This is a genomic window from Actinokineospora sp. UV203 (assembly GCF_056323665.1).
Genome location: NZ_CM150484.1, coordinates 6,104,640 through 6,332,808, shown reverse-complemented (window position 1 = coordinate 6,332,808; position 228,169 = coordinate 6,104,640). Strand labels below are relative to the sequence as shown.

Below are 228,169 nucleotides of genomic sequence, written 5' to 3'. Positions count from 1 at the left end.
TCGCCGACCCCGGTGACCCGCTGTTCGACAACAGTCGCGACCTGGAGGAGCGACTCGCCGAGATCAGGACGCGGGCGGGCGCCGGGGACCCACGCACGCTGGCCGCGCTCGACCACGTCGGCACCGACCTCGGCTTGGGACTCGGCATGCTGGTCACCATGTTGGACCCCGCCGTCATCGTGCTGGGTGGGTATTTCGCGCACCTCGGTGACTACCTGATCGGCCGGGTGCGAGCGGCCATCGAGGAGACTGTCATCGGGGCGCGGGCGGGTCGGTGCGAGGTGCGGCTGTCCCGCCTCGGGTTCACCAGCGCGGCGCGTGGGGCGGCGCAGGCGGTCGTGGACGTGGTCTTCGAGGACCCGACCTCCGCCTACGACCACCCCATAGCGATTCCCGCGCAACCGATATCAACTTCCTGACCGCACCGGCATCGACCACGTGCGGGGCGGCCCGAACAGGTCGGTTTCGGCCGCGGGCGGCTGATTCGCGATCACACTGTCCGGCCGCCGGGTGCCGTCAGCCAGTAACACGCGACGTGGGGCTAGTCAACGCCTCTGTGACCCTTGACCTGCATGGAATTCTTTCTAATAATACATGAACTAATTCCCTGGATGCCCTGCAGCAGGAGGTTCGATGGGTCTCACATCAGGACGGCGGGCGGCGTTGATCGCCGCGATCGCCGTCGGCGCATCGCTGTTATGGCCGGTGGGGCAGGCGAGCGCGGCGAACGCCGCGCCGGTGATCGTCCCCACGATCCGCGAGTGGACCGGCGGTGCGGGTGCGTGGACCGCCACCGCGCTGAGCAGGCTGGTGGTGTCCGCCGCCGATCAAGCCGCGCTGGCCCCGGTCGCCGAGCGCCTGCGCGGCGATTTCGCCGCCGAGAACGGAGTGGCGCTCCCGCTGGCGGTCGGCGCGAGCCCGATGAGCGGTGATGTGGTGCTGGCGCTCGGGTCCACCGACGCGGCCATCGGCGACCAGGGGTACACGCTGACGTCGGGCGCGTCGGTGACGATCGCCGCCAAGACGACGGCCGGGGTGTTCAACGGCACCCGGACGCTGCTGCAAGGGCTGCGTGCCAGCGCGGACCGCAAGACGTTCCCGCAGGGGTCCACGCGGGACTGGCCGCGCTACCCCGACCGCGGCCAGATGATCGACGTCGGCCGCAGGTACTTCAGTGTGGACTGGCTGAAGGCGGAGATCCGGCGGATGTCCTGGTACAAGCTGAACACCCTGCACCTGCACCTGACCGACTGGAACGGCTTCCGGGTGGAGAGCAAGGTCTACCCGACGCTGGCCTCGCCGGAGCGCTACAGCCAGGCCGAGATCACCGACCTGGTCGCCTACGCCAAGCAGCACGGCGTGACGATCGTGCCGGAGCTGGACTTCCCCGCGCACTCCTCGCACTTCAGCGCGTTCGACCCGGCGCTGGCATTCACGTGCCCGTCGCTGGCGAAGCCGACCGGCGTGCCATGGGAGGGCGCGGACAAGGGCGGCTGGACCCTCGACGTCACCAAGCAGGCCACGCGCACCTTCGCGGTGAACCTGGTCAACGAGATGGCCGCGTTGTTCGACTCGCCGTACCTGCACATCGGCGGCGACGAGATCCCCAACGACACGGCCAAGGCCAACTGCCCCGAGCTGGTGAGCTACCAGCAGGCGCGCGGGTTCGCCTACCCCGGCGACGTGTTCGTCGACTTCGTCAACATGCTGAACACGGCGGTGCGGGCCAAGGGCAAGACCGCGCAGCTGTGGGAGTGGTGGGACTACGGCGGCGCGCGGACGTCGATCGCTCCCGCGACGAACATCGTGCTCAACGACTGGCTCGCCGACGGTTCGGCGCACGCCGGGGCGGGTTATCCCGTGGTCGTCACCACCGATGGCATCTTCTACGTGTCGATCGGCTTCGGGCAGAAGCCCGGCGACTACGGCTACTCCAACCCGAACGCCGTGTTCGACTACTCGTATTCCGCCCACCCGGGCATCCGCGGCTACAAGATCTCCCGCTGGATGGACAAGAGCTACGCGCTGCCGGTCGACAACGCCGAGCACTTCGCCCGCAGGCCGCTGCAGGTGATGGCCGACCGAACCTGGGGCGGCCCCAAAGCGGCGTCGCTGTCCGCGCTGATCGACAACATCGACCGGGTCGGCGAAGGCGAGCCCGGCGCGGACACCGCCCTGTCGCAGACCGGGTGGACCGCGTCCGCGTCGAGCCAGGAAACCCAGTCGGAGAACGGCGCGGCCACCAACGCCAAGGACAACAACCCTTACACGATCTGGCACACCAAATACTCCGGCGGCGTGTCCCCGCTACCCGCGGAACTGGTGCTGGACACCGGCGCGACCCGCGCAATGTCGGGCTTCCGCTACCTGCCGCGACAGGACGGCGGTGTCAACGGCAAGGTCAAGGACTACGAACTATGGGTGGCCACCACGAGCACAGGCCCATGGACGAAGGTCGCGGCCGGACAGTTCCCCAACACCCCGGTCGAACAGCGGGTCGCCTTCGCCGCTACCAGCGGCCGCCACGTGAAGCTGCGCGCGCTCTCGGAATGGGGCCAGGGCAACACCCACGCCGCCGTGGCCGAACTCGACGTGCTCACCCCGAAGGCCACCCCCAGCCGAATCCCCCAGTCCCGCATGTCGGTCCGACACGTCGACAGCCAGGAACTGGCCGCCGAGAACGGCGCCGCCACCAACACCCTCGACGGCGACCCCACCACCATCTGGCACACCGCGTGGTCCACCTCCCCGGCCCCGATGCCCCACGAGATCCACCTCGACCTCGGCGCAACCTCGACGGTGAGCTGCCTGTACTACCTGCCCCGGCAAAACGCCAACACCAACGGCACCATCGCCCGATACGAGGTGCACACATCGCTTGACGGGACCACGTGGGGCAACCCGGTCGCGACCGGGACCTGGGTGAACACGAAGGCTGAGGAATCCGCGTGTTTCACGCCGACCTCCGCCCGCCATCTCCGACTCAGGGCACTATCTGAGATCAACGGGAATCCCTGGGCCTCGGCGGCGGAGTTGAACGTGCTCGGCCAGTGAGATAACGGGAACTTCCTATACATCGCCCGCCGACCTGCGAGGGATCGGCGGGCGATTCCCATTGTGGTCGTCCGCCGCACTGCCGACCAGGACGTAGAGGTGCCGTCCGTCGGCGTTGACGTGCCAGACGCGGTTGACGGCCTTGTGGCGATCGTCTGATGGGACTGGCAGGAGGCTCGGGTCTGGCAGCGGCTGCACGAGGTGCCGTCGGCCGAGTTGCACGCCGCCGACCTGCTCGACTGGTCGCGCGCGGCGGTTGACGGTTCCCATGTGCGGGGGCGAAGGCAGCGACCGGACCGAATCTACGCCGACCGCGCCTACGACCACGACCTGGTCCGCGCCAACGGGATCATGCCCGTCATCGCGCGCCGCGGCGTCGAGCACGGAACCGGCCTCGGCGTCCACAGGTGGGTTGTCGAGGGCGCCTTCGCCCTGGTTCCGACGACTCCGCATCCGCTGGGAAGTCCGCGACGACCTCCACGAAGCCTTCTCTCGCCATCGGCTGCAGCATCAACTGCTGGCGCCGACTCAAGGCCCACTCATTGCGTCAGGAGTCCTGAATGCCCCCCAGGCAGGCCGCCCGTGCTGAAAGTCGGACGGCCGAGGCGTGCGCCCCGGCCGTCCGCCCGCATCACAGCATCAAGCAGGCACTGTCCACCGCTGGTTGGGACCCGAATGGCAGGTCCACACGATCAACGCTGTGCCGTCGGCCGTACCACCTCCTGTCGCGTCGAGACAGAGTCCCGACTTGGTGTTGCGCAGGGTCTTGTCCGCCTGCCAGGTCCAGGCCTGGGCCGGGGTTCCGTTGCAGTCCCACAACTGCACGGCCGTCCCCGGCGTGGTCGCTCCGTCGCGGACGTCCATACACTTGCCGTACGCCCGCAGCGTCCCGTCGCCGGGGACGGTCCACGTCTGCGCCGGGGTTCCGTTGCAGGACCACAGTCGCAGCGCGGTGCCGCTCGCCGAGTTGCCGCTGGTGACGTCCACGCACTTGCCGGAGGACCCGATCACCGGACCGGCGGGCGCAGGCGGCGGCAGGACGTCGCGGACTCGGGTGGCGAGCGCGTGGGGGTCGCCTGTCGGTGTGGTCGAGTACGCGGTGCGCTGGCGGTTCCAGGCGTCCTCCACCGCGAACCAGTCGATCGTGGCGGGGGTGGCGCCGGAGGCCAGCGCCGTGTCGAGGGTGTCGAGGTACTTGTTCCACCGCATGGCGTAGAAGTCCTTGACCAGCCCGGACAGCTCCCGGTTGGCGTAGTCGCGCAGGGAGGCGCCGTCGCTGGCCGCGCGGTGGCCCCAGGTGGTGATGACCGACCGGGCGTCGTACTCGGTCGCCGCCGAGCCGGTGGACCCCTTGAGCCAGGTGCCGAGCAGGAACCGGTGGTCGGTGGCGAGCAGTTCGTCGAGCAGAGCCAGGTCCGCGGACCACTCCGAGCGGAGTTGGCGGAAGCGGGTCAGGTTCTTGGCGTCGTAGGCGCTTTTCAGCTGTGGCAACAGAACCCGGCTGTGGTTGGCGAGCGCCTGGCGGGCGACGTCGACCACGTCGAAGCGGTAGGCGTCGGTGGCCCTGGCCGCGGCGGACACGGCCAGCAGCTCGGTGAGAGCACGCTGGACGGTGGCCGCGTTGTAGCGCATCGAAGCGGGGCTCCACGCCGCCGCACTGGTGGTGGTCAGGCTCGGCCGGGCGGCGAACAGACTGTCCTGCGACTCGCTCCAAGAGCCCGACGGGGTGCTGTACGGGCCTTGGCGCAACTGCTCCCAGGCCGCGCTCGCGCGTGCGTCGACGGTGCCGTAGCGACGTTCGGCGTAGCGGGCGAACCAGGCCTGGTGGTCGATCGGCCCGGCGCGCCAGGCCAGTTCCATGAACAGCTCGAACGCGGCCGGGTTGGTGCCGGTGCCCTCGGGCATGTAGGCGATGCCCTTGAGCGCGCTGCCCGACTTGGTCCGCCACTGGTCGAACCGGTTGGTCCAGACGCCGGTGTTCGCGCCGATGGTGGTGTGGCCGCCGAAGTTCGGGATGCTGCCGAACGCGTACGGCGTGCCCTTCCACGTGGTCTCGCGGTCGAGGCCGTCGTAGCGGTCGGACAGTCCGTCCACAATGAACAGCCGGGTGCGGTCGACGGCGTCGATGATCGCAGCGGGCGGGTTGTTCTGCCAGCCGAGCAGCACCCAGGTGGCGCCGGGTCGGGCGGTGCCGAGCGCGGTCATCACCGCGCGGGCGGCGTCGCCGACCGGGACGTCGCCCGCGTTGCCGCCTTCGTGCAGCAGGTCCATCTTGTACATCGCCGAATCGCCGAGCTGCGCGCGTTGGTGTCGGTAGAAGGCCTCCGCGACTCGCGGGAACAGGCCGTTGCGCGGGTCGAGCCAGTCCGGGCGGGCGAAGCCGCACCACGTGCCCTGCGAGACGATGCGGGCGGTGGGGTTCTTCGCGACGAAGTTCGGCGGCACGGTGCCGAAGTAGCCCGGCAGCACGGGAGTCATGCCGAGCTCGCGGAGCCGGTCGGTGATCTTGCGGCCGAGCGTGGCCCGGGCGGTGATCTGCGCGTCGGTCACGGGTCCGCCGAAGCCGGACATGTTCTGCAGCAGCCACCACGGCTGGTGCGCGGCGCCCGGGATCCACGATTGCAGCTCGGCCTTGGTGTAGCCGAACTCCTGGAACGCGGCGTAGTAGGCGGCCTCCGCGCCCATCTGCACGAACACCTCGTTCGCGCCGTTGAGGGCGAGCAGGTCGATCTGCCGTTCGAACGCGGCCCAGTCGCGGTAGGGGCCGGAGTAGCCGTCATCGGTGTCGTTGAGCGCGAACCGGTGCGGGACGACCGCGGCCTGGCGGATCGGGGCGGGCGGCGCGGGCAGGGTGGCGGGCAGCCGGGACAGGCTGTCGCCGGGCCAGGAGACGTCGACCTTGGCGACGTGCTTGAGGTACCAGTTCACGCCGGTCAGCAGGACCGCCGGGCTGGTGCCTTGCACCCGGACCGCGCCTCCGCCGCCGGAGAGGTCGAAGAAGTCGCCGGACGCGGGCTTGGCGACCGGGTCGAGGACGAACTGACCGGCGTGCACGGGAAGCAGGCGGGTCAGCGCCGCTCTGGCGGATGCGACGTCGAACGCCGCCTCCGCGCTATGGGCGGGGACCTCCGGGAGCACGGAGACCAGGGGTAACAGGGCAATGAGAGCCCACATGCGCAGGGGTTTCACGGGGACCACCTCAATTAGAAACGCAACGTACGTTACTATTCTCCTGTGAGATAGTGCACTATCAATCGCGACCGCGAAAGGGGCAGCCCGGGTGCGTTCTCCGACGGCCGCCACCGGGCCACACGTGCTCCGCCGGATCAACGTCACCGCCGTGCTCGCCGCCCTGTGCGCCGCGGAGTCCGCGACCGCGCGGGTGGCCGACCTGATGACCACGACGGGCCTGTCCCGCCCCGCGGTGAGCCGCGCCTTGGCGGACTTGCGCGACGCCGATCTGGTCGAACTGATCGCCGACGACACGGCCAGAGTCGGCCGCCCCGCGCAGCGCGCCCGATTCCGCGCGGAGCTGGGACATGTGGTCGGGGTGGACGTCGGACCGCACAAGATCCTGATCAAGATCGCCGACCTGACGGGCGCCATCCGTGCCACCCACCGGGTCGCCACCCCGCCCGCGGCGACGGGCCCGGAGGTGTACGACGCGGTCGCCGCCGCGTTGGACGAGACAATCAGCGCGGCAGGCCTGGCTGTGTCGGACCTGTGGGCGGTATGCGTCGGCACCCCAGGTGTCGTCGACCGCGATCTCGGCGAGGTGGTGCTCGCCCCGAGCATCCCCGGCTGGGCCCACCTGCCCGTCGTCCCCCGCCTGCGCGAGCGCCTACGCTGCCCGGTTCTGATCGACAACGACGTCAACCTCGCCGTCCTCGCCGAACGGTGGCGGGGCGCGGCGGTGGGGGTCGACTCGCTGGTGTTCGTCCAATGGGGAGAGCGGATCGGCACGGGCCTGATCATCGACGGCAAGCCGTACCGAGGCGCCCACGCCGCCGCAGGCGAACTCGGCTTCCTCGACATCGGCCTCCAGCCGAGCGAACCCGCAGACGGCACCGGCCTCTTCGAACAGCTCGTGGGCGCGACCGCGATCCACGGGCTGGCCGTGGCCGCCACCGCGGACTCCCCCGACCTGCACGCCGAACTCACCCGCCCCGGCGACCGCGACATCGCCCCGTTGTTCACCGCCGCCGCCGCGGGTGACCCGGTCGCCCTCGCCGTGGTCGACCAGGTGGCCGCCCGCTTCGCCCACGGCCTGAGCGCCCTGATGTTGTTGCTGGACCCGGAACAAGTGGTCATCGGCGGCGGCCTCTCCCGAGCAGGCGACACCCTCCTCGACCCGGTACGCCACCACCTCCGCGGCCGAACCCTGTCCCCCGCCGAAGTCCGCGCCTCAACCCTGGGCGAAGACGCCGTAGCCTTGGGCGCCGTCCGCCACGCACTGGACGCCACCGCGGACCGACTCTCGACCGGCTGAGCCAGTCGGTCTGCCTGCGCCCAAGGTGGGTCGCGCCAGGCAGGCTCGGCACAGGAGCCACGCGGGTTCGCCGCCGATGGGACGTTCGCGCGACCGCGCCACCACCGACTTCGATCGGACCTGGCGGTGTCCTCGGTGCCGGCCGCCGTGACCAGAAACCTGACGTCCGCCGATCGGGCCCGCAACCATCGGGGCAATCCAGCCGCCCTCGACTCAGCGCCCAGCTCCCCGCCTTCGCCCCGGCCGCTCGCGCAGCACCCCGATGAGCGACCCGGACACGTCCCAGCACCCACTTGGAACTGGGGCGAGTCACCCCGCTGCCCCGCGGTCGCTACCACCGACAACGGTTTCTGCCCCTGCTCGACGGCCAAATGCAGCTTCGTGGTCCACCCACCCCGCGATCGCCCCAACCCATGATCGGCCGGTTCGGGCTCACCGACCCCACCCGGGGGGGTTCCTTCTGCGAACCGCTCTCGATCCGCGCGCCCGCCGCGTGGTGATGCGCTCGATTGATCGTGGAATCCACACTCACATCCCACGTGATCAGCCCGGCGGCATCGGCACGCGCCTGCAACCCCAACACGATCAGCACCCATACCCCGGCCCGCTGCCAACGCCGGAACAGCCCGTACACGGTCTGCCAGCAGCCGTATCCCGGTGGGATGTCACGCCAAGGCGACCCGACCCGCGCTCGCCAGCGGATCCCGTCGATCAGTTGCCGTTTGGTCCACTTCGGCGGGCGGCCCGGCTTCTTCCCGACGGGCAGCAGCGGCTCCAGCATCGCCCACTGCACGTCGGACAGGTCGGCTCGTCCCGCCGCCGCTACGCTCGCCACGAGGTCTCCGGTGTTCTCGATCTTCTTGGTCGTTGATCGATCTACCGGAGACCTCACCTACTCGATCAACGACACGCCGAAATAGCCGCCATCGCTAGGGCCTGTGCTGGTCAGCCCTCTGAAACACGGCCTAGGTCCTACGGGACAGCGTCAGCTTCAACCGATAGACAGGAGAACGGGAGCACGGCGTCTCGGTGCGGATCTTCCGCCCGGGCGCCCTCGCGCTCCTGCTCGCCGAGACCGCGGGAGAGATCCGGCTGGGCGCGGACGCGCTCGGGCGCGACCGCCGCGCTCTGCGCGCCGCGACAACCTTGTTGCCGCAGAACCTTTCCCTGGACCCGGATGTCTCGGCCCGGGTCATGGTCCGGCACCTGCTCAAACTCCGCGGCAGGCCGTCGACGGCGGTCGACGGCCTGCTGGAGGAGTTCGGCCTCGACCCGGTCGCCGACCGTCCACTTGGCACGTTCAGTGGCGGGATGCGGCAGCGGGTCGGGCTGGTGTATGCCTTCGCCGCGCAGACCCCGGTGTTGCTGCTCGACGAGCCCACGCAGGGTCTCGACCCCTGGGAGCGGCTCAGGTTCGCCGACCGGGTCACCGCGACCGCGGCCCAGTCGCTCATCGTCTACTCGACGCACGTGATCTCCGATGTGGAAGCGGTGGCGCCCCGGGGGTTCGGCGCGAGCGCGGTCAGCCCGGACGGGCTGCCGTCATAGACGACCCGGCCCTGGTCCAGCACCAGCCGGTGTTCCTCGCCGAAGGTGACGACCGGTTCGTCGAGGAGATCCGCCGGCGGGCGACGGTCACCGGCCTGAGCAGGCTGGGGCCTGGCTGCTGCCGGGTTCGGTTCCTCGACGCGGACGAACCGCCGGGAGCGGCCAAGGAGGTCGAGCCGACGCTCACCGACGCGTACCTCGCCCTGACCGGTTCGGCGACATGACGACGGCCTACCACCTGCGCCGGGCGGTCCGCCCGAGGGTCCTGGTCGCGGTGCCGCTTCTGGGGTACCTGATCTGGCTCTGCTTCCGCTGGGGTGGAACAGAAGTGGGGCCGGGCGCCGACGCCGAACCCGATCTGCTCGAACACGTCACGCGCTACGCGCTCCAAGCCGTTTCGGAAGTGAGGCTGAAAACCCCACATGAACTGCGCAATCGACCTTCTCACAGACCCATCTGTTCAGATTCGGCCGCGCTGGGTCAACCGAACTGACGAGAAACAAGTCGCAGAACCCCTCCGACTGAGACCAGTCGGCCTGCACCGGGTTCTGCATCCAGGTCAGCCATCAGTCGGCCCGTCGGGTGTGCCTCTCGTCAGCGATTTCTTCCTCGACGATCTCCGCGATGTGGACTGTGTCGTCGACCAGGTCGAAATCATCACCCTTCGTGGTCACGGTGACATCTACCGTCTTCAGGCTGTGCTTCTCACGCAGGAAGCGCTCGCGGTAAAGATGCTCGGCGTCACTGGTCAGGTTTTCAGCAGCAGCGCGTTGAGTCCGGCGCCGATCACGATGCCGACGACCGGCACAGCCTGTCCGAGCTTCTTCTTCGTCAGCTGGGATGCGGTTCGCCCGTAGAACGCTTTGACGATCTTCGTGACGCCGTTCTTGTTCAGCTGCGCCCACGTCGCCTTGCGGGCGAGGTCGTTCACGATCTTGTTCAACTGGGCGTAGGCGATGCTTTTGCCGGTCTGCTGGGCCATTCCGAAGTTGAGGACGCCGAGCGCGAAGACCCTCTCCTGCGGCAACTCGGTGTCGTAGCCGTAGTACGCGGCGGTGTGGGCGATCGCCCTCGTCATCGCACCTAGTACGAGCACAGCATCTGCAGCAATCGCCGCCGCGACCGTGCCCGCACCGGGCGCTGCACCGGCGCCCGCGCCGAAGACGCCTCCGACAGTCGCGAGTAACTCGCCGCCGGAAACCGCCAGGCCAGCGCCCGCGCCCTCGATTGTGCTGAAAGTCGTGTAGCCCAGTCCTAGACGAGGCATGGCCTTGTCGATGTCGCGCAGGTCGAGCTTGTGAATGTCGCTCAGCTCGCTTGCTGATCGCGAGGACAGTCCGACCCCGGGTGGTTCGGCGATGAGGTTCTATCTCGGCACCCACCAACCCGCCTGGCTCGCACGCGACTTGGGAATCCCGTTGCTGGTCTCGCATCGGCGGCTCGCCGGGCGCCGCAGCCTGCCACGCGCGAGCGGCCCTTGGGCGTGTGACTCCGGCGGCTTCACCGAACTGTCCATGCACGGGCGGTGGCGCACCACCGAACACGCCTACATCGCCGCCATTCGCCGCTACTCCACCGAAATCGGCCAACTCGACTGGGCCGCACCCATGGACCACATGACCGAGGACCACGTCCTCGCACGCACCGGCGCCACCGTCCGCGTCCACCAGCAGCGCACCGTCGCCAACTACCTGCAGCTGCGCGACCTCGCCCCCGAACTGCCGATCATCCCTGTCCTGCAAGGACAGTCCATTGCGAACTACAACCGATGTGCAGATCTGTACGAGCGGCACGGCGTTGATCTCGCCGCCCTGCCGCTGGTCGGTGTGGGCAGTGTATGCCGCCGCCAACACACCGTCGAAGTCGAACGGATCGTCCGCTCCCTGGCCGCACGGGGCTACAAGCTGCACACCTTCGGCGCCAAAATCCTCGGCCTCGCCCGATACGCCGACACGATCGTCTCCAGCGACTCGGCATCCTGGAGTCTGCGGGGCCGCCATGTTCGGGGTTGCTCCGCTACCCACCGCAGCGAGTCCAATTGTCTGCGTTTCGCCTTGGAATGGCACGCGGACCTGTCGGCCAAACTCCACATCAATCAGCTGACTCCACTTGGCCCCACGAAAACGACTCCACGGCGGATCGGCGCTAACGGGGCCCACGACGCCCGAAGCGTGGCCTGATGATCGAAGACGACGCAATCCAAGAAACTTCTCCTTCGCCATTGCAGCGCGCCGACCACTATCCGGGTGGCGATCCCCCATCGCCACCATCCGGGTCGCCCACGTGCCCACCAGGGCAACATCCGGGCCAATTGCTGTTCACCCCAGCCCAGGCCGCGGCCGCGCTGCAGGTGCGGGAGTCGTGGCTACGACGGCGGGCGGCCAATCGTGAGGTGCCATGCACCTTCCTGGGCAAACATTTGCGCTTCTCCCGGGAAGATCTGGAGAAGATCGTCACCGATGCCGCCCAACCCGCCCGAGACAGACACGCGCCACGCGTGACGATGAGAGCACACCGGCAGCGCCGCCTCAATGTGTGACCACATTTGGGTTTGCATTGCTCCCGAAACGGAGCGCTAATTCCGCCACGCCCACATTCGGGCAGTAAACCCCTCTGACGAAAGGCGGCAGTGATGGCGTGGGTGGAAAAGCGCGGGGACGGATTCCGTATCCGCTATCGACTGACAGATGGAACACTCCATTCAGAGAACGGATTCCCCACCCGGGAACAAGCCGAGCATCGCGCCGCTGACGTGGAGTCCGACCAGCGGCGCGACCAGTTCGTCGACCCGCGGCTGGCGCAAACCACCATGGACGAGTGGATCCGGATATGGCAGGAGTCCCATCACGTCGGCGAAACAACGTGGTTGACCTACGACTCGCACATCCGCAACCACATCCTGCCCCGATGGAGCGGTGTGCCGCTCGGTGACATCAAACGCATCCTCGTCAAGGCATGGGTAAACAAGAAGCTGCGCACCACCCTCGCGGACAAGAGCGTCCAAGACGTACTCATCCTGTTCTCGATGATCCTCGGCGAAGCGACCGACGAAGGGCTCATCGGCGCCAACCCGTGCCGGAAGCTACGGATCAACTTCGACGAGCGCCCCGAACGCCCCCACGCCACCGACGACGAAGTGGACGCGATCGCCTGCCGCATGCCCGATCAGTCCGCCCTGCTGACCATCACAACCGCCTACACCGGACTGCGCTGGGGCGAGATCGCCGGACTGCAATGGAAAAATACCCACCTCGATGACGACCCCCGCATCGAGATCGACCCGGACCACGGCGCACTGCACGAGATCAACGGCCGACTCGAACTCGGCCCACCCAAGACACCCGCCAGCGTCCGCCCGATCCACCTCCGGCCGTTTCTCGCCGAACTCCTCCAGGCACACCGCGACCGCGACCCCGACACCCGATTCGCCTTCAGCGGAGCCGACGGCGGACTGCTCCGCCGATCCAACTTCCGCCGCCGCGTGTGGCTGCCCGCCCTGGCCGGAGACCCCGACCTCGGATGGACACCAGTGCAACCCGGCATGCACTTCCACGACCTACGTCACACCCACAAAACCTGGCTGATCGAACACGGTGTACCCCGCGTACTCCAACTGAGCCGCATGGGACACCGATCCACAGACGTCTCCGACCACTACTCCCACGTCACCAGGCCGATGATCGACGCCATGCTCGCCGCGCTCCAGACCCGATGGGAGCGCAACGGGACCTGGGCATGGGGCGACCACATAGGAAACCGAAATGTGGTCAGCAGCCCGTGCTCCCAATTTGCTCCCCGAAACGACAAACGGCCCGTCGATGAAGATCATCGACAAGCCGTTTGACCTGCGAAAACAAACTGTGGGCGATACTGGGATCGAACCAGTGACCCCTTCGGTGTGAACTATGCCTGAAATTGCGCCTTACCTACGGAAACAGGACTTCCGCAGGTCAGGCGATTCCGTCCAGCGACGTTCAAGGCCTTTCAGCGCAGTTGAACGCAACGCTTTGCTCCCCATTTGCTCCCCATTTGCTCCCCGTCTGCTCCCCGTCTGCTCCCCACGCTGCTGACGCGCAGTGGCGGCTCGATTTCGAACTCCTGGTCACCCACCGGGGATGGTCCGCCATGACATTTCTCATCGACGTCGCGATGAACGTGGTCGGTGGGCCGCCTGTCAGTTGCCCGCGCAGGGGGGCTGGTAGTCCGCGTCGGGGAAGTGGGTTTTCCATTCGTCAGGTGTGATCACCGGTGGGGCCATGGTGCACAAGCGTTCGCGGACGAGGGTCAGGTCGGATTGCCAGAGCCGGATGACGTGGTTCGCGCCCGTCGTCACCAGGGTGCGGTCGGACGGGTTGAACGCGACGGCGTAGACGATGTCGGTATGGCCGCTCAGTGTTCCGGCGGCGGTCGGGTTGCGTGGGTCGGCCACGTTCCAGAGTTGGATCGATTGGTCTGGACCTGGGACCGCGAACTGTGTGCCGTCGGGGCTGAAGGCGAGGGTCTCGATCGGGCTGCCCAGGGGGATGGTGGCGATTTCGTGGGCTTCGCTGGGATTCGTGGTGTCCCAGAACCGAACGGTCTGGTCGCCGCCGCCGCTTGCCAAGATCGTGCCGGTCGGGTTGAACGCGAGGGCTCCCACACCGCTCGTGTGCTTGTCGAGCGAGGCGCGCGGACGGGGGTTCCGGGGGTCAGTGATGTTCCAGAGCTTGATCAGCTTGTCGGCCCCCGCGGTTGCGGCGGTCCGGCCGTCGGGGCTGATGGCCACTGCTTGAACCGGCATGTCGTGCTCACGGAGCCGGGCGGCTTCTCGTGGACGGGTGGGTTCGGAAAGATCCCACACTGCGATGGCCTTGTCTGAACCAACTGTGATCAACGTGCGGTTGTCCGGGCTGACGGCCAGTGAGTTGACACCGGCAGCGTGTCCGACGAAGCCGGTCACACGGACCGGGTTGGCCGGGCTGGACACGTCCCACAGCAGGATATTTCCCTGGTTGCCCGCAGTGATCAGGGTCTTTCCCGTGCGATCGAACGCCAGCGACCACACTGCATCGGGATGATCATCGATTCTGCCGAGCTGCCGGAGATGGCCGTCCGTGTCGGCGGCCCACAGGTTCACCGTGTTGTCGACCCCGCCGGTGGCCAGGACGGTTCCTCCGGGGCTGAACGCGGCCGCGATGACGACATCGGTGTGGCCGCTGTCCGCTCGCAGATCGCGCAGGTCCTCCAACCGTGCGGTTCTGTCGTCGCTCGCGGAGGCGAGCGTTCGGCCATCGGGGCTGAACGCCAGAGACCGGACGACGCTCCTGTGGCCCGTGAGGATGCCGAGTTCTTGGGGGGAGCCAGGATCGGTGACGTTCCACAGCCGGATGTGCCTGGCCCATCCGGTGGCTGCGAGTGTGACACCGTCGGGGCTGAAGGCGACTGCCTCCACGCCCTCCACACTGGACTGTCGGCCCCCGAGGGCGGCGATCTGGGCGGGTGCGGTTGGGCGGGACACGTCCCAGACGCGGGTGATGCCGTCTTCGCCACCGTTGGCGAGAAGCCTGCCGTCAGGGTTGAACGCGACTGCCTGGGCCCGTCCGGTCGGGTTGGGGAGGACGGCGATCTGCGCGGGCTTCGAGTGGTCGGAGACGTCCCAGAGCCGGGTGGTGCCGTCCCACCCCGCCGTGGCGGCGGTGTGGCCGTCAGGGCTCAACCTGCCTTCACGGACGAGTTCCGTGTGGCCTGTCAGCACGGACAACGGGCGACCCGAGGTGAGGTCCCACAGCCGCGCCGTGGTGTCCTTGCTCGTGGTGATGACCGTTTTCCCGTCCATGCTGAAGGACACGGACAGAACCTGATCCGTGTGACCGGTGAGGGTGTCCGCGTGGTGCGGCTCGCTCGCGTTCGTGATGTCCCACAGGCGGATCGTTCGATCCTGGCCGGCGGTGGCGAGGACGAGCCCGTCCGGGCTGAAGGCAACCGACTGGACGGCGCCTGCGTGCCCGCGAAGCACTGACAGCACATGCGGCGCGAACGGGTCGGCGACGTTCCAGAGCTTGACGGTGTGGTCCTTGCTGCTGGTAGCGAGGATGGTGCCGCCGGGGCTGAAGCCGGCTTCGGACAGGGCGTCGTCGTGGCCGAGGAGGCGGACGGCGGACAGGGTCGGATGGCTGAGCAGGCCGTCTCGGCTCAACGCACTGGGAACCAACTGGTGTGCGGCGAGGCGGAGCTGAGTGGCAAGCCTCGGATCGACGGACTGCAGCTTGTCGGCTTCCAGCAGTGCCTTTTGCGCCAGGCTGTTGTCCCGCTGTTCATGAGTCGCCTGTTGTGATCTGACTGCGAGAACCGATGTCGTGAAGGCGACGACGAGCAGGCCGCAGAGCAACGCGACCAGCGCGCGCAGGCGTCGCGCGGTTCGGCGATCGGCCGCGTGTCTTCGCGCATCGGTGTCGAGGCTGGTGTTCAGGAACTGCCGTTCGGCGTTGGTCAGCGCGTGACCGTTCTTTGCCGCCCACTCCGCCGCGCTCGTGAGTCGACCGCCCCGGTACAGGGCTCCGGGGTCGCGGTCCAGGGAGATCCAGGTAGTGGTCGCCTCCGCCAGTTGGCGGTGAACGTGCAGGCCCTCGCGGTCTTCGGCCAGCCAAGCCCGTAACCGCGGCCATGCCCGGAACAACGCCTCATGGCCGATCTCGATCGAATCGTGGTCGACGGTGAGGAGACGTGCCTGTGTCAACCGGTCCAGGACAACGATGAGGTCACCGCTCTCGTCCAGTTCCGTTCGACGAAGCTTGCGCCGGGTGTCGTCGGAGCCCTCGCCCAACGCGGTGAGGCGGATCAGCAGGTGTTTGGCGAGCTGTTGCTGGGTCTCGTCGAGTTCCTCGTACGCCTGCTCGGCGGTGACGGCCACTGCGCGTTCGATGCCGCCCGCGGCTTCGTAGCCGCTGACGGTGAGAGAGTTGCCGCGCCTTCTCCTCCAGGTTTCTAGCAGGACGTGGGAGACCATGGGGAGGACACCGGGTCTGCCGGTGGCTTCGCTGATCAAGCGGGTCACCAACGCGGTTTCGACCGTGCAGTTCACCGCGGCGCTCGGTCGGACGATCGCTTCCCGCAACTCGTCGGTGCTCATGGCGCCGATGACGAAGTGGCCGTCGCTCATCGCCTGGACGAGGTCGGGGTGCGCAGCGCACTGTGCGTAGAAGTCCGAGCGGGTGACGGTGATGACGTGGCATCCGCGGTCGTCCGAATGGGCTGCGGCAATCAGCAGTTCGATGAAGCGGGATCGTTCAGCCGGGTCGTCGCAGAGGGTGAAGACCTCCTCGAACTGGTCGACGACCACCAGTAGACCTGCGCCGTTCTCGTCGACGGTCCTCGTCGAGAGCCCCGCCATGTGCGACGACAGTTCGCTGACGGGCGTTGTCCCGGGCGTGAGGAGAACGACCCGGCCGCATCCGGCGTCGGTCAGTCTCGGGATGAGTCCGGCGCGCAGCACCGAGGATTTGCCCACTCCCGAGGGCCCGAACACCGCGAGGAACCGTCGCTGGTCGAGCCGTGTCATGAGGTCGTCGAGGAGATGCTCACGTCCGAAGAACCGCCCCGCGTCGGCCGGGCCGTACGCCCGAAGCCCCACGTAGGGAGCGCCGGCGACGCCCAGACCACGCTCATCGCGGTCGTCGCTGAGTTGTGCTGCGACGGCGTGCCAGCGGACTTTCCACTCCTCGGGAGTGCCGCCGCAGACCGCCACGTAGGCCAGCGTCACCTCGAGACTGGGCAGCCGACGCCCACCGGCCGCGTCGGACAGGGTCGTGGACGAGTAGTGCGCGCGTCGCGACAACTCCCGGTACGGCGGGTTTCCCGCCTCCTTCCGAAGTTTCCGTAGGTCGGCGGCGAACTCCGAAAGCAGCGACCCGTTCATGTCCAGCGGACGTTCAGCGCGTGGCATGTCCCCCACCCCTTGTGAACCAGCCTGTGAATTGTCCGGACGTTGATGTCCGGCGTCCAGTCCCCGGCACCGGACAACGCATGACCTGCAAGATCGTGCCTCGTTGTCCGCGCGAATCGGGAGGTGGCGTGTGCGTTCCGCAACGTGGGAGGCCATAGGTAGGCGCTCCAGGTGGGTGATCACCATCGTGCTGGGGGTGTTGGTGATCGGCGGCGTTCAGGTTCCGGTGACTGCCGTTCCGGCGGCCGCCGCGCAGGCGGCGCGCCCGCAGGAGCTGGTGCAGAGCCGTCCGGACCTGGTGGCCGCGTCGGTGACGGCGCGGGCTCAGGGAGCGCGGGTCGAGGTGGAGGACCTGCGCACGGACTCGACCACGACGTGGGCGGAACCGGACGGGACATTGACCACGGACGCGCACGCCGCACCGATCCGGTACCGGGATCCGGCGGGAGGGTGGCGGGGTGTCGACCTGAACTGGCGTCAGGACGTTCGCGGCCGGGTGTCGGCCGGGTCGCACCCGCTGGGCTTGTCCCTGAGCGGACGCAACCCGACCGCGGGTGCGACGTTCGCGGCGGTGGCACCGGATGCGGAGCGTTCGGTCGAGTGGGCCGCGCCGTGGGCGCTGCCGGATCCCCGCCTTGACGGCACCAGGGCCACGTACGTCGACGTGCAGCCGGACGTGGACCTTGTCGTGCACAGCAGACGATCCGGGTTCGAGTTCGATCTCGTGGTCAAGCGCCGTCCCGAGGCGGCGCCGGTGTGGCGCATCCCGCTGCGCACGAAGGGGTTGACCGCCCAGCAGCAGCAGGACGGAACCATCGCGTTCCTCGACGTGAAGGGACAGGTGCACTCGACCATCGCGGCACCGTTCATGTGGGACGCCGCGCTCGACGAACGCAGCGGCGAGCCACGGAACAAGGTGCCGTTGGGCATGGCGGTGGAGCAGTCGGGCAAGGACACCGCGACGCTCGTGCTCGCCCCGGACCAATCGTGGCTGCTGGCGCCGCAGCGGGCCTTTCCGGTCACCATCGATCCGACGTACGCGGTGGGCACAGCGTACTCGTCGTTCGACACCTGGGTGCAGAGCGATTACACCACCGACCAGTCCACCTCGCCGGAGTTGAAGCTGGGCACCTACAACGGCGGCGCGGTCAAGGCGCGGTCGTTTCTCAACTTCTCCGTCGCCCCGTTCAAGGGCAAGCAGATCCTGAGCGCGCACCTGTCCCTGTTCGAGACGTGGTCCTACTCGTGCACCCCGTCGACGATGATCGTCCGCAGCACCCACCAGTTGGCGTCCACGGCCACACGCTGGACCGCGCAGCCGACATTCGGCTCGCAGTACGGTTCGACGAACGTGGCCAAGGGACACGACAGCGGCTGCCCGGCGGGACGAATGTCGGTGCCGATCACCAGCCTGGTGCAGGCGTGGTCGAACGCGACCTACACCGTCGGCGGCATGGTGTTGATGGCAGGCAACGAGACCGATTCCAACTCGTGGAAGCGATTCCACTCGAGTGAGGGATCAGCGGTTCCGTACATCTCCTACACCTACAACCGGCCGCCGGGTGCGCCGGCGACAGTGGAGCCGAGCGAGGCGGTCGCGTATGCGGCGCCGGGCGAGACGAGTTCGTCGTTGTACTCGCCGAGCCTGCGCCCCTGGGTGCGGACGAAGGCGACGGATCCGGACGGCAACACGGTGAAGTACATCTTCGAGTTCTATACGGGTACGGGCCCGACCTTCAGCCTGAAAGGCACCTGTACGTCGTCGGTCTATGCGTCTGGTACGACTGCCGGTTGCCGTCCGGCGACGGATCTGCCGGACAACACCCTGCTCTACATCCGGGCGAAGGCGAACGACGGCCTGTTCGATGGCCCCTGGGTCAGCTACAACCAGCGGCTGCGAACGGGTGCGGCGACTCCGGCATTGCCTGTCGTGTCGTGTCCGGCGCCGTACAACGTGAGTGACACCTGGCAGGACAACCCGCCCGCTACAGACGTGCAGTGCACGATCACCGCGACGGGCACCGATTACAACGCGCCGGGCTATCTGCGGCTCACCGTGGACGGCAAGCGCCCGGCGGCGAACTTCACCGGTGGCGCCGAAGGTCAGATCAAGATCACCCCGTCGGGCGACCCGGCGGTCGCGAAGTACAACGTGACCTTCCCGAAGGACAAGGCGGGTTTGCACACCATCGTCGTCCAGGCCGAGACCCCGGCCGGCAAGCTCTCGTCGAACCAGACTTACAAGTTCGGTTGGGGCGGCACGACGCTGACCTCGCCGACCTCGACGCCCCGGATCACCACCGCCGACAACATCCGCATCACAGCCTCCGGCCCGCCGAGAGGTCCCGCCTCGTCGGTGACCGCGAAAGTGAAGTGGCGCGTCTCCGGCTACGGCGGAAACGACGACCTAGTCGGCTGGAACGACGCGACCGACCTGCCGGTGACCGACAACAACGCCAGCGGCGTCAACGTCAACACCCTCTGGGACACAAACCTCGCCAAGACCGACGCGAACCTGGACGCTGACCCCGACACCGCCGGCATCCAACCCACCACACTGAACGACCGGGTCCCGGTCAAACTCGACATCCAGGTCTGTTTCAGCTACGGCACCACCGAACAATGCACCTGGTCCCAAACCCCCGACTCCACCGTCCAGCGCCTACCTCACGCCTTCGGCAACGGTTTCCCGGTCTCGGAAGCCGGCCCCGGCCAGGTCGCCCTGTGGACCGGCGAGTTCAGCACATCCGCGACCGACGTATCTGTGCAGGGCTACAGCGGCGACCTGTCGGTGTCGCGGTCCCACCTGACCTACGCAGGCCCGACGAACGCCATCACCGGCGCCTTCGGCCAGGGCTGGGTCGCGCAGTTCAACGGTGCCGAGTCCGCCATGGCGGGGACGGAGGTCGTCGACTCGAGCCGACTGGACGGCACGCTGGCGCTGGTCAACGAGGAGGGCACATCCCTGGTCTTCCAGTCGCCGTCAGGTAAACGGCGTACGACGGCCACCTTCGAGAACGGAACCTGGGCGCCAGCCGACGACGAGACCGCCGGAGACGGCGACAAGCTCACCGTCACGGGCACCGGGATCAACACCGTCTTGTCGTTCATCCAGGAGGATGGCACCGTCACCACCTGGTCCCCGAACGCGGCGCCGACCGCCGCAGCGGCAACGCAGTTCATCCCGACCGGTGTGTCCGAACCGGGGATCGCGGGCAAGACGACGTACTCCTACGACGGCAACGGCCGCGTGGTGCGCATCCTCTCCCCCGCGCCGCCAGGCGTGAGCTGCGGTGCCTACAACGCGGCGGCTCCGCTGACCGGCATGGCCACCGGCTGCCGTGCGCTGCACTTCGTCTACACCACGATCGGAGCCACGCGGGTCCGGCTCAGCGAGACCTGGCTTGACACCTACAACCCCGACAAGGCCGGCGGCGCGGGGATGGAATCGATCAAGGTCGCGTCCTACGCCTACGACGTGAACGCACAGCTGATCAAGGTGACCGACCCGCGGTCCGGGCTGGCCACGGAGTACACGTACAACGCCGCCGGCGACCTCGCCACGATCAAGCCGGCCGGACAGGAGCCGTACCAGGTCGGTTACGTCACGGTCGACCAGCGGCCGAAGGTGGACTCCGTCACCCGTCAGCGTCCGGCCGGTGACCCGACCGGTGGTACCGCGACTGTCGGCAAGTTCGTGTACAACGTGCCGTTGTCCGGCGACGGGCTGCCGGACCTGACCGGTTCATCGGTTGCTCGCTGGAATCAGCGATCCGCACCGACCCGTGGCTTCGCGGTCTTCGGGCCGGACCACCCGATCTCCGGCACTCCCACGGCGACCGACTGGCAGTACGCCGATCTCTCGTATGCCGACGCTGCCGGCTACACCGTGAACACCGCCAAGTACGGCGCCGGCGCCTGGCAGCTGACGTCGACCGACTACCACGAACAGGGCAACGTCGCTCGCGAGGTCGACGAACGCGCCCTTCGGGCGGTGATCGACGGCAACCTGCCTGCTGGTGCCTCCGTCGACCAACTCGCGACGCTGACGGTATACAACCCGGAGATCAGGAATGCCGTCGGTGACACCGTCCTGACGCCGGCCGGAACGCAGATCACCGACATCTACGCTCCGGCTCGGTACGCGGTGCTCAAGGACGGATCCGTCGCATGGGTCCGCCCGCACAAGCACACGACGTTCGACCAGGGCGCGCCGAACAACGGAATCAACCCCGACACATCGCTCCCGTACCGGCTCACCACCACCGTGACGTCGTCCGCACACGATCCCGGGATCGGAACCGACCTGGAGATCATCAGCCAGACCCTGACCGACTACTCGGCACCGGTCGCGGGCGATCCCGACGGCTGGCAACTGGGAAGCCCGAGCAAGACGGTCAACGATGTCGACCTCGACGGCGTCAACACCGCCGCTGACCTCGTCAAGATCAACCGATACAACGCCGAGGGGCGGATCGTCGAGGCTCGGCAGCCCGCCTCCGGCGGTGCCGATGCGGGCACGACAAACACCGTCTACTTCACCACGGCTGCGAACTCGTCGTTCCCCGCGTGCGGCGGCAAACCACAGTGGGCCGGCCTGATCTGTCAGACGTATCCCGCCGCGCAACCGACCGCGGCTTCCGGTGCGACCCCGACGCTGCCGACAACGGTGACGTCCGCTTTCACCTACTTGCTGGCCCCGAAGACCGTGACCGAGACCTCCGGACCGGTAACCCGGACGACAACAACGACGTACCTGCTGGACGGTCGCACCGAGTCGTCGGCAACCGTCGTCGCAGGCCTGACCGGAACCAGTCCGAACACGAAGAAGGTCACGGCCTATCACGCTTCGATGGGCCTGCCGACAGCCGTGACCGCCAAGAACGCCGACGGTACGACGGCCGGCACCGATACCACGGGATACGACACCTGGGGTCGCCAGATCTCCTACCAAGCCTCGGGTGAGCAGCCGAGCACCATGGTGTACAACTCGTCGGGTGCGGTCGCATCGCTGAACGATGCCAACGGCTCGACCGTTTACAGCTACGACGGTACCGACGCCGACGGAAAGACCGAACGGCGAGCCCTGCCGACCAAGGTCGAGGTCAACACGGCCGGTTCGACCTGGACCTCCATGGGAGCGTACGACCCGGGTGGGGCCCTGACGATCCAGAAGCTGCCCGGGGGCATCACGCAGTACAACGACGTCGACAACGCCGGCGTAGCAGTCGGTCTGCGCTACACCGGACAGGTGTCGTCGACGAACGAAGACGGCTCGACAACCGTCGACCCGAACGGCTCGTGGCTGTCCTGGTCTCTCGCGAACGACGTCTCCGGTCGGCTCTCACGCGAATGGACCCCGGACGGCAACGCCTTCACCAGCGCTGCGGGCCAGGCGCTCGGCTACGACCGCCGCTTCAGCTACGACAATGCCGGGCGACTCGTCCAGGTCGACGACCGCACCGCATTGAGTCCTGGAGCCGACATCAACGACCCCACGCAGACTCCCGCTTGTGTCACCAGGACGTACGGCTTCGACCGCAACGACAACCGCACCAGCAAGGCAACGGCGCCGGCCGCTGCCGACGGCTCGTGCAGCACCTCGGGGGCGACGACCCAGACCCGGGCCTTCGACACCGCGGATCGGCCCGTGACCGGAGCGAACGGAGTCGGTAACTACGCCTACGACCGATTGGGGCGTGCCACCACGGTGCCGGCGTCGGATGCGCCGCATCCGTCCGACGGTGACATCACACTCGGGTACTACGGCAACGACCTGGTCCGCTCGATCACGCAAGGCACGAGCAGCACGGAGTTCGCTCTCGACGCGTTGGATCGCCGCTATAGCGAAACGGTCACCGCAGGCGGAACGACGACGAGCATGATTCGCCACTACACGACTCCCTCAGACAACCCGACATGGGCAACTCGGGGCACGCAGGCTGAACGGTATGTCAGCTTCCTAGGCGATGCGCTGAGCCTGATCGCTCGCGGTGGAGCGGCCAGCACGATCCTGCTGTCGAATCCCCACGGCGACGTCGTATCCACGACCGACGTCACGCAGCCGTCGACTGCTGCCAACGGCCTGGCCAGCTGGACGAACTACGACGAATACGGTGCCAAGACATCCGGTATTGCCGCCGGTCTGCTCCGCGTCGGCTGGAGCGGGTCGCATGGCCGTTCGGAGGCAGACACCGGTCTGGTGCTGATGGGAAAGCGCGTCTACAACCCCGCAGCAGGTCTATTCTCCTCGATCGATCCGATCCCCGGCGGAAACGCCAACCAGTACACCTTCCCGACCGACCCGGTGAACACCTACGACCTCGACGGCTGCATATGCAAGTTCTGGGGCAAGCGCGTCGTGTATGTGCTGTGGGAGCAATGGCGCAGCAAGTGGAGCCGGTGGCGGTTCGTCTCCATCATTCTCTCAATCCGAACGTATGCCATCGCGAATCAGATCAGATCCCAGAAACGCCTGATGTACATCGTCGAGAAGAAGTGCTCCTGGGGGAAGGTTTACTATCGGTGGGCGTTCCGGTATCAGAGTCGCCGGGAGTACTCCTTCGGCGTACCGAATGCCATCTGGCTCGGGTGGACCTACACCACCCGTTGGGGATGGGACTTCGGATGGGGCGCCTACGAGTGGACAAGCAGCTGGCGCCGGTGATCAGCTCGCCGATCGTCCAGATCGCAGGAACACACTGACGCCCTGAACCTGATCGGGGCCGCCCGGTGGGCGGCCCCGCCGGAGGCGGAACATGGTTGTGGCGCAGCACATTCATCCGCTGCGTACTCAAACCCGCCGTCAACGGCAACGAAGACCAACCCCGGTCAGGCGCCGGGACTGCTGCGCAAACTCGCCGCCTACCTGGCCAGGAACACGCGGCGGGTGGTGCGGGTAGGGCGGGAACAACTACGCCAGTTCCTGCGCAAACACGACATCACCTTCCAGCGGACCAAGACCTGGGAGGAATCCAACGACCCCGACCGCGACGCCAACTCGCCCGCATCGAGCACGTCACCAGCCGCTTCCCGGACCGGGTCTTCGCCTTCGACGAGTTCGGTCCGCTGACCATCCGCCCGCACCTCGGTGCAGGCTGGGCCCGGAAAGGGCATCCGGACGGCTGCCAGCGAACTGTCACAAGCTGCACGGTGTCCGGCAGTTCCACGGCTGCTACTGCGTCGGCGAGGACTCCCTCTGCCGCCAACAAGGTCGAGTTGTGCTTCACCCCAACGTATTCATCGTGGGCCAACCCGATCGAGGCGCACTTCGGGCCGCTGCGGACGTTCGTCATCGCCGGGTCGAATCACCCGAACCACACCGTCGCCACCCGCGCATTGCACGACCACCTGCGCTGGCGCAACCACTGAGGGTCCAGGCCGGCCATACCCGTCTCGTTGAACCGGTGGATCACACCCCGGATCGCATCCTCGTCGCCCTGGACCAGCCGGGCGATGGCCCCCACCGTGTTCCCGCCGGCCCGAAGCCAGCACCACCATCGCCCGGCGCAGCCGCACCGCCGACCCGGTCCCTCTTCGCACAATCTGCTGCAGCCGCTGACCCTCATGATCGGTCAGCCTGCGCACCCGGACTGGATCTGCCATCCACCCAGCCTGACCGCATCTCGATCACTGACCACGAACGCTGATCGGCGTGTCACCAAACCGGCCAACCTTCATGGACAGAGCGCTAGGCGACCCCGGAGGCCACCAGCCAGCCGAAGCAAGTCGGTCCGTGCCCCGCCTGGCCCGCTTGGGCCGAGCAAGTGCGAAAAGCGCGCGAAATACTGAAGACACTCGCCGCCGAGAAGCGCCCACCCCTGCCAGCGCCTCCAAAACCTCTCGCTGTCATCCCGTCGGGCCTTCCGATCGGTGAGATCATGAAGCGCCTCGCGGCAATCCAAGCCGAGCATCCCAACGCCGAAGTACGACGAGGGGCCAGAAACAAATGGGAGATCTGGCCGCCGCGCAACCACTGACGCCGCCGCCCACTCCCCCCGGGCGACCCCCGAGGGTCGCGCGATGAGCCTGGACGAGGCGGTCGCCTACGCGCGCCGGTCCCAGGGCGCCCGGTCACGGCCGTCCAGCGGCTGGGCCAGCCTGACACCCACCGAACCGCGAGGTCGTCGAACACGCGGCGGCGGGGCTCACCAACCCCGAGATCGGCGCGCGCCTGTTCATGAGCCGGGCAACCGTGAAAACCCATCTCTCCCACGTGTACGCCAAGCTCGACATCGGCAACCGCACCCAACTCGCCGCCATCGTCCAGAGCGACTTCATCAACAACCGGATCTCGCAGGTGCCCCGCGCGGACCGGCCACTGGTGCTTGGCGAGCGCAACCGGATCCACCGATCATATGGAGATCGAGCGCGGCATCGCCGAGGAGGTTCGCGCCGAGATCGACAAGGTCCTCGATCGGCTCCAGCAGCACCGTGGCACTGTCGACGGGACCATCGACGAACTGCGGCGACGCCGCGCCGAACTCGGCTGACCCGAGTTCGGCGAACGACGCTGGTCAGTCAATCCAGCTGCGGTCAGATGATCAGGTTGGCCAGCAGGACGAGCAGCAGGCCGGTTCGTTGAGGTCGGTTGAGCGCAGTTGGAAGAGCTCATATGTGTGAACTATGCCGGAAATCTGCCCCGACCTGCGGAAACGTGACTCCCGCAGGTCGGGCGGTCTTGTTGACGAATGTTGAATGCCGTTCAACCCAGTTCAGCGCAGCGCTCTGCTCCCCGATTGCTCCCCACGCTGCTCCCCAGCTCGGTACAACCACCTTAGCGACCCGTGCCGGTTCGGGAACCGGCACCGCTATGACGCCTTGTGGCTCCGTGTCGGCCACGCGGCCATCAATACCCGGGACTGTCAGTCCGATACTGACAGCACATCTCAGCGCGGCGGGACCTGCCTTCGATCGGTCAGGATGAGAGGGCTTCGACGTCACCGCTTGCTTGTGGTTGTCGGCTTACCCAGTTCTTGCCCTCTGCGGCGATGCCTTCGAGGATGTGGAGGGTTTGCCCGAAGCCGGAGAAGTCGAGGTCGATTTTGGATAGTTCGGCAGAATTCTCACCGGTCTTGTATTTGAAGTCGTTCCGGTCGACGATGCGGATGCTGTTCGTCGGGCCGTTCATAAGGGTGATGTCGAGGGTGTAGGCGAGTTGGCTGGTTTCATTCACCTGGATCGACGAAACGGCGTCGAACCGGTAGTTGTTGCGTACCAGGCCGTCGCGCGCTCCCTTGGTGAAGTCGAGTGCGGTGCTGACTTCGCGGACGCCGTCCTGGGTGATCAGAAACAGGCGGAGGGTGTAGCGGGAGTACCTCCAAGGCCCGCCGGGAACCCGTGCTCGGCGGTAGTTGTCGGCAGGTGTCTGCAGGAAAGCGTGGGCGATGATGTCGCGCCAGGCGAGGCGATAACGGCATAAGACCTCATCGAGCAGGATCGTCTTGTCGCAGTTCAGCCAGGCCTCCATCTCGTGCTCGGCGGGTCGCAGTGTGTCGAGCTTGGTCTTCCACCTCAGGTACGCCTGGTGACGTTCCGCCAGGAGGCGATCGGACTCGGCTTGCTCGTCGGCGATGCGCCGTCGTTCGCCCCTGATGCGGAACCAGCGGGTGGCGGCGCCGTTGCCGCTGACCGCGGCGGCGAGCGTGAGCGCGGCGGCGAGCATGGGCGCATGACGCAGGGCCACTGTGGCCGTGTGGGCCGAACTCGCGAGGAACACCAGCGAGGACAGCGACGCCACCGCGACGGTGGAGAGGCGTGTGCGGTGGTCCTTGAGGCGCTCGGTGAACGTGCGGTCTCGCCACTCGGTCTTGGTAGACGACGCGAGGTGGCGGATGAGCCACTTGACGGCGTCATGTCGAGTACGGTCGTCGTCCTCTCCGTCGTCGTAGAGGTCCACGATCTCGTCGCGGAAGGTGTTGCGCAGCCCCTCGGTGGCGTCGAGCCACACGCTGCGGCGCGTCTTTTCTGGCAGGTAGAGCGCGAAGTAGTGGGACAGGGACTCATCGACTCGACGGGCGAGGCCGGAGCTCTCGTCGGCAATCCGTCGGTTGAAGTAGGCCCTGCGCTTGCTCTTCGCCTTCTGGACTTGGTAGCTCCACTGCAGACCTGCACGCACGCTGACGCACCCCGCCGCTACGGCCATCAAGGTTGCAGCGATCGTCAGAGGTTGCAGCGCAGCCGGGATCCACGCCAACCATCCTGCGACGATGGCGAACACGCCTGTCCAGATAGCGTGCAAGATGTGGTCTGTCCGCCGGGCGGTGCTGGGCGCGGGCGTGCGAACCCTGGGCTCAGCAGGCGCGGGCTGGAAGTAGCTCCAGGCGCGCTGGACTCGCTCTCCCGCGAGGTGGGCAGCATTGGCGGAGACCCGTGTCTCGACCCAGAAGGCTGTCTTCACGCTTCCTGTGAGGACTAGGTCGAGGTGGCGGAGGATCTTGGTGCGTTGTCCTGTCGGCACGTCGAGCAGTTCGTAGAGCGCGAACCTGGGGTTTGACTTGGCATCCTGCTGACACTCCAGCAGTGCGTAGATCGCTACCAGTGCTTGTTTCCACTGGTTGTCTGGATAGTCGCCGACGGGTTTGGATGTTTGCTTCAACTGCTCGTGGTCATCTGGTGTGAGATCTCGATAGGCGCGCTTGCTGAGTAAGGCCAGCACCCAGTGGAACCGCACTTCGGGGTTGTCGTGGCCGTGAGCGAGCGCTTCGCCGATCAGGTCGCGAGCGCGCATGGGCACGCCGTCGTCGAGAAACTGCACGCCCACTTCGTATTTACGGCTCGGGGGCGCGTCAGGGAGCACGTTGTACACATTCGAGTTATGAACGTGCTGGCCTTGGATTCCAACATACTGGGCGGTGTTGTTGACCGCGGTGTCGCCGCCGTCGCTCACGCCAACCCCTGGGCCGCTGTGATCAGCGCCGACACGCTGGAGGCGAGGCTGGCGAGGTCGCCGACCAAGCCTCGCAAGCGCTTGAGCGCGAGTACGAACGCGCCCTTGTCTGAGGACGGCTCGGCTTCCAGGGCGTGCCGTGCAGTGTCGACTTCCGCCTCGGCTGCCTCATAGGTGAGGTCGTCAATGCGACCGGACACGTGTTCGCGCGCCAACTGTTCCCGCAGCGCCACGAGTTCGGCTGCGAGACCACCGGCTGCGATGACCTGAGATAGCGACCCCATCACAACGGTGCTGCCCGCAACGTGCGCCGCCTGAATGCCGACCGGGCCGAACGCGGTGTTGTTAACCGTCGTGCCGGTCTTCCCAGAACTGCTGTCCATTACTCGCTGCTCCTGGTCGTCGATGAGATCCTGTGCCAGTCGGAGAGCGAATGCCGCGGCGTTCGCGGCAGCCCGCGGTTGCCACAGCCCGTCGCCCGTTGAGTCCTTGTTGCCGTCCGCCATGTCGCTGATGCCGCGGATGATCGCCACTGGGGATCCGTTGAGATGCCCCGCCTGCGCCACACCCGCCGCTTCCATCTCGATGGCCAGCGCGTCGTTGTAGTGATCGCGGACCCAGTTCGCCTCGTAGGACAGGCGGGAGTTCTGCACGACCTCCCCGGCGGCGATCGCTCCGAAGTGGACCTTAGGTGCGCGGCCGAGGCCGTCGGCCCATTCTGCTGACCGGCCGAGGTGCGCCGCGAGCTGGCTGACACCGTGGTCGATCTCCCACACACGGGGGCGAGCTTTCAGGCCTTCGTCCTCGCTGGTACCACCGTGGTAGGCGTAGACGTGTGTCGCCACGACGATGTCGCCCAATCGGGTGGACGACCAAAGGCCGCCCGCTACGCCGACGAACAGCACGGCGACGGGAGAGAACTCGTGGATCGCGCGCTCGGCCAACACAGCCGCCGGGTGGTTTCCCTTGCCAGTCAGGCCCAAGGCGACGTGGCAGTTCGTGCCCCGCACAACGCCGACCTCGAACCTGGTGCCGCGGGCATGGCGGTGCACTCGCGGGCTGCTCAGCTTATCGCGGATGGCTTGGTACTCGAGGTTGAACGCGCTGAGCATCACCACCAGGCGCTTGGACATCAATCCCCCTCTGTCGTGACTTCCGGAGCCGGTCGGGTCAGTGGCGGGTGCAGCGTTGTCCGCGGACCCACTGTGAACAGCCGGGCGGGCCTACCCGTGGTGACAACGCGATCCGAGCCCGTCGGCACGATGAACCCGGAGACGGCCTGCACTTTGCGGTAGAAGTTCCTCGGATCCAGCCGTACCCCCCACATCGCCTCATATACGCGCTGAAGATCCGAGATCGTGAACGTCGTGTCGCAGAACGCCGTCGCCAGCGCGGTGTACTCGAGTTTCGCCCGCGCCTGCTCTAGTCCGTCGGTGACGATCTGAAGGTGGTCGAACGCCAGTGGCAACCGTCGGGACGTGACGTCATCGACGGGCATCCACGACGCGGCGGCCGCGTCCGTACCCGCCACCGGCTCCGGAAGACGCGGAGAGATAGCCAGGTAGGCGACGGAGATGACCCGGCCACGCGGGTCGCGGTCGGGCTCCCCGTATGCACCGAGTTGCTCCAGGTGCAGACCCGACGCGTCGAGGTTCGCCTCCTCGCGCAGCTCGCGGCACGCCGCGGAGAAGACCCCCTCCGACGCGTCGTTCAAGAAACCGCCGGGCAGCGCCCAGCAACCCTCGAACGGCTCGATGCCGCGCTGGACCAGCAGAACCTGCAGCCGCTCGTCCCGCAACGTCAAGATGACCAAGTCCACCGCCACCAGGACGGGCGGTGGCACCCACGCACCATCAGTCATGACACAAAACTAGCTTATTGTCGATCTGACAGAAAGTGCTTGGGCTCTGGAGTGGCGCGTCCCGAAGCACATTTCACTCGAATGGAGTGCAGTAATAGACCCCCGCAGTTCCGGCGGCTCCATAGCGCGCTCTGCGCAGCAGTGCCACCAGTCGGTGACGGACACCCCTCGCGCGGGGACCACCGCCCGCGTTTCAGTCGGGGGCCTGTCTGGTGAGTCCCCTCAGCGCGGACATCCCCGCTGGGCCGTACTTGTTCCGCCTCACCGGCGGGATCACCCTGCCCACTGCGGGCAACTACACCCTCGAAGTCCACGGCGACGACGGCGCCCGACTGTGGATCGACGAGAAGATCGTCGCCGGCGACTGGGCATTGGGCGCGGGGCCGCCAGATCGCGGCATTTCAGACGGGCTCGACCAACATTTGGAGCTAGAGGACTCGAACCCCTGACCCCCACACTGCCAGTGTGATCCACAAAGGACTGTCAGCTGCGGAAACCCAAGGGCCCCAGGATATCCAGTGCCGTTGCTTGCCGTTCGGCGCCGTTATGCGCCATTCCACGACGTTCAACTCCTTGCCCTGCTCCAGTTTTTCTCCACCACGTTCAGTGTGAGACTCGTCGAACGCGCGCGCAAGTGCCTGCAACACGAGGGTTACATCGCTACGAGACCAACGTGGACACTTAACCGCACCAGCGTACGACCGTCGCTACGACAAAGCCAGAGGATCGCCGCCACCTCCCGAAGGACCTGCGCTTGCCAACCGCTGTAGCGCTTTGTGCCCTCGGTATTTTCTCCTTGCGATCCTCGCTGGTCCCGCAGAGCCAGCGCTGCCCTCCGCCTGGCTGAGCGCGGCGGACCAAATCCTGCCTCCATCCACGCGATGGCGTTGCGGTACGTGCCCGATGCGACCCACGCGTCGAACTCGTCGAGAACCGAGCAGATCCGCGTGTAGTCGTCACTGGCGGCGGGCACGATCCCGAAGTGCGGCGACTTGCTGATCTTGCTGAGCGTCCCGGGGACAGCGCCCAATCCAGGGATGTGAAAGTTCACGGCCGCGCCGCGCTTGTCGAACCCGCCGTGGCCGTAGGTGTTGCGGTAGGTCTCGGCGAGGTCGCGCAGCACCTCGTACTTCTTCTGTGCGACCAGGTGGGTGTTCAGGTCGAAGAGACGTTTGAACTTGTCGCCCCAGTTCAGGCCTATGAAGTCAGTGACGGTCTCCTGTTCGGGGCCGACCACGATGAAAAAGGTTCAGTGTTGTGCGCGCAGGTTCTGCGCCAGCGTCCAGAAGACCCCGAAGTTGGGGATGTCGCCGATCGCGTATCTCCTCGGCCTGCGACCCGCCGCAGCGAGTACCACCTGACCCGTGTTGGTCGACAGGTCTCGAACCGTGTTCCACGGCACGAGACCGTCGGGGGTGGTGATACCGGATGCGGAGAGGGCCAGTGCGCCGAAGGTGACGGTCCGGCCCGCGGCGATAGATTCCACCGCTGGTGGCAGTCGCCGGTCGAAGACTTCCTTCTGCAGCAGCGGGCCCAGTTCGAGGACATCGGTGGGCGACGTCTTGCCCGGCTGTTCGATGCCCCGGAAGACGACCAGTTCGCCGTCCGCCAGCACGAGCTTGTAGACGTGGGCGGTGAAGACGTGCTGGCCGTTGACGTAGTTGTCGGTCACGACGCGGTGGATGGCGTCGACCTCGGCCCAGGTGAACGCGCGGGCGGGAACCCCTTCCTGCGACGGCAGTGCGAAACCCTCACCGAACACGTAGACGCGTTCGCGTTCTTCCTCGCCCTCGTTGCCGCCCCGGTCCGTTAAGTAGAAGCTCGCGCCCCAGCCCACGAGCGTCAGCACCACGCCCGCGCCGAAGCCCAGGCCGACGCTTCCGGTCACCCACCAGAGGAGCAAGCCGATGACCAGAGGAGCGGCGATCGCGGCGAGGACGAGCAGGCCCTTGCGAAGTTCGGCACCCTTCTCCCTCGCGGCTTCCTCGGCGGTGCCCACCCGGTGCGGGACTCGGTGCACCGCTATGGCCTGGCCCAGCCCTCTGTTGGCGGCCGCTCTCGTCACCTCGGGCGGGATCGCGTGGTCCCCCAAGAACTGCATCGACATCCGTGCTCCCCTACCGCGGTCGGTGAAATCTCGATCAAACCACGAGACGGGGGGCCGGGTGGCGCTTCCGGGTGATCGAACAGTCGGGAGTCCGACAGGAGGATTCACGGCATTGATGCGTTGGCGGTCCCGCCCGTCCGACGGCGCGGCGGCCCGGCCCGCGACCAGCCGGACACGGTAGCGCAGCGCGTCGAGCACCCGCTGGACGCCCCCGCCTTCTTCGTCGAGGGCTCCCACGCCCGAAACAACGAGGATGTCCCGTGCCGGCGGCTCGAACCACGCACGAATCCAACCGGACCAACTCGGAGGAACGAGCACGGCTCCGCAGCGCCCCCGTCTTGTCATGAGGCCTCGCGGACCCGGCATACCAAAGGAGTCACCGCCGACACCGTGCCCGTTCGACACCCATTAGACGTGCCAAGGCGCGGCGCGGGCGGGACGGTGCGAACCCCGTTCAAGCGCCAGGCCACCCAGGCGCGGCTGTCACGCGGACAGAAGGCGGTCTACCAGGCCCACGCCCGCATCCGCGCCCTCGGCGAACGCGCCGTGTCACTGCTCAAGGGCTGGAAAATCCTGATCAAGCTGCGCTGCCGCCCACGCCGAGCCACCGCGATCGTCGTGGCCGTCCTCGTCCTGCACCACGTCGAAACCTGCCGCCAACCACGATGGAAAGGGTTCACTCTGGCGGCTTCCTCCTGCGGCTTCCGTGGTAGTCGACCACTGCTGGTGGTGCCTTCCTTCCGGGGTAGTTGATCGTTCGCCTTGGTGCCTCGCTTGGTGGCGATGGTGAGGTGTTGTTGGGCGTCGGGGTGATCGAGCGCGCGGAGCAGTGTTGTGCGCGATGGGTGGGTGAACCGATTGCGAACGCCTCGGCTGGATGATCGAGCCGCCCTGATAGCTTCGATCGTTGCCCTAACCTCCATTCTTGCAGTGTGCATGAAGCAGTCCTTGGAGCGGCGGCGGCTGAGATGTGGCGGGGTACTATGATGACGTTTTAACGAGCCCCTGGATAAGCAGCTACCAATAGGTGTGCACGCAATCTGATCAAAGTGCAGACGATGCTCAAGTACGCGCAGATGGCTCATCTGTACGCGGACCGTATAACCAAATTCTGTACGTTCCCCATGAACTTGATCGAGCACGATGGCGCAACTTGGTATTCATCAAGCCGAAAAGGGTGCCGAAATATCCGACGTCCGGAGACCTCAGCTACAACACGGGCAACTGGCACGCTCCTTCGACTACGCGCGAGCGGGGCTGTCACCGTAGCGAGTCGGCATGCAAATTGCTTCCGTGCTATCTGATCGAAATATCAGATAGCTAGCATCTACACGCGGAAACTGTCATTCTTGTACGGAAACTACAGCGGCAACGGAACCGCTCGGGCGAGTAGCCGCCCGCATACTGGTCTCCCCGGTACCGGTAGGGCTCGACCTTTCACCACCTGTCCCCGGTTTGGGGCATCGACCATCAAACCTCCATCAAGGTAGAGGCCGACGTGGCGGATCTTGGTGTTCGGGTCGCCGTAGAACACGAGGTCGCCGGGCAGCAGCGGCTGCCCTGCGGGGACGCGCGGCCCGGCGTGGAACTGGGTGTGCGCGGTGCGGGGCAAGGTCATTCCGGCGGCGGCGTAGGCGGCCTTGGTCAAGCCGCTGCAGTCGAATCCGCCGTCCTCTTCGCCGTTGACTGGCGGAGGGGACTTATTCTGACGGTGCACTATTCCTTGCCCCCAGTGCGTCGTCTCATGTGTGGGCTCGATCGGAATAAGGTTCAGACGGCGACGAGTCGCCCCAGGATCGGCAGTGTGTCGCGGAGGTCTCGGGTTTCGAGCGTGGTGGTTGCGGCGGCTTTGGCGTCAGGTGAGGCGTTGATCGCGATGCTGAGCCCGACGGCCGCGAACAGGGGTAGATCGATCGACTGTCGCCGATGGCAGCGCAGGAGTGTGGGGCAACACCGAGCTCTCGTGCCTGAGCAAGGGCGAAGTCCCGTTTGTCGTGCTCGTCGAAGTGGTGGGCGACGAGCCCGGTGAACCGGCCTTCGACGATTTCCGGTTGCGGCCCGCAGAACGCGTGGAAGTCGAAACGTTCTGTCAGGTATTGGCCGACCGGCGACCAGGCCAGTGTCGCCAACACGGGGACGAGGCGGTGGCGGCGGCACCACGCGACGGTCTCGGCGATTCCGGTGATCAGGGGCAGGTCAAGCAGCCAAGCGTGGACTTGCTGTGGAGTGGCCCCGGCCCAGCCTGCGGCGTCGAACTCGCTGACCTGCGAATTGTCCATCGTGCCGGCGGCATACGCATCCTCGGCTGCTGCCAGCTCGTCGTGGTGACCGAGAAACTCGGCCAGGAATACTGACGAGCTGGTCTCGGGTATGAGGGTTCCGTCGATGTCGAAGAACACTAGGCCAGCATGATCGCGGGACGACACCGTCTCAGCATGCCACCCGCGGTGCACGCACTCGGAGAGTGTCAGGACAACGGGGTAGTTCAACCTGCGTCAAGCGTTGCTGGAGTGCCCGGTCGGGTGGCGCCGATGTAGCGTCCGATCGGATCAATCCGGATGACGGCGCCGGTGTAGGGGCGTTGATCATGTGGGTGCTGGAGATCGCGATGCCGACGTGGGTGATCGTGCGCGAGCTGCTGCCGAAGAACACCAGGTCGCCCGGTAGTAGCGGAGTGCCGGATCGGAGTAGTGGTCCGGCGTTGTGTTGAACTTCGGACTTACGTGCCCTGGGTGAACTTCGCGCCGAAATACGGATCCACGGAGGGCTGGCGGCCGTACGACGACGACGGTGACCTTTGTCCGCTGCTGGACGCACCCGGAGTGGGTCGGGCAGCAGGATTCGTGCGCGGTGGGCCGCGCTGCCGGGGGCCCCGGTCTCCCCGGCAGCGGGCGAGGTTGTGGCAGGTCAACGAGGACGGAGACCGCTGACCTGCGCCGAGATCAGCGGCCGATCAGATCAGCGCTTTTCGATGGTTTGGCCCCAGGCCAGCAGGTTGCCGGTGTGGCTGCTGTACTTGTAGGAACCCGCCTTGAAGGTGTACCTCGAGCTGAGACCGGTGAATTTCGGCGTCCAGCACCGGGTCTCACCCGGCATCACTGACCCGTTGCCGCCCGGGCTGTCGCAGGTGATGACACTTTCCCAAACCCCGTCCCGGTAGCGGTCGAGGTACACCTCCGCGTACTGACTGGCCGTCATCGGGCTGGTGTAGATCACGAAGCCCCAGTAGTTGTAGTTGCTGTCGCGACAGATCTCGACAGTGCCGACTCGGCTCCCGTCGGTCACCGATTTGACCGGTGCCGTGGTCACGATCGTGCCGTAACTGCTGCCCCACTGGCAGTCCGGAGCGGCCTGTGTATGCGCCGACGCGGGCAAAGTCATGCACAGAACGGCCGCGCTCGACACCCCCAGCGCCGCGATGATCTTCTTGATCATGAGACCTCCATTCTCGATACGGCGGTTGCCGTATTCGTCTTCGTTCGCTTCCGATGCACCTGTCCACGCTGTCGCGGCAGCTCCCGCCAAACCGGAGTCGTAGGGGCACCTGGGGCGAATGGCGACATCCGTTCGGTTGGTGTCGGATGTCGAGCCCAGGTGTAGTGGGGATACGTTGTCCGGCGCCGGGGCGTGATCGCCGGACAACAACGTTCGGCCAATGGCGGCCCGATCCGCCGATCGGGGTTGCCTGGCGTATCGCCGGATGCCGAACATCGGAGCCAGCACTATGACGCTGATCGACGAAGTGGGGGGAGTTCGATGCCAGGTGCCGAGCGTCCGACGGAACTGCGTTGCCCGAGTTCGCCGCTGACCTGCGCAAACTACGCCAGAAGGTAGGTGATCCGTCCTACCGGGAGTTGGCCCGTCTAGCGCATTTCTCGTCGAGCACGTTGTTGGATGCGGCCGGTGGGAAGCGGGTACCCAGTCTTGCGGTGACGTTTGGCTTACGGGCGGGACTGTCTCGCTACCGTGTTTTCCGACCCGACACACCGGGCTCAGGTCCGGCGGGATGGGCATCATGAGTGATGACATTGGATGCTGTGAGTCCACAGAGATACGACGCTGATCCGTCGCGGCGGTTGTCGCCGGAGTAGGTCGCTGCGGCGGCGATGGTGGCGCCGGCCCCAGGAGTAGGGCCTGGCCTGACTGGCCCTGACGGGTTGTGGAAGTTGTGCACCAAGAATGTGTTGGTAGAGGTGTTGAACGAGGAGACGACCGAGAACCTCGGTCATGAGAAGAATCGTTTCGAGGCCACTCACGAGGCGACGAATATCCGCTGTGGGACACGCGGGAAGACTCTGATCTCAGACGCGGCGGGCGAGGTCGGTCGCTCGGTTGACTTTCACCCATACACGATCAGCGAGTTCAGTATCATCACCGTTTGCTGGTGGTTGGCAGGGGCAGGGCTTGAACTGTGCCCACCGGATCGAGTCCCTGTGTAGCGATGAACGGTTGTCCGGCGCCGAGGCTGGATGCCGAACACAGGCTCCGGACAATGTGCGCTACGCGCATGGACGAGGGGGCGTGGATGCCGAGACCTGAAAACCCGTTGAAGCCGGACGGGACGACTCTGACGGAGTTCGCCGCCGACCTGCGGCAATTACGAAGGAATGCGGGCAATCCGCCATACCGCGAACTCGCTCGCCGCGCGCACTACTCGTCGACCACGTTGTCTGACGCCGGTGGCGGCCAACGATTGCCGAGTCTGGCGGTCACCCTGGCGTATGTGCGCGCCTGCGATGGCGATATCGCCCAGTGGGAACAGCGGTGGTACTCAGTCGCCGCCGACCTCAGTGGCGAGGTGCCCGTTGCTCCTGGCAGCGGCGCGGACTCGCCGCAGGTGCCCTATGTCGGCCTAGCGGCTTACGCCGCGGACGAGGCCGACCGATTCTTCGGACGTGAAGCCTTTGTCGACGATCTCGTGGCGCGGGTCGAAAGGCAGCGATTCCTCGCCGTATTCGGTGCGTCCGGTGTGGGGAAGTCATCGGTGCTCCGGGCTGGCCTGGCACCGCGAATCGCCGATCGGGGTCGGGATCGCCTCATCATCTTCACGCCAGGTCCACACCCAATCGAGGAGTGCGCGGTTCGACTCGCAGGGCTGGCGAAAACGACCGCGGGAACGCTTCATCACGAATTCGACGCCGATCCGCAGAACCTGAGCCGCCTGGTCAGACAAATCCTGATCGACGAACCCGCCGACGCCGAGATCGTCTTCGTCGTCGATCAGTTCGAGGAGGTCTTCACGCTGTGCACCGACCCAGATGAGCGAACGAGATTCATCACGGCTCTGATCACGGCCGCAACGAGTGCCTCCAGTCGGTGCCGAGTCGTACTTGGTGTCCGCGCGGACTTCTTCCCACACTGCAGCCTACAGAGCGACCTTGCCAGCGCGTTGCACGATGCGCAGGTCACTATCGGTCCGATGTCCGCTGAGGAACTGCGGCGTGCGATCACGCAGCCCGCCCGCCACGCAAGCTGCACCATCGAAAGCTCGTTGCTCGCCGCCTTGATTGCCCAAGCCCATGGGCGAGTCGGAGTGCTGCCTCTGCTGTCACACGCACTTCTCGAGACTTGGCGCCGCCGCAAAGGAAACACCCTGACTCTCGCCGGGTTCCAACTCGCCGGCGGAATCGACGGTGCGCTGGCCCGGACCGCAGAGTCGGTCTTCACCTCGTTCGACGCGTCGCAACGGGACATTGTGAAGAACTTGTTCCGCCGGCTGACCGTGCTCGGTGAGGGCACTGACGACACCAAACGGCGGATCAGCGCCGCTGAACTCGATGACGACCCCGACACCACCGATGTGCTCGTCAGGATGACAAACGCCCGCTTGATTCTCGTCGAGGAAGATAGCATCGACCTCACGCATGAAGCGCTGATCAGTGCCTGGCCGCGGCTGCGTGCCTGGCTGATCGACGACCGCGACGGGCAACGAGTGCGTCGCCACCTCACTGAGGCCACCGCCATCTGGGTAGAGCACAACCGCGACCCCGGCGCGCTGCTACGCGGCGCGCGGCTCACCGCCGCGAAAGACTGGGCAGCGACGCCAGAAGCGGCGACAAACCGGACCGAACGCGAGTTCCTCGAGGCGAGCTTCGCCCTCGGACGACGCGAACGCAACGCGATCCGGCGGCGCCGAATTGTTCTCGAGACGCTCGTAATGCTTCTCGTGGCACTACTCGTGATCGCCACGATGGCAGTCATCGACGCCCGGCAAAGCCAAGAGCGAACCACGCGCGAGCGGGACGTCGCCCGGGCGCTGCACGCGGCCCAAGCCTCCACCGGACTCATGGACTCCAACCCCGAGCTGGCCGCCCTCGTCAGCCTGGCCTCCTATTACCTCGACCCGTCCCCCATCGCACGGGATGCGGTCAGGACAGCCATGCCGAGCGTGCAGCTGAGCGCACCCGGCACGAAGGTCACGTTAGCTCCCAACGGCGAACTCTATGGCGCCGCCGATCCCGTGTCCGACACCACACATCTCCGGATCGCAGGCAACCGGGATTACTCCGAGCTGAGCGCGTTGCGGGGTGGCCTTCATGAACCGAGCTTCAGCGAGGACGGCCGAACCGTCGCCACCGTGGACGTGAACGCCACCATTCGACTGTGGGACATTGCCGATCCAGCCCGGCCAGAGTATCTGTCCACGCTGCCGAAAGTGTCCACTGGCGGCGGATTCAGCCCGGACGGCCGCCTGCTCGTGACCGAAGACACTATCCTCGACGACAGAGCTGCGGCCGTCCAACCTTTCACCGCCCAATGGAAAACGGTCGGGACCAGCCATCTCTGGGACATCACCGACAAACGGAAGCCTCGCGAAGTCGCCCAGCTGCGTGCTGACACGTCCCGACACGCCTTCGGACAGGGAGGGCAGGTTCTTGCGACCATCCACGCCGAACCTGGCCCATACTTCGGCCAAGCCACCCTCTGGGATATCTCCGATCCGACTCATCCCCATGTCGTTTCCCATGCCGGCGGCGAAATCGACCCCATCACCGACCTGGCAGTCGTCCGCGACGAAGTACTCATCACGGGAAACAAGACGGGCTCAGTGATCTCGTGGGACATCAACAAGCTCGATAGGCCCCGCGAGATCTCCCGGGCGATCCTGCGAGGAACGGTGTCGGTGGCGATGAGCCGTGACCAGAGCACTGCGGCGGCAAATGACCGGGACGGAATCAGACTCTGGAACACCGCGGATCCGTTTCGGCCCGACGCGGTCATCGAGTTCTCAACCGCGGGGCAGGACTACAGTCTGTCCTTCACCCCAGATGGCAAGATCTTGCTGGGAATCGGCCTCGCTTTCGACGGAACCACCCACCTCAAACGATGGCATCTCGACCCCGACCTCGCCGCTGCAGCCCTATGCGAACAGATTGGCCACGAAATGACGGGTACCGAATGGGAGATGTTCTTCTTCGAAGTGCCATACCGTCCATCCTGCTGACACCACGCGAATGTACTCGAACGTCGCAACGGGAAGCACCTGGGCATCCGAGGCAGGTGTCTCGATCACAGCACCGACGACCATGGCGGCGAGACGCGTCGCTGACCATGGTCGGCGACACCCCATCGAACCCTGCGGCGACCTTGCCGGGATCGATCCGCCCAAGCTGATCGCGTACGGCCGGGGATCGTGCGCCGGTGGCCGTCCCTCCCTCCACGGCCCCTGAGACTCAGCGGCGGGCTTCCTCGTCCGTGTCGTCCGGCTGCGAGGGACTCGGGATCAAGATCTCCGACCGTGGCTCTGCTCGCAGTTCGTACTGCTCCCACGTCTTGACCGTCAATTCGCCCATCTCGCCCGTGCCTTCCTTCTCGGCGCACGTACCCGTGCCGCGAGCGGAGCCGATTGGAGTCGGCCCGGCACCCCCGAGAACTAGCCGGGCCGACAGCGCCATGTGTACTCGGTGCGGATTGTTCGGTGTCGGAATCCGCCCGCCGGACAACAACATTCGGACAATCGACGGACGACTCGGCGCTGAGGCCCCCTAATGGGAGTCGACCGGCGTGGCTTCCACTGGTGTGGGATGGGTGGGGCGCGGCTGGTTGCCGAGCCGCCGACCGGTGAGCACTGTTTGTCCCGGCGGGCATCCCGTGATCCCGTAGCGAAGACGGGCGTGTGGACCCGGACACAGGTGTGACCGGCAGTGGATGTGGTTGTGCCCCAACGGCGAAGGGGCACCGTTGGGGCACAGCTCAGGGCTGCGGGATCGGACTAGGCGGAGACGTCGGCGGTCGCTTCCGCGCGGCGAGCGCGTAGCGGCGCGGCCGGTCCTTGGTCCGCGTCGCGACGCCGTCGGCGACCAGCTTGTCCAGCGCGTTGCTGACCGCGCCGGTCGACTTCCCGCCCAGGACCCTGGCGATCTCGACCGGGCTGAACTCCGTGCCGGTGCGGTCGCGCAGGTAGTCCTCGACCATCCCCCGCAACGCGCCGGGAGCCAACCGCGCCGCCTTCACACCCCCGCCTGCGCTGTTCGCCATCTCGCCGGAGGGCGCACCGCCATCGGTCTGCTCGGCGTCCGGTTCGTCGTCGGCCGACGCCGGGGCGACCGGCTCGGCGTCGGGGTCGGAATCGGCGTCATCGGTTACCTTCGGGAAGTCCGGCGTGGGCTGCTCGGCGTCCGCCGCCAAGGCGGGGTCGTCCACCCGCTCGCCGCCGTCGTCGTTGTCCTGCTCGACGCCCGCCGGGGAAGCGGGGGCTGTGGTGTCGATCGGGGTGATCGCCCACAGGTCGGCGGCGCGGCGACGGCCCTCGGCGATCCCGGCGGTGCGGATGACGCTGCCCTGGCTCACCCACCGGGCGTGGATCTTCTGCGCGGTGGATTTCCCGCTCCCGGCCGCCGTGGACAAGTCGGCGGCAGTGCTGTGCGGGTGGGCGTGCAACGACGCCCACAGCTTGTCCTCGGTGTCCGTACGTCGTGCCGCGACGGCGTCAGGGTCGGAACCGGACGCGGGGTCCTGTCGGAGCCGGTCGTCGCGCTGGTGGCGCGGGTTTTGCTGGTGTTGCGGGTGCGGGTGGTGGACATGACGTGCCACGATTCAGGTTCGTGATCGGGTGGTCATGCCCCGGCCGGGCGGTGGTGGCCCCGGTGCGCTGCCGGTGTTGTCGGGCCACACGACTATGGACGCTTCCTTCGGCCGAGGAAGTCAAGCAGGGTCGGGAACAAGACGGATGTCTTGTGTGGACGGTGCCTGTGACGAAGCAGGATAGTTGGCGAAACCAGGCGGGCCGGTTGGCGAACACGCCACCGCGAGCTCACTTATGGTGGCCCGATTCGTTGCCGGAGAACGTGTTGGTAGTGGATCAGTAGTTGGCACGGCGGCGCCAGTTGATGGTTTCGCGACGGCGAATAAGACCGCAGTTGGTTGTCGTTTGACGTGGTCGGCTGGCGAAAGATCAGCCGATTTCGGACGAGCCGCCGTAAATATCATTCACTTACGAAAGAATGGGAACGGGGTGTTATTAACCAGGATCGCGAGCGGTTGAGATGTCGTGGATATGACGAATTCAGGATTGTGCGAGCGAATCGATAATGGCGGCGAGCTCGATATCTACTTCTTCAACGATCTCGCGGTACGGTGAATATTTGAGATTATCAAAGACGTACTCTTCGAGGGCCCACCGAGTTCCAGTCGCCGGTGAATCGTCTAGAAGGTATGCCTCGCGGACCACTCGTAACTGCGATTCGACTCGATTTTTCGTTTCAGGATAATTGTCCATCGCTGGCCGAATTACAGGATGCCACAATGCGTCGGGCGCGATAGATCCGACCAATATGCAGAGCGGAAGACCGCTCTCAGCGGCCGCTTCGACCTCCCGTATTATTAGGTCAGCCAGGTGCTTCCGAGCCTCAGGCAGTCGCAGCCACATAAGGTCTCCAAGGATGCCCAGACTTAAAGGCATCGGCAATTCCGCAGGTTCGGGGAGTGCATATACGGCATCCAGCGCCCCTCCCTGTCGCACCTCGAATGAAACGCCATTCGGAAGGCGAACGCGTCGCGTTTCGTCACACATGAACCCAATCCTACTCCCACGATGCCCGCGCGCTACCCCCAACAGAGCGCACTCGGCGGCCAGCATGTACCAGCAGCTTCCGCCTCCAGCTCGTTCACTCTTTGCCGACCGTAGCCCGATAGATCCATGAGATTGAACGTCGCATCAGCGAATCCGTTATCGCGAATGTCAACACCGTAACTCGCGAGATCCAATACCAGGAATCCACGTGCTGCATATTGGGGGGCTGCCGTCATCTTCGTCTTATCTCCCGGGCCATATTCGAAGGTTGCGCCTGTTATTTGACTGGTCGCAGCCTTGCTTACCGCACCATTCATTGCTTTGCGAAACTCGATGTTACCTACCGCCTCCTTCGCCCGTATATCCGCCGCCACCTTGCCTGTGCGATCGGCAGTATTGAGCGCATCCCACAAGTCGCCAGCCTCGGCGTTAGCCACACGAATATCGTCGGCACTTGCAGTAATTTTTCCCTTACGTACCTGTTCTAGCCAGTCCGCAAGCCGGTTGAACTGCTGAGCAGCTTTTTGGTAATGCCATTTGCCTTCGACCTGGTTTCCGGTTTTGAACTCATGCCGCACAGCATCCGCCGTTGTGCCTCGGTCCTGCGCTTTGACAACCTGCGGTCTCGCGTAGTTGTCGTTAACGATCTTCCGAAGACCGTCATTTTTTACGTCGGGAGCACGGGCAGGCGTGTTTTGGGACGGCGAAACCGACGGCAGTCCAGACGCCGAGGAAGACGGAGTGGACGACGAAGACGTAGCCTGAAGAAAGTCATCAACCCAATCATGGCCGTCGCGTTCGATTCGGCTGATGGGGTTTCCGCCGGTGAAGGCGTAGCGGTTGCCGCTCCACGGATCGGTGCCGAGGTTCAGGTCGTTGAGGGCACCGTTGTAGGTGTCGCGGACGTTGAATCGGTTGATGCTGGGGTTGTAGTCGCGGAAGCCCATGTCGTAGCCGCCGGACGAAGGGTCGTAGCGTTTGCCGTTGTAGCGGTAGAAGTTGAATGGCGTTTTGCCCGGCTGCTGGGTGTCAGGTTTGTCGATGCCGGTGAAGGCTTGTTCGTCGTTGGAGCCGTACGCGGTGTACCCGTAGGTGGCTCTGGTGTCGCCGTTGTCTTTGGTGAGGGTTTCGACGTCGGTGTGGGGGTTGTACCCGTAGTACGAGTTCTCGGCTACCTCGGGGCCTGCGCCGTCGGTGTCTTTCTTGATTTGGGTCAGGCGACGGCCGAATGCGTCGTACTGGTAGGTGCGCTGGAGTTGCCCGGCGATCTCCTCGGATACGACCTTGTCGGTGAGGCCGAGGTAGGCGAAGTCGGTGGTCTTCGCCGATGCGGTCCCGGCTTTGTCCGTCTTGGATGAGGTGCGGTCGAGGGGGTCGTAGATGTAGTTGGTGGACACCAATGCGGTGCCGTCGTGTTTCTTGTGGGTGGTGGTGCGGTCGAACCCGTCGTAGAGGTTCTGTTCGATGATCTGCCCGCCGCTGGTGACGGTGTCGAGTCGGCCGAAGGGGTCGTAGTTGTAGCGGGCCGCGACGCTGCCGGCGGTGGTGGCGCTGGTGAGTCGGTTGCGGTTGTAAGTGAAGGTTGTTTGCTTGTTGTCGACGGTTTGGTCGACGACGTTGTTGTTGCCGTCGTACCGATAGGACTCGGTCTCCAGCACCGCACCGTTGGACGCGGCCTTCTTCGTCACCCCCGCCAGTCGTTCGCGCGGGTCGTACCCGTATTCGTAGATGTGGTCGAGGTACGTAGCGGCGTTGTCGGCGTTTTGGATTTTGGCTGCGTCGCGGGCCCGGTTGCCGTTGGCGGTGTAGTCGATGAGGTGCTGCGCGACGAGGGTGCCGCCGGTCTTCTTCTCGATCTGCGAGGCGAGGGAGCCGTCGTGGTTGTAGCCGTAGTCGACGGTGTTGCCGTTGGATTTGGTTTCCTTGAGCACCTGCCCGCGCGGGGTGTACCCGAAGGTGGTGACCTTCCCGGTGCCGCCGGTCTCGGTGTTGGTGACCTTCGCCAGCAGGTCCCGCGGGTCGTACTCGAACAGCGAGTCCTGCCGGTCGTGGTCCCGGGTCAGCGGTGCGCCGTTCTCGTTGTAGGAGAACAAGGTCGTGTTCTTCACGACCGCCGCGAGCTTTTCCTCGACCTTGGTGAGCTGGTTGAGCCCGTTGTAGGCCATCGCGTAACCGTCGACCCTGGCGTTGGGGCTGCTGTCGGTCAGAGAGAGCAGGTTGGCGTTGGCGTCGTAGGCGTGGGTGAAGACCTTCGCCTCGGCGTCGGCGTCACTGCTGTTGTCGCGGACGAGTTTCACGGCGTCGGCGTAGACGGTGCCGTCGGCGTTGTTGTTCAGCGTGACCTTCGCCGTGTTACCCGCCGGGAGTTGGTGCGAGCCCAGGCTGACCCAGGTCCCACCGCCGGTCTTCTGGTTGACAGCAACGGTGGTTTGGGCGGTGCCGGTGTCGATCGTGTAGGGGGCGTTGGTGGCGGCGTCGGCGGAGATGCCGTCGGCGTAGCGAACGAACACCTCATAGGTGCCCTCGACCGGGAGCACGGGGGTCCAGGTGAACACCGCGGACCCGGTGCCCTTGGCTGTGGAACGGTGGTTGAACGCGTAGTAGCCGGTACCGATGGTGCGGATGTCCCAGGTGCCGACCATATTGGTGGTAGCGCTGTCGGCGTTGTCGGACAGCGCGACGTGCTTTCCGACCGGAACACCATCATCGGCGCGGGACTTGAGCTTGCCGTCGGGGAAGTAGTCCCAGGTCATCACCCGGTTCGACGACCCGCCCGAGCTGGTCAGGGTGCGACGGGTCTGCTGGCCCAGCGGGTTATAGTCATAGGCGGTGACGATGTCCCACGGATCCGTCGAGGTCCGCACCCAGCCGTTGTCGAAGTAAGAGTACTTCGTGACATTGCGCGAGGTCTGGTTGCCCGACGCGGGCATCGACGACTCGGTCATACGCCCGACCTCGTCATAAGCAACGGTCGTCGTGTCCGCGGTCTTGATCAGCGGATCGTCCTTGTCGAACGGCGTGCGCTGCTCGATCGGCCGATTGAGCTTGTCGTAGACGGTCTCCGCGACAAAGTCGTCGGGGTCGTCGGTGGTCTCGACCCCGCGCGGGGTGACCGTTTTGGTTTTGTTGCCGACCTCGTCGTACTGGAACTGGGTGATTCGGGTGACACCGCTCTTATGCGGGACCCGCGCTTCGACCAGTTTGGCCCGCTCGTCGTAGACCAGGGTGGTGACGTTGTTCTCGGCGTCGGTGGTCGCCACCGTGTTGCCGTCGCGATCGAAGTCCACCTTGGACACATTCCCGGCCGGGTCGGTCGTGGTACGGGCCCGGTGGTTGCGGTCGTAGCTGGTCTTGGTCGTGTAGTCGGTGGTGTCGGTGGTGGCGTTCTTGCGCGGGTCGACCACCGTGGTCACATTGCCGACGTTGTCATAGCTGTAGGTGATCTTGTGTCCGGCCGCGTTGACGGTCTCGGTCAGCTGGTAGATCGGGTCGTAGGTATTGCGGGTGATGTAGTCGTTCGGGTCACCGGTGGTCAGCGTGCCCAGGGGTTGGGTGTCGGTGAGCAGGTTGCCGACCTTGTCGTAGGTCAACGCCGTCGTCCGGGCCAGCCCGGTCGGCGTGTCCTTCGGCGCGGTCGCGGTGGTGACCTGGTCAGCCTTGTCGTACACCGCAGTGGACACCGCACCGTTGGCGGCCGTGGCCTGGGTGACGTTGTCGTTCGCGTCATAGACCGGTGCCGGGACGAAGATGTACTCCCCCGCCGCCTCGTCCTTCGGCGTGCGCGCCTCCAACGGACGACCGAACACGTCGTAGGTGGCGGTACTGGTCTTTCCGCGAGCGTCGGTCATCGAGGTCGGGTTGCCTCGGACGTCGAGCACCATGGTGGAGGACTTGGTGTAGGCGTCGGTGGTGCGTTTCGGTGACCCGGTGGGGTCGAAGTCGCCGAAGGTGGTGACGTTGCCGTTTGCGTCGGTGGCCGTGGCCATCTGCCCGAGCGCGTCGTAGGCGTAGGTGGTCTGGTAGTCGTCCGGCACTGTCGTGGTGGCAACACCCTTGGGGTCGGTGACCGTGGTCAGGTTGCCCTTGGGGTCATAGCCGAACACCCACTTGCGGCCCTCGGGGCTGGTCTTCGACGTCAGCTCCGCGACGTGCCCGTTGAGCGAGGTCTGGTAGCCGAGCACGGTGGCCGGGGTGTTGTTCGCGACCGCTTCGGCGTCACGGATCTGCAGCGGGTAGCCGGTGTTCTGGTCGTAGGACCAGGTGGAGACGGCGCCGTTGGCTTCGGTGAGGGAGGTGACGTTGTGGTCACCGTCCCACGCCAGGGTGGTGGTCTCGTTCTTGGCGTTGGTCGACGTGTACGGGCGCCCGAACCCGTCCATCCGGTACTTCGTGGCGTGGTTCTCCGCGTCGGTCACCGTGGTCTCGACATCACCACCCTGCGGGCCATCAGGGTCCACATAGGAGAAGGTGGTGGCGTACCCGAGGCGGTCGGTGATCGTCTGCAGCTTCCACTTGTCCTTGGGGTCCACCGGTGCGGTGAAGTAGGACAGGCTGGTCGGGTTGCCCCGGGGGTCGGTGACCTTGACGAGTTTGACGTTCTTGTTGCCCTGGGTGGCGTCGTAGTCGAAGTGGAACGCCTTCGGCTGGGATGACCCGGCGCCGTCGACCAAGTCGATCAGCAGGCCCTTGTCGCTGTAGGCGAAGGTCAGGGTGCGACCGGAGATGTCCTTGACCGACTTCACCTGGTCGATGATCTTCGGGTTCTGCGTGTCCGCCTTGGTGTAGTACTCCAGCGCCATCGACTGGCGACCAGCGGCGTCGGTGACGTAGGCGAGGAACTTGCGCGGCTGGTTGTTGGACTTGCGCAACGTGTAGGTGAACGTCTGCTCGTTGCCGTTGCGGTCCCTCGTGGCGGTGAGCCAGCCCTCGTCGTCGAACCAGAACTCGGTGCGGTCCGGGCGGGTCATCTTCCACCTGCGCGACAGATCCGACCCGCTGTCGCGCTGCAGGTACAGGTGCACACCCTTGGGACTGGTGTAGGTCCATGCCGCGGGGTCGGTCGAGCCGTGCTTGTCGAGGATGAACACGTGGCTGGTGCCGTCACCATCGGGCAGGGTGACCCGGGTCGGGTAATCCTGCCCCTTCGGGTGCAACTCCAACGACGTGCCCAACCGGACGAGCCCGGCGGCGGCGACGGACCACCCGTATCCGGTGGTGGTCGTGGTGGTGTCGAGGGAGTTGTAGGTCAGCCGCAGGAATGTGGTGAGGCCGCGGCCGGGGTTGGAGAACGCGTCATAGGACCACACCGTGTTGCCCGCGTACTGGTTGACCAACAGGTTGCTGCCCGCGCCGGTGGCTTTGCCGGAGTAGGCGTAGAACTTCTCCAACCCGATCTGATCCGATGTCGGGTCCTCCACCGACACGTTCTGCGGCAACGCCGGGGGCCCACCGGTGGCGGACTTCCAGGTTCCGGTGTTCTTGTTCCGCAGGTCCCAGTTGACGACCTGGGCTTCGCGTTTGTTGCCTTCGGTGTTCTGCAGCGTGGTCTTCACGTTCGCCTGCACCGTGACCGTCTGCCCCGGCGCCACGTCCGAGGGCAACGCTGTGTCCAACCGGTTCGCCCCGGTCACATCGGTGCCGTCAGGCAGAGTCCACTTGTAGGACAACGTTTCATCCGCCGCAGACCAGGTGCTGGTGGTGGTGTTGGTGATCGACACCGGCACCGTTTGCTGCTCACCGGAGACCATCCGCACCTGCGGGGTCTCCGCCGCGTAATACGTGAGTTCCGCGGTCGGGGCGGTGTAGGTGACGGTCAAACTCGGGCGCAACAGGGGCTCGGGGGCCTCACCGTTGAGCAGCAACACCCGCTGCTTCGCCGTCCCGGCCTCCTCACGGACCTTGACCAGGTACCCGTGGTTCGAGGCGGGATTGTCGATCCAACCCTGCACAACCGGTGAGTTCTCCCAGATGTGCATCCGCGGGTCATTGCTGATACCGACCACGTTGTCCAACGCCGGCCCCATGTCACCACCCGGGGCGGTCCACGCGGTCGCGGTAGAGGCACGGTTCCAGGTGGCCTGGGTTTCGACGAACCCCTTGGTCAGGGCGTGCGCGTCAAACGTCGCACCGGAACCGGAGGAGTAGAACCCCCACATGGTGAAATCGGCATCCAAGATCCGCGCACCCGCGGGCAGCGCGGTGTTCAGGCCGTCGAACTTCACCACCGCCCGGGTGTTGCCGTAGGTGGTGGAGTTGTTGCCCACCATCAACCACGGCTGCCCACCGAAACTGTCCAGATTCTGATCCGGCTTCGCCGCCGACAGCGTCGTGTCCGCCGCGGCACCGGTGAACACCTTCGTCACCAACCCCGCCTTCGGCAACCTCGCCAACTGCGTCGGACCCGGGATCAACTCACCATCGCGGGTCTTCGCCGCGACCATGTAGTAGTAGGCGTTGCCATACGGATCCGGCGAATCCGACGGGGTCGGCTTCGCCGTCGTGTCCGCATACGACGTCACCGACGGCGCCAACGGGGCGATCAACGTGTACCGCGACGGGGTGAACGTCTGATACACCGTCCGGTGCACCTGCAACTCGACAATGTCATCGTTCGGGTCACTGGGATTGGGGTCCACATAGGTGGGCCAGGTGAGTTCGGCGCCGGTGGCGGTGAACGTCGACGGCGGCTGCAAATCAATGCTCGGGCGCCCGTAGGACAGCAGCAGCTTCGGGCGGTTCGCGGTCTCACCGTTGTAGGCGTACTCCGCGCCCTGATACACCGCCCCACCACGACCCAACGTCTCATCGGTCGCCTTGAGCACCACCCCATGGTTCGGATGCGAACCCGACACCCACGACTGGGCGATATTGCGCACATCCAACTCGTGCCACACATGCGCGGTGTTCGCCGCCTTGACCACCGTGGACAAACCAGCCTCAGCGAACGCGGTGTTGATCGAATTCCAAGTGACCGTGTCCTCAGCCCACGACTGCGTCACCCGCCGCGCCTCGACCGTCACATTGTTCGCCGACGTGTGCAGCTCGTTGTCGTAGTACACCTTCAACTTCGCCGACGACAACGAGGTGCCCGCCGGGACCACCGAGGTGTCGAACTTCAGCAACGACCGGGCCTTGCCCCACGGGTCCGTGCCCACCGACAACCGGTAATCCAAACCATCCGCCCGGGTCGGGGTGTCCGACCAGATCTGCGCATCCTGACCCGTGGTCGGGGTCGGCTCCACCTTGATCGTCGGGTCGATCACCACCGGATACTGGCGCTCCTTCGCCCCCAACCACGCCTGGTCGGCCTTGACCGTGATGGTGATGTTCGCGCCCTGCTGCTCCACGCTCTGGGTGACCTTGTCGCTAAACACCTTGCCGTGCGGCGACTTCACATCATCCCGCGAGTCGATCATGAAGGGGCGGGGCATCACAAACAACGGCGGACCATCAACGTTCTCATCGGCGAAGAACCCGATCGACCCATCGGACTGCGCCCGAGCGACCACCCCACCCATCTGCAGCGTGAATCTGTAGGTCGCGTCCTTCGGCGCCCGCGCCAAGACGATCAATTCCTTCAACGCCTCCGGCGTCACCTGGTAGACCACATCGGCGCCGTCGAACACACCCGGGTAGGTGACCTTGGAGCCGTCGACCTTCGGGGACAAGGTCTTCACCTCTGACGCCACACCCATCGCCACATGCTTGCCCGCGAACTCGAACCGCACCAACCTGTCCGACTTGTCACCGAACCGGGAGGCAAAACCGTTGCGGTCACTGGCAAACCGGTACCCGTCATGCCCGTTCGCGCGCACCGACGTGTCGATGTCGCGCCACACGCCCGTGCCGTCGCGGTACGCCTCCGGCTCCGGGGCAACCTCCGCCTCGAACGTGCCATCCGACATCGCCCACACCCGAGCCTGCGACGTGCGCCGCTCCGGCAACTCCTTGACCCGCTTCGCGGGCTCCTTCGGCGGCTGCGGCTGCGCCGCCTGAACCACCGGGACAGCGGGAGCCGCCACCGCCTGAGCCGGGTCGGGCAGCAGATCACCCAGCCAGCCAAGGAAACCCGACAGACCTGGCCACTGACCGTTGCTGATCGGCGGCCCCGCGGGCGCACCCACCAACACCATCGCCAACAACGAGAACACGATCAAAGCGCGCGAAAACAAGCCGCGCGGGCGCGACGAACGCATTGCGAACTCCCCAGTTCCGCACGCCGCCGCCAGGTGGTGATCAACCGACCGCTCAACGTGTCAGAACAGACCAAACCAGATCACACCCAGGTCTCGCTTCCGCCAAACAGCCCAATCCATCTGACCGGGTTGTGACCACGCACACCGACATTCACCGGAGCGGACCAATCACCGAATAGACGGCCACTCCCGGCACACCGCCATCCACGACGTCACTCGGTCTCGGCGCGACCGAGTCTGGGTGGTGCTGCACTTCGTCCGCCGTGGCCGTCCCGACGTGGAGCCTTCGCCGTCAGCCCTTTCAACTCGGGGGACGCCGCCCAGGCACGTTCCACCACACGTTTCTCACCTTCCGCGCTCGGCGCCTCCGTTGGCTGGATGATCTGCCTCGTGATCTGACCGGCCATGGGGGAAGCCAACCAGCGGATCGTGGAGGCGAGATACGCGGCGATCGAGCTCACGAGCACCACTCTTGCGCGGGTAGCCAGAGCCTCGGTGAGCAGCACGGCGGTGAGGGGTGTTAAGGCGGAAGTTCTCCGTCCAGTGCCATGCCGCCCGCCAGCCCGTCCGCCCGGTCGGGGCCAGCCGACAGGAGCGCGTGCCCCGCCCGCCGCGGCGACCAACACGTCTACCTCGCCGATCTGATCGGCTACAGCGGCGGGCCGCGTGCTGGTCAGCGAGGTCGGCGGTGATTGACCAACGGCCCCGGCACCTCGGACGTGGCGGCGACGAGAGGTCTCATCGCCCATGATCGACACCGGATCAGGTCCGACAAGAGCAGGTTCCCCGGATGCCAACCACCCCGGCACCAGCCAAGCTGACCCACATCCCCGCGGCCCCACCGTGCCCACACGCGCGTACGAACCCGTCGGTCGCAGGCCCTGTGGCCGACGGCCGCGTCAGCGCTGGTCAGCGGCGATCCCAAAGATTTGCGGTCAGGATCACCCGCACGGACCACCAATTCTGGAGAAAATCTGTGACCCTATTTCGAGCCCAGAAAATTGATTCTCCGGTTTTCTCCAGTTTGGTGTCCCACTGTCCACTTGGGACGTACACACAAGATCGCCCGCCGAACCTGTTCACACAGGTCAGCGGGCGATATTGAAAGCAATTCACTTGTGGAGCTGAGGGGACTCGAACCCCTGACCCTCACACTGCCAGTGTGATCCACAAAGGACTCTGACCTGCGGAAACCCAAGTGCCCCAGGATATCCAGTGCGATTGCCTGCCGTTCAACGCCGTTGCGTGCAGTTCCACGACGTTCAACTCCTTGCTGTGCTCCAGTTTTGCTCCAGCACGTGCAGTGTGAGACTCGCTCCTGCAGCCGCAACCTACTGCAGCAGAAGGGATGTATCGTCGCGAAACCTAGTGGCCACCTTGTCATCCTACTCCTGTTGCTTCTCGGAGACCATGCCTTACTCGACGGTTCAGCAAGTGGTCCTACCGCCACCCGTCCCACTTGATCGCGTAGCCGATGTTGACGAGCGTTCTCAACGGTGATGGCTGCGACCGTCAACAGGCGCTGGACGTCGAGGGCCTCGAACGTCGCCGCGACCGCGTCATCGGAGTCCTTCAACTCTGCCAAGACCGTGGGCAAGGAAAGTCGGCAGTGGCTCGTGGGCAGGTACGCCCGCATGAGCCCAACGGTGTGCGCCTTCAGCGCGAGAAGTGCAAGCGATCTAAGCGCCGACGGTGGGCGGAAGTGGCGTTCCTGACCCGCGCATTGAAGGCGCCCACCCTGCGCGAGTCGGTCGGCCGGTTGGCCGGGCGAGCCCGCTCGGAGTCCTGGACACACGAGGAATATTTGGTCGACTGCCTGCAGCGCGAGGTCTCCGCCCGCGAGGCACACGGCGGCGAGGGCCGTATCCGGGCCGCCCGGTTCCCTGCCCGCAAGTCGTTGGAGGAGTTCAATTTCGACCACGCCCGCAGCCTCAAACGCGACACCATCGCCCATCTCGGCACCCTGGATTTCTTTGCCGCGCAAGAGAATGTGGTGTTTCTGGGTCCGCCAGGCACCGGCAAGACCCACCTCGCGATCGGGCTGGCCGCCCGGGCGTGTCAGGCCGGACATCGGGTGGCCTTCGCCACCGCCGCCGAGTGGGTCGCCCGCCTGGCCGAGGCACACCACGCCGGCCGGCGGCAACCCGAGTTGACGAAGCTGGGCCGCTATCCGCTGCAACTGACGACGATCACCGAATCTGGGACAGAGCCAGGATTCGACTGCCGTTGACAGACCCGTTGCCCAACTGGCGGACCTGCTCCCGCTTGGGAACAGCCCCGCGTGCGCGGGGAGGACGGCCTGGTCGTTCCGCAGTACCTCGTCGACATGGGAACAGCCCTGCGTGCGCGGGGAGGACGCGCATCGTGGTGCCGAGCTGCGCGAGCCACTTGGGAACAGCCCGCGCGGGGAGGACGAGAGTGAGAGTCCGTTCGGACTTCTCAAGAGCGGAACAGCCCCGCGTGCGCGGGGAGGACTAGCTTGCGTGGCGATAATACCGCCGCGTAAGGGGAACAGCCCCGCGTGCGCGGGGAGGACGACAGGATCGGGAAGCCCGTCGAGCACGACGGGGGAAACAGCCCCGCGTGCGCGGGGAGGACGTCGCGCCGTCAACTCGGGTCACCGTCACGTCGGGAACAGCCCCGCGTGCGCGGGGAGGACGTCACGTTCTCGTACGGGACCCCGGTCGCGTTCGGAACAGCCCCGCGTGCGCGGGGAGGACAGGTGGTTCCCGTTGCGGAGGAACCAGAGTCGGGGAACAGCCCCGCGTGCGCGGGGAGGACGGCGAAGGTCTCGCTGTCCCCGGCCGACGCCCAGGGAACAGCCCCGCGTGCGCGGGGAGGACGGGCTCGTGCAGGTGTGCGCGCTCCCGCTCACGGGAACAGCCCCGCGTGCGTGGGGAGGACCGACGTGGACGGCTACATCGGCGACTCCACGCGGGAACAGCCCCGCGTGCGCGGGGAGGACGCGCTGCATGTCGCACACGCAGGTCCAGTTGAGGGAACAGCCCCGCGTGCGCGGGGAGGACTTCACCAGGCCGCCACCGGCGCATGCCGGGCAGGGAACAGCCCCGCGTGCGAGGGGAGGACGATCGACAAGATTCACGGAATGATCGAGCGCGCGGAACAGCCCCGCGTGCGCGGGGAGGACTTGGCCAGGTGCGCGCGGATGAGGTCGGTGGGCGGAACAGCCCCGCGTGCGCGGGGAGGACCGCAACAAGAACATCACCGGGATGTCCTTCGGCGGAACAGCCCCGCGTGCGCGGGGAGGACGGCCTGGAGCGGCAGGCGTTGGGCTTCGTGCAGGGAACAGCCCCGCGTGCGCGGGGAGGACAGCCGCGCGGACAAGCTCTGGACGCGGCAGTGGGGAACAGCCCCGCGTGCGCGGGGAGGACACGTGGACATGGGTGTACAAGGTGCTTCGCATGTGGAACAGCCCCGCGTGCGCGGGGAGGACGTCGCGATGACCTGCACAACTTGAGTGATGAGGGGAACAGCCCCGCGTGCGCGGGGAGGACACGGATGTTTTCCACGTCAGCGGCAATGTCCTGGGAACAGCCCCGCGTGCGCGGGGAGGACGCGGGTTCCTCACCAATCCGGAGGACCGTGCGGGGAACAGCCCCGCGTGCGCGGGGAGGACCGCGGCGGAGTTCAGTGGGGTGGGATCGTTGGTGGAACAGCCCCGCGTGCGCGGGGAGGACGAGGTTCCGCACGAGCGAGTCGATGCCGATCAGCCCCGCGTGCGCGGGGAGGACCTCGCGCTGCTGACCATCGTCGGCGCCAAGTCGGGAACAGCCCCGCGTGCGCGGGGAGGACTTTTTGCACTTTCCGGTAAATCTCGTACGCCTGGGGAACAGCCCCGCGTGCGCGGGGAGGACAGGAGAGTGGGGGCGTTCGTAACGGTCGAGCGGGGAACAGCCCCGCGTGCGCGGGGAGGACGCCCTGCTCAAGGGTTATGTGCTGGGGCAACGGGGAACAGCCCCGCGTGCGCGGGGAGGACTTTCGCCTCTGCCTTGTCCATTCGGTCGGTCAAGGAACAGCCCCGCGTGCGCGGGGAGGACACTTGTTGACCTGCTGGTTTGCGGTTAGGTGTCGTTGTTTTTGTTTACTTTGTTGTGGATGGGTTGGCGGTTTCGGCGGCGTTGGCTGGCGTTGCTCCACCCGGTCTTGGGTGGGGTCGAGTTGGAGGTTTGAGGTGTGTTCGGCCGCAGGATGAGGTTGATGCCTTCGTGGTCGATGGGGGTCCAGGTGTGGTTGTGGACGTGGAAGTCGAGTCCTTGTTCGTTGTCGGCTGTGTGGACCATGATCGCGCGGCCGGTTTTGGCCATGTCGGTGACGCGTTGCCACATGAGTGCGCGGACGCGGTGGGTGGGTTTGCCGACGAACACGCCGGGGGCGATTTCGAGGAGCCAGCGGGTGAGGTGGCCGCGTAGGCCGGTGGGGCAGGCGGCGATGACGATGATGGTCATGTGAGGTCGTCGTCTTCGTAGGCGGTTCCGGCGGCGACGGTGCGGCCGTTGTCGTCCCAGAGCATGACGATGTCGGGGTCTTCGAAGGCTTCTGGGCCGTATTCGATGGGTTCTTCGGCGTCGGCGAGGAGGGTTTTGATGTCGCGGACGCAGGTTTCGAGGAAGTGTCCGCTCTTCATGTGGTCGCGGACTGCGCGGCGGGTTTCGGCTCCGATGTCGGTGACTTGGCGGGCTGTGATGTCGAAGGCGATGGGGATGGAGATGTCGGTCTTGTAGAGGTCGGCGATGTCGTAGACGAATGATCGCGAGTGTCCGGTGTGGACGAATCCGAGGCCGGGGGCGCAGCCGAGGGCGACTATGACGGCGTGCACGACACCGTAGAGGCTGGTGTTGGCGGCGGAAAGTGCTTGGTTGATGGGGGTGCCGGCGGTGAAGTCGCCGGGGTCGTAGTCGCGGCGTTCCCACTCCAGGCCGGTGCGAGCGGCGTGGGTGCGGTAGATGCGGCGGACGCGGGCGCCTTCGCGGCCGCGGAGTTGTTGCATGGTGAGGCCGTTGATGTCTTCGCCGGGGAAGCGCACGGCGTACATGGCGCGGGCGACGCGCAGGCGGCTGGTCCGATTGCTGACGAGTTCGGCCTGGCGTTCGAGGAGCCTCGATGAACCGGTGAGGGTGCGTCCGTGGGCGTAGTAGCGCACACCGTGTTCGCCGACCCAGACGGCGGTGGAGCCGCTTTCGGCGAGCAGGGTCATGGCTTGGTGGCTGACGTTGGTGCCGGGGCCGAGGAGCAGGGCGCCGAGGGGGGCGGCGGGAATGTGGATGGTGCCGCGGGCGTCTCGGGCGGTGATGGCGTTGGCGTCGCGGTGGATGACGCAGTGTTCGAGGTAGATGAAGGTGAGCCGGTCTTGGGCGCGGGTCAGGTGGGAGATGGGGACCGGTCGGGCACCTGGGATTTCGGGCATGGTGTCAGCCGAGGGGGGCGAGGGTGAGCAGGCCGCAGCCGTAGCTCTTGGCTGGGCCGATGCCGTGGGTGAGGGCGGCGCGCAGCGCATCGGGGTCGGTGATTTCGAGCTGGCCTTCGAACACGGCGGTGGCGAGGGTGATGGTCGCGGGGCCGCGGTCGAACTTCCAGGTGTGGCGTCGGGTGACGGCGATGTCGAGGGTGTCGTGGAGTGCTGGGGCGATGGTGAAGCCGTGGCGTTCGGCGCGGTCGAGCAACCATTGGGTTTGTTGGGCGGTGGTGACGTGGCCGAGTCGTTTGCCCCTGGTCGCATTGTCGGGGCGGGGGCTGCGGGTGGGGTTGGCGGTGAGGCGGAACGCCCAACGTTGGCTTTTGGCGAGTTGGTCGAGCAGGCCGGTATAGGGGCGGGTGAGCCAGATGTGGGTGGAGGGCCAGCCGGCTTGTTCGACGAGATGGGTGAAGTCGGGTTGGTGAGGGCTCAGGACGTAAAGCAGGGTTTGGTTGGGACTGTGGTCGACGCGCCAGAGGACGCGGCCGGTGTCGGTGGCGTCACGTTGGTGGTTGGGGAATCCGGCGAGGACGGCGGCGTGCAGCCGTTGGGGTGAGGCGAGCAGGTCGCGGGCGCCGCGGCGGGCGGGGTTGATCTCGAATCGGGTCAGGTGCATGGTCAGGCTCCGAGGGCGGCCATGGGATCGTGCATGTCGCTGCCACCTGTGGCGGGTCCGGTGAACCGGGGGTTGGCGATGGTGGTGTGGGTGTGGACGACGCTGCGCCACGTGTAGTGCCGGTGGGTGGGGTCGAAGCTGACGGGGTTGTCGCGTTCGCTGACACGCTTGAGGTCCGCGGGGTCGCCGGGGAGGAGGTCGCGGGCGATGTCGAGGGTGACGGTGGGTTCGCGGTGGGCGTCGGCGACGCGGGGTGAGGCTTGCCAGCCGATGGTGTGCAGCGCGGTGGGCATGGGTTCGTCGAGTACGCCGAGGACGAGTCGCCCGGCGGGTGGGCAGGAGCGGCGCCCGAGGAACAGCGGGAACGCCGGGCGCAGCAGGGCGGCGCGCAACCCGTCGATGAGGTCGTCGGGGCCGTCGATCGCGGCGGTGAAGACCGCGTCGGCGAGGTAGAACCGGTCGGACAAAGGCATGGCTTCAGCGCCATCGCGGGTGCGGGCGGTCTGGAAGTCGCGCTCGAGCTGCCCTGGCTGGTCGACGCGGACACCGACACGCAAGTCGAGCAGGTCGCTGATCGGGTCGACCCGGCGGCGGCCTTGGGCGCAGGCGAGCAACCCGATGATGCCGCTCTTGCTGGGAGCCCGCCCGGTGGTGCGACGGGTGAAGCGGCTGCTGGTGCCCCAGGACTGCAAAGGCGCGGCCAGGCGCAGCAGCAGAGTACTCACGGGGCGACCGCCAGTCGCTGCGCGACCAGGTCACCGACGGCGGTGACGGCACCGCCGAGGCTGGTGCGCTCAGCGAGATCGGCGAGAAGGTCGACCCGCTGCCCCGCGCCGAACACCCACGCGGCGAGCGGGGTCTCGTCGAACGCCTCGTGCAGCTCGCCGGCGTGGGTGGCCAGGCGGGCGATGGTGGCCGGGATGCGGCCACCTTTCTCGCCGTCGGCGACGGGGTCTTCGTAGGCGCCGACGAGGTTGACCGACTGGGTCTCGCGGGCGAGGACGAGGACCGCGTCCGGGAGGGTGCGGTTGGCGAAGGTGTTCTGCTTGCCGGTGGGCATGCTGGTGACGAACGCCCGCACGAACGCCTCCACCGCACGCCGGGTCGCATCCGCGTCGCCCAGGTTGTCGTGCAGACCGTCGACGTCGACGGTGGCGTAGCGGTAAAGGGTGGAGGAGTTGAACTCGACGGTGCCGAGCATCCCGGCGCCCGCGTCTTCTTCGGCGTCGGCCTTCTTGTGGTCGTCGACCGCGGTGAAGTAGTCGTACTCGTTGGTGACCGCGTGCACGCTCAACGCGTGCGCGACCTGGCAGGCGGCCTCGACGTTGAGGTCGGTGGCCTCGGCGACCATCCGCCCGAACAGCGACACGTCCACCGAGTGGTCGCGGTTGGCGCGGGCCCGGACCTCGTTCTTGTCGAACTTCACCACCTCGCCCTCCGCGGCAGTGGTGACGGCCAACTCCGCGAGGTTCTCGACCTGGCGGCGCGACAGGAAGAACAGGTACCCGGCTTCGGCGGGGCCGGGGTCTTGGCCCTTCTTCTCCCGGGGCTTCTTCGCCTCGAACCCGGCGGCCTTGAACAGATCGGCCGCCAAGCTCTCGGCGCGGTCGGCCAGCGCGGGTTCGCGGCGCGTGATCTCCTCGGCGAGCATCTCGATGACCCGCTTGGTGCGCACACCGAGTTCGCTGGAATCGAGCAGTCCGGTGAACGCGTCACGGGTGGCGCGTTTCCACGCCTGACTGGACACCCGGGCGCGACGCACGCCCCCGTAGACGGCGGTCTTGGGGCTGCCGGTGTCGTCGCGGTTGAGGTTGCTCGGCGGGACGGTCTGGATGATGTGCAGATCGAGGATGGTGCGCGGCACGGTGTGGTCCTTCTAGTTCTCGGCGGGAGCCTGGTCGGCGGACTTCTTGGGTGGGAAGTGGAAGGCGCGGCCCCACTGCAGCCGCACCGCGCCGGCGGTCGCCGGGGACTGCACGTGCACGAGGTCGGCGGCGAGTTGGGCGTAGTCGAGCGGGATCTGCTCGGAGCGCAGGAGTTGAACGATCCCGCGCAGGTGGTGGGTGAGTTCGTCGAGGTCCGTGGCGGTGCCGATCATGGCGAAGCGGCGCACCACGGCGTTGTCCGGTGCGGCGGTCTGCGCCTGGTCGGGGACCAGGTGGCGCACGGCTTGTCCGAACCGGACACCGACCTTGTGCATGGGTCGCCGTTGGGATTGCTGGTGGGAGGCGTAGAGGGTCATCGCCAGGTGCGAGGCGTTCTCCGACGCGGTGGCGGTGTCGTCGTCCGGGTCATGCACGAACGTCGAGTCGTGGGTCAGGGCGAGGATGTCGAGCACGGTCCCCGCGGGCTTGCCGAGTCCGCGGCGGAGCCGGGCGATGTCGGCCACGCTCGCCGGGCGGTTGTTCAGGTAGCCGTGCTGCAACTCGTTCACGCGGGCACGCACGATGTCGGCGACCGACAGCGGGTTACTGCTCATCGTCGTCCTTCACAGGTTCCTTGGCGTACGGGAGCGCGTCGGCGAGGTTGCCGGTGAACCACATGTGCGCGTGGGTTGAGGTGATCAGCCGCTCGCCGTCGACGTGCCCCGTCCACGCGGTCGGTGGCGCCGCGGCGTGCAGGTCGTCGCCGAGGCGGCGGATCAGCCGGTAAGCCGTGCGGTGCCAGGAGACCTGGCAGTCGAAGGCGTCGGTCTCGGCCGTGAGCCCGGACAGCCACTGCCGGAAATGGGGGTCGAGCACGTCATAGGCGGACTCCAGCGCACGTGTCCGAGCCGCGTCCCCCTTGCTCTTTCCCTTTTCCCCCGAGGCAATCGCAAGGTTCGCCGCCAGTCCGCCCACAGCGGCGGCGGCCTTCTCCGCGGCGGTGACGCTGTCGAGCACCGCGGCGATCAGGTGCTCCGCCGCGGTACTCATCAACACGCTGCGCAGCGCGAGAGCGTCGTCGACGACCTCCGTGGTGGTGGAACTCTGCGGCCCATAGGTCATGCCGTGCACGTGCACGCGCAGGAGCAGGTCCTCCGGGATGGCCTTGTCGATGGCCAGCGCGCTGAGCCATTCCATGACAGCGGGGCGCACCCGCGCCGCGGCCTCGCCGCGTTGCGTGGTGCCGGTCGCCGCCTGGGGGATCATGGCGGCCAGCCCGCGCCAGATCATGCGCTCGGGGGCGTGCTCAGCGGGCATGTACACCAAGGCCTCACGGCGCTTGGTCTCCTGGGCTTTGCTTCGCCGCCACCCGCTGTGGGTCTCCACTGTGTGCATGTTCTGCGGGGCGATCCGGTCGCCGTTGCAGATCAACACCCCGGTGACCCGGTCACGGTCGACGACGAGACGGATGCGGCGGCTCTGCCAGGTGAACAGGTCCACCAGGCCCCGCGGCACCGGCTGCCCACCGTCACGTTCCACGGCGCTCGCCTGGCCACGTTCCCACTGGGGCAGGTCAGTCTCCGGGTCGTAGTTGTGCAACTGGTCATGGGCGACCAGATTGAGGAGCAACGTTTCCCGCAACGTCTGCCCCTCGATGAGCACACCACCGAGGTAGCCGCACCACCCGGTGCCGATCGGGTAGCCCTTGCCGCCCTTGACCCGCTCGTCACCCACCGCGCCGGACTTGATGCCCGAAGGGTCGTAGGCGTGGCAGTGCACCACCCACCGCGCCGCCTCCGCCGGCCCGAGGGACAGGGTTCCGTGGCGGGTGGTGAAGAACTTGTGCCCGTTGGGGACATCGGCGATCAGCCTCGCCAGGTCCGACACCTCGCCCTTGGCCGTGCGCAGATCGGCCACCTGCAGGAACGGGGTGCGCGGATGCAGCAGGTCGAAGTGCCCCCGCCACCGGTCGAGGTAAGCCACGATCTGCCCCACCGGCAACGCGGGTGCCGCCCACAGATCGCACCAGGCGTCCACATCGCGCGGGCCCCGTACCGCTCGGTGCAGGATCGCGAGCAGAAGCCGGGTGAGCGCGAACTCCTGCGTCGGCAGGTCGCCGGTGACCCCACGCAACCGGTGCGCCTGGCCGAAAACCTCCAGCAGCGACAACTCGCGCGGCGCGCCGTCGACGTCGAGCACCGGAAGCCACGGCTCGGTCAGCAGATCGAACGACAGGGTGCTCACGCGGCGGTCTTCCGATGGTTCAGGCCGTGGTGCAGGTCGTAGATGAGGGTGTAGCCGTGCAGGTCGGTGGTCAGGTCCGCGTCGAATTCGAGCACCAACTGGCCTTTCAGCAACGGGTTGAGGGTGAAACTGGTGTAGCGGTGCCGCTTCTCCAACTCTTGGATCACCTTCTCGACCACGCCCTCGTGGCTCAGCGCCAGCGGCAACCGCAGCGTGCACGCGGCCAGAGTCTTCGCCTGCGCCCACGGAACCATCTCGTCGAGCGGAACCTGGGCCCCGCCGCCCTTCACCCACACGGGCACCAACAGGCCCCCGTCGCCGTCGCTCTGCACCACGACGACCTCCAGTGAGTCCGCGCCGTCACGGACCTGGGCGGCGCCGCGCGCGTCGTCGTCGGCGTCACCGACCCCAGCGCGCAACCAGCCCACCAGCGAACCGGGCTTGTTGGCCACGTCGAGCAGGAACGCCGACGCCGCGACAACACGGGCCGCCGCGTTCTTCTCCGCCTTCACCGCCGCGGTCGCCATCGCCTCCTCCCACCCCGGTGGCGCGATGTCCGAGCCGTCGTAGGCGCGGCCCACCAGATCGGCGATGTCGTGCGGCATCCGCACTTCGTCGCAGCCGGTGATCAGTGCGGCGGCGCGCAGCAGCGCGTTCTCCTCGTAAACGAACGTCGACGGCCGCACCGGCCTGACCGGGGCCGCCGACCAGTCCCGCACACCGGTGACCGCGCACCGCGCCCGCGCCAACGGACCCGGCCGGAGGCGGTCGTGGCGGTGCAGGCGGCCCATGCGCTGCAACAACAGGTCCATCGGCGCCAGATCGGTGACCATCAGGTCGAAGTCGACATCGAGGGACTGCTCCACCACCTGGGAGGCCACCACGATGTGCAGGTCCGGGCGAGCACCGTCCGGCCCGAACCGGGCCAGCAGCTGCCGGTCGCGCTCGGAGCGGTCGCAGGACAGGAAACGGGCGTGATTGATCGTCACCGCGTCGACCCCGAAGACCTCCGCCAACCGGGCAGCGGTTTCCTGCACTCGGGTCACGGTGTTGCGCACCACCACCGCGCAGCCACCCTCCCGCAGCTGCGTCCGCAGATAGGCGACCAGGTCCTCGACATCATCCGAGAGTCGGTCGAGGGTGACCGGCGCTGCGACTGGCGGCAACGGCAGCACCACGGGCGCCACCCCCGTCGCGGTCACCACCGGATATCCCGCCGCGGTTGTCGTCTGGTTGCCGCTGCCGCTGTCGTAGGCGGCCACCAACTCCGCGCGGCGCGCGTCGGGCAACGTCGCCGACAACACCACCACCGGCACCCCGTAGGCACCCAGCCAATGCAGCACCCGGCACAGGTAGCGGGACATGTAGACGTCGTAGGCGTGCACCTCGTCGATCACCACGACCTTGCCCGCCAACCCCAGATGCCGCAGCATCACATGCCGCGACTTCAACCCCGCGAACAACACCTGGTCGATCGTGCCGACCACAAACGACGCCAGCACCGACTTCTTACGACCCGACAACCACTGATGCGCGGCCACACCACAATCACCGTCACCATCGCCCACCGACGCGAACCGCCCTTTGCGGACCAGACCGTCGAACTCCTCGTTCAACCTCGCCTTGCCATGCACCAACGACACCGAACTGTTCGCGGTCCCGGGGAGCCGCCGCAACCAGTCATGCACACGGGAGAACATCGCATCCGTCGTCGCCTGCGTCGGCAACGCCACGAAACACCCGTCGGCACCCGTCCGCTCAGCCAAAATCTCCGCGGCCAACAACGCGGCCTCGGTCTTACCCGACCCCATCGGCGCCTCGACCACCATCAACCCCGGCGCCACCATCCGCCGCGCCGCGTCCACCGCCGCGACCTGCACATCGCGAGCGACCGCACCCGGCTTCGCGAACCGCGCCGCGAACAACTCCCCCACAGACGATCGCCCCGTCTGGGGCCGCCACCGCGACGGCAAATTCACCGCCGCCCACCCATCGCGCAGCCTTGCCGCCGTGGTCGCATCGTCCGGCACCGGAAGCTCGTCCAGCGAAGCCGCGTCAACCAGCGGGAAGAACTCCGAATTCGACGCGATCCAATCCGCGGCGATCACGATCGCGGTCAACAACGCCTGCGCCGGAACACTCAACCGCAAACCATGAAACCGCGCCAACACATCACGGCCACCCACCCGGTCAGCCGCCCGCTCCAACAACGCGACCCGCTGCCGCTCCCACTCCCCCGTACCAACCAGATCCGTTCGCCCGAGCGCGAAAGCAACATCCCCAGAACCGGGCGGAACACCATGATGACTGCCCACAATGGACCCAAGCTGCTTCGCGAGGCCACGGAAACCGAAGCCCAACTCATCAGCCAACCAGGACTGCACCGCCAACTGCCCCACCAAGGCATGCCCGACCAACGACCGAGACGGATCATCAACCACACGCGGATTCACCACAAACCCGTTGCGGCCCATCCGATCCGCCAACACCGGCACCTGCACGGCAAAAGCGGGAGACGCCTTCCCGACATCGTGCACAGAGGTCAACCACACCGCCAACAACCGCACATCAGCGACATCACCGACCTCACGACACAACCGCGCCAACACCTGCGCCGACAACCACTCATCAACCAACAAACCCGCCACACCAGCAGAATCATCAAGATGCTGAAACAGAGGCAGCCACCCCGTCAGACGCAGCCCGTCATCCCTCTCCGACTTCGCCCACACCCAACGCCACAGCCCATCCCCCACCAACAAGCTCCAATCCGATCGGCCTACACAACATCTCTGGAACCACCGCGAGCGTTTCCACGCACCCACACCATCCACCCGAACGGGTGTAAAGCCCGACCGCCGACCGGCCCTCGCTGCCTTGAGACAATCCTCCGGAGATCGCTTGTCGTCGGGCCAACCACTCCCTTGGTGGTGTCGTGGTGGCGACACCACCAAGGAGAGCGATCACCGCACCATACGAGTCAGCCTCACCCAGGCGCAGCTCGCGGCCCGACTGAAGTACGACGGAACGTTCATCAGCCGCCTGGAACACGGACAGCGGCCGGTGTCCCTCGCGGTGGCGAACGAGATCGACCACGTGCTGGACGCGGGCGGCGAGCTGACCGGCCTGGCCCTGGCAATACTCGGGCAGCACACCTCAGGCGCGTTCTCAACCGGCCTCGACGAACCGGACACCGAGGCCGACGCACCCGTGCCGCTGCCCGGTGCGGACCCGCCTGCAGGCGACCGCTTGTCCTGAGCATCTGGCGCAGCCTGGTGAGCGTCCCGTTCGGACTGGTCTGCCCGCTGCACGCCGACGGGGACTGCGCTGACCAGTGCCTCGACGCCGCGGTTGAGGCCGAAACAGCGGGGGCCTCGCCGGGTGTGCACGGCTACCTCGGCTGGCTGGCGCTCTACCGGCGCGCGGGCATGGAACTCCTCACGACCCACGCGCTGCTGGCCCCGGTGGAGCAGATGGCGCGCGGCCTGCTCGCCGACGCGGCCATGGCGGGCAGGCGCGAACGCATGGCCCTGCTCCACGTCGCCGCCGACTACGCCGAATCGGCCGGGCGGTTTCGGCTCGAGGTGGGCCAGAACAGCACCGCCATGGCCTGGTTGCAACGGGGTGCGCGGTGGGCCACCGGCACGGGGAACACCGCCGCGTTCTGCCGCATCCTGTGCACGATGAGCCTGCTCGCCCGCCTCGAGTGGGACCCGGACTCCGCCACCGCCTACGCCGCGGCCGCGCGTGCCGCCGACCGCACCCGACCGTGGACCATCGTGAACGGCAGGCTGGACCTGGCCCGTACCGGCGCACAGCGCGGGGACCGGCAGGACTTCGAACGGCACGCCGCAGCCGCGCGGCGGCTGGCGGGCCGCTTCAGCGAACGGGACCGGGCGGAGGCGCCCTGGCTCACCGATGCCGAGGGGTGCACGTACATCCACGCCAACCTCGCGGGCGGTTACCGTGACCTCGCCGTCCACACCGGCGACCGCGCGCGGGTGCGCCGTGGGGCGGACTGCGCGCGCCGCCCTGGACAGCCGGCCGGAGCACATGCATCCCACCAGGCTGCTGCTGACCCTGCGGCTGGCCGACTGCCACGCCCGGGCCGGGCAACGCGAGGAAGCCCTCGCCCTGGCCCGTGCGGTCGCACCCGCCGCGCGGGCCAGTGGGCTGTGGCTCGTCGAGCGCGAACTCCGTTCCCTGACGAATGCCCTGGAGAACCCGTGCGCGCCCTTGTGAGCGTTCTCGCAGCCCTGCTGATCACCGCCGGACCCGGCCGGCGCCGGACAGGCGCGCGCCCATGGCGCCCCCATCGAGTTCACCGTGGTGGGCGACGCGGGCGACGGGGCAGGCGGCATCCACGCGGCCGCGACGTGGACAAATGACGGGCACCCGGTAGGCGAACCGGTCTACGCCTTCATGACCGCCACCCGCGTCGGCGGGGGCGAACCCCGCGCGGATCGGGCCGCTGCGGATGACCTCCGTGGCCGAGCAGACCGGCGTGTTCGAGGCCCCGTCCTCGCTGCCCCTGGACACTGGACCGTGGTGGCCGAGTCCCCCAAGCCCGCCCGCGCCCGCGGTCGCGGGCACCTTGGACGCCGTGGCTCGCCGTCCCGCTGCTGGCCCTCGGCGCGGGCACGGTGCTGGTGTGCCGCAGGCGTTCGCGGTCGGCAGCCAGTCAGTGAAACGACCATTGACTGCCCACGACTGCTGTATCCCTTGGAATCTGGATCCCTTGGAATCAATCATCCAGGCGACCGACGCAGCGCCGCTACCCAACCTGGAATCGGTAGGCCGCTATAGCGGGATCACGCTGCTTGAGTCGCCGAACGGGTCGTCTCGTCTGCCGTCGTCGGTGTGGCGGGCGAACCAGTCGCGGTAGATCGGGCTGCGTGCGCGGGCCTCGGCGTATGACTTGCCGACCTGGTGGCCGATCGTCGGGCCCACCGCGGCCAGGGGTCCTTCGCGGTGCCAGGCGAGGATGTGGCGGTAGCGGAGCGGGTTGCCCACGATGGGGCGCACCGCGATGCCTGGCACCTCGTCGAAGGTGGCCTGGCACAGGCTCACCGCGTGCCCGTGGCGCACGATGTCGACCAGCAGCCTGCCTTCGGCCTCGTACCGGACGGTGAGCCCCCGTCCCGTCCCCAGCGCCACCCGCGACCAGTACTCCGGCGTCCGGTCCTCGGGTCGCGGCACCACCCAGTCCTCGTCGAGCAGGTCGGCCAGGTCGACCTCCTCGTGCTCGGCGAGGCGGTGCGCGGACGGCAGCACGGCGAACACCGGCTCCACGACCACGGGGCACAGGACCACCCCTGGCGGCGGTGTCATCTCGTAGCCCGGGTTGTCGCCGACGACCGCGGCCTCCAAGCGGCCCGCGGCGACGTCGTTGACCAGGGGCAGCGGCGTGTGGTGGCCGCGGCAGGTGACGTCGGCGTGCGGGTACAGCGCGCGGATCGCGCTGATCAGGCTGCCCGCCAGCGGGCCGGTGATCGAGCCGAGGCGGAACTGGCGCTGCCCGCTCGACCCCGCGGCGACCGCGGCGGTGTTCATCAACTCGTCCAAGGTCGGCAGGACCGCTTGGGCGCGGGTGAGCACGAGTTCACCGAACGGGGTCGGCGCGATGCCCTGCGGGAGGCGCTGGAAGAGCTGGCCGCCCAGCATCGCCTCGATGCGCCGCAGCTGCGCGCTCAGCCCCGGCTGGGTGAGGTGCAGCGCGGCCGCGGCCCGGGTCAGGCTCCCGGTCTCGGCGATCGTGCAGATCACCCGAAGGTGGCGGACCTCAAGCTCCATAACGCGATGTTAGGGGGTGCTGGGAGCTCCCCCGCCCGTTCAGTGCACGTCACCCTTCTGTCCCATGTCACACCGCATAATGATCAGACACCTGGTGGGCGCCGTCGCCGTGGCGGTGCTCGCCGCGGGCTGCGGCACCGCGGGCGGCCCGCCCAGCGAAGCCACGGCAGGCGGCACCCTGCACGTGCTGTCCAGCATCGATCTGGAGCACCTCGATCCGGCGCGCAACTACGTCACCTCGTCGCAGAACTTCGGCAGGCTGATCTACCGGACGCTGACCACCTACGCGGCCGCGCCGGGCGAGGCGGGGGGCGAGATCGTCCCCGACCTCGCCACCGACACCGGCAGGCCCAGCGACGGCGCTAAGACGTGGACCTTCACCCTCAAGGAAGGGGTGAAGTTCGAGGATGGCAGGCCGATCACCAGTCGCGACGTCAAGTACGGCGTGCAGCGGTCGTTCTCGCCGGACCTGCCGGAAGGCCCCCCGTACGGACGCACGTGGTTGGCGGGCGGCGAGTCCTACAAGGGCCCGCAGCGCAACCCGGAGGGGCTCGCGTCCATCGAGACACCGGACGACCGCACGGTCGTGTTCAAGCTCAACCGCTCCGTCGCCGACTTCGGCTCCACCGCGTCGATGCCGCTGTTCGCTCCCGTCCCGCAGGACAAGGACACGGGTGTCGCCTATGACACCAAGCCCGTCTCCTCCGGCCCGTACCGGATCGAGAAGTTCGAGCAGAAGAAACGCCTCGAACTGGTGCGCAACCCGCACTGGGACGCCAAGACCGACAGCGTGCGCAAGGCGCTGCCCGACCGTGTGGTCGTGGAGCTCAACCTGGACCCGGCGGTGATCGACCAGCGGTTGATCGCGGGTCAGGGCGACGACGCCGACGCGATCGCCGTCGAGCCCATCGGCGCGGCCTCCGTCGGCCGGGTCGTCAACGACCCCGCGCTGAAGAACCGGCTCGTGGTCGGCGAGTCCAGCAACACCCGATTCCTGTCGATCAACACCAGCCGAACGCCGCTGGACAACCCGAAGGTGCGCCAGGCAATCGCCTACGCGGTGGACAAGGACGCGCTGCGCACGGTGCGCGGCGGCCCGATCGCGGGCGACCTCGCCACCACGCTGCTGCCGCCGTCCGTGGCGGGCCACCAGCCGCACGACCCGTTCGCCACCCCTGACGGCAAGGGCGACCCCGCCAAGGCCAAGGCGCTGCTCGCGGAGGCAGGCGTGCCGACCGTCTCGCTCACCCTCGACACGCCCGCCACCACCACCGGCAAGGCGATGGGCGAGGCCGTGCAGGCGTCGCTGGGCCGCGCGGGCATCGAGGTGAAGATCAACGCCATCGCGTCATCGGCGTACTACAGCACTGTCGGCAACACCGCCGAGCAGCACGACCTCGTGATCGACGGCTGGACACCGGACTGGCCCGGCCCGTCGACCTACCTGCCACTGCTGTTCGACGGCCGCACGATCACGCCGGAGGGCAACAACAACCGCTCGCGCTACAACTCCCCCGAGGTCAACGCCAGGTTCGACCAGATCGCCGTGATGACCGACCCGGCGGCGGCCACGACCGCCTACGGCGAACTGTCCCGCGAGATCATGGGGGACGCGCCGGTCGTGCCGTTCCTGTGGGACAAGTCGGCGATCCTGGTCGGTCCGAACGTCACCGGCGCCTACGGCCACGTGGGCTTCGTCGGCCGGATCGACCTGGTGTCCGTGGGTCTGCGTCGATGAGCACGGGAATCGCCCCCGGCGCGGTGCCGCTCGCGGTCGCCGTGGGCCCCGAGCGCGCGGTGTCGTCGCTGGTGCGGCGGGTCCTACACCGGCGTTCCGCGGTGGCGGCCCTGGCCGTCGTCGGGCTGCTGGTGTTCCTCGCCCTCGCCGCGCCGCTGATCACGTGGCTGACCGGGACCTCGCCCACTGAGTTCGGCAGCGACGCGGTGGATCCGGCGCTGGGTGGCCTGCCGCGCGGGGCGCTCGGTGGGATCAGCGCCGAGCACCCGCTGGGCGTCGAACCGGTCAGCGGCCGCGATGTGCTGGCCCGGATCGTCTACGGAGCACGGGTTTCGCTGCTGATCGCCGTGCTGGCCACCGCCGTCTCGGTGGCGGTCGGCACGGCCCTCGGCTTGGCCGCCGGGTTCTTCGGCGGCGCGGCGGACGCGGTCGTGGGCAGGCTCGCGGACCTGCTGATGTCCTTCCCCAGCCTCATCTTCATGATCGCGCTGATCTCCGCGCTCCCGGCCGTCGAGCGCGAGTTGCTGCTGGTGGTCGTGCTCGGCGGGTTCGGCTGGCCCTACGTGGCGCGGATCGTGCGCGGCCAGGCGATGGTGCTCTCGCGCAGCGAGTTCGTCGACGCCGCTCGCGGTCTGGGCGCGTCGCGGCGCGCCCTGCTGCTGCACGAGGTGCTGCCGAATCTCACCGGTCCGGTGCTCGTGGTGGCCACCCTGTCCATCCCCGGCTACGTGGCCACTGAGGCGGGCCTGTCGTTCCTCGGCGTGGGTGTCCGTCCGCCCACGCCGTCGTGGGGCCAGATGATCGCCTCCGCGGTGCCCTGGTACGCGGCCGACCCCGCCTACTTCCTGATCCCCGGCGGCTTCCTGTTCGCCACGGTGCTCGCGTTCACGGTGCTCGGCGACGCCGTGCGCGACGCGCTCGACCCGAGGAGCGGATCGCGGTGACCTGGTATGTGCTGCGCAGGCTGGCCGCCGCCGCGGCGGTGCTACTGGTGATCTGCGCGCTCACCTTCGCGGTGTTCTACCTGATGCCTGCCGACCCGGCCCAGGGCGCGTGCGGCAAGGCGTGCAGCCCCGAGCGGATCGCGCAGATCCGGGCCACCCTCGGCATCGACCGGCCGGTTCCGGTCCAGTTCGCCGCTTACGTCGGCGGCATCTTCGCGGGCCGCACCTACGGCGACGGCGCGCAGGCGATCGAGTGCGGGTTCCCGTGTCTGGGCTTCAGCTTCCAGACCAACCAGCCGGTGTGGGACACGTTGACCGACCGGCTGCCGATCAGCGTGTCCATCGCGCTCGGCGCGGCGGTGCTGTGGCTGCTCGTCGGCTGCGCGGCGGGCGTCCTCGCGGCGCTGCGCCGGGGCACGGTGTGGGACCGGGCCGCGATGGTCGCGGCGCTGGGCGGCGTCGCGATGCCCATCTACCTGACCGCGCTGCTGCTCCAGTACGTGCTCGTGGTGCGACTCGGCCTGCTGCCCTATCCGCGCGAGGTGGCGCTGACCGACGACCCGGTGGGGTGGTTCCAATCCATGCTCATGCCATGGTGCACGCTCGCGATGCTCTACGCGGGCATCTACGCCCGCATCACCCGCGGCGAGATGCTTGACAGCCTGAGCCGCAACTACGTGCGCACCGCTCGCGCCAAGGGCCTGCCCGAACCCGTGGTGGTGCGGCGGCACGCCCTGCGGCCCGCGCTGATGCCGATCGTCACGATCTTTGGGATGGACGTGGGCGCGCTGCTGGGTGGCGCGCTGATCACCGAGTCCGTCTACGGGCTGCCGGGCGTCGGCAAGCTCGCCGCCGACGCGATCAACAGCGCCGACCAGCCGGTGATCCTCGGCGTCACGCTCTTCGCGGCAGCGTTCGTGGTCATCGCCAACGTCGTGGTGGACCTGCTCTACGCGGTGCTCGACCCGAGGGTGAGGGCCGTCACATGAGCCTGCTCTCCGTGCACGGCCTGACCGTCGACTTCCCCGGTACCGGGGTGCGCGCGGTCGACGGGCTGGACCTCGAGGTGGACGCGGGCCGCGTGCTCGGCGTCGTGGGCGAGTCCGGCAGCGGCAAGTCGGTCACCGCGCTGGCGGTGCTCGGGCTGCTCGACGGCGCCCGGGTCTCGGGCTCCCTGCGGTTCGACGGCCGCGACCTGGCCGCCTTGAGCCGCCGCGACCGCCGACTGCTGCGCGGCGACCGCATCGCGATGATCTTCCAGGACCCGCTGTCCTGCCTGAACCCGTTCTACCCGGTCGGCTTCCAGATCGCGGAGGCCTACCAGGCGCACCGGCGGGCAGGCAGGCGCGCCGCGCACCGGGTCGCGGTGGACATGCTGGAGCGGGTCGGCATTCCCGAACCCGACCGGCGTTCCCGCGCCTACCCGCACGAGTTCTCCGGCGGGATGCGGCAGCGGGTGATGATCGCGATGGCGCTGTGCCTGGAGCCGGACCTGCTCGTCGCCGACGAGCCGACCACCGCGCTCGACGTCACCGTGCAGGCGCAGATCCTCGACCTGCTTCGGGACCTGCGGGAACGCACCGGCGCGGCGATCATGCTCATCACCCACGACATGGGCGTCGTGGCGGGCCTGGCCGACGACGTCGTCGTGATGCACGGCGGGCGCGCCGTGGAGTCCGGACCCGTGCGGCGCGTGTTCGGAGAACCCGCGTCCGCCTACACCCAGGGCTTGCTCGGCTGCGTGCCGCGCGTCGACGGCCCGCTACCGCACCGGCTGCCAACCGTGGAGGCACCGTGACCCTGTTGCAAGCCGAGGGACTGGTCAAGCGCTACCCCGTCCGGCACCGGCTCACCCGAAGGCACGTCGGCGAGGTCAGCGCCGTGGACGGGGTCGACCTGCACGTCGGCGCGGGAGAGACGCTCGGCCTGGTGGGTGAGTCCGGCTGCGGCAAGTCCACCGTCGGCAGGCTGCTCACCCGGCTGGACACGCCCACCGCCGGCTCGGTCCGTTTCGCGGGCCGGGAGCTCACGGAGGTGGGCGAGCAGGACATGCGGGTCCTCCGGCGCGATCTGCAGACCGTGTTCCAGGACCCGTTCTCCTCACTCAACCCCCGGCACACCGTGCGGCAGGTCCTCACCGCGCCGTTCCGCTACCAGGGACTGACCCCGGACGAGTCGGTGGAAGACCTGCTGGTGCGCGTGGGCCTGCGCCCGGAGCACGCCGCGCGCTACCCGCACGAGTTCTCCGGCGGACAGGCGCAGCGCATCGGCATCGCCCGCGCCCTCGCGCTGCGGCCGAAGCTCGTGGTGTGCGACGAACCGGTGTCCGCGCTGGACGTCTCGGTGCAGGCGCAGATCCTCAACCTGCTGTGCGACCTGCAGGACGAGTTGGGTCTGAGCTACGTCTTCATCGCCCACGACCTCGGCGCGGTGCGGCAGGTCAGCACCCGCGTGGCCGTGATGTACCTGGGCGTCGTCGTGGAGACCGCCGATCGGAGCGCGCTGTTCGGCCAGGCTCTGCACCCCTACACGCACGCGTTGCTCTCCGCCGTGCCGCTGCCCGACCCGGACGCCGAGCGCGGCCGTGAGCGGATCGTGCTGCGCGGTGATCTGCCCAGCCCGTTGGACCCGCCCAGCGGCTGCCGCTTCCGCACCCGGTGCCCGAAGGCCGCGGACCTGTGCGCGCAGGAGCGGCCCGTGCTGCGCGAGCTCGCCCCGGGCCACCGTGTGGCCTGCCACTTCCCCGAGGAAAGGATCCGATGACCCGCCATCGACACCCGACCCGGTCCTACCGCCTGCCGGGGCTCGCGGTGACCGACCACATGTTCCCCGTGCCGCTGGACCACCGCGACCCCGCCGGGCCGACGATCGACGTGTTCGCCCGGGAGGTGGTCGACCCGGGCCGCGCGCACGAGGACCTGCCGTGGCTGCTGTTCCTGCAGGGCGGGCCGGGCGGCAAGGCGCCCCGGCCGATGCCCACCGGCAACGGCTGGCTGAGCCGTGCCCTGGCCACGCACCGCGTGCTGCTGCTCGACCAGCGCGGCACCGGCCGCAGCACCCGGGTGAGCGCGCGCTCGGCCGCCGCGTTCGACTCCGCCGAGGCGCTGGCCGACCACCTGGCCCTATTCCGCGCCGACTCGATCGTCGCCGACGCCGAGTCGATCCGCGGGCGCCTGTGCGGCGACCGGCCGTGGGAGACCCTGGGCCAGAGCTACGGCGGCTTCGTCACGCTCACCTACCTCTCGCGGGCACCCGAAGGGCTGCGCGCCTGCCACGTCACCGGCGGCTTGTCGAACCCGCACGCCACCGCGGAGGACGTCTACGCGGCGACATATCCGCGCGTACGCGAGAAGGTGCACGCCTACTACGAGCGCTACCCCCAGGACCGCGACCTGGTGCGGCACTTGGCCGACCTGCTCGACGGCCACGACGTGCGGCTGCCCGACGGGGACCGGATGACCGCCCGCCGCCTGCGCGTGCTCGGGTTCGCGCTGGGCATGGGCGACGGCGCTGAACGCGTGCACTGGCTGCTCGACGAGGCGATCGGCCCGGACGGTGAGCCGTCGGAGACATTTCTCGCGCAGGCCATGGCACTCACCGGGTTCGTGGACAACCCGCTGTTCGCCGTGCTGCAGGAGGCGATCTACGGACAATGCGGGAAGGCGACCGCGTGGGCGGCGCAGCGGGTGATGGCCGACTTCCCGGAGTTCGCGGGCGACGCGGACCCGCTGTTGTTCACCGGCGAGATGTTCTACCCCTGGATGTTCTCCGAGATCCGCGGCCTGCGTCCGTTCCACGACGCGGTGCGGCTGATGGCGGAGCGGACTGACTGGCCAGACCTGTACGACGCGGACCGCTTGGCGGCCAACCGGGTCCCGGTCGCGGCGGTCGTCTTCCACGACGACATGTACGTGCCCACCGAGCTGTCGCTGGCCACCGCCCGGCAGGTGGGCTCGCTGCGAACGTGGATCACCAACGAGTGGGAGCACGACGGGGTCACCGCGTCCCACGACCGCGTGCTCGGCCGCCTGCTCGACATGACCGCGGGACGCGTGTGAACCCGATGGAGGAAACCATGTTCGACAAGTCCCGGCCCGACAAGACCCCGCGCCGACTCGGGGCGGTGCTGGCCCTCGTCGTCACCGCGGCGATGACACCCGCCCTCACCGCCACCGCGGCACCGGCCGCCGTCGCGGCGGCGCCCTCGCCCGCCGACTGCGCGCTGCCCGGCCGCACCGGTTGGACCGACGAGGGGCACGACACCGATCCCGTCCAGTTCCAGCCCGCGGTGGGCGCGCGCCGCGTGCTGATGCTGTTCGTGGACTTCCCCGACGCGCAAGCGACCGACTCCACCGAGACGTACGAATCCCACCTCGCGCCCGCCGACGCGTGGCTGCGCCAGGCGTCGTACGGACGCACGTCGCTCGACATCACGCCCGTGCGCCGGTGGCTGCGGATGCCGCAGGACTCCACGACCTACGGGTTCGATCGCGGCATCACGTTTGAGCAGCATGAGCTGTACATGAAGCAGGCAGTGGCCGCGGCGGATCCCCACGCCGATTTCTCGAAGCAGGACATGGTGTTCGTGGTGCCCACGCGCAACGCCGCCGCCATCCGGTTCTCGCCGACGTACCTATTCGACCCGGCCACGGCCGGGATCGTCGCGGACGGCGCGCGGGTGAAGTGGGGTGTCACCTACGGGCAGGACATGTGGCGGTGGGGCCACAAGGTCGTCGCCCACGAGACCGGCCACACCTTCGGCCTGCCGGACCTGTACGCGTTCACCGCGCCGGGCCACCAGTACGTCGGCGGCTGGGACGTGATGGGGCTGATCTCCGGGCCCGCGCCGCACTACCTCGGGTGGCACGCCTGGAAGCTGCGCTGGATCGACGACAGCCAGGTGGTGTGCGCGACTCGCACCCGCGCGGTCCGGCTCACGCCGGTGGAGCGGCCGGGTGGCGTGAAGATCGCGGTCGTGCGCACCGGGGAGACCACGGCCTACGTGGTCGAGTCGCGGCGCGCCACCGGGCTCGACGAGCGGGCCTGCTCGACCGGCGTGCTGGTCTATCGGGTGGACTCGGGGACCTGGACCGGAAGCGGCCCGGTCCGCGTGGTCAACGGCAACCCCGACGCCACGCCGCCCGCCGGCTGCGAGCGTCTGGACATGGCGGCCCACCGGCCGGGCCAGTCCTTCAGCGCGGACGGCGTTCGGATCGACGTCCTCGCGGGTGACCCCACCGGAGACACCGTCCTGATCAACCGGAGTTGACCCTGCGGGGCGGGCCCCGGCGCCGGTTGTCGCGCACGGCAGACTGAATGTCCCAAGTGGACGTATGCCAGAAGTTGCCAATCACGGCTCGCACGGCCTCCACCGGGCCTGCGCCGTTTACCTTTCTGCCAACTACCCGCTACTCGGCTGCCCGTGTCGCGGGCAGAACTGGAGGTCGCATGTCCAGCATCCGCAAATTGCTCGGCTCGGTCTTGGCGCTGGCCGCGGGCGCCGCGGTGGTGTCGAGCGGGGGTGCCTCGGCCCTCGCCGACGTCCCGAGTGGGTCGTGCGCGTTGGCCCCCACGAGCGCGAACCTGTCCGAGGGAGTGCCCACCCCCTCGGGGTACACCCCGTCGACCGGGACGGTGAAGGCAACGATGGTCTTCGTGGACTTCCCGGACGCCCCGGCGAACGACACCACGACCACACTGCGCGACCAGTTGGTGCCCGGCGGGCCGAACTGGTTCGCCACCAGCTCCTACGGCAACCTCTCGCTCAGCGTCAACGCGGTCACCAGCCGCTTCTACCGGATGCCCCGCAGATCGACCGACTACGGCTACACGCGGGGGCTGACCTATGAGACCCACCGGACTTACATAATGGACGCGTTGGCCGCCGTGGGCACGACGGTGAACTTCACCGGCACCCACCTTCTCTACGTGGTGCCGACCCGCGCGGCGTCGGCGATCTCCTTCTCGCCGACGTTCATGGGCTCCGCCAGGGCGGCTGACGGCACCGTCATCGGCAAGTCGGTCACCTTCGGCCAGGACATGTGGCATTGGGGCAGCAAGGTGCTCAACCACGAAACCGGCCACGCGATGGGCCTGGCGGACCTGTACGCCTTCGGCGGCACCGACGGCAACCGGTTCGTCGGCGGCTGGGACGTGATGGGCCTGATCAGCGGTCCGTCGCCGGACATGTCGGCCTGGCACAAGTGGAAGCTGAACTGGCTGACCTGGAGCCAGGTGGGCTGCGTCAGCGCAGCAGGCCGCTACCAGGACACGCTCACCCCGGTGGAGGTGGCAGGTGGCCGCAAGATGGTCGTGGTCCGCACCAGTTCCACCACCGCCATCGTCGCCGAGGTCCGCTCAAGGTCCGGATTGGACTCTGCGGCCTGCGCCACGGGTGTGCTCGTGTATTCAGTCAACACGGCGACTGCGAGCGGCTGGGGCCCGATCATGGTCCAGGACTCCCGTCCGTACTCGGGCGGCTGCGCCGGCCACGAACTCAACGACGCCCCGTACGGCGTGGGCGGCCGATTCCGCGACAGCACCAGCAACACGACGATCGACGTCGTCAGCCGCAACGGCGACAACTACACCATCAACATCGCGTTCCAGGCGTAAAGGAAGCCGCGACCTACCCGCGGGCCGCCTTCCTGATGCGGCGGCCATACAGAGGTGGTCTTGGCAGGCAAGGAACCCGAAGCCAGGGAAGTAAGCCGCAGTCGGCGAACTGGGCCGTGCCGGCAACCCGGTCCTCCAGCAGGTGAGTGTCTTGGGGTGGGCCGCGGCCACAGTGGTGACCGGTCTCGGTGGCGGGCAGGACCGCCACCGAGACCGGTCTGCTCAGCAGGACATGGAGACCGTCTCGTGCCGGAAGGCGTCCATGATGCGGTCGAAGACGGCCGGGGTCCAGGGAGAGCGGGCCGTGCCCGATCAGGTGGCCCAGACCTGGTCCTGCACATGATGTTGCTGGAGTTGTCCTTGGCGGTGTCGAGGAATGCCGACGTGTACGGGGAGCCCAGGCAGTGGCGGATGCTTATCCAGTCGTCTGGCGCATCGTTCCCCGGGCCGATTCGCGGCGGTCGGCTCACCACGTGGTGGCGGGCCGACCTCCAGGCTGGGATTGCTGCTCCTCGAAGTGCACTGTACGCGTGATCATGAGGCGCCAGGCGCTGGTTCGACTGGCGATTTCGGGCTGGCCGGTGTCGCGGTGGCGGCCTTGCTCTGGGTGTTATTCGAGCCGATGGCCCACTGCCTGCCAGGGACGAACTCGCCCAGTCGGCTCAAGCACCGACTGAACGCGGTCGCCTCGCCAAACCGGCATGCACCGAGGGCGGCCTGTCGGTCGCGATCGACAGGTTGTTCGGGTTGGTGAACGACGACATCACGCAGTCCGCGGTGAGCGCCGCGCCCTCGGCGACCACCCGCTGCAGGAAGGGCAACCGTGAAGCGCCGTCACGCGTGGCGTTCCCCTGGGAAGCACACGGGGAACGCCACGCGAGCACATCGGACTGTCCTGTGTGAATTCGTCGACAACGAAGGGCACATGGCGACCCGGGGTTACACGCCGATCACGGTGACCTCGGCCGCGGAGGTCCACGGGCCGCGGCTGCCCGCCTCGGTGATGGCCCGCAGGCGGACGAACCGAGCCGTGACCGCGGGGAACGTGACCGATTTCTTGGTGGCCGAGTCCGCGAACGTCCCCGTCTTGACCGGACTGCCCCACGTGACACCGTCGACGCTCAGGTAGATCTCGTACTGGCCGACGCGCCCGTCGGCGCCGCCGTCCTGGCGGGGCAGGTAGTCCACACCGGACACCGAGCGGGCGCAGCCGAGGTCGAGATCGATGCGGTGCGGCAGCGGGTCCGCGCCGCCGGACCACTTGGTGTGCCACAAGGTGCTGTTGTTCCCGTCGGTGGCGTTGACCCCTTCCCCGCGCTCGCCGGTGAGTTCCTGGCTGTCGACGGCGATGACATGCGCGGGCAGCGCGGCCGGGGTGGTGCGGGCGCCGATGGTCGGGTCGCTGGTGGAGGCGGCGCCGGTCTCCATGTGGCCCGCGAAGCGACGCAGGAAACCGTCGGTGGTGTCGGCGGTGGCGGTCAGGTCGTACCAGTGGTTCGCACTGGTGACAGTGAAGTACTCCTCGACCGTGGCTCCGGCGGCGACCGTGTAGTTCCACGGACCGTCGGCGCGGTAGCGGTTGGCACGCACCGTGACCACACAGGACTTCGAGCCGGCATTCTTCATGGTCAGGTACACCCGGCCCTCGCCGGGCGCGTACCGCAGGGTGACCTCGGGGTTGGCGTTGCCGCTGGTGGTCGCCGTGACCCGGTTGCCCGCGAACTGCCGCAGGAACCCGTTCGGGCCGTAAACGGTGCAGTCGTAGGCGCCCGCGGGTGTGCCCACGACGTAGTTGTCCGACACCGTCTTTCCGGCCCCTACGGTGTACCGCCAGGCCTGGGGTGCACGGAACCGGTTGGCGTACAAGGAGAAATGGGAACCCGCGGTGCCTTCGCTGGTCAAGTCGAACCACATCGCGCTCGCCGTGACCCGAGCGTTGACAGTGAGGACGTACGGCAGTGGCCGGGCTGGGCGGGTGCCCGGCTCCTGCACGGGCATCGCCTGGGTGGCGGGAACGGTGGGGCGGGGGAGGTTGGCGGTCTGCCAGTTGGCGTTGGCGACATAGTGCGACGTGTCCGGCAGCACGGGCAGCGTGGAGGTGCCGGTGCCCGCGAAGTCGAACATCGAGGTCAAGTCGCCGCACACGGCGCGGCGCCAGGGGCTGATGTTGGGCTCGGCGACGCCGAAGCGGCGTTCGAGGAACCGTAGAACCGAGGTGTGGTCGAAGACTTCCGAGCACACGTAGCCGCCGCGCGTCCACGGCGACGCCACGATCAGCGGCACCCGGTAGCCCAGGCCGATCGGCTTGCCGTCGGTGTGGATCTCCCCGGAGTTGGTGACGGTGGACCGGCCGTCGTCGCCGTCGCCGAACTCGCCGTTGACCGGGGGCACCGGCGGCGGGATGTGGTCCCAGAAGCCGCCGTACTCGTCGTAGTCGAGTATGAAGACCGTCTTGGCCCACACCGCCGGGTTGGCGGCCAGCTTGGCCAGCAGCCGAGCGGTGAGGTCCTCACCCGCGGGCGGGTGAGCGTCGGCGTGCTCGGAAAGTGCCTGTGGGGCTACGATCCACGACACCTGGGGCAGCGTGCCGTTGGCGATGTCGGCGCCGAACGCGGCGGCCAGGTCGGGAACCACGGCGACGCCACGGTCGTAGAGCGGCTGGCCCGGCCTGGCATCGATGAACGACTGGAAGTACTCCAGCAGGTTGTCGTCGAAGTCGTCGCTCTCCTGGTACACCTTCCAGCTGACGTCCGCGGCCTGCAGCCGCTCGGCGTAGGTCGTCCAGGTGAAGCCGGTGCCGCTGTTGCCGACCTGCGACGGGCCGCCGACCGAGCGGCCGTTGCTGCCGCTCACCGCGAACAGGCGGTTCGGGTTGGTGCTGGTGAACGACGACTGGAAATAGTGGTCGCCGATGGTGAACGAATCGGCCAGGGCGTAGTAGAAAGCCAGGTCGGGCCGAGTGAAGCAGCCCATGCCCAAGTCCGGGTTGCGCGCCAAGCAGAACTTGTCGTACAGGCCGTTGTTCCACATCGTGTGGTCGCCGCCCCAGCCCCAGCCACTGGGCGCGGAGATATCCACCGCGTAGGTGCTGGTCGTGTCGAGCCGGAAGGGCAGCATGTACCCGTCGGCGTGCAGCGTGGTCGGCTGGTGGAACACGGTGCGGCCGCTCTGCCACTTCAGCGCGGTCGGGTCGCCGTAGCCGCGGACGCCGCGCAGGGTGCCGAAATAGTGGTCGAACGGGCGGTTCTCCTGGGTGAAGATGACGACGTGCTGGACGTCGTTGATCGTGGCCCCCGGCTGCACTGGGATGGACAGCAGGTCGCGCAGCACCTGGGGCAGTACGCCGGTCGCGGCCACCGCCGCCGCGGCCCCGGACATGCCGAGCATCCTGCGGCGGCTCATTTCGCGATCGTTCGCGGTCATGCGGTCCTCCATGGTCTGTTTGACGCCCGTCGTGCCGGTCACAAGGCAGGGGGCGCTTGGGCGTTGCGGAGATTCGACAGGCTCCGTGCGGGCTTCAGAACGCGCTCACTGCCAATGGCGGGCATAACCCGATCGGCTATGCCGGTCCGGTCACTCGTCACCCTGAAATCGGCGCCGAGGACCGCTCCTCGGGCAGTCCTCGACGCCGAGGTCGTCGACCGGGAATCACCAGTTCTCGAGCAGTTCCTCCGCCAGTCCGAAGGACAGCGTCATCCCGGCGCCGCCGAGGCCGTTGACCACGGCGACATCCGGGTCCGGATGGGCGACGAACACGGGTGCGCCGTCGGGCAGGGAGGGATAGATGCCATGCCAGCGTTCGGCGATGCGCGGGTTGGGCACGGCGGCGAAGCGGGCGAAGTACTCCAGGATGGCCTCGTCGATATGCTCGTACTGAAACGGGTCGTGGGTCAGCCGGTAGTCGTGGCTGTCGCCGATGGTCACCTCGCCGTTCGCGGTCTGGGAGACCAGGACGTGGATGCCCGCCGCCAGGTGGTCGGGCAGTTCCGACGCGTATCGCTCGCGCACCGCGGCCAGCGAAGAGCAGTGGGCGAACGACTTGTAGTGCAGCAGTGTCAGACCCGCGCACAGCGATGGACCGAGCGTCCACCCGTCCGGCTGCGGCTCGGTGCGCATCATCTGGAGCTTGCAGCGTCGGATACCGCCGGCGGCGAACACTTCCGGGTACAGTGCTTGGAATTCGTTGCCGCTACACACGATTACCCGTCCGACAGACCACTCCCCCGCGGTCGTGCTGACTGTCGGGAGGTTGATTTCCCTTACCGCGGCGCCGAAAACCACTTCGACGCCGAACTCCACGGCCAACACCTCGGCGACGGCCGGGATGGCCGTGCGCGGGTCGACGTTGGTTTCGGTCGGGCTCCACAGCGCACACCGCAGCCCGTCGGTGCGCGCGGTCGTGCCGCGTTCGGCGACTTCGGCCGGAGTCAGCATCCGCACGCCGTTCGCCACCGCCGCGGGCGAGGTGGCCAGGTACTCCTCCAGCACCGCCTGCTCGTCGGCGTGGTGTGCCAGGTGCAGCGACCCGCTCTCGGCGTACCAGGCCCCGGCGCGCTTGAGCAGATCGACCCAGATGTCGCGGCTGCGGATCGCGGTGGCATAGCGGTCCTCGGCCTGGCCGACCGGCCACAGCAGACCGAAGTTGCGGATCGACGCGCCGACGGCGCGGTCGTCGCGTTCGAAGAGGACCACGCGGTGGCCCTGGCGGGCGGCGGCCAGCGCGTGGGCCAACCCCACGATGCCACCGCCGACCACCGCGACATCGGCGTTGTTCGTCTTCATCGTCGGTGTTCCCTTCATCAGGCCGCGGCCGGCATGGAGTTCCATCGGGGCAGCAGGATCAGCGCGGCGACCAGGGCCGCGGCGGCGAAGCCGTAGAACAGCGCGCTCGTGCCCAGGTACCCCGGCAGCAGGCCGCCGAGCACCGCCCCGATGGAGCCGCAGCCGTTGACGAACCCGGCCGAGGCACCCGCGTGCTCGGATGTCCCGAAGTCGACGGCGCACACACACGAGATCATCGCGTCGGCGGCGTAGACGAACAGCCCGATCAGCGCCAACATCGTGGCCATCACCGCGACGCTGCCCGACGCGGTCAGCGGACCGAACAGCGCCAGCACCACGACCAGGCCCAGCAGGCTCAGCACCGCGGACGGCACCCGCCGAGCCTGGAACACCTTGTCCGACACCAGCCCGATGAGGAACGGCGCGACCATGCCCGCGGCGCCGAAGGCCACCGGAAGCACGATCGCCTTGAGGGTGCTTGCCTCCGGGATACGCTCGATGACGATCACTGGGCCCCACAACAGGATCGCGTATCTGGCGGGCTTGAGCAGGAAGTACGACACGCCGAGCAGCAGCACCATGCGGTCGCGCACGGCGGCCAGGAACGCCTCGCGCACCGACCGGGCGGGCTTGGGGCGCTCCTGCGTCGGGACGGCGTCGCCCCGGAACTCGTCGATCGGGGGCAGCCCGACATCGGCAGGCTTGTCGCGCTGCAACACCGCGAACGCGACCAGCACGGCGAGCACAACCACTGAGCCCGCAAGGAAGGCGACCCGCCACGAGTCGAACACGCCGTAGGCGATCCACCCGATGAACGGCGCCGCCGCCAATCCGCCGAACGCGTAGTTCGTGCTCCACAGCCCGAGCACTCGGCCACGCTCGCCGATCGTGAAGAACTGCGCGACGTTCTTGCACAGCGACGACCAACCGGTCGACTGCGCCAGCCCCTGGACGATCATCAGCGGCGCGAACAGCACCAGCGCGGGCACCACGCCAAGCAGCGCCGACGCGCCCGCGGACATGGCCAGCCCGCCCAGCACGACCACCCGCGGTCCGAACCTGTCGGCCAGCGTGCCCCACGCGAACTGGCCCACGGCGTAGGCGATGAGGTAGAGCGCGTCGAGGTTGCCGAGTGTGGCCTTGGTCAGCAGTCCGTCCTGCAGGATCCCGACTTTCGCCACGGACATCGTCTGTCGGGTGAAGTAGAAGCCCGCGTAGGCGATCCAGGTGATCGCGAAGATCTGGATACGCCAGCGCCGGTACAGCGGGACTATGTCGGCGTCGGCCGTCCGAACCTGATGGGCAGTTGATTCGCTCATGTCACCTAGTTCCTTGCAGACCGGATCGGCATGGATGGGAGGTGGTACGCGGATCACGGTCCGGAAGTGGGGACCACACCGGCTCGGGATGTCCGTCAAAGCTGGACAATGTGTAGCCCGTCACACCCCGGTTCAGGAACTGCCCGCCTGCCGATAGGACCCATAGTCGAACGACAATACCTGGACGTCTGCGCAGGTCAAAGGGATGATGACGCCTGGGCTGGAGTGTGCTCGGCGGGCGTTTCGCGGGCCGTTATGTGGAGGGCCAGGCCTGCAGCGCGCGGACCACACTGACGAACGCGCGCTCAGCGGGCGAGAGCTGCCGGTCGCGGCGGTGGGCGAGCACCACGGGCCTGCTCAGCGGTGTCGGGTCGATGGCGATCCTGGCAAGTCGGCCGTCGCGCAGTTCTTCGGCGACGCTGTGCTCGGAGACCAAGGCGATCCCGAGGTCGGCCCGAACGGCTTGTTTGAGGGTTTCCGGGCTGCCCATGTTCGCCGTGCTGACCTCGGAGAGTCCCCATGCGGCCAGGATTTCCTCCTGCAGACCGCGGGTGCCCGATCCCCGTTCGCGCAGCAGGAACCGCTCCCGCCACAGCTGCTCCGGGGTGGCGGGCTTCCCAGCAAGCGGGTGAGCGGGCGCCACCACCAGCACGATGGCGTCGGTGATCACTGCGGCGGTGTGCAACTGCGGCGCGGCGGGCGTCCCGGCGAACACGCCGAGCCCCACTTCGCCATCGAGCAGCCACCGCTCCAACTGGGTGGCGTTGCCGACGAACAGGTCGCACACGACGTCGGGGAACTGCGTGCGGAACTTGGCCAGCAGCGGCGGCAGCAGGTAGGTGCCCACCGTGGTGGTCCCGCCGACCGCCATCCGCCCCGACCGGACGCCCTGCACCGCGGCGATCGCGGCCGCCGCCTCGTCGGCCAGGGCAAAGATCCGCCGCGCGTAGTCGACCAGCACCTCACCCTCGGCGGTGGCCCGGATCCGCGGGCCGGACCGGTCGACCAGGATCGCGCCGAGGGAGGACTCGAGCTGCCGCACCTGGTTCGACACCGACGGCTGGCTCATGTAGAGCTTCTGCGCCGCCGCCGAGAATCCGCCGCACTCGACGACCCGCAGAAAGATCCACAGCCGGTGGAGGTTCAGTTGCACCGGACTATGGTCTCCCATTCTCGCCACTCTGTCCGATCAGTACGTGATGCAGGCCGAACGCCACTCGGTATAGAAGTCCCACACCTGCGGCGAGCACTCGGGCGGCCCGTACTGCGACAGCTTCGACCCCATGTGCGGCAGGTGCGCGTACGCGCCCACGCCTGGTCGGTTGACGTGCAGCATGCCCGCCTCGAACCGCTCCAGCGCCTCGAAGATGCGGGCCGGGTTCTGCGTGAACAGCGTCCCGGACATGCCGTATTTCACCGAGTTCGAGATCCGCATGGCGTCATCGAAGCCGTCGCAGTCCACAACGGACAGCACCGGCCCGAAGACCTCCTCCTGCGCGATCTCGCTGTCCCACGGCACGTCCCGCAGCACCGTCGGCTGAACGTAGAAGCCCTCCGGCACGCCGTCGACCACCCGTTCGCCGCCGACGAGCACCTTCGCGCCCGCGTCGACCGCGCCGCGCACCGCGGCCAGGCAGGCGTCGAGGCGATCACGGTTGACCACGGGGCCGATGTCGGAGTCCGGGTCGGTGCCCGGACCAACCCGCATGGTCTTGACCCGATCGTGCAGCCGGTCCAGCAGCTCCTCCTTGACCCGCACGTCGACCACGACCCTGCTGGTGGCGCTGCACCGCTGGCCGGACTGGCCGAACGCGCCGTGGACGATCGCGTTGACGGCTTTGTCCAGGTCGGCGTCGTCGAGTACGATCAGCGCGTTCTTGCCGCCGAGTTCGAGCTGGGTGCGCAGCAGGCGGTGCGCACCCGCGGTGTGGATGGCCGTGCCTACCGGCAGGGATCCGGTGAACGAGATGCCCGCGACGCGCTCGTCGGCCACCAGCGCCTCCCCCGCCTCCCTGTCACCCTGGACCAGGTTGAGCACGCCGTCGGGCACGCCCGCGTCGGCGAACACCTGGAGCAGCAGAGCGGAGGTCAGCGGCGTGAACGGCGATGGCTTGAGCACCGCCGTGCAGCCCGCCAGCAGCGCGGGCGCGACCTTCCACATCGGAATCGCCAACGGGAAGTTCCACGGCGTCACGAGACCTACCACGCCCAGCGGGCGGCGGAAGGTCATCGACCAGGTGCGCGGCTCCTCCGCGGGAGTGGTGACGCCGTTGAGCCTGCGCGCCTCGCCCGCGGTGTACTCCAGGATCGCCAGTGACCGATCGACCTCGCCGCGCGCCTCCACCAGCCGTTTGCCCTGCTCGCGGGTGATGGCGGCGGCGAACTCGTCGATCCGCGCCTCCAGCAGCCGCTGCGCCCTGGTCAGCAGCGCGCCGCGCACGATCGGGCCCTTGGCGGTCCACTCGCTCAGCGCCGCGGCCGCGGCGTCGACGGCCACGGTGACATCGGCCGCACCGGACTCGGCGAACTCGCCGATGACGTCGGACAGGTCGCCGGGGTTGGTGTTGGTGCGGGTGTCGCCAGACCGGGCAGGCCGCCAGGTCCCCGCGATGAAGTTGTTCCGGTGCTGCTCGCTCATGAGTCCGTCCTGATGGCGATGAGGGGAGCCGACATGGGTTGGCACGTGTTCACCGACATACGGTCATCCGGCGTTGGTGAAGTTCAACGCGACCCAGTATGCGTCGAAATTGCGGAGTCGGTGGTCTTCCGGCAGCCCGTCGACAGGGCGGTTGACCAGGAACGGGACGCGCTGTTCGGTCAACCCGCCGTGCGAGCGCAGCGGCCGGTCCAGCTGCGTCAGATCGTGGCGCTCCGCGGTCGTGCCCAATGCGGTGTTCCGCGCGCCGACGACGGCGAGGTCGCCGATACGGTCGCCGGGTAGCTCGAAAGTCTCCACCGCCTCCTCACGGGTCAGCACCCCGGCTACGCCCACGATGGAGCCCAGCTCGGCTGCGGCGGCGGCCCGGTCAACGCCCTCAGGCAGGTACACGAAGGCAAACGAGCCCAGCGCGCCATGGTGAACGGTGTACGGATCAGTGATCGGCAGGATGACCCGCGCCGCGTCCGCGCCGTAGCGGGCGTCCAATTCGGACTGCAGGTAGACCACACTGGGCTTGCCCACGTCGGTCGACTTGGCGTTCATACCGTGGTCCGCGGTGACCACCAGGACAGCGCCAAGCGCGTCGAGCTGCGCGAAGTAGCCATCCATCATGGCGTAGAAGTCGTCGGCCTCCGGGGTGCCCGGCGCGTACTTGTGCTGTACGTAGTCGGTCAGCGACAGGTAGGTGAGGTCCGGGCGGTAGTGCTCCAGCACATGCACGCCCGCGGCGAGCACAAACTCGCTAAGGTCCGCGCTGTAGACCGACGGCAGCGGCTTGCCCACCCGCGCGAGCACATCGTCGATGCCATGCTCGGCGATAGTGGCCTGGTCCGCCTTCTCCGCGGAGAAGCAGATGGCCTTGTTCGTCGGCTCGAGGCCGCAGCCCAGCAGCCTGCGCAGCTTGTCCTTCGCGGTGACTACGGCGACCGACCCGCCGGACCCGGCGAACTCAGCGAAGATCGTCGGCGCCCGCAGGAACCCGGGGTCGTTCATCATGACCTCTTCGCCCCGCTCGGCATCGAAGAAGTAGTTGCCGCAGATACCGTGCACCGACGGCGGCCTGCCCGTGGCGATCGACAGGTTGTTCGGATTGGTGAACGACGGCATGACGCAGTCGGCAGTGAGGGCCGCGCCCTCGGAAACCAGCCGCCGCAGGAAGGGCATTCGACCGTGCGCGATGGCCTGCTCGTGGTAATCGGGCTCGCTGCCGTCGATGCACACCACGACGACAGGTGCGACGGGGGCGTCGTAGGCGCGACCGTTGACCACGAGGGGTTGGGGGGATGACATGGACGCTGCCCTTCGTCGGAGAGTGTTCATCCATGTGTAATCCCGAACGCGCCCCGACAGAACTCCGAGACTTCCTATAGGGCCTATAACCGGGTGATCGAGGCCACGGGTCCGACCGCTTCCGCACTGGTCAAGATATGCGATGAGAGGCAGTCGCCGAGACGGCGCGCACACCCTCACTCAGGCAGGCCACGAGGTGACCGGGGCTGCTGACGGCCGTCAGCCCAGCGGCCATTGCCACCGAACCGCGACAGCTTCGGCGTCAGATGATGGCGATTGGAGATCCGTCCAAGAAAGCGGGATGACCGCGCTGCCGGCGGGCGCGGCCGACGACCTCGCCGACATCGAAATCGACCCGGCCGGGGTTCCCGAGTTCCACCAACAGGTCTACCGGATCGCCCGGGGCATCCCGCCGGGCAGCACGCTCACCCATGACGAGGTCGCCCGCGACCTCGGCATGCCCGGCTCGGCTCAGGCCGTGGGCCCAGGCGCTGGGCCGCAACCCGTACCCGATCACCGTTCGTGCCACCGGGTGCTCGGCGCGAACGGCAAGATCGGCGGCTTCTCCGCGGGCACGAAGCTCCGCATGCCACCATCGAGGGCGCGGCCCCCAACGGGAAGCCGTCACTGTTCTGACGCCGCCGAGGGGGCAGGGCGCCCCCTCGGCGGCAGTCGTCAGCTCGTGTAGTTCGCCACCAGGCTCACCCCCGAATAAGCGGAGTACCCGTACAGGGTCACGTGGTACGTGCCCGCCTGCGCCGTGGGGAACTCACACCGCTCGGTCGACGAGGACGACCAGGACCCGCAGTCGTAGGAAGTGGTCGACGCGGCGCTGCCGAACTTCACGTACAGGTCCATGTCGCCGGTGCCGCCCCAGGTCGAGAAGGACAGATTCCTCGCCCCCACCGGGACGGCCAAGGTGTACGCGGTCGACGAGCGCTCCGCGCCGGACAGGCCCGTCACCGTCACACCCTTGGTCAGCTGGTTGCTCGGGGTGGTGGTGCCGCCGCGGAAAGCGGCGATCGTGGCCTTGGTCTGCTCGAGGACCCTCGCGTTGTCTTCGCGGTAGATGGTGCCCATCGGGACCCCGTTGTAGGTTTTGCGGGGGTTCGACCAGTAGTTGAGGCGCGGGCAGTTGCAGCCCATGGGGTAGGCCATGATCGTGCGCCACGAGTAGCCGTACCTGTAGCCGTGGCCGTAGGCGTATGGCGACGACGGGGGGTACTCGTCGTCCCCCACGGCGTGGTCGGCGAACAGCAGGTGGCCGATCTCATGGCCGAAGCTGTAGTTCTGGCCACACCTCGACACCGCATGGCCGATGACCGTGGCCCCCACCGCCGCCGCCATCCTGGGTCTGCACACTGACTTCGCCGAGTCCTCCGCCCGGCACATCAGCGCCGCGCCCACCGCACCTGGCTCACCGTCGGATCGCGTCGCGATCAGCGCGCTGCTCGACGCCGAACTGGTCACGCCAGGAGACGAGTTCGTGTGGGAACGCCGCAACTCCAGCGTCCGCCACACCGCCCGCGTCAGGGTCGACGGCACCCTCGCGCTGGCCGACGGCCGACTGTGCGCCACCCCGACCGGCGCGGCCACCGCACTAGGCGGATACCCACAGCACGGCTGGGGCACATTCCGCCGGACGACCGACGGGCGCACGCTGGCCGACCTGCGAACCGAACTCCACGCCACACACCACCAGTAACAGCCCGCGCACCTCGTCCACCGGGAGGATTCTCCACGTGACCCGGCCCGAGTCCACAATAGACTGTGAAACCGTGTGGGGCGCGCAGGCCGGGATCGGCCTCGGCTACACCCTGGAGGCAGCGGCCGTGCGGCTCGCCGCCGATATCGCCGAACTCCGCGAAGACGGTGGCATCCCCGCGCACGTGCGCACCGTGATCACCGTGCTGCCGCAGCAACGGATCCTGGAGATCCGCGTCGAGGGCTTGTCGATCGAGGCCGACCCCGACCGCATCACCATCCGCGAAGTCGCCACCACACTCTTCGAACTCACCAGCGACCACAACATCATCACCCTCGACGCCACGACCCCGCCGCTGTTCACCCAACACATCCTGCTCGTCGGCACCGACGGCAAACCGTTCCACGCTGTGGTCGGCGCGGGAATGGGCGACGTGGAAGACGTTATGCCGCTGTACGTTCCGGATGGACATGAACAGATCTGACTCGGTGACCTGGTGTTTCCGCGAGATATGATTGCCAGTAAGCGGGGCTTGTGTTCGCTCTACCTTGATCACTCGCCACCCAACTGGTGGCTAGTGCCGTTTCCTGGAGCCTTGGCTGGGCTAGCGATCTCCGAACGACCGAGTCGGTCGGACAGGGAAACCGTTACGCCACACGGTCCATTTCCGCCTGTTGCGCGCACCGGCATTGCCAATTCCGCGCCGACGAAGCGTCCATACAGGTCGAACACCGCGAAACCCGAAGGGGCGTAACCGATGCGACCACGGACGGAATCGCACAACCAGCGAAATCCGTTTCGCCGCACCAATCCGTGTTCACACAAAGCTGGTGGGGTGACCGGCCGTGTCCTGTTGACTTTCCGTGAGGAGATTCCGATGCCTGCGTGGGTGAATGCACGCGACGTTCCCGAGATCAGAGCGCACATGACGAGGTGGACGCGAGACACGGGCGTCGACGGTGCGGCGAACTGGTTCCGCTTCTTCCTCGGGCCGAGCCCTGCCGGGGCGGCCGAGTCACGAGTGTTCGACCGTGTCGACGATGTCGCCGGTGCCGATGGCGGCCACCTTTTGCCTGTGAGGTCGATGTCGTGGTTCCACGTCGCGGAGTGGAAGGCCGGGCCGGCGAACCGGTCGCGGCCCTCGATGCCGGGGTACGCCGGCCGGAGAGCTGACCCACAGCCGGCATGAGCACATCGCCGCTGATCTCTTCGCCGGAAGTGAGGGTGACCGTCCAGCGGCGGTCGGCGTCATTCCACGCGCACGACTCGACCTCGGCGCCGAGGCGCACGCGTCGACGCAGGACGTACCTGTCGGCGATGTGTTTGAGGTAGTCGAGGATCGACTGCGTGGGGCGAACCTGCGCGGCCAGTCTCGGTTCGGCTCGAAGTCAGCCAGGGATACCCACTGCTCAACCCGTGCGGGCTGCTGCTGACCGGAACAGGGGACTTCCTCTGGGACACCGGGAACTTTCCCCCTTCACCTGGGAGGTCACAATCGACCCGCTGACCAATCTGCTGACCTTGCACGCGACCAACACCGGCGGGCCGATGACCGGTGACCCGGGCACGGCGCTGCCTATCGCGCCGATCGTCAACCCCGACTGCGCACCCAACAGGCTCAGGACCGTGGCCGCCTCAACTGATCACCAACCCCACGGCCACATAGCCACAGGCCGACCTCCAGATCCCGCAGGCAGGGAACTCCCCGCCCGCAGGATCTGCCTTGACATCAGCCAACCGGCCCCCTGATCAAGCATCCGATGAGACTCTCGCGGCTCAACGGCCAACAACACTGAGATCGGAAACAAGCGATAAGACTGATCGGTGCGGGCTTGGACCTCGTCCACGGTCACCAGCAAGTTGTGAGACGGCGCGGACACGGGCATCACTCGTCCGGGAGGTCCAACTAGGACACTCCGTCACCAACACGAAGATCATTTCATCCGATTGACGTATCGACAACAGCACCATTCAGCCTCAAAGCTTGGCGGCGAACGGATCATCGCGACCCTGGAGACCGACTGTGCGAAAGATCGTCTTGGTGGCTGCTGCAACCGCCGCTGCCCTGCTGATCGTCACCCCGGCCGCAAGCGCCGATGACAACGACGGCCAGGGCGACTCCGCAAACATCGAGATCTACACGCTCCTGCTGACCGCCGATTTCGAGCTGACACTCGGTTCGGCCGATCTCGGCTGATGGCGGATACCACCAGATCGCTGCCCGATCATTGTTGACTCACCAGTACGTCCATACAGCACAGATCGGGATGGCATGCACATCATCGGAAAACTCACCCTCACCGCTGCTGCAGCAGCGGCTACCGTGCTCATGGCCGCGCCTGCGGCCAACGCCGCCACTGTCGAACTCGGGGCCGACACGGGACCGGTTCAGACGATGCTGATCGGTGGCATCACGACTGATCCGCTCAACGAGCTGGGCATCCCGGAGACCACGGTCAGCGCGGTCACGGCCCTGGCTGGGATTCACGCCAAGGTCACCTCCGACAAGTAGAGGTCCACCGTGCTGTTCCGGCCTCTGAGATCCTGAAGCTGCGATCAGGTGCAAAGTAGCGGCGCTGTTCCTGGTCAGAGGCCCGCTAGTGAAGGGTGCGGGCGGAGAGCTGGTCGAGGCGGGGGCGTCGGTTCTCGGGCGGAAGTCAAGTTGGCGGGCATCCTTGGTCCGAAGGTTTCGGGAGATTCGGGGCAGGGCGAGTCCTCTCTCGGCAAGTAGGCCGATAGGCCGTGAGTGCCGAAGTACTCGCGACGCGAAGGGGCTCGACCCTCGTATGGGTCGAGCCCCTCGTCTCACGGAATCTGCCAACTACAACGGTTACCCGTCCGGGTCAGGAAGCGGTCAATGTTCCCGGCATACCTGCTCAGCCTGCGACCCGTTCGGACCTTGAGTAACGACGAAGCTGACTGGCTGGCCTTCCACAAACTCCACGTATCCACTGGCCTCGACCGAAGTGTGGTGGAAGAAGAGGTCGTCGCCGCCCGACCGGGGCGTGATCATCCCGAATCCCTTGTCGTCGTTGTACACCTTCACGGTGCCTGTCTGCCTGTCGGACATGCTTCTCCACGGTGTCAAATACGTGGCAGCGGGGTGCTGCCCACGAAGTCGACCATGTGACCGTGGCCTTGGTCATCAGCTGAACAGGTGACGCGGTCGGGCCTCTGGTGCCGGCCTCGGACCGGTGTGGCGAAATCACCGGAGTTTCGTACACGCCGCGAGGTGCTATGCCTAACCGGTGGGCCTGCGGCTGCGGCGAGGTGTCACCCCCAGGGGTGGTGGTGCGTGAGCCACGGCGGCCACGTGGCGCGTTGGCGCTGGTCACCGGCTCGGCCGGGGTGGCGGGCTCGGTCTCGGCCGAATCGTTTCATGGTCATCCGGTCATGACCGCGTATGCACACGCGGCACGGCGTCCTTGGAGATCAGCAACTACACCGCACCGTTCGACCGCTTCCGTCCATTCACTCCGCGCAGGCCGCCGAGTCAGCGCCGCCCCGCAGAAGACGGTAATCGCACCTGACCTGTCGGAGATTCAGGTGTGTCTAGCGGTTCTGCTCGCAGGTGGTGGCAGAGGTTGATCCACGAACGGAACCCGTGGCGCTCATGAGGCGACTCGGCGCAGGCCGTAAGGTCCGCGCCCAGTCCTCACGCTGGCTTTGTTCGCGGCCTGCCTCGCGTTGGGCCTCTGCTGGCCACCGCGCTGCTCCGAGATCTACTGTCGCGCTGCGCGCTACCGTCATGGAGAACCTACAACTGCACCGGACCCGGATGGGCGCGTAGCGCCCGCGAAATCGTCCCCCCGGTACCGGTAGGGCTCGACCTTCACCCGCTGTCCTCGGTCCGGGGCGGCCACCATCAAACCTCCACCAAGGTAGAGTCCGACGTGGTGGATCTTGGTGTTCGGGTTGCCGTAGAAGACGAGATCGCCGGGCAACAGCGGTTGCCCGGCGGGGACGCGCGGCCCGGCGTGGAACTGAGTGTGCGCCGTGCGAGGCAAGGAGACTCCGGCCGCAGCATAGGCGGCCTTGGTCAACCCGCTGCAGTCGAATCCGCCGTCCTCGTCCCCGTTTCCGCCCCACACATACGGGAGTCCTCGCTGTCCGCACGCGTAGTTGATCGCGGCGGCGGCGACGGGGTTGGGGGCGGCGATGGCGTTGCAGTCCCCGGTGCCGACCACGACCGTCGTCGTGGTCGTGCAGCCCGCGCCCCCGACCGCGCCGACGATCAGCCGCGCCGCCGATTCGTGCTGGGCGTAGGCGTCCGGGAAGCCTGAACGTTGCACGGCCTGCGCGGCGTCGGTCACGCTCATCGACTGCCAGCCGGGCACTTTCAAGGAGGTGTTGGTAGAACTGGGCGGCGGCGTAGGCGGGGGTCATGATCTGCCCTGGTGTGCCCCAACCCTGGCTCGGGCGTTGTTGGAACAGGCCGAGGCTGTCGCGGTCGCCGTGGTCGAGGTTGCGCAGCGTGGACTCTTGTATCGCGGCGGCGATCGCCACCACCTGGCCTTGCTCGAGGACGCCCATCTGTTTGCCGATCACGACGATGACGGCGGCGTTGGCGAGTTGGTCGGCCCCGTAGCCGGCCACCCCGGTGTCGCTGGTGAGGGTGCAGTCGACGATGCTGGTGCCCTCGCCGAGCACCGCCGAGACCGCCCCCGAGACGGCGTGGCCGATCAGGACAGGGATGGCCAGGATCACGGCGAGCAGCGCCGCCCCGATTTTCAGGATCACCTCCTCTCCCTGTGTTCGGGCCGCGCGAGGTGGCCGGCGGTCGGGTGACTTCGGGCGGCATGGGCGGCGGCGCGGGGGCCATCAGCAGGGGCGCGTCCGGCACCCGCACCGACTCGCCGTCGAGGTCAGAGTCGGTGGTGGGTGGCGGCAGGTGCGGCCAGGCGTCGAGCAGCCGGTGCAACTGGCAGCGGGAGCCGGTCCCGGTGGCCCGGTGCAGCGGCAGCCAGACCTCGGCCGGGCTTGGATGCGCGGTCTCGGGGTTGAGCAGGTCGGCCGCCGCGGTGGCGACTGGCACCGTGCTCGGGTCGTCGAGCTCGCGCCAGGCCCGGTGCAGCACCGTGCGGGCGGTGGCCTCGCGCCTGGCGGTGGGTAGCCAGACCAGCAGCGGTGTGGTGATGCCGGTGGCGGCGGTGAGGGCGGCGTAGCCGGTGAGTTTTGCGGCGAGCTTGCCCAGGACTTCGGTGCCGAAGTCGTATTCGAGGAAGAACTCGACCTCGGTGCCCTGGGTGGTCCAGCGGCCGTAGGCGTCGGGTCGGGTCAGGTCGCCGAAATGGCGGGCGCAGCGGGTCTCCGACCACCACACGACCAACCTGGCGCCCGTGGCCGTGTCGTGGCGGGCGTGGTCGATCAGCGCGGTGAACCACTCGGCCACACCGACGGTGTGCGCGAGCCGCAGGGAGTGCGCGACACCGAAGGCGCGGTCGTGGCGGTAGCCCAGTTCCTTGGCGTCGAGGCCGTCCTCGGCGGCCAGCACCGCGGCCCCCGCGGGGGCGAGGACGTAGTGCATCGGCGCCGTGCCGAGCGTGACGTGGGGTTGGAACCGGTCGACGACTCCCCACAAGTACAGCTCCCGCAGCCGCTGCCGCCCGGACCGGAACGACGGGAAGGCCATAGCGGTGATCTGGTGGGCGGTGAGCACGCGGTGCTCGTGCAGCATCCGGATGATCCACCGGTCTCGCGGGGTCAGCCGCCAGGCAAGCACCGCTTGGTGATCAGCGGTGTTCGCCGCACGCGGGGTGGGCCGGGTGGCCTTGTGACCTCGCAGCGATCGCTGTCGAGTGGGATTGGTGATCATGGGCGGGCCTCCGGTCTTGTGAAGATGCGAATTGCGTTGATGGAAATTGGGATTAACGAAGCGATCGTTGCTTGATCGTGTTGGCGATCAAGAACTTCTTGGCGGCGATGTCGCCGTCGTGGCGACTTGGCTGATGACACGTCGCTAACCGAAGGGGCGCTTGACATCCACCCGGTTCGCGAGCGTAGATCGGGTTGTCATCCAGGTATCGCACCCCTCGTTCAGGCTGCGCTCGTAGGCCATGTCGGTGGAGGTTGAGAATGAAGGCCAAGCGTGTGTGGAAAAGTGGGGATCTGGAGCCGTACCCGTGGCCCGCGTTGCGGGATGGCAATGGGTCCAGGTGGATGTCGTGCCCGGCGGGTTGGCATCCCGAGAAATCGGAGGTCATCGCCGGTACCTGCGTCGGTTGGGCTACGTTGATGAAGTTTCATGGCCCGCTGACTGAGGACTAGCCGCCCGCGATCGCTGATCACGCGACCGACCAAATGGGGAATGGTCGCCGGTGTGGTCCGTGGAAATGGTGCGTGTCACAAAGCCACCTCTTCTTCTCGGTTGTGCGGCAAGGGATTTCGGCCTGTCGTCCGGGTCAGGGGTGGCGGCGTGGGTCGGTGTTGCGCGCGGTGGGTCGGTTTCGGTGTTTCCCGGTCACTGGCTGGGCCGTGCCGGGTTGCTGTGTGGGTCGGGCCTGTGGCCTGGTGGTCGGCGTGGCGGTGCCGGGCCGGTTGCGCAGGGCGCGGCGGGCGATGCGGCGGACCTCCCTGGCACGGCCGGGGATCGCGCGTGGGAGAGGTTGGGTGCGCATGGTGAAGGGCTGTGCTTCTTCCCCGCCCAGGACGAGGCGGGCGGCGGCGTGGTAGACGCCGAGGTGGGCGAGGTCGTGGTCGGTGAGCCGGGGCGCGGTGTGGCGGGACAGTTCGCGGGCGTCCTCTGGGGAGGCGTTGAAGAAGATCTTGCTGCGGGCGTTGGTGCTCAAGCCTTCCCTCAACTCGCGGGGCAACTGGCCTAGGTGCTGATGCGCCAGGGTCATCCCGACCCGGAACCCGCGCGCCTCGGCGAGCATGTCCTCGATCGGATAGGGGAGGTTGAGGAAGTTGTGGCATTCGTCGATCACGAGGCTCGCGTCGCGGCGCCTGCGTTGCGGGATGCGGGCGCGGCCGGTCGTGGCTTGCCACGTCCGGGCCACCACAAGGGAGCCGACCAGTCGGGTGGTTTCCTCGCCGAGGGAGCCTTTGGGGATGCGGACGAGGCAGATGCCGCCGTCGAGCACGCTTGGCATGTCCACTGTGGAATATCCGCCCGCGATCGCGTCGCGCACGAACGGACGCAGCAGAAAGGCCCGGAGCTTGTTCATCAGTGGGCTGATGACTTGGCTGCGGGCCGAGTCGGTGAGTTCCTCATACCAGGACCAGAACCCGCGCAAGACCGGGTCGGTGACCCCGGCGGTGACCCGCGACCGGAACGCCTGATCCGCCAACAGTTTCGGTAGATCCGCGAGGGTGGCGACACCTTCCTGGGTGCGCAGGGTGAGGCACGCGGCGCGCATCACGTCGTCGGTGCGCGGCCCCCAAAAGGCGGAGTAGACACGGCGGAACACCGAGACGAGGTTGTCGACGGTGAGGTCGGTTTCCCCACCGTCGAGGGGGTTGAGGCACGGTGGCCGGGATTTCGCGTCGGCGTCGAAGAGCACCACCCGGTCCCCGGCGGATTTCGGGAGGCGGGACAGGATGTCGGTGACGAGGTCGCCCTTGGGGTCGATGAGCACGATCCCGCGCCCCTGCTCGGCGTCGGCCAGGATCATGTTGCCCAGCAGGGTGGACTTGCCCGAGCCGGTGGCGCCGATGACGTGCAGGTGATGCCGCGCGTCTGGGACGCGCAGGGCCACGGGGCGTTGGTGGCCGGTGTCGGTGACGCCGAGAGGCTTCGCCTGTTGGCCGGGGGTGGCGATACCGGGTGGTGGGGCGATCGCGCGGGCCCCGGCGCGCTGGACACCGGGAATCGCCTCGTCGACCGGCAGATGCGCGATCGCGGCCAACTCACCCACGGAGAGCAGGTCCCCAGCGCGGAGGCGGCGGTCGGCGAGCACGGTCCCAATGTCGCGGCCGGGATGGCGCAGGCGTCGGCGGGTGTAGTGGTTGTGCTCGGTGAAACTCGCGAATGACGCGGCGAGGGCGTGTGCCCGGCCGCGGGCGACCTCGCGCGCCGTACGGATCTCGCCCTTGGCCGCATCGGCGGGCAGGACGGTGGCGACGGCGTAGCGGATCACCGTCTCGAACTGCGACCCGCGCTGTTTGCTCACGATGGCACGGTTCTGCGCGGCATACTCCAGCGAGGTTTGCGGGTCGCTGTGCAACGTCCCCGACTTGGTCCGGCCCCCAGTGTGGCTGCTGGTCGTCATGCCGGGGGTGACGATGTCCAGGAGGCGGCTGATCAGGCGGGTCGAGCCGCCGGTGTGTACCCGCCGCGCGGACCGGCGGGCCTTGCCGACGCGGTGGCCGGTGACCGGGCGGGCCAGGATCTGCACGCAGGCGTACTCGTCGCGGCCCAACCCAACGGGTGCGCCGATCAGGGCGCGCAAGGGGTCGGCGTCGAAATCGGTGCGGATCGGCAGCGCCTCGCTGCGGGCCAGCCGCAGCTCGCCACCGATGACCAGCCGCCGCTGGGCCTGGCAGGGGGCCGGCAGGGGCGGGTGGGCGGGGCTGGTGACGCGGGTGTGCGAGCCCGGCCACGCGGCCTCCACCGCCCGCTCCACCAGGCCGGGCGGGATCACGCCGGGCACCCACAGCCGGATCGCGACCCCGTGCTCGGAGAACTGGTATTCGCACGCCACGTGGGGTTGCCCGGTGAACCACCGCCGCCAGGTGGGCCGTAGCAAGCCCACGAGGTTGCCCCACAGCGCGGCGCCGCCCGCGGGGTCGACGGTGGGCGGGGCGAGCACGGTGACCTGACGGGCGTGGGCGAGCAGCCGGGCGTGGCAGCGCCGCAGCCACCAACGGCGGCCGAGCACCAACCCCGCGACACCCACCACGAGCAGCGGCGCGGCAACCGGTCCCCACGCGAACGCCCACTCGCGCAGATGTTCCAGCAAGGCGAGCGCGGCGCCGCCGGGATCGCGCAGGTAGTCGCCCAGCCACCCCTCGCCTAGCCCGCCCGATCGGGTCCCGGTGGGCGTGATGGGCGGGGCCGGGTGGCCGACGGCAGCCGGTATCCAGGAACGCATAGCAGCCTCTCTCACGAACGCAGCCGAACAAAGACTCGAGGAAACGGGTGTGGTGTCAGGCGGCGTCGAGTTCGATCTGGCCGTCGGAGTCGAACGAACCGAACTCGTCCGCCCCGGCCATCTCGTGTTCGCCGGCGACACCAAGGTCCATATAGGACTGCTCGATGGTGTTGGTGTCGTCGATGTGGCCGTCGGCGGCGTATCCGGCGAGCTCGGCTGGGTTGCTCGTAACCAGGTAGTGCTCGGTGGGCGAGGCCAGACTCTGGAATGCCACTCTCTGCGTTCCGGCCGAGAGCAGGCCCTGTCCTCGGTCGGCCGAGAGGAGGAATTGCCGTTCCCCCGCGGACAGATCGAAGGTCTGGGTGATGTCGTCGATGGCTTGGGATGCCTGCCGCAACAGGACTTGAGTGGCGGCGTTGGCGATGACGGCTTTGCCGAGTTCGCTGCCTAGCACGTCGGCGGTGTCCTGCGTCGCGACCGTGAGCCCGGCCCAGTGTTTCCGGGCTGCTTTCGCCATGCGGAACAAGAACTCCGCCCCGGTCTTCTCGCGCATCAGCAGCCACGCCTCGTCCACGACCACCAGACGGGGGCGGCGGATCGCCGGATTGCTGACCCGCCGCCACACCGCGTCGAGGACGAGCAGGGTGCCGATCGGTTTCAGCTCGTCGGGCAAGTCCCGCAACGAGAACACTGTCAGGTGCCCTTCGGGATTGGTGGTGGTCTGCCCGTCGAAGAGTTGCTTGAACGCGCCCTCCACGAAGGGGTGCAGCCGGGCGGCGAGTTCGGCGGCGGCCCGGTCCCCGGCCTGCCCGGCGGTGGCGAGCTGGTCGCGCAACCCGCGCAAGGTCGGTGCGGGGCGGGTCCAGGTGCGGGGGTCGGCGGTGATGCCCACGGCCTGGTAGGTGGCGGCGATGCCCCGGTCCAGGGCGGCCCGCTGCGCGGCTTCCAACTCGTCGCCGACGAGCACGCCGATCACCGTGTGCAGGAACAGGCTGCGCCGGATCAGGGCGTCTTTCGGGGCGGTGCGGTGCCCGTCGGCGCGGGTGTGGATGGGCAGGTCGAACGGGTTGAGCCGCACCCCGGCGGCGCCGAGGTGGACGTAGGTGCCGCCGACGGCAGCGGCGAGGCGGGCGTACTCGTCCTCCGGGTCGACCACGGCGATCTCGATCCCCCGGTACAGCGACCGCAGGAGTTCGAGCTTGACCAGGTAGGACTTGCCGGAGCCGGAGCGGCCGAGGATCACCGAGTTGTGGTTGTGCATCCCCGCCCCGAACCGATCCCAATGCACCAAGCCTTGGGAGCCGACGTTGTAGCCGTAGAGCACCCCGGACGGTGCGGCCACGCTGGTGGGGTCGGCGGCCGGGAGATCGGGGCTGGTGAACGGGAACGCCGCGCTGAGCGCGGAGGTGTCGAACGTCTTTCTCATCCCGATCAAGTCCAGACCCATCGGCAGGGTCGACACCCACCCCTGCAGGGTGCGGTAGGTGGTGTGTTTCGCGTCCAGCAACAGGCTCGCGCACAGGGACCGCAGGGCGGCCACCTCATCGGCGAGCGCCCGTTCGGACACGGCGTGGATGGTGAGGTACAGGCCGACTCGGTAGAGCTTGCCCTCGCCGCGCGCGACGCGGCTGGACAGGTCATAGGCGTCCTCGGTGGCGGCCTCGACCTGCGGGTCGTGCAGACGACCGTGCTCGGCGGTGTGCCGGCGCCCGGACTCCAGCTTGGCGAGTTGCTTGCGCAACCGTGCGGCTGCGGTGGCGGGGTCGATCGGCTCGACATGCAGCGAGACATCCAGGCGGCCCGGGTAGGTGAGCAGCGGCGTCATCCAGCCGGGGTGCACCTCACGGGGGAAACCCGTGATCCCGAAGCTGGCGACCCACTCGCCGCCGACCTCCAGCTGCCTGGCTCCGACCGACAACGAGTCCGGGGTGAACGCGGCGGCCCCCTGCACCGGGCTGTCGCTGTGGGTGGTGCCGCGTGGAGCGGCCTGCCGCGGGCGGCGCTTGCCGCGTCCGGTGCGTGCTCGGGTGGCCATCAGAACCGCCTCCGTCCCTGGTCGGCACCGACATCGTCGGCGTCGTCCTCGTAGTCGTCCTCGTCGTGGTCGTCGTAGTCCCAGTCGCCGTCCTCCTCTTGGTCGATATTCGGAGATCCCTCCACGTCGCTGGACCACTCGTCGGCGTAGGAGTCCGATTGCTGCCCGCCAGGGCTGGTGATGATCTCGTCGGCCCCGGCCATGTCGGATGAGGGCGGCAGCAGGGTGTCGGGGTTGCACGCCGAGGCAAGCACGGCGGTGGCCTGCCCGGCGGTGAGCGGGGTAATCACGATCCCGGCCGGGCCGAGTAGCTCGATCGCTTCACCGAGGCGGCGGACCAGCCGCGACTCGGCCGCCCGCCGCGCCGCCGCGCTCGCCGCGTTGTTCTCCGCGCTCGCCTTGCGGTGCCTGCCGCGGGCCAGCGAGGTCAGCACGGCGAGTGGGCCGGGGCCGCCGAGCCCGTCGGTCGCCGCAGCGTCGGTGCCGAGGGGTTCGCGCAGGACGAGCAGGACTTGGCGGCGCAGCAGGTCGGTCTGCTCGCCGAGTTGGGTCAGGTAGTCGGCGTGCTCCACTGCCGCGGCCTCCAGGGCGGGGTGCGGTAGCCCGCCTGCCCGTGCCCGAAGTTCGCTGATCTGACCGGATAGGTCCAATCTGTGGGCGCGGATGAGGATCTGCACGGGTGCGGAGAGGCTGTGCAGGTAGCGGCCGAAGCTCGCGACGAGTCCTTCTTGTTCCTGGGCGGTGCGTAGCGCGAAGTTGACGGTGCTGGCGACGGCGATGACCGCGAGGCCGTCGGTGCCGAGGTCGACGACGCCGGTGTCGGTGACTGCCCGCGCGGGCAGGCGCAGCGCCGAGGGTGAGATCTGCTCGCTCCCCGGCGCCGTGCCGGCGTTGCGGCGGTGGCCGCGGCGGGTGGACGTGGCCTTGCCGTCGCCCGTCGTGCTCGCGGCGGTGGTGAGCCATTCGGGAGCGGGCCGTACGCCTTCGGGGGCGGCGACCCGATGGCGAGGTCCCATGCGCTGGCGGATCGCGGCGATCAGCAGCCGGTCCATGCTGATGCCATCGCGCTGCCCGAGCGCGAGGATCGTGGCGGCGGCCCCGACCGGGACGGCGAGCGCGAGGAACACCGGGATCGGCACCACCGCGCGGGTCGCGGTCCAGGTGGCATAGAGCACCAGGCCGGTGGTCGCGAGGATCGCGAGTTGGCGGGCGGTGAGCGGGCCGAGGACACGATCGGCCATGTCGACGTCGGCCGGGATGCGGACAGGCGAAGTCACGGTGTGCCTCCAGACGTGGGCGGTTTCGGTGTGGCGGAGCGCTTGGGCAGGTCCAGCGGCAGGCGGAGCTGGCGTCCCGCGCGTGGCGCGGCCCGAGTCGCCGGAGCCGGTGACGCGGCATCCGGGGGCGGCGGCGCCTCGGGTGTCGGGGGCGCGGTGCGGCGCACGCCCTCCAGCGGCAACGGGTATTGCCCGGCCCGGTTGGTCCGGTTGCCCTTGTAGAGATCGAAGGGCAGCTCCATCTGCGTGCCCCGCGTGCGCTGCGTCGGCGCCGCGGGCGGCGTGGGCGGGCTTGCCGGGCGTGGTGTGCGGCGGACGTTGAGCGGCAGCGGGTACTGCCCGGACCGGGTGGCGCGGTTGCCCTTGTATGGGTCGAACTGGAACTGCAGTTGCTGCCCGTCTCGTGACCGGTCGCGTCGCGGACCTGTCTCGGGCTGGGTGGGCGGCGGGGTGGGTGTGACGCGGTGGACGTCGAGGGGCAGCCGGTACTGGCCGTCCCGCCCGAGGACGGGTTTGTTATCCGGCCAGTCGTCCCCGAGCGGCAACGCCAGCTGCGTGCCGCGCGGCGCGGACTTCGTGGGCTGGGGCCACTGGCGTCGTTTAGGTACGTGTTTCACGTGCCGCGGTGGTTGTGGTTTGCCGCGCTTGAGCCCCTGAAGCGGCAGCATGTACTGCCCGTCGGCGGTCGCCCGTGTCGTGGCGTACGGGTCGACCGCCCGCCCGCCGCCCTTGCCACCGGACCGCCGCGGCTTACCACCGCCGCCGCAGCCTCCGAGTAGGCCGAAGGTCTTGTAGGCGATGAAGCCGCGCACAACTGAACCCACCAGCGAGCGGCCACCGCCGCCGCGCACCGACGCCAGGATCCAGAACGGGATCTTGAACAGGATGTACATCAACGCCAGCGCGACGAGCAGGTTGACCAACCCGGAGGTCGTGGATCCGAACAGGGCGACCCCACCACCGGGTGTCAACAGGACCTTCATCGCCGTGATCAAAGTCAGGCTCTGGCACACCTGAATCGCCAGACACCCGCCGAACGCCTTCCACCACCACTTCGCGATGCCCTCGGTGTGCGGGAGCGCGTGGAACATCAGCGCGATCGGTGCCCCGGCGATCAGCACGATCGTCACGGCCACCCGCACGATGTAGGTGATCAACAAGACGACGAGCATCCCTGCCAGGACGATGCCAAGAAGGATGATGAACACCCCGCCGGAGAGCGAGTTCGTGACGAGTTCCTTGATCGTCGTGCTCGCGGAGTCGGCGTTGACGCCGCCGCCCATCACCGCGCCGGACAAGGCGTTGGCGATCGCGATGGCCTTGCTCGCCGCCCACAGGGACAGGGCTCCGGTCAGGAATCCGACCACCAGGCGGGGCGCGATCTCTTTGACACTGTGGCAGGTTTGCAGGGTCTGGTAGCCCATGAGCAGGATCCCGGCGATCAGGACCAGCATCGCGTAGCAGGTGAGCAGGATCTGCCAGGAGTTGTTCCACAACTCCCCGATGCGCGGCATCGCCTCCGGTGCCGGGGTGGTGAGCAGCGTCTTGGACAACAAGTCCAGCAACGGGTTCAGCGCGGCGGTGACGATCCCGCGGAAGAAGTCGTTGATGGCGTTGGTGATGCAGCCGCCGATCGCGGTGATCCCGCACTCTTCCCGGCCCTCCCCGCCGTGGCCGGGTTGGCTCGTGCCGGGGTTGGGCGGCGGCGGTGCGGTGGTGGGTTGCGGGATGCACCCCTCCCCCGCACACGGGGGAGGGGCAGGCGGTGACACCGGGTTGGCCGGGGCGCAACCCACCTGCGGGATCGGCGACCCCGTCGCGCACGGCGGCACGCTCGTCGGAATGGGAAGGGGAAGCCCGGGCGGTGTCGGGCGCGGGGTCACTGTCGGCATCGAGCACATCGGGCTCGGCGAGCCCGGCTCACACCCAGGGGCGACCGTCGGTATCGGCGGCGGCGGGGGCTGCACTGCGGCGGGAAGACGACCAGGCGCGGCAGCCGCTGTCACGTCGGCATTGACGGCGAGGATGCCGCCGAGCAGAACCACGAGGCTCACCGTCACCAGTGCGAGCGCGCGACCTCGCGTCACGCGCAACAGCCACCCCGCCCGACGGCCCAGCCGCCGGTGCGGGCGAGTGCCTGTGCGGCGGGCGTGGGCGCAGGGGGGTTCGAGCGGCACCCGGTGGCCTGTGGATCGGATCTGGGCGGGTGCGTCGGAGCTCAGGTCGCGGACGGTCGCAGTGGCCGATGCCTGGCGCCGGGTGGGCGTGGTCGGTGCTGGTCGGGGCGTCATCGCTCAGGCCCCCACGATGGTCTTGAGGGCGGTGACGAGGATCGGGGCGAGCGCGGCCAGCCCGTAGCCCATCGCGGCGGCCTTGAAGCACTCCTTCGACTTCTCCTGCTCGCCCGGATCACCCGCGCCCACGACCCGGCGAATCCCACCGATGGTCAGGAACACCGTCGCCAAACCGGCCAGGATGCCCATCAGCCAGTTGCGGATGTTGATGAACAGCTCATCAAGGGTGTTCACCAGGGCCAGCACGTGCGTGTTTTCCGCGTGCGCCACCGGCACCACCGCGGCGGCGAACAACACCACGGCGAGCATCACGGCGGTGCGCAGCGCGGTGCTGCGCACGGTCGCGGCGTGCGCCTGCACGGTCGGCTGAGACCGACGGAACCGAACTCGGTGCGCGAGCGCACCAGGCGCACGGCGCGAGGTGACCGGGCCGCGGCGTGGACGGTTCTCGCCAACGCTGCGCGTGCCGCCGTAATCGCCGCGGTGGTCGGGTCGAGAGTGGCGGGGCGAACGGATCAAGCGGCGCATGGCGGCACCTCCGCAGTCGCGCTCGACGGCCGTGCGGTGGTGCGAGTCGGCCGGTCGAGCGGGGTGGTGTGCGCGGGGGCGGCTGGTGTCCTCCCGCAGCCCCCGACTCCGGATTCAGCCCCCTTTTCCCAAGGGCGATACCGAACCGTGACCGCCAACTTCTCCGCCGAGGTACTCACCCTGCGTGACTTTCCGCGTGGTCGGCGCAGGCCCGCGTTTGTGCCGTCGGCGGCGGCGGTGATGGTCGCGGCGCTGACCGCGTGGATCTCGACGTCGCGGTCGCGGCGGTCGCCGGGGTCGTCGTGCGGGCCCTGCTCTCTCAGCCACGCGACCAGGCGTGCTTCGGCCTGGCTACGCGCCCACTGCAGCGTGGTGACCTTCACCCCGGCATCGGCGGCCGCGGCGGTGAGCGAGTAGTCCTCCAACCGGGTGGCACCGATCAATTCCGCTTCAGCTCCGGTGATGGCGCCTTCGGCGACCGCCCGCGCCAGCACGAAGTCCGGGTGCCCCCACGGCGGGGTCGGTTCGCTGGAATGGAAGTCCTCATCCGAGGGCATCGGACGGTCCAGCGCGTCACGCACGTACAGGTGCCCGGCGCGCAGCGCGGCGCACCGCAGCCGCCACATCACCCACGGCCTGACCATGTCGATACTCGCCAGCTCGGAGAGGAACCCGGTCAGGATCGCGGAGTGAATGTCCCGGTGGTCGTCGGCGAACTTCGCACACAACGTGGCGGCGATGGCGAACAACGCGGGCAGCGCGACACCGACACACGCGACCGTCCACCCGCCGCCCTCGTCGCGGGATCGAGTGACCAGGTGCATCCACACCAGGTCCACCGCCGCCAGCGGCAGCGAGGTGTCCAGCAGCAGCTCACGCAGCTCGTCCAGCGGCACCCGCCGGGCAGGCAGACCGGGGAAGAACCGGCCGTCGACCGACAGCGGGGCGGGGCCGGTGACCAGCCACTCGAACGCCGCCCGCGCGGAATCCAGCGGCAGGGAATCGGGCTCGAAAGGCGTGTCACGGAAAATGCGACTCGGGGCCATTGTCGGCTCCTTTGCGATGGTCGAGAAGAACAACGACCACAACAGGAAGCCAAACCGGGTCCACCAAAACGCAACCAAACGCCACCAAAACGCCACCAACGATCTTCGGTGATCGTTCCCGTCCGCCACAAAGATCGTCACGAGCCGCCGGGAACCGCCGCCGATCACCGGAGTCAAGATCACGTGACGATCGTCCGTAATAGCCTTAGAACTGCGGAAATGATGGTTTGGTGGCGTTTAGTGGCGATTCGGTAATAGCCGTACGGCGAGCCGGACACCCACTCCCACCTCTCGACCGCGCCCGGACGGCGAGGCGCGCGAAAATGTCCGAGATAGATCGCGGGGGCCGCAGGGATCGGCGGCGGAATCCACCGGTGCCGCGCGCGAGCCTTACCGCTTAATGCGGCGACAGGACACGAAACCGGTCGATAAAGATTCGGCAACGGGCGCGGAAAAGTGGGGTGTTTTTCGGAGTCGGGGGGTGTCACAGGCCGCCACGTGCAGCGCGGCGCACCCCGATTCTGCGAGGTATCCATGGCCCAGTCCGACCAGCCCGCGCGCCGCTCGGCGTCGCATGCCCCGAAACGGCGCAGCGACTCCACCCGTCCGACGGGCAGACTTCCCGGCGGCGACCGCCGCCCCTATCCGACCGCGGCGACCACCACCAGGGTCAGCCCCGCCAAGCCCAGCTCCACCACCAGCCGCACCCGGTCGCATCATTCCGCCGCAGCGTCGTCTCAGCCGACCCCGGCGACCGTGTGGACGGCCGGGGCGACGGGAATCGACCTCGACGCGACCTGGCCCACGCCGCTCGTCGCCAAGGTCGCCGGCGCGTTCAGCGCGCCCGGCGGGCGGGTCGTGCTGCTGCCCTGGCCGACCACACAGCCGACGCCGGACACCTCCGGCGCCCGGCGTCGCGGGCTCGGTGTCGTCGACCCCGACGGCGTCATCCGGCACACGCCCGGCGACACCCCCGACAACACGGCCGATCCCGAGTTGTCGGACGCACTGGACGCGGTCGAGCACCTCGGTCGCCACGTTCGCGTCGTGCGCGTCGTCGCCCCGGACGACGCGAACGGGCCGGTGTCGCGGCCGTTCTGGGCCGACCTCGTCGGCGACCCCGCCCCGCCCCCAGCCGATGCCTCGGCAACGTCCCCGCATGACATCGACACCATCTCGCCGGAGGCGGACCTGGTCATCACCAGCCTGCCTCCCGCCGAGGCCGGTCACCGTGTCGGCGACCTCGTGGCGCTCGTCGCGGCACGCCTGCTCCGCGTCGGCGGCATCCTCGTCGCACTCACCCACAGTGACTGGCAGGCGGGTGAACTTCTCGACCCGACCGGCGCGGTGGTAGCCGCGGCGCAGAACGCCGACCTGCTCTACCTGCAACACATCGTCGCCCTGCACGCCCCGATGCGCGGCGGCCGGATCGCCACCGAGGAACTATCCGACCCGGACGGCACGGCCGCCGAAACGCAGGCCCGGATGGAGCACCGCGCCGCCGTACGGGGACTGCCCGCGCCCCACATCCGGGTCCACTCCGACGTCCTCGTGTTTTCACAACCGCACGACCACGACCCGCTTCCGACGAGCCCCGCCGAGCAGGCGTTCGAGGACGGAGTCCTGCGATGACCGGCACGCCGACTCCGCGCCCCGCCCACCCCGGGTCTCACCGCGCCAGCGACAGCGAGGAAGGCACTCCCGTGGCCGACGACCGCAACCCCAACACCCCACCGAGCCGTGTCGCCGACTCGACAACGGCACCCGTTGAGACCGTCGCGGACGCGCGGACCGTGCACATCCCACGCGCCGTCATCGACACCCTGGACACCACCACGCACCCAGACGCGAACCCCGTAGACCACCCCGCCCGGCGGGCGGTGGACTCGTCCAAGGACGTCGTCGACGGCATCCCCGCAGACGATGTCCGGGAGCTGCCGGTATCGGTATGGACGACCGCGCAGGCCGCCCCCGCGGCGCAGCGCAAGGGACGCTTCGTACCCGAGTCGACCGCGCACCCGGCCAAGATGCTGCCCGCCGTGGCCGCGCACGCCATCGCCCACTACACCCAACCGGGCGAGCTGGTGCTGGACCCGATGTGCGGGATCGGCACCACCCTCGTCGAAGCCGTCCACGCCGGACGCCGCGCGGTCGGGATCGAGTACGAACCGCACTGGGTCGACGTCGCCCGCGCCAACCTCACCCTCGCCCACGACACCGGGATCGAGCACGAGAGGCGGGTGTTCCACGGCGATGCCCGCCAAATCGCCGCACTGCTACCGGCGGAGTACCTCGGGCAGGCCGCGCTCGTCGTCACCTCCCCGCCCTACGGTCCCTCCACCCACGGGCAGGTCGCGGTCGCACCGGGCAAGGGCGTGCAGAAGTACCACCACCGCTACGGCAACACCCTCGACCGCGGCAACCTCGCCAACATCGGCCACCACCGGCTGCTCTCCGGATTCACCCGCATCCTCGCCGGACTCGTCCCGTACATGAAGCCGGGCGGGCACATCGCCATCACCATCCGCCCGTGGCGCGAACACGCCGAACTGATCGACCTTCCCTCACAGATCCTCGCCTGCGGCGTGCACGCCGGCCTGATCCCGGTCGAGCGCTGCGTCGCGCTGCTCGCGCGCGCCGCCGAGGGCGAACTGGTCGCGCGCGGCAGCTTCTTCCAACGCGACTTCATCCGCAAACAGCGCGAAGCCGGGCTGCCGTTGCACCTCATTTCGCATGAGGACGTGCTGGTGTTCCGTACCCCGTTGTTTCCCTTGCGTTCCAAGGAACTCAGGGGTTCTCAGCGCGAACCCAAGGGCGTGTTGCGGTCATTGTGCCATGTGGATCCTCGGGTTCCCGGTGAAGTCGAGGCGGTCGCCTCGTGAGGGCGTTCGAGAAGATGCCGGGCGTTGTTCGCGTAGCGCATCGCCGTGTGGTCGGAAACGCCGAACACGACGGCCAGGTGCAGCGGGTCCGCTCCTGTGGTCATCGCTTCATGCAGTTGCCGATCGATGCGCAACCGGTCGAGGGCGGCGGTCAGGCCGCGGAGTTCCCGAATCCACGCGGCACTGACCGGGCCGTGTCGCATCGCGCTTTCCTTACTGATCAGCAGATGGGGATTCGCGGTGCCCGGCCAGCGGTCCGCACGGTAGGCGAGCCAAACCCGAAGGACGGTGTGGGTCAGGTCGTCGAGCGGCCGTGTTCGTTCGTCGATGGTGAGCCGCATGTCGGCGAGGTCGACGTCGCTGAGTTGCAGGGCTCGGATCTGGTGGGGACGTGCGGCATGGATCGCGGCGAGGGCGATGAACAGCCGTGCCTGTGGGGTTGCGGCTTTGGCGACAGCGTCGGCGATGTCTTTTGTGGACAGTGGTTGCCAGAGCGCGGGTTCTGTTCTACGGGCTGTGATTGCGGTAGCGGGGTTGCTGAAGATGACGCCGCTGCGTTTGGCCCAGGTGAACAACGACCGCAGCGCGGTGACGGCGCTCGCGCGGCGCTGCCCGCGCAACGCGCGCAGGTGGGTCAGGACGTCGTCGCGTGTCACCTCGCGCAGGTGGTCATAGCGGGCCGACCAGTCCAGCAGGGCGGGAAGCGCGCTGCGCAGGTAGGTGCGTGCGGTGTCCGGACTGCGGGGGCGACTGCGTGGCCCACCGTCGTGCAGCATGCGAGCCCACTGTCGGGCGTCGCGTCCGATGGCAGGGGCCGTTCCGGCGAGTTTGGTGTCGAGCCAGGTGTCGAAGACCCGTTCTCGGTCGTCGCAGAGAATGCCCATCGCGTCGAGGATCTCCAGGGCATTGTCGACGTTCACGCTGTGGCTGGACGCGACAGCGCGCGCGTCGCTGGCGCGGATCCGATCGACGTCATGGTGCCCAGCCAACACTGTGACCATCGTGCGCTGCATGCCCCGTCGGGTGTCCGGTGTCCAGCCTCGGGCTTCAGCCGTGGTGTGGACGATGTGCAGCGCCCAGGCCAGCCACTGGTTGTCCGGAGCCGGACCGCGCCGCAGGTCCACTCCGGCATTGCGGTAGTCGCGGGCGAACAGTTCGTCGGCGAACAGGCCGAGCTGCGCGTATTGGGTGTTCGGCCGAACCGTGGGCGCGGGCGGTCCTTTGAGCGGTCGGCCCTTCTCGCCGCGGCGGCGCGGGGTTGTGCGGGGTGGGGCCTTGCGCTGCGTCATCCCGGCCAGGAACAACTGGTGACACCGCACCGCGGGCAGATGGGGCGCGATCATCACCGCCGACCGGGCGTCGGCGGCGGTGACGGCGCGGTCCTCGCGCGCCTGCAACCAACACAACCGGCAGTACCCGCCCTTCAGCGGCACCGAGCGGCCACATACACCGCAGTCGCCGACGTCGTGGCCGAGGCGGCGTGCGGAGAAGTTGTAGCAGGCGAGGCAGACGCCGCGGGCGTACGTCAAGCCCCACGCCAGGCACTCCGAGCAGCTCGTCACCGACCGGGCGACCTTCGGTCCGGTCCCGTCTCGCGATACCACCGATCACGCCGGGGGCAGCGAACGCCCGTCACGGCGACGTGGAACGACCCGCATCGGCGGCGGCGCCGAACCCGCGGCGGCCACATCGGCGTTGCTGTCGTCCCGCGGGCGAGTGACCTTGTCCGGTTCCGGAGTCAGCAACTCCCCGACCTCGCATCCCAGCACGACGCAGATGACGTCGAGATCATCGAGCTTGAGCGAGGCCGGTTGACCCGACCACAGGTTCGACATCTTGCCCAGCGAGATCTCCAGACCATGCTCGGCCAGACGGCGACTGAGCTCCGATGCCTTCCAGATGCCGCGGTTGGCCGCTGCCAGGCGAAGGTTCCACCGCATTCAGACCAGTCCTTCCACCCGTCGCGCCGCGCGATCTTGGCCAGTCACCCACGCCTGCTCGACGTGCTCGCGATGCACGTGGATGTAGCGCATCGTCGTCGCTACCCACGAATGCCCCAACATCTCCTGGATCGCGATCAGGTCCATCCCGCCCAGGTAGAGCTGCGACGCGCAGAAGTGCCGCAACACATGCGGGGTGAGCCTGCCCTCCCAGCCCGGCAGGTACGCCTGGGTCGCGGTGACCACCGCCGCACGCAAGGTGTCCTTTCCCAACCGGCGCGAGCAGGAGCTCTTGGCCCGCCGCTCCGAGGGAAACAGCGGCGCGCCCGGCCGTTCGTGATCGTCATCGAAGAGACCCCACACGTCCTCGATGTACCACCTCAACGTCCGGCTCGCGCCGTTGACCAGAGGGACCATCCGCTCCCGCGGCCCCGAGCCTCGCGCTCCCTTGCCGTAGCGGACATGGATCTTGCCGAACCGACCCAACTCCCACCGCACGTCGGCCAGGTCCAGATGCCGGGCCTCACCGGCTCGCAACCCGAGCTCGGCCATCAGCCTCGCCGCCGCGTAGTTCCGTGCCGTCGGCGCGAACTTGCGGCATGTCACGAGGTCCGCGGCCCAGTTGCTGAAGAAGCCGTCGATCTCCTTCGCCATCGGCGGGATTCGCACCCGCGCGTCTTTGCGGCCCTTCGGCCGGTTCATCTCATCGACCGGGCACGTCACTGCCCGACCGGTCATGGCGTGCAACTGCACCGCGTGCCGCGCCTGCAGGAACTCGAAGTAGGTGATCAGTGCCGACGCCCGCGCATGCCGCGTGCCGTTGGTCGCACCCCGCAGGACACGACCGAAGTAGGTATCGGCGTCGCTGGGCTCCATCTCCCACAGCGGGCGCCCGAACCAGCCACGCACCTGCTCAAGGTTGCTGACCTCGGCCCGGATGGTGCTGTCGGCCAGCCCCGCCGCCGAACGTGCGAGCACGAGCCCCGCCATCGAATCGATCTCGAAGTCCGCCAACTCCTCCGCGGTCGCCCGCCCCCGCACCTAGCGCAGGTCGCGCACTACAGACAGGCCCAAACCCACGTCCCCCGTCTTCACCACAACCGAAGATTGATCAATCCGGATGGGAGAGTTTCATGATTTCTGAAGCTTCGTCAACTCGGTGGCCGAAGCGCCCCAGGAACGTCCCAGTCCAGGACCTGGTCACCAAGCGTCGTCGCGCACGCGGCGCACGACGAACGAACTCCGGGGATGTCTCACAGCACCGCTCGGGTTCAGGTTCAAAAATCTCGACGACACATCAGGATTCCCGAAGTGTCGTCAGCGGCCAGATGCGACACGCAGGGAACTCCAGGGGTGGCTCGGGCGTGTCGGGGAGTTGGGCGGCATGAGCAGCCGCCCGCGCCGCACCAGCCGCCGCTCGGGGCGCGCCTGTGCCCCCGCCCCCGTCGCCGTCACCACGGCGGCGGGGGCGGTGCGGGCGGCCACGCCCGCCGTCGCGGACACGTCACCGACCCTGGAGAACCTGACGGTCCCCGCGAGTGCGGGGCCGGTCGTCGGGTCGGTGTGCACCGGCTACGGCGGGCTGGACCTCGGGGTGCTGGCCGCCGTTCGGCGGCGGCCAGATCGCCTGGTGCGCCGACCCCGACCCGCACATCGCCCAGATCCTGGCCGCCCGGATGCCGGGCGTACCGAACCTCGTCGACCTCCGCGCCATTGACTGGACCACCGTGGAGCCGGTCGACGTGTTGGTGACGGGGTTTCCATGCCAGGACATCTCCGCCGCCGGACGTCGGCTGGGTATCGAGATCGGAGCGCGGGCCGCCGCCCGCGCACGCATCCAAGCGTTGGAAGCCACTGAGGCACAATTCAAAGCCAAGATCACGACGCTCTGCGCCATCATCACCGAACTCACCCACGAAACCGCGGCCAACAACGTCCTCGCGATGCCCAGTCAGAGAGACCGCGATGCCTGAACCGAACACGCTATCAACAGGGACGCCGCGGTTCGGTCCCTCGCCAAGAAACCCGGTATCGCAGTCACAGGTAGTCGCGCCAGAACGACACAGTGGCCTGCGGCGACCAGCCGTCCGGGTGCTCGGGCCGAGGCTCCTCGAACTCTTGGTTGACGTAGTCGACCAGATCAGCGCCGTAGTAGATGATGTCCGTTCCCCACACGGACAAGACCGGGTGTCCGAGCGTGCCGCGTCCTGCGGGCAGAAACCGATGCGCATAGATCGGGACCATCCTGGGCGCATCCGCCAGCAACCGTCGAGCCACCGCCACCGCTGCCTCAGGGGTGTCCGGCCGCGCCCCCCAGGCCGGATTCCAGTGCCCGTTGCTCTCAACCGCCCGCAACACGCCCTCGACCGGAAAGTCGAGCTGCTCACGGAGCCCATCGAGGTCGCCGTCACGCCACTCGGGCCACGGCTTCTCCCAGGCATAGCTGACCCCCGGCTCCGGAACGAAAGGGCTGTTCACCGGCAACCCCGCCGTGAGGAACGCCCGATGATCGTCGGCGAACTCGAAACCGTGTTCGCCCTCGATGCGGGCGAACTCCGCATCGGTCAACCCAGGGGCGATCTCGCAGCAACCCAGCTCAGCCAGGCGACGCGCGGCCACCACACCCCGACTGACGTCTTCACCTCTCGTCACAGAGGAACCCTAACGGGCCAGGACGACACCAACACCAACCTCCGCTCTGGTCAGTCACCATGCCCGACACCACTGTCGGGCAGTGAACACATGACGGAGGCCCACGTCCTGGCACGCACGGGCGCGACAGTGCGCGTCCACCAGGACCGCACCGTCGCCAATCACCTGCGGCTGCTCGACCTCACGCCCGTACTGCCGATCATCCCCGTCCTACAAGGACAGTCGATCTCGAACGACTTTCTCCGGACTAACGGTCGAGGACGGCGGCTAACGGGTCTATCGTTCGAATGTCTGTATTTCGGTGCGGTAGTGACCGCTGCCTTGTTCTGGGTTGATCAGCAGTACGAAGTCGGGGAGGGCCGTCGGAGACGGCTTTCCGTCGGCATCCTTCTGCCCAGGTTCGGCGTCCCATTCGATCAGCGTGATCGTCACACTCCACCGGCCCGTTGGCAGCGGGATGTGCAGGCCAGCGTCGGCCTCTGCTCCGACGTGTTCAATGCCACTGATCGTCGCGTTGCCGGGAGTGATGAACAGGTACGGCTTCGAGGATACGAGGGCATACTGGCGTTCTCGTTGAGTCAGGCTGGCAGTGGTCGATGCCGAACCGACTCGGGCAATGACTTGGAATGCTCCGTCGCTGCCGATGTTCACTGGAACAAAGGCGCCGGCAGTGATGTGCCGCTTGATGTCGTCGTCTTCCAGCAGCTCCGACTCCCACGTGTCGTAGTCGACGATGTCGACAAACGTCGTCGGGGACCACAGACCGAACATCCCGGCATCGGTGGCCATCACACCGATCACTTCCATTGGTCGTGCTTCCTAACTTGCTGTCGCCGGACGGTCCGAGCGGTGTCACCGCGACCTCACCGTCGGCTGCGGCAGTGGCACGGGCGTCTTTGCGCGGATGTTACGCATCTGCGCGAGCGTCTGGTTCGCTGCGTCGAGGCTGACTCTCAAGCCGTCAACCTCGCCGAGCCAGCCACGCTCGGTCGCTTCGCGGAACCGGTCGTTGAGGTTGACGATGATGACCAGCAGGCGCGGTTCTTGGCTCGGGTCCGGTCGCAAGACGGGGCACCTGATGCTTGCATTCGCTGTCCGATGCTGCACGTCAACCCCAAGGTGCTCTCCCGGCTCGACGAACTCGAAACCGACCTGCTCGACCGCCGCGCCCGCGCGCAGACCGAAGGCTGGTCGGTGAGATCGAGGGCCTCGACATCACCTGGACCTTCCTGCGAGCCAAGCGCGACGACACCCTACGCCGCACCAACCGGCCAGCCGTTGACCTTGGGCATCACGGGGGTGAGGTCATGAACAGGGCAACCGCGAGCTCGACCGCGATGCTACGTATGACGGAGTGCCTGCGTGGGTGCCTCTCGGCGATAGCCCGTAAGCATCCGGCCCCCGGCTCGGTCGAGGACAGAGGCGGCGACCTGGTGCAACATAGTCGCGTCCCTTGCCCCGACCAGTTGTCGGTAGCCGAGAATGAGGTCCTCGCAGGTCTGCGGATCGGCGTCGCGGAGGCGACGCAACAGCCACTTGCCGTGCGATTGCCAGCACCGCTGCATGGCGAGGATCAGTTCGCCAACCACGGTCAGCAACCGATTGGCGATGAAGATCGACTCCTCGTGATCGGACGATCCGGCAAGGTCGTCGAGCAGGTCGGTGATCAGGTATCGGCGGTCCTCCAACTCGTTCGTGGACAGCGGAGGTGGCCCTGCCTGAAGGCGTGCAGACGCTTCCTCCTGAGTTCGTCGTCCAAGGCCGTCCTGGTCGAGCAGCAGTACGCCCTCACCGCACATGTGCAGCAACGGAGAACGGCGGGCCGCGGTCTCGCGCTCGACGAAGGCCACGAACGACTCGACGGTGTGGCAGAACAGTTCGACCACCCAGCCATCGTGTTCGGTCGTCTCGCGGAAGGGGGCGGGCAGGCCGCTGAGGATTACCACGACATCGAGATCCGACAACGGGGTTCGACGCTCGGTGGAGGCGCTGCCACCCAGCACCGCGGCCAACGCGTCGGGAAACCGATCAACGACGAAGTCGCGGGCAGCGCGGACAGCCTCCATTCACACAGCATCCTCCACGCCGCCGTCAAGCGTTACCGAATATTCGCAATAACTTGCCCTTTTCACGGTCGCGCGGGCTGGAAATGGCTACGCGACAACGACCCCGACGGGTGGGCCGACGCGGTCGCCTTCGACAAAGCCATCCGCCACGGCCATCCCCACGCCACCGCACAAGGACAACCCTTGCGCGGCCAGTACTTCCTGCACCGCTCCTGCCAACCCCTCGACCAAGTCGACCTGGATCCACCCGTTCCCGCGAAGCGACACCTGCGGCTGATCACCGCCTCGACGGCAACCGCGGACGGGGATCCGGAGGGGGATCCAGACGACTGCTCACCCTGGTCGTGCCGCTCCGGCGAACCGGTCAATGAGGAGCGCGCGGCATGACGGCGCAACGCTTGCCCATCACGGCGAGGCGTGGGCTCTGGCGGGGCCTTGCGGTGTCGGCCGCGTACGACGGCTCGGTGGTGATGGCGAACCGGGCGCGCGACGCCGACGCAATCTCCAGCAGCGACTCGGCATCGTGGAGTTTGCGCGGGCGATACATCTCCGGCTGCTCCCCCACCCCCCGCAGCGAGTGCCTGCGCTTTGCCCTTGACTGGTACCTGCGACTTCGGGTGGGACTGACTGCCCAACAGACACACGCCGCAACACGTGCTCCCGCGCGGTTCACCTCCGATCGGGTTCTTTCAGAACGGATGGCGGCATGAAGCCCATCCCCCACCGTGCACAGATGCGCTCCGGCGACGGTGTCCCCGTTCAGCCGCCCGCCAAGTGTCCTGACTCGCCCATTGCCCACCGGTCGCACCCGTCGACCATGTCTTGGGCTTCGCCGCACCGAGACCCCGACGGCCGTCAGGGCACGGGCGAACCACCCTCCAGCAGACCGTCGGACACGGCACAAACAGCGGCCAATCCGGCACAACTGCTGTTCACTCCAGCCCAAGCGGCGGAGGCATTGCAAGTTCGTGAATCGTGGCTGCGACGCCGTGCCGCCCGCCGGGAGGTGCCCTGCACGTTCCTGGGCAAGCACCTGCGCTTCTCCCAGAGTGATCTCAACGAGATCGCCGCCGCCGGAGCCCAACCGGCGGCAGCGCCGACACGCCCGATTCGCGCTGCGCGCCCGACTCACGCGCGCCGCCGGAGTGCCATCGGCAGCACGGAACCCCGGCGTTTCGACCGGTGAACACATTTGGCTTGCGTTTCCCGGAAAACGGAGCGTGAATATCGTCGTCCCATATGCGATGAAACCTGCACGAAAGGTGGCCCACTATGGCCTGGGTGGAAAAACGGGGAGACGGTTTCCGTGTCCGTTACCGTCTTCCCGACGGAATGCTTTACACAGAAAACGGATTCATCACGCGAGAGGCGGCGGAAAATCGGGCGACCGATGTCGAATCCGATCAACGACGAGAGCGGTTCGTCGATCCCCGCCTCGCGCAGACCACCATCGACGAGTGGATCAGGACCTGGTCACAGGCCCACCACGTCAGCGCCACGACGTGGTCGACCTACGACTCGCACATCCGCAACCACATCCTGCCCCGCTGGACCGGTACGGCTCTCGGCGACATCCAACGCATGCTGGTCAAAGGGTGGGCGAACAAGACCCTTCGAGCGTCTCTCGCCGAGAAAAGCGTCCAGGACATCATCATCCTGTTCTCCATGATTCTCGGTGAAGCCGTCGACGAAGGGCTCATCGGCGCCAACCCGTGCCGGAAACTTCGTCTCAACTTCGCCGACCGCCCGGAACGACCCCACGCCACCGCCGACGAGGTCGACACCATCGCGGCCCGAATGCCCCCGACCTTCGCATTGCTCACGATCACCGCCGCCTACACCGGCATGCGCTGGGGCGAACTCGCCGGACTTCGATGGGACAAAACCCACCTCGACGACGAACCCAGAATCGACATCGACCCCCGCCACGGCGCCCTGCACGAAACCCGCAACGGACTGGAACTCGGCCCACCCAAAACCCCGGCCAGCATCCGCACCATCCACCTACCGCCGTTCCTCACAGACCTACTCACCCACCACCGCGACCACGAACGCCACCGCGAGTTCGTGTTCACCGGAGCCGACGGCGGACTCCTTCGACGCTCCAACTTCCGCCGCCGCCACTGGCAACCCGCACTCGCCGGCGACAAAGACTCCGGCTGGGCACCCCTGCAGACCCAGATGCACTTCCACGACCTACGCCACACCCACAAGACCTGGCTCATCGAAGACCACGTCCCACGCGTGGTCCAACTACAGCGAATGGGCCACAAAGCCAACGACGCGTCCGACCTCTACTCCCACGTGACCCGACCGATGATCGACGCGACGCTCACGGCGCTGCAGGCGCGTTGGGACACCTACGGCACCTGGAATTGGGCTGACCACATAGGAAACGAGGATGTGGTCACCATGCCCTGCTCCCCATCTGCTCCCACAACAGCAAAACGACCCACCAGTGAAGATCACCGGCAGGCCGTCTAGCTGCAGAAACTCACTGTGGGCGATACTGGGATCGAACCAGTGACCCCTTCGGTGTGAACGAAGTGCTCTCCCGCTGAGCTAATCGCCCGCCGCGGCTGGGCCGCGTCGTTGGGGTAGACATTACAGGGTCGGGTGGATCATCCAAAAATCGGGGATCGCAACCAGGGCCAGTCGATGCCGACCCAGCCGCCGATCAGGGCGAATCCGTTCAGCAGCCAGATGGTGACGACCACGATCACTCCTGTCAGCAGCAGGATGAGGATCCGGACGGCCAGGTGCTGGCGGCGCAGCCAGTCGGTCCAGGCGTCGTATTTGCCTCGGGCGTAGGCGAGGACTCGCTGGGCCCAGGTGAACTCGATGGCGAGGATCGCGAGGCCGCCGAAGACGACCAGCCAGCCGGGGCCGGGGTACGGGATCATGACGATGCCCGCGATCAGCACAATCCCGCCGATGACGCCGACGCCGACCCGCCAGATCGTGCGGGTGGTGGCGTTGCGGTCGGCCCAGTCGGGGCGCATCGGGCCGTCTTCGCGAGTGTCGCTCGTCACATGATTCACCTTTCCGGTCGCGGCCTCAGTGTGCAAGACGCTTCGCGGGTCGGCAGGGTGACGCGCGTGACCTGCGGTGACGTGGTTCTGACCACAAGGTTCTGGCGAGGCGCAGGTCAGCCACACATTCGAAAACTGGGAATTGTCAGTCCGCCAACAATCAGGTGTCGGGCGCTACCACCTCGGCCGAAAACCAGCCAGTATGGAGAGGCCTCGACAAATTTCGTAACCGAACGAAGCGGCACGACCGCCCTGCGCGAACGACAGTGGCCCAGATGGGTGACAAAGCTCCATCCGGCGTCCTAAACGTCGTGCTGGAGCGTCACATAGAAGGGACTCAGTCGTTTGACTGGGAAGGGAGCAGAAGGGTAGCGACGATGCGAAACGATCATGTCACGCTTCGGTCGACAGCGGTGTTCGACCTCTTGGCGCCGAGGACCCCCGCGGTCCCGGTGAAGGTCGAGCTGCGCTATGACACGCGTGACCCGTACGCCGTCGTCGCGGCGTTCCGCACCGGCCGCGCCGGCTGGGTCGAGTGGGTCTTCGCGCGCGACCTCCTGGCTGACGGCCTCATCGCCGAGGCGGGCGACGGCGACGTCCGCATCCGCCCGGCGGTCGACGACCCCGAGGTCGTGGTGATCGAGCTGAGTTCCCCTTCGGGCCACGCCGTGTTCGAGGCGTCCGCCCAGGAGCTCGCCGACTTCCTCGACCGCACCTACGACGTCGTCGTCCCAGGCAACGAACACCTCTGGGTCGACGTCGACGAGGCGCTCACGCACTTGATCTCCACCGACCTGACCTGAGGGAACAGGCCGAAGCAGACCCCCGATTTGGAAGGTCGAAGAGGCGTCCGATAGAGTTCCACTCGTACCAAAACGGAGGGAACAGGGCGCGAACAACGGCCCACAGTACCGAAAATTTGGGACTGCGGACGTGGCGCAGCTGGTAGCGCATCACCTTGCCAAGGTGAGGGTCGCGAGTTCGAATCTCGTCGTCCGCTCGCAAGTCGATCGGCCTCTGCGCCGGTACTCGAAAGACCCTTTCGAGGTTCTGACGGAGTGGTCCAATCGGACAGTTCTGTCATGGCGGAGTGGCCGAGTGGCTTAGGCAAGGGCCTGCAAAGCCCTGTACACGGGTTCGATTCCCGTCTCCGCCTCGGGCGATTAGCTCAGTGGGAGAGCACTACCTTGACACGGTAGGGGTCACTGGTTCAATCCCAGTATCGCCCACCAGCGTATTTACGCAGGTCACAAGCCCTTCCCCTCTTCGCGAGGGGGAGGGCTTCTGCGTTGACATGGCGACGAAATGGCGATGGCCTAAATGGCGATGGCGTCGAGCGGTTCGGGCTTCTGAAAGGCCTAGTGCTGTGAGCGGAAGATTCGATGCCAAGTCGGGTGGGCTCGGAGCAGCGCGGCCAAGCTGAGGGACTCGACTCTGCCGCCTGCCGGCGTGGGCACCGACCTTTACAGCGCGTACGCCGGTGCCATTGAGGGTTGGGCCGACATCAATTCGTGCCGAGGTTGCGTGGGCGATCCTGGTCCTCTACAGCACTGCGCAGATCAGCATTCAAGCTCGTGGTGCGGCCAGGAGTCCTTGTGCCGCCTGGGGACATGGACATGCGTGGCCTAAGGCGTGCTGGATGCGGGGCAGCGAGACACCGGAGAGGTCGTAGCCGCTCACAGCTCCCACATTACGACCGCGCGGCCGTCAGTGTCGAACTCGCGCGCGAGAGTCGGCCGATGACGATCCTGCGCCTGACCGCACCCAGCCTGCCGCCCTGGAACCCGTCAGCGAACCCGTTGCCGCGGGGTGGCGGCGAGTTCCAGCCGGACGGCGGTGGGCAGTGAGGATATGCCGAGGCAAGTCTTGGTCTTGTCGAGCACCGCGCTCAGCTCGTGCCATACGGTGTTGACGTCGCAGTCTTCGCGTAGCCACAGGTTCAGGCGCAGGGCGGGGCTCCCCTGGTCACCGACCGTGCGCACTCTCGCCTGGCTCACTCCGTCGATCCGCTCGACCTCGGCGTGGACCGCGGCGGCGATCGCCTTGGCGGTCACGGTGAGGTGTTTCCTGGTGGTGTGGTCGAGTTCCAGGTCGGGGTGGGTTTCCAGGCGCAGGGGCCGGATGAAGAACACCAGGCCGAGCACCAACAGCACCAGGCCGAGCAGCATCGCGCCGAGACGCGCGACCGTGTCGAACCGGGCGAGCCAGTCCATGACGGTGGGGTCCAGCACGGGCAGTGCGGCGCGGAACCGGCCGAGGCTGCCGGAGCCGATCAGCAGGGCAGCGGCTCCCGCGAGGACGGCGAGTGCTCCGATGACCGAGACCAGCGCTCGTTCGCCGCGGTAGGAGCGGGCGAGCGCGGCGGTGGCGTTGCTGCTCATGAGCGGCGGTCCTTCGGTGAGATGACGATGACGCCCACGCGAATCGGCTGCGCCAGCGGCAATTCGTCCACTGTGGACTTGGCGACGTCGAGAAGGTGGGGCGACAGCTGGGCTTCGGACATCAGACCGCTGGTGGCACGAACGCTGACTCGTTTCGAGGTGGCGGTCACCGACGCGGAGGTGACGTTGTCCTCGGCCCGGACTCGCCTGCCCACGATGCGCGCCAGCGACCTTGGGGAGATGACCACGGTGACCTCGGCGGCGAGTTCGCGCAGCCGCACCTCGCGGCGTCGCGCGGTGGCGGCGATCAGCAGGAGCAGCAACCCCGCGGCGAGCAGCACACCGGCGGTCACCCGCACGGTCGTGCTGTGCCATGGCAGCCCGCTGAGGTGCTCGCGCCAGCGCCCCCACGGCACCAACACCGCATCGTCGGCGGGCCGCAGCCACGCCCAGGCGACCTCGACGAGCAGCACCGCGCCGAGGGCCGCGATCGCGAGCCCGAACAGGCAGGCGAGGACACGCACGAGGATCCGCATCGGCTCACTCCACTCGTGGTCGGACGTCGGGCAGCAACGCGGAGACCGTGACATCCACCGAGCGCACCCGGTAGCCGGTGGTGCGGGCGACCTCGCCGGTCACCCGGGCACGGATCCGGTCGACCACGTCGCGGATCGCGGCCGGGTAGTGCAGGGCCAGGTCGACGGCCAGGTCCAAGGTGTGGCCGTCACCGCTCACCTGGACGCGCGCTCCGGGCGAGCCGATGCCGACGCCCGCGACTCGCGGCCGCGCCCGGGCGGTGCCGGGCACCTCGTCGGCGGCGCGCTCGGCGATCTTGCGCACGACGACCGGGGCGATCCGCAGGGTGCCGCGATCCTCGGGCGGTCGCTTCAGCTTGGCGCTCTGGGGCGTCACCGGTCTCGGCCCCGCCCGAAGACGGTGCTCAGGTCGAGCTCGCCGTCGATCACCCGGCCGACGACCAGCCCGATGAATCCGACGGCCAAGGTGACGAGGAAAGCGGTGAAGCCCTGGGTGGCCGCCAGGCCGAGTACGAGCCCGGCCAGGATGCCGGTCTGGGTCGCGTTCATCTGGTTCGCTCCTTGCTTGTGTCCGGCTACCGAACTCGGGACTTGCGGGATCGGCGGAGCCACCGGCGGATCCGGCAGGCGATGGCGTGCGGCCCGCGGCTGCGGACCGCGAACACGACCGGCGCGTCGTAGCGGTCCGGGATGCGAGCCGCGCGCAGCGCGGCGAGACCCACCACGAAGGCGTCCGCCTCGCCACCGCGGTCGGGATGGTGCTCGCGCACGAACGCCAGGTAGGCCGCCCGAGCGAGGTCGGGTTCACCCATGGGTCACTCCAGCACCACGTCGCTGATGGTCACGTCGACCGGGACCGGACCGGCGATCCCGCTGACCCGCTCGCGAAGTTCGGCGATCACCTGGGGCAGCGGGTGGCCGATCCGCACGACCACCGCGATCTCGACCGGTCGGCCCCCGCCGGCGACGTTCACCCCGACCACCCGCCTGCCCGGCACGGGCGTCGCGATGACGCCGAACTGGCCGTCGTCGAGCCGCGCCACCGCCGGATGGGCCAGCACGACCCGCGCGATGGCGTCGGCGAGTTCGCCGGGCTCACCCGCGGTCATCATCGCTCTCCTCCACGGCCGGGCCCGGTCATTCGACCCGCGGCTCGGCCTGCTCGTCGACGGTGTCGTCCTCGGGCAGATGGATGTCGTTGACCGCGATGTTCACCTCGATCACTTCCAGGCCGGTCATCCGCTCCACCGCGGTGATCACGTTGCGGCGCACCGCGCGCGCCAGCTCCACGATTCCCGCGCCGTACTCGACGACGACGTCGAGGTCGATCGCGGCCTGCTTCTCCCCGACCTCGACCGCGACACCCGAGGTGGACGCGGTGCCCGCGCCGGGAATGCGTTCTCGGATCGCCCCGAACGCGCGGGACACCCCGCCGCCGAGCGCGTGCACACCGGTGATCTCGCGCGCGGCCATCCCGGCGATCCGCTGCACGACGATCGACGCGATCGTGGTCTTGCCCTTCGACTCCTCATCGGCCAACCTGGCCGGGGCCGCGCTCGAACCCGACCGGGCCACCGCGGCGGTGTCGGAGGTGTCGTTCTTCGGCTGTGTCATCGGAGTCTTCCTTTCCCCTGCGAGTCTGGTGACGGACGCCTGGCGAGCAGCTGCTCCAAGCTCGCTGTGGCAGGCCCTCATCAGTCAGATGCCCGGTATGCCGGTCATCTGTCGCAAGGTCACCCGAATGGGTTACCCCGATGGACGTCGTCGATGAGCACGCGCACGGCGGGCACGGCTGATTCCAGGTGCTCGGCCAGCCCCGCGCTCACCCGCTCGCGCAGCGCGGCCGCCACCTCCGCGCCAGACCCGCCGTAGCGCAATGAGATGCGCACAGTCAGAACGCCGTCGTCGGCGGAGACCGCCCCGATCCGCGCGGCGCCGCTCTCAGCCGCGAGGTCGGCGGCGAGCATTCTGGCCAGCAGGACAAGCACACGCTCCGCCACCAGCAGCCTGCCACCGTCCTGGGCCACTTCGACCGGCGCGGAGTGCTGCAGGCCGCGCAGCCCGCTCAGCGTGGACAGCACCCGCGCCACCAGGTCGGGAGGTGTGGGCGGCGAATCCTGCGCGGCGTGCCGGACCGGCCGCCACCGCCGTGACAGCACCTCGAGCTCAGCCCCACAGTGCCCGCACGCCCGGGTGTGCGCGGCCAGCTCGGCGCTCGCGGCCGGACCGTCGGCGACCAGCGCCAGCAAGCTCGCCGAGCCTGTCCCGCACGGCAGCTCGCGGCTGAGGTCGGCGCCCTCAGGACGGTGATCCTGGCCGCTCATCGCAGCTCCTTCAGCTTGGCGAGCAGGGCAACCCTGGCGCGGTGCAGACGTGAATGCAACGCCCCGACACTGACCCCCAGCACCGCGGCCACCTCCGCATACGACATCCCCTCCAGCTCCCGGAGCACCAGCGGCACCCGCTGCGACGGCTCAAGAGCGCCGATGGCGCCCAGCACCACCGCCACCTCATCACGCCGCACAGCGACCGCGTCCGGGTTCCCACTGGTGTCACTGACCAGCCCCGCGGGCAGCCTGCCGCCCTGATCGACCAGCGCGTCAAGCGAGACCGTGCGCCCCCGCCGCCGCAGCAGCCGCAACGCGGTGTTGACCACTACGCGGTACAACCACGTCGACAACGCGCACTCGCCCCGAAACCCCCGCAGCGTGCGCCACACCGTGATCCACGCCTCCTGCACCACGTCCTCGGCGTCCACGGGGTCACCCACGATCCCCAGCGCGACCCGATACATCCGCGCGGAATGACGACGAACCAACACGGTGAACGCGCCGGCGTCGCCCGCCCGGGCGGACAGGACCAGCCGCCCCTCATCACTGGTCGTAAGGCATCACCGCCTCTCCACCCGCGGCCCGCACCATCCGCGCCGACCCGCTCACAACGGAAAGCGCGGACACGCTGCCACCGACATCCTCAGCATCCACGATCCGGCTGGTGACCGCCCGCCTGCGAGCTCCTCGGTCTCGCCGACCGTGTCCGCGCCCGATGAGCCGTTGAGCGTGGACACCTACCTTCACCGCCTGCCATCCGGCGCGGAGAAGGCCGAGGCGACACCACCCCGTCACCGAAGGTCGCCAGAGCCAGGGCGAAATCCGTGAACCCACGCCTGGTTTCGCCGCGCCGGTCTAGCCTTGCGCGGTGCGCATCACCGTGATCTTGCTCAGCCTGGTTGCGGCCCTCGCGACCGCCTGTACCCAGGGCGAGGCGCCCGCGCCTGCTCGACCCGAGGCGCCCGTGGGTCTCGACGGTCGTGATCCAGCCGCTGTGGTGGCCGCTCTGCGACCGCTCGACCCCTGCGCCATGGCCGCGCCCACCGGCCTGACCCCGGTTCGGTTGGGGCCGCACCGGTGTCGGTTCGAAGCAGCCGACGGCCAGGACCATGTGCTGATCGTGATCGGCGCCTACTCCGACCCGAAGAGCCGCCAGTCCTACCCACCGGAGGAACTCGATCTCGACGGCGTTCGGGCTTGGCGCAAGTCGCTGGACAGCGTCTGTGTGGTGGACCTCCCGGTCGGCGCCGACCTGGTGATCAAAATGTCCGGCGTCGGCCGTGAGTCCACGCGGCCGGGACAGCGGCGCTGCGACGACGCCACCGCCGCGGCCCGCACCGCGGCGACGTCGCTGCGCGCCCCGGGGGCCGCGGTGGCGCCAGGACCACAGCATGACGCCTGCTCGCTGCTGCAGGCCGCGGGGACGAAGCTGGACGGGCTGAGCCTGCGGTTCGACGAGGTGAATTTCGGGCTCGACCGCTGCCAGGCGACCAAGGCGATCGCGGGTGGCTGGGCTGAGGTGTACTCGGTGCAGGTCGCCTACGACACCTTCGCCGCGGCGGCCGATGGCTCCCGTGCGGACTCGCTCGCAGGCCGCCCTGTCTCCGTGTACGCCACCGGCGAGGATTGTGAGTACACCTGGGCCGCGGGGCCATCCGGACTCGATGCTCCCCACCTCGCCGAGCGAATCATCCGGGTGAGAGCCCCGGACTGCCCCGGTGCGGCCGAGATCGCCGCACAACTCATGACGACCCCACCCACCCCGCCGCCTGGCGGTCCGCGACCGCAGCACCCGATCACCGTGCCGGTCGGCTGATCCCCCGGGGAGTGGCTGAACGGCCTCAGCCGATGCCCACCTCGTCGCAGTCGGGGAACCGTTCGTCGGATCCGAGCGTCGCAGGGGGATGAACAGGCAACTCAAGCTCTTGATCGGCGGCCTCGTGTGCGCGTTGCTCCCGTATGTGATCTTCATCGGGGCCAGCCAGGAGGTCGTGGTCAACGGCGTGAAGACCGTCGACAACCACCTGAACTTCGGCGGTATCGCAGGTGGGCTCGCCGCGATCGCCATCGGGTGGAAGATGGTCATGCAGTGGGAGACCGAGGCCGACAAGGCACCGAAGTGGCGGGTCGCGGCGGCGGTCATCGCACTGGCGGGCGCCGCTCAGGTCGTCTACAGCCTGGACCTGTTCTAGCCGGACCTGCGTCCTCGCCCTGACGACCGGTCAGGCGTAGCGACCGGCCAGTTCCGTGCCGATCCGCGCCAACTCGGCCTGGACGTCTGGTGGTTCGACGACGTCGACCTGGGTTCCCCAGCCTGCGAGGTTTCGGGCGATATCCACCGGGGTCGGTGCGGCGATCCGCACCCTGGAGCGGCCGTCGTCCAGTTCGGCTTCGGTTTCGCAGTGGCGGCCGAAGTGGTTTCGCAGGATCGGCACGAACCGGGTTTCGATGAGCACCGTCGCCCAGGTTCGGGACCGCCGTTGCTCGACCTCGCCGACGACCTTGTCCCACGCGGTGGCGAGGGTGAAGTCGTCCGGGCGTTCGGCAGGCTGGTCGGTCAGGTCGGCCTCGACGATCCGGTCCACTCGGAACGTCCGCTGTCCGCGTTCGGTGCCCGCCAGCAGGTACCAGATGTCGTCTTTGTCGACCAAGCCCCACGGATCGATCAGCCGCTCCGACCGCTCGCGGGTGCCGCTGGTGTAGATCAGGCGGACTTTCCGGCCGCGGACCACAGCCGACTGCAGCAGGTCGACCATCTCCGGTCGGCGCCGATCGCGCTCGCCCCATCTGGTCGGGTCGATCATCGTGGCGCCGGCGGCGGCCTCGGCTTCGGCGCGGAACGTCGACGGCAGGGCGCGGACCAGTTTGCGCAGTGCCGCCTTCGCCTTGTCGGAGACGGCGGCAGCCGGGCCGACGAGCAGGAACAGGGCCTGCGCCTCGGTGGCGGACAGGCCGCTGAGGTCGGTCCGGGCACCGCCGAGAAGCGACCACCCGCCGCCGCGGCCGGGCTGTGGGTACACCGGAACACCCGCCGCGGACAGCGCCTCCAGGTCTCGGCGGGCGGTGGCGACGGACACCTCAAGTTCCTCGGCCAGTTCGGCGGCGGTCACCCGGCCGCGGGACTGCATGAGCAAGAGGGTGGCGACAAGACGGTCAGCGCGCATGTCTCCCACCTTCTCCGACAAAGTGCTCAGTTGGTGAGCACTTTAAGCGTCAGGATGGTCCTTGTCACCGACTCAGAGAGAAGGAACCACCGATGCTGCGAGGACTCACCACCGTCAACTTCTTCGCCGACGACGTCCCGGCCGCCGTGGCCTGGTACACCGACTTGCTCGGCGTCGAGCCGTACTTCGCCCGCCCGGTCGACGGAAAGCCCGTGTACGTCGAGTTCCGCGTCGGCGACTACCAGCACGAACTCGGCATCGTCGACAGCCGGTTCGCCGTGCGCCCAAAGCCGGACGTGGCGGCGGGTCCGATCACGTACTGGCACGTCGACGACGTCCAGGGGAGCTTCGACCGGCTGCTGGCCCTCGGGGCGACGGGGCACGAGAAGCCGACCGAACGCGGCCCCGGATTCGTCACCGCGTCCGTCGTGGACCCGTTCGGCAACATCCTCGGCGTCATGTTCAACAAGCACTACCTGGACATCCTCGACTCCCGGACGGAGGCCTGAGATGACCACCTTCACCGCGAGCAGTGCCGCCGAGTGGCGGGCGTGGCTGGCCGAGCACAGCGAGTCCGAGACCGAGGTCTGGCTGGTCATCCACCACAAGGACAGCGGCACGCCGAGCCCGCGCTACCACGAGGCGATCGAGCAGGCGCTGTGCTTCGGCTGGATCGACGGCCTGCACCGCAAGCGCGACCCGAACAGTTCCCAGCTCCGGTTCACGCCACGCAGACCGCGCAGCACGTGGAGCCAGGTCAACCGTGAACGCGCGGCGGCGATGATCTCATCGGGGCAGATGACCGCTCGGGGACAGGCGGTGATCGACTCGGCCAAGGCTGATGGGACTTGGGAGGTTGTCTCGGATGCGGGGCTGCTTGAAGCGCTCGATCGGAACGCGGCCGCTCGGGAGAACTTCGAGAAGTTTCCGCCATCGTCGAAGCGGTTGATTGTGGAATGGGTTGGTGGAGCCAAGAAGGTGGAGACGAGGGTGCGGCGGATCGAGCGGGCGGTTGAGTTGGCGGCGGTGAATATTCGGGCCGATCATCCGGGTGTTCGGGCTCGCGGGTGATCGCTGCCGGGCGCCTAGGACATTGAGCGCAAAGGGGTTCGTGGGGAGGTGCCCTGCAGGGTTCGGCGGGCGGCGACCGCGACGACGTCGCTGAGCCTGCCGTGTTCGGCGAGGGTTCGGCGTTGCCAGGTGGCGCCGTTGCCTTGGGTCAGGACTTTTCGCAGCAACTTTTCCACCTGTTGGCGTTCGCCGGACTCCTCTAGTTCGTCCCGGATGTAGCGCATCAGCATGGTGAGTACCCGGTTCGGTGGGACCCTTTGCGCGGTGGCCACGTCCACCGCTGTGCCCTCCATGCCGTCGCGGGCGGCTCGCCAATAGGCGGCGCGGAGGACTTCTGGGGGTACGGGCAGTGCCATGGTGCCTGCCTGGGTGGCGCGGATCGCGGTGGCGACCAAGCCTCGGACCAGCGCGGCCAGCAAGGTGGTTTCGTCGACCGTCGCCGGGACGTCGCTGATTCTGACCTCGACCGTCGGCAGGTGGTGTGACGGCCGGATGTCCCAATACACCATGCCTTTGTCTAACACGGCGCCCGATTCCATCATCATCGCGACCAGTGAGTCGTAGTGCTCGGCCGAGGTGAAATACGGGGGTGGGCCGCCGCAGGGCCAGCGGGACCACATGATCGAGCGCCAGCTCGCGTAGCCGGTGTCGCGGCCGCGGTGGACCGCGGAGTTGGCGGTCAAGGCGAGCAGGATCGGGAGCCAAGGGCGCAGGTGGTTGCTCACCTGCACGGCCGTCTCCCGGTCGGGGACGGCGACGTGGATGTGGCAGCCGCACACCGCGTGTTCGCGCGCCAAGGGGCCGAACACGTCGGCCATCCGCTCGTAGCGGTGCTTGTCGGTCAGCGGCTGGTCGCGGTCGTCACCGAGGCTGACTCCGGTGGCGACGAGTCGGGCCGACGAGCGGACGGCGGCGGCCGCCGCGGCGGCTCGGGTGGTCAAGACCTGGGCGCGGACCTCGCGCATGCTCCAGCAGACCGTTGTCTTCGTCTCGACTTGGGCGCCGAGGAGTTCCAGGTCCAGTTCGACGCCGTGCAGGCGCGCGGATTCGGCGACGGCCACGTTGTATGGGAGCAACGCCCCGGTTGCGGGGTCAACGAGAAAGAACTCCTCCTCCACCCCCACGGAGGGACAGGGAGCGAGAGATCGCATGGTCACACCCGACTTTCGCGCTGGCGCCGAAGTCGCCGCGGTCGTGTCCGACCCGACCTTCGTCTGCCTTGGATACCACTCGGGCGGTTTCCTAAACCGGCACGACCACCACCGGGCAGGGTGCGTGGAAGAGGGCCTCGTTGGTGACGCGGCCGGTTTCGCCCTGGCCGCATGTGCCGCCGCGACCGACGACGAGCAGGTCGGTGTCGTGGATGCCCGCGACGAACTCGTGCGGCAGGCACCGCCGGGCGTCGACGTCGACCCGCAGGTCCGGCCGCAGACTGGTGACCCGAGCCATCGCCCAGGACACGACATCGTCGCCCGCGGCGGTCGCCGCGTGCACCACGCGCAAGGTGGCGTCCTCGCGGGCGGCCATCTCGACCGCCAGCGCCAGTGGGGCCTCGTCGGTGACCCGCCCGATTGCGACACTCACCGTCCCGTGCCTGCCGCGGATCGCGTCCGGGTGCCCCTTCACCACCGCGACCGGGCACGGCGCCCGCGCGGCCAGGGGACGCACCAGGTGGCCCAGCCCCAGGCCCGGGTGGTTGCGTCCGCGCGCGCCGACCACGACGAGCCGGGCCACGACACCCGCCTCCACCAAGGCCTCCAGCGGATCGGCGGCGTCGATGAAATGGCGCTCCACCGGCATGGCCGGGTACTCGTGCACCACCTGGTTGACGCCGTGGGCGACGGCGCCCGCGCGGGCCCCGGTCGACTGGAAGACGTGCAGCACGTCGCCGAGCAGGCACGCGTGCCGCGCCGCCCAGGCCACGGCGCGGTCGCCGAGGTACGAGCCGTCGGTGCCCACCACCACCCCGGACCCCGGCATCGCCTCGCCTGCCGACGGTCGCGGCCTGCTCTGTTCCGGTAGGAGGACGGACGGACGGGCGTAGTTCAGGGTGTCTGGCATCGAATTCCTCATGTCATCGTCGAGGCTCGGCATCACCGGTCAACAACTGTGTCCTATTCCGACAGTGATCGCCATACCGCGGGCCAGGAATACCCCGGGCGTGGGACCCCGGTCGGTGCACGATCGGATGGTCTGTGGTCACCGGGTCGGGTGGTCTGCGCCCGGGTTCCGGCGCGGCCAGGTCCTTTTTGGGCATGGTGGCTTATTCAGGAAGCATCGCCCACACAGGCGGCTCTGCCGAAGGAGCGACGCGCTTGTCTTTTCCCGGGAGACTGCGATGAGGCGCGCGGCACCGCAACCGAAAGACGATTCGTCGACGCACGGACGCGACGGCGCGACGGTCTCGGAACCCTACGAGGCGCCGGACCACGACTGCCCGACGTGCGGCATGCCGACGACCGGCATCCTGTGCACCTCCTGCGCGACCCAGTGACCTTCGGATCCGACTAACCCGATTCGGTGAACCTCGGTCGCTATGGGGTGACCCGACTTTCGCCGCCGAGATCATTTGGCCACAGTGGACGCGCGCGGCCGAGGCGATCGGGAGTAGCGCGGGCCTGTCGTCGTTCGAAACCCAGCTGTTCGGAAATCCAGTCATCCGGTACCCGAGTGGGCGACGTTGTCCGACCATCGCGTGACCCGGTGCGCTCAGAAATTCGGATCGGAAAAGAATAGAGCTGACTGTGCGCACCGAGAGTCGCCGGACACACCCCCGATCCACGCTTTCCAAGTCCGACCGCATCGTGATCGACGATGTCCTCCCGGCCGTCAGCCGCGGCAAATCGCCGTCGAAGGCCGTCGTGGGCGAACACGTGCCGCTCAGCGCGACGGTGTGGCGCGAAGGCCACGACGCGGTGGGCGCGACCGCCGCGTGGCGCGGCCCGAAAGACCGGGGCTGGCGGCGGACCCGGATGACCGCGGGCGCGCCGGGTCAGGACCAAGTCGTGGCCGCCATCGTGCCCGACCAGGTCGGGCTGTGGTCGTTCAAGATCGAGGCGTGGAGCGATCCGTGGACCACGTGGCGGTCAGCGGTCATCGCGAAAGTCGCGGACGGCCAAGGCTCGGACGAGCTGGCGAACGACCTCGAGATCGGCGCGCGGCTGCTCGACCGGGTGGCCCGCCGCCCCGGGGTGGCGAACAAGCCGATGCTGACCGAGGCGGCCGGCGCCCTGCGCGACACCGCGCGCCCGACGGCCGAGCGGATCCGGCCCGCGCTCGACGAGCCGGTCAGCTCCGCGCTGTACGACAACCCCATCCGCGACCTGCTGACCACCGGCGTGCCACACCACATCTGGGTCGACCGCGACCGCGCCGCGTTCGGCTCCTGGTACGAGTTCTTCCCGCGTTCCACCGGCGGGGTCGACGAGACCGGCGCACCGGTGCACGGGACGTTCGCCACGGCGGAACGCGCGCTGGACCGGGTCGCGGCGATGGGGTTCGACGTGGTGTACCTGCCGCCGATCCACCCGATCGGCGCGGTCAACCGCAAGGGGCGCAACAACTCCGTGCACGCCGAGCCGGGTGACGTCGGGTCTCCCTGGGCGATCGGGTCGGCCGACGGCGGCCACGACGCGGTCCACCCGGACCTGGGCACGCTCGTGGACTTCAAGTCCTTCGTGGCCCGCGCGGACGAGCTGGGCATGGAGGTCGCGCTCGACCTGGCGCTGCAGTGCGCGCCGGACCACCCCTGGGTCGCCGAGCACCCGGAGTGGTTCACCACGCTGCCCGACGGCACGATCGCCTTCGCCGAGAACCCGCCGAAGAAGTACCAGGACATCTACCCGCTCGACTTCGACACCGCGCCCGCCACGCTCTACGCGGAGATCTACGAGGTGGTGACCGGCTGGATCGAGCGCGGCGTGCGGATCTTCCGAGTCGACAACCCGCACACCAAGCCGCCGGACTTCTGGCACTGGCTGATCGCGCGGGTCAAGCGCACCTACCCGGACGTGCTGTTCCTGGCCGAGGCGTTCACCCGCCCCGCCCGCCTGCACGGTCTCGCCAGGCTCGGGTTCACCCAGTCCTACACGTACTTCACCTGGCGCACGGGCAAGCGTGAGCTGATCGAGTTCGGCGAGGACCTGGTCGCCCACGCCGACGAGACGCGGCCGAACCTGTTCGTCAACACCCCCGACATCCTCCACGAGTCGCTGCGGCACGGCGGGCAGGCGATGTTCGCGATCCGGGCGACGCTCGCCGCGACCCTGGCGCCGACCTGGGGTGTCTACTCGGGATTCGAGCTCTACGAACACGAAGCCGTGCGCGAAGGCAGCGAGGAATACCTCGACTCGGAGAAGTACGAGCTGCGGCCACGCGACTTCGAGGGCGCGCTCGCCCGGCACCGTTCGCTGGAGCCGTGGCTGGGCGCGCTCAACGCGATCCGCCGCGCGCACCCGGCGCTGCAGCAGCTGCGCACGCTGCGTTTCCACGACCTCGACGACGACTCGCTGCTGGCCTACAGCTTGGTCGACCCGGCCACCGGCGACACCGTGGTCGTGATCGTCACCCTCGACCCCCACCAGCCCCACGAGGGCACGCTGCGCCTGCCCTTGGCCGACCTAGGACTCCCCGACCGGTTCGCCGTCGTGGACTTGGTCTCCGGGCAGCGCTGGCAGTGGTCGGACACCAACTACGTGCGGCTCGACCCGCGGCGGGCGGTCGCGCACATCGTCTCGATCCCCAGGAGGACCCATGGGCACTGACGCCCACCCCCGGCGCGCACGGTCCGTGGCGCCCGAACCCGAGTGGTTCAAGAGCGCGGTCTTCTACGAGGTGCTGGTCCGCGCGTTCAGCGACTCCAACGGCGACGGCACCGGCGACCTGCGCGGCCTCGCCGACAAGCTCGACTACCTGGCCTGGCTCGGCGTCGACTGCCTGTGGCTGCCGCCGTTCTACGACTCGCCGCTGCGTGACGGCGGGTACGACATCAGCGACTTCCACCGGGTGCTGCCCGAGTTCGGGACCGTCGAGGACTTCGTGTACCTGCTCGACCAGGCGCACTCGCGGGGGATGCGGGTGATCACCGACCTCGTGCTCAACCACACCTCCGACGCCCACCACTGGTTCCAGGAGTCACGCCGCGACCCCACGGGCCCGTACGGCGACTTCTACGTGTGGGCGGACACCGACGAGGGCTACTCCGACGCGCGGATCATCTTCGTCGACACCGAGACGTCGAACTGGACCTACGACCCGGTGCGCGGGCAGTTCTACTGGCACCGCTTCTTCTCCCACCAGCCCGACCTCAACTACGAGAACCCGGCCGTCGCCGAGGCGATGCTCGACGTCCTGCGGTTCTGGCTCGACATCGGCATCGACGGCTTCCGGCTCGACGCGGTCCCCTACCTGTTCGAGCAGGAGGGCACCAACTGCGAGAACCTCAAGCCCACGCACGACTTCCTCAAGGCGTGCCGCAAGGTCGTCGACGACGAGTACCCCGGCACGGTGTTGCTGGCCGAGGCGAACCAGTGGCCCGCGGACGTGGTCGAGTACTTCGGCGACCAGACCGTCGGCGGCGACGAGTGCCACATGGCGTTCCACTTCCCGCTGATGCCGCGGATCTTCATGGCGGTGCGCCGGGAGTCGCGGTTCCCGATCTCGGAGATCCTGGCCCAGACACCGTCGATCCCCGACGGCGCCCAGTGGGGGATCTTCCTGCGCAACCACGACGAGCTGACCCTCGAGATGGTCACCGACGACGAGCGCGACTACATGTACGCCGAGTACGCGACCGACCCGCGGATGAAGGCGAACATCGGGATCCGGCGCAGGCTGGCGCCGCTGCTGGACAACGACCGCGACCAGATGGAGCTGTTCACCGCGATGCTGCTGTCGCTGCCCGGCTCGCCGGTGCTCTACTACGGCGACGAGATCGGCATGGGCGACAACATCTGGCTCGGCGACCGCGACGCCGTCCGCACGCCGATGCAGTGGTCGCCGGACCGCAACGCCGGGTTCTCCCGCTGCGACCCGGCGCGGCTCTACCTGCCGACGATCGCGGACCCGGTCTACGGCTACCAGGGCGTCAACATCGAGTCGCAGATGGGCAACACGTCGTCGCTGCTGCACTGGACGCGGCGGATGCTGCAGGTCCGCACCCGGCACACGGCGTTCGGCCTCGGCGAGTTCATCGAGCTGGGCGCGTCGAACCCGACGATCCTGGCGTACCTGCGGAGGCACCGCCGCGACGACGGCACCGAGGACCTGGTCATGTGCGTCAACAACCTGTCCCGGTTCCCGCAGCCGGTGGAGCTCGACCTCTCGGAGTTCGCCGGGCACACCCCGGTCGAGCTGACCGGGTGCGTGCAGTTCCCGCCCATCGGTGAGCTGCCGTACCTGCTCACGCTGCCCGGGCACGGGTTCTACTGGTTCCAGCTGGCCGAGATCGAACGCGGGGACGGCTCGTGACAGTGGACGCCTTGGCGGACATCCTCCGCGACTGGCTGCCCGCGCAGCGGTGGTTCGCCGCGAAGGACAGCGTGATCCAGCGGGTGAGCACCGTGCGGGAACACGTGCTGCGCGACGCCGACCCGATGCTGGTGCACGCGGTGGTGGCGGTCGACCTGGGCGCGGAAACCCAGCACTACCAACTGGTTCTGGGGCTGCGGCCGAGCCTGCCGGACCACCTCGCGCACGCCGCGATCGGCCGCCACGATGGGATGGCCGTCTACGACGCGGTGCACGACGCGGAGGCGCTCAGCCTGCTGCTCGGGCTGATCGCGACCGAGCGCCGGGTCGGCGAGTTGCGGTTCACCGCCGAGCCGGGGGTGCGACTCGACCCGGACCTGCGGCCGCGGCCGGTGCCTGCCGAGCAGAGCAACACCTCGGTCGTCTACGGCCAGCAGTACATTCTCAAGCTGTTCCGCCGTGTCTCCCCCGGTGACAACCCGGACGTCAGCCTGCACCGGGCGCTGCACTCGGTGGACTCCGAGCACATCGCCACACCGCTGGGCGGCGTCCGCGCGCCGCTGCTCGGGGTCGACACGGATCTGGCGTTCCTGCAGGAGTTCCTGCCCGCGGCGGCCGACGGCTGGCCGATGGCCACGGCCAGCGTGCGAGACCTGCTCGCGGGCACGGGCGGCGACGTGGCACGGGTCGGTGGGGACTTCGCGGCCGAGTCGTTCCGGTTGGGACAGACGGTGGCCGCCCTGCACGCGGATCTGCGGACCGCGCTCGGGGAGACGGTCACCGAGTCCGGGCACGCGGCCGAACTCGCCGCCACCATGCACCGCAGGCTCGACCGCGCGCTGACCCGCGCGCCGGAACTGGCGCGGTATGAGGCGGACATCCGGGCGGTGTACGACCGGATCGGCGGCGAGCGGAGTCCGATGCGGGTGCAGCGCATCCACGCGGACCTGCACCTGGGGCAGGCTTTGCGCACCCCGGCGCGGTGGGTGGTGATCGACTTCGAGGGTGAGCCCGCCGCGTCGAGGCGGGACCGGGAGACGCCGTGCTCACCGCTGCGGGATGTGGCGGGGATGCTCCGGTCGTTCGACTACGCGGCCACCCACCTCCTGGTGGGCTGTGCTCCCGCGGGCGGTCTGCACGAGCAGGCCCGGCTGTGGACCGAACGCAACCGCACCGCGTTCTGTGATGGCTACGCGGATTTGGCCGAAGATCCACGGGCCGACTCCGCCCTGCTCGCCGCGTTCGAGTTGGATAAGGCCGTGTACGAGGTGGCCTACGAGCGCACGCACCGGCCCACCTGGGTCGGTATACCTCTCGCCGCCGTCGATCGACTCCTTGGACAAGGAACCTCTCCATGACCAAAGCCCTGGCCAACGTCCACCTCACGATCGACACGGCGGCGGCGCCGCTGTCCGCCGACGACCTGGGCAGACTCCTTGCGGGCGCGCACCACGACCCGCATTCGGTGCTCGGGCCGCACCCGGTCGCGGAGGGCACCGCCGTGCGGGTGCTGCGCCCCGGCGCGAGCGAGGTGCGTGTGCTCGCCGAGGGGTCGAGTTACCGGCTCCGTGATCTGGGTGGGGTGTTCGCCGGGGTGGTCCCGCTGGTGCTGGAGGACTACCGGCTCGCCGTGGTGTACCCGGAGGTCGCCGTCGAGGTCGACGACCCGTACCGGTGGCTGCCCACGGTGGGCGAGTTCGACCTGCACCTCATCGGCGAGGGCAGGCACGAGCGGCTGTGGGAGGTGCTCGGCGCGCACCCGCGCCAGTTCGACACGGCGGCGGGGCCCGTCGAGGGAACGTCGTTCGCGGTGTGGGCGCCGACGGCTCGCGGTGTGCGGGTCACCGGCGACTTCGACCATTGGGACGGACAGGCGACACCCCTGCGGTCACTGGGTTCCTCGGGCGTGTGGGAGCTGTTCGTGCCCGGCGTCGGCCCGGGAACCCGCTACAAGTTCCGCATCCTCGGCGCCGATGGGCAGTGGCATGAGAAGGCCGACCCGATGGCGTTCGCCACCGAGGTCCCGCGCGCGACGGCGTCGGTGGTCTTCCAGTCCGTCCACCAGTGGCACGACGACGAGTGGATGGCCCGGCGGGCGGCGACGGAGTGGTCCTCGGAGCCGGTCAGCGTGTACGAGGTCCACTTGGGATCGTGGCGGCCGGGGCTGTCGTACCGGGAACTGGCCGCGGAACTCGGCGACTACGTCGCACGGCACGGGTTCACCCATGTGCAGCTGATGCCGGTGGCGGGGCACCCGTTTATCGGGTCGTGGGGCTACCAGGTCACTTCGTACTACGCGCCCACACCACGTTTCGGCTCACCGGACGACTTCCGCTTCTTCGTCGACCACCTGCACGCCCTGGGCATCGGCGTCCTGGTCGACTGGGTCCCCGCCCACTTCCCCCGCGATGAGTGGGCGCTGGCCCGATTCGACGGCGGCACGCTCTACGAACACGCCGACCCCCGACGCGGCGAACACCCGGACTGGGGAACGCTGATCTTCGACTTCGGCAGGCCCGAGGTCCGCAACTTCCTGGTCGCCAACGCCCTTTTCTGGCTCGAAGAGTTCCATGTGGACGGACTCCGGGTCGACGCGGTCGCCTCGATGCTGTACCTGGACTACTCCCGCGAAAACAGCCAGTGGTACCCGAACGAGCACGGCGGCCGGGAAAACCTCGACGCGGTCAGCTTCCTCCAGGAACTCAACGCGACGGCATACAAGAACCACCCCGGCATCATGATGGTGGCGGAGGAGTCGACGTCATGGCCGGGCGTCACCAGGCCGACCCATCTGGGCGGGCTGGGGTTCGGCTTCAAATGGAACATGGGCTGGATGCACGACACCCTGCGCTATCTCGCCCACGACCCGATGTACCGCTCCCACCACCACGACGAAATGACCTTCTCGCTGCTGTACGCGTTCAGCGAGAACTTCATGCTCCCGCTCTCCCACGACGAGGTCGTCCACGGCAAGGGCTCTTTGTGGAACCGAATGCCGGGCGATGACTGGAACAAGGCAGCGGGATTGCGGGCGCTGTACGGCTTCATGTGGGCCCACCCGGGCAAGCAACTCCTGTTCATGGGCGGCGAATTCGGCCAAACCGGCGAATGGTCGGCGGAAGCCTCCTTGGAGTGGCCCCTCCTCGACTCCCCCCACCACGCGGGTTTGTCTCGGCTGGTGACCGACCTGAACAAGACCTATCGTGACACGCAAGCGCTTTACAGCGTCGACGGAACCCCGGAGGGGTTCTCCTGGATCGCCGCCGACGACTACGCGGGCAACGTCCTGTCATTCGCCCGCATCGGCACGGACGGCTCACTCTTGGTGTGCGTGGCCAACTTCGCCGGAATGCCACACCACTACTACCGCATCGGCCTGCCATCAGGCGGAAACTGGCGCGAAGTACTGAACACCGACGACACGGGCTATGGCGGGTCGGGAGTGGTCAACACGGAGATCAAGGTGGAAGCAGTGGAGTGCCACGGCAAGGCATTCTCGACGCAACTCTCACTCCCCCCATCAGGCGTGATCTGGCTGGCACCGGTCGACTAGCACCGAACGCAACGGGAACCACTCAAACAGGCACCCACACGCCAGAGACGCCGCAAGCCAGGTAGAAAGGATGTCGTGGCGAACCGATCACTCAAATACGTCCTGGTCCGAGCCTTCCAGCGACACCTCCTCAACCCCGTAGTCCGAGCGATGGCGAACCGAGGAATCCTCCCCCCATCCACAGCCATCCTCGAAACAACCGGCCGAAAGAGCCGGCAGCCACGCCAGATCCCGGTAACCAACGGAACCATCGACGACACCTTCTGGATCGTCGCCGAACACGGCCGCAAAGCCGACTATGTCCGCAACCTCATCGCCAACCCCAAAGTCCGCGTGAAGGTAGGAAACATCTGGCGCGAAGGCACCGCCCATGTTCTCCCCGAAGACGACGCCCGGGCTCGCTCCAAGCAGCTCCCACACCAGGTCAACCAGCGAACGGTCCGCATCGTCGGCACCGACCTGCTGACCATCCGCATCGACCTCGACCCCGGAAGCATCAATCTCGCCCGCGAACGCTGAGTGCGACCTGCTAAGAAGATCGCCATGAACTGGGAAATCGTGGAGTCCGGGCCCATCGACGCGGCGCACTCCGTGTTGTTGCTGCCGGGTGGGATGTGCACCGCGGCCTTCTATCAGGACCTGATGGCCGAGCCGAGCCTCGCCGGGGTCCGCTTGGTCGCCGCGACCGTGCCGGGATTCGGGGGCACTCCCCCGCCCGAGGACGTGGGCCTGCCCAACTACGCCCGGCTCGCCGCCGAACTGGCCGCGGAGCATGGCTGCGACGCGGTGGTGGGGCACAGCTTCGGCGCCAACGTCGCCTTGGAGATGGCGGTGTCGGCCGGGTTCACCGGTCCGCTGGTGCTGCTGGCGCCGAGCCTGTCCCGCGGCGACGAGTCGATCATTCTGCGGGTGTTGGACCAGCTCGGGAAAGTGTTTGGGCATCTGCCCTATATCGCGGCGCTCAAGGCTTTGGGACCGGCGCTGAAGAAAGAGGTCTCCCCGGAACGCCATGCGGCGTTGGTGGCCGAGGTCCGGAAGAACGATCCCCGGGTGAACCGGCGCCAGGTCAGCGCCTACCTGCGGCACCTGGACAAGCGCGGCTCGGGCGCGGGGCCGCTCTGCGAGAGCGGTGTGCCCGCGTGGCTGGTGTTCGGCGAGAAGGATGACGTGGGTCTGACCGACGACGAGCGGTCGACGCTCGATGCCTGTCCCCAGACCAAGGTGGTCACGGTGCCCGGCGCCGGTCACATGACCCTGACCTCACACCCGACCCTGGTCGCCGAGATCCTCCTCGAGGCCCTCGCCTCGACGGACTGACACAACCTCTGGTCCGAAATAGATGCCAGTAAGACCGTGGTGCCTTGTCGGCAACGGGGACTAAACCACCCCGCTCGGTCGCGGTGACGTTTCGGGGGTCCCGCACGAACACGCCATCGAAGTTGGCAGTGTTCGTGCGGGACCCCCGAAACGTCACCATCAAGGCGACCGAGCCGCGCCGGCGGGCCGGCGCCGTGTCACAGCGACCGAGCCGCGCCGGCGGGCCGGCGCCATGTCACAGCGACCGAGCCGCGCCAGCGGAGCCGGCGCCATGTCACAGCATCAGCGTCCAGGTGTCGAGGACGCCCGTGTCCGCGTTGGCCGCGTCCTGGACCTGCAAGGTCCAGGTGCCGTTGCGGATCTCGTTGGACAGGTTCACGGTGTAGGTCTTGTCGATGTTGTCCGTGCCGCTTCCGGTGCGGTTGTGCAGGACGTACGCGGTGCCGTCCGGCGCGATCAGGGACACCACAAGGTCACCGATGTAGGTGTGTCGGATGTGGACCTCCACTGTGGACGTCGCCGACGCGTTGCCGGTGCAGCCGGACATCGCGATCGTCGAGTTCACCGTGGTGTTGTCCGGGATGGTCACGTCGGTGCCGTTGGTGTTCGTGCAGCCGCCGCCGACGGTGTTCACCGTCAAGGTGAACGTGGTGCTCCGGGTGGCCGAGTTCGCCGCTCCGGTGATGGTCACCGTGTAGGTGCCCGCCGGGGTGGACGCCGACGTGGCGATCGTCGCGGTGGACGAGCCGCCCGCGGTGACCGACGCCGGGCTGAATGACGCCGTGGCGCCCGCCGGGAGGCCGCCGGCGCTCAGCGTCACCGATTCCGCCGTGCCCGACACCACCGCGGTGGTGACCGTGGTGGTGGCCGACGAGCCCTGGTTCACCGTGGCGGTGGCCGGGGACGCCGAAAGCGAGAAGTCGTTGCTCGGGGTTCCGGTGGGCCGGATCTGGTAGATGCCGAGACCGTAGGTGGCCGCCGTCAGCACCGTCTGGCCCGAGGACACCGAGGTCTCCAGGTCCGTGACCGGCACCAGCGGCAGGTCGGTGCCGACCGGCGCCCAGTTCGCGCCGCCGTTGGTCGAGGTGAAGGCGCCGACATCCGTTCCCGTGTAAAGGATGTTGCGGTTCTGCGGGTCGAGGACGATGTCGTTCACCGGGGCGTCGGGCAGGTTGCCCGAGATCGGGGTGTAGGTCGCGCCGCCATCGGTGGTCTTGAACAGCTGCGCGACGCTGGAACCGTTGCGGTAGCTGGAAAGGGCGATGTAGGCGAGGTTGGCGTCGGTGGGGTCGACGGTCACCCGGGTGACGTACCTGGTGGGCAGGCCCGCGGTGATGTCGGTCCACGTGGTGCCGGTGTTGCGGGTGACCCACATCTTGCCGTCGTCGGTGCCCGCGTAGATCACCCGGGCGTCCGACTTGGACACGCCGACCGCGCTGATCGTGCCCCACGTCGTGGTGGTCAGGGTCGGGCTGATGACGGTGAAAGTCCCTGCCGAGTTGGTCGAGCGGTTCAGCCGGTCACCGGCGTAGTACACGATCGCCGGATTGGTCGGGTCGAGCACGACCGGGGTGAACCAGTTGCGACGGCTCGACGTGGTCGAGCCGAAGGCCGACATCGAGTTGCCGCCGTTGGTGGACCTGGCACAGCTGCCGTTCTGCGAGCAGGCGTAGACCTTGAGGTGGTTGGTCGGGTCGATCACGTTCGCCAGGCCGTCACCGCCGTAGTACTCGCCCCAGCCCGCCCACGACCGCACGGAACCGTTGTCCTGCAAGCCGCCGTTGATCCTGGTGGGGTCCTGCTGGGAGACGCCGATCGAGTAGAACTGCATGTTCGACAGGTTCTGGCTCTTGGTCCAGGTGCCGCCGAGCGAGCCGTTCTGCGTGGAGCGGTAGACGCCGCCGTCGTTGCCGATGTAGACCTTGTTGCTGACCGACGGGTCGAACGCGACCGCGTGCTGGTCGACGTGGAACGACGAGCCGTTACTGGTCCAACTGCCGCCCGCGTTGGAGGACTCCAGCATCGGCACGCCCGGGACCCAGATGTGCTGCGACGCGGCGGGATCGACGAAGATCCGGCCGAACCACCAGCCGTAGCTGGACTGAGAACTGCTCAGCGACGACGTGCTGGTGATCTTCGTCCAGGTGACGCCGCGGTCGGTGGAGGTCCAGAAGCCGAGGAAGTTGCCGGGGGTGTCCGCGGCGATGACGTACATCCGGTTCGGGTCGCTCTTGGCGACCGCGACGCCCATCCGGCCCAGGTTGCTGCTCGACGCCGGGAGGCCGCCGGCGAGCCGGGTCCAGGTGGCGCCGCCGTCGGTGGAGCGGTGGATGCCGGACCCGGTGCCGCCGTAGATCCGGCCCGCGGGGGTGCGGGTGTGGTCCCACATCGCGGTGTAGATCGCGTTGGAGTCGGCCGGGTTGATCGAGACGTCGATGGCGCCGGTGGTCGTGTTGGCGCCCGCGAGAACCTGCGTCCAGGTCGCGCCGCCGTCAGTGGTGCGGTAGACGCCGCGTTCGCCGCCCGGCTGGTAGAGCTTGCCGGCGGCCGCGACGAAGACGCGGTTGGAGTTGTTGGGGTCGACCGCGATGCGGCCGATGCGGTCGGTGCCGGTCAGGCCGAGCGCGGCCCAGGTGGCGCCGCCGTCGGCCGACTTGTAGACCCCGTTGCCGGGGAAGGAGTACGACGCCGAGCCCGGGTTGCCCTCACCGGTGCCGACGTAGATCGTGCCGTTGGGCGCGACGGCGACCGCGCCGACACCCTGGGGCAGGTCGCGACCCCAGGAGTAGGCGAAGCTGACGCCGCCGTCGGTGCTCTTCCACAGGCCGCCGGACGCGGCGCCCGCGTAGATCGTGTTGGCCCGGGTCGGGTCCGGCGCGATGTCGGTGACGCGGCCGCCGAGGCCGGGGCCAAGCGACTGCCACGACGCGGCGGCTTGCAGGGCGCCACGCTCGTGACCGGCTTGGAGGTTCTTCGCGTGCCCACGCGCGCGCGATAGGTTGCTTGCCAGGTCGACCGTGGGGTCCGGGAACAGCCGCTGCCGGGCGAACCACTCGTCGGCGCCCGCGGGTCCCGCGGCGTCCGCCTCGACCGCCATCACGCCGATCACCCGGTCCGCCTCGTTCGGCGTGGCCGCGGCGGGCAACACAATTATTCCCATTCCCATTATGAGTGCGAGTGCACTTCTGGACCGCTTCATCGACGCCCTTCCCTCGCGATACGGCGTTGCAGAGACGCCGGGCGTCATGCTGAGGCAAGCGGGGTGATGTTGGATAGGACCAAACCGACCAATCCGGCCTTCTGGTTATTGCCGGTCTTCCATTGTGTTAACGCGGATCGTGTGTCACGGTTCCACCGGCCACGGACGCGCCGCGTCCTCCTTTCGTTGTCAGGAGCGGCATCGGCGATGAGTACCAAGTCGCTTGGCCGCACGCTCGGCGCGGTCGCGGTGACCCTGGTGTTCGGCGCGTCGCTGGTCTTGCTGCTCTCGGGGTCACTGCACGAGCCGGGCGGGCCGCCGCCGCTGACCCCGGACCTGGTGCCGGATCCGCTGTCCACCAAGGGGTACGCGGAGGCTTCCGAACTCGGCGCGTTGGCGCGGGCGAGCATGAACTCGGTGCTGGTGTGCGTGATCGCGGTGCCACTGAGCGTGCTGGTGGCGGCTACCGCCGGGTTCGCGCTGAGCCAGGTGTCACCGCGGGTGGCCCGGCCGATCATCGCGTTGTCGCTGGTGGCGCTGATGGTGCCGGCGATCTCGCTGCTGGTCCCCCGGTTCGCGCTGTTCCGCGTGCTGGACCTGACCGGCACGCTGGCGCCGCTGGTCGCGCCCGCCCTGATCGCCACCTCCCCGCTGTACCCACTGGTTTACTACCTGGCGTTCCGCGCGGTGCCGAGCGAGCTGTATGACGCGTGCAGGCTGGAGGACATGTCGCCGCTGCGCGTGTGGTGGCGGGTCGGGATGCCGTTGGTGCGCCCGGTCACCGCCGGTGTCGCCGCGCTGACGTTCGTGCTCACCTGGTCGAACTTCCTCGACCCGTTGGTGTTCCTCTACGAGCGCGACACGTTCACGCTGCCTTTGGCGCTGCGGTCGCTGGCCACGCTCGACCCGAGTGACTTCCCGGTGTTCCTCGCGGGCGCGGTGCTGGCCACCGCCCCCGCCGTGGCTGTTTTCGCCGTCGCGCAACGAGGTTTGCGACTCAGGAAGGACGAAGGATGAGGTTGGTGCGGACCCTGGCCGGTCTGGCGGCCGCGGCGCTGGTGGCGACCGGCTGCGCGTCGAGCGCGGGCGACCCCGGCCCGGCGGGCGAGGTGAGCCTGCTGGTGTTCGGCGACCCGCACGAACTCGCCGCCTACCGCAAGCTCGAGGCGGCGTACGAGAAGGCGGTGCCCGGCGCGGACCTGCGGCTGATCGAGGCGAGCGACCGCAAGGACCTGATCACCCGGCTGTCGACGTCGATCGCGGGCGGCAAGCCACCGGACCTGTTCCTGATGAACTACCGCTTCTACGGCCAGTTCGCGAAGCGCAACGCCATCGAACCCGCGCACGACCTGCTGGAGCGCTCCACCGCGATCCACGCCCGCGACTTCTATCCCCAAGCGCTGTCGGCCTTCCAGGTCGACGGCAAGCAGCTCTGTATGCCGCAGAACATGTCCAGCCTCGTCGTGTACTACAACAAGGCGCTGTTCGCGAAGCACGGCGTCGCCGAGCCGAAGGCGGGCTGGGGCTGGCACGACATGGTGGCCACCGCGGCCGCGCTCACCCGCGACGCCAACGGGGACGTCGTCAAGGGCGCGGATCCGGACGCGCAGCCGGGCACGCCCGTGCCGACTGGCCCGCCGCCGGTTTCCTACGGCCTGGGACTTTCGCCGGAAATCATCCGACTGGCGCCGTTCATTTGGTCCAATGGCGGCACCCTGGTGGACGACGAGAAACGGCCGACGCGATTCGCGTTGGACGAGCCCGCAATCGAGGCGCTGTCGGAATTCATCGATCTGCGAGGAAAGCACGGGGTCGTTCCCACCGATCAGGAAGTGGAGAGCCAGGACGACGAGGCCCGGTTCGCCGCGGGCGGGCTCGGCATGCTGATGTCGTCGCGCCGCTCCACCACCACGTTCCGCAAGATCACCGGCTTCGAGTGGGACGTGGCGCCGCTGCCCGTGCACCGCGCGCAGGCCACCGTGCTGCACAGCGACGCCTACTGCGTCACCAAGGGCTCGGCGAACAAGGCGGGCGCGTGGCGGTTCGTGGAGTTCGCACTGGGCAAGGAGGGCGCCACGATCATGGCGGAGACCGGGCGGACCGTTCCGTCCACTGTGGAGGTGTCGCGCTCCCCCGCGTTCCTTGACCCCGGCAAGCCGCCGCGCAACGCGCAGGTGTTCCTCGACTCCATCCCGGCGATCCGCGCCACGCCCGCGGTGTCGACGTGGCCGGAGATCGAGGATGTCGCCAACGGCATCCTGGAGAACGCCCTGTACTACGGCCACGCGCCGCGTGAGGTCGCCCGTCAGCTCGACGAGCAGACCCGGTCCCTGTTCGAGCGCGGCCGATGACGGCCGGGCTGGAGCTGGTCGGCGTCCACGCGACGCACGGCAAGGCCGACGTGCTGCGTGGAATCGACCTGACGGTGCCGAAGGGTGAGCTGCTGGTGCTGCTCGGCCCGTCCGGCGCGGGAAAGTCGACCCTCCTGCGGGTGATCGCCGGGCTGCACCCGGTGTCGAAGGGCGAGGTGCGGATCGACGGGCGGGAGGTGACGGCGCTGAGCCCTGGTCAGCGGGACGTGTCGATGGTGTTCCAGGCGTTCGCGCTGTTCCCGCACCTCAGCGTCGCCGACAACATCGGTTTCGGGCTCCAGGTTCGAGGCATGGGCAAGCGCGAGGTGCGTCGCCGCACCGAGGCCGCCGCCGCCATGGTGGGCTGCGAGATGGTGCTCGACCGGCGGCCCGAGCAGCTTTCCGGCGGGGAGCGCCAGCGGGTCGCGCTGGCCCGGGCGCTGGTGCGTGAGCCCGCCCTGTTCCTACTGGACGAGCCACTGTCCAATTTGGACGCGGAACTGCGGGTGCGGACCCGCACCGAGCTGCGGTCCCTGCACGACCGGGTCGGCGCGACCATGGTGCACGTGACCCACGACCAGACCGAGGCACTGGCCATCGGCGACCGGGTCGCGGTGCTGCGCGACGGGCGGATCGAGCAGGTCGGCACGCCGGACGAGATCTGGCGGCGGCCGGCGACGGCGTTCGTCGCCGGGTTCGTCGGGTCTCCGGCGATGAACTTCCTGCCCGGCGACGGTCCGTGGCGGGTGCCAGGGCGGGATACCCATGCCGGGCAGCAGGTCGGTGTGCGGCCGGAGTCCCTGCGGCTCGACACCTCCGGCGATGGTCTGGCGGCGACGGTCACCGGCGCGGAGGTGATCGGCGAGGACGCCTGGGTGCGGTTGCGTATTGAGAACCACGCGCTCGTCGCCCGGGTGTCCGCGACCACGCGCCCGGAGATCGGGGCCCGGGTGGTGGCCCGCGCGGACGCCGCCGATCTGCACGTGTTCGACACCGACGGCAGCCGGGCCGGCTGATGTTGTCCGCGGAATCCATCGCCGATACCGCCGAGACCCGCAAGCCCGCTGGGTTCCTGCGCTCTCGCAAGGTGCAGCTCGCGCTGATGCTGGCACCGTTCCTGGCCGGCTTGGCGGCATTGGTGGTCGGGCCCGCGCTGGTCACGTTCGCGCTGGCGTTCGCCGACTACGACCTGATCGAGACCGTGCGGTGGATCGGGTTCGCCAACTTCGTCGAACTGGCGGCGAGCACTGCGTTCCATGAGGCGCTGCGCAACTCGTTGGGCTTCGCCGCCGTCGCGGTCCCGCTGCGGCTGCTGATCGCCCTGGGCCTGGCGCTGCTGCTGCACCGGCGCGCGCCGGGGGTCGGGACGGCCCGGACCACGGTCACCTTGCCGTCCGCGGTGCCCGAGGTCGCCTATGGCCTGCTGTGGCTGTGGTTGCTCAATCCGATGTATGGGCCGGTGAACCAGCTCCTGCGGCTGTTCGCCGAGCCCGACTCGATCCCGAACTGGCTGACCGACCCGGCCGACGCGCGCGCCGGGATCGTGCTCATGAGCCTGTTCACCATCGGCGAGACGTTCGTCGTCCTGCTGATCACGCGCCGGGCGCTACCGCCGCACGTGTACGAACTCGCGGCGATCGAGGGAGCGACCGGCTCGCAGGTGTTCCGCCGGGTGACGCTGCCGATGATGGCACCGGTGCTCGGGCTGCTCCTGCTGCGGGACACCATCCTGAGCTTCCAGTTCTCGTTCGTCCCCGCGCTGGTGGTGACCGACGGCGGCCCCCCACCGTACGCGACCACCTACCTGCCGCTCTTCGTCTACCGCAACGCCTTCGAGTACCTTCGCTACGGCTACGCCGCCGCGGCCACCCTGGTCATGCTGGTGTGCACCGGGATCGCGGTGTTCCTGCAGTGGCGGCTGATCCGCCGGTATCGTTCACGCTACAAATGGTGATCACACCGTAACGACTCCGCGCGGCCGCTCGATGACCGATCGTGACCCATGGCCGATTGTGGATCTTCCTCGTGGCGTTGCTGGCCGCGTCCATGGCGCCTTTGCTGCTACTCGACCTCGACCGGGCCGGGCAGCTGGCCAGCGCGTTGGCGCTGCCGCTCGCGGTCCTCATCTATGCCGTGTCGACGATTCCGCTCAAGGGCAAAGGCACCATCCCGTGGCGGAAGCTGTCGGTGGTCGGCGCCATCGTCATCGCGGCGGTTGGCGGAACCGGGGTGCTGTACGCGATCTGGCAGAACACGAGGGATCTGCCGGTCGACTTCCCGGCCGGTGACGGAGGAACCTGGAAGGACGGTTACCACGTGCTGGTGCCGGTTCCGGGCAATCCGCCCGAACGCGGGCACATCACCATGTCCGCGAGCGTGGACAACGTCAACAAGACCGGCGACTGCGAGCAGACCGCGACCCTGGAGTACACGCCGGTGATCGACGGACGTCCGACGCCGTCGAAGTCCGCGCAGCCTGGCCAGGAAGTCGACCTTTCGCTGGCGGGCGTGGTCAAGAAGGCCGAAGTCAGGATCACGTTGCATTACGACTCCGGCAACACCAGCTGTGCGGTGAACCTCTACCTGGGCGAGGCGGTCCTTCATGATTAGGCGCATCACCGCGGTCCTGCTCGTCCTGGCGCTGGTCGGGTGCGGGGCGCAGGCGGACGAGCCGCTGTTCGGCAAGACCCTCAACGTCGGCGTGGCTCCCAGCTCCCCAGGCTTGGGAGTCGGTGACAGCGCCGGGAACCGCAGCGGCTTCGACCACGACCTGTCCAACTGGCTCGGCGAGCGCCTTGGCTTCACCCCGGTCCCGGTGGTGGTCCTCGCTCGCGACCGCGAGGCCGAACTGGGACGCGGCACGGTCGGCATGGTGGTGGCCACGTACTCGATCAACGACGAGCGCAAGGAACTGGTCACCTTCGCCGGTCCCTACCTGCTCAGCCACCAAGGCATCATGGTGCGGGCCGCGGATAAGGACGAATACCGGACGCTGTCCGACCTCAGCGGCAAGACCTTGTGCGTCACGGCGGGGTCGACGTCGGCCAAGCAGGCGCGCGAGCTCGGCTTCCCCGTGTCCCTCGCGGAGAAGGAGGTCTACGAGCAGTGCCGCCTCGCCCTGCACGCCAACCAGGTCGACGCGATCACCACCGACCAGCTGATCCTCTACGGCTTGCAGCAGGTCGACTCCGACACGTATGTGGTGCCGGACATCACCTTCGGTCAACAAGAGCGCTACGGCATCGGCTTGCCGAAGGGTGACAAGGCCAAGTGCGAGGCCGTCACCGGGAAGCTCAAGGCCTTTCTGAACGACGGTTACTGGGAGCGGTTCTTCGCCTCCAACCTCCCGGATGTCGCCACTGCCGGGCACAAGCCGAACGTGAACAAGATGAACCCCTGCTGACTACTTGCGGTAGAGCTGGTCGATGACGTCGCTGTAATGCTCCTGGATGACCGCGCGGCGGATTTTGAGGGTGGGGGTGAGTTCGCCGGTGGCCACGGAGAAGTCGGCAGGCAGGATGGCGAAGTCGCGGATGCGTTCCGGTGGCGCGTAGTTCTCGTTGGCGGCGGCCAGGAGTTCCTCGATGATCCGACGCATCGCCGGGTGGGCCGCCGGGTCTCCCTCGACTCCGTGCTCGGTGGCCCAGCGGGTGGTTTCGTCCGGGTCGAGGGTGATCAGGGCGACCGGGTACGGCCTGCGGTCGCCGATCATGACCGCGTTCGCGACCCAGCGGGACTGGCGCAGGTCGTTCTCCAGGTTGGCGGGGGTGAGGTTCTTCCCGCCCGCGGTGATGATGATGTCCTTCTTGCGCCCAGTGATGAACAGATACCCGTCGTCGTCGACGCGGCCGAGGTCGCCGGTGTGCAGCCAGCCGTCGATGAGGGTTTGGGCGGTAGCGTCGGCGTTGTCGTGGTAGCCGTGGAAGACGTTGTCGCCCGCGACCAGGACCTCGCCGTCGTCGGCGATGCGGACGGTGACGCCGGGCAGCGGCTTGCCGACGCTGCCGTAGCGGACCTCGCCCGGGGAGTTCGCGGAGATCAGGGCGGTGGACTCGGTCATGCCGTACGCCTCGTAGATCGGGATTCCGCTGCCCGCGAAGAACTCCAGGATCTCACGAGCGATCGGCGCCGCGCCGGTGAGCGCTTCGCGGATGCGGCCGCCGAGTGCGGCGCGCACCAGTTGCTGGGCCTGTTCGGTGGTGGTGCCGGACCGCTCGATCTCGGCGCGCACCATGCCGTAGGCCTTCTCGAACAGCCGCGGCACCGACGGCAGGTGCGTGGGCTGGACGTCCATCAACTCGGCCACGACCGCACTGATGTCGCCGCCGTAGTACACCAGGGTCGCGCCGCATTCGAAGGTCGTGAGCTGGACCATCCGGGCGAACAGGTGCGCCAGCGGCAGGTACAGGTAGATCGTGTCGCCTTCGCTGAGCGTGGTCCGCTGCTCGATCGCGTCGAGGGATGCCCGCCAGTTGCGGTGGGTGAGCACGCAACCCTTCGGTGGGCCGGTGGTTCCCGAGGTGTAGACGATGGTGTTGGGCGCGTCCGGATGTACCTGGACCGCGCCCACCGCCTGCCCGCCCGCTTCGATCACATCGTCCAAAGTGGACACACCGGGTCGGTCGACGAAGTCGATGACGATGACGGTGCGCAGCAGCGGCAGCCGGTCGCGGACCGCGTCGATCCGGTCGAGGTGTTCGGCCTGCTCGCAGATCACCGTCGTCGCACCCGAATCGCCGATGACCCAGGCGCATTCCTCGGCGGAGTTGGTGGGGTACACCGGGACCGACACCGCGCCCAGCGACGCGATGGCCAGGTCACACACCGTCCACTCGGGACGGGTCTCGGCGAGGAGGGCCACCCGGTCACCCTCGGCCACGCCCTGCGCGGCCAGCCCGGCGGCCACCGCGCGGACCTCGTCGGCCAGTTCCGCGTAGGTCCGCTCGACCCACCGCCCGGCCACGCGGTAGCGCAGGGCGGGCAGCGGCCCGTACCGGGCCTCGGCCCAGTCGGCGAGGCCGCCGAGGGTGGCGGGGCGGGTATCGATTTCCGGCATGTGCGCACTCCTTGAGTCTGTTGTGGACGAAGGCGGCCGCGGTGGTGGATGCCCAGCACACCCACCACCGCGACCACCGTCCCGGGACTAACAGGACGAGTTGGTGGCCTTGCCGCCGAATCGGTCGCCCAGCCAGTTGAGAGCGTTGGTTCCCCACGCCGAGATCGCGACGATGTGGCCCGCCAGCGGGATCGGCGTCCACTGCAGGTCCGCGCCCACGGCGCAGTAGCGGTCACGGAGCTTCTTGGCGCCCGCGTAGGGAATGAGCTCGTCGACGGTCCCGTGGTAGAGGTAGACCGGCGCGGCGGGCTTCACCGTGCCGAGCTTGTTCTCGACCAGCCGCGCCTGCCACGCCGGGTGGTTGATCAGGTCGGGCGTCGTGGTGAGGTCGTTGAGCTGGGTGAACGGCGCGGCGAGCGCCAGCTGCACGACACACGAGTTGCGCACCTTCTCCGTGACGTCCTTGCCGCGCTGGTTCAGAAGCTCGGCGAAGGGCAGCTCGGGGTAGGCGGTCGAGTACCCGATGGCCGCGGCGACAACCAGACCGGAGCCCGGCCCGCCGTTGTTGAACGCGGCGACCTCGTTGAGGTCCGACGGCACGCCGCCTTCGGCGATCCCGACCAGCTTCAGCTCAGGGGCGTAGGTGGCCTGCAGTTCGCCTGCCCAGGCCGCCGCCTGGCCGCCCTGCGAGTAACCGAAGGCGCCGACAGGGGGGTTCGGCGACAGCTGCGCCTCCGGCAATCGGGTCGCGGCCCGGGCGGTGTCGAGCAGCGCGCGCCCTTCGGACTGGCCCACCGCGTAGGTGTGGGTGCCGGGAGTGCCGAGGCCCTCGTAGTCGGTGACCGCGACCGCCCAGCCCTTGAACAGCGCCTGCGCGAGGAACGCGATCTCGACCTCGGTGCCCTCACGCAGGTGATAGGAGGGCGCACACTCGTCGGCCATGCCCTGGGTGCCCATGGCGTAGGCGATCAGCGGACGCGGCCCGGTGCCGGTCCAGGCGGTCGGCGGCACCAGCACGGTGGCCGAGACGGCGTTCGGCGTCCCGGTGGCCGACGTCGAGCGGTGCAGCACCTGGTAGGCCTTCACCGGTGCCGGGAGGATTCGGAACGGCTCGGGGTGCCAGTCGACCTTCCGGCTGCGGATCACGTCGCCCGGAGCGCCTGCCGGGAGCGGGTCGGGGGCGGTGTAGAAGGGGTCCTGCGACGGGACGGGCAGCTCCTCGGCGGCGTGCACGACGGGTGCGACTCCGCCTGCCAACAGCGCCAGCGCGGCGAGAGATGAGATCAAAGCTGTTCGGCGGGCCATGATGCCTCCGGAAAGTGGAAAGCTTGATTTCCGGAATCTAGAACCGTCCGAGTACAGTGACAACCCCGATTACCACTTTATGTCGGCTGGATGAACGGGAGCCCACATGACCCGGGTGAAACGCGCCTACGCCGGCGTCGACGGCGGGCAGCGCAAGACCGAGCGCCGCGAGCGGCTGCTGCTGGCCGCACTGGAGCTGTTCACCGCGCGCGGCTACCAGCAGACCAAGATCGTCGACCTGTGCACCGTGGCCGGGGTGTCCACCCGCAACTTCTACGAGGAGTTCCAGGCCAAGGAGCAGCTCCTGCTCGCTTTGCACCGCCGAATCAACGCCGAAGCCCTGCGCCGGGTCACCGCCGTACTCGACACCATCGCCGACGCCGATGTGGTCACCCGGGTCTCCACCCTGCTCGACACCTTCGTCGCGAGCGTGACGGCCGACCCGAGGCTGCCCAAGCTCGCCTATGTCGAGGCGGTCGGTGTCAGCGTGGACATGGAGCGCCAGCACCGGGAGTGGCTGGCCCACTGGGCGACGTTCATCGAGTCCGAAGCCCGCCACGCGGCCGAACAGGGCGTCGCCCCCGACCGCGACTACCGCCTCACCGCGATCGCCCTGGTCGGCGCCATCACGGGCTTGCTCCGGGAGTGGCAGGGCCACACCCCGACGTTGGCCGTGGACGAGATCGCCGCCGAGATCAGGGGCCTGATGCTCGCGGCCATCACCCGACCGGCGTGACGGCGCAGCCGTACCCTGCCGGGATGAGCAAGAGCTTCCAGGAACTGGACTGGCGCCAGACCCCCCTCGGCGAACTGATGCTGCGAAGGCGGTGGGACCGGACATTCGAGAAAGACGTCTTCGAGATCAAACTGAACGACGAGTTCCTGATGTCGAGCCTGTTCACCGTCGCCGAGGAGGAAGTCGCCCGACATGCGCTCGCGGAGCTGAACGGGAGCGACTTCGATGTGGCCGTCGGCGGCCTCGGGCTCGGCTACACGGCGTTGACGGTCCTTGAGGAACCACGGGTGCGGTCGCTCGCGGTGATCGATGCGCTCGGCGAGGTGATCGAGTGGCACGAGCAGGGCCTGATCCCGGCAGGGACGACCCTGACGGCCGATCCACGGTGCACGTTGGTTCACGGCGACTTCTTCGCGATGGTCCGCGAGCCGGAAGGGTCCGCTTTGGACCGAAAGTTCGACGCGATCATCGTGGACATCGATCACTCACCACGGCATCTCCTGCACCCGAGCAACGCCGATTTCTATGAGCCAGAGGGAATACGGAGGCTGGCCGCTCTGCTGCGGCCGGGCGGAGTGTTCGGCTTGTGGTCGAACGACCCACCGGACACCGAGTACGTCTCGGCGCTGAAGCTGAGCTTCGCGAACGTCAAAGCGGAGATCGTAAGTTTCGCGAACCCGCTGCAAGAGCGGGAAGCCACCGCGACTGTCTACGTTGCGACGACGGCCGAGTAAGCCGGAACGCACCAAAACGCAAGGGGCCGAACCCAACGGTCCGTTTGGGTGGTTCGCCTTGATTTGTGGTGAAATGGACCTAAACTTTCGCGGCGCGGGGCAGTTTCTTCACCCTGCCCGCTTTACCCGCGCAGGTCCATTTCCGGGGTCCCCAAATCAAGGCGAACCACCCAAACAGACACCCACGATCAGCCGCCCGGCTTACCGCCAGCCCCACCAGAAGCACCACCGGTAGCCCCACCCGAAGCACCCTCAGAAGTGTCCATCGTGGAGTTCAGATCAGCCCGCAATGAGTCGACCTGCGCCTGAAACTCCTTGCAAATAGCGATAATCTCGCTCACCGCCCGATGAACAGCTTCCTCAGCCGCGGCACTCTCTCCAGTCACGTCAGACCAGAACCCGCTGTCCAGCACAACCGACACAGCCGGTTCACTGTTCTGCGCGATCCCCAGAATCCGCCCGCCCGACTCGTGCGCCAGCTTATCCATCGACTCGCCGATTCCCCGCACCTTGTCGGCAAGGGTGAGCAGCAGCTGCTTTTCCGCTTGCAGCTCCGCGAGTTCCTTGTCGGCCCGCTGCTGTGCCGCGTCCGACGAGTCACCCGCGGAACTCTCGGCGTGCTGCGACTGGGCCGCCGAGTGTTCCTCGATCGCCTTGTCGAGTTTCTTCACCGCTTTGTCGATCTGCCCGACATAGGCGTTGATCGCATCCGGCTCGTAATCGATCTGGCGGATCGCGTCGACCGGGTCCGGTGCGCCGATCTTGGCGGCCGCCTCGGCGAGCCGGGTGCAGCCTTCCATCGCCTGCTGAATCGCCGGGTGGCTCACAGACCCTCCCCTGACCGTTCGACGTCGTTGGTGTTGTCCGACTCGGCGCGGTCGAACTCGTCGGCGTTGGCCTCGATGCCGTCCGCGAGTTCGCCCAGACCGGTCTGGCGTTGGCCGACGCGTTCGCGGCGGCGGCCCATGATGTTGTCCAGGTCGGCCGCCAGCATCGGTCCCGGCCCCGAGATGCCGAAGGTGCCCGCGGGCACCGTGGCCGCGTCCAACTCGCCCCGCGCGGAGCCGACGTGCTCGCCCGCGCTCCGGAACCCCTTGGCGGAGCCGCGCATTCCGGTCGTATCGGCCCGGAATCCTGTTCCAGTCACCACTTCCCCCATCTACTTCGTTCCCAGGTAGTACGAACGCCGCTCGGCCACCAGCTCGCGGACGTTGCGCTGAGCGGCCGACGAGGCCTGCAACACCGCGTTCGCCAGCACCGCGGGGTCGACCCGACCCACCAGCGAGGCGTTCACCGCGACCTCGATCACATTCGCCGAGGTGTCCACTCCGACCTCGACCAGTTCGCCGGCGTCCCTGCCGAACACGATGCGCTCGGCTAGATCCCGTTTGAGCGCCAGCCTGGCCTGGTCGAGTCGTTCGGCCTTCGCGGCCATCTCCTCCAGCGAGGGCAGTTCACTCATCAGTCCCCAGATCGGTTTCGCGGTTCTGTCAGTTTCCGACGGAGATCATCCGCACGGGGTTCCATCTTGCCTGACGTATTCTGGGTTTGTGCACACCTCGGCGAACGGCTACTGGGTGCGGGCCCGCGCGGGCGACCCGCCGCCCCGCCCGCGGTCGCCGAGCGCGGTCGAGCCGAAGTGGGTGCGGGCGACCACGAACGCGCCCGCCCTCACCCGTCCACGCGTGATCCGCGAGGACGAGCCCGAGCTGCCCCGAACCTGGCTGGTCGACTCCTTCGACCTCCCGGCATCGCGCCGGTAAGGGCCTGGCCGAAAACCGCTACACCCGAACGGGCCAGGGTTACCCTCGACCAAACCTCTCGCAGCGTTCTCGCTGGTAGATGATCTGGGGACACAGATGGCGGCAGTGACCGACGGCGTGGGCGCGAGCCGGGTGCCGGTCGAACTGACCAGCTACGTGGGCAGGCTCGAAGAGACGGCGCGGGCCAAGCGGATGCTGGATTCCGGGCACCTGTTGACCCTGAGCGGGACCGGCGGCGTGGGCAAGACGCGGCTGGCGGGCCGGGTGGCCGCCGACGTCGACCGGCTCTTCGCGGGCGACGTGGTGTTCGTCCGGCTGGCCGAGCTGCGCGACGCCGAGCTGCTGCCGGACCTGGTGGCCGACGCGCTGGGGCTGCGCGACCAGTCCGGGCGCTCGTCGACCGCCGTGGTGATCGAGCACCTGCGGGCCCACCGGATGTTGTTGCTGCTGGACAACTGTGAGCACCTGGTCGAGGCGTGCGCGAGGTTCGTCACAGCGGTGCTGCGGGAGTGCCCGCACGTGTCGATCCTGATCACCAGCAGGCAGTCCATCGGCGTGTCCGGCGAGCAGATCCTTCCCGTGCCACCGTTGGCGATCCCGGTCGCCGACGACGTGCGCTCGCCTGCCGACCTGGAGAAATACGACTCCGTGCTGCTCTTCGTCGACCGGGCGCGCTCGGTGGTGCCGACGTTCGAGGTGACCGACGACAACTTCGCCGACGTGGCCCGGCTGTGCCAGGACCTCGAAGGTCTGCCGCTGGCGATCGAGCTCGCCGCGGTGCGCGTGCGGTCACTGTCGGTGCGGCAGCTGACCGAGGGTCTGGGCGAGACGCACTGGCGGTCGTGGGCGCTGTGCTGCCTGGGGTTCCTCGACATGAAAGCCGTCCGCGACGCCGACCTGGCCGACACGATCGGTAGGCAGGCGCTGCGGATGGCGCACGAGGTGGGCACCGTCGAGGTCGAGGCGTTCACCACGGAGACGCTCGCCGCCGTCGCCGCGCACAAGGGCGAACACGTCCGGGCGGCGACCCTGCTGGGCATCGCCGAGACCGGGTGGACGGCGATGGGCACGACGCCCGCGGCCTACGTGCCGCTGTTCGAACTCCGCGAGGAGTACGCCGACCGCACCCGCGAGGCGCTGGGCGACACGGCGTTCGAGCGGGCCGTCGCGCTGGGCCGCGCGCTGCCCCCCGAGACCGGTCTGCGCTACACGCTGAACGAGGCCGAGCCCGCCCCGGCGCCCGCACCCGACTCACGACTCACCAAGCGCCAGACCGAGATCGCCGAGCTGATCGCCGAAGGCCTGACCAGCAAGGAGATCGCCGACCGCCTGGTGATCTCGCAGCGCACCGTCGAGTCCCATGCGGACTCCATCCGCACCAGGCTGGGCTTGCACACCCGCTCTGCGATCGCCGCCTGGGTCGCCCGCCGCGACCACTGACACCATCGGGGCAATTGCGCCGGACGTCGGTTTACGGCATGTTGACGCCCGGAGCGCCGGGAAGTCTGGTCGGCACACCCACCTCACAAGGGGTGGGCTGTCGGTGTCGACCGGAGGTTTCCCATGGCGCTCGTCTTCGGAGCGGTTCTCGCACCTGAGCGTGTCCCTATCGGTGCCGGCTCTCCGTATGCGCCCCTAGCCCCCGCCTCGAACGAGGCTGTCCGCCGCGCGGGAGCGGTCGGCATGCCTCAGTGGGGTCCGGAGTGTCGTCCGACCAGCCTCACGGCGAGCACACCCACCAGGAACACCGCGATGATGAGGATGGTGCCCGTCAGTCCGGACATGGGCGACGCTCCTGGCTCGCTGGTGGGTCCCGCCGTACCTCATGCTAGCCCGCTGTGGCGCCGGTCACAGCCCAGGACGTCGAAGGTGGCCGAGATGCGCGCACGTGATCTTGCCGAGGAGTACCCGCTGGTCCAACTGACCGACAGCGCCCTGGCCGCCGCGGAGCTGATCGCCCGGGAGCGTCGGCCCGGCGTGGTCGTGGTCGACGCGGACAACCGCCCGGTGACCGTGCTGCCCGGGTCGCAGGTGCTGCGGTTCATCGTCCCCGGCTACGTCCAGGAAGACCCCTCGCTGGCCCGGGTCTACGACGAGCGCGGCGGCGCGGAGGCCTGCGTCGGCAAGCTCGCCGGGCGCACCGTCAAGGAAGTGTTGCCGCCGAAGGAGAAGCGCTATGAGCTGCCCCTGGTCTCCGGCGACGCCACCGTCATGGAGTGCGCGGCGATGATGGCCCGGCTGCACAGCCCGCTGCTGCTCGTCGCCGACGGCGACACGATCCACGGCGTGGTCACCGCGTCGCACCTGCTCGATGTCATCCTCAAGACAAACCCGGGGCCCAGCGAATGAGCGTCAGCCAGATCCTCTCCATCACCGTCTTCGTCGGCGCCTACATCCTGATCGCCACCGAACGCGTGCACCGCGTTGCCGCGGCCCTGGGTGGCGCGGCGCTGATGCTCGCGCTCGGCCTGACCAACGGCGAGACGGCGTTCCACTCCCTCGACGCGGGTGTCGACTGGAACGTGGTGTTCCTGCTGCTCGGCATGATGATCATCGTCGGGGTGATCAAGCAGACCGGGCTGTTCGAGTACCTGGCCATCGCCGCGGCCAAACGGGCCAAGGGCAAGCCCTTCGCCGTGATGGTGTTGTTCGTGATCATCACCGCGGTCGCCTCGGCGGCCCTGGACAACGTCACGACGGTGCTGCTGATCGCCCCGGTCACGTTCCTCGTGTGCGACCGGCTCAACCTCAACCCGATCCCGTACCTGATCGCCGAGGTCCTCGCGTCCAACATCGGTGGCGCGGCGACGCTGATCGGCGACCCGCCCAACATCATCATCGCCAGCCGCGGCGGCCTGTCGTTCAACGACTTCCTCATCCACATGGCGCCCTTCGCCATCTTCATGATGGCGGTCTTCGTCCTCGTGTGTCGCTGGCTGTTCCGCGGCGCCTTCAAGTACGACGAGAAGCGCGTGGCCGAGGTCATGGCACTCAACGAGCGCGACGCGATCCGCGACAGCTTGCTGCTGTGGCAGAGCATGATCGTGCTCGCCCTGGTGATGGTCGGGTTCGTGCTGCACAGCGCGCTGCACGTCGAGCCGTCGGTCGTGGCCCTGCTGGGCGCCGGGGTGCTGGTGATGATCTCCAAGGTCACCACCGAGGAGGCGATCGCCGACGTCGAATGGGAGACCCTGGTCTTCTTCATGGGCCTGTTCATCATGGTCGGCGCCCTGGTCAAGACCGGCGTCATCGGCGAGGTCTCCAAAGCCCTCGCCGACGCCGTGGGCGGTCAGCCGCTGCTCGCGGTCATGGCGCTGCTCGGCATCTCGGCGGTCCTGTCCGCCATCGTCGACAACATCCCCTACGTGGCCACCATGTCGCCGATCGTCGCCGACCTCGTCGCTGCTCAGGGTGGCGGCCCGCAGGCACAGTCGCTGTGGTGGTCATTGGCCCTGGGCGCCGACCTCGGCGGCAACGCGACCGCCGTCGGCGCCAGCGCCAACGTCGTGATGCTCGGCCTCGCCGCTCGCAACGGGACGCCGATCAGCTTCTGGAAGTTCACCCGCTACGGCATCATCGTCGCGGCCCTGTCCATCGCCTTGGCGGCGCCGTATCTCTGGCTGCGCTACTTTGTCCTCGCTTGAGTCCGAACGGGTGACATGAGGCCTTGGTGAGTGCTCCACTGATCGCGGAGACGCGACGGCGCGCAATCGCGCTCCTGAGGCATCCCGCGCGGGCGGTCGCCTTGGCCTTCGGCGCCGCAACGCTCCTCGGCACGTTCCTGCTCACCCTGCCCATCGCCTCGGCGTCGGGGGTGGCGACCGATCCGTTCACCGCCCTGTTCACGGCGGTCTCGGCGGTCTGCGTGACCGGGCTGGTCGTCGTGGACACCGCGGGCCACTGGTCCACGTTCGGCGAGGTCGTCATCCTGGGCCTGATCCAGGTCGGCGGCTTCGGGATCATGACCCTGGCGTCGCTGCTGATCCTGCTGGTGTCGCGGCGGATCGGCCTGCGGCTGCAGATGACCGCGCAGGCCGAGACCAAGGCCCTGGGCCTCGGCGAGGTCCGCAAGGTGCTGCTCGGGGTCATCATCACCAGCCTGGCCGTCGAGGCGGTCATCGCGGTGTTCCTCACCGCCCGGTTCGCCACCGGGTATGACCAGTCGTTCGGCCAGGCCGTCTACCACGGGATCTTCCACGCGGTGTCGGCGTTCAACAACGCCGGATTCGCGCTCTACCCCGACAGCATCGTCAGGTTCGCGACCGACCCGTTCATCTGCGTGCCGCTCATGATCGCCACCATCACCGGCGGCCTGGGCTTCCCGGTGCTGCTCGAACTGGCGCGCAGGCGCAAGCGGCGCGGCAAGCGGTGGTCGTTGCACACCAAGATCACCATTCCGGTCTACTTCGGACTGCTGCTCTTCGGGGCGATCGCGTTCCTGGTTTTCGAGTGGCGCAACCCGGCCACCCTGGGCCCGGTCGGCGGGCTCGACAAGGTGCTGATCGGGTTCTTCCACTCGGTGCAGCCGCGCACGGCGGGCTTCAACAGCGTCGACATGGCCCAGGTGCACCCGTCGACCCTGCTGCTCAACGACGTGCTCATGTTCATCGGCGGCGGCAGCGCGGGCACCGCGGGTGGCATCAAGGTCACCACCTTCGCGCTGCTGGGCTGGGTCATGCTGGCCGAGATCCGCGGCGAGCCGACCGTGCACATCATGGGCCGCAAGCTGGCGGGCGAGGTCCAGCGGCAGGCGCTGACCGTCGCCCTGCTCGGCGTCGGCGCGGTCATGGCGGGCACGATCGTGCTGCTGTCGATCTCGCCGTTCCGGCTCGACGACGTGCTCTTCGAGGCGACGTCGGCGTTCGCCACCGTCGGCATGTCCACGGGCATCACCGCGCAACTGCCCGTCGCGGGACAGGTGGTGCTGGTGGTGCTGATGTTCATGGGCAGGCTGGGGCCGATCACTCTGGCCTCGGCACTCGCGCTGCGCGAACGCGCGCGGCGCTACGAACTCCCCGAGGAGCGTCCGATTGTCGGATAAGAAGACACAGCGCGTCGTCGTCATCGGCCTGGGCCGCTTCGGCACGTCACTCGCCATGGAACTGATCAGCCGGGGCACGGAGGTGCTCGGCATCGACTCCGACCCGCGCACGGTCCAGCGCCTCTCCGGCGAGCTGACCCACGCCGTCGTCGCCGACACCACCGACGAGGACGTGCTGCGACAGCTGGGCGTCGACGAGTTCCGCCGCGCCGTGGTGGGGATCGGCACCGACCTGGAAGCCAGCATCCTGACCACGTCGCTGCTGGTCGAGTTCGAGATCCCGAACATCTGGGCCAAGGCCATCAGCCGCCAGCACGGGCAGATCCTGACCCGGATCGGCGCCCACCACGTCGTGCTCCCCGAGCATGAGATGGGCGAACGCGTGGCCCACCTGGTGACCGGCCGCATGCTCGACTACATCGAGTTCGAGGACGACTACGCGATGGTCAAGACCATCGCGCCCGCCGAGGCGGTCGGCGTGCCGCTGGGTGAGAGCAGGCTGCGGGCGAAATACGACGTCACCGTGGTCGGCGTCAAACGGCCCGGCGAGGACTTCACCTACGCGACCGCCGAGACGATCGTGCACGAGGGTGATGTGCTCATCGTCGCGGGCCGCACGCCCAACGTGGAGCGGGTCGCCGAACTCACCTGAGTACGGACACCCCAAGCTACGTACCCAAGTAGGTAATCCCCCCGACGCCATGAGCCACCGGGCGGCGGCCCTGCTGCGGGCCGTGCGCGCGGGCCGGGTCGACATGACCTGCGGGTCCGAGCCGGACATGTTCGTCGACGGGCTCAACTGCTGCGACCAGCCCACCGAGCCCCAGGTCACCGCGGCGTAGGTCGTACTCCGCGCCGCGGGCCTTGACAACGTGCTACGGTGCTTATGGCGCGAACTATTCGCACGTCTCCCGGTGTGTATCCAAAACCTGACGGGAGAAATATGCCCACGATCGACACCCGCGTGACAATTTCCGAGGTACCGGCCGATAGCCTGCCCTCGGCAGCGTGCCCGGCGTGCAGCCACGAGTGGAGCGCGCACGACCAGATCTCCGCTCGGTACTGCAAGGCGACGGCCGCGGGCTCCTATAGCCGCGGATGCGTCTGTCCGGGCGCGAACAAGCACTGATTACCGTTCGGGGCGGGGGGAGTTTCCCCCGCTTCCGAAGACCAACCGTTCGAAAGGATATTCACCATCACCATGACAAATGATTTGTTCAGCCACCCGGTCATCGAGCCCACCGAGGACAACGCCGACAAGGCCGCCCTCCGCCCCGCCGCGTACGAACACCTGTTCCGCGAGCCTGCCAGCCCCACGGCGACGCCCAGCGACGACTCGTCGAACTGAGGGGTCCCTCGCGGTCTCCTGACCGCTGTACTACCGGATCCTCACGGTGAGAGCTGACCGGCGCGCAGGTGTCGAGCTGATCGACTTTGGGTACCTCCACGCGCACGGGCAGCTGATCATCAACACTGCCACCACGATCCTCACGTTCCTGCTGGTGGCGCTGCTGCAAACACCCAGCGCCGGGCCGATGACGCCGTGCGGCGTAAAGGATTAGCCCTCTTCGAGGTGCATCGCGCGATCCTCGGGGCCGCTTGGTCGCGCGGAACCCGTGTCGCGGGCGATCTCGGTGGCCTCGGTGTCGATCAGGTCGCCGGGCAGGCCTTCGCCGTCGGGATCGGTCACGGTCACAAAGTTCTCGTCGCGGACGCCCTCGGCGACGCCGTCCTGGTCCAGGCCTTCCTGCTGTTCCGAGCGTGGTTCGGTCATGGCTTCCTCTCTCCCTGGGTCATTCGCGGCCGAGATAGCGCACCAGCTGGCTGAGCAAGTCGTCCTCGGCGACGCAGGAGCGCAGCCGGGGCGGGTCCGGGCAGCCGCACTGGCGGCCGGCGACCACATCGGCGAGGAAAGCGCCGACGACGCGCGGCTCGGGCACCACCTGCCCGCCGAGGTAGCGCAGCACGTGGATGTCGTGGGCGGCGTTGGTCTCGGCGACAGCCGCCCAGCCGTTCTCCTCGTCCCACACGAGCGCCAAGTCGCGGTCCGGGTCGGCGGGGTCGTGCGCGTCGACCGCCAGGTAGGCGTTCGAGGGTCGCTCGACCTCACACCACCCCGATTTCGGGGAGATGCCGACCTCGGCGCACACCGCGGCGAAGTACCCCTCCAGTGAGGCCTGGGCGATCCCGTCGGCGTCCGGGCGCTCGTTGATCTTCATCGACCGCACCTGTTCGGCTGTCATGGCGATCGTATTCCCAGGTAGTGGCCCCGCAAACCCTGTGACGGGTGTTTACCAGCGCTCACGGCGAGCAACGCGGTCCAGCCGACGAAGACATGTCCCGGTCACGCCCGATGCCGGATGGCGCGCTAGGGCCTCTTGTGCGTGCCGGGACGCAGCGCGGGGCTCGCGGACACCCCGGCGTTGTCGGCCAAGCCGCCGACCAGGTCCCGCACCGTCTCCGCGGCGTCCACCTTCGGCTGCCAGCCCAGCTCCCGGCGAGCCAGGTCCGTATTGAGCACCGGACTGCCCATCGCCAGATCCAGCCACCCCGGCGGAGTCGGCTGCAGGTGCGCGCGCCAAGACGCCGCGGCCAGGGGCCGCAGCACCCGGTCCGAGGTCGGCAGCAGGCGCCGCCCCACGAGTGAGGCCACAGCCGCGGCGGGCAACGGCGGCTCGGCGGCCAGATTCACCGGCCCGTCATAGCGGCGCTCGATAGCGGTGGCGATGGCGTCGGCCACATCCGTGGCGTGCACGAACTGCAGCGTCAACGTCCGAGGCAGCGGCACCGCGGGAAGCAGCCGCTTGTCCGCCGCCTTGAACAACAACCGTGGAGCCAGCGGACCGAGGAAGTAGCGGGCCACCTCGCTGGCGGAACGGCGCTGCAGCACCAAACCGGGCCGCAGCCGGGTCACCGCCAACTCCGGCCGGGCCACCTTGACCCCGTCCAGGATTCGCTCCACTTCGGACTTGTCGCGGCTGTAGCCGGATGTCGAAACGCCGTCGGTGGGCCAGGTCTCGTCGATCCGGGTGGAGTCCTTGGCGGGCGAGTAGGCGGCGATGGACGACAGGTAGACCAGGTGCGGCACCTTCGCGTTGACGACCGCGTCGATCACCCGCCTGCTGCCCTCCACGTTGACCCGTGCAGGTACTCCGGATCATGGCTGGGCTGGATCGCCCAGGCCGCGTGGACCACGGCGTCGGCGTCGGCGAGGACGCGGACCAGCAGATCGCTCGAATCCGGTGTCGACAGGTCGATGCGGTGCCAGTCGGCGCTGTCGTAGGGCGGTTCGCGGTCGGGGAGCCTTCGGCAGACTCCGACCAACTCGTGGCCGCGGAGGCGTTCGATGACGGCGGTGCCGATGTTGCCCGAGCCGCCGATGACGACGATCTTCATGTGCGCCCTTTCTGCCAGACCCACGCGATACCCCGTGGCGGCCGGGCGAAACGTTGACTTGGGGGGAGCACGGGTATCCGGCCGCATGAGAATCGGCGTGATGGACATCGGGTCGAACTCAGCCAAGCCGCAAGCTGTCGACGCCCGCACGGGCTCGCCGCCGCTGCCGTCGTATGCGTTCACACGGCCCAGCTAGCCGCCCGTGGGTGAGGGTTTGTTGTCGCGCGGGGGCGGCTTGTTATCGGTGGGGCGTGTTTCGGTGGAGGTTGGTTGTCGCGTGGGCTTTGGGACTGGCGGCTAGCGGCCGGCTACCCAGGCCGCGATCTGTGTGCGGTTGGTGAAGCCCAGTTTCGTGCGGATGTGGTCGATGTGGGTTTCCGCCGTGCGCAAGGAGATGACCAGGGACTTGGCGATCTCCCGGTTCGTCATGCCCTTCGCGACGAGTTCGGCGACTTCCATCTCCCGCTTTGTCAACGGTGTCTCGGCCGCCTCCGGGGCCACGCGGGAGATGTCCTCGCGAAGCGCATAGGAGATCGCGGTGTCGTTGGGGAGTGCGGCGCCGGTGGTGAATTCCGCGGCGGCGGCTTCTGGGCCCAGGCCCTCGGTGACCAGAATGATGTCGCGCCGCATGGGCTCGACGAACGCCGTGTAGTTGGTCGGTGAAGCGCCCACTGATTGCCAGACTGTTGTTGCCGCGCCCAGCAATCGGGCCGCGCGGCGGAGTTCGCCGAGGTGGGTGGAGCAGCCGGCGAGGACGGTCAGGGCGAAGGCCATCACCGCGCGGTCGCCGTAGCGTCGCTGCAGTCTGAGTACCGCCAGGCCTGCCTCCAGCGCAGGCTCGTACTCACCCGCCAGGTACTCCGCCGCGCTGAGTGACCACAGGGCCCAGCACCGCCAGGACACCTCGCCCAGTTCCGTGTACCGATCCACACAGTCGCGCATCACCGCGCGGCCGGTGGTCAGGTCGCCGGCCAGGCTGACGGCCAGGCCGTAGTTGAACCGCGACCACAGCTCGCCGCTGAGGTCGCCCATTTCCTGGAACGCCTTGCTGGCCCGGTGAAACAGCTCCGCCGCCCGCGCACCGTCGTGGCCCATCAGGGCGTGGTAGGCGCGGATGTGGTCGACGTAGGCGCGGGCACTGTCGTCGCCTATCCGCTCGGCGACCTCGGCCGCCTCGGCCAATGTGGTCTCGTAGGCGGGGATGTCGCCCTGGATGAGAGCGAGGAACGCGTCGACCCAGCCCGCCGCGGCGCGCGGCGCGGTGTCGCCGGGGGCGACGCCGACCAAGCGGGCGCACCACATGCGGCCCTCGGTCAGCAGGCCACGCATGACCCAGTACTCCTTGACGTCGGTCACCATGCGCAGCCCGACCAGGGCCTCCCCCGCGCCGCCGATGCAGTAGTCCAGCGCCTGCCGCAGGTTGGCGTGCTCGAAGTCGATCCGGTCGATCCAGTCGAGCTGGGCCGGGCTGAACCAGTCGCCGGCGAACTGGCTTGTCAACCCGGTGCACCAGTCGCGGTGCCTGCGGCGCATCCGGTCGAGATCGCCGTTCGCGCGCAGCCGCTCCTCGCCGTACTGCCGGACCGTCTCCAGCATCCGGAACCGGACCTGCCCGTGGTGCTCTTCGCGGAGCAGTATGGATTTGTCGATCAGGCCGTCGAGGACGTCGAGCAGCTCATCGCCGTCCAGGCCGTCGCCGCAGCACGCCGCCTCGGCCGCCTCGAGGTCGAAGCCACCGGAGAACACCGATGCCCGCGCCCACAGCAGACGTTCCTGCTCGGTGCACAGCTGGTGGCTCCAGTCGATCAGGGTCGCCAGGGTCTCGTGCCTGCTCGGCGCGGACCGGTTGGCCTGGGTCAGCAGGGTGAACCGCTTGTTGAGCCGGTCGGCGAGCTGGCGGGCCGACAGCGACCGCAGCCGCACCGCCGCGAGTTCGATGGCCAGCGGCAGCCCGTCGAGCGCCCGGCACAGCCGGATCACGTCCTCGACGCCATCCTCGGTGATGGTGAACGACGGGACGACCGCGGTCGCGCGGTCGAGGAACAGCCGGACCGCGTCGTAGTTCTCCATCGCCGCCACGGACTCGCCCGGCTCGGGCACCGCCAGCGGCTGCACCGGCAGCACGTGCTCGCCCGCGACCCCGAGCGTCTGGCGGCTGGTCGCCAGCACCACCACGTCCGGGCACGAGGTGAGGATGGCCTCCACCAGCCGCGCGCTCGCCTCGACGAGGTGCTCGCAGTTGTCCAGCACCAACAGGAGCCTGCGCGCCCGGAGGTGGTCGACGACCAGGTCGATCGGCGCCCTGGTCGAGCGGTCACCCAGACCGAGCCGGTCGGCGACCGTGTTGACCAGCAGTTTCGGCTCGTGCAACTCGGCGAGGCCGACGAAGACGACGTCGTCGCCGAACGACGGCCGGACCGTGGCGGCCACCCGCAGCGCCAGCCTCGTCTTGCCCACCCCGCCCGGACCGGTGAGCGTCACCAGCGGCGCGACTCCCAACAGCCGTTTGACTTCGCGGATCTCTGTTCCGCGCCCGACATAGGTCGTGACCTCGGCGGGCAACCGGGGGGCAGGCAGCCGTTGGACAGCCGCGTTCGTCACGCTCACTCACCACCACCAAGTGCTCGGCGCAACAGTCTGGCAGATCGCTGCCATTTCCGACTGCTGCCAGTTCGCACTTGATCTTGGCGTGGATCGCCCCGGCGCGCGAGGCGGGGCCGCTGCTACAGGGGCGGACCGAACCCGCAGACCACCGGCTTGGCGGCCGCCGGGTCGAGCCCGTTGATCACCATCTGCGCGACGCCGCTGTCGAACGCGAGCCCGACGTGGCCGACCGGGTCGAACGGGCACACGTCCTGGACGAACATGTTCCGCACTCCCGGCTCGCGCACGAACGACGTCTCGTGCGGGGTGACCAGAGCGTCGTACTTCGTCGCGATGATCGTGTACTCGACGCCGGGCTGGGCGATCGGTCCGCTGGTCAGGGCCTGGACGGCGGAGCCGCCGACGAGGATCTCCGGGCACGCCTGGCAGCCGAAGGTGGCGAGCACGATGTCGACGACCGGCCGCAGCCCAAGGAAGTCGCCGACGCTGACCAGGCCGCCGAACGTGGTGCCGTGGGTGGGCGGGGCCATCGCCACGACGTGGCCGACCTTGCCGCTGTAGCCGAGCACCTTGGGGCCGTAGAGCGACTGGAATCCGCCCTCGGAGTGGCCCACGATGTCGACCTTCGCCGCACCGGTGGTGGTGAGCACGCGATCGATGAACGCGGCGATCTCCGGGGCGGACTTGGTGATCGACACGGTGCCGCCGACCGGGAAGTCCGGACTGGCCTGCCCGTAAGTGAGCGTGAAGGCGCAGTAGCCCGCCGCCGCTACCTGCGGGCCGAGGTACGAGTAGTTGCCGGGGCCGTTGCCGCCGAGCCCGTGCAGTAGCACGACGGGATTGGGGTGCGCGGCCGAGGGCCGGCACGTCCAGTCGTCGAAGCCTGATGTCGGGGCGGCGGTGGCCGCTCCCGGGGCCGCGACGAGCACGGCGCCGGTGGCCAGGGCGGCTGTGAGGGCGATTCGGAGGATCTTCGGTCGCATCTGCGGCTCCTGTGGCGCGACGGGACAAGAGAACGAGTAGAGCACGATGGCCGGTTCCGAACAAGAACTCTTGTTACTAATCAGTCGCCCTGTTTGAACTGTATCGATGCCGGTAACGTGGAGTCATGACCTCGCCACCCGGACGCCGCATCCGCGGTCTGGACGCGGAGCAGCGCAAACAGGCGCGGCGCGACCAGCTGCTCGACGCCGCCCTCGAGCTGTTCGCCGCCGACGGCTACCACAACACGTCGATCGAGCAGATCTGCCAAGCCGCGTACGTGGGGACCAAAAGCTTCTACGAGGTCTTCGACAGCCGGGAGGACTGCTACATCGCCCTGCTCCGCCGCATCACCGAGCGGGCCACCGCGGCGATGGTCGAGGCGCTGCGCGTCGCGCCCGAGGACGAGGACCGGGCCATGGAGTTGCTGGTCTCCACGTTCGTCCACGCCTTCCTCGACGACCCGCGCATCGCCAAGGCCAGCTTCGGCGAGGCGGCGGGCCTGTCCCCCTCGGTCGAGCGCGAGCGCCGGTCCAACCGCCGGTGGGCGGCTGCCTACATCGAGCAGGTGTGGCAGAAGTACGGCGTGCCGACGGGCGAGCTCGGCGTCGACACCCACCGGATGGCCATCGGCATGATCGGCGGCATGTTCGACATGCTCGGCGACTGGATGCTCGACTCCGATGTCACGAAGGCGTCCGATGTGGACGCTCTCGTCGGCGACCTGGTCGACTTCACCCGGGTGGTGCGGTTCGGGCTGACCGCACCCGACGTGCGCCGGGTGCGGTCGGCCTGATCAGGCGTAGGTGTAGTCGTCCAACGGGAAACGGCCCGCTTCGCGCAGCGCGTTGAGGGTCGAGGTCGGGCGCAGGATCGCGGCTTCGCCGTGCTGGTTGAAGTAGTAGCTGCGCGCCGTTGAGCAGCTGCCCGCGTAGAACACCGAGTCGTCGAGCTTGGCCGTGACCCGGTCGAGGAACTGGTCGTTTGCCCGCTCGGTGACCTCGAAGGTGTCGGCCTCGCGCTTGCGCATCTCGCCGAACAGCCGGTGGATGTGGCGCATCTGGGTCTCGATGGTGGTGAAGTAGGACAGGCCGCTGTAGGAGTACGGGCTGGCCAGGGTGAGGAAGTTGGGGAACTTCGGCACGGTGATGCCCTCGTAGGCCTGGAACCTGGTGTCGCGCCACCACTTCCCGAGGTCGCGGCCCTCGCGGCCGATGATCTCGATGGCCGGGAAGTTGACGTCCCAGAGGTTGAAGCCGGTCGCCAGGACCAGGGTGTCGATCTTGGTCTTGGTGCCGTCGCCCGCGACGATGCCGTCCGGCTCGATCCGCTCGATGCCCGAGGTTTCCAGGTGCACGTGCGGCTTGGTGAACGCGCGGAAGTACGTGTTGGAGAACGTGGGCCGCTTGCAGCCGAAGTCGTAGTCGGGGGTGAGCTTGCGGCGCAGCTCCGGGTCGCGCACCTGGTTGCACAGGTGCCGCTTGGCCAGCGCGGCGGCGGACCGGCCGGCGATCGGGACCTTCTTGTAGTGCAGCACGCCCGCCACCATCAGCACTTCGAGCAGGGCGGTGTTGAACAGCCGGGCCACCCGCTGGGTGATGGGCACCTTGGCGAACAGGCGCCGGACCACCGGCGGGATGCGGCCGTCGATCTTGGGCACGACCCAGATCGCGGTGCGCTGGAAGACGGTGAGGTGCTTGACGGTCTTGGCCAGCTCCGGGATCAGCTGAACGGCGGTGGCGCCGGTGCCGATGACCGCGGCGCGCTTGCCCGCGAGGTCGTAGGTGTCCTTCCACGCCGTGGTGTGGATGATCTCGCCGGCGAAGGTGTCGATGCCTGGGATGTCCGGGGTGTGCGGCTGCGACAGGAACCCGGTGGCGGTCACGAGGTAGCGGGTGGTCACCGGCGTGGAGCCGGCGATGGCCACCGTCCACAAGTGAGTGTCCTCGTCCCAGCGCGCGCCCTCGACGACGGCGCCAAAGCGCATGTGCCCGCGCAGGTCGTACTTGTCGGCGACGTGCTCGGCGTAGCGCTTGAGCTCCGCGCCGGGGGCGAACAGCCGCGACCAGTGGGGGTTGGGCTCGAAGGAATACGAGTACGTGACCGAGGCGATGTCCACCGCGAGACCCGGGTACCGGTTGACGTGCCAAGTACCACCGAGATCGTCCTCGCGTTCGAGGATCAACAGGTCCTTGACGCCTTGGCGCTTGAACTCGATGGCCGCCCCCATGCCGCCGAATCCGGCGCCGACGATGACGACCTCGTGGTCTGGCCTCACAGTTCCTCCTCGATGGCGAGCGCGTGCGCGTGGGCCTGGCCCGCGACTCGGTTCTCATACGCCGCCCGGGTTTTGCGGTCCAGGGACGTGAGCGCGCGGCGGTCGCCGAGCGCCCGCCTGCCGACCCGCATCACCGGTTCCGGTGTCACCGCGTCCAGGATGTCCCATCCGGCGAGGAATCCGGGGACCGGGATCTCCGCCTTGCGGGTCCGGCAGCTGCCCACCACGGCGGCGGCGATCACCTCCGGGTCCACGGTCGGCATTCCCCGGCCCAGCGGCGCGCCCGAGGCGAGTTCGGTGCGGACCGCGCTGGGCAGCACCGCGCTGACGCTCACACCGGTGTCGGCGTACTCGCGGCGCACGGCGGCGGTGAGGCCGACGGCGGCGAACTTGCTGGCGTTGTAGACCGCCATGCCCGGCAGCGGGATCTTGCCCGCCATGGACGCGATGTTGACGACATGGCCTCGGCCGCGGGCGATCATGCTGGGCATCACCAGGCGCATGCCGTGGATCAGGCCCCAGATGTTGACGTTGAGCGTCGTGCGCGACAGCGCGTCGCACTCCTCCAGGAACCCGCCGAGCGGCATCACGCCCGCGTTGTTGACCAGCACGGCGATGTGGCCGTGTTCGGCGAGCACCTCTTCGACGAACGCGGCGAACGACGGCCGCGACGTCACGTCGAGTTCGTGCGCCCGGACTTTTCCGCCGATGCTTTCCGCCGCCTCCTTGGCCGCCTCGCCGTCGAGATCGCCCAAGTGGACGGTCGCGCCGCGGGCGGCGAACGCGGTCGCGGTGGCACGGCCGATGCCACGGGCACCGCCGGTCACCACCACCACGGCATCGGCGAGTGCGAGTTTCGGGTATCTGCGCTTGAGAATCGCCACGATCATCCCTTTCGGACAGTGCGGTCGCGGACAGCGGCGCGGCTGGTGCGCAGCGAGGTCTCCAGGACGCGGGCCGCGCGCCTGCCGTCCATGACGTTCGCGCCCATCGCGGCCAGGTCTTCGGGACCGGGGTCGAGGCGCAGCACCTTCGTCCCAGCGGCCCGCAGCGCGGCGACTTCGGCGTCGACCATGCGGGTCATCCGGGTCCGCACGAGCTGCTCGACGCGGCGCAAACCCTTGGGCCGCCCGGGATTCACCGAGGCCATCGGCGCGAGCACGACGACCTCGTCGAGTCCCAGCGGGAGCAGCAGGTCGGCGGAAGTGGGTGAGGCGATGCCGCCGTCGGCGAAGCGGCGGCCGTCGATCTCGACCGGCGGGAACCAGCCCGGGACCGCCCAAGAGGCGCACACGGCGTCCTTCAGCGAGGCAGTCGGCGCGGTCGGCGCCCCGAAGGCGACGCGCTCGCCGGTGTCGTAGTCGCACCCGACCACCCAGGCCGCCGGGTGCTTCACCCAGCCGCCCGCCGGAACGAGGGCGTCGACCAAATCGATCAGCCAGGCCGGGTGGCCGGACCCGATCGGGAGCAGCCCGGTCAACCTGGTCATACCCGCGACGTCCCGGCGGCGGGCCAGCTTGAGCGAGCCGAAGCGTGCGCGCGGGAGCGGCGGAAACCTGCGCGGAGCAGCCGCGAGATGCTTGGCGACCGTGTCGCGTACGCCAGGAAGCCCTCGGTGCGCGTCGAGCAGTTCGGCCACCCCGACGCCGCTGCCCAGCAGCGTCACGAACTCGGCCCCCGCGGAGGTCCCGACGAGCACGTCGGCCGTCCGCGGATCCCAGCCGAACGCCTCCTCGATCGCGACCAGCGCGCCGACCGTCCACGCCGCACCCAGCGTGCCGCCACATCCGATGACAAGACCGCGCCGCATGACACCTCCTCGGGTCAACGGGAGACTAACAGTATTCGAATACCACCGGTTGGCGTATCTGGAGACCGACGGTATCCTGATACCGAGGAGGGTTAAGGTGGTGGCATGCCGAGACTGACGCGGGCTGAGAGCCAGGCGCGCACCCGAGCGCACCTGGTGGCCACGGCGAAGGAGATGTTCCTCGCCGAGGGCTACTCGGTGACCTCACTGGAAAAGGTCGCCGACGCCGCCGGCTATTCGAAAGGCGCGGTGTACTCGAACTTCCGCAACAAGGACGAACTGTGCCTGGCGGTCCTCGACGACATCCACGCCGAGAAGGCCATGAAGATCGCCGAGGCGATCACGGGGGCCGACACCATCGAGGAACGCCTGTCCGCGTTCCAGAAGTGGGCCGAGGAGAACATCGGCAATGTGGGGTGGACGGCCCTGGAAGTCGAGTTCGCGATCAGCGCGCGGCGCGATGATGTGGTGCGCAAGGAACTGGCGAACCGCGATCGGATGATCCGGGATTTGATAGCCGCGCTGATCACGGCTCAGGCGGAGGAATTGGGGATCAAGCTTCCGATGCCCGCCGATGCCGCCGCGACTGCCCTGCTGAGCTTGGGGATCGGGTTGGGCTTGCAGCGGGCTATCGACCCGACGATCGAGGTGGCCGTACTGACCGACCTGATTCGAATGCTCGCTGGCTCTTCCCGGTAGCTCCTGGCTCGTCTCGTTTGTCCACACACGACAGTGCGCCCCACACCGGCAGGAGTGTGGGGCGCACTGTTCAGTGCCTTACGCCCGGTAAGCGGTCCACATGTCGCTCATCCGCTGGCTCTGGCCAGGGGTGAACTGGTTGTAGCAGGAGTCGTAGGAGTAGTCCATGTAGTTGTGGATCGGGTCGAGACCCGGCAGCGAGCAGGAGTCGCGGCCGACGGGGCAGCCGTTGGTGGAGCTGGACTGCGCCGGGGTGTCCCCGACCTCGTCATTGGTGGAGGTGCAGCCACCCTGGAAGGTGTGGTAGAGCCCCAGCCAGTGGCCCGCCTCGTGCGTGCCGGTCTCGCCCAGGTTGTAGTTGGCGATGCTGCCGCCCGGCAGGGAGTCCCAGTGGACGCGGATGCCGTCGACGGCGGCGCTGCCGCTCCAGGGGAACGTGGCGATGCCGAGGTAGTCGAAGTCGACCAGCCAGATGTTCAGCGCGTTCATGCCGCCTTGGCGGGTCTGGGAGCGGTACTTCGAGCTCTGGCGGTCCTTGTGCCAGTTGTCGTTGAAGAAGCGGTCGACGCCGGCGAGGGTGAAGGTGAAGCCGGTGTTGGAGGCCTGCGAGGACTCCTGGCCGCCGAACGTCTTGTTGAGGACGTCGATCTGGGCGGCGATCTGTGCGTCGGTGACGTTGCCGTGGCCGTTCGCGCCCGCCATCACGTGGACGTAGGTGGGGATCGTGGCCGCGGCCAACGCGCCCTGCGGGACGAACTTGCCCTCGGCGCGCTTCTGCTCCAGTAACTTCTTGCTCTGCGATTCGACGCGGGCGATGTCCCAGGCCGTCATCACCTCATGGTCGGGACCCCAGCCGCCCCTGGCGGAGGAGTTCTGCTGCGGGGTGACACATTCCGCGGCGGTGTTGCCGTTGACGAACGCGGCCGCCGGGGCGGTCGAGGCCAGCGGGGTCATCGCGAGCGCGGCCGCGGCCAGCGTCGCGATACCTGCTGCGCGCAGGGTGGTGGGGGGACGTCCCATTGCCTTCTCCTTGGGCTTAGGGGGCAGGGGCCGTTGCAACCTATGCGGGAGAGTGAATGTTTGGGAAGACTCTGCTCGGGCGGAAATTTTCCCGTTACCAGAGTTGTGCGAACGCTGATTTGTTGTCGAACCGCACTTAGGCAGGATGACTTCGCCAGCGGCCGCAGGGGGCCCTGGCGTCGGGGCAGCCCGACGCGACGTCGACACCGGGTGCGCAAAACCGCCGTCTAGTGCTGAACCTAGCAAACGGCCCGCGCCGAATAGTCCGATTCCGACAGATAAACCCGACCTCGGCACGCCCGCGGAATGGCCGCTCGACGTGCGGGAACACCGTGGATACGCTCGCCGAACCACCTCGCCGAGCGGGAGTGCGGGACGGTTGCCGCCTCGGCTCCACGGTTGTAGCGGAGGCCAATGATGCTCATCCCGATCGCGGTCCGTTGACCACCGGCGACCGCGCCCGGCTGAACCGGTCCCGCGCGCCGTTCGGCTCACCGCTGCTCGGCGGCGCCGACCAGGATCAGCGGACCCTGCGAATCCGGGTGCAGGGCTTGATCACCGTGAGTCTGGTGCTGGCCAACCTGATCGGCGCGGTCGTCGTGGCCGTGCTGCAGATCGTGGTCCTTCCCGGCCCCGGCCTCGACGACCGCACCCGGCTGGTCGCCATCATCGGCGCACCCACCTATGTGTTGGTCGCCCTGGTCATCGGCTGGACCTGGGGCACCAGGCGGGCGCTCGGGGTGCTGCGCTGGTCGATGGAACGCCGCGTCCCGACCGCCGCCGACCGCCGCGCGACTGTGCGGGTGCCGATGCGGCTGACCCTGATGCAGGCGTCGCTATGGGGGCTGGCCACGGTGCTGTTCACCGGCACTTTCGCTGTCCTGCAACCGAAACAGGTCGCGACGGTGGCGTTCACCGTCGGGTTCGCCGGCATCGTGGTCTGCGCGATCGCCTACCTGCTCACGGAGTTCGCGCTGCGCCCGGTCGCGGCGAAGGCGCTGACCAACGACCCGCCGACCAGGGTGGGTGGCGCGGGTGTGCTGGTGCGGATGCTGGTGTTCTGGGCGCTGGGCACGGGCGTGCCGGTCATCGGTGTGGTGGCGGTCGCCGTGTTCGCCCTGGCCCGCAAGAACGTCTCGACCGACCAGCTCGCCACGACCGTGATCGTCCTCGGCGGCATCGTGCTGATCGTGGGCCTGCTGGTGATGGTCATCAACGCCCGCGCGACCGTCGCCCCGATCCAGTCGGTGCGCGACGGGATGTCCCGGGTCCAGCGCGGGCAGCTGGATCTGGAGATCCCGGTGTACGACGGCACCGAGTTGGGCCTGCTGCAGGCGGGCTTCAACCGGATGGCCGCGGGCCTGCGCGAACGCGAGCGAATCCGCGACCTGTTCGGCCGACACGTCGGCCAGTCGGTCGCCGACGAGGCCGTCGCCGACGGCGAGACCCACCTGGGCGGTGAGGTCCGCGAGGTAGCGGTGATCTTCGTCGACATCGTCGGCTCCACCACCCTGGCCGCCACCCGCCCACCCGAGGAAGTGGTGGGAATGCTCAACCGGTTCTTCGCCGTCGTCGTCGACGAGATCGACGCCCACGGCGGCTTGGTCAACAAGTTCGTCGGCGACGCCGCCTTGGGCGTCTTCGGTGCCCCCGTCCCGCTTGACGACAACGCGGGCCGCGCGCTGGCCGCCGCCCGCGCGATCGCCGCTCGGCTGCCGGTGGAGGTTCCTGAGTGTCCGGCCGGGATCGGGGTGGCCGCCGGGATGGCTGTGGCGGGCAACATCGGCGACGAACGCCGCTTCGAGTACACGGTGATCGGCGACCCGGTCAACGAGGCAGCGCGCCTGACCGAACTGGCGAAGTCCATCCCCGGCCGCCTGGTCGCCTCCTCCCGCGCGGCAGCGGCGGCGGCGCCCGAGGAAGCGGCCCGCTGGCGTGCCACCGACACGGTCACCTTGCGCGGCCGGACGGAGGACACCGCGGTTGTTGTGCCGATCACCGACCCGGCCGCGGCGGTGACGGGGAACTAGGCCTGTCACTAGAATCGTCGGGATGCCGACCGCAGGTAGGGCCCGCACGCTCGCTCAGGTGTATCGACGCTTCGGTGAGGTCGACGCCGCCGAGACGCTGTACGAGCGGGTCGCCGTCGCCCTGAGTGAGTCCGGCGAGGCGCTGCTCGCCATCGAGGCGGCGCCCGCGCGCAAGCGGCATCCCACGGTGATCCTCGCCGCGCTGCACGACCTCGCCCTCGCCGGACACGCCCCCGCGCTTGCCGCCGCCTATGCCGCGGCGGACGGCGACGCCGCCGCGGACGCGGCGATCGACACGCTGCTGCGAATGACCGACTCGGTGGTGGCCATCGCGATGCGCAGGCAGCCGCGGACCGACGAGACTGGACGCTGCGCCGTGCTGTACCCGGCAATCGCCGAGGCGGCACGCCGGGTAGGCGCGAACACGGTCGGGCTCATCGATGTTGGCTGCTCGGCCGGGCTCAACCTCACTGTCGATCGCGTCGGCATCGCCTACGGCAACGGACAATCCCTGGGCGACCCGTCCTCTCCCGTGCGGATGTCGGCGTCGGTCGTGGGAGACCGGCCCATCCCGACGCGGACGATGCCCGAGGTCGTCGCCCGGGTCGGCGTCGACCTCGATCCGGTCGACGTGACCGACGCGGACGACGCCCGATGGCTGCGCGCCTGCCTGTGGCCGGACCAGCCGGAGCGGGCCGCACGGCTCGAAGCGGAGCTGGCGTTGGCGGCGGCTGCCCCTCCGCTGCTGCTGCGAGGCGACCCCGTCGAGGTGCTGCCCGACGCCTTCGCCCGTGTGCCCGCGGACGCCCTGCCGGTCGTCACCACGACATGGGCGCTGTCCCGGTTGCCGCTTGAGTGCCGGCTGCGCTTCCTGCACCGCCTCGACGAAGCGGCGACAGACCGGCCGGTGGCGTGGGTGTCAGCGGAAGGAGTCGGAGTCGCGCCTGCGATACCGACCCTTGGCGATCGCCGCGCCTCCGGCCACAGCATCATCGGTCTGGCGGTGTTCGACCAGTCGACTCTGCGCGCCGAGGCCATCGGCCGCTGCTGGTCGCGCGGCACCATGCTGGCGTGGCTGGCGGAATCTTAGTCCTTATGTGATCAGAGTCGTCTTCGGTCGCACGACGCAGAATTCGTTCCCCTCAGGGTCGGCCAACACCGTCCACGACTCCTCCCCCGTCTGCCCGATCTCGACCCTCGTGGCGCCAAGGGCGAGGATCCGATCGATCTCGGCGTCGCGGTCCTCCGGTGATGAGGTCAAGTCGAGGTGCAGCCGGTTCTTGACCACCTTGCGGTCCGTGACCGGCATGAAGCACAACCCGACGGAGGCCGTTTCGTGCTCGCCGACGACGACCTCCCGTTCCCGAACCGAAAGGATCTTCCAGCCGAGCACGTCGGCCCAGAAGCGGGCGAGGCCGGGCAGGTCGTGGGCGTCGATGACGATGTGGTGCAGCGATACGGGCACGCCCACAAGTGTCCCCCGAACCGCCGACACCGGCGATCATGCGCACCGCGTATGGTCGGCGCACTGAACGAACGACGAGAGGACTGCCATGTCCCGCCTGCTCGGACTCGCGATCGCCGCTGTCGGCGCCGCCCATTTCGTCGCGCCCAAGGCGTTCGAGCCGGTCTCGGTGAAGGCGTTCCCCGAGGACACCGAGCAGTGGATCTACCGCAACGGGGCCACTGAGGTCGTCCTGGGCGCCGCGGTCGCCATGAAGCGGACCCGCAAGCTCGGTGTGCTGGGTCTGGCCGTGTACGGCGGGTGGCTGGGCAGCCGGGTTCTCGCGAACCGCTAAGGCGTGCCCAGCGCCCGGTCGACGAAGGCCAGCAGGGCGGGCAACACCATCTCGCCGGTGTCCCCTCGGGACAGCGGGAGCACAAGCACGTCGCTGATGGCGCCGACGATGCCCGCGGCGGTGATCCCCGCGTCCTGGTCGGGGATCTCGCCCGCGGCGATGGCGGCGTCGATCGCGCTCGCCAAGATGTCGGAATACGACCGGTGGAAGACCAGCCGCTCAGCTTCGACGAGTGGGTCGACCGGCTCGGCGATCAGCGCGTACGCCAGTTTCGGCGAGCGCATGGCGCGCGCGCAGAACGTCTCGACCGCCGCGAGGATCGCCCCTCGGGCCGACGACGTCAGCCGCTCGGCGCCCGCCTGGGACGCGGCGACGACCTCGCGGCTCGACGCCGTGCGGAACACCTCCGCGAACAGTTCTCCCTTGCTGGGGAAGAACTGGTAGATCGACCCGGTCGCCACCTCGGCCCGCCGGGCGACACCGGCCATCGAGCACCCGGCATACCCCTCCTCGACGACCAGCTCGGTCGCCGCGCGGACGATGCGTTCCCGGGTCATGGCCTGCTTCTTGAGCACGGCCTCGGTCTTGCGATACGCCACCCCCGCATTCAACCACCGCAAGAATTGAACCTTGCTTCAGACCTACGCCGGGGGCTACCGTCGAAACGCGCCGACACCACCCGACGGAGGAGCCCGATGCCCGCCACGCACGAGGTCACCAACCAGGTTCCGCCGCTGACCGGCTACGACGTCGCCGAGTACCCAGCGCTGCTTGAAGGCCTGCGTCGCGAGGGCGCCGGGTGGGCGGAACCCGACTTGCACGCGCTCGGCACGCTCGCGGGCGGCGAGCAGGCGCAGGAATGGGGCAGGCTGGTCGAGAAGTACCCGCCGGTGCTGCGCACCCACAACCGCTTCGGCCATCGGGTCGACGAGGTCGACTTCCACCCGCACTGGCACGACCTGATGACGGTGGCCGTCGAGAACGGGCTGCACGCGGCGCCGTGGCGGGACCGGCGGCCGGGGGCGCACGTGGCCCGCGCGGCGAAGATGTTCGTGTGGGGGCAGACCGACCCCGGGCACCTGTGCCCGATCTCGATGACCTACGCCGCCGTCCCCGCGCTGCGGGTCGAGCCGACGCTGGCCGCGGACTTCGAGCCGCTGCTGACCGCGTCGGTCTACGACTACGGGCTGCGGGAGCCGACCGGCAAGCGGGGCCTGATCGCGGGTATGTCGATGACCGAGAAGCAGGGTGGCTCCGACGTGCGGGCCAACACGACCCGGGCCACGCCGAACAGCGACGGCACGTACACCGTCGTCGGGCACAAGTGGTTCACCTCGGCGCCGATGTCGGACCTGTTCCTCACCCTCGCCCAGACGCCCGGCGGGCTGACCTGCTTCCTGCTGCCGCGGGTGCTGCCCGACGGCACCAGGAACGCGCTTCGATTGCAGCGCCTCAAGGACAAGCTCGGCAACCGGTCCAACGCGTCCTCGGAGATCGAGTACGACAACGCCATCGGCTGGCGCGTCGGCGAGGAGGGGCGCGGGGTACCGACGATCATCCAGATGGTCAACCTGACCCGTCTGGACTGCGCGGTCGGCTCGGCGTCCGGGATGCGTCAGGGCGTCGCCCAGGCGGTCCACCACGCGACCCACCGGGACGCTTTCGGGGCGAAACTTATCGAACAGCCGCTGATGGTGAACGTCTTGGCCGACCTCGCGATCGAGGCGGAAGCGGCGACTGTCGTCGGAATGCGGCTCGCGGGAGCGGTCGACCGCGCCATAGCCGGCGACGAACAGGAGGCGATGGTCCGCCGGGTGGGGTTGGCGGTGACCAAGTACTGGGTCTGCAAGCGCGCCCCCGCCCACGCGGCGGAGGCGCTGGAATGCCTGGGCGGCAACGGGTATGTCGAGGAGTCCGGGATGCCCAGGCTTTACCGAGAGTCGCCACTGCCGTCCATCTGGGAGGGTTCCGGAAACGTCGCGGCGCTGGATTCGCTGCGCGCCATGGCGAAGCAGCCGGAGTCGGTGGAGGCGTTCTTCGCCGAAGTCGACCTGGCCGCAGGCACCGACGCCCGGCTGGACAACGCGGTCGCCCGGGTCCGAAAGGAATTGTCACACTTCGACGACATCCAATACCGGGCAAGGCGGATCGTCGAGTCAATGGCCCTGGTACTACAGGGTTCCCTGCTGGTGCGCCACGGCAACCCAGCGGTCGCCGACGCATTTTGCGCGTCACGTCTCGACAGCGACTGGGGGGTCGCTTTCGGCACCCTGCCCACGGGGATCGACACCACCACGATCATCCAGCGCGCCAAACCACGCGGAGGAGACTTCGATGCCTGAGACCCTGCGCACCGAAACCGAGGCGGGTGTCCGATCAATCATCCTGTCGCGGGCAGCTGAGTACAACACCATCACCTTGGCCCTACGCGACGAACTCGGTGCGGCTATAGACGAAGCCGACGACGACCCGGAAGTCCGGGTGATCCTGCTGCGCGCCGAGGGGCCTGCCTTCTGCGCGGGCTACGGCCTCGACTGGTCGACGGAACTGCAGGCAACCGAGGCGACCATGGACCGGGCATGGGACTCGGTGATGGACATGCGCGAGATGTCAAGGTTCGTCGACACCTACATGAAACTCTGGTACGCCACCAAACCCACGATCTCAGCGGTACAGGGCTGGTGCATCGCGGGCGGCACGGACATGGTTTTGTGCTCGGACATCATCATCGCCGGCGAAAGTGCGTCCTTCGGCTACCCACCCTCACGAGTGTGGGGAACCCCGACGACCGCGATGTGGGTCTACCGCCTCGGCTTCGAGAAAGCCAAGCGGTACCTCCTGACCGGCGACGAAATCCGGGCGAAGGAGGCAGCGGACATAGGCCTCATCCTCGAATGCGTCCCGGATGACCAACTGCTGGACCACGCCACCGCGTTCGCGAAGAGGATGGCCCAGGTCCCACTCAACCAGCTGCGAATGCTCAAACTGCTGTGCAACCAGACGGCGGAGAACATGGGCATCAACTCCACAAGGACACTCGGCACCTTGTTCGACGGTGTGGCAAGGCACACCCAGGAAGGCCGAGATTTCGTGGAACGTTCCGCCACCATCGGAATCCGCGAAGCAGTACGCGAACGCGACAACCCTTTCGGCGATTACGGCTCCCGCCCACGCTGACACAACATCATCACCACCACGATTCACCTCCTGGCAGCCAAAACAAATCGCCCCGTATCTGACACCCAACCGCCACCTAACGGCACCCGCCCCACAAGCAGCCCGCCCACAGCCCACCCCGAACAAGCGAATCCCCACGGGATGCTTTTAATCCCTGCCACCTGGACAAGCAGACCTTCAGGGACAACTCGCTTGCCCTGCACCCCCGGACATGCGAACCCTGAGGGACGGCTCTCCGTAGACAGCGGCCCCGCAGACCAACCCGGCAGCGAGAGGTCTTACGTGACGCTTGGCCTATTCCGCTCCAGCCCAACACAGTCCAACCTGGACCCGTGACGACCAACGCGCGCCTGTTCACCCCGGCCTTTGTGCTGCTCGGAATCGCCGACCTGGGCTACTTCACCGCCGTCGGCGTGGCCATCTACACGCTGCCGCTCTACGTCACCGGCCCCGTCGGGTCGGACACCGCGGGCGCCGGGCTCGCGTTCGGCGCGTTCGCCGTGTCGTCGCTCATTCTGCGCCCGTTCGCCGGGCGCCTCTCCGACCGGGTCGGCAGGCGGGTGCCGCTCGTCGCTGGGGCCCTGCTGGCCGCGATCGCACTGGCCCTTACGCCGCTCGTCGACACCCTGCCGATGGTCGTGGCACTGCGCCTGCTGCTCGGGGTCGCCGAAGCCGCGTTCGTCGTGGCGGGCTTCGCCGCGCTGGCCGACCTGGCGCCGCCGAGCCGCATGGGCGAGGCGCTGAGCTACAACTCGCTCGGTCTCTACCTGGGCCTCGCGCTCGGCCCTCCGCTGGGCGAACTCCTGTTGGAGCGCGGCAACTTCACCACCGCCTGGATGGGCGCGGCGATAGTCGTGGGGCTGAGCGCGCTCGTCGTGCTCGGCATCGGCGAGACCCGCGCGCCGAGCGAGCCCACGAGCGAGCCGGTTCAGCTCATCCACCGCAGGGCGCTCGCCCCCGGCATCGGCTTCTTCACCTCCGTCATGGCGATGAGCGGCTTCCTCGCCTTCGTCTCCCTGCACGCGGGCGAGGTCGGCTTGGCGGCCACGAGCCTGCCGCTGTTCGTCTACGGGGCCGTCGTCGTGGTCTGCCGGATCGTCTTCGCCAAGGTTCCGGACCGGGTGCCGTCGCTGTCGCTGGCGTCGGCCGCGCTCGTGGTCATGGCCGCCGGCTTGTCAACCATGGCGCTCTGGACGACGCCGGTCGGGCTGATCGCCGGCGCGGTGCTGATGGCCTTGGGCATCACGTTCAGCACCCCGGCTTTCTTCTCCGCGATCTTCGCGAGCGCGGGGCCAGCCGATCGGGGAGCCGCGGCGGGCACCGCGAGCGCGTTCCTCGACCTCGGCCTCGGCGGCGGCCCGATCCTGCTCGGGCTCGTGGCCCGCTCGGCGGGCATCCCCTGGGCGTTCGGTGTCGCGGCGGGTGTCGCCCTCCTGGGCTGCGCGTGGACGGTCGCGCTCCTACGACACAGCGCGACGAAGCCAGCCCCGGCGTAGCCATTCGAGAGAATGACTCCGGCCGATCGGCCCCTCCGTAACGGCTTCCGCCAGACGGGCGAGTACCGGCTTGGTGACCCGGTGTCGAATCGGGGCACTGTGCGGTAGCCGAATTACCAACTTGGCAGCAGTCAGTGACGAACATGGCGCCGAGGGGTGGACCCGGATCATCGACGGTATCCGTGCCCCGCGAGTGACTCCATAGGGAGCCCCGCCGCGGTTGAACCGGGCCGCGGCGGGGAATCCTCCCCGAATGGAAAGAAGAGTCCGCACGACCAAGAACGGCCCAATCCTCATCGAGGGCCCTGTGGAGCTCACCACAGAGGACGGAAAGACCGTCCACTCGGACCGCTTCGTGACCGCCCTGTGCGCCTGCCACCGAAGCAGCATCTACCCCCTGTGCGACGCCAGTCACCGCAGGAAGGTCCGTGAGGTTTAGACCCGTTGCGGCGCAGGGTATCCGCCGCCCATGCTGCTACTGCGACCGCCGGGCGTCTACCGGCCACAGTCCGACACCAGGCTGCTGCTGGACGCCTTCGAGGCGGCCGCGATCCCACCCGGTGGCACCGTTCTCGACGTGGGCACCGGAACCGGCGCGGTAGCCATCGCCGCCGCCAAAGCGGGAGCCAGACACGTCATCGCCGCCGATGTCAGCCTGAGAGCCGTGCTGACCGCCCGCCTCAACGCCAAGCTCAGGCGCGCACGCGTCTTCGTCGAACACGGCGACGCCCTGGACCTGGCCCTGGGCCGCAAATTCGACCTGATCCTCGCCAATCCCCCCTACGTTCCCGCTTCCTCCCCGCAACCCCCAAAACATGGCCGCGCCCGAGCCTGGGACGCGGGCCACAACGGCCGGGCCATCCTCGACCGCCTCTGCGCCTTGGCCCCAGACCTGCTGGCACCGAACGGAACCCTGCTGGTCGTCCACTCAGGACTCTGCGACGCCGACACCACCCTGCACCAGCTCCGCGGCGGCGGCCTCAAGGCGGCCGTCGTCGCCCGCCAGGACGAACCGTTCGGCCCTGTCATGAACCAGCGGGTCGACCTTCTCGAAAGCCGGGGACTGGTGACACCTGGCAGCAGGCACGAAGAGCTCGTCGTCATCCGCGCCGACCGGGTCAGCCAGCCGCGCTGACCCGCTGGTCCACCAGCAGCGACGTCCGGTCCACCCGCCACGACGTCAGCAGGTGTTCGGCCAGCCGGGCCTCGAGCAACTCAGTGCCTTGGATCCCCAGCACCACCGCCGCCGCGAGTTCCGGTTCGTCGTCCAGCAGGCCGCCGATGACGTCCTCCCGCATGACCTGCTCGTGGACCGCGTCCGCTTCCACGTGTTCGCTGAAGAAGAACCGGCAGGCGGGCCCGAACCCGAGCCGGTCGACGGCCTTGACGATCCGTCCGGCGCTGGGCGCGGTGGTGATCTCCGCCGCCGCGAAGTGGCCGACGAGGGCGCCCCGGTGCGCGCGGTGCAGCCCGAACAGCGACATGAGGTTGACGACGGCGATCGCGGGCGCGGGGACGATGTCGAGGTAGTCCCAGTACCCGTTGTCCAACCCCGCGTCGGCGAGGAGGTCGGCGTAGAGCTGGGAGTGCATCCGCTCGGCCCGGCCGCCGCCGAACTCGTCGAACTCGACCGCCACGAGCGCGGCCTTCGCCCGGCCGTGCAGCCGGGGGATGACCCAAGCGTGCGGGTCGGCCTCCTTGAGGTGGTAGACCGAGCGGTGGATGAAGTACTCGCGCAGGTGCCACGCATCGCCTTGGTCGCGCAGGAAATGCGACACCCCGGACCCCGGCACGGTCTCGATGAGCAGCTTCTCCAGCTCACCGGACACATCGGACCCGCCTTGGACGTCCGTACGGACGGCGTCGAGAAACACGCGCTCCATGGCGGCACGCAGCCGGAGCAGCTCGGGCGACCACTCCAGGTCGCCGAGCCCCTCGGCGAAACCGCGGTAATGCAGCTCGTAGCACAGGTGCAGCGCGAGAGTCAGGTCTTCGCCGTACGGGTCGGCGGACACGGACGCGGGCAGCGCCCGGTCGTCGCCCAGGATGGCGGCGCGGACCGCCGCGGAGAGCTCGCCGCGTGCGTCAGGCAGTGTCGGGCTGGTCATCAGGTCCTCCCAAGGGCTTGTGTACCCACGCCGTCGAAGTCCACGCCCTCGACCAGCCGATCCGCGAGCATCGTCACAACCGCGTCGGGCCCCGCGGCTCGCTGCAGCTCGGCCCCGGTGCCGCGCAGGCGAAGCAGCGAGCACGCGACCCGCACGAAGTCACCGTCGGCCGCCAGGACCGGCCCCACTTTGGCGAGCAGCTCCGCGACCATCCGGCGCCCGGTCGTCAGGACGCCGTCGATCGGGTGCACCGCTGGGCCGTCGACTCCGTAGCGCGCCGCCGACCACACCGCGGCCGCGGCCACCTGCGCATCGAGCCGAGGACCCTCGCGGCCCGCCTCCAAGTCCGCGACCGCCGCGCGCACCAAGGCACGGCTCAACGCCGCCTGCAGCACCGATTCCCATGCCTCGACCGTCGAGTCGGCCACCCGGAACTCCACGGTCGGCAGGTGCGAGGACAGCCGGACGAACCAGAACGACATCCGCTCGTCGACCAGGACCCCGCAGTCGACAAGCCGCTCGACCGCCCGGTCGTAGTCGGCCGCCGAGGCGAACCACGGTGGCAGCCCCGAGCCGGGGAACCGCGACTGCTCGACGGCCCGCCAGCTCTGATAGCCCTGGTCGTGCCCGTAGCGCAAAGGAGAGTTCACCGAAAGCGCCAGGAGCGTGGGCAGCCAGGGCGCGACATGGTTGAGCACGCCGACAGCGGTCTCCCGGTCGGCCACGCCGACGTGGACATGGCAGCCGCAAGCCTGGTAGTCCCGGATAAGTCCGGTGTAGACACCCTCGATCGCGGCGAACCGCCCGCCTTCGGTCCGCACCGGCAGCGCGTCGCCCAGCACCGGCACACCCGTCGCGACCGCTCGCACACCCAGCGCGCTCGCGGCTTGGGCGAGCAGCCGTCGACCGGAGACGATCTGGGCGGCGACCTCGTCGAGCGATCGGCAGACCCCGGTCGCGCCTTCCACCTGGGTCTGGAACAGCTCGGCATGCCACTGGGTCGGCCCCGGCTCGGCCCGGACCAGGGCCAGCACGGCTTGCGCCTGCGGCACCGGCGACCCGGTGCGGGCGTCCACGAGGAGAAACTCCTCTTCGACCCCCAGCGTCGTGCCCGCGGCGTCCGCACCCGCCGCGCCGAACTCCTCGCGGGGCGCCATGGCGCGGAAATACCCCCAGGGTCAGGCCGCCAAACTCGGTGGCCCGGCGGTCGCGCCGGGCCATCGAGGCCGGTCAGGAGTGCGGGCAGGTGTCGAGGTAGCGCAGGATGGTCGAGTCGGTCGGGCGCGGGCAGAGGAACTGCTCGTACCGCACGTCGTTGTCGATGAACCGCTTCGACCACGAGATCATGTACTTGGCCATCGTGGTGTTCGCCGTGTTCGGGAAGTAGTGGCTCGCCCCGGCCAGTTCCATGTACGCCTTGTCCGGCGCGCTCGTCATGGAGTCGTAGAACGGCTTCGCGTGGCTCGCGGGCGCGGCGACGGTGTCGTTCTGCCCGGCGATGATGAACGTCGGCACCCGCACGTTCGACCAGTTCTTGGTGGTGTGCCACGGCGCGAGCGGGATCGCGGCCTGCAGGGCGGGCCGCTTGTTGGCGGCCTCCAGCGAACCGCCGCCGCCCATGGAGTGCCCGGCCACGGCCAACCTGCTCGCGTCCACCCGGGAGCGGACACTGCTCTGCCCGGTCAGGTAGTCCAGCGCCGCCAGCAGCTGGGTGCCGCGGCTGGGCGGGTAGTCGTAGCGGCTGAGCGTGTCGATGATGAACACGACGAAGCCCTGCGACGCCAGCCGCGGCCCGACCCAGGTCAGCGTCGACTGGTCGGCGGTGAACCCGGGCGAGATCGCGACACCGCCGAAGGTGCCCTGGCTGGTGTCGGTCGGGTAGTAGATCGTCCCGCCACCGAATCCGCTGACGCTGGACCGCGCCACGCTCACCTGCGCGGTCGCGAAGTACCCGCGGCTCGCCTCGATACCGGCGACCGTGGGGGCAGGCCCACGCTCGTACGGATTGACCTCGACGGCGGTCGCCGAGGGCGCGGCGACAAGCGCCATGGTGAGAGCGACGAGTGAACCAACCCTTAATAGTCGTGACATATCCGCTCCGTAGTCGCAGGGTGACTTTGTGATCGGAGCCACAACATACTGAAAGGTAGTTACTCGCCGGTAGTGCGCAGTTGTCAATGACAACGGACGTTGTCAGTGGATCCCGCGAGGAGTTCGGCCACCCCCACCACCTCACACCGCTGGATAAGACCGCGTTCGCCGAGGGCGGTGCCATGACCCTCGACGACGCGATCGCCTACACCGGGGCCACAGTGAAGACCCACCTGTCCCACGTGTACGCCAAGCTCGGCGTCGCCAGGAGTTGGCCGCCATCGCGGGCCGCGAATCCTGAGCTGGCCGTGGTCGGCCTGCTACGCCAGCAGGAACGACGTCGCGTTGTAGCCGGACCTGCAGATGTTGTAGTCACTGCGCACCGCGGTGTAGGTGAATCCATTCGGGACGGTGCACGCCCAGATGCCCGCGCGCGGGACCGCGAGATGCAGAGACTCGGCGTAGAAGCCCGACCTGCAGGTGCTGTAGTTGTTGCGCACGTAGGTGTAAGTCCATCCCGCCGGAAGCGTGCAGGCGGAAAGCCCCTCGCTCGGAGTCGCCAGTGCGAGCGAGTCCGCGTAGTACCCGGATCTGCAGGTGCTGTAGTTGCTGCGCACCGCGGTGTAGGTCCACCCGGACGGCGCCATGCAGGCCCACAGGCCATCGGACGGCGTCTCCACATAAAGGGTGTCGGCGTAGTAGCCCGAAACGCACGTATTGTAGTCCCGTCGAACGGCGGTGTAGGTCTTTCCAGCGGGCAACGTGCAGGCCCACGTTCCCATCGCGCTGTACTCGCCCTGCTCCCCCGCCACCGCCGGGCCCGCCACCAGCACGGACGTGGTCACCACTGCGGCAAGGACACCCATCAGTCTTCGTGTGATCGACACGATTTCCTCCTTTGACGGCACGTCGTCTCGCGTATCGCAAGATCCCGATCACAGTGGCACGGACGCACCCGACCAAGATCTTCGAAAGAGCGCCAACCGACCGCCGGACAAGGAAAAGGGGTGCGGCGGCGGACCCGCTGGGGCCCCAGCGCCTGTTCCTTCCCGGCGTGAGCACCGCTACTTCGGTAGTTGTCAATGACAACCGACGTTGTCAGTGGATCCCCCGCTCCTGACCCGACCAGTACGGCTGGCGGAGCTTGAACTTCTGGATCTTGCCGGTGGCCGTGCGCGGGATCGACTCGCGGAACTCGACGCTGGTCGGCGCCTTGTAGCCGGCCATTCGCTGCTTGCAGTGGGCGATGATGTCGGCCTCCTCGGCGGTCGCGCCCTCCGCAAGCACCACCAGCGCCTTGATCGTCTCGCCCCACTTCTCGTGCGGGACGCCGATGACCGCGACCTCGGCGACCGCCGGGTGACTGAAGATCGTGTCCTCCACCTCGATCGACGAGACGTTCTCGCCGCCGGTGATGATCACGTCCTTCTTCCGGTCGGAGATTGTCAGATGCCCGTCGCCGGGGTCGATCGTGCCGCCGTCGCCGGTGTGGAACCAGCCGTCCTTGAGCGCCGCCGCGGTCTCCTCCGGCTTGTCCCAGTACCCCTCGAGCACCACGTTCGACTTCGCCAGCACCTCCCCGGAGTCCGACACCTTCAGCTTCACCCCGAGCGCGGGCAAGCCGGCTCGGGACAGCTTGCGGGCGCGCTCCTCACCAGACAGGGCGGCGTCGGCGGGCTGGGCACGGTTGAAGGTGAGCAGCGGCGAGGTCTCGGTGAGGCCGTAGATCTGCATGAACTCCCAGCCCAGCTCGTCGCCCACCCGCTGGATGGTCCGGCTCGGCGGCGGGGCGCCCGCGCAGACGATCCGCACCCGGTCGCGGCCGGGGATCTCGCCCTCCCAGGTCGCCGCCGCGTCGAGGACCGCGTTCCACACCGCCGGGGCGCCGCACATCAGGGTGACCCCGTGCTGGTCGACCCGGCGCAGGATCTCGGTGCCGTCGACCTTGCGCAGGACGACCTGCTTGGCGCCGAGCCCGGCCATGGTGAACGGCATTCCCCAGCCGTTGCAGTGGAACATCGGCAGGGTGTGCATGTACACGTCGCGCTCCCACGCCCGGGTGTGCAGGCCGAAGGTCAGCCCGTTGACCCAGATGTTGCGATGGGTCAGCTGCACGCCCTTGGGCCGGGCGGTGGTGCCGGAGGTGTAGTTGATCGTCGCCGTGGCGTCCTCGTCGGGGTGCGACCAGGGGCGCGGCTCGACGCCGGGACGCATCAGCTCGGACTCGGTCTGCTCGCCGAGCACGAACCGGTGGCGGGCCTTGACGCCGGACAGCGCGCCGTCGAGTTCGGGGTCGACGAGCAGGACCGACGAGCCGCTCTGCTCGACGACGTACTCGATCTCCTCGGGCTTGAGCCGGAAGTTGACCGGCACGCAGATCCGCCCGCTCATCGGCACCGCGAACAGCAGCTCCAGCAGCCGCGCCGAGTTGTGGCTGACCACCGCCACCCGCTCGCCCTCGCCGACGCCGAGCGCGTCCAGGCCCGCCTGCCAGGCCCGGACCCGCTCGCCGAGGCGGCCGTAGGTGGAGTCGGGCACCGGCAGGCCGGGCTGGTCCGGCTCGTCGACCACGCCGGCGCTGTCGGCGAAGCCCAGTTCGGCTCGGTCGAGGAAATCCCCGACGGTCATCGGTACCCGCATCACACTCTCCTCTTCCGCTTACTTCTGGTGGGGAGCCTGGAACAGCGGCTTGACGTACTTGAGTCCACCCTCTGCCGCCGCGTCGATCCGCGCAACACAAATCTTGCGGGTGAGGCCGTTGTCGCTCCAGCCAATCCGCCTGCCATGGCAGGGATCATTCGAAGCATGTGCGAGAGGGAGTACCCATGAGGGCCCAGCTGCGCGAGATCGCGCGCCGCACCGAAGACATCGTCCACACCGGACACTACCGGTCCCCTCAGGGTCGCGAGGTCACCTTCGCGGCCGAGCTGGCAGGAACCACGCGCTACGGGCCGGACCCGGTCCCAGTGCCGCACCTGGACAGCCATCGGCGCACCCACATCGAGGTGACCGGAGAAGGCAGCATCCAAGCCGCGCACCGACTGTCCGCGAAGCCGGATCCGGTGGCGGTGCTCAACTTCGCCTCCGCCCGCAACCCCGGCGGCGGCTGCCTCAACGGCGCGCAGGCGCAGGAGGAAGCACTTTGCCGGGATTCGGCGCTGTACACAACCCTGCTACGCGCACCCGACTTCTACGCCCACCACCGCGCGCACCCCAACGCGGGCGTGATCCGACGGCAGTTTCCCGAAGAGGTTGTCTTCGCCGTCCTCGACCGCACGGGCACGATCCGCGACGCTTTCGGCCGGACGTTCGCCTAGGTCCTGTCCTGTGAGTCCGGCACACGACAGGACCTAGGCCAAAGTGGCGTCCAGTTCGATCTTCACGCCGGTCAGCGCGGCCGACACGGGACACGTTTCCTTGGCCTGCTCGGCGACCTCAAGGAACTTCGCCTCGTCGGCGCCCGGCACCTCGGCCCGCACGGTCAGCAGGATCCCGGTGATCCCGAACCCCGCGCCGACCTTCCCGAACCCCACCTTCGCCGAGGTCTCCATCCGCGTCGGCGGGATCCCGGCGCGGGCCAGCAGGGCCGAGAACTGCATGCAGTAGCAGGACGAGTGGGCCGCGGCGATCAGCTCCTCCGGGCTGGTCTTCCCGTTGGGCTCCTCGGTGCGGGCGGGCCACGACACACCGAACGAGCCCAGCCCCGAGCTGTCCAGGTTCACCGTGCCCGACCCGCTCGCCAGGTCACCGGTCCATTTCGCGGTTGCCGTGCGGTCCGTCATGGCCGCGCTCCCTTCGTCGATGCGGTCACCGACCAGCGTTGGACACCGGACCCGCCTTGTCCACTCGACCGTGCGCGGCTACGCCTCGGGACCGCGGGGTACGGCACTCAATAGCTCCATAACAGCTCCACAGCGTTCACTCTTTAGTGGCGTTTTTGTGAGAATCTTTCCTCGACCGTGTCGCAACGGACACGGGGCGTCACCGGTGCTGGTGAAGTCGCCGGAGGCGTCAGCCGTCGGGGAAAGGGCCTCACCATGCTGACCAAACGCCGGACACGCTGGAACCTCTTAGGCCTGGTGACGGCCACCGTGGCCGTCACCATCGGACTGCAGGCCCCCACGGTCGCCGCCGCCGCACCGCTCACGGTCGCCCAGGCGATCAGCCAGCAGACCGGGGCGACGGCCACGGTTCGCGGCTATGTCGTCGGGCAGCCGACCGCGACGACCACGGTGGTGCGCTCCAACTTCCCGTCGGATTACGCGATGGCGCTGGCCGACTCGGCGAGTGAGACCGGCACCTCGCGGATGATCTACGTGCAGATCACCTCGGCGTTCCGCGCGAACTATGGGCTGCGGACCAACCCGAGCCTGATGGGCAGGCAGCTCGACGTCACCGGGACGCTGAGCGCCTACTTCTCCCACCCGGGGCTGGTTTCGACCACCGCGTTCGCGCCGTCCGGCAGCACGCCGACGACCACCACGACACCCCCGACGACCAGCACGCCGGGCGACTACGACGGCACGTACTACAAGACCGCGATCGGCAAGACCGGTCCCGCGCTGAAGACCGAGCTGAACCGGATCATCAGCACGCAGACCAAGTTGAGCTACGACCAGGTGTGGAACGCGCTCAAGGCGACCGACCAGGACCCGGCCAACAGCGCCAACGTCATCCTGCTCTACAGCGGCCGTTCACAGAGCAAGACCACCAACGGCGGCGACCCCGATGACTGGAACCGTGAGCACGTCTGGGCCAAGTCGCACGGCGACTTCGGCACCGCGACCGGGCCCGGCACCGACATCCACCACCTGCGCCCCGAGGACGTCTCGGTCAACTCCGACCGCGGCAACAAGGACTTCGACCTGGGTGGCTCCCCCGCCGCCGAGGCGCCGGGCAGCTACACCGACGCCGACTCCTGGGAGCCGCGCAACGCGGTCAAGGGCGATGTCGCACGGATGATCTTCTACATGGCCGTGCGCTACGCGGGCACCGACGGCTTCGCGGACCTGGAGCTCAACGACAGCGTCAACAACGGGACCGCGCCGTACCACGGCAAGCTGTCGATCCTGAAGCAGTGGAACACCCAGGACCCGCCGGACGCCTTCGAGAAGCGGCGCAACCAGGTGATCTACGACCAGTTCCAGCGCAACCGCAACCCGTTCATCGACCACCCCGAATGGGCCGACGCCATCTGGAATTGACGACAATCCCGTTGGGGGCACCCGGGTGGTGTCCCAACAGGACGTCGAGCACCACGACGGCCGCCGCGGAGGTGTCCGGCGGGCTGGTGACTGCTTCTCCGCACGGCACCGTGCGCGCCGATCATGACGATCACCGAGGGCGCGGTGCTGTACTGGAACACCGGTGAGCGCAGCAAATTCGACATCACCGCCAACGCCTACCCGATCGTCCTGCACCCCAACGCCGACTGCGCGACCAACGGCCTCTCGTCGCTCACCTCGGATCTCCTCGAAATGTTCTGGGAGTAGGCCTCAAGCCGAGGTCATGAACTGAGCGCAGTGCTCGCCGATCATCATCGCCGGCGCGTTGGTGTTGCCACCGACGATGCTCGGCATGATCGACGCGTCGGCGACCCGCAGCCCCTCGATGCCCCGCACGCGGAGCTGCGGGTCGACGACCGCGCGCTCGTCGACACCCATTCGGCAGGTGCCGACCGGGTGGTAGACCGTCGTGGCGCGGTTGGGCAGTTCGCGGGCCAGGGCGGCGGCGTCGGCATAGTCCGGCCCCGGTGAGAGTTCCGCGGTGACGTCGCCCGCGATCACCTTGGTCGCCATGATCTCCCGAACCAGCTTCATGCTTTCGAGAAGCAACTCGGAGTCGCGCCGCGCGGTCAGGTAGGCCGGGTCGATCAGCGGCGCCGCGGTCGGATCGGCGGACGCGAGCCGCATGGTGCCGCGGCTCTCGGGGTAGATCAGGGTCGCCATCACGGTCAGCGCGGGCCGCGGGTCGACCGCGTGCCGGATCGGGGCGTCCTGATTGGGGAACGGGTAGGACCACGGCAGGGCCAGCAGCTGGATGTCGGGCACCGCGCCGGCCTGGGAGCTGCGGACGAACCCGACCGACTCGAACACCGTGCGCCCCACCCAGGTCCCACCGGACACGGCCTCCTTGAGCACCCCTTTGGCGAAGTACGGCCCGGTTCCGCGGTGCTGCGCGCTTTTGGTCAGATAGGTCATCGGGACGAACATGTGGTCGTGCAGGTTGTCGCCGACCGGCAGGTCGGCCCGCACCTCGATTCCCTTGTCCCGCAGGTGTTCGGCGGGTCCGACACCGGAGAGCATGAGCAGCTGCGGCGAACCGAACACACCCGCCGACAGCACCACCTCACGGGAGGCGTGGACGACCTCCGGGCCGGACTTCGTCAGGATCTCCACCCCGGTCGCCCGACCGCCATCGATGACCACCCGGGACACCGTCACCCCGGTGCGCACCCGCAGGTTCGGCAGACCCGCGCCGAGATAGCCGATGGACGAGCTATAGCGCAGGCCGCCGTCGATGTTCTGCTGGACGACGCTCGCGCCTTCCTGCTCCTCGCCGTTGTAGTCGTCGTTCTTCTTGACCCCGGCGGTCTCGCTCATCGCCTCGATGAACGCTTCGGAGGCCGCGGTCATCCCCTGCTGCCGGGTGACTTTGATCGGCCCATCCGCGCCGCGAAGGTCGTTGCCGCCGTCGGCCCAGTCCTCCATGCGCTTGAAGCTGGGCAGGACATCGTCGAAGCCCCACCCGGCACAGCCCTCGGCGGCCCAGTCGTCGTAGTTGCGGCGGTTGCCGCGGACAAAGATCATCCCGTTGATCGAGCTGGACCCCCCGAGCACCCGCCCGCGCGTCTGCGGAATCCGCCGGTCGAGCGCGTTGGGCTGGGGGACGGAGTAATAGCTCCAATCCAGCCGCTTCTTGAGCTGAGGGATGTTGTGGAACACCGCGATCATCCCGGGTTTGCGCACCAGCCTGGACTTGTCGGCGGGGCCCGCTTCGAGGAGCACGACCTCGGCCCCGCTCTCGGCAAGCCGTCGGGCCACGGCACAACCCGCGCTGCCCGCGCCGACGACGACATAGTCAGGATGCTTCATGCGCCGACCTCCGGAGCCACGATGGACCCCCACACTAGAACACGTTCTAGCTTTAGCGGAAGCGTCCAGGTGTCAACACGGAAGAAAATCGGCATGATCCCCCCATGACCCTCGACCCGCGTCGCGTCGCCGTACTCGCCCTGCACTGGCAGGTCAACGTCATCAAGCCGGAGGGCTTCTTCGGCGGGATGCTCAGCGAACCCGTCACCAGGAGCGGCGCGGTAGACCGCGCTGTCCGGTTCCATGAGGCCATCGGGGTGCCGGTGGTCTTCACCAGATTCACCGTGCCAGTCGGCGAGGGCGGCCTGGTCCGCAACACCGCCTTCATGACCGCCGTCGGCGACGCCCAAGACTCCTTCCGCCCTGACACCCACGGCGCGGCCCTGATCCCGGAGATGACAGGGCAGGCCGACCACGTCTTCGACAACCAGAAACTGTCCGGCCTGGCGGGCGGCGACCTGCCGGACTGGCTGGCCGAACGCGGAATCGACACCGTATTCATCACCGGAGTGGCGACAAACCTGACCGTCGAACAAACGGCACGGCACGGGACCGACCTCGGCTTGACCGTCCACCCCGTAAGTGATTGCGTCACGGCGGCCACCGAGGAAGCCCACCTCGCGTCACTGGCCAACCTGGACCTGACGACCGCAGGCTGCCTGACCGCGGCGGAAGCCCTGGCCCTGCTCAGCTGAGCCACCCACACCCGCACACAGCTCACCCCAACGAGCGAACCTCCGGGGGAGAGCTCGTGTTCGTACACCTCCGGACGAGCAAGCCCTCAGGGACGGCTCTTCGCCCCTGCATTTCCCCCTTGCCCCTCGTCCTGGCCGCCTTTAATTCTCGCCAGCGGGGCACACGTTCTCCAGGCCCGAGTTCTCGTTGGCATCAAAGGGAAGCCTCAGGGGGCAGGGGGCAGAGCAGGGATTAAAAGCAGCCCTGAGGTTTGCGGTCCGGGGTGGGGCCGCGGGTGATGCGGTTGTGCAATGCCGCCCGGCTGGAGTGGTTGCCGGGGACCCTGTGGGCGAGGCCCCGTGTTTGCCCCTCAGACCGTCGCGGGTCGGGCTTCACGCAGCGGCGCACCAGAGTCGTGGAGGTGGCTGAGGACTTGTAGGTACGACTCGAGCATGCCGCACGCCAAGTAGGGAACGCCGATGCCCGCGCAGTAGTCCCGCACCATCGGTTGCGCATGCCGCAGGTTGACGCTCGGCATGTTCGGGAACAGGTGGTGTTCGATCTGGTAGTTCAAACCGCCCAGCAGCACGTCGACACCGTGGTTGCCGAGGATGTCGCGGGAGGTCAGGACCTGCTTGCGGAGGAAGTCGAGTTTCTCGTCCTTCGCCACCAGCGGCATGCCCTTGTGGTTCGGGGCGAACGAAAGGCCCAGGTGCACGCCCATGACGCCGTGGTGCACGAGGATGAACAGCACGGCCTTGCCCGGCGAGAGCACCATGAACACCGCCGTCAGGTACCCGGCCGTGTGGGCGACGAACAGGAACGCCTCCAGTCGGACCGCCTTGACCTCACGCTTCACGATGGCCTCGACGCCCGCGACCTTGAGCAGGACGCCCTGGGTCAGCAGCAGCGGGAGGAACAGGTACGCCTGGTAGGCCGCGATCCAGCGCAGCGGACCGGTCTTGGTGCGGGCCTGGTCGCGGCTGAACGCCAACGCCGGGATGTCGATGTCCGGGTCGTCGTCGTGGTTCGGGTTGGCGTGGTGGCGGTTGTGCTTGCCCACCCACCAGCCGTAGCTGATGCCGGTGACCGTGCCGCAGATGTAGCCGACCAGGTCGTTGTATTTGCGGGAGGTGAAGATCTGCCGGTGACCGGCGTCGTGACCGAGGAAGCCGAACTGGGTCGACACCGCCGCCACGCCCACCGCGAGCAGCAGCTGCCACCACGAATCGCCGAGCATCACGAAGCCGACGGCCACCGCGGCCAAGGCCAGCACGGTGATCGCCATCCTGACCGCGTAATAGCCGTATCGCCGGTCGAGCAGGCCCGCGGCCTTGATCGAGCGGGCGAGGTCGGCGAAGTCACTGCCTCGCCGTTCAGCCAGTAGTTCGGTCATCGTGGGCAACCTCCGTCGACGAACAGGACATCCGTGGCGAAGCCCGTCAGGGAATCGTTCTGCCGTCAGCGGTCGCCACTGCCAGCGACCATAAGGCCGAACCCGCTGCGAACCGAAAAACAGCGGCCTAACCCCAAGCGACAATCAGCGTTCGTGCGCGTGGACGACCAGAACGTAGTCAAAATCCCACACAGCCGTGGGCGGCGGGACGGGGCCCGCCGCCCACGTCTACCTCTCAGGCTAGCTGGTCGCGGCGGCGGCCACCGTTTCCGTTCGACCACGGTATTGGCTGTGGATCAAGAAAGCCGTCGCGAGAACGAGCGCCGCGGTGGCGCCGTGGATGCCGAACGCGGCGCCGGGCGACCCGGAATGCGACAGGATGATGACCATGTCGCCCGCCGGGACAATGGCGATGACGCCCATCGCGATCGCCAGCGCGCGCCGCTGTCCGGACGCCAGCAGCGCCAGCACGACAAGGCCCGACATGATGTCGCGGATGCCCTTGACCGCGAGGAACCCGGTGTCCTCCGGCCACGCGGGCAACCCGAAGCCCGGTGCGAGGGAGTGCGGGGCGATCAGGTAGCCCAAGCCGATGCCGATGATCGCGAGAGCGATCAGGATGACGAGACCGTTGGCCAACTTCGTGCTGGTCATGATGTTTCTCCAGTGGGGACGGCGCCGTCGAGTGCGGCGGTGACGAGACGTTCGGCGTAAGCGGGGTCGATCGGCATCCCGGTGAACAGGACGCGGTAGTAAAGGGCCCCGGCGAGCTGGTCGAACAGCACGACCGCGTCGGTGTCGGCGCGGAGTGCACCGCGCTGCTTGGCCCGCTCGATCAGGGCCAACACGAGCGCGTTGCGCCGGGTGAACACGCCGTGGATGAGCTCACCGATGTCGTCGTGCCGCGCCGCGGCGGCGGCGAGTTCGGCCACGAGCCCCAGCGACCGCGACCGGTTGATCGCCGCGACGATGTGTGTGAGGTAGTTGACCAAATCAAGCCGGATATCCCCCGTGTCGGCGACCGGATCGGCATCCTGCATCCGGGCGGTCACCGCGACGGCGAGGTGGTCCTTGGAGGGCCACCGCCGATAGAGGGTCGTCTTCGCGACCCCGGCCGCCTCTGCCACCGCGTCGATCGACAGTCCCGCGTACCCGCGCTCGGCCAGCTGGACGGCGGCTATGTCGAGCACCCGCGCATCCACTTCCGTATCGCGGGGACGTCCGCGCTTCGACTCGCTCATCTCGGCTCCTTTTCGCTACTCGAGTAGCGTAAACCCGGCCGGGCGAGTTTCGCAACCCTTGTTTCGTAATTGGCTACAACAGGCCGGTCCGCACGCCGCAGGCGACCAGTGTCCATTGAGGACTTAGTTGCTCACCGCGCAGGCACGCAATACGAGGTGGATGATCGACCGCATGGACGAACGCTGGCCGCACCAGGTCTACGGCGTCGGCGAGGACCCCGACGCGCGGTTCACCCTCGCCAACGAACGCACCATGCTCGCCTGGATCCGCACGGCCCTGGCCCTCATCGCCGCGGGCGTCCTGGTCGACGCCGTCACCCTCCCCATCGCCGACGGCCCCCGCCGCTGGCTGGCGGCGGGCTTGGTCCTGCTCGGCGCCATCACCGCGACCGGCGGCTGGTTCCGTTGGGCCCGCACGGAACGCGCGATGCGCACGGGCGCGCCCATGCCCGCGCCCACCTTGGGCGCCGTGATCGTCGGCGGCCTGGTGGTCGCGGCGGCGCTGGTGCTGGCGGTGATCCTCCTCCGATGAGCCTGCACGTCGAACGCACCGGCCTCGCCTGGGCGCGAACCACCCTGGCCCTCATCGGCCTCGCCGCCGTGGTGATCCGCCTGCGCATCGACCAGCCGTTCCTGGTCGGCGCCGCCACCGTCGCCATCGGACTGCTGCTGCTCGCCATGCTCCGCGGCAACCGGCGAGCCGACGGCGTCATGCCCGCGACCGTCGTCGGGCTCGTGCTGGTCGTCGTCACGGTCGAACTGGTCGGAATCCTCAGCGGCTGAGCCTGCCCGCGTTCGACCTTGCCCCGCCGCATCCGCTGCGGGTGGTCGCCGACCGGCACGCTGGAGACCTCACTTCATGAACCGGTTCGCCCGGTGCCAAGCGAAATACGGTTCGGTCTCGGGCCGGTGCGCCGAGCAGCGCAAGGTGCCCACCAGGTTCACGTGGTCGGCGAACCGGCCGCTCGGCATGGCCTCCGCCGTCCGGATCCAGCCGTCCTCGTCGACGGTGATGTAGCCCAGTTCGAAGAGCAGGTCGCACCCGAAAGCGCAGGCGGCCATCGCCACGTTGCGCAGGTCGCGCCGCTCGTCGTCGGTGCATGTGGACCGGGGCTTGATGTGCGCCGCGACCAGGTACCGCAGCGGAAAGACGTTCCCGCATAAGTCGCACGGAGCTGTGTCGGCGCTGCCCACGACCAGTTTCCGCAGCTCCGCCTGTTCGACCCGGCGGACCGCCTCGGTCATCTTGTCGAGTGTGTCCGCGGACAGCGCCCGGATGGTGACCTCGTCGACCGAGTCGAACACGGTGCGCATCTCGCTCATCGCCCGCTCGGGCTGGCCGTCAAGGCCGACCCGGCGCAGCAGCTCTGCCTGGTCGACCACATCCGACAGGTGGGCGTCGCACAGCACGAAGATCGCTTCGGCGAGGACCATCGGTGTGCCAAGCAGACCGGCCGCAGCCGCGGTGAACCCGGCTCGGGCGTCGGCGTCGGACGCGGTCGGCGGCCCTGTCAGACCGTGCGTCTCCCACAGCGCCGGGTCGCTGCCGACGTGCCAGAACGGGTACTGCGGTGTCGCGGTCGCACCGAAGTCGCGGAGCAGTTCGCCGACCCCGTCGCGAAACTCCGGCCAGTCGAACAGTCGTCCCCGGCTCGCCGCGAGCCGCCCGAATGCCCAGAGCAGTGCGATCGGCGTGTGCAGGGCGGGCTTTCCGCCCGCATTGTGGACCTTGAGCGACCTCAGCGACTCCATGAGATCGCCGACCAGCATCTGCGCAGCCAGCTCCCGCTCTAATCGCGGGCCGTCCGCGAGTTTGTATCCAGGAACTTCGAGGACCAGGCGCATGCGTTTGCTGTTGTTGCCCGCCTTCGGAGCGCCCTCGACCTGGCCGATCCGGCCCTGAGCACTGGTCAGCCGCCTGCGCAGCGCTTCGACGTCGGAGGCCGGGCTCAGCTGGATCGGGGCATCGGTGAGTAATCGTTCGTGGAGCGGCAGGTCGACAGTCTTCTTCGACTCCACGGCTGCGGCGACGATCACCGCCGACCGTTGGGCCAGTCGGCCGAGGATCACTACCAGCGCGGCCACGTAGTCCGGGTTGCGCGGCCCGTTCTTGGTCCTCCCACCAGCGCTTTCGAAGGTCATCGACAACTGCCCGTGGTGGTTCTCGACGGCGAACTCCGCGAGGAGCGGGGTACCGGAGTCTGTGTACGGCTGCACAGTTCCACCCTCCCCGATCAAGGTCACGGTGACGATTCGGTCAGACCTGGGACAGGAATCCGCCCCAGGGTGTCGGTGTCGCACCCGATCGTGGCACCATCTTGCGCACGCGCGGGCGGCACCTGAGGGAGATCGGATGAACGACCGGACCGAACAGGTCGATGACCTCCAGCTAGTCGCCCTGCCCAGTGCGATCGGCTGTGCCGAGATGTTCGTCCGGTTCTCGCTGACCGAGTGGGCGCTGCGGGACATGCGCGACGTCGCCGCGGAGGCGGCCAGGGTCGTCACCACGGCGGTCGTGGACTCGGTCAATCCGGCCGCCCCCGGGATGATGACCGCGAGGGTGCGGCTGTCCGGGGCGGACCTGATCTTCGAGGTCGAGTCGCAGCTGCCGGTGCCGACGCCCGCCATTCCCGGTGTGGCCCGGGTGGGGACCACCCAGATCGACCACGGCCGCTACATCGTCTGGTTCGCCCTCGCCCTGCCCAGCGGCATGAACGCCTCGGCGGTGCCGCTGCCCCGACGCCAGCGCAAGGCGTCCCAGGCCGCGCGGGCGGCGGTGCCCGACGAACCGACGACGACCGATCCGGACGTCATGCGGCGGATCTTGTTCGGCCTCAACGGCTCCCCCGACCAGCGTCGGCCGTAGGTATCTGGGGGCCGAAAGACCCCTCTTAAAAGTGTGTCGACGCAATCTGGTCACGCTATGTAACGTCAGCGGGGTGACGGTCCGATGCAACCTAATGACGGGGTCACGCATCTAACACCTCACCAGCTACGAATAAGAAGTAACCCACAGACCAGGGGGGACCCGAAATGTCCGAGCCACACGAACTGAGTTATCGCACCGTCGCCATGCTGCGAGCCGTCGCGGCAGGCCGCGCGCAGATCAGCTGCGGTCGCGAACCCGACCTCTACATCGACGGGGTTCCGTTCTGCGACCAGTTCAGCGCCCACACGCTGACCCACGACGGCTACATCGCCACGGGCACCGGCAGCTTCGGCCAGCTCGTCGCCGCCACGCTCACCGCCGCGGGCATCCGTGCCCTGGAGTCGGTGGCCGTCGCCGCATAGGTCCTGCCCTGCAAGTCACAGGACAGGACCTAGGCGACCACGTTCTCCAAGCTGTCGGGCTCGCCGAAGTGCGCGCCCACCGCCCGGTCCGCGCCCGCCCGCCGCCACCAGTCGGCCTGTTCGGCGGTGTCGACCCCGGGCACCAGCACGTCGCGGCCGGACTCGCGGACCATCGGCAGCAGCTCCAGCACGGACCGCACGAACATCGACTTGGGGTCCGGCGCCGTCCCGATCCGCTCGACCACCCGGTTGCCCAGCCGCACGGCGTGCACCGGGTGGTCTTCCAGGCAGGCGATGTCGCCGGGCGTCTGGCCGAACCCGGTCAGCACGATCCGCACGCCAAGGTCGAGCAGCACCGACACGTTGTCCTCGGCCTGCGGGTCGGCCAGCGCCGAGACCGGGACGCCCAGGTCCAGGCGGTCCAGGCCACCGGCCTGGCGCACGGTGCCCACGAGGTCCTGGTCGGCCGCCTGCTCGCCGGTCAACTCCACGTACAGCCGTGCGACGAGCTGGGCAGTCCGCTCGCAGGCGACGCCGAGCGCCCACTGGTCGACCGGGACGCTGAGCCCGGTGTCGCGCAGCAGCTCGCGGCAGCGGTCGTGGTCGAGGCGGCCGTGGACCGGGCTGTCCCAGTACAGCAGCGCCTGCACGGCCACGGTCGTGCCGTTCTCCAACTCCACGACCGGCCGGAAGTCCAGGTCGAGTTCGCCGCTCTCCCACGCACCCGGGATGGACGCGGTGAGCCGGAAGCGGTCGCGCGCGGCGAGGTCGTCAGCCTCGACGAGACTCCATTGCCTGCGCCCCGACGACTTCAGCCTGCGCAATGCGATGTCGGTGGCGCGCAACAGCTCCGCGGGCTCGGTGCCGGAGCGCGGTGAGCGCAGCACCGCGATCGACGCTGTCACCGCGATCCCCTCACCGTCCACATAGGTCGGTTCGGCCAGCGCCTCGTTGATGTCGGTGGCGACCGCGGCCACGTCGTGCCGACCCGGTGTCAGCAGGGCGAACTCGTCGCCACCGATGCGGGCGATGGCTCCCTCGCGCTCCTCGGCGATCACCGCGAACCTGCCCGCGATGGCGCTGAGCAGTGTGTCGCCCGCGTGCCTGCCGATTCCGTTGTTCACCACACCGAAATCGTCGAGTCCTATGTGGAACAGCGAGACGTCGGCCGTGCTGCCCATCGACTCCTCGAGCCTGCCCTCGAACGCCTGCCGGTTGGCCAGCCCGGTGAGCATGTCGCGGGTGCCCTGGATGCTGAGCCGGTGTTCGATCAGGTGCAGGTCGGAGATGTCCTCCACCATGCTCACGTGGTGGTCCGGCTTGCCGTCCCCGTCGCGCAGCAGGGTCACCGCGACCCGGACCCACACGGTGTCGCCGTCGGCGCGGATGAACTGGGTGCGCTCGCGGACCGTGTCGCACTCGCCGGCGAGGAGTTCGGCGTAGCGCTCACGCAGGAAGTCGGCCTCATCCGGGTGGAACAGGTCGTCGAGGCGCTTGCGGAACAGTGTCCCCTTGCGATAGCCCAACATCAGTTCGAGCGCCTCGTTGGCGCGCGCGACACCGCCGCCGAGGTCGCTGATCAGCATGCCCACCGCGGATGTCGCGAACACGTCCTGGAAGCGCGCCTCGCTGGCCTGCAGGTCGCGCTCGACGTTCTCCTTGGCCCGCACCAAGGCGTGCCGGATGTCATCTTGTTCGGCGAACAGCCGGTCGCGGGTGGCGGCGGTGAATCCCGCCGCCACCGAAGCGAGCGCGGGAAAGACGTCAGCCGGGGACACACCCTCCACTTCGGACAGTCCGGGGCCCAGTACGTCGATCGTGGCGCGGATGCAGCCCGCCTTGCCGAACCCGGACGCGACCAGTTCCTGGCCGATCTCCACCGCCGGGGCCAGATCGGCACCGGGGCGCACGCAAGCCGCGAGACGGGCGACGAGTTCGCCCAAGCCACTCTCGATGTCGTCGCGCGAGCGCGAGACATATATGACCTGGTTCAACGCCGCGGCCCATCTCCTGGCCAGCTCAGCACGGTCCACGGTGACCGTCCGAGTGGCGGATCATCGGTGTCCTTGTCGACTGCTTGCTGAACGATATGCGCCGGAGAGCTACCACTCTGCACCCGATCGGGTACATCGCGCTACCCGGACCTACACATAGCGGGCTTTTCGCTCAGCCGTTCGAGTGACCCACCGGCTTCTGGGCGACGCCCGCGTAGAGGTTCGAGCGTTCGGCGTCGGCGGTGTCCTCCGGCCGCTCGGGTCGCCACTCGGGGGTGAGGACCAGGCCGGGCTCGACCAGGTCGAAGCCGTCGAACATCCGGGTGATCTCCGCGTGGGTGCGCGGGAAGATGGGGTCCTGGCTGTTCTTGAACACCTCGACCGCGCCCGCCATGCCCGCGGGCGCGTGGTCCCACGTGAACGCCGAGAGCGCGAGGTAGCTGCCGGGGGCGACCGCGTCGCGGTAGCGGGCGGCGAGCGCCCACGGGTCGTCGCCGTCGGGGATGAACTGGACGACGCCGACCATGAGCAGGCCCAGCGGCTTGTCCAGGTCGAGCAGCTCACGGGTCCGCGGCGCCTGCAGGATCTTGTCCGGGTCCCGCATGTCGGCCTGCAGGACGGCGGCGTTCTTGTTGCCCTCCAGCAGGAGTTCGCTGTGCGCCACCGCGACCGGCTCGTAGTCGACGTAGACGACGCGCGCGTTCGGGTCGACGTCATGGGCGACCTCGTGCACGTTGCCCACGGTCGGGATGCCGGATCCCAGGTCCAGGAACTGGGTGATGCCCTGATCGAGCAGGTAAAGCACGGCGCGGCGCAGGAAGGACCGGTTGAGCCTCGCCATGTCGCGCGCGGGGACGACCGTCACCAGCTTTTCGGCCAGGGCGCGGTCGCCGGGGAAGTTGTGGCCACCGCCGAGCAGGTAGTCATACACCCGCGCGGCGCTGGGCAGTTCGGTGTTGACACCCTCGGGCACCCAGCTTGCCGTGTCAGTCACGATCCACCTCGGGATTGGGGTAAAGGTCTAGGCCAGACTAACGACAACCCGTGTCGTCCGATCGGGTCATCCTTGGCGAGTTGATCTTCACCTAGCGTGATGATCCGGGCAAGTTCTCCCGCAGGAAAAGCGCGGTCTCCTCAACGGCCTTCTTGACGTGCGGCTCGGCGTCGTAGAGGTCCACGTGCCGTTCGCAGTCGAGCCACACCGCGCGCTTGACACCCGTGGCGCGTTCGTGGAGCCGCTCGGCGAGTTCGGGCGAGCAATAGTCGTCGATCTTGCCGTGCACGACAAGCAGCGGTGTCGCGGCGAGCAGTTCGGCGGCGCTCAGGGCCTCGAACGTCATCAGGGAGTGCAGCGAGCCGCGGGTGACCTCGTTCGTCCAGTGCTCAGCCGCGCCGCGTTCGGTGCCGTAGTAGGAGTACGGCTCCTCCCCCGCCATGGCCGCCTCCCCGTCGTCGGGCGCGACGGCCGGGATGAGGTCGTCGTAGCCCGCGAGGAACACGCCCAGCGCGGCCCGATAGGCGTCGATCCCCATCCGCTCGGCGAAGAACGCGGGGCTGTTGTAGGCGCCGGCGATCCCGGCGACCGCCTTGACCCGAGGGTCGCTCGCCGCGGCACGCATGACGTAGCCGCCGCCCAGGCAGATCCCGACCAGCCCGATGCGGTGCGCGTCGATCTCCGGTCGGGTCGCGAGCAGGCTCACCGCGGCCCGCAGGTCGGCCAGCTTGCCTTGGGTGTCCTCATGTCCGTGCCTGCCGCCGCTCTCCCCGAAGCCGCGGTGGTCGAAGGCGAGCGTGGCGAACCCGGCCTCGGCGAGCTGCTCCGCGTAGTGGCCGACGACCTGCTCCTTGACCCCGGTGAACGGCCCGCTCAGCGCCACCGCCGCGTGCGGTCCCTCAGCGTCGGGAATCCGCAGCTCACCGACGATGATCACGCCGTCGGACCAGAACTCAAGCCGTTCGGTGACAGTCATGTCGTTTCCTCGGTCTCGGTGATGTGTTCGGGCCGCACCGGCACCCGGGTGAGCGCTTTCCCCGTCGCCGCGCGGATGGCGGCGACGATCGCGGGCGTCGAGGAGATGGTCGGGGGCTCGCCGACACCGCGCAAGCCGTACGGCGCGTGCGGGTCGGCCAGTTCGAGCACGTCGAGCGGCATCGGCGGCATGTCGAGGATGGTCGGGATCAGGTAGTCGGTGAACGACGGGTTGCGGACCTTGCCGTCGACGACCTGGATCTCCTCCATCACCGCCAGCCCGAGCCCCTGCGCGGAGCCGCCTTGGATCTGCCCTTCCACCGCCTGCGGGTTCATCGCCTTGCCGACGTCCTGCGCGCAGGCGAGTTCGACGACCCGGACCAGGCCCAGTTCGACATCGACGTCGACGACCGCCCGGTGCGCGGCGAAGGCGTACTGCACGTGCGCGTTGCCCTGCCCGGTGCGCGGGTCGAGCGGCTCGGTGGGCCGGTGCCGCCACTCGACCGTGTGCTCGACAACCTTGTCGCCGAGCAGGTCGACCAGGTCGGCGACGACGACGGCGTCGTCGGCGACGACCTTGCCGTCCTCCAGCCGTGCTTCCGGGCTCTCGGCAAGTTCCAGCACCTCCGCGCGGACCTTCTCGCACGCGGCTCGCACGGCGCCGCCGGTCACGTAGCTCTGTCGGGAGGCGGAGCTGGAGCCCGCGCTGCCGACGGTGGTGTCGGCGGGCAACACGGTCACTTGGGCCACCCCAAGCTCCGTGCGGGCGATCTGTGCTTGCAGGGTCACGAGTCCCTGGCCGACCTCGGCGGCGGCGGTGTGCACGGAGACGACAGGCTCGCCCGCGACGACTTCCAGCCGGACCCGGGCGGTGGAGTAGTCGTCGAACCCTTCGGAGAAGCCGACATTCTTGATCCCGACCCCGTAGCCGACGCCGCGCACCACCCCTTCGCCGTGCGTCGTGTTCGACACCCCGCCCGGCATCTCGCGCAAGTCGTCGGCGGCGGGCGGCGGCATCGGCTTGTCCCGCACCAGCTTCAACAGCTGCTCGACCGGGGCGGCGGAGTCGATCACCTGACCGGTCGGCATCCGCGAGCCCTCGTGGACGGCGTTGCGCAGACGCAGCTCCACCGGGTCCATGCCGAGCTTCTCCGCCAACAAGTCCATTTGGGACTCATAGGCGAAACAGGCCTGCACCGCGCCGAATCCGCGCATCGCACCGCAAGGCGGGTTGTTCGTGTAGACGCCATAGGCGTCCATGTGGACGGACTCGACCTCGTACGGCCCGACGCCCAGTGTGGCCGCGTTGGCCACGACCGCCGTGGTGCTCGACGCGTACGCGCCGCCGTCGAGGACGATCCGGGCCCGCACGTAGACGAGGTCGCCCGCCTCGGTGGCACCGTGCTCGTAGCGCAGCCGGGCCGGGTGGCGGTGGACGTGGCCGAAGAACGACTCCTCGCGCCCGTAGACCATCTTGACCGGCTTTCCGGTGTGCAGCGCCAGCATGCAGGCGTGCACCTGCATCGACAGGTCCTCCCGGGCCCCGAACGCGCCGCCGACGCCGGCGAGGGTGAGCCGCACCTTCTCCTGGGGCAGCCGCAGCGCCTCGGCGACCTGCTTCTGGTCGACGTGCAGCCACTGGGTGGCGACGTAGAGGTCGATCCCGCCGTCCTCGGCCGGGACCGCCAGACCGGACTCGGGGCCGAGGAACGCCTGGTCCTGCATGCCGACGCTGTACTCACCGGTGACGACGACCGGGGCCGTCGGCTCGGGATCGCCGGTGCGAACACGGACGTGTCGAACGCAGTTGCCGGTCTCGTTGTCCGGGTGCAGCGCCGTCGCGTCCGGCCGCAGAGCATGGTCCATGTCGGTCACCGGGTCGAACACCTGGTACTCGACGTCGATCGCGGCGACCGCCCGCCGCGCCGTCTCGGGGTGGTCCGCGGCCACGATGGCGACCGGTTCCCCTTGGTAGCGCACGATGTCCTCGGCCAGGATCGGCTGGTCGGCGTGTTCGAGGCCGTACCGGTTGCGGCCGGGCACGTCGGCCTGGGTCAGCACCGCGTGCACCCCGGGGATCCGCAGCGCGCCGCCGACGCCGATGAGCTTGATCCTGGCGAACGGGTGCGGGCTGCGCAGGGTGGCGCCCCAAAGCATCTCGTCGGCCCACAGGTCCGAGGAGAAGGCGAACTCGCCCTTCACCTTGAGCGCGCCGTCCGGCCGGACCGGGCTCTGGCCGACGCCGCCCTCGGTGCGGGTGCGTTCGGAGGAGCGGGTCATCGCAGCATCCCCGCCTTGCGGGCCAGCTTGACGCTCGCGGCATTCAGGTCGCGGGCCACATCGGCTTCCGTGACCAGGCAGGATTCGTCGTCCTCGATCACCGTGTTGCCACCGGCCAGCAGCAACGCCAGCGGCGGCAGTGAGCCGAACACCAGCGCCGCCACCGGGTCGGCCATGCCCGCGTGTTCCACGCCGGTCAGCTGCCACAGGGCGATGTCGGCGAGCTTTCCTGGCTCCAGCGAGCCGAGTTCTCGTTGTCTGCCAAGGCAGGTGGCGCCGCCCATGGTGGCCAGCCACAGCGCGCGGCGGGCGTCGAAGGAGGCGGCGCCGTCACGCAGCCGGGCCAGGTACATGGCCTGCCGGAGCTCACCGCCGAGCCCACCGTCCTCATTGGACGCCGCACCGTCGGCGCCGAGTCCGACCGGGACACCGGCGGCCAGCATGTCCGCCACCCGGGCGATTCCCGCGCCCAGCCGGGCGTTCGACGTCGGGCAGTGCGCGATGCCGGTCCGACTCTCGCCCAGGGTGCGGATGGCGCCGTCGGAGAGGTGCACCCCGTGCGCGAGCCACACGTCCGACCCGGTCCAGCCGAGGCGTTCGGCGTACTGCACGGGGGTGCAGCCGAACTCGGCGAGGCACTGCTTCTCCTCTTCGAGGGTCTCGGCGAGGTGGGTGTGCATGCGCACGCCCGCGGCTCGGGCGAGTTCCGCGGCGCCGGTCATCAGGTCGGCGCTGACCGAGAACGGCGAACACGGGCCGACCGCGACGCGGACGAACGAGGTGGGCGACGGGTCGTGCCACCGCGAGATCGCCTCGCCGGTGCCCTCCAGCGCGTCGGCGGTGTCCTCGACGAGGGAGTCCGGCGGGAGGCCGCCGGTGGACGTGCCGCGGTCCATCGACCCGCGCACGGCGTGCAAGCGGATGCCGACCTCGGCGGCGGCGTGGACGGTCGCGCCGAGCAGGTCGCCCGCGTCGCGCGGGAAGACGTAGTGGTGGTCGGCGGCGGTGGTGCATCCGGTGCGCGCCAACCGAACCAGGCCCGCGGTGGCGGCGGCGCGGGTCGTCTCCTCGTCGATGCCCGCCCACACGGGATAGAGACGCACTAGCCAGTCGAACAGGTTCGACTGCTGGGCGAGGCCGCGGGTGGCCCACTGGTACAGGTGGTGGTGGGTGTTGACGAGACCGGGGGTCGCCAGGCAGCCGCGGCCGTCGACCCGGCGGTCGGCGGGCAGGTCGTCCGGGGCCGGGCCGGGGCCGACAGACTCGATCAGCCCGCCGTTGACCACCACATGGCCATCGGTGTACTCGGTGCCCGCCGCGTCCACGGTGACCACCGCGGCGCCTTCGATGACCGTCCTCACGAGACACCCTCCATTCTGGACGCCGCGAGGCGCACCGCGTCGAGGATCTTCTCGTATCCGGTGCAGCGGCACAGGTTTCCGGCCAGGGACTCGCGGATCTCGGCGTCGGTCGGCTTCGGGACACGGCGAACCAGGTCGTGCGTGGCGACGATCAGACCCGGGGTGCAGAACCCGCACTGCACGGCCCCGGTCTCCACGAACGCCTCCTGGACCGGGTCGAGCTGGTCGCCGTCGGCGAGCCCTTCGACCGTGCGCACCTCGCGGCCCTCGGCCTGGCCCGCCGCCACCAGGCACGCGCACACCGCGACGTCGTCGAGGAACACCGTGCAGGAGCCGCATTCCCCTTGCTCGCAAGCGTTCTTGGATCCGGGCAGGCCCATCCGCTCGCGCAGCACGTAGAGCAGGCTCTCACCTTCCCAGACGTCCTCGGCGACCTTCTCCTCGCCGTTGACCCGCACCGTCACCCTCATCTAGACCAACTCCCAGTCCGGTAGTCCGCCCACGCCCACGCCAGCGTCCGCCGGGCGAGCACGCTCAGCGCGTGCCGCCGATACGCCGCGGTGCCCCGCACATCGTCGATCGGGTTCGCCGCTTCGCCCACCAGCTCACCGAAGCGGCGCACCATGCTGTCGGGCAACGGTTCCCGCGAGTCCCACAGTCCGTCGATCTCGGTCTCGGCGAAGGCTTCCGCCTCCAGGGCCCGCAGCGGTGTCGGCCCCGCCGAGCCGATGCCGGTGCCGACGGAGCGCTTGCCCGCGTTCAGCGCGAGGCCGAACGAGCAGACGGCGATCACCATGGCGTTGCGGGTGCCGACCTTCGCGAACTGCTGGGGACCCGAGGCGACCGGAATGCGTGCCGCCACAACGAGTTCGTCCGGTTCGAGGACCGACTTCTTCGGACCGACGAAGAACTGACCGGCCGGAATCCGCCTGGTCCCACGGGTCGACGCGACCTCGACCTCGGCCGCGCAGGCCAGCAGCGGCGGGTGCGCGTCACCGGCGGGCGACGCGGCGCCGAGGTTGCCGCCGACCGTGCCCCGGTTGCGGATCTGGGGGGACCCGACGGTTCGCGACGCCATCGCCAGGCCGGGCAGCTTGGCACCCAACTCGGCGATGATCCGGTTGTACGGAACGCCCGCGCCGAGCCGGACCATGCCGTCGTCGACGTCCCATTCGGCCAGTTCGGCCACGCCGCCGAGGTCCAGCAGCGCGTCCGGCCTGCGGAGGTCGAAGTTCAACTCCACCATCACATCGGTGCCACCCGCGATCGGCACCGCCTCCGGGGTCGCCGCCTTGGCCTCGAGTGCCTCGGCGAGGGTCGTCGGTCGCAAGAAGTCCATTGTGGAATATCCCCTACCACCAAGCCAGGCCCTGCTCGGGCGCGTCGGAACGACGGACGGTGCCTTCGATCAGGCCATAGGGACGGTCGGCGGCGTGGAACACCTCTCCCGGGTTGTCCAATCCGAACGGCGCGAGGTCGACGAGGAAGTGGTGCTTGTTCGGCAGCGCCAGGCGAACCTCGACGAGGTCGTCGTCACCTTCGAGGACCCGCTCGCCCATCGCGCGCAGCGTTTGCTGCAGCGAAAGGCTGTGGGTGTCAGCGAAGGCGGTCAGCAGCCGCTCCCGCGCTACCGCAAAGGCTTGCGCCCAGTCCCGGTCGGTCGAGCCGTGCCGCCAGTTCGCGGTGACGGCGGTGGCCAGGACGCGGTCGTGGGTCTCGGGGAGCGTGGTGTAGCGGTCGCGGGGGAAGCCGTGGAACTCCGAGCCGGTCGTGTTGAGCACCACCAGGTCCGCCACCCCGGACACCACCCAGGCGGACTCGCCGTCACAGGTCGCGGTGGTGGTCCGCGTTCCCGCGCCCCGGGCGAAGGAATGCCCGGTCGCGGCGATGCGGTCCCAGGAGTACTGCTCGATCCGCACGCGGGCTTTCTTGATCTCCGCCGTCGTCGTCACGAAGTGCCGGACCAGGCGGAGGGCGAAATCCTCGATCTCGCCGACACCGTCGCGGGCGAAGGCGTAGACGGTGTTCTTCTGCGTGTCGGTGGGCAGGACACCGCTGTTGTCGCCGGTCAGATGGGTCGCGGCGAGGTCGCCCGCGAGGGTGGTGGTGACGTTGAGGTCGGTGATCGCGTGGGTGTCGCCGTCGCGGTCCACCCGGACCAGGCGCGTCTCGGCCTTGCCGTACTGGTTGTCACCGAGCTCGAAACTCCCCATCAGCTCCCCCGGTAGGTCGAGTAGCCGTATCCGCTGATCAGCAAGGGCACGTGGTGATGGCGGTCGTCGCGGACCGTGAACGCCACCACCACCTCCGGGTAGAACGCGGCCGGACCAAGGTACTCGCCGGTGTCGAAAACCAGCCGGTGTTCACCCGGATCGGCGGCCCAGCCGGAGATCCGCCCGTCCGTGTCAGTCTCGCCCTTGTCGACTTCCCGCCACTGGCCGTCGCGGCGCTCGTCGTGGCGCACGGGGATGCCCACCGCGGGCTTGCCTCGGGCGGTGTCGAGGACGTGGGTGGAGAGAGTGGTCATGCCTCAGCCAGCTTCACCAGTCGCAACGCGGCGATCTTGCGCAACTCTTCCCGAACCTCTTCGCGCTCGGCGGCGATGTCGTTACGCAGCCGCCGACGCGCCTGCGCGAGGATGGCGTCCGCGGTCAGCCCGGTGGCGCAGATGAGGAAGACGTGGCCGAAGCGGTCCTCGTAGTCCACATTCGCCTGTTTGAGCTCGTCACCGCCCCCGCTCGCGGCGGCCTGCTCCCCGCGCGACCACCCCGCCTCACGGCTGTCACCGGCGGCCCGGTCCCCGATGCGGGGGTGGGCGTCAAGGGCCTGCCGCAGGTCGTCCCACTGGAGCGCTTGGAACACCCGATCGGACCGCGCGATGAGCTGATTCACGTCCCCGTAGGGCCGCCCCACCACCATTTCCCCAGCCCAGCGCCGCGACGAGCAACAAGCCAGCAGGTCCTCGAGAGCACCCGCCGGGTCGGCGTCAGTGAATCTCCACAGGAACGAGTCGCCGGGCACCCTGCCAGTAGACACCGCCACGGCACGCCCGGCCACCGACGGACGGGATTTTTGTCCGATTCCGGTCCAGTTGAGATCAAACTCGGGATCTCGTCATCCCCGGTGCCTGAATTCGCCCGAGAGCCTCCGCGCGCATACGTCCGCTCGGGCCGTGTCATGCGGCGTGGGTGTGGGCGGTGTTGCGGAGGGGTCTTCGTTGTGGGTCGAGGTAGGCGGGTGGGGTGAATTCGGGTTGCCCGTCGGCACCGATACGCAGGTTCCAGTCGCTGTTGTGCACCAGCCGGTGGTGGCGGGTGCAGAGCAGGGCAAGGTTGTTCAGGGCGGTGAGTCCGCCGTCAGCCCAGTGGGTGACGTGGTGTGCGGCGCACGCGCGTGGTCGCCGGTCGCAGTGGGGGAAGGTGCAGCCGCGGTCGCGCAGGATCAGCGCCCGCCGCAGGTGGGTGGGCACCGTGTAGCGGGCACGCCCCACGTCGAGTGGTTGGCTGGTGCCGCCCAGGACGTACGGCAGGACCTTGGCGTCGCAGGCGAGGATACGGGCCGCTCTTGCGCTCAGCGTGCCGACGCCGTCGAGCAGGGCATGGCCGATGCGGGTTTCCAGTGTGGCCAACGGGATGGTGACGTTGACGTGCGGTCGTTCGCCTGCCTCGGTGGGCAGGTCGGGTGCGACCGCGGCGAGGTCGCAGATGTGGGCCAGGGCGTCGCCGTTGCGTTCGGCTTGCGGGCGGGTATCCGCGTGCGCGGAGGCCGGGTCGGGCTTGCTCAGCGGCTCGATCAACGCGACAAAGGTGGCGGCGTCTGCCGGGCACAGTTCGAACGCGCCGCGTACCCGACCGTCACGGCGCTTGCGCCAGGACAACACGTTGCACTCGGCGGGTTCCGGTTGGTCTGCGGGTTCGGGGCCGTCCTGGTCGAGCACCGCGAGCATCCGGTCGGCGCCCGCGCGCAGTTGTGCCGGGTCGGTGGTGCGGGCCTGCTCGGCCAGGGCGTGTTCGAACTCGGCGCGGGCGGGTGCGTCGACCCAGGTGGGCAGGGTGTCCATGGCGCGGGCGATCACGTCGACGTGCTCGCCGTCGATCGCCCCGTCCGCGAGGGCCGTACGGGTGGCCGGAAGCGGCGGGGGACTCAGATGCCCGGTCGGGGTCAGCGCGGGACGCACCTGCTCGGCCTGGGCCAGCATCCGCTTCGCGTGCTTCGGGCTGACCCTGGTCAACGCTGCGATCAGGGTGGCGGGTGCGCCGTATCCGGCGAGGCGGTGGATGTCGGCGCGGTCGATCTCACCGATCAGGTCGAGCAGGGCCGCGTAGTCGGTGCGAATCCGGGTGATCACCTCGACCACGGCCCCGGCCAGTTCGGGGCCGCGTGAGGCCCAGAACCGACCGGGGTCGTTGTGGTGGATCTCCAACTCGGACATGCCACCATCGTCCGCCCTACCACCGACAATTCCGGGCCGATCCGGACCACCCACCGGATCACCACACGATCGAGTGAAACTAGAGCGAAACCCTTGCAGCGGAACGGTTTCGCCTCGGTGCATGGGCTCCCCGTTCAAGAAAGCTGCCTACCGAAGCGGGCACTTGTCCCGTTCGCGTCCAGTTGAGATCGAAAATTCGGAAGAAGATCCTCCTCGACTGCGTTCGCTAACGCCGCAGAATATCCAGGATCGGGGTCCAACTCGCCCGGATGGCCTCGTTGGGCACGACGATCACGCCCCAACTCGCCAGCGAGTCCAGGCTCCGCCCGAAGGCGGGATGCGCGGCCAGGGTCGGCTTGGCGTACGGGCAGGCCACCGTGCGAACCCCCAGCCCGATGGCCTCGTTGAGCAGCCCCAACGCGAACGAGTCACTGATTCCCGCCGCCCACTTGTTGACGGTGTTGAACGTGGCGGGCGCGGCGACAATCGCGTCGGCATGCGGCCAGTCGGTCGGCCGCAGGTCGTGGCGCACCGGATTGCCGGTGTGGGCGGCGAGGGCATCGAGGTCGAGCCAACCGGCCGCGGTCGGCGTCGCGGCAAGGCACACGACCCACCCGACCTCGTGCAGGGCGTCGATCAGTGTGCCTATTTCGAGCGCGGGTGGAGCAGCGGAGACAACAAGGTAGACAACGCTCACGGTGTCACCCCCACACGACGGGCCAGCGACCTGAGGCCGGGTGTGCTGCCCTGACGTTCACGTCCCACCAAAGCGCTCAGGACCGCACGCGCGGCGGAGTTGCGGGACACCGACTGGCAGGCGATCCGTTCCGCCTCCAGCAAATGGAGGACCGCGACCGCGTCAGCGCCGTCATCCGCGGCGGCCTGGGCCAGGTCAATATGGACTTGTGAGCGCCTGCCGGTCAGACCGATGGGAAGCCGGTCTGTGTCGACCTTCTCGCCGATCCGTTGAGCGGCCCGCACGTCGCCGAGCGCGGTCGCGACCGAAAGCTGGTGAATGACGACATTGGTTGGACCGAACGCCGTCCAACCGTGGTTCGCGTCCTCGCCCAACGTGTCCGCGAGCATTCCCGCTTCCACCAGCCTCTTTCCGGCAGCCTGCGCGTTTCCCTGTCTTGCCGCGAGCACCGCCAGCAGTAGGACCAATGCTCCTCGTACCGATATCGTGGATCGACAGCTGTTGTCTGACAGCGGCTCCAGGGCCAGGGTGGCGCACTCTTCGGCATCGCGGCGGTGTCCGGCTTTGAGTAAGGCACAGGCCACTTGATACTGAGCCATTCCGACCAGCACAGGATGCTCACTGTCCATCGCGGACTGGAGCGCTCGATCGGCGGCAACCCAGGCCAGACCCGAATCGCCGACCTTGGTGGCGAGCTTGGCCGCCACGACATAGGCGGAAGCCCTGACGACAGCGGGTTCTTGGTCGATGCCATTGATCAGCGGAGGCAACACCCGTGCGGTCGCTTCGTATTCCGACTGCTGATACAGCCGATGAATCGCGCTGACGGTCCGCCGTTCACGCACGGAGGAATCAGTCGCCACCACGCCGAGCATCGCTCGTCGAAGCCCATCGAGGAGCGGGGTCTGCTCCGGCTCAGGTCGTGGGCGCACCGTGTCGACGCGCGAGGTCAGCAACTCGCCCAGCTGCGCGGCGGTCACACCGAGCGCACGCGCCAGGCGTGGCCGGATCCATGGCTGGGGCTCGATTGTGCTGGTCTCCCAGCGCACGACCGTGGACCGCTCCACCCCGACCTGGCTCGCCAACGCCTCCTGGCTCAGGCCCGCCGCCTTCCGCGCGCCTGCGAGCCGGGGACGCTTCGGCATTCGGTGCTCCTTTGACAACTGACTGTGCGATCACCGTAGCCCAGAGTCGCTGCTCACCGACTGTCTTGCCACAGTTCTGCCTCATGAATGCGGCGACCGTGCTGTGGTCCGGCGCGTGGGGGCGGCGGTTGAGTCGGGGCATGCCACGTCCGACGATGCCGACGACGCTCTCCCAGACCCACGAAGTGATCATGCGCTTGCGGCCCGCTCGCGCAGCGCCACCCGCCGAGTGGAAGGCATTCCGCGAGAAGGCCGCGCGGCTTTACACCGAGATCGCCGATATCGACCGCCACCACCATCACGAGGCGATGGCATGGGCCAGTTCCGAACGCGAGAAGGCGACGGAGATCGAACGCGCGATGCGGAACGCCCGGGCCATCGGGCCAGGCACCAAATCGGTGGACCACTGAGGTCGCGCGCACGACAATTCCATCGCACGCAGCCGTATGAGGAGCCCGTCATGAGCCAAACCGCTACGACCACCCTGTGGCGCCCGACCGGGCCGGTGAAGCTCGACCTCGTCCGGCGATCGGACTGGCGCAGGTGGCCGCCCCGGCTGCCCGAGCAGCCGATCTTCTACCCGTTCTCAACGAGGACTACGCGGTCAAGATCGCGAAAGAGTGGAACGTGCCCGACAGCGGAGTCTGCTATGTGACCCGCTTCGAGGTCGATACCGACTTCCTGGCCCGGTATCCCGTTCAGCAGGCGGGCGGCCGGACCATTCTGGAACTCTGGATCCCCACCGAGGACCTCGAAGAGTTCAACGACCACATCGTCGGCCCATCAAGGTCATCCACGAGTTCCGATAACAGGGCTGCCCACCGCCGAAGCGGTGGGCAGCCCTCAACTCACCAGCGACTTACTCGAAGATCTCGCCCTTCTCAGCCTTCGCGACCAGCGAGGCGGGCGGGTTGAACCGGTCGCCGTAGCGCTCGGCCAGTTCGCGGGAGCGGGCGACGAAGCCGGGGATGCCGCCCGGGTAGCCGTTGATGTACTGGATGACACCACCGGTCCAGGGCGGGAAGCCGATGCCGAAGATGGACCCGATGTTGGCGTCCGGCACGGTCCGCAGGACTTCCTCGTCGAAGCACTTGACGGTCTCAAGCGCCTCGGCGAAGAGCATGCGCTCCTGCATGTCCTTGAACGGGACCTCCACGGTGCCCGCGGCGAAGGCGTCCGCGAGTCCCGGCCACAGGCCGGTGCGCTTGCCCTCGTCGTCGTACTCGTAGAAGCCCGCACCCGAGGAGCGGCCCTTGCGGTCGAACTCGTCGATCAGGCGGTCCAGGACGCCCTCCGACGGGTGGACGTCCCACGTGCCGCCCGCCGCCTCGATGGCCGCACGCGTCTCCTGCCGGATCTTGCGCGGCAGGGTGAACGTGAGCTCGTCGAGCAGCTGCAGCGGCGCGGCCGGGTAGCCGGCCTGCAGGCCGGCCTGCTCGATCGACGACGGCGCGACGCCCTCGCCGATCATCGCGACGGCCTCGTTGATGAAGGTGCCGATCACACGGCTGGTGAAGAAGCCCCGGCTGTCGTTGACGACGATCGGGGTCTTCTTGATCTGCAGCGTGTAGTCGAAAGCCTTGGCCAGCGCGACATCGCTGGTCTTCTCGCCGACGACGATCTCCACCAGCGGCATCTTGTCGACCGGGGAGAAGAAGTGCAGGCCGATGAAGTCCTCCTGCCGCTTCACCCCATTCGCCAGGTCCGTGATGGGCAGCGTCGAGGTGTTGGAGCCCAGCAGCGCGTCCGGCGCGACCAGGTCCTCGATCTCGCCGAAGACCTTCTTCTTCAGGTCCGGGGACTCGAAGACGGCCTCCACGACCAGGTCCACACCGGCCACGTCGGCCGGGTCGGCCGTGGGCGTGATGCGGGCCAGGACCTCGTCGGCCTTCTCCTGGGTGAGCTTGCCCCGGGACACGGCCTTGGCGAGGATCTTCTCCGAGTACGCCTTGCCCTTCTGCGCCGACTCAAGGGAAACGTCCTTGAGCACGACCTCGATGCCCGCACGGGCGCTGGAGTACGCGATGCCCGCGCCCATCATGCCCGCACCCAGGACCGCCACGCGCTTAGCGGCATACTGCGGCTGACCGTCGGGGCGGCTGTTGCCCTTGTTGATGGCCTGCAGGTCGAAGAAGAACGCCTTGGTCATGTTCTTCGCGACCTGACCGACGACGAGGTCCACAAAGTACTGCGTCTCGATCTTCTGCGCGGTGTCGATGTCGACCTGCGCGCCCTCGATCACGGTGGCGAGGATGTTGCGCGGGGCGGGCATCGGCGCGCCCTTGAGCTGCTTGCGCAGGTTCGCCGGGAACGCGGGCAGGTTCGCCGCGAACGCCGGGTGCGACGGGGCGCCACCGGGGATCTTGAAGCCCTTGACGTCCCACGGCTGCTGCGCGGCGGGGTTGGCCTTGATCCACGCCTTCGCGGACGCGATCAGCTCCTCCGGGGTGGACACGGTCTCGTTGACCAGGCCCAGTTCCTTGGCCTTGGCAGGCTTGTGCCGCTGACCCTGCAGCAGCACATTGAGCAGCGCGCTCTGGATGCCGATCAGGCGCGGCACGCGGACACAGCCGCCGCCGCCGGGCAGCAGTCCCAACCCGACCTCGGGCAGGCCGATCTCGCTGCCCTTGACGTCGAGCGCGACCCGGTAGTGCGTGGCCAGCGCGAGTTCGAGGCCGCCGCCGAGCGCGGCGCCGTTGATGGCGGCCACGACCGGCTTGCCGAGGGTCTCCAGCCGACGGAAGTCGGCCTTCATGCCGTCGCAGCGCTCGGTGATGGCCTGCGCGTCGTCCGGACCGGCCTGGATCAGCATGCGCAGGTCGCCGCCGGCGAAGAAGGTCTTCTTCGCCGAGGTGATCACGACACCGGTGATGGAGTCCTTTTCGGACACAAGGCGGTCGACGGTCTCGGTGAGCGCCACGCGGAACGTGTCGTTCATCGTGTTGGCCGACTGGCCCGGGTCGTCCATCGTCAGGGTCACGATGCCGTCGGCGTCGGACTCCCACTTGAACATGTTCTCAGTCATCTGTGTGTTCTCTCCGGGATCAGACGCGCTCGATGATGGTCGCGACGCCCATGCCGCCGCCGATGCACAGGGTGATGAGGGCGCGCCGGGCGCCGCGCCGCTCCAGCTCGTCGACCATGGTGCCGGTGATCATCGCGCCGGTCGCGCCGAGCGGGTGGCCCATGGCGATCGAGCCGCCGTTGACGTTGATCTTCTCGTGCGGGATCTTCAGGTCCTTCATGAACTTGAGGACCACCGCGGCGAAGGCCTCGTTGAGTTCCCACAGGTCGATGTCGTCGGGCGTCAAACCTGCCAGCGCCAACGCCTTCTGCGCGGCCGGGGTCGGGCCGGTGAGCATGATGGTCGGCTCGGCGCCGGTCACCGCGGCGGAGACGATGCGCGCCCGCGGGGTCAGGCCAGCGGCCCGGCCTGCTTCCTCGTTGCCGACGAGCACCAGCGCGGCGCCGTCGACGATGCCGGAGGAGTTCGCGGCGGTGTGCACGTGGTTGATCTTCTCGACCCAGTGGTACTTCTGCAGCGCCACCGCGTCGAAGCCGCCCATGTCGCCGATGCCCGCGAATGACGGCCCGAGCTTGCCCAGACCCTCTACAGTGGACTCAGGGCGCATGTGCTCGTCGTGGTCGAGGATCGTCACGCCGTTGCGGTCCTTCACCGGGACCACGGACTTGGCGAAGTAGCCCGCCGACCAGGCCGCCGCCGCGCGCTTCTGCGACTCGACGGCGTAGGTGTCGACGTCGTCGCGGCTGAAGCCCTCGATGGTGGCGATGAGGTCGGCGCTGATGCCCTGCGGGACGAAGTACGAGTCGTAGTTCGTCTCCGGGTCGTTGAACCAGGCACCGCCGTCGGAGCCCATCGGCACCCGCGACATCGACTCGACGCCGCCGGCGATCATGAGCTGGTTCCAGCCGGAGCGGACCTTCTCGGCCGCGGTGTTGACCGCTTCGAGGCCCGAGGCGCAGAACCGGTCGAGCTGCACGCCCGCGACGGTGTCCGGCAGGCCGGCGGCGACGGCGGCGGTGCGCGCGATGACCGAGCCCTGGTCGCCGACCGGGGACACCACGCCGAGCACGATGTCGTCGATGGTCGCCGGGTCGAGGTCAGGGTGGCGCGCGGTGAGCTCGTCGATGAGACCGACGACGAGCGAGATGGGCTTGACCCCGTGCAGCGATCCGGTCTGCTTGCCGCGGCCGCGCGGTGTGCGGATCGCCTCGTAGATGAAGGCTTCGGTACTCACGCTCGTCCGATCCTCTCCTCAAGTTTTGAGCTAATGCCCATTAACATAGTGCCGTGGTTTCGCAGGTTGTCAACCTCTCGGCCCTGCACTACCGTGGTTAATCGAGTCTCACCGAAGGGGGACGGGTGACAGCAGAGGTCGACCGGGTGCCGGTACGCAGACCACGCAACCGCAAGGCCCAGCTGGCCGAGGCGGCCGCCGACCTGTTCGGCAAGCGCGGCTATCACGCGGTCGGCGTCAACGACATCGCCGCCGCCGCGGGCATCACCGGCCCGGCCGTCTACCGGCACTTCCCCAACAAGCAGGCCGTTCTCGGCCACGTGCTGCTCACCGGGGTCGACGTGCTCACCGAGCGGCTCATCGAGGTCACCGCCGCCGCCGAGGGCGACCCACACCGCTGCGTGGGCCCGCTGCTGCACACCGCCGCCGTGGTCTCGATCGAGCAGCGCGAGTTGACCGCGCTGTGGCGCTGGCAGGGCCGTCACCTCCACGATGGCGACCAGAAGGAGATCCGCAGGCGGGTCGGCACCCTGCTCGCCCAGGCCATCGCCGGCCTGCGCGGGCTGCGTCCCGAGCTCAGTGCCGCCGATGCCCACCTGCTCAGTTTCGCCGCGATGAGCGTGTACGGCAGCGTGGGCGACCACCATGTCAACTACGCCCGCGAGCCGTTCGAACTGCTGCTGGCCCGGCTGGCCGAGGCGGTGGTGCTCAGCGACGTCGTCCCGGCCACACAGGACGCTCCCCCGGCCGCGTGGCGGGCCCGCACGCAGATGCCCGCCACGCGGCGTGAGGAGGTGCTCACGGCCGCGACCAGGCTGTTCCGCGACCACGGCTACCACGCGGTGAGCATGGAGGACATCGGCGCGGTCACCGGCATCGCCGGGCCCAGCATCTACCGGCACTTCGCGGCGAAGTCCGACATCCTGCTGGCCGCGAGCCGCCGGATGGCCGACCGGCTGCAGCTCGGACTCGACGCCGCGCTCGCCGACGCGGTCGACCCCGAGGACGCACTGCGCCGCCTGACCAGGTCATACGCCGACACCGTGCAGCGTTCCGACGACCTGATCGCGGTGTACACCAGCGAACTGGTCAACCTGCCCGAGCGTGACGCCAAGGAGCTGCGCAGGCTGCAGCGCGGCTACGTCGCCGAGTGGGTCCGGCTGCTGCGCGAGATGGGCTCGGACCTGACCGAGCCGGAGGCCAGGGTCGCGGTGCACGCGGCCCTGACCGTGGTGAATGACCTGCCCCGCACGGGCAGGGTCAAGTCTCGACCCGCTTTGACAGCGGAGATCGCCGGGTTGGCGATGGCGGTCCTGCGGGAGGCGGCACACGGCTCGTAGACAGGAGGATCGGGTGTCCGTTGTAGACAGACTGGACCGGTGGATCAGCGATCGGCCATGGCCGGTGCGCGAGTACACGCCCGCTCCGGAGGGCCTGCGCCCGATCCTGGGTGACAGCGGTCCGCCCGTGCTCGGTCACACGATCGCCGTTCTGCGCCAGGGCATCGACTTCGGGCTCCGCCGGTATGAACGCTTCGGGCCGGTCACCTGGGTACGGGCGTTCGGCACGACCATGGTCTCGGCCGCGGGCCCGGAGGCGGCGCAGGTGGTGCTGACCAACAAGGACAAGGCGTATTCGCAGCAGGGCTGGACGTTCTTCATCGGCCCGTTCTTCCACCGCGGGCTGATGCTGCTCGACTTCGAGGAGCACCACCACCACCGCAGGCTGATGCAGGAGGCGTTCACCGCCGACCGGATCGCGGGCTACACGCGCAAAGTCGCCGAGTTGGCGGCCCGCGAGATTCCACTGTGGCCGGTGACGCCGGGATTCGAGGTATACCCGGCGCTGAAGAAGCTGACCCTGGATGTGGCGACCGAGGTGTTCATGGCCACCGACGTCGGCTCGGAAGCCGCTGGGCTGCGCAAGGCTTTCGTCGACACCGTCCGGGCGGGCACGGCGGTCGTGCGGTATCCGGTGCCGGGCGGTCGATGGAAGGCCGGGCTCCAAGGTCGGAAGGTGTTGGAGGACTTCTTCCGACGGAGCCTGCCGGAGAAGCGGGCGAGCGTGGACGACGACCTGTTCTCCGCACTGTGCCACGCGAAGACCGACGACGGCGCGGTGTTCTCCGACGACGATGTCGTCAACCACATGATCTTCCTGATGATGGCCGCCCACGACACGTCGACCATCACGACGACGGCGGTGATGTACTTCCTCGGCAAAGACCAGGCGTGGCAAGAGAAAGCGCGCGCGGAGGCGCTCGCGGTGGACGACGTCCGGCAGCTGGAGACCCTGGAACTGGTGATCAAGGAGTCGATGCGCCTGGTCGCCCCGGTGCCGTCGCTGGTTCGCGAGACGGTCAAGGACACGGAGCTGTTGGGCCACTTCGTGCCGAAGGGCACCAAGATCATGGTGACCCCGTGGATCAACCACCTGCTGACCGAGTACTGGCCCGACCCGACGCGCTTCGACCCGCTGCGGTTCGCCGAGGACCGGCGGGAGGACAAGTCCCACCGGTACGCGTGGATCCCGTTCGGCGGTGGGGTGCACAAGTGCATCGGCATGCATTTCGGCATGTCCGAGGTGAAAACGCTGCTGGCCCAGATGCTGCGGACGTTCCGCTGGTCGTTCCCGGACGGCTACGAGGTCCGCTGGTACCCCACGGCCCTCCCCATCCCGACCGACGGCCTACCGATTCGGTTCGAGCGGCTCGAACAGGTGCCGCAGTGAGTTCAGCGCCTGGTCCGCGTAGCGCTGGATGCCGGACTCGGTGCCGTAGGCGAGGTCTTCGAGGACGGTGCAACGGGCGTAGAAGGCGGCCCGTTCGGCGAGCGGGCCGTCGATGAGGACGCCGAGGTCGCGGTAGAGCAGGCCGTGGTCGTAGGCGGGGTCGCAGAGGGCGGCGTCCGTCCAGTCGATGATTCCGGTGACGTCGCCGGTGCCGGGGTCGACGAGTACGTGCTCGATGCCCAAGTCGTTGTGCGAGAACACGGACGGCTCAGTGCGCCCGGGCGGTTCGGTGTCGAGGAACCGCTCGATCGCACGGCGGTACACGGCGGGCACCTCCACCGCCGCATAACTCCCGTGCGCTTCGGCCAACCACTGGCTGACCGGGTCGTCATCGGTGTCGACCAAGCCGGCCACGACGTCCACGGGAATGGCCTGCAGCGTGTCGACATAGGCACCGAGAACCGTCGCGATGCCGGGCGGCCGGGGAACGTCGATCAACGGCACGCCGGGGAGTTTGCGGTACACCATGCATCCGGGTTCCACGACCACCGGTGTCGGCACTGGAAACGGCGAGAACCGCGCGACGGTTTCGAGCAGCCTCGCCTCCCGGAGCACGTCTGCGCCCCCTTTGGCGAAGCGCACGATCAGCTCGCCGTCGACCTCGTAGGCGACGTTGTCCTGCCCCTCGCCAAGGCGCACCACGGACTCACAGCCAAGCCCGTGCGCGGCAAGGACAGCATGGACGTCGTGGCTCACCATGAGCACAACCTAGACCGCCGGCGGAGTCTTGCGCCGCAGAATTTCGATCAGGGTTCCGTCAGACCCGACTGGCCACGCGGCATTGGCACGGCCAGTCGGTCTCACCTTATTCGGGCGGGCGGTAACGCGTCAGGAAGCAGACTCGTCGGTGTCCTGAGCCGCCGGTGCGGTCTCGGTCGCCTGCTCGACGTCATCCTCGACGAAGAGTGGTCCGTCGAAGTGCAGGGTCGCGTCGAGGTCGCTCATGGTGGGTCCTTCCGTTTGCGACGGCGCCCAGTACGCCGCCGCGGCAGGCGAAGGGTACTTCAGCGGCTCGCCACAAGATCAGGACACGCCGCGATCCGTTGCCCCGCTTTGGTGCGAGCATGATCGTGGTCGCCGTCGTCCTCGGTTCCGGGCAGACAGGTCACACCTGCTGATCGGCGACACGACCGCCTTGGCCAGGCTCGACCCCAACGTCGACCGCACTTTCGGGCATGCACATGTGGGGCGTGCAGACGAATTCGCGCGGACACCCTCAGTGGGATCGGTATTCAGCGCGGTCTGCTCCTGTGGCTGCCGCGGGTTGGCCTGCCACGGACAATTGCCGAGGCGCGGTCACCGCGGACCGGCTGATGATATGGGCTTGCCTTGACGCGTGCGGCAACGTTTACCGTCGACCACATGAGAATCGGCGAACTCGCCAAACGCGCCGGGACGACCGCCCGCGCGCTGAGGTTCTACGAGTCCCAAGGCCTGCTCGAAGCGCGGCGCACGGCCAACGGGTACCGGGAGTACGACGAGGACGACGTGCGTCTCGTCGACGAGATCCGGACCCTGCAGGCCGTCGGGCTCACCCTGGACGACACCCGCCCGTTCGTCGAGTGCCTGCGCGCGGGTCATGAGGCCGGGGACTCGTGCGCCGACTCGATCGAGGTCTACCAGCGCAAACTCGCCGAGGTGGACGCCTGCCTCGAGCGGCTCACCGCGGTCCGGGCAGGCCTGGTGAGCAAGCTGACCACCGCGTGGGCCCGGCAGCCCGACCCGTGCCGGGTGACCGACCCAACCGAATTCAAGGAGTAGTCATGTCATCGACAAGCCTCACCGGTGAACTCTCGACGGTCACCGACGACACCTTCGAAGCGCGGGTCCTCCGACACGACAAGCCCGTCCTGGTCGACTTCTGGGCCCAGTGGTGCCCGCCGTGCCACATGATCGTCCCGGTACTCAAGCAGATCGCCGTCGAACGCGCCGACTCGCTGACCGTAGTCAAGATCAATAACGATGAGAACCCGCTCATGGGGCGGAAATACCACGTGATGTCGCTGCCGACCCTGATGCTCTTTGTGGACGGTCAGCCGGTGCGGGCGCTGGTGGGAGCGCGCCCGAAGGTCAAACTCCTCGCGGAACTGGACGCCGCCCTGCGCGATCTGACGTAGATACGGCCACGATCAGGGACACCGACGCAGGATCTCGCGGGGTGTCACTGGTCCGGTTTGCCAGGCGAGCGGGTGAGGAGGAGTTCGCTGGCGCGGGCCATGACCTGGACACGACTGCGGGCTGGGTGGTCGGCGGCGAGGAAGTGACTGCCGATCGCCATGCAGAAGGCGAGCAGGCTGCGGGCCTCGACCTCGTCCGAGTCGGGGCAGAAAGTGCTGATCGCGTCACGCAGGAGTTGCATGCGCCCGTTGTCCACGCGGCGCAGGCGCTCGGCGACCGCCTGGTCACGTCGAGCCCAGTCGCGGATGGCCAGGTCGATGGGAAGCAGGCGTTCGCTGGAGAAGGTGAGCTGTCCGGCCAGCCGGACCTTGTCCATCATGTCGCCGCCCTCCTGCGCTATCCGATCGACGACGTCGCCGACGCTCTCTCGCTCCCAGGTGTCCAGCATCTCTGTCAGCAGCTCGTCGCGATCGGCGAAGTAGCCGTAGAACCCGCCCTTGGTCACACCGAGCGCCTTGGCCAACACCTCGACGCGCACGGCATCCACGCCGCCTGAGGCCAACGTCCTGAGCCCCTCTTCGACCCACTTCTCCCGCGGGGTGCGCAGCGCTCCCATGTATGGCCCACCTCACCCTCCACCCGTTGTACGGTGCCGTATAACGGGTATAGCCTCACGGATATACGTAACCGTATAACGACGAGGATGGGGGCGCCAGATGATCAAGTGGGCCGGTGGGCTGATCGTGCTGTGCGGACTGGGGCACACGCTGGGCGCTTTGGTGCAGACGGCCCCGCACTACGCCGGAAGCTGGCTCAGCTGGGCATTGTGGGAGGAACAGAACAATGACCCGCTCGCGATGAGCCACACCACCGCCGCCTTCTGGTACTCGTTCTACAGCTTTGGCTTGCCGCTGCTCCTGATCGGCCTGATCGTGCTGTGGATGGGCCGCCAAGGCATCACACCGCCGCCGTTCATCGCGTGGAGCGTCGCGGCGTGGACTGTGGTCGGTGCCGTTCTTTCCGGGCTCTCGCCCTTGCTGTTCCTCCTGCTCGCGGCCGTCCTGCTGCTGGTCGGAGCCCGCCGCGCCACCCAGTGCCAAGAGGCAAGTCTTTGATCAACATGAGTGGCCGCGGGGATGATCATGGCGCGGGGGTAGCGCCTCGATCTGGGCAGGATGTTTGACGGAACGGTTTCTCGGGGTGAGCGAGCCCAAGCCGTCTGCTTTGTGCGCGACTACGTCGAACTGCACTTCGACGGGCCGGTTCTGGATCTGGTGACGTCAGGACAGAGCGGCGTCCAGGGTCATCGCCCACTGACGCAGCACGCGGGACCGGCGCTTGGCGTCGTCGGTGAGCAGGTTCGCCAAACCCAGTCCGCGGGCCAAGTCCAGCGTCGCCTGCACCGCTTCCCGCACCCCCGGCCGGGACTCGTCAGCCCCCAGCGCCTCGACGGTCATCCGGTGCGCCTCCCGCCCGACCCGGGCTTCCAGCGGCACGACCTTCTCCCGCAACTGCGAGTCCGAAGAGGCCGCCACCCACAGCTGCAGCGCCGCCGAGAACAGCTTGCTCGCGTACATCTCACCGATCGTGTCGACGATGAACTCGGTCCGGTCGCGCCCCGGCGGCAGGTCCGGCAACCCCTGCCGCAGGTGCGCCAACCGCTCCTCGGCGACGTACTCGATCGCCGCCGTGACCAGGTCCTCCCTGGTCGGGAAGTGGTGCTGCGCCGCCCCGCGCGACACGCCTGCCCGTTCGGCGACCACTGACACCGTGCTGCCCGTCCACCCGAGCTCGGCGAGGCAGTCGATGGCGGCCGCCAGCAGCCGCTGCCGGGTCGCTCGGCTGCGGTCCTGCTGCGGCTGCCTGACTGCCTCGGTGCTCACGCCACATCCTTAGTACGACTTCGGCAGCCCAAGGGAGAACTGCGCCACGAAGTTCAGGATCATCTCACGGCTCACCGGCGCGATCCGGGTCAGCCGGGACGCGCCGATGAGTGCGCCGAGACCGTACTCGCTGGCCAAACCGTTGCCGCCGTGGGTCTGCACGGCCGCGTCGACCGCCTTGATCACGGCCTCGCCCGCGGCGTACTTCGCCATGTTCGCCGCCTCGCCCGCGGCCATGTCGTCGCCACCGTCGTACAGCGCGGCGGCCTTCTGCATCATCAGCTTGGCCAGTTCCAGCTCGATCTTGGCCTGCGCCAACGGGTGCGCGACGGCCTGGTGCGCGCCGATCGGCTCCTTCCACACCGTGCGGGTCTTCGCATACTCGACGGCCTTCTCCAGCGCGAAGCGGCCCATGCCGACGGCGAACGCCGAAGCCATGATCCGCTCCGGGTTCAGGCCCGCGAACAGCTGCATCAGTGCCGCGTCCTCGGAGCCGATCAGCGCTTCGCCGGGCAGCCGGACATCGTCGAGGAACAGGGCGAACTGGTAGTCCGGGGAGACGATGTCCATCGGGATCTTCGTGAACTCGAACCCGGCGGCGTCGGTCGGGACGACGAACAGCGCGGGCTTGAGCTTGCCGGTCTTCGCGTCCTCCGTGCGACCGACCACCAGCACCGACTGCGACTCGTCGACGCAGGAGATGAAGACCTTGCGTCCGCTGAGGATCCAGCCGTCGCCGTCACGCCGAGCGGTCGTGGTCAGCTTGTGCGCGTTGGAACCCGCGTCCGGCTCGGTGATGGCGAACGCCATGCGCAGGGAGCCGTCGGCGAAGCCGGGCAGGTAGCGCTGCTTCTGTTCGTCCGTCCCGAATCGGGCGATGATCGTCGCGCAGATCGCCGGGGAGACGACCATCTGCAGAAGCCCGGTGCCGGTCGCGCCCAGTTCCTCGCACACCGCCGCCAGGTCGCCGATGCCGCCACCGCCGCCGCCGAACTCCTCCGGCACGTTGACGCCGAGGTAGCCGAGCTTGCCCGCCTCGTTCCACAGCTCGGTGGTGTGTCCACCGGACCTGGCCTGCTTGACCAGGTAGTCATGGCCGTACTTGCGGCCCAGTTCGCCCACGGCCGCACGCAGGGCCTGGCGTTCCTCGGACTCGGTGAAGCTCATGATTCCTCCACGACTACGGCGAGGACCCGGCCGACGTCGACCTGGTCTCCTGGGAACACGGTGAGTTCGCTGACCACACCGGCGACGGGTGCGTCGATCCGGTGTTCCATCTTCATCGCCTCAAGCCACAGCAGCGGCTGCCCGGCGTCGACCCGCTGGCCCGCCTCGGCCGCCACCCGGATCACGGTCCCGGGCATCGGCGCGAGCAGCGAGCCGGGGGCGACGTGGTCGGCTGGGTCGTCGAACCTGGGCGGCACGGTCAGCGTGACCGACCCGAAAGCCGAGTCCACGCAAGCGATGCCGGGATAGCAGGCGACGTCGAACACCCGCCGCACGCCTACGACCTCCAACTCAACCCGCGTAGGCGAGGAGGCGAGCAGCCGCACACCCTCGACGCCGGACAGGCCGTCGCGGGTGATCCGGTAGCGCACCTCGTGCTCACCGGACGCCGACTCGTACCGCTTGACCTGCGGCTGCGACACGACATTGCGCCACCCCGCCGGAATCCGCCCCTGCACTTTCGCCGCCGCCCGGTTGGCCTCGGTGTCGGCGATCGCGGCGGCCAGCGCGGACAGCGACTCGGCGTCCTTGTCGGCGATGGGCGCGGCGAGGGTGTCGAGGCCGTGCCGGTCGAAGAACGCGGTGTCGGTGTCGCCCGCGAGGAACGCCGGATGCCGCAGCACCCGGACCAGCAGGTCGCGGTTGGTCCGCACGCCGTGGACCCGCGCCCGGAGCAGTGCTCCGCAAAGAGAGCGGGCGGCGCTGGTGCGGTCCGGCGCCCACGAGATGACCTTGGCCAGCATGGGGTCGTAATGCACTCCGACCAGCGAACCGCTGACCACGCCGGAGTCCACCCGGATGCCCGCGCCGGGCGGGTTGGCGAACGAAGCGAGAGCACTGATCTCGAATCGGTGCAGTGCTCCGCTTTGCGGCAGCCAGTTCGCCGCGGGGTCCTCGGCGTAGAGCCGGACCTCGATGGCGTGCCCGCGGCTGACCGGCGGCTCAGGGGCCAGCGGAGCACCCTCGGCGACGGACAGCTGCAGCGCGACGAGGTCGAGGCCGGTGACGCACTCGGTGACCGGGTGCTCGACCTGCAGGCGGGTGTTCATCTCCAGGAAGAAGAACCGGCCGGACTCGTCGGCCAGGAACTCGACCGTGCCCGCGCCCTCGTAGCCGATCGCGGCCGCGGCCTTGCGGGCGGCGTCGAACAGCCGCTCCCGCATGCCCTCGGTGCGCTCGACCAGCGGTGACGGCGCCTCCTCGATGACCTTCTGGTGCCTGCGCTGGATGGAGCACTCGCGCTCCCCCACCGCCCACACCGTGCCGTGCCGGTCGGCCATCACCTGGACCTCGATGTGCCTGCCGGTCTCAAGGTACGGCTCGATGAACACCGTCGAGTCGCCGAACGCCGATCCGGCCTCCGACCGTGCCCCCTCGACCGCACCCGCGAGTTCGGCCTGGGACCGGACAATCCGCATGCCGCGACCGCCACCGCCCGCCGATGCCTTGACCAGCACGGGGAACTCGGCGACCGCGTCCGGGTCCATATTGGACAGAACGGGCACGCCTGCGGCGGCCATCAGCTCCTTGGACTCGATCTTGGAGCCCATCCGCTCGATCGACTCGACCGGCGGGCCGACCCAGATGAGCCCGGCGTCGATGACCGCGCGGGCGAACACGGCGTTCTCCGACAGGAAGCCGTAGCCGGGGTGGATGGCGTCGGCGCCCGCGTCGCGGGCGGCCTGGATCACCAGGTCGGCACGCAGGTATGTCTCAGCGGGGGTGTTGCCGGGGAGGCGGACCGCGGAGTCCGCGTCGGCGACGTGCGGGGAGTCGGCGTCCGCGTCGGAATACACCGCCACAGTCGCGATGCCGAGGTCGCGGGCGGTGCGGAAGACCCGCCGCGCGATCTCTCCACGGTTGGCCACGAGAACTGAGGTGATCATGTGGGCGCTCACATCCGGAAGACGCCGAAACCGTCGGCGCCCTTCACTGGTCCATTGTGGATCGCGGACAGGGAGATCCCGAGCACCGTGCGGGTGTCCCGGGGGTCGATAATGCCGTCGTCGTAGACCATGCCGGACAGGAACGTCGGCAGCGACTGCGCCTCGATCTGGCCTTCGACCATGGCGCGCATGGCGGCGTCGTGCTCCTCGTTGTAGATCTGCCCCTTGGCTTCGGCGCCCTGGCGCATGACGATCGAGAGCACGCCCGCGAGCTGCGCGGCGCCCATGACCGCGGATTTGGCGCTGGGCCAGGCAAACAGGAACCGGGGGTCATAAGCACGCCCGCACATGCCGTAGTGCCCGGCGCCGTAGGACGCGCCGATGAGCAGGGAGATGTGCGGGACCTTGGAGTTCGACACGGCGTTGACCATCATCGCGCCGTGTTTGATCATGCCGCCCTGCTCGTACTCCTTGCCGACCATGTAGCCGGTGGTGTTGTGCAGGAACAAAAGCGGGGTGTCGGTCTGGTTGGCCAGCTGGATGAACTGGGTCGCCTTCTGCGCTTCCTCGCTGAACAGCACACCACGCGCGTTGGCCAGGATGCCGACGGGGTAGCCGTGGACCTGCGCCCAGCCGGTGACCAGGCTGGATCCGTAGAGCGGCTTGAACTCGTCGAAATCGGAGCCGTCGACCACCCGGGCGATGACTTCGCGTGGGTCGAACGGGATCTTCAGATCGGTGGGGACGATGCCCAGCAGGTCCTCGGCGTCGTGCTCGGGCTCGGCGTAGTCGGCGGCCGGGGCCGGGCCGAGTTTGCGCCAGTTGAGCCGCTTGACGATGCGCCTGCCGAGCCGGATCGCGTCCTGCTCGTCGGCGGCGAGGTAGTCGGCGAGGCCGGAGACCCTGGCGTGCATCTCCGCACCGCCAAGGGATTCGTCGTCGGAGTCCTCACCGGTGGCCATCTTCACCAGCGGCGGCCCGCCGAGGAAGACCTTCGCGCGCTCCTTGACCATGACGACATAGTCGGACATGCCCGGCAGGTACGCGCCGCCGGCGGTCGAGTTGCCGAAGACCAGGGCGACCGTCGGGATGCCTGCGGCCGAGGCCCGGGTCAGGTCGCGGAAGGTGCGGCCACCGGGGATGAAAATGTCCTTCTGCGTCGGGAGATCAGCGCCGCCGGACTCGACGAGGTTGATCGTAGGCAGCCGATTCTGCGCGGCGATGTCGGCGGCGCGGAAGCCCTTCTTCATGCCCCAGGGGTTGATCGCGCCGCCTTTGACCGTGGGGTCGTTGGCGTTGATCACGCACTCGACGCCTTCGACGACACCGATGCCGGTGACCAGGCTGGCGCCGACCGGGAAGTCGGAGCCCCAGGCGGCGAGCGGGGACAGTTCGAGGAACGGGGAGTCCGGGTCGAGCAGCATTTCGACCCGCTCGCGGGCGAGCATCTTGCCGCGCTTGTGGTGGCGGGCGGTGTACTTCTCACCGCCGCCGGCGACTGCCTTGGCGTGCTCGGTGTCAAGCTCGGTGAGCTTGGTCAGCATCGCCGCACGGTTGGCCTGGAAGTCGGCCCCCGCGCTGTCCACTGAGGATCGCAGTGTGGTCATGAGGTGTATCCCAATCGCTTGGCGGCGAGGCCGGTCATGATTTCGTTGGTGCCGCCGCCGATGCCCAGGATGCGCATGTCGCGGTAGTGGCGTTCCACTTCGGACTCCCGCATGTAGCCGAGGCCGCCGAAGAGCTGTACTGCCTGGTGGGCGACCCATTCGCCGGTTTCCACCGCCGTGTTCTTCGCGAAGCACACCTGGGCGATGACGTCCTCGCCCGCGAGGTGGCGGGCGGCGACGTCGCGGGTGTAGACGCGGGCCACGTCGATCTTGCGGGCCATCTCGGTCACCGTGGTCTGCACCGACTGCCGGGAGATCAGCGGACGCCCGAACGTCTCCCGCATCCGGCACCACTGCAGCGTCAGGTCCAGCGCCCGCTGCGCCGCCGCGTACGCCTGCACGGCGAGGGTCAGCCGTTCGGCGACGAAGTTCTGGGCGATCTGGATGAACCCGGTGTTCTCCTTGCCCACCAGGTTCGCCACCGGCACCCGGCAGTCCACAAACGACAGCTCAGCGGTATCCGAGCACAGCCATCCCATCTTCTCCAGCCGCCTGCTGACGGTGAAGCCGGGCGTGTCCTTCTCGATGACCAGCAATGAGATGCCGTGTGCACCCGCGTCGCCGGTCCGCACCGCGGTCGTGACGAAGTCGGCGCGGACGCCGGAGGTGATGAAAGTCTTGGCGCCGTTGACAATAAGATCGTCGCCGTCGCGCTTGGCGGTGGTGCGCAGGCCCGCGACGTCGGAGCCGCCGTCGGGTTCGGTGATCGCCAGGGAGCCGATCAGTGAGCCTGCCAGCGTCGGCCGCACCCACTGGTCGATGTGCCGGGGGTCGCCCGCGAACGCGATGTGCGGCACGGCGATGCCACACGTCAGCAGCGCGGCGATGAGACCGCCTGACGCGCCGGCGTAGTGCATCTCCTCCACGACGACCATCGCGTCGATGACGTCGCCGCCACCGCCGCCGACCGCCTCGGGGAACGCGACGCCGAGCAGGCCGAGGTCGGCCGCCGTGCGGTGCAGCGACCTGGGGACCTCGCCCGCGCGCTCCCAGGAGTCCAGGTGTGGCAGCACTTCGGTGTCCATGAACCGGCGCACGGTCGCGCGCAGCTCACGGCGCTCGGGGGTGTCGAACGGGTTCACAGGAAGACCTCCGGGACGTCGATGTGCCGTGAGCGCAGCCATTCGCCGAACGCCTTGGCCTGCGGGTCGAACCGGGTGGCCGCGGCGACGCCCTGGCCGAGCAGGCCGTGCACGACGAAGTTGACCGCGCCGAGGTTCGGGTAGAGGTGCCGCTCGATGTCCAACCCCACGGTCTCGGGCAGCAGTGACCGCAGCCGCTCCACGGTCAGCGTGCGCACCAGCCAGTCGAACGCCTCCGGCCGACGCACCCAGAGACCCAAGTTCGCGTCACCGCCCTTGTCGCCCGACCGCGCCCCGACGACGGAACCGAGCGGAACCCTCCGCGTAGGCCCGAAATCGGTGCCAGGGTCGGTCCAGACGACAGCGCGAGCCTCAACAGCCGCGCCCTCAGTCCACTTCAGCACGCGCTTCTCCCCGTTGGGCAGGACCGCGGTGTGCTCGACCTCGTCGGGCGTCACGTATTCCGGCCGGTACACCCCGATCGGCGTGCCATCGGCGGGCGGAGCCGTCAAGGTGAAACCGGGATACGAGGCCAACGCGAGTTCGACGGTCGCCCGCGAGAACGCCTTGGCCCGAGCCGGGTCCGGCGTCTTCACCATGACGTGCAGCAGCGCGCTGGCCGCCTCTTCGGTGTCGGCGTCGGCATGATCGGTGCGAGCCAGCGTCCACGTGAGGCCGTCGGCGCCGATCAACGACTCCAGCTGCCGCCGCACCAGCGCGGCTTTCGAGTCCACATCGAGTCCACAAAGGACGAATGTGGCGCTGTTGCGGAATCCGTCGAGGGTGTTGACGCACACCTTCACCGTCTCCGGCGGTGGCCCGCCGCGCACGCCGCTGATCCGCACCCGGTCCGGCCCATCCGAAGCCAACGAGATGGTGTCGAACCTGGTGGTGACATCCGGGCCCAGGTAGTCGACGCCCTGGATCTCGTAGAGCAGTTGCGCCGTCACGGTTTCCACCGTCACCGCGCCGCCGGTTCCAGCGTGCTTGGTGATGACCGAGGACCCATCTGCCGAGATCTCGGCGATCGGGAAACCAGCGTGGCCGAGGTCGGCGACCTCGGTGAAGAAGGAGAAGTTGCCGCCCGTCGCCTGCGCGCCGCACTCGATGACGTGTCCGGCGACCGTGGCCCCGGCGAGGGCGTCGAAGTCGTCGCGGGCCCAGCCGAAGTGCGCGGCGGCCGGTCCCGCCACCAAGGAGGCGTCGGTGACCCGCCCGGTCACCACGATGTCGGCACCCGCGCGCAGGCATTCCGCGATCCCCCACGCGCCAAGGTAAGCGTTCGC

General features: G+C 68.4%; 200 protein-coding genes, 4 tRNA genes, 7 pseudogenes and 1 CRISPR repeat array (2 of these 212 only partly in view). Of the genes and pseudogenes, 93 read left to right on the top strand and 118 right to left on the bottom strand.

Annotated features, from left to right (window positions below; genetic code table 11):
- The 3 genes and pseudogenes from ACUZ2Y_RS30465 to ACUZ2Y_RS30455 form a co-directional block, all read left to right on the top strand.
- Positions 1-419 carry the 3' end of an ROK family protein gene (locus tag ACUZ2Y_RS30465; protein WP_476325360.1) on the top strand. The gene continues 829 nt to the left of window position 1, outside the view, so only the last 419 of its 1,248 coding nucleotides appear in the window; its start codon lies beyond the left edge, outside the window; it ends in the stop codon at positions 417-419.
- Between the two features lie 214 nt (positions 420-633).
- On the top strand, positions 634-3,054 hold the full coding sequence (locus ACUZ2Y_RS30460) for a family 20 glycosylhydrolase (protein WP_476325358.1): 2,421 nt from the start codon (positions 634-636) through the stop codon (positions 3,052-3,054).
- A 162-nt stretch (positions 3,055-3,216) separates the two neighbouring features.
- A pseudogene (locus ACUZ2Y_RS30455) lies at positions 3,217-3,614 on the top strand (transposase family protein); the annotation flags it as partial.
- A 79-nt stretch (positions 3,615-3,693) separates the two neighbouring features.
- On the opposite strand, the gene ACUZ2Y_RS30450 reads toward ACUZ2Y_RS30455, so the two are convergent.
- On the bottom strand, positions 3,694-6,243 hold the full coding sequence (locus ACUZ2Y_RS30450; RefSeq protein ID WP_476325356.1) for an alpha-N-acetylglucosaminidase: 2,550 nt from the start codon (positions 6,241-6,243) through the stop codon (positions 3,694-3,696).
- A 91-nt stretch (positions 6,244-6,334) separates the two neighbouring features.
- Between ACUZ2Y_RS30450 and ACUZ2Y_RS30445 the strand changes: the two genes are divergently transcribed.
- Positions 6,335-7,543 carry an ROK family transcriptional regulator gene (locus tag ACUZ2Y_RS30445; RefSeq protein WP_476325354.1) on the top strand — a complete coding sequence of 403 codons (1,209 nt, stop codon included), beginning with the start codon at positions 6,335-6,337 and terminating at the stop codon, positions 7,541-7,543.
- 331 nt (positions 7,544-7,874) lie between these two features.
- On the opposite strand, the gene ACUZ2Y_RS30440 is transcribed toward ACUZ2Y_RS30445, so the two are convergent.
- Positions 7,875-8,324 carry a transposase gene (locus tag ACUZ2Y_RS30440; protein WP_476325352.1) on the bottom strand — a complete coding sequence of 150 codons (450 nt, stop codon included), beginning with the start codon at positions 8,322-8,324 and terminating at the stop codon, positions 7,875-7,877.
- Between the two features lie 248 nt (positions 8,325-8,572).
- Here ACUZ2Y_RS30440 and ACUZ2Y_RS30435 point away from each other — a divergent pair, with 248 nt between their 5' ends.
- Both ACUZ2Y_RS30435 and ACUZ2Y_RS30430 read left to right on the top strand, forming a co-directional pair.
- Complete coding sequence (locus ACUZ2Y_RS30435; RefSeq protein WP_476325351.1) at positions 8,573-9,091, top strand: ATP-binding cassette domain-containing protein; 519 nt, start codon at positions 8,573-8,575, stop codon at positions 9,089-9,091.
- Positions 9,092-9,120: 29 nt separating this feature from the next.
- The gene (locus ACUZ2Y_RS30430) at positions 9,121-9,315 is read left to right on the top strand and encodes a hypothetical protein (RefSeq protein WP_476332158.1); all 195 of its coding nucleotides are present in this window, start codon (positions 9,121-9,123) and stop codon (positions 9,313-9,315) included.
- A 143-nt stretch (positions 9,316-9,458) separates the two neighbouring features.
- Here ACUZ2Y_RS30430 and ACUZ2Y_RS30425 read toward each other — a convergent pair.
- A pseudogene (locus tag ACUZ2Y_RS30425) lies at positions 9,459-9,515 on the bottom strand (hypothetical protein); the annotation flags it as partial.
- Positions 9,516-9,839: 324 nt separating this feature from the next.
- On the bottom strand, positions 9,840-10,358 hold the full coding sequence (locus tag ACUZ2Y_RS30420; protein WP_476325349.1) for an EcsC family protein: 519 nt from the start codon (positions 10,356-10,358) through the stop codon (positions 9,840-9,842).
- A gap of 91 nt (positions 10,359-10,449) precedes the next feature.
- On the opposite strand from ACUZ2Y_RS30420, the gene ACUZ2Y_RS30415 reads away from it, so the two are divergent.
- The 3 genes from ACUZ2Y_RS30415 (at position 10,450) to ACUZ2Y_RS30405 (ending at position 12,935) form a co-directional block, all read left to right on the top strand.
- Complete coding sequence (locus ACUZ2Y_RS30415; RefSeq protein WP_476325347.1) at positions 10,450-11,271, top strand: deazapurine DNA modification protein DpdA family protein; 822 nt, start codon at positions 10,450-10,452, stop codon at positions 11,269-11,271.
- A complete protein-coding gene (locus tag ACUZ2Y_RS30410; protein WP_476325345.1) occupies positions 11,271-11,630 on the top strand; it encodes a helix-turn-helix domain-containing protein in 360 nt (119 codons plus the stop codon). Before ACUZ2Y_RS30415 ends, ACUZ2Y_RS30410 begins: the two co-directional genes overlap by 1 nt.
- A 213-nt stretch (positions 11,631-11,843) precedes the next feature.
- Entirely contained in the window at positions 11,844-12,935 is a 1,092-nt protein-coding gene (locus ACUZ2Y_RS30405; protein ID WP_476325343.1) for a tyrosine-type recombinase/integrase, read from the top strand.
- Positions 12,936-13,265: 330 nt separating this feature from the next.
- Here the strand turns inward: ACUZ2Y_RS30405 and ACUZ2Y_RS30400 are convergent, their stop codons facing one another.
- Positions 13,266-17,012, bottom strand: coding sequence for an nSTAND1 domain-containing NTPase (locus ACUZ2Y_RS30400; RefSeq protein ID WP_476325341.1), 3,747 nt, complete (start codon positions 17,010-17,012; stop codon positions 13,266-13,268).
- A gap of 175 nt (positions 17,013-17,187) precedes the next feature.
- On the opposite strand from ACUZ2Y_RS30400, the gene ACUZ2Y_RS30395 reads away from it, so the two are divergent.
- The 3 genes from ACUZ2Y_RS30395 (at position 17,188) to ACUZ2Y_RS30385 (ending at position 25,504) form a co-directional block, all read left to right on the top strand.
- Positions 17,188-23,679, top strand: coding sequence for a DNRLRE domain-containing protein (locus ACUZ2Y_RS30395; protein ID WP_476325339.1), 6,492 nt, complete (start codon positions 17,188-17,190; stop codon positions 23,677-23,679).
- 551 nt (positions 23,680-24,230) lie between these two features.
- A complete protein-coding gene (locus ACUZ2Y_RS30390) occupies positions 24,231-24,383 on the top strand; it encodes a hypothetical protein (RefSeq protein ID WP_476325337.1) in 153 nt (50 codons plus the stop codon).
- 986 nt (positions 24,384-25,369) lie between these two features.
- Positions 25,370-25,504 carry a hypothetical protein gene (locus ACUZ2Y_RS30385; RefSeq protein WP_476325335.1) on the top strand — a complete coding sequence of 45 codons (135 nt, stop codon included), beginning with the start codon at positions 25,370-25,372 and terminating at the stop codon, positions 25,502-25,504.
- A gap of 425 nt (positions 25,505-25,929) precedes the next feature.
- Here ACUZ2Y_RS30385 and ACUZ2Y_RS30380 read toward each other — a convergent pair whose 3' ends face one another.
- Genes ACUZ2Y_RS30380 through ACUZ2Y_RS30370 form a run of 3 tightly spaced genes read right to left on the bottom strand, consistent with a single transcriptional unit; the run spans position 25,930 to position 29,761 of the window.
- Positions 25,930-27,900, bottom strand: a complete 1,971-nt coding sequence (locus tag ACUZ2Y_RS30380; protein WP_476325333.1) for a hypothetical protein — start codon at positions 27,898-27,900, stop codon at positions 25,930-25,932.
- Positions 27,897-29,033 (bottom strand): 5'-methylthioadenosine/S-adenosylhomocysteine nucleosidase family protein, encoded by a 1,137-nt coding sequence (locus ACUZ2Y_RS30375; RefSeq protein ID WP_476325331.1) that lies wholly within the window; start codon positions 29,031-29,033, stop codon positions 27,897-27,899. Before ACUZ2Y_RS30375 ends, ACUZ2Y_RS30380 begins: the two co-directional genes overlap by 4 nt.
- The gene (locus ACUZ2Y_RS30370; protein WP_476325329.1) at positions 29,033-29,761 is read right to left on the bottom strand and encodes an NUDIX hydrolase; all 729 of its coding nucleotides are present in this window, start codon (positions 29,759-29,761) and stop codon (positions 29,033-29,035) included. Before ACUZ2Y_RS30370 ends, ACUZ2Y_RS30375 begins: the two co-directional genes overlap by 1 nt.
- A gap of 212 nt (positions 29,762-29,973) precedes the next feature.
- Between ACUZ2Y_RS30370 and ACUZ2Y_RS30365 the strand changes: the two genes are divergently transcribed.
- Positions 29,974-30,210 (top strand): PA14 domain-containing protein, encoded by a 237-nt coding sequence (locus ACUZ2Y_RS30365; protein WP_476325327.1) that lies wholly within the window; start codon positions 29,974-29,976, stop codon positions 30,208-30,210.
- 203 nt (positions 30,211-30,413) lie between these two features.
- Here ACUZ2Y_RS30365 and ACUZ2Y_RS30360 read toward each other — a convergent pair whose 3' ends face one another.
- Both ACUZ2Y_RS30360 and ACUZ2Y_RS30355 read right to left on the bottom strand, forming a co-directional pair.
- On the bottom strand, positions 30,414-30,998 hold the full coding sequence (locus ACUZ2Y_RS30360; protein ID WP_476325325.1) for a hypothetical protein: 585 nt from the start codon (positions 30,996-30,998) through the stop codon (positions 30,414-30,416).
- Between the two features lie 12 nt (positions 30,999-31,010).
- Complete coding sequence (locus ACUZ2Y_RS30355; protein WP_476325323.1) at positions 31,011-31,868, bottom strand: DUF6585 family protein; 858 nt, start codon at positions 31,866-31,868, stop codon at positions 31,011-31,013.
- A 324-nt stretch (positions 31,869-32,192) separates the two neighbouring features.
- Here ACUZ2Y_RS30355 and ACUZ2Y_RS30350 point away from each other — a divergent pair.
- Positions 32,193-32,525, top strand: a pseudogene (locus tag ACUZ2Y_RS30350) (transposase family protein); the annotation flags it as partial.
- Between the two features lie 703 nt (positions 32,526-33,228).
- Here the strand turns inward: ACUZ2Y_RS30350 and ACUZ2Y_RS30345 are convergent.
- The 4 genes from ACUZ2Y_RS30345 to ACUZ2Y_RS30330 all read right to left on the bottom strand — a co-directional run bounded on the left by ACUZ2Y_RS30345 (position 33,229) and on the right by ACUZ2Y_RS30330 (position 35,303).
- Positions 33,229-33,585, bottom strand: coding sequence for a C40 family peptidase (locus tag ACUZ2Y_RS30345; RefSeq protein WP_476325321.1), 357 nt, complete (start codon positions 33,583-33,585; stop codon positions 33,229-33,231).
- 25 nt (positions 33,586-33,610) lie between these two features.
- Entirely contained in the window at positions 33,611-34,267 is a 657-nt protein-coding gene (locus tag ACUZ2Y_RS30340) for an HAD family hydrolase (protein ID WP_476325319.1), read from the bottom strand.
- Between the two features lie 31 nt (positions 34,268-34,298).
- The gene (locus tag ACUZ2Y_RS30335; protein ID WP_476325317.1) at positions 34,299-34,685 is read right to left on the bottom strand and encodes an NlpC/P60 family protein; all 387 of its coding nucleotides are present in this window, start codon (positions 34,683-34,685) and stop codon (positions 34,299-34,301) included.
- Between the two features lie 141 nt (positions 34,686-34,826).
- The gene (locus ACUZ2Y_RS30330) at positions 34,827-35,303 is read right to left on the bottom strand and encodes a hypothetical protein (RefSeq protein ID WP_476325315.1); all 477 of its coding nucleotides are present in this window, start codon (positions 35,301-35,303) and stop codon (positions 34,827-34,829) included.
- Between the two features lie 1,072 nt (positions 35,304-36,375).
- Here ACUZ2Y_RS30330 and ACUZ2Y_RS30325 point away from each other — a divergent pair.
- On the top strand, positions 36,376-39,312 hold the full coding sequence (locus tag ACUZ2Y_RS30325; protein WP_476325313.1) for an nSTAND1 domain-containing NTPase: 2,937 nt from the start codon (positions 36,376-36,378) through the stop codon (positions 39,310-39,312).
- Between the two features lie 749 nt (positions 39,313-40,061).
- Here ACUZ2Y_RS30325 and ACUZ2Y_RS30320 read toward each other — a convergent pair.
- From ACUZ2Y_RS30320 to ACUZ2Y_RS30305, 4 genes are all read right to left on the bottom strand, one after another.
- Positions 40,062-40,901: a MarR family transcriptional regulator gene (locus ACUZ2Y_RS30320; RefSeq protein WP_476325311.1), complete on the bottom strand. Its 840-nt coding sequence runs from the start codon at positions 40,899-40,901 to the stop codon at positions 40,062-40,064.
- Positions 40,902-41,373: 472 nt separating this feature from the next.
- Positions 41,374-41,880, bottom strand: coding sequence for a hypothetical protein (locus tag ACUZ2Y_RS30315; protein ID WP_476325310.1), 507 nt, complete (start codon positions 41,878-41,880; stop codon positions 41,374-41,376).
- Positions 41,881-41,912: 32 nt separating this feature from the next.
- The gene (locus ACUZ2Y_RS30310) at positions 41,913-50,075 is read right to left on the bottom strand and encodes a DNRLRE domain-containing protein (RefSeq protein ID WP_476325308.1); all 8,163 of its coding nucleotides are present in this window, start codon (positions 50,073-50,075) and stop codon (positions 41,913-41,915) included.
- Between the two features lie 212 nt (positions 50,076-50,287).
- On the bottom strand, positions 50,288-50,581 hold the full coding sequence (locus tag ACUZ2Y_RS30305; protein WP_476325306.1) for a hypothetical protein: 294 nt from the start codon (positions 50,579-50,581) through the stop codon (positions 50,288-50,290).
- Positions 50,582-51,723: 1,142 nt separating this feature from the next.
- Between ACUZ2Y_RS30305 and ACUZ2Y_RS30300 the strand changes: the two are divergent.
- Positions 51,724-52,251, top strand: a pseudogene (locus tag ACUZ2Y_RS30300) (ATP-binding protein); the annotation flags it as partial.
- A 270-nt stretch (positions 52,252-52,521) separates the two neighbouring features.
- Positions 52,522-54,133: direct repeats of the CRISPR family, unit length 28 nt; unit sequence GGAACAGCCCCGCGTGCGCGGGGAGGAC.
- Between the two features lie 24 nt (positions 54,134-54,157).
- Here the strand turns inward: ACUZ2Y_RS30300 and cas2e are convergent.
- Genes cas2e through cas3 form a run of 8 tightly spaced genes read right to left on the bottom strand, consistent with a single transcriptional unit; the run spans position 54,158 to position 63,224 of the window.
- Entirely contained in the window at positions 54,158-54,541 is a 384-nt protein-coding gene (cas2e, locus tag ACUZ2Y_RS30295) for a type I-E CRISPR-associated endoribonuclease Cas2e (protein ID WP_476325304.1), read from the bottom strand.
- Entirely contained in the window at positions 54,538-55,500 is a 963-nt protein-coding gene (gene cas1e, locus ACUZ2Y_RS30290) for a type I-E CRISPR-associated endonuclease Cas1e (RefSeq protein ID WP_476325302.1), read from the bottom strand. Before cas1e ends, cas2e begins: the two co-directional genes overlap by 4 nt.
- A 4-nt stretch (positions 55,501-55,504) precedes the next feature.
- The gene (cas6e, locus tag ACUZ2Y_RS30285; protein ID WP_476325300.1) at positions 55,505-56,164 is read right to left on the bottom strand and encodes a type I-E CRISPR-associated protein Cas6/Cse3/CasE; all 660 of its coding nucleotides are present in this window, start codon (positions 56,162-56,164) and stop codon (positions 55,505-55,507) included.
- Between the two features lie 2 nt (positions 56,165-56,166).
- Positions 56,167-56,889, bottom strand: coding sequence for a type I-E CRISPR-associated protein Cas5/CasD (gene cas5e, locus ACUZ2Y_RS30280; RefSeq protein ID WP_476325298.1), 723 nt, complete (start codon positions 56,887-56,889; stop codon positions 56,167-56,169).
- Positions 56,886-58,028 (bottom strand): type I-E CRISPR-associated protein Cas7/Cse4/CasC, encoded by a 1,143-nt coding sequence (gene cas7e / locus ACUZ2Y_RS30275; protein WP_476325296.1) that lies wholly within the window; start codon positions 58,026-58,028, stop codon positions 56,886-56,888. Before cas7e ends, cas5e begins: the two co-directional genes overlap by 4 nt.
- Before the next feature lie 12 nt (positions 58,029-58,040).
- A complete protein-coding gene (gene casB, locus ACUZ2Y_RS30270; protein WP_476325295.1) occupies positions 58,041-58,643 on the bottom strand; it encodes a type I-E CRISPR-associated protein Cse2/CasB in 603 nt (200 codons plus the stop codon).
- Positions 58,633-60,273, bottom strand: coding sequence for a type I-E CRISPR-associated protein Cse1/CasA (gene casA, locus ACUZ2Y_RS30265; protein ID WP_476325293.1), 1,641 nt, complete (start codon positions 60,271-60,273; stop codon positions 58,633-58,635). Before casA ends, casB begins: the two co-directional genes overlap by 11 nt.
- Positions 60,270-63,224, bottom strand: a complete 2,955-nt coding sequence (gene cas3, locus ACUZ2Y_RS30260) for a CRISPR-associated helicase Cas3' (RefSeq protein ID WP_476325291.1) — start codon at positions 63,222-63,224, stop codon at positions 60,270-60,272. The genes casA and cas3 overlap by 4 nt, the downstream gene beginning before the upstream one ends.
- Here cas3 and ACUZ2Y_RS30255 point away from each other — a divergent pair.
- From ACUZ2Y_RS30255 to ACUZ2Y_RS30245, 3 genes and pseudogenes are all read left to right on the top strand, one after another.
- Positions 63,151-63,333, top strand: a pseudogene (locus ACUZ2Y_RS30255) (helix-turn-helix domain-containing protein); the annotation flags it as partial. The gene cas3 and the pseudogene ACUZ2Y_RS30255 overlap by 74 nt on opposite strands.
- A gap of 3 nt (positions 63,334-63,336) precedes the next feature.
- On the top strand, positions 63,337-63,531 hold the full coding sequence (locus ACUZ2Y_RS30250; protein ID WP_476332156.1) for a hypothetical protein: 195 nt from the start codon (positions 63,337-63,339) through the stop codon (positions 63,529-63,531).
- Positions 63,532-63,548: 17 nt separating this feature from the next.
- The gene (locus tag ACUZ2Y_RS30245) at positions 63,549-64,661 is read left to right on the top strand and encodes a hypothetical protein (RefSeq protein ID WP_476325289.1); all 1,113 of its coding nucleotides are present in this window, start codon (positions 63,549-63,551) and stop codon (positions 64,659-64,661) included.
- Positions 64,662-65,073: 412 nt separating this feature from the next.
- Here the strand turns inward: ACUZ2Y_RS30245 and ACUZ2Y_RS30240 are convergent, their stop codons facing one another.
- Complete coding sequence (locus ACUZ2Y_RS30240) at positions 65,074-66,066, bottom strand: LysR family transcriptional regulator (RefSeq protein ID WP_476325288.1); 993 nt, start codon at positions 66,064-66,066, stop codon at positions 65,074-65,076.
- A gap of 64 nt (positions 66,067-66,130) precedes the next feature.
- Between ACUZ2Y_RS30240 and ACUZ2Y_RS30235 the strand changes: the two genes are divergently transcribed.
- From ACUZ2Y_RS30235 to ACUZ2Y_RS30200, 8 genes are all read left to right on the top strand, one after another.
- Entirely contained in the window at positions 66,131-67,804 is a 1,674-nt protein-coding gene (locus ACUZ2Y_RS30235; RefSeq protein ID WP_476325286.1) for an ABC transporter substrate-binding protein, read from the top strand.
- Positions 67,801-68,748: an ABC transporter permease gene (locus tag ACUZ2Y_RS30230; RefSeq protein ID WP_476325284.1), complete on the top strand. Its 948-nt coding sequence runs from the start codon at positions 67,801-67,803 to the stop codon at positions 68,746-68,748. Before ACUZ2Y_RS30235 ends, ACUZ2Y_RS30230 begins: the two co-directional genes overlap by 4 nt.
- Positions 68,745-69,737, top strand: coding sequence for an ABC transporter permease (locus ACUZ2Y_RS30225; RefSeq protein WP_476325282.1), 993 nt, complete (start codon positions 68,745-68,747; stop codon positions 69,735-69,737). The genes ACUZ2Y_RS30230 and ACUZ2Y_RS30225 overlap by 4 nt, the downstream gene beginning before the upstream one ends.
- Entirely contained in the window at positions 69,734-70,546 is an 813-nt protein-coding gene (locus ACUZ2Y_RS30220; RefSeq protein ID WP_476325280.1) for an ABC transporter ATP-binding protein, read from the top strand. Before ACUZ2Y_RS30225 ends, ACUZ2Y_RS30220 begins: the two co-directional genes overlap by 4 nt.
- On the top strand, positions 70,543-71,511 hold the full coding sequence (locus ACUZ2Y_RS30215) for an ABC transporter ATP-binding protein (protein ID WP_476325278.1): 969 nt from the start codon (positions 70,543-70,545) through the stop codon (positions 71,509-71,511). Before ACUZ2Y_RS30220 ends, ACUZ2Y_RS30215 begins: the two co-directional genes overlap by 4 nt.
- Positions 71,508-72,806 carry an alpha/beta fold hydrolase gene (locus ACUZ2Y_RS30210; protein ID WP_476325276.1) on the top strand — a complete coding sequence of 433 codons (1,299 nt, stop codon included), beginning with the start codon at positions 71,508-71,510 and terminating at the stop codon, positions 72,804-72,806. The genes ACUZ2Y_RS30215 and ACUZ2Y_RS30210 overlap by 4 nt, the downstream gene beginning before the upstream one ends.
- Positions 72,807-72,823: 17 nt before the next feature.
- Positions 72,824-74,017: a M6 family metalloprotease domain-containing protein gene (locus tag ACUZ2Y_RS30205; RefSeq protein ID WP_476325274.1), complete on the top strand. Its 1,194-nt coding sequence runs from the start codon at positions 72,824-72,826 to the stop codon at positions 74,015-74,017.
- A gap of 179 nt (positions 74,018-74,196) precedes the next feature.
- On the top strand, positions 74,197-75,363 hold the full coding sequence (locus tag ACUZ2Y_RS30200) for a M6 family metalloprotease domain-containing protein (RefSeq protein ID WP_476325272.1): 1,167 nt from the start codon (positions 74,197-74,199) through the stop codon (positions 75,361-75,363).
- A gap of 939 nt (positions 75,364-76,302) precedes the next feature.
- Here ACUZ2Y_RS30200 and ACUZ2Y_RS30195 read toward each other — a convergent pair.
- From ACUZ2Y_RS30195 to phnA, 6 genes are all read right to left on the bottom strand, one after another.
- Complete coding sequence (locus ACUZ2Y_RS30195; protein ID WP_476325270.1) at positions 76,303-78,786, bottom strand: phosphocholine-specific phospholipase C; 2,484 nt, start codon at positions 78,784-78,786, stop codon at positions 76,303-76,305.
- A gap of 225 nt (positions 78,787-79,011) precedes the next feature.
- A complete protein-coding gene (locus ACUZ2Y_RS30190; protein ID WP_476325268.1) occupies positions 79,012-80,190 on the bottom strand; it encodes a TIGR03364 family FAD-dependent oxidoreductase in 1,179 nt (392 codons plus the stop codon).
- Positions 80,163-81,464, bottom strand: a complete 1,302-nt coding sequence (locus tag ACUZ2Y_RS30185) for an MFS transporter (RefSeq protein ID WP_476325266.1) — start codon at positions 81,462-81,464, stop codon at positions 80,163-80,165. Before ACUZ2Y_RS30185 ends, ACUZ2Y_RS30190 begins: the two co-directional genes overlap by 28 nt.
- 253 nt (positions 81,465-81,717) lie before the next feature.
- On the bottom strand, positions 81,718-82,617 hold the full coding sequence (locus tag ACUZ2Y_RS30180) for a LysR family transcriptional regulator (protein WP_476325264.1): 900 nt from the start codon (positions 82,615-82,617) through the stop codon (positions 81,718-81,720).
- A gap of 36 nt (positions 82,618-82,653) precedes the next feature.
- Entirely contained in the window at positions 82,654-84,102 is a 1,449-nt protein-coding gene (locus tag ACUZ2Y_RS30175; RefSeq protein ID WP_476325262.1) for an aldehyde dehydrogenase family protein, read from the bottom strand.
- 63 nt (positions 84,103-84,165) lie between these two features.
- On the bottom strand, positions 84,166-85,413 hold the full coding sequence (phnA, locus tag ACUZ2Y_RS30170) for a phosphonoacetate hydrolase (protein WP_476325260.1): 1,248 nt from the start codon (positions 85,411-85,413) through the stop codon (positions 84,166-84,168).
- A 301-nt stretch (positions 85,414-85,714) separates the two neighbouring features.
- Between phnA and ACUZ2Y_RS30165 the strand changes: the two genes are divergently transcribed.
- Entirely contained in the window at positions 85,715-86,101 is a 387-nt protein-coding gene (locus tag ACUZ2Y_RS30165) for a methylated-DNA--[protein]-cysteine S-methyltransferase (RefSeq protein WP_476325258.1), read from the top strand.
- On the opposite strand, the gene ACUZ2Y_RS30160 is transcribed toward ACUZ2Y_RS30165, so the two are convergent.
- A complete protein-coding gene (locus ACUZ2Y_RS30160; RefSeq protein WP_476325256.1) occupies positions 86,089-86,748 on the bottom strand; it encodes a PPC domain-containing protein in 660 nt (219 codons plus the stop codon). The two genes, ACUZ2Y_RS30165 and ACUZ2Y_RS30160, sit on opposite strands and share 13 nt — an antisense overlap.
- Here ACUZ2Y_RS30160 and ACUZ2Y_RS30155 point away from each other — a divergent pair.
- The 4 genes from ACUZ2Y_RS30155 to ACUZ2Y_RS30140 all read left to right on the top strand — a co-directional run bounded on the left by ACUZ2Y_RS30155 (position 86,732) and on the right by ACUZ2Y_RS30140 (position 89,630).
- The gene (locus tag ACUZ2Y_RS30155) at positions 86,732-87,118 is read left to right on the top strand and encodes a restriction system modified-DNA reader domain-containing protein (protein WP_476325254.1); all 387 of its coding nucleotides are present in this window, start codon (positions 86,732-86,734) and stop codon (positions 87,116-87,118) included. The genes ACUZ2Y_RS30160 and ACUZ2Y_RS30155 overlap by 17 nt on opposite strands.
- Positions 87,119-87,191: 73 nt before the next feature.
- A complete protein-coding gene (locus ACUZ2Y_RS30150) occupies positions 87,192-87,602 on the top strand; it encodes a hypothetical protein (RefSeq protein ID WP_476325252.1) in 411 nt (136 codons plus the stop codon).
- A gap of 1,539 nt (positions 87,603-89,141) precedes the next feature.
- A complete protein-coding gene (locus ACUZ2Y_RS30145) occupies positions 89,142-89,315 on the top strand; it encodes a hypothetical protein (RefSeq protein ID WP_476325250.1) in 174 nt (57 codons plus the stop codon).
- 75 nt (positions 89,316-89,390) lie between these two features.
- Positions 89,391-89,630 carry a hypothetical protein gene (locus ACUZ2Y_RS30140; protein ID WP_476325248.1) on the top strand — a complete coding sequence of 80 codons (240 nt, stop codon included), beginning with the start codon at positions 89,391-89,393 and terminating at the stop codon, positions 89,628-89,630.
- Positions 89,631-89,972: 342 nt separating this feature from the next.
- Here the strand turns inward: ACUZ2Y_RS30140 and ACUZ2Y_RS30135 are convergent, their stop codons facing one another.
- The 9 genes and pseudogenes from ACUZ2Y_RS30135 to ACUZ2Y_RS30095 all read right to left on the bottom strand — a co-directional run bounded on the left by ACUZ2Y_RS30135 (position 89,973) and on the right by ACUZ2Y_RS30095 (position 103,330).
- Entirely contained in the window at positions 89,973-90,188 is a 216-nt protein-coding gene (locus ACUZ2Y_RS30135; protein WP_476325246.1) for a cold-shock protein, read from the bottom strand.
- Between the two features lie 676 nt (positions 90,189-90,864).
- Positions 90,865-91,858: pseudogene (locus ACUZ2Y_RS30130) on the bottom strand (C40 family peptidase).
- A gap of 4 nt (positions 91,859-91,862) precedes the next feature.
- Positions 91,863-92,933, bottom strand: a pseudogene (locus tag ACUZ2Y_RS30125) (replication-relaxation family protein); the annotation flags it as partial.
- A 586-nt stretch (positions 92,934-93,519) separates the two neighbouring features.
- Entirely contained in the window at positions 93,520-96,150 is a 2,631-nt protein-coding gene (locus ACUZ2Y_RS30120) for a type IV secretory system conjugative DNA transfer family protein (protein ID WP_476332139.1), read from the bottom strand.
- Between the two features lie 55 nt (positions 96,151-96,205).
- Complete coding sequence (locus tag ACUZ2Y_RS30115) at positions 96,206-98,185, bottom strand: VirB4 family type IV secretion system protein (protein WP_476325244.1); 1,980 nt, start codon at positions 98,183-98,185, stop codon at positions 96,206-96,208.
- On the bottom strand, positions 98,185-99,462 hold the full coding sequence (locus tag ACUZ2Y_RS30110) for a PrgI family protein (protein ID WP_476325242.1): 1,278 nt from the start codon (positions 99,460-99,462) through the stop codon (positions 98,185-98,187). The genes ACUZ2Y_RS30115 and ACUZ2Y_RS30110 overlap by 1 nt, the downstream gene beginning before the upstream one ends.
- Positions 99,459-101,549, bottom strand: coding sequence for a TrbL/VirB6 family protein (locus tag ACUZ2Y_RS30105; RefSeq protein WP_476325240.1), 2,091 nt, complete (start codon positions 101,547-101,549; stop codon positions 99,459-99,461). Before ACUZ2Y_RS30105 ends, ACUZ2Y_RS30110 begins: the two co-directional genes overlap by 4 nt.
- Positions 101,550-101,756: 207 nt before the next feature.
- Positions 101,757-102,116 (bottom strand): pilin, encoded by a 360-nt coding sequence (locus ACUZ2Y_RS30100; RefSeq protein ID WP_476325238.1) that lies wholly within the window; start codon positions 102,114-102,116, stop codon positions 101,757-101,759.
- A gap of 155 nt (positions 102,117-102,271) precedes the next feature.
- Positions 102,272-103,330: a hypothetical protein gene (locus ACUZ2Y_RS30095; protein WP_476325237.1), complete on the bottom strand. Its 1,059-nt coding sequence runs from the start codon at positions 103,328-103,330 to the stop codon at positions 102,272-102,274.
- A gap of 534 nt (positions 103,331-103,864) precedes the next feature.
- On the opposite strand from ACUZ2Y_RS30095, the gene ACUZ2Y_RS30090 reads away from it, so the two are divergent.
- Together ACUZ2Y_RS30090 and ACUZ2Y_RS30085 are read left to right on the top strand one after the other, a co-directional pair.
- Positions 103,865-104,962 (top strand): hypothetical protein, encoded by a 1,098-nt coding sequence (locus tag ACUZ2Y_RS30090; protein ID WP_476325235.1) that lies wholly within the window; start codon positions 103,865-103,867, stop codon positions 104,960-104,962.
- Positions 104,959-106,212, top strand: a complete 1,254-nt coding sequence (locus ACUZ2Y_RS30085) for a TRM11 family SAM-dependent methyltransferase (protein WP_476325233.1) — start codon at positions 104,959-104,961, stop codon at positions 106,210-106,212. Before ACUZ2Y_RS30090 ends, ACUZ2Y_RS30085 begins: the two co-directional genes overlap by 4 nt.
- On the opposite strand, the gene ACUZ2Y_RS30080 is transcribed toward ACUZ2Y_RS30085, so the two are convergent.
- The 4 genes from ACUZ2Y_RS30080 to ACUZ2Y_RS30065 all read right to left on the bottom strand — a co-directional run bounded on the left by ACUZ2Y_RS30080 (position 106,128) and on the right by ACUZ2Y_RS30065 (position 109,721).
- Positions 106,128-107,774, bottom strand: a complete 1,647-nt coding sequence (locus tag ACUZ2Y_RS30080; protein ID WP_476325231.1) for a tyrosine-type recombinase/integrase — start codon at positions 107,772-107,774, stop codon at positions 106,128-106,130. The two genes, ACUZ2Y_RS30085 and ACUZ2Y_RS30080, sit on opposite strands and share 85 nt — an antisense overlap.
- A gap of 45 nt (positions 107,775-107,819) precedes the next feature.
- Positions 107,820-108,152 carry a helix-turn-helix domain-containing protein gene (locus ACUZ2Y_RS30075; protein WP_476325229.1) on the bottom strand — a complete coding sequence of 111 codons (333 nt, stop codon included), beginning with the start codon at positions 108,150-108,152 and terminating at the stop codon, positions 107,820-107,822.
- On the bottom strand, positions 108,153-109,130 hold the full coding sequence (locus ACUZ2Y_RS30070; protein ID WP_476325227.1) for a tyrosine-type recombinase/integrase: 978 nt from the start codon (positions 109,128-109,130) through the stop codon (positions 108,153-108,155).
- A 339-nt stretch (positions 109,131-109,469) separates the two neighbouring features.
- Positions 109,470-109,721: a hypothetical protein gene (locus ACUZ2Y_RS30065; protein WP_476332154.1), complete on the bottom strand. Its 252-nt coding sequence runs from the start codon at positions 109,719-109,721 to the stop codon at positions 109,470-109,472.
- On the opposite strand from ACUZ2Y_RS30065, the gene ACUZ2Y_RS30060 reads away from it, so the two are divergent.
- Complete coding sequence (locus tag ACUZ2Y_RS30060; RefSeq protein WP_476325225.1) at positions 109,691-110,125, top strand: DNA cytosine methyltransferase; 435 nt, start codon at positions 109,691-109,693, stop codon at positions 110,123-110,125. The genes ACUZ2Y_RS30065 and ACUZ2Y_RS30060 overlap by 31 nt on opposite strands.
- A gap of 64 nt (positions 110,126-110,189) precedes the next feature.
- Here the strand turns inward: ACUZ2Y_RS30060 and ACUZ2Y_RS30055 are convergent, their stop codons facing one another.
- The 5 genes from ACUZ2Y_RS30055 to ACUZ2Y_RS30035 form a co-directional block, all read right to left on the bottom strand.
- Complete coding sequence (locus tag ACUZ2Y_RS30055; protein ID WP_476325223.1) at positions 110,190-110,804, bottom strand: hypothetical protein; 615 nt, start codon at positions 110,802-110,804, stop codon at positions 110,190-110,192.
- Positions 110,805-111,080: 276 nt separating this feature from the next.
- On the bottom strand, positions 111,081-111,611 hold the full coding sequence (locus ACUZ2Y_RS30050; RefSeq protein ID WP_476325221.1) for a hypothetical protein: 531 nt from the start codon (positions 111,609-111,611) through the stop codon (positions 111,081-111,083).
- Between the two features lie 45 nt (positions 111,612-111,656).
- Positions 111,657-111,869 (bottom strand): hypothetical protein, encoded by a 213-nt coding sequence (locus ACUZ2Y_RS30045; RefSeq protein ID WP_476325219.1) that lies wholly within the window; start codon positions 111,867-111,869, stop codon positions 111,657-111,659.
- Between the two features lie 275 nt (positions 111,870-112,144).
- Positions 112,145-112,870 (bottom strand): nucleotidyltransferase domain-containing protein, encoded by a 726-nt coding sequence (locus ACUZ2Y_RS30040; protein ID WP_476325217.1) that lies wholly within the window; start codon positions 112,868-112,870, stop codon positions 112,145-112,147.
- Positions 112,871-113,234: 364 nt separating this feature from the next.
- Positions 113,235-113,417 (bottom strand): hypothetical protein, encoded by a 183-nt coding sequence (locus ACUZ2Y_RS30035; protein ID WP_476325215.1) that lies wholly within the window; start codon positions 113,415-113,417, stop codon positions 113,235-113,237.
- Between the two features lie 159 nt (positions 113,418-113,576).
- On the opposite strand from ACUZ2Y_RS30035, the gene ACUZ2Y_RS30030 reads away from it, so the two are divergent.
- Positions 113,577-114,056 (top strand): helix-turn-helix domain-containing protein, encoded by a 480-nt coding sequence (locus ACUZ2Y_RS30030; protein WP_476325213.1) that lies wholly within the window; start codon positions 113,577-113,579, stop codon positions 114,054-114,056.
- 146 nt (positions 114,057-114,202) lie between these two features.
- A complete protein-coding gene (locus tag ACUZ2Y_RS30025; protein ID WP_476325211.1) occupies positions 114,203-115,354 on the top strand; it encodes a tyrosine-type recombinase/integrase in 1,152 nt (383 codons plus the stop codon).
- A gap of 16 nt (positions 115,355-115,370) precedes the next feature.
- On the opposite strand, the gene ACUZ2Y_RS30020 is transcribed toward ACUZ2Y_RS30025, so the two are convergent.
- Together ACUZ2Y_RS30020 and ACUZ2Y_RS30015 are read right to left on the bottom strand one after the other, a co-directional pair.
- Positions 115,371-115,442 (bottom strand) — tRNA-Val (locus ACUZ2Y_RS30020).
- Positions 115,443-115,491: 49 nt separating this feature from the next.
- Positions 115,492-115,902, bottom strand: coding sequence for a TIGR02611 family protein (locus ACUZ2Y_RS30015; protein ID WP_476325209.1), 411 nt, complete (start codon positions 115,900-115,902; stop codon positions 115,492-115,494).
- A gap of 377 nt (positions 115,903-116,279) precedes the next feature.
- Between ACUZ2Y_RS30015 and ACUZ2Y_RS30010 the strand changes: the two genes are divergently transcribed.
- The 4 genes from ACUZ2Y_RS30010 (at position 116,280) to ACUZ2Y_RS29995 (ending at position 117,134) form a co-directional block, all read left to right on the top strand.
- Positions 116,280-116,705, top strand: coding sequence for an SsgA family sporulation/cell division regulator (locus tag ACUZ2Y_RS30010; protein WP_018687187.1), 426 nt, complete (start codon positions 116,280-116,282; stop codon positions 116,703-116,705).
- A 124-nt stretch (positions 116,706-116,829) separates the two neighbouring features.
- A tRNA-Gly gene (locus tag ACUZ2Y_RS30005) sits at positions 116,830-116,902 on the top strand.
- A gap of 84 nt (positions 116,903-116,986) precedes the next feature.
- Positions 116,987-117,058 (top strand) — tRNA-Cys (locus ACUZ2Y_RS30000).
- 1 nt (position 117,059) lies between these two features.
- Positions 117,060-117,134 (top strand) — tRNA-Val (locus tag ACUZ2Y_RS29995).
- Between the two features lie 555 nt (positions 117,135-117,689).
- Here ACUZ2Y_RS29995 and ACUZ2Y_RS29990 read toward each other — a convergent pair.
- The 9 genes from ACUZ2Y_RS29990 to ACUZ2Y_RS29950 form a co-directional block, all read right to left on the bottom strand.
- Positions 117,690-118,283 (bottom strand): alkaline shock response membrane anchor protein AmaP, encoded by a 594-nt coding sequence (locus ACUZ2Y_RS29990; protein ID WP_476325206.1) that lies wholly within the window; start codon positions 118,281-118,283, stop codon positions 117,690-117,692.
- Positions 118,280-118,819 carry a DUF6286 domain-containing protein gene (locus ACUZ2Y_RS29985; protein WP_476325205.1) on the bottom strand — a complete coding sequence of 180 codons (540 nt, stop codon included), beginning with the start codon at positions 118,817-118,819 and terminating at the stop codon, positions 118,280-118,282. Before ACUZ2Y_RS29985 ends, ACUZ2Y_RS29990 begins: the two co-directional genes overlap by 4 nt.
- Before the next feature lie 4 nt (positions 118,820-118,823).
- The gene (locus ACUZ2Y_RS29980) at positions 118,824-119,195 is read right to left on the bottom strand and encodes an Asp23/Gls24 family envelope stress response protein (RefSeq protein ID WP_476325203.1); all 372 of its coding nucleotides are present in this window, start codon (positions 119,193-119,195) and stop codon (positions 118,824-118,826) included.
- Positions 119,192-119,368, bottom strand: a complete 177-nt coding sequence (locus tag ACUZ2Y_RS29975; protein ID WP_476325201.1) for a hypothetical protein — start codon at positions 119,366-119,368, stop codon at positions 119,192-119,194. The genes ACUZ2Y_RS29980 and ACUZ2Y_RS29975 overlap by 4 nt, the downstream gene beginning before the upstream one ends.
- A 26-nt stretch (positions 119,369-119,394) precedes the next feature.
- Positions 119,395-119,631, bottom strand: a complete 237-nt coding sequence (locus ACUZ2Y_RS29970) for a hypothetical protein (protein WP_476325200.1) — start codon at positions 119,629-119,631, stop codon at positions 119,395-119,397.
- Between the two features lie 3 nt (positions 119,632-119,634).
- On the bottom strand, positions 119,635-119,928 hold the full coding sequence (locus ACUZ2Y_RS29965) for a hypothetical protein (protein ID WP_476325198.1): 294 nt from the start codon (positions 119,926-119,928) through the stop codon (positions 119,635-119,637).
- 28 nt (positions 119,929-119,956) lie between these two features.
- Positions 119,957-120,433 (bottom strand): Asp23/Gls24 family envelope stress response protein, encoded by a 477-nt coding sequence (locus ACUZ2Y_RS29960; RefSeq protein ID WP_476325196.1) that lies wholly within the window; start codon positions 120,431-120,433, stop codon positions 119,957-119,959.
- Positions 120,434-120,552: 119 nt separating this feature from the next.
- Entirely contained in the window at positions 120,553-121,143 is a 591-nt protein-coding gene (locus ACUZ2Y_RS29955; protein ID WP_476325194.1) for a hypothetical protein, read from the bottom strand.
- Complete coding sequence (locus tag ACUZ2Y_RS29950; protein WP_476325192.1) at positions 121,140-121,613, bottom strand: RNA polymerase sigma factor; 474 nt, start codon at positions 121,611-121,613, stop codon at positions 121,140-121,142. Before ACUZ2Y_RS29950 ends, ACUZ2Y_RS29955 begins: the two co-directional genes overlap by 4 nt.
- A gap of 404 nt (positions 121,614-122,017) precedes the next feature.
- On the opposite strand from ACUZ2Y_RS29950, the gene ACUZ2Y_RS29945 reads away from it, so the two are divergent.
- Both ACUZ2Y_RS29945 and ACUZ2Y_RS29940 read left to right on the top strand, forming a co-directional pair.
- The gene (locus ACUZ2Y_RS29945) at positions 122,018-122,965 is read left to right on the top strand and encodes a hypothetical protein (protein WP_476325190.1); all 948 of its coding nucleotides are present in this window, start codon (positions 122,018-122,020) and stop codon (positions 122,963-122,965) included.
- Between the two features lie 88 nt (positions 122,966-123,053).
- The gene (locus ACUZ2Y_RS29940; protein ID WP_476325188.1) at positions 123,054-123,341 is read left to right on the top strand and encodes a hypothetical protein; all 288 of its coding nucleotides are present in this window, start codon (positions 123,054-123,056) and stop codon (positions 123,339-123,341) included.
- Between the two features lie 30 nt (positions 123,342-123,371).
- Here ACUZ2Y_RS29940 and ACUZ2Y_RS29935 read toward each other — a convergent pair whose 3' ends face one another.
- Positions 123,372-124,313 carry a helix-turn-helix transcriptional regulator gene (locus ACUZ2Y_RS29935; RefSeq protein WP_476325186.1) on the bottom strand — a complete coding sequence of 314 codons (942 nt, stop codon included), beginning with the start codon at positions 124,311-124,313 and terminating at the stop codon, positions 123,372-123,374.
- Positions 124,314-124,405: 92 nt separating this feature from the next.
- Between ACUZ2Y_RS29935 and ACUZ2Y_RS29930 the strand changes: the two genes are divergently transcribed.
- Positions 124,406-124,822, top strand: a complete 417-nt coding sequence (locus tag ACUZ2Y_RS29930) for a VOC family protein (protein ID WP_476325184.1) — start codon at positions 124,406-124,408, stop codon at positions 124,820-124,822.
- A gap of 1 nt (position 124,823) precedes the next feature.
- On the top strand, positions 124,824-125,384 hold the full coding sequence (locus ACUZ2Y_RS29925) for a YdeI/OmpD-associated family protein (RefSeq protein ID WP_476325182.1): 561 nt from the start codon (positions 124,824-124,826) through the stop codon (positions 125,382-125,384).
- Between the two features lie 14 nt (positions 125,385-125,398).
- Here ACUZ2Y_RS29925 and ACUZ2Y_RS29920 read toward each other — a convergent pair whose 3' ends face one another.
- Both ACUZ2Y_RS29920 and ACUZ2Y_RS29915 read right to left on the bottom strand, forming a co-directional pair.
- Positions 125,399-126,535: a carboxylate-amine ligase gene (locus ACUZ2Y_RS29920; protein WP_476325180.1), complete on the bottom strand. Its 1,137-nt coding sequence runs from the start codon at positions 126,533-126,535 to the stop codon at positions 125,399-125,401.
- Positions 126,536-126,626: 91 nt separating this feature from the next.
- Complete coding sequence (locus tag ACUZ2Y_RS29915; protein WP_476325178.1) at positions 126,627-127,445, bottom strand: adenine nucleotide alpha hydrolase family protein; 819 nt, start codon at positions 127,443-127,445, stop codon at positions 126,627-126,629.
- 743 nt (positions 127,446-128,188) lie between these two features.
- Here ACUZ2Y_RS29915 and ACUZ2Y_RS29910 point away from each other — a divergent pair.
- The 6 genes from ACUZ2Y_RS29910 (at position 128,189) to ACUZ2Y_RS29885 (ending at position 136,722) form a co-directional block, all read left to right on the top strand.
- A complete protein-coding gene (locus ACUZ2Y_RS29910; RefSeq protein ID WP_476325176.1) occupies positions 128,189-130,147 on the top strand; it encodes an alpha-1,4-glucan--maltose-1-phosphate maltosyltransferase in 1,959 nt (652 codons plus the stop codon).
- On the top strand, positions 130,137-131,852 hold the full coding sequence (gene treS / locus ACUZ2Y_RS29905; RefSeq protein ID WP_476325174.1) for a maltose alpha-D-glucosyltransferase: 1,716 nt from the start codon (positions 130,137-130,139) through the stop codon (positions 131,850-131,852). Before ACUZ2Y_RS29910 ends, treS begins: the two co-directional genes overlap by 11 nt.
- Positions 131,849-133,210, top strand: coding sequence for a maltokinase N-terminal cap-like domain-containing protein (locus ACUZ2Y_RS29900; RefSeq protein WP_476325172.1), 1,362 nt, complete (start codon positions 131,849-131,851; stop codon positions 133,208-133,210). The genes treS and ACUZ2Y_RS29900 overlap by 4 nt, the downstream gene beginning before the upstream one ends.
- Positions 133,207-135,405, top strand: coding sequence for a 1,4-alpha-glucan branching protein GlgB (gene glgB / locus ACUZ2Y_RS29895; RefSeq protein WP_476325170.1), 2,199 nt, complete (start codon positions 133,207-133,209; stop codon positions 135,403-135,405). Before ACUZ2Y_RS29900 ends, glgB begins: the two co-directional genes overlap by 4 nt.
- Positions 135,406-135,480: 75 nt before the next feature.
- The gene (locus ACUZ2Y_RS29890) at positions 135,481-135,924 is read left to right on the top strand and encodes a nitroreductase/quinone reductase family protein (RefSeq protein ID WP_476325168.1); all 444 of its coding nucleotides are present in this window, start codon (positions 135,481-135,483) and stop codon (positions 135,922-135,924) included.
- Between the two features lie 24 nt (positions 135,925-135,948).
- The gene (locus tag ACUZ2Y_RS29885) at positions 135,949-136,722 is read left to right on the top strand and encodes an alpha/beta fold hydrolase (RefSeq protein WP_476325166.1); all 774 of its coding nucleotides are present in this window, start codon (positions 135,949-135,951) and stop codon (positions 136,720-136,722) included.
- A gap of 274 nt (positions 136,723-136,996) precedes the next feature.
- Here ACUZ2Y_RS29885 and ACUZ2Y_RS29880 read toward each other — a convergent pair whose 3' ends face one another.
- Positions 136,997-139,882, bottom strand: a complete 2,886-nt coding sequence (locus ACUZ2Y_RS29880) for a proprotein convertase P-domain-containing protein (RefSeq protein ID WP_476325165.1) — start codon at positions 139,880-139,882, stop codon at positions 136,997-136,999.
- Positions 139,883-140,128: 246 nt separating this feature from the next.
- Here ACUZ2Y_RS29880 and ACUZ2Y_RS29875 point away from each other — a divergent pair, with 246 nt between their 5' ends.
- Genes ACUZ2Y_RS29875 through ACUZ2Y_RS29850 form a run of 6 tightly spaced genes read left to right on the top strand, consistent with a single transcriptional unit; the run spans position 140,129 to position 145,675 of the window.
- Positions 140,129-140,938, top strand: coding sequence for a carbohydrate ABC transporter permease (locus ACUZ2Y_RS29875; RefSeq protein ID WP_476325163.1), 810 nt, complete (start codon positions 140,129-140,131; stop codon positions 140,936-140,938).
- Positions 140,935-142,272 (top strand): ABC transporter substrate-binding protein, encoded by a 1,338-nt coding sequence (locus ACUZ2Y_RS29870; RefSeq protein WP_476325161.1) that lies wholly within the window; start codon positions 140,935-140,937, stop codon positions 142,270-142,272. The genes ACUZ2Y_RS29875 and ACUZ2Y_RS29870 overlap by 4 nt, the downstream gene beginning before the upstream one ends.
- Positions 142,269-143,288, top strand: a complete 1,020-nt coding sequence (locus ACUZ2Y_RS29865; protein ID WP_476325159.1) for an ABC transporter ATP-binding protein — start codon at positions 142,269-142,271, stop codon at positions 143,286-143,288. The genes ACUZ2Y_RS29870 and ACUZ2Y_RS29865 overlap by 4 nt, the downstream gene beginning before the upstream one ends.
- Positions 143,288-144,226, top strand: a complete 939-nt coding sequence (locus tag ACUZ2Y_RS29860; protein ID WP_476325157.1) for a carbohydrate ABC transporter permease — start codon at positions 143,288-143,290, stop codon at positions 144,224-144,226. Before ACUZ2Y_RS29865 ends, ACUZ2Y_RS29860 begins: the two co-directional genes overlap by 1 nt.
- A 41-nt stretch (positions 144,227-144,267) precedes the next feature.
- A complete protein-coding gene (locus tag ACUZ2Y_RS29855; RefSeq protein WP_476325155.1) occupies positions 144,268-144,882 on the top strand; it encodes a hypothetical protein in 615 nt (204 codons plus the stop codon).
- On the top strand, positions 144,875-145,675 hold the full coding sequence (locus tag ACUZ2Y_RS29850; RefSeq protein ID WP_476325153.1) for a transporter substrate-binding domain-containing protein: 801 nt from the start codon (positions 144,875-144,877) through the stop codon (positions 145,673-145,675). Before ACUZ2Y_RS29855 ends, ACUZ2Y_RS29850 begins: the two co-directional genes overlap by 8 nt.
- Here ACUZ2Y_RS29850 and ACUZ2Y_RS29845 read toward each other — a convergent pair whose 3' ends face one another.
- Both ACUZ2Y_RS29845 and ACUZ2Y_RS29840 read right to left on the bottom strand, forming a co-directional pair.
- Positions 145,676-147,328 (bottom strand): AMP-dependent synthetase/ligase, encoded by a 1,653-nt coding sequence (locus tag ACUZ2Y_RS29845; protein ID WP_476325151.1) that lies wholly within the window; start codon positions 147,326-147,328, stop codon positions 145,676-145,678.
- Positions 147,329-147,415: 87 nt separating this feature from the next.
- Positions 147,416-148,633: a lipase family protein gene (locus tag ACUZ2Y_RS29840; RefSeq protein WP_476325149.1), complete on the bottom strand. Its 1,218-nt coding sequence runs from the start codon at positions 148,631-148,633 to the stop codon at positions 147,416-147,418.
- Between the two features lie 115 nt (positions 148,634-148,748).
- On the opposite strand from ACUZ2Y_RS29840, the gene ACUZ2Y_RS29835 reads away from it, so the two are divergent.
- Both ACUZ2Y_RS29835 and ACUZ2Y_RS29830 read left to right on the top strand, forming a co-directional pair.
- Positions 148,749-149,369 (top strand): TetR/AcrR family transcriptional regulator, encoded by a 621-nt coding sequence (locus tag ACUZ2Y_RS29835; RefSeq protein WP_476332138.1) that lies wholly within the window; start codon positions 148,749-148,751, stop codon positions 149,367-149,369.
- Positions 149,370-149,392: 23 nt separating this feature from the next.
- Positions 149,393-150,103: a spermine/spermidine synthase domain-containing protein gene (locus ACUZ2Y_RS29830; RefSeq protein WP_476325148.1), complete on the top strand. Its 711-nt coding sequence runs from the start codon at positions 149,393-149,395 to the stop codon at positions 150,101-150,103.
- Between the two features lie 188 nt (positions 150,104-150,291).
- Here the strand turns inward: ACUZ2Y_RS29830 and ACUZ2Y_RS29825 are convergent, their stop codons facing one another.
- Genes ACUZ2Y_RS29825 through ACUZ2Y_RS29815 form a run of 3 tightly spaced genes read right to left on the bottom strand, consistent with a single transcriptional unit; the run spans position 150,292 to position 151,565 of the window.
- Complete coding sequence (locus tag ACUZ2Y_RS29825; protein WP_476325146.1) at positions 150,292-150,930, bottom strand: hypothetical protein; 639 nt, start codon at positions 150,928-150,930, stop codon at positions 150,292-150,294.
- Positions 150,927-151,250: a hypothetical protein gene (locus ACUZ2Y_RS29820; protein ID WP_476325144.1), complete on the bottom strand. Its 324-nt coding sequence runs from the start codon at positions 151,248-151,250 to the stop codon at positions 150,927-150,929. Before ACUZ2Y_RS29820 ends, ACUZ2Y_RS29825 begins: the two co-directional genes overlap by 4 nt.
- 12 nt (positions 151,251-151,262) lie before the next feature.
- Entirely contained in the window at positions 151,263-151,565 is a 303-nt protein-coding gene (locus ACUZ2Y_RS29815) for a YbaB/EbfC family nucleoid-associated protein (protein ID WP_476325142.1), read from the bottom strand.
- A gap of 88 nt (positions 151,566-151,653) precedes the next feature.
- On the opposite strand from ACUZ2Y_RS29815, the gene ACUZ2Y_RS29810 reads away from it, so the two are divergent.
- The 10 genes from ACUZ2Y_RS29810 to ACUZ2Y_RS29765 all read left to right on the top strand — a co-directional run bounded on the left by ACUZ2Y_RS29810 (position 151,654) and on the right by ACUZ2Y_RS29765 (position 158,469).
- Positions 151,654-151,866 (top strand): hypothetical protein, encoded by a 213-nt coding sequence (locus ACUZ2Y_RS29810; protein WP_476325140.1) that lies wholly within the window; start codon positions 151,654-151,656, stop codon positions 151,864-151,866.
- A gap of 96 nt (positions 151,867-151,962) precedes the next feature.
- On the top strand, positions 151,963-153,306 hold the full coding sequence (locus tag ACUZ2Y_RS29805; RefSeq protein WP_476325138.1) for a LuxR C-terminal-related transcriptional regulator: 1,344 nt from the start codon (positions 151,963-151,965) through the stop codon (positions 153,304-153,306).
- A 438-nt stretch (positions 153,307-153,744) separates the two neighbouring features.
- Positions 153,745-154,215 (top strand): CBS domain-containing protein, encoded by a 471-nt coding sequence (locus ACUZ2Y_RS29800; RefSeq protein ID WP_476325136.1) that lies wholly within the window; start codon positions 153,745-153,747, stop codon positions 154,213-154,215.
- Positions 154,212-155,510: an ArsB/NhaD family transporter gene (locus ACUZ2Y_RS29795; protein WP_476325135.1), complete on the top strand. Its 1,299-nt coding sequence runs from the start codon at positions 154,212-154,214 to the stop codon at positions 155,508-155,510. The genes ACUZ2Y_RS29800 and ACUZ2Y_RS29795 overlap by 4 nt, the downstream gene beginning before the upstream one ends.
- 26 nt (positions 155,511-155,536) lie before the next feature.
- On the top strand, positions 155,537-156,907 hold the full coding sequence (locus ACUZ2Y_RS29790) for a TrkH family potassium uptake protein (RefSeq protein ID WP_476325133.1): 1,371 nt from the start codon (positions 155,537-155,539) through the stop codon (positions 156,905-156,907).
- The gene (locus ACUZ2Y_RS29785; protein WP_476325131.1) at positions 156,897-157,559 is read left to right on the top strand and encodes a potassium channel family protein; all 663 of its coding nucleotides are present in this window, start codon (positions 156,897-156,899) and stop codon (positions 157,557-157,559) included. Before ACUZ2Y_RS29790 ends, ACUZ2Y_RS29785 begins: the two co-directional genes overlap by 11 nt.
- A 49-nt stretch (positions 157,560-157,608) precedes the next feature.
- Positions 157,609-157,749, top strand: a complete 141-nt coding sequence (locus ACUZ2Y_RS29780; RefSeq protein ID WP_476325129.1) for a hypothetical protein — start codon at positions 157,609-157,611, stop codon at positions 157,747-157,749.
- A 44-nt stretch (positions 157,750-157,793) separates the two neighbouring features.
- Positions 157,794-158,036 carry an RGCVC family protein gene (locus ACUZ2Y_RS29775; RefSeq protein ID WP_476332136.1) on the top strand — a complete coding sequence of 81 codons (243 nt, stop codon included), beginning with the start codon at positions 157,794-157,796 and terminating at the stop codon, positions 158,034-158,036.
- Positions 158,037-158,108: 72 nt separating this feature from the next.
- Positions 158,109-158,255 carry a hypothetical protein gene (locus ACUZ2Y_RS29770; protein ID WP_476325127.1) on the top strand — a complete coding sequence of 49 codons (147 nt, stop codon included), beginning with the start codon at positions 158,109-158,111 and terminating at the stop codon, positions 158,253-158,255.
- Positions 158,256-158,301: 46 nt separating this feature from the next.
- A complete protein-coding gene (locus ACUZ2Y_RS29765) occupies positions 158,302-158,469 on the top strand; it encodes a low affinity iron permease family protein (RefSeq protein ID WP_476325125.1) in 168 nt (55 codons plus the stop codon).
- Here the strand turns inward: ACUZ2Y_RS29765 and ACUZ2Y_RS29760 are convergent.
- From ACUZ2Y_RS29760 to ACUZ2Y_RS29735, 6 genes are all read right to left on the bottom strand, one after another.
- Positions 158,466-158,681, bottom strand: a complete 216-nt coding sequence (locus tag ACUZ2Y_RS29760) for a hypothetical protein (protein WP_476325123.1) — start codon at positions 158,679-158,681, stop codon at positions 158,466-158,468. The two genes, ACUZ2Y_RS29765 and ACUZ2Y_RS29760, sit on opposite strands and share 4 nt — an antisense overlap.
- Positions 158,682-158,700: 19 nt before the next feature.
- A complete protein-coding gene (locus tag ACUZ2Y_RS29755; RefSeq protein WP_476325121.1) occupies positions 158,701-159,150 on the bottom strand; it encodes a DUF6292 family protein in 450 nt (149 codons plus the stop codon).
- Between the two features lie 125 nt (positions 159,151-159,275).
- A complete protein-coding gene (locus ACUZ2Y_RS29750; RefSeq protein WP_476325119.1) occupies positions 159,276-160,022 on the bottom strand; it encodes an NAD-dependent epimerase/dehydratase family protein in 747 nt (248 codons plus the stop codon).
- Complete coding sequence (locus ACUZ2Y_RS29745; RefSeq protein WP_476325117.1) at positions 160,019-160,327, bottom strand: NAD-dependent epimerase/dehydratase family protein; 309 nt, start codon at positions 160,325-160,327, stop codon at positions 160,019-160,021. Before ACUZ2Y_RS29745 ends, ACUZ2Y_RS29750 begins: the two co-directional genes overlap by 4 nt.
- Before the next feature lie 273 nt (positions 160,328-160,600).
- Positions 160,601-162,904, bottom strand: coding sequence for an ATP-binding protein (locus tag ACUZ2Y_RS29740; RefSeq protein WP_476325115.1), 2,304 nt, complete (start codon positions 162,902-162,904; stop codon positions 160,601-160,603).
- Between the two features lie 122 nt (positions 162,905-163,026).
- Positions 163,027-163,890 (bottom strand): esterase/lipase family protein, encoded by an 864-nt coding sequence (locus ACUZ2Y_RS29735; RefSeq protein ID WP_476325113.1) that lies wholly within the window; start codon positions 163,888-163,890, stop codon positions 163,027-163,029.
- 125 nt (positions 163,891-164,015) lie between these two features.
- Between ACUZ2Y_RS29735 and ACUZ2Y_RS29730 the strand changes: the two genes are divergently transcribed.
- Positions 164,016-164,684 carry a TetR/AcrR family transcriptional regulator gene (locus ACUZ2Y_RS29730; RefSeq protein ID WP_476325111.1) on the top strand — a complete coding sequence of 223 codons (669 nt, stop codon included), beginning with the start codon at positions 164,016-164,018 and terminating at the stop codon, positions 164,682-164,684.
- On the opposite strand, the gene ACUZ2Y_RS29725 is transcribed toward ACUZ2Y_RS29730, so the two are convergent.
- The 3 genes from ACUZ2Y_RS29725 to ACUZ2Y_RS29715 are packed head-to-tail and all read right to left on the bottom strand — an operon-like array spanning position 164,685 to position 167,976.
- Complete coding sequence (locus ACUZ2Y_RS29725) at positions 164,685-166,166, bottom strand: flavin-containing monooxygenase (protein WP_476325109.1); 1,482 nt, start codon at positions 166,164-166,166, stop codon at positions 164,685-164,687.
- Positions 166,163-167,050, bottom strand: a complete 888-nt coding sequence (locus tag ACUZ2Y_RS29720) for an SDR family oxidoreductase (protein ID WP_476325107.1) — start codon at positions 167,048-167,050, stop codon at positions 166,163-166,165. The genes ACUZ2Y_RS29725 and ACUZ2Y_RS29720 overlap by 4 nt, the downstream gene beginning before the upstream one ends.
- Before the next feature lie 2 nt (positions 167,051-167,052).
- Positions 167,053-167,976, bottom strand: coding sequence for a patatin-like phospholipase family protein (locus ACUZ2Y_RS29715; RefSeq protein ID WP_476325105.1), 924 nt, complete (start codon positions 167,974-167,976; stop codon positions 167,053-167,055).
- Between the two features lie 105 nt (positions 167,977-168,081).
- Here ACUZ2Y_RS29715 and ACUZ2Y_RS29710 point away from each other — a divergent pair, with 105 nt between their 5' ends.
- Positions 168,082-168,675 (top strand): TetR/AcrR family transcriptional regulator, encoded by a 594-nt coding sequence (locus ACUZ2Y_RS29710; protein ID WP_476325103.1) that lies wholly within the window; start codon positions 168,082-168,084, stop codon positions 168,673-168,675.
- A gap of 78 nt (positions 168,676-168,753) precedes the next feature.
- On the opposite strand, the gene ACUZ2Y_RS29705 is transcribed toward ACUZ2Y_RS29710, so the two are convergent.
- On the bottom strand, positions 168,754-169,695 hold the full coding sequence (locus tag ACUZ2Y_RS29705) for a zinc metalloprotease (RefSeq protein ID WP_476325101.1): 942 nt from the start codon (positions 169,693-169,695) through the stop codon (positions 168,754-168,756).
- Positions 169,696-170,135: 440 nt separating this feature from the next.
- Between ACUZ2Y_RS29705 and ACUZ2Y_RS29700 the strand changes: the two genes are divergently transcribed.
- Entirely contained in the window at positions 170,136-171,725 is a 1,590-nt protein-coding gene (locus ACUZ2Y_RS29700; protein WP_476325099.1) for an adenylate/guanylate cyclase domain-containing protein, read from the top strand.
- Positions 171,726-171,783: 58 nt separating this feature from the next.
- Positions 171,784-172,815 carry a DUF2332 domain-containing protein gene (locus tag ACUZ2Y_RS29695; RefSeq protein WP_476325097.1) on the top strand — a complete coding sequence of 344 codons (1,032 nt, stop codon included), beginning with the start codon at positions 171,784-171,786 and terminating at the stop codon, positions 172,813-172,815.
- A 3-nt stretch (positions 172,816-172,818) separates the two neighbouring features.
- On the opposite strand, the gene ACUZ2Y_RS29690 is transcribed toward ACUZ2Y_RS29695, so the two are convergent.
- Positions 172,819-173,190, bottom strand: coding sequence for a VOC family protein (locus tag ACUZ2Y_RS29690; protein ID WP_476325095.1), 372 nt, complete (start codon positions 173,188-173,190; stop codon positions 172,819-172,821).
- An 88-nt stretch (positions 173,191-173,278) separates the two neighbouring features.
- On the opposite strand from ACUZ2Y_RS29690, the gene ACUZ2Y_RS29685 reads away from it, so the two are divergent.
- A complete protein-coding gene (locus tag ACUZ2Y_RS29685) occupies positions 173,279-173,524 on the top strand; it encodes a hypothetical protein (protein WP_476325093.1) in 246 nt (81 codons plus the stop codon).
- Here the strand turns inward: ACUZ2Y_RS29685 and ACUZ2Y_RS29680 are convergent.
- A complete protein-coding gene (locus ACUZ2Y_RS29680) occupies positions 173,521-174,123 on the bottom strand; it encodes a TetR/AcrR family transcriptional regulator (protein WP_476325092.1) in 603 nt (200 codons plus the stop codon). The two genes, ACUZ2Y_RS29685 and ACUZ2Y_RS29680, sit on opposite strands and share 4 nt — an antisense overlap.
- 96 nt (positions 174,124-174,219) lie before the next feature.
- Between ACUZ2Y_RS29680 and ACUZ2Y_RS29675 the strand changes: the two genes are divergently transcribed.
- The 5 genes from ACUZ2Y_RS29675 to ACUZ2Y_RS29655 all read left to right on the top strand — a co-directional run bounded on the left by ACUZ2Y_RS29675 (position 174,220) and on the right by ACUZ2Y_RS29655 (position 179,332).
- Positions 174,220-175,866 (top strand): acyl-CoA dehydrogenase family protein, encoded by a 1,647-nt coding sequence (locus ACUZ2Y_RS29675; protein WP_476325090.1) that lies wholly within the window; start codon positions 174,220-174,222, stop codon positions 175,864-175,866.
- Positions 175,859-176,701: a crotonase/enoyl-CoA hydratase family protein gene (locus ACUZ2Y_RS29670; RefSeq protein ID WP_476325088.1), complete on the top strand. Its 843-nt coding sequence runs from the start codon at positions 175,859-175,861 to the stop codon at positions 176,699-176,701. Before ACUZ2Y_RS29675 ends, ACUZ2Y_RS29670 begins: the two co-directional genes overlap by 8 nt.
- A gap of 332 nt (positions 176,702-177,033) precedes the next feature.
- Positions 177,034-178,197 (top strand): MFS transporter, encoded by a 1,164-nt coding sequence (locus ACUZ2Y_RS29665; RefSeq protein ID WP_476325086.1) that lies wholly within the window; start codon positions 177,034-177,036, stop codon positions 178,195-178,197.
- 253 nt (positions 178,198-178,450) lie between these two features.
- The gene (locus tag ACUZ2Y_RS29660; RefSeq protein ID WP_476325084.1) at positions 178,451-178,636 is read left to right on the top strand and encodes a CDGSH iron-sulfur domain-containing protein; all 186 of its coding nucleotides are present in this window, start codon (positions 178,451-178,453) and stop codon (positions 178,634-178,636) included.
- A gap of 30 nt (positions 178,637-178,666) precedes the next feature.
- Complete coding sequence (locus tag ACUZ2Y_RS29655; protein WP_476325082.1) at positions 178,667-179,332, top strand: HemK2/MTQ2 family protein methyltransferase; 666 nt, start codon at positions 178,667-178,669, stop codon at positions 179,330-179,332.
- Here ACUZ2Y_RS29655 and ACUZ2Y_RS29650 read toward each other — a convergent pair.
- The 5 genes from ACUZ2Y_RS29650 to ACUZ2Y_RS29630 form a co-directional block, all read right to left on the bottom strand.
- A complete protein-coding gene (locus tag ACUZ2Y_RS29650) occupies positions 179,316-180,305 on the bottom strand; it encodes an iron-containing redox enzyme family protein (protein WP_476325080.1) in 990 nt (329 codons plus the stop codon). The two genes, ACUZ2Y_RS29655 and ACUZ2Y_RS29650, sit on opposite strands and share 17 nt — an antisense overlap.
- On the bottom strand, positions 180,305-181,462 hold the full coding sequence (locus tag ACUZ2Y_RS29645) for a carboxylate-amine ligase (protein ID WP_476325078.1): 1,158 nt from the start codon (positions 181,460-181,462) through the stop codon (positions 180,305-180,307). Before ACUZ2Y_RS29645 ends, ACUZ2Y_RS29650 begins: the two co-directional genes overlap by 1 nt.
- A 73-nt stretch (positions 181,463-181,535) precedes the next feature.
- Positions 181,536-182,396, bottom strand: a complete 861-nt coding sequence (locus ACUZ2Y_RS29640) for a dienelactone hydrolase family protein (RefSeq protein ID WP_476325076.1) — start codon at positions 182,394-182,396, stop codon at positions 181,536-181,538.
- Positions 182,397-182,716: 320 nt separating this feature from the next.
- On the bottom strand, positions 182,717-183,283 hold the full coding sequence (locus ACUZ2Y_RS29635; RefSeq protein ID WP_476325074.1) for a hypothetical protein: 567 nt from the start codon (positions 183,281-183,283) through the stop codon (positions 182,717-182,719).
- A gap of 211 nt (positions 183,284-183,494) precedes the next feature.
- On the bottom strand, positions 183,495-185,036 hold the full coding sequence (locus ACUZ2Y_RS29630; protein WP_476325072.1) for an AMP-binding protein: 1,542 nt from the start codon (positions 185,034-185,036) through the stop codon (positions 183,495-183,497).
- Positions 185,037-185,221: 185 nt separating this feature from the next.
- On the opposite strand from ACUZ2Y_RS29630, the gene ACUZ2Y_RS29625 reads away from it, so the two are divergent.
- The gene (locus ACUZ2Y_RS29625; protein ID WP_476325070.1) at positions 185,222-185,713 is read left to right on the top strand and encodes a TIGR02452 family protein; all 492 of its coding nucleotides are present in this window, start codon (positions 185,222-185,224) and stop codon (positions 185,711-185,713) included.
- 33 nt (positions 185,714-185,746) lie between these two features.
- Here the strand turns inward: ACUZ2Y_RS29625 and ACUZ2Y_RS29620 are convergent, their stop codons facing one another.
- Positions 185,747-186,178 carry an OsmC family protein gene (locus tag ACUZ2Y_RS29620; protein WP_476325068.1) on the bottom strand — a complete coding sequence of 144 codons (432 nt, stop codon included), beginning with the start codon at positions 186,176-186,178 and terminating at the stop codon, positions 185,747-185,749.
- Between the two features lie 255 nt (positions 186,179-186,433).
- Here ACUZ2Y_RS29620 and ACUZ2Y_RS29615 point away from each other — a divergent pair, with 255 nt between their 5' ends.
- Positions 186,434-187,600 carry an endonuclease gene (locus tag ACUZ2Y_RS29615; protein WP_476325066.1) on the top strand — a complete coding sequence of 389 codons (1,167 nt, stop codon included), beginning with the start codon at positions 186,434-186,436 and terminating at the stop codon, positions 187,598-187,600.
- Positions 187,601-187,723: 123 nt separating this feature from the next.
- Complete coding sequence (locus tag ACUZ2Y_RS29610; protein WP_476325064.1) at positions 187,724-187,888, top strand: hypothetical protein; 165 nt, start codon at positions 187,724-187,726, stop codon at positions 187,886-187,888.
- A gap of 3 nt (positions 187,889-187,891) precedes the next feature.
- Here ACUZ2Y_RS29610 and ACUZ2Y_RS29605 read toward each other — a convergent pair whose 3' ends face one another.
- On the bottom strand, positions 187,892-189,490 hold the full coding sequence (locus ACUZ2Y_RS29605; RefSeq protein ID WP_476325062.1) for a GMC family oxidoreductase: 1,599 nt from the start codon (positions 189,488-189,490) through the stop codon (positions 187,892-187,894).
- A gap of 104 nt (positions 189,491-189,594) precedes the next feature.
- Between ACUZ2Y_RS29605 and ACUZ2Y_RS29600 the strand changes: the two genes are divergently transcribed.
- Positions 189,595-190,185 carry a cysteine hydrolase family protein gene (locus ACUZ2Y_RS29600; protein ID WP_476325060.1) on the top strand — a complete coding sequence of 197 codons (591 nt, stop codon included), beginning with the start codon at positions 189,595-189,597 and terminating at the stop codon, positions 190,183-190,185.
- Between the two features lie 350 nt (positions 190,186-190,535).
- Here the strand turns inward: ACUZ2Y_RS29600 and ACUZ2Y_RS29595 are convergent, their stop codons facing one another.
- The 3 genes from ACUZ2Y_RS29595 to ACUZ2Y_RS29585 form a co-directional block, all read right to left on the bottom strand.
- Positions 190,536-191,561, bottom strand: coding sequence for a fatty acid desaturase family protein (locus ACUZ2Y_RS29595; RefSeq protein WP_476325058.1), 1,026 nt, complete (start codon positions 191,559-191,561; stop codon positions 190,536-190,538).
- Positions 191,562-191,801: 240 nt separating this feature from the next.
- Positions 191,802-192,215, bottom strand: a complete 414-nt coding sequence (locus ACUZ2Y_RS29590; RefSeq protein ID WP_476325056.1) for a DUF4267 domain-containing protein — start codon at positions 192,213-192,215, stop codon at positions 191,802-191,804.
- A complete protein-coding gene (locus ACUZ2Y_RS29585) occupies positions 192,212-192,802 on the bottom strand; it encodes a TetR/AcrR family transcriptional regulator (RefSeq protein WP_476325054.1) in 591 nt (196 codons plus the stop codon). Before ACUZ2Y_RS29585 ends, ACUZ2Y_RS29590 begins: the two co-directional genes overlap by 4 nt.
- Positions 192,803-192,974: 172 nt before the next feature.
- Between ACUZ2Y_RS29585 and ACUZ2Y_RS29580 the strand changes: the two genes are divergently transcribed.
- Together ACUZ2Y_RS29580 and ACUZ2Y_RS29575 are read left to right on the top strand one after the other, a co-directional pair.
- On the top strand, positions 192,975-193,334 hold the full coding sequence (locus ACUZ2Y_RS29580) for a YidH family protein (RefSeq protein ID WP_476325052.1): 360 nt from the start codon (positions 192,975-192,977) through the stop codon (positions 193,332-193,334).
- Positions 193,331-193,585 (top strand): DUF202 domain-containing protein, encoded by a 255-nt coding sequence (locus tag ACUZ2Y_RS29575; protein WP_476325050.1) that lies wholly within the window; start codon positions 193,331-193,333, stop codon positions 193,583-193,585. Before ACUZ2Y_RS29580 ends, ACUZ2Y_RS29575 begins: the two co-directional genes overlap by 4 nt.
- 69 nt (positions 193,586-193,654) lie before the next feature.
- Here ACUZ2Y_RS29575 and ACUZ2Y_RS29570 read toward each other — a convergent pair whose 3' ends face one another.
- Complete coding sequence (locus tag ACUZ2Y_RS29570; protein ID WP_476325048.1) at positions 193,655-195,019, bottom strand: phosphorothioated DNA-binding restriction endonuclease family protein; 1,365 nt, start codon at positions 195,017-195,019, stop codon at positions 193,655-193,657.
- A gap of 136 nt (positions 195,020-195,155) precedes the next feature.
- Here ACUZ2Y_RS29570 and ACUZ2Y_RS29565 point away from each other — a divergent pair, with 136 nt between their 5' ends.
- Both ACUZ2Y_RS29565 and ACUZ2Y_RS29560 read left to right on the top strand, forming a co-directional pair.
- On the top strand, positions 195,156-195,668 hold the full coding sequence (locus ACUZ2Y_RS29565; RefSeq protein ID WP_476325046.1) for an ATP-binding protein: 513 nt from the start codon (positions 195,156-195,158) through the stop codon (positions 195,666-195,668).
- A 167-nt stretch (positions 195,669-195,835) separates the two neighbouring features.
- The gene (locus tag ACUZ2Y_RS29560) at positions 195,836-196,093 is read left to right on the top strand and encodes a hypothetical protein (RefSeq protein ID WP_476325044.1); all 258 of its coding nucleotides are present in this window, start codon (positions 195,836-195,838) and stop codon (positions 196,091-196,093) included.
- A 29-nt stretch (positions 196,094-196,122) separates the two neighbouring features.
- Here the strand turns inward: ACUZ2Y_RS29560 and ACUZ2Y_RS29555 are convergent, their stop codons facing one another.
- From ACUZ2Y_RS29555 to ACUZ2Y_RS29495, 13 genes are all read right to left on the bottom strand, one after another.
- Positions 196,123-198,126, bottom strand: coding sequence for an EAL domain-containing protein (locus tag ACUZ2Y_RS29555; protein WP_476325042.1), 2,004 nt, complete (start codon positions 198,124-198,126; stop codon positions 196,123-196,125).
- A 133-nt stretch (positions 198,127-198,259) separates the two neighbouring features.
- Entirely contained in the window at positions 198,260-199,081 is an 822-nt protein-coding gene (locus ACUZ2Y_RS29550; RefSeq protein WP_476325040.1) for an SAM-dependent methyltransferase, read from the bottom strand.
- Between the two features lie 91 nt (positions 199,082-199,172).
- Entirely contained in the window at positions 199,173-200,057 is an 885-nt protein-coding gene (locus ACUZ2Y_RS29545; RefSeq protein ID WP_476325038.1) for an alpha/beta hydrolase, read from the bottom strand.
- Positions 200,054-202,336, bottom strand: coding sequence for a xanthine dehydrogenase subunit D (gene pucD, locus ACUZ2Y_RS29540; protein ID WP_476325036.1), 2,283 nt, complete (start codon positions 202,334-202,336; stop codon positions 200,054-200,056). The genes ACUZ2Y_RS29545 and pucD overlap by 4 nt, the downstream gene beginning before the upstream one ends.
- Complete coding sequence (locus ACUZ2Y_RS29535; protein ID WP_476325034.1) at positions 202,333-203,697, bottom strand: 8-oxoguanine deaminase; 1,365 nt, start codon at positions 203,695-203,697, stop codon at positions 202,333-202,335. The genes pucD and ACUZ2Y_RS29535 overlap by 4 nt, the downstream gene beginning before the upstream one ends.
- The gene (locus tag ACUZ2Y_RS29530; RefSeq protein ID WP_476325032.1) at positions 203,694-204,167 is read right to left on the bottom strand and encodes a (2Fe-2S)-binding protein; all 474 of its coding nucleotides are present in this window, start codon (positions 204,165-204,167) and stop codon (positions 203,694-203,696) included. Before ACUZ2Y_RS29530 ends, ACUZ2Y_RS29535 begins: the two co-directional genes overlap by 4 nt.
- The gene (locus ACUZ2Y_RS29525; RefSeq protein ID WP_476325030.1) at positions 204,164-205,036 is read right to left on the bottom strand and encodes an FAD binding domain-containing protein; all 873 of its coding nucleotides are present in this window, start codon (positions 205,034-205,036) and stop codon (positions 204,164-204,166) included. Before ACUZ2Y_RS29525 ends, ACUZ2Y_RS29530 begins: the two co-directional genes overlap by 4 nt.
- Positions 205,037-205,049: 13 nt before the next feature.
- A complete protein-coding gene (pucL, locus tag ACUZ2Y_RS29520; RefSeq protein WP_476325028.1) occupies positions 205,050-205,910 on the bottom strand; it encodes a factor-independent urate hydroxylase in 861 nt (286 codons plus the stop codon).
- Complete coding sequence (uraH, locus tag ACUZ2Y_RS29515; RefSeq protein WP_476325026.1) at positions 205,910-206,224, bottom strand: hydroxyisourate hydrolase; 315 nt, start codon at positions 206,222-206,224, stop codon at positions 205,910-205,912. Before uraH ends, pucL begins: the two co-directional genes overlap by 1 nt.
- Positions 206,221-206,754 carry a 2-oxo-4-hydroxy-4-carboxy-5-ureidoimidazoline decarboxylase gene (gene uraD / locus ACUZ2Y_RS29510; protein WP_476325024.1) on the bottom strand — a complete coding sequence of 178 codons (534 nt, stop codon included), beginning with the start codon at positions 206,752-206,754 and terminating at the stop codon, positions 206,221-206,223. The genes uraH and uraD overlap by 4 nt, the downstream gene beginning before the upstream one ends.
- A 118-nt stretch (positions 206,755-206,872) precedes the next feature.
- Positions 206,873-208,129: an HNH endonuclease signature motif containing protein gene (locus tag ACUZ2Y_RS29505; protein ID WP_476325022.1), complete on the bottom strand. Its 1,257-nt coding sequence runs from the start codon at positions 208,127-208,129 to the stop codon at positions 206,873-206,875.
- Positions 208,130-208,355: 226 nt separating this feature from the next.
- The gene (locus ACUZ2Y_RS29500) at positions 208,356-208,826 is read right to left on the bottom strand and encodes a flavoprotein (protein WP_476325021.1); all 471 of its coding nucleotides are present in this window, start codon (positions 208,824-208,826) and stop codon (positions 208,356-208,358) included.
- Positions 208,823-209,971 carry a helix-turn-helix transcriptional regulator gene (locus tag ACUZ2Y_RS29495; RefSeq protein ID WP_476325018.1) on the bottom strand — a complete coding sequence of 383 codons (1,149 nt, stop codon included), beginning with the start codon at positions 209,969-209,971 and terminating at the stop codon, positions 208,823-208,825. The genes ACUZ2Y_RS29500 and ACUZ2Y_RS29495 overlap by 4 nt, the downstream gene beginning before the upstream one ends.
- 83 nt (positions 209,972-210,054) lie before the next feature.
- Between ACUZ2Y_RS29495 and ACUZ2Y_RS29490 the strand changes: the two genes are divergently transcribed.
- On the top strand, positions 210,055-210,381 hold the full coding sequence (locus tag ACUZ2Y_RS29490) for an AMED_5909 family protein (RefSeq protein ID WP_476325016.1): 327 nt from the start codon (positions 210,055-210,057) through the stop codon (positions 210,379-210,381).
- Between the two features lie 449 nt (positions 210,382-210,830).
- Here the strand turns inward: ACUZ2Y_RS29490 and ACUZ2Y_RS29485 are convergent, their stop codons facing one another.
- Both ACUZ2Y_RS29485 and ACUZ2Y_RS29480 read right to left on the bottom strand, forming a co-directional pair.
- Positions 210,831-212,996, bottom strand: a complete 2,166-nt coding sequence (locus ACUZ2Y_RS29485) for a 3-hydroxyacyl-CoA dehydrogenase NAD-binding domain-containing protein (protein ID WP_476325014.1) — start codon at positions 212,994-212,996, stop codon at positions 210,831-210,833.
- Positions 212,997-213,015: 19 nt separating this feature from the next.
- Complete coding sequence (locus tag ACUZ2Y_RS29480; RefSeq protein ID WP_476325012.1) at positions 213,016-214,230, bottom strand: acetyl-CoA C-acetyltransferase; 1,215 nt, start codon at positions 214,228-214,230, stop codon at positions 213,016-213,018.
- Between the two features lie 125 nt (positions 214,231-214,355).
- Here ACUZ2Y_RS29480 and ACUZ2Y_RS29475 point away from each other — a divergent pair, with 125 nt between their 5' ends.
- A complete protein-coding gene (locus tag ACUZ2Y_RS29475; protein WP_476325010.1) occupies positions 214,356-215,570 on the top strand; it encodes a TetR/AcrR family transcriptional regulator in 1,215 nt (404 codons plus the stop codon).
- A gap of 13 nt (positions 215,571-215,583) precedes the next feature.
- Positions 215,584-216,960: a cytochrome P450 gene (locus ACUZ2Y_RS29470; RefSeq protein ID WP_476325008.1), complete on the top strand. Its 1,377-nt coding sequence runs from the start codon at positions 215,584-215,586 to the stop codon at positions 216,958-216,960.
- Here the strand turns inward: ACUZ2Y_RS29470 and ACUZ2Y_RS29465 are convergent.
- The gene (locus ACUZ2Y_RS29465; protein ID WP_476325006.1) at positions 216,919-217,719 is read right to left on the bottom strand and encodes a phosphotransferase family protein; all 801 of its coding nucleotides are present in this window, start codon (positions 217,717-217,719) and stop codon (positions 216,919-216,921) included. The two genes, ACUZ2Y_RS29470 and ACUZ2Y_RS29465, sit on opposite strands and share 42 nt — an antisense overlap.
- 663 nt (positions 217,720-218,382) lie before the next feature.
- Here ACUZ2Y_RS29465 and ACUZ2Y_RS29460 point away from each other — a divergent pair.
- Both ACUZ2Y_RS29460 and trxA read left to right on the top strand, forming a co-directional pair.
- Positions 218,383-218,781: a MerR family transcriptional regulator gene (locus tag ACUZ2Y_RS29460; RefSeq protein WP_476325004.1), complete on the top strand. Its 399-nt coding sequence runs from the start codon at positions 218,383-218,385 to the stop codon at positions 218,779-218,781.
- A 2-nt stretch (positions 218,782-218,783) separates the two neighbouring features.
- Positions 218,784-219,137 carry a thioredoxin gene (gene trxA, locus ACUZ2Y_RS29455; protein ID WP_476325002.1) on the top strand — a complete coding sequence of 118 codons (354 nt, stop codon included), beginning with the start codon at positions 218,784-218,786 and terminating at the stop codon, positions 219,135-219,137.
- A 44-nt stretch (positions 219,138-219,181) separates the two neighbouring features.
- Here trxA and ACUZ2Y_RS29450 read toward each other — a convergent pair whose 3' ends face one another.
- Complete coding sequence (locus ACUZ2Y_RS29450) at positions 219,182-219,754, bottom strand: TetR/AcrR family transcriptional regulator (protein ID WP_476325000.1); 573 nt, start codon at positions 219,752-219,754, stop codon at positions 219,182-219,184.
- A gap of 100 nt (positions 219,755-219,854) precedes the next feature.
- On the opposite strand from ACUZ2Y_RS29450, the gene ACUZ2Y_RS29445 reads away from it, so the two are divergent.
- Positions 219,855-220,253: a DUF6463 family protein gene (locus ACUZ2Y_RS29445; protein WP_476324998.1), complete on the top strand. Its 399-nt coding sequence runs from the start codon at positions 219,855-219,857 to the stop codon at positions 220,251-220,253.
- Between the two features lie 165 nt (positions 220,254-220,418).
- On the opposite strand, the gene ACUZ2Y_RS29440 is transcribed toward ACUZ2Y_RS29445, so the two are convergent.
- The 6 genes in view from ACUZ2Y_RS29440 to ACUZ2Y_RS29415 are tightly spaced (at most 9 nt apart) and all read right to left on the bottom strand, a layout consistent with a single transcriptional unit that may run on beyond the window.
- Positions 220,419-221,021 carry a TetR/AcrR family transcriptional regulator gene (locus ACUZ2Y_RS29440; protein ID WP_476324996.1) on the bottom strand — a complete coding sequence of 201 codons (603 nt, stop codon included), beginning with the start codon at positions 221,019-221,021 and terminating at the stop codon, positions 220,419-220,421.
- Positions 221,022-221,030: 9 nt separating this feature from the next.
- Complete coding sequence (locus ACUZ2Y_RS29435; RefSeq protein ID WP_476324994.1) at positions 221,031-222,188, bottom strand: acyl-CoA dehydrogenase family protein; 1,158 nt, start codon at positions 222,186-222,188, stop codon at positions 221,031-221,033.
- Positions 222,185-224,134, bottom strand: coding sequence for an acetyl/propionyl/methylcrotonyl-CoA carboxylase subunit alpha (locus ACUZ2Y_RS29430; protein ID WP_476324992.1), 1,950 nt, complete (start codon positions 224,132-224,134; stop codon positions 222,185-222,187). The genes ACUZ2Y_RS29435 and ACUZ2Y_RS29430 overlap by 4 nt, the downstream gene beginning before the upstream one ends.
- Positions 224,135-224,142: 8 nt before the next feature.
- A complete protein-coding gene (locus tag ACUZ2Y_RS29425) occupies positions 224,143-225,741 on the bottom strand; it encodes an acyl-CoA carboxylase subunit beta (protein ID WP_476324990.1) in 1,599 nt (532 codons plus the stop codon).
- Positions 225,738-226,925 (bottom strand): acyl-CoA dehydrogenase family protein, encoded by a 1,188-nt coding sequence (locus ACUZ2Y_RS29420; protein ID WP_476324988.1) that lies wholly within the window; start codon positions 226,923-226,925, stop codon positions 225,738-225,740. Before ACUZ2Y_RS29420 ends, ACUZ2Y_RS29425 begins: the two co-directional genes overlap by 4 nt.
- On the bottom strand, positions 226,880-228,169 hold the 3' portion of the coding sequence (locus ACUZ2Y_RS29415) for an acyclic terpene utilization AtuA family protein (protein WP_476332134.1). 315 nt of this gene lie beyond the right edge of the window; 1,290 of the gene's 1,605 nt are visible here — the last part of the coding sequence; the start codon falls outside the window, past its right edge; the stop codon is at positions 226,880-226,882. Before ACUZ2Y_RS29415 ends, ACUZ2Y_RS29420 begins: the two co-directional genes overlap by 46 nt.

What these genes read in the sequence shown, in the direction of transcription:
- ACUZ2Y_RS30460 (WP_476325358.1), top strand. Translation starts at nt 634, where the DNA reads ATGGGTCTCACATCAGGACGGCGGGCGGCGTTGATCGCCGCGATCGCC.
- ACUZ2Y_RS30440 (WP_476325352.1), bottom strand. Translation starts at nt 8,324, where the DNA reads ATGCTGGAGCCGCTGCTGCCCGTCGGGAAGAAGCCGGGCCGCCCGCCG.
- ACUZ2Y_RS30420 (WP_476325349.1), bottom strand. Translation starts at nt 10,358, where the DNA reads ATGCCTCGTCTAGGACTGGGCTACACGACTTTCAGCACAATCGAGGGC.
- ACUZ2Y_RS30415 (WP_476325347.1), top strand. Translation starts at nt 10,450, where the DNA reads ATGAGGTTCTATCTCGGCACCCACCAACCCGCCTGGCTCGCACGCGAC.
- ACUZ2Y_RS30410 (WP_476325345.1), top strand. Translation starts at nt 11,271, where the DNA reads ATGATCGAAGACGACGCAATCCAAGAAACTTCTCCTTCGCCATTGCAG.
- ACUZ2Y_RS30400 (WP_476325341.1), bottom strand. Translation starts at nt 17,012, where the DNA reads ATGCCACGCGCTGAACGTCCGCTGGACATGAACGGGTCGCTGCTTTCG.
- ACUZ2Y_RS30385 (WP_476325335.1), top strand. Translation starts at nt 25,370, where the DNA reads ATGGAGATCGAGCGCGGCATCGCCGAGGAGGTTCGCGCCGAGATCGAC.
- ACUZ2Y_RS30375 (WP_476325331.1), bottom strand. Translation starts at nt 29,033, where the DNA reads ATGTCCAAGCGCCTGGTGGTGATGCTCAGCGCGTTCAACCTCGAGTAC.
- ACUZ2Y_RS30370 (WP_476325329.1), bottom strand. Translation starts at nt 29,761, where the DNA reads ATGACTGATGGTGCGTGGGTGCCACCGCCCGTCCTGGTGGCGGTGGAC.
- ACUZ2Y_RS30355 (WP_476325323.1), bottom strand. Translation starts at nt 31,868, where the DNA reads ATGTCGATGCAGTTCTTGGGGGACCACGCGATCCCGCCCGAGGTGACG.
- ACUZ2Y_RS30330 (WP_476325315.1), bottom strand. Translation starts at nt 35,303, where the DNA reads ATGATCAAGAAGATCATCGCGGCGCTGGGGGTGTCGAGCGCGGCCGTT.
- ACUZ2Y_RS30325 (WP_476325313.1), top strand. Translation starts at nt 36,376, where the DNA reads ATGGACGAGGGGGCGTGGATGCCGAGACCTGAAAACCCGTTGAAGCCG.
- ACUZ2Y_RS30315 (WP_476325310.1), bottom strand. Translation starts at nt 41,880, where the DNA reads ATGTGTGACGAAACGCGACGCGTTCGCCTTCCGAATGGCGTTTCATTC.
- ACUZ2Y_RS30310 (WP_476325308.1), bottom strand. Translation starts at nt 50,075, where the DNA reads ATGCGTTCGTCGCGCCCGCGCGGCTTGTTTTCGCGCGCTTTGATCGTG.
- cas2e (WP_476325304.1), bottom strand. Translation starts at nt 54,541, where the DNA reads ATGACCATCATCGTCATCGCCGCCTGCCCCACCGGCCTACGCGGCCAC.
- cas1e (WP_476325302.1), bottom strand. Translation starts at nt 55,500, where the DNA reads ATGCCCGAAATCCCAGGTGCCCGACCGGTCCCCATCTCCCACCTGACC.
- cas6e (WP_476325300.1), bottom strand. Translation starts at nt 56,164, where the DNA reads ATGCACCTGACCCGATTCGAGATCAACCCCGCCCGCCGCGGCGCCCGC.
- casB (WP_476325295.1), bottom strand. Translation starts at nt 58,643, where the DNA reads ATGAGCAGTAACCCGCTGTCGGTCGCCGACATCGTGCGTGCCCGCGTG.
- ACUZ2Y_RS30240 (WP_476325288.1), bottom strand. Translation starts at nt 66,066, where the DNA reads ATGGAGCTTGAGGTCCGCCACCTTCGGGTGATCTGCACGATCGCCGAG.
- ACUZ2Y_RS30235 (WP_476325286.1), top strand. Translation starts at nt 66,131, where the DNA reads ATGTCACACCGCATAATGATCAGACACCTGGTGGGCGCCGTCGCCGTG.
- ACUZ2Y_RS30230 (WP_476325284.1), top strand. Translation starts at nt 67,801, where the DNA reads ATGAGCACGGGAATCGCCCCCGGCGCGGTGCCGCTCGCGGTCGCCGTG.
- ACUZ2Y_RS30220 (WP_476325280.1), top strand. Translation starts at nt 69,734, where the DNA reads ATGAGCCTGCTCTCCGTGCACGGCCTGACCGTCGACTTCCCCGGTACC.
- ACUZ2Y_RS30210 (WP_476325276.1), top strand. Translation starts at nt 71,508, where the DNA reads ATGACCCGCCATCGACACCCGACCCGGTCCTACCGCCTGCCGGGGCTC.
- ACUZ2Y_RS30205 (WP_476325274.1), top strand. Translation starts at nt 72,824, where the DNA reads ATGTTCGACAAGTCCCGGCCCGACAAGACCCCGCGCCGACTCGGGGCG.
- ACUZ2Y_RS30200 (WP_476325272.1), top strand. Translation starts at nt 74,197, where the DNA reads ATGTCCAGCATCCGCAAATTGCTCGGCTCGGTCTTGGCGCTGGCCGCG.
- ACUZ2Y_RS30195 (WP_476325270.1), bottom strand. Translation starts at nt 78,786, where the DNA reads ATGACCGCGAACGATCGCGAAATGAGCCGCCGCAGGATGCTCGGCATG.
- ACUZ2Y_RS30190 (WP_476325268.1), bottom strand. Translation starts at nt 80,190, where the DNA reads ATGGAACTCCATGCCGGCCGCGGCCTGATGAAGGGAACACCGACGATG.
- ACUZ2Y_RS30185 (WP_476325266.1), bottom strand. Translation starts at nt 81,464, where the DNA reads ATGAGCGAATCAACTGCCCATCAGGTTCGGACGGCCGACGCCGACATA.
- ACUZ2Y_RS30175 (WP_476325262.1), bottom strand. Translation starts at nt 84,102, where the DNA reads ATGAGCGAGCAGCACCGGAACAACTTCATCGCGGGGACCTGGCGGCCT.
- phnA (WP_476325260.1), bottom strand. Translation starts at nt 85,413, where the DNA reads ATGTCATCCCCCCAACCCCTCGTGGTCAACGGTCGCGCCTACGACGCC.
- ACUZ2Y_RS30165 (WP_476325258.1), top strand. Translation starts at nt 85,715, where the DNA reads ATGACCGCGCTGCCGGCGGGCGCGGCCGACGACCTCGCCGACATCGAA.
- ACUZ2Y_RS30155 (WP_476325254.1), top strand. Translation starts at nt 86,732, where the DNA reads ATGACCGTGGCCCCCACCGCCGCCGCCATCCTGGGTCTGCACACTGAC.
- ACUZ2Y_RS30140 (WP_476325248.1), top strand. Translation starts at nt 89,391, where the DNA reads ATGCACATCATCGGAAAACTCACCCTCACCGCTGCTGCAGCAGCGGCT.
- ACUZ2Y_RS30135 (WP_476325246.1), bottom strand. Translation starts at nt 90,188, where the DNA reads ATGTCCGACAGGCAGACAGGCACCGTGAAGGTGTACAACGACGACAAG.
- ACUZ2Y_RS30120 (WP_476332139.1), bottom strand. Translation starts at nt 96,150, where the DNA reads ATGCGTTCCTGGATACCGGCTGCCGTCGGCCACCCGGCCCCGCCCATC.
- ACUZ2Y_RS30115 (WP_476325244.1), bottom strand. Translation starts at nt 98,185, where the DNA reads ATGGCCACCCGAGCACGCACCGGACGCGGCAAGCGCCGCCCGCGGCAG.
- ACUZ2Y_RS30095 (WP_476325237.1), bottom strand. Translation starts at nt 103,330, where the DNA reads ATGGCCCCGAGTCGCATTTTCCGTGACACGCCTTTCGAGCCCGATTCC.
- ACUZ2Y_RS30090 (WP_476325235.1), top strand. Translation starts at nt 103,865, where the DNA reads ATGGCCCAGTCCGACCAGCCCGCGCGCCGCTCGGCGTCGCATGCCCCG.
- ACUZ2Y_RS30085 (WP_476325233.1), top strand. Translation starts at nt 104,959, where the DNA reads ATGACCGGCACGCCGACTCCGCGCCCCGCCCACCCCGGGTCTCACCGC.
- ACUZ2Y_RS30075 (WP_476325229.1), bottom strand. Translation starts at nt 108,152, where the DNA reads ATGCGGTGGAACCTTCGCCTGGCAGCGGCCAACCGCGGCATCTGGAAG.
- ACUZ2Y_RS30050 (WP_476325221.1), bottom strand. Translation starts at nt 111,611, where the DNA reads ATGGAAGTGATCGGTGTGATGGCCACCGATGCCGGGATGTTCGGTCTG.
- ACUZ2Y_RS30040 (WP_476325217.1), bottom strand. Translation starts at nt 112,870, where the DNA reads ATGGAGGCTGTCCGCGCTGCCCGCGACTTCGTCGTTGATCGGTTTCCC.
- ACUZ2Y_RS30035 (WP_476325215.1), bottom strand. Translation starts at nt 113,417, where the DNA reads ATGTATCGCCCGCGCAAACTCCACGATGCCGAGTCGCTGCTGGAGATT.
- ACUZ2Y_RS30030 (WP_476325213.1), top strand. Translation starts at nt 113,577, where the DNA reads ATGAAGCCCATCCCCCACCGTGCACAGATGCGCTCCGGCGACGGTGTC.
- ACUZ2Y_RS30025 (WP_476325211.1), top strand. Translation starts at nt 114,203, where the DNA reads ATGCTTTACACAGAAAACGGATTCATCACGCGAGAGGCGGCGGAAAAT.
- ACUZ2Y_RS30010 (WP_018687187.1), top strand. Translation starts at nt 116,280, where the DNA reads ATGCGAAACGATCATGTCACGCTTCGGTCGACAGCGGTGTTCGACCTC.
- ACUZ2Y_RS29990 (WP_476325206.1), bottom strand. Translation starts at nt 118,283, where the DNA reads ATGAGCAGCAACGCCACCGCCGCGCTCGCCCGCTCCTACCGCGGCGAA.
- ACUZ2Y_RS29985 (WP_476325205.1), bottom strand. Translation starts at nt 118,819, where the DNA reads ATGCGGATCCTCGTGCGTGTCCTCGCCTGCCTGTTCGGGCTCGCGATC.
- ACUZ2Y_RS29975 (WP_476325201.1), bottom strand. Translation starts at nt 119,368, where the DNA reads ATGAACGCGACCCAGACCGGCATCCTGGCCGGGCTCGTACTCGGCCTG.
- ACUZ2Y_RS29970 (WP_476325200.1), bottom strand. Translation starts at nt 119,631, where the DNA reads ATGGGTGAACCCGACCTCGCTCGGGCGGCCTACCTGGCGTTCGTGCGC.
- ACUZ2Y_RS29965 (WP_476325198.1), bottom strand. Translation starts at nt 119,928, where the DNA reads ATGACCGCGGGTGAGCCCGGCGAACTCGCCGACGCCATCGCGCGGGTC.
- ACUZ2Y_RS29960 (WP_476325196.1), bottom strand. Translation starts at nt 120,433, where the DNA reads ATGACACAGCCGAAGAACGACACCTCCGACACCGCCGCGGTGGCCCGG.
- ACUZ2Y_RS29955 (WP_476325194.1), bottom strand. Translation starts at nt 121,143, where the DNA reads ATGAGCGGCCAGGATCACCGTCCTGAGGGCGCCGACCTCAGCCGCGAG.
- ACUZ2Y_RS29950 (WP_476325192.1), bottom strand. Translation starts at nt 121,613, where the DNA reads ATGTATCGGGTCGCGCTGGGGATCGTGGGTGACCCCGTGGACGCCGAG.
- ACUZ2Y_RS29940 (WP_476325188.1), top strand. Translation starts at nt 123,054, where the DNA reads ATGAACAGGCAACTCAAGCTCTTGATCGGCGGCCTCGTGTGCGCGTTG.
- ACUZ2Y_RS29935 (WP_476325186.1), bottom strand. Translation starts at nt 124,313, where the DNA reads ATGCGCGCTGACCGTCTTGTCGCCACCCTCTTGCTCATGCAGTCCCGC.
- ACUZ2Y_RS29930 (WP_476325184.1), top strand. Translation starts at nt 124,406, where the DNA reads ATGCTGCGAGGACTCACCACCGTCAACTTCTTCGCCGACGACGTCCCG.
- ACUZ2Y_RS29925 (WP_476325182.1), top strand. Translation starts at nt 124,824, where the DNA reads ATGACCACCTTCACCGCGAGCAGTGCCGCCGAGTGGCGGGCGTGGCTG.
- ACUZ2Y_RS29920 (WP_476325180.1), bottom strand. Translation starts at nt 126,535, where the DNA reads ATGCGATCTCTCGCTCCCTGTCCCTCCGTGGGGGTGGAGGAGGAGTTC.
- ACUZ2Y_RS29915 (WP_476325178.1), bottom strand. Translation starts at nt 127,445, where the DNA reads ATGCCAGACACCCTGAACTACGCCCGTCCGTCCGTCCTCCTACCGGAA.
- treS (WP_476325174.1), top strand. Translation starts at nt 130,137, where the DNA reads ATGGGCACTGACGCCCACCCCCGGCGCGCACGGTCCGTGGCGCCCGAA.
- glgB (WP_476325170.1), top strand. Translation starts at nt 133,207, where the DNA reads ATGACCAAAGCCCTGGCCAACGTCCACCTCACGATCGACACGGCGGCG.
- ACUZ2Y_RS29885 (WP_476325166.1), top strand. Translation starts at nt 135,949, where the DNA reads ATGAACTGGGAAATCGTGGAGTCCGGGCCCATCGACGCGGCGCACTCC.
- ACUZ2Y_RS29880 (WP_476325165.1), bottom strand. Translation starts at nt 139,882, where the DNA reads ATGGGAATAATTGTGTTGCCCGCCGCGGCCACGCCGAACGAGGCGGAC.
- ACUZ2Y_RS29875 (WP_476325163.1), top strand. Translation starts at nt 140,129, where the DNA reads ATGAGTACCAAGTCGCTTGGCCGCACGCTCGGCGCGGTCGCGGTGACC.
- ACUZ2Y_RS29870 (WP_476325161.1), top strand. Translation starts at nt 140,935, where the DNA reads ATGAGGTTGGTGCGGACCCTGGCCGGTCTGGCGGCCGCGGCGCTGGTG.
- ACUZ2Y_RS29865 (WP_476325159.1), top strand. Translation starts at nt 142,269, where the DNA reads ATGACGGCCGGGCTGGAGCTGGTCGGCGTCCACGCGACGCACGGCAAG.
- ACUZ2Y_RS29860 (WP_476325157.1), top strand. Translation starts at nt 143,288, where the DNA reads ATGTTGTCCGCGGAATCCATCGCCGATACCGCCGAGACCCGCAAGCCC.
- ACUZ2Y_RS29850 (WP_476325153.1), top strand. Translation starts at nt 144,875, where the DNA reads ATGATTAGGCGCATCACCGCGGTCCTGCTCGTCCTGGCGCTGGTCGGG.
- ACUZ2Y_RS29845 (WP_476325151.1), bottom strand. Translation starts at nt 147,328, where the DNA reads ATGCCGGAAATCGATACCCGCCCCGCCACCCTCGGCGGCCTCGCCGAC.
- ACUZ2Y_RS29840 (WP_476325149.1), bottom strand. Translation starts at nt 148,633, where the DNA reads ATGGCCCGCCGAACAGCTTTGATCTCATCTCTCGCCGCGCTGGCGCTG.
- ACUZ2Y_RS29830 (WP_476325148.1), top strand. Translation starts at nt 149,393, where the DNA reads ATGAGCAAGAGCTTCCAGGAACTGGACTGGCGCCAGACCCCCCTCGGC.
- ACUZ2Y_RS29815 (WP_476325142.1), bottom strand. Translation starts at nt 151,565, where the DNA reads ATGAGTGAACTGCCCTCGCTGGAGGAGATGGCCGCGAAGGCCGAACGA.
- ACUZ2Y_RS29805 (WP_476325138.1), top strand. Translation starts at nt 151,963, where the DNA reads ATGGCGGCAGTGACCGACGGCGTGGGCGCGAGCCGGGTGCCGGTCGAA.
- ACUZ2Y_RS29800 (WP_476325136.1), top strand. Translation starts at nt 153,745, where the DNA reads ATGCGCGCACGTGATCTTGCCGAGGAGTACCCGCTGGTCCAACTGACC.
- ACUZ2Y_RS29795 (WP_476325135.1), top strand. Translation starts at nt 154,212, where the DNA reads ATGAGCGTCAGCCAGATCCTCTCCATCACCGTCTTCGTCGGCGCCTAC.
- ACUZ2Y_RS29780 (WP_476325129.1), top strand. Translation starts at nt 157,609, where the DNA reads ATGAGCCACCGGGCGGCGGCCCTGCTGCGGGCCGTGCGCGCGGGCCGG.
- ACUZ2Y_RS29775 (WP_476332136.1), top strand. Translation starts at nt 157,794, where the DNA reads ATGGCGCGAACTATTCGCACGTCTCCCGGTGTGTATCCAAAACCTGAC.
- ACUZ2Y_RS29770 (WP_476325127.1), top strand. Translation starts at nt 158,109, where the DNA reads ATGACAAATGATTTGTTCAGCCACCCGGTCATCGAGCCCACCGAGGAC.
- ACUZ2Y_RS29760 (WP_476325123.1), bottom strand. Translation starts at nt 158,681, where the DNA reads ATGACCGAACCACGCTCGGAACAGCAGGAAGGCCTGGACCAGGACGGC.
- ACUZ2Y_RS29755 (WP_476325121.1), bottom strand. Translation starts at nt 159,150, where the DNA reads ATGACAGCCGAACAGGTGCGGTCGATGAAGATCAACGAGCGCCCGGAC.
- ACUZ2Y_RS29735 (WP_476325113.1), bottom strand. Translation starts at nt 163,890, where the DNA reads ATGCGACCGAAGATCCTCCGAATCGCCCTCACAGCCGCCCTGGCCACC.
- ACUZ2Y_RS29730 (WP_476325111.1), top strand. Translation starts at nt 164,016, where the DNA reads ATGACCTCGCCACCCGGACGCCGCATCCGCGGTCTGGACGCGGAGCAG.
- ACUZ2Y_RS29715 (WP_476325105.1), bottom strand. Translation starts at nt 167,976, where the DNA reads ATGCGGCGCGGTCTTGTCATCGGATGTGGCGGCACGCTGGGTGCGGCG.
- ACUZ2Y_RS29710 (WP_476325103.1), top strand. Translation starts at nt 168,082, where the DNA reads ATGCCGAGACTGACGCGGGCTGAGAGCCAGGCGCGCACCCGAGCGCAC.
- ACUZ2Y_RS29705 (WP_476325101.1), bottom strand. Translation starts at nt 169,695, where the DNA reads ATGGGACGTCCCCCCACCACCCTGCGCGCAGCAGGTATCGCGACGCTG.
- ACUZ2Y_RS29685 (WP_476325093.1), top strand. Translation starts at nt 173,279, where the DNA reads ATGTCCCGCCTGCTCGGACTCGCGATCGCCGCTGTCGGCGCCGCCCAT.
- ACUZ2Y_RS29675 (WP_476325090.1), top strand. Translation starts at nt 174,220, where the DNA reads ATGCCCGCCACGCACGAGGTCACCAACCAGGTTCCGCCGCTGACCGGC.
- ACUZ2Y_RS29670 (WP_476325088.1), top strand. Translation starts at nt 175,859, where the DNA reads ATGCCTGAGACCCTGCGCACCGAAACCGAGGCGGGTGTCCGATCAATC.
- ACUZ2Y_RS29660 (WP_476325084.1), top strand. Translation starts at nt 178,451, where the DNA reads ATGGAAAGAAGAGTCCGCACGACCAAGAACGGCCCAATCCTCATCGAG.
- ACUZ2Y_RS29655 (WP_476325082.1), top strand. Translation starts at nt 178,667, where the DNA reads ATGCTGCTACTGCGACCGCCGGGCGTCTACCGGCCACAGTCCGACACC.
- ACUZ2Y_RS29650 (WP_476325080.1), bottom strand. Translation starts at nt 180,305, where the DNA reads ATGACCAGCCCGACACTGCCTGACGCACGCGGCGAGCTCTCCGCGGCG.
- ACUZ2Y_RS29645 (WP_476325078.1), bottom strand. Translation starts at nt 181,462, where the DNA reads ATGGCGCCCCGCGAGGAGTTCGGCGCGGCGGGTGCGGACGCCGCGGGC.
- ACUZ2Y_RS29640 (WP_476325076.1), bottom strand. Translation starts at nt 182,396, where the DNA reads ATGTCACGACTATTAAGGGTTGGTTCACTCGTCGCTCTCACCATGGCG.
- ACUZ2Y_RS29630 (WP_476325072.1), bottom strand. Translation starts at nt 185,036, where the DNA reads ATGCGGGTACCGATGACCGTCGGGGATTTCCTCGACCGAGCCGAACTG.
- ACUZ2Y_RS29625 (WP_476325070.1), top strand. Translation starts at nt 185,222, where the DNA reads ATGAGGGCCCAGCTGCGCGAGATCGCGCGCCGCACCGAAGACATCGTC.
- ACUZ2Y_RS29620 (WP_476325068.1), bottom strand. Translation starts at nt 186,178, where the DNA reads ATGACGGACCGCACGGCAACCGCGAAATGGACCGGTGACCTGGCGAGC.
- ACUZ2Y_RS29615 (WP_476325066.1), top strand. Translation starts at nt 186,434, where the DNA reads ATGCTGACCAAACGCCGGACACGCTGGAACCTCTTAGGCCTGGTGACG.
- ACUZ2Y_RS29610 (WP_476325064.1), top strand. Translation starts at nt 187,724, where the DNA reads ATGACGATCACCGAGGGCGCGGTGCTGTACTGGAACACCGGTGAGCGC.
- ACUZ2Y_RS29605 (WP_476325062.1), bottom strand. Translation starts at nt 189,490, where the DNA reads ATGAAGCATCCTGACTATGTCGTCGTCGGCGCGGGCAGCGCGGGTTGT.
- ACUZ2Y_RS29600 (WP_476325060.1), top strand. Translation starts at nt 189,595, where the DNA reads ATGACCCTCGACCCGCGTCGCGTCGCCGTACTCGCCCTGCACTGGCAG.
- ACUZ2Y_RS29595 (WP_476325058.1), bottom strand. Translation starts at nt 191,561, where the DNA reads ATGACCGAACTACTGGCTGAACGGCGAGGCAGTGACTTCGCCGACCTC.
- ACUZ2Y_RS29590 (WP_476325056.1), bottom strand. Translation starts at nt 192,215, where the DNA reads ATGACCAGCACGAAGTTGGCCAACGGTCTCGTCATCCTGATCGCTCTC.
- ACUZ2Y_RS29585 (WP_476325054.1), bottom strand. Translation starts at nt 192,802, where the DNA reads ATGAGCGAGTCGAAGCGCGGACGTCCCCGCGATACGGAAGTGGATGCG.
- ACUZ2Y_RS29580 (WP_476325052.1), top strand. Translation starts at nt 192,975, where the DNA reads ATGGACGAACGCTGGCCGCACCAGGTCTACGGCGTCGGCGAGGACCCC.
- ACUZ2Y_RS29575 (WP_476325050.1), top strand. Translation starts at nt 193,331, where the DNA reads ATGAGCCTGCACGTCGAACGCACCGGCCTCGCCTGGGCGCGAACCACC.
- ACUZ2Y_RS29565 (WP_476325046.1), top strand. Translation starts at nt 195,156, where the DNA reads ATGAACGACCGGACCGAACAGGTCGATGACCTCCAGCTAGTCGCCCTG.
- ACUZ2Y_RS29560 (WP_476325044.1), top strand. Translation starts at nt 195,836, where the DNA reads ATGTCCGAGCCACACGAACTGAGTTATCGCACCGTCGCCATGCTGCGA.
- ACUZ2Y_RS29545 (WP_476325038.1), bottom strand. Translation starts at nt 200,057, where the DNA reads ATGACTGTCACCGAACGGCTTGAGTTCTGGTCCGACGGCGTGATCATC.
- pucD (WP_476325036.1), bottom strand. Translation starts at nt 202,336, where the DNA reads ATGACCCGCTCCTCCGAACGCACCCGCACCGAGGGCGGCGTCGGCCAG.
- ACUZ2Y_RS29530 (WP_476325032.1), bottom strand. Translation starts at nt 204,167, where the DNA reads ATGAGGGTGACGGTGCGGGTCAACGGCGAGGAGAAGGTCGCCGAGGAC.
- ACUZ2Y_RS29525 (WP_476325030.1), bottom strand. Translation starts at nt 205,036, where the DNA reads ATGGACTTCTTGCGACCGACGACCCTCGCCGAGGCACTCGAGGCCAAG.
- pucL (WP_476325028.1), bottom strand. Translation starts at nt 205,910, where the DNA reads ATGGGGAGTTTCGAGCTCGGTGACAACCAGTACGGCAAGGCCGAGACG.
- uraH (WP_476325026.1), bottom strand. Translation starts at nt 206,224, where the DNA reads ATGACCACTCTCTCCACCCACGTCCTCGACACCGCCCGAGGCAAGCCC.
- ACUZ2Y_RS29505 (WP_476325022.1), bottom strand. Translation starts at nt 208,129, where the DNA reads ATGTCCGAGTTGGAGATCCACCACAACGACCCCGGTCGGTTCTGGGCC.
- ACUZ2Y_RS29495 (WP_476325018.1), bottom strand. Translation starts at nt 209,971, where the DNA reads ATGCCGAAGCGTCCCCGGCTCGCAGGCGCGCGGAAGGCGGCGGGCCTG.
- ACUZ2Y_RS29490 (WP_476325016.1), top strand. Translation starts at nt 210,055, where the DNA reads ATGAATGCGGCGACCGTGCTGTGGTCCGGCGCGTGGGGGCGGCGGTTG.
- ACUZ2Y_RS29485 (WP_476325014.1), bottom strand. Translation starts at nt 212,996, where the DNA reads ATGACTGAGAACATGTTCAAGTGGGAGTCCGACGCCGACGGCATCGTG.
- ACUZ2Y_RS29465 (WP_476325006.1), bottom strand. Translation starts at nt 217,719, where the DNA reads ATGGTGAGCCACGACGTCCATGCTGTCCTTGCCGCGCACGGGCTTGGC.
- ACUZ2Y_RS29460 (WP_476325004.1), top strand. Translation starts at nt 218,383, where the DNA reads ATGAGAATCGGCGAACTCGCCAAACGCGCCGGGACGACCGCCCGCGCG.
- trxA (WP_476325002.1), top strand. Translation starts at nt 218,784, where the DNA reads ATGTCATCGACAAGCCTCACCGGTGAACTCTCGACGGTCACCGACGAC.
- ACUZ2Y_RS29450 (WP_476325000.1), bottom strand. Translation starts at nt 219,754, where the DNA reads ATGGGAGCGCTGCGCACCCCGCGGGAGAAGTGGGTCGAAGAGGGGCTC.
- ACUZ2Y_RS29445 (WP_476324998.1), top strand. Translation starts at nt 219,855, where the DNA reads ATGATCAAGTGGGCCGGTGGGCTGATCGTGCTGTGCGGACTGGGGCAC.
- ACUZ2Y_RS29435 (WP_476324994.1), bottom strand. Translation starts at nt 222,188, where the DNA reads ATGAGCTTCACCGAGTCCGAGGAACGCCAGGCCCTGCGTGCGGCCGTG.
- ACUZ2Y_RS29430 (WP_476324992.1), bottom strand. Translation starts at nt 224,134, where the DNA reads ATGATCACCTCAGTTCTCGTGGCCAACCGTGGAGAGATCGCGCGGCGG.
- ACUZ2Y_RS29425 (WP_476324990.1), bottom strand. Translation starts at nt 225,741, where the DNA reads ATGACCACACTGCGATCCTCAGTGGACAGCGCGGGGGCCGACTTCCAG.
- ACUZ2Y_RS29420 (WP_476324988.1), bottom strand. Translation starts at nt 226,925, where the DNA reads ATGGCTGCGCTCACGGCACATCGACGTCCCGGAGGTCTTCCTGTGAAC.